Origin of the sequence: Compostibacter hankyongensis, assembly GCF_039541075.1 — a bacterium.
Lineage (GTDB): Bacteria > Bacteroidota > Bacteroidia > Chitinophagales > Chitinophagaceae > Compostibacter > Compostibacter hankyongensis.
Genome location: NZ_BAABFN010000005.1, coordinates 286,584 through 468,524, shown reverse-complemented (window position 1 = coordinate 468,524; position 181,941 = coordinate 286,584). Strand labels below are relative to the sequence as shown.

The 181,941-nt window shown below is 54.0% G+C and carries 157 protein-coding genes and 3 tRNA genes (1 of these 160 cut by a window edge); 80 read left to right on the top strand and 80 right to left on the bottom strand.

What is annotated here, in order from left to right; all coding sequences use genetic code 11:
• Window positions 1-318 (top strand): hypothetical protein (locus tag ABD851_RS12470; RefSeq protein ID WP_344979740.1); only part of this gene is annotated, 318 nt, incomplete at its 5' end.
• Between the two features lie 69 nt (window positions 319-387).
• On the opposite strand, the gene ABD851_RS12465 is transcribed toward ABD851_RS12470, so the two are convergent.
• The 3 genes from ABD851_RS12465 to ABD851_RS12455 all read right to left on the bottom strand — a co-directional run bounded on the left by ABD851_RS12465 (window position 388) and on the right by ABD851_RS12455 (window position 2,329).
• Window positions 388-615 carry a hypothetical protein gene (locus ABD851_RS12465; protein ID WP_344979738.1) on the bottom strand — a complete coding sequence of 76 codons (228 nt, stop codon included), beginning with the start codon at window positions 613-615 and terminating at the stop codon, window positions 388-390.
• A 49-nt stretch (window positions 616-664) separates the two neighbouring features.
• On the bottom strand, window positions 665-1,945 hold the full coding sequence (locus ABD851_RS12460) for a S41 family peptidase (protein ID WP_344979737.1): 1,281 nt from the start codon (window positions 1,943-1,945) through the stop codon (window positions 665-667).
• Between the two features lie 198 nt (window positions 1,946-2,143).
• Window positions 2,144-2,329 (bottom strand): CsbD family protein, encoded by a 186-nt coding sequence (locus tag ABD851_RS12455; RefSeq protein WP_344979735.1) that lies wholly within the window; start codon window positions 2,327-2,329, stop codon window positions 2,144-2,146.
• Window positions 2,330-2,588: 259 nt separating this feature from the next.
• On the opposite strand from ABD851_RS12455, the gene ABD851_RS12450 reads away from it, so the two are divergent.
• Entirely contained in the window at window positions 2,589-3,182 is a 594-nt protein-coding gene (locus ABD851_RS12450; RefSeq protein ID WP_344979733.1) for a dihydrofolate reductase family protein, read from the top strand.
• Between the two features lie 23 nt (window positions 3,183-3,205).
• On the opposite strand, the gene ABD851_RS12445 is transcribed toward ABD851_RS12450, so the two are convergent.
• The 7 genes from ABD851_RS12445 to ABD851_RS12415 all read right to left on the bottom strand — a co-directional run bounded on the left by ABD851_RS12445 (window position 3,206) and on the right by ABD851_RS12415 (window position 13,485).
• Window positions 3,206-4,378 (bottom strand): purple acid phosphatase family protein, encoded by a 1,173-nt coding sequence (locus tag ABD851_RS12445; protein ID WP_344979731.1) that lies wholly within the window; start codon window positions 4,376-4,378, stop codon window positions 3,206-3,208.
• Between the two features lie 122 nt (window positions 4,379-4,500).
• The gene (locus ABD851_RS12440; protein WP_344979729.1) at window positions 4,501-6,288 is read right to left on the bottom strand and encodes a RagB/SusD family nutrient uptake outer membrane protein; all 1,788 of its coding nucleotides are present in this window, start codon (window positions 6,286-6,288) and stop codon (window positions 4,501-4,503) included.
• 9 nt (window positions 6,289-6,297) lie between these two features.
• Complete coding sequence (locus ABD851_RS12435) at window positions 6,298-9,738, bottom strand: TonB-dependent receptor (protein ID WP_344979727.1); 3,441 nt, start codon at window positions 9,736-9,738, stop codon at window positions 6,298-6,300.
• A 206-nt stretch (window positions 9,739-9,944) separates the two neighbouring features.
• Window positions 9,945-11,024: a FecR family protein gene (locus ABD851_RS12430; RefSeq protein WP_344979725.1), complete on the bottom strand. Its 1,080-nt coding sequence runs from the start codon at window positions 11,022-11,024 to the stop codon at window positions 9,945-9,947.
• A gap of 109 nt (window positions 11,025-11,133) precedes the next feature.
• A complete protein-coding gene (locus tag ABD851_RS12425) occupies window positions 11,134-11,712 on the bottom strand; it encodes an RNA polymerase sigma-70 factor (protein WP_344979723.1) in 579 nt (192 codons plus the stop codon).
• A gap of 497 nt (window positions 11,713-12,209) precedes the next feature.
• Window positions 12,210-12,293 (bottom strand) — tRNA-Leu (locus ABD851_RS12420).
• Window positions 12,294-12,333: 40 nt separating this feature from the next.
• The gene (locus ABD851_RS12415; protein ID WP_344979721.1) at window positions 12,334-13,485 is read right to left on the bottom strand and encodes a sensor histidine kinase; all 1,152 of its coding nucleotides are present in this window, start codon (window positions 13,483-13,485) and stop codon (window positions 12,334-12,336) included.
• A gap of 93 nt (window positions 13,486-13,578) precedes the next feature.
• Here ABD851_RS12415 and ABD851_RS12410 point away from each other — a divergent pair, with 93 nt between their 5' ends.
• Window positions 13,579-14,616, top strand: coding sequence for a glycosyltransferase family 2 protein (locus ABD851_RS12410; protein WP_344979719.1), 1,038 nt, complete (start codon window positions 13,579-13,581; stop codon window positions 14,614-14,616).
• Window positions 14,617-14,647: 31 nt separating this feature from the next.
• On the opposite strand, the gene glmM is transcribed toward ABD851_RS12410, so the two are convergent.
• Entirely contained in the window at window positions 14,648-16,030 is a 1,383-nt protein-coding gene (gene glmM, locus ABD851_RS12405) for a phosphoglucosamine mutase (protein WP_344979717.1), read from the bottom strand.
• Window positions 16,031-16,170: 140 nt separating this feature from the next.
• On the opposite strand from glmM, the gene ABD851_RS12400 reads away from it, so the two are divergent.
• The 5 genes from ABD851_RS12400 to ABD851_RS12380 all read left to right on the top strand — a co-directional run bounded on the left by ABD851_RS12400 (window position 16,171) and on the right by ABD851_RS12380 (window position 21,956).
• Window positions 16,171-18,210 carry an LTA synthase family protein gene (locus ABD851_RS12400; protein WP_344979715.1) on the top strand — a complete coding sequence of 680 codons (2,040 nt, stop codon included), beginning with the start codon at window positions 16,171-16,173 and terminating at the stop codon, window positions 18,208-18,210.
• Between the two features lie 124 nt (window positions 18,211-18,334).
• The gene (locus ABD851_RS12395; RefSeq protein ID WP_344979714.1) at window positions 18,335-18,934 is read left to right on the top strand and encodes a phosphatase PAP2 family protein; all 600 of its coding nucleotides are present in this window, start codon (window positions 18,335-18,337) and stop codon (window positions 18,932-18,934) included.
• A gap of 34 nt (window positions 18,935-18,968) precedes the next feature.
• Entirely contained in the window at window positions 18,969-19,697 is a 729-nt protein-coding gene (locus ABD851_RS12390; protein WP_344979713.1) for a ZIP family metal transporter, read from the top strand.
• A 52-nt stretch (window positions 19,698-19,749) separates the two neighbouring features.
• Window positions 19,750-21,051, top strand: coding sequence for a hemolysin family protein (locus ABD851_RS12385; RefSeq protein WP_344979711.1), 1,302 nt, complete (start codon window positions 19,750-19,752; stop codon window positions 21,049-21,051).
• A 62-nt stretch (window positions 21,052-21,113) separates the two neighbouring features.
• A complete protein-coding gene (locus ABD851_RS12380) occupies window positions 21,114-21,956 on the top strand; it encodes an alpha/beta hydrolase (RefSeq protein ID WP_344979709.1) in 843 nt (280 codons plus the stop codon).
• On the opposite strand, the gene ABD851_RS12375 is transcribed toward ABD851_RS12380, so the two are convergent.
• The gene (locus ABD851_RS12375) at window positions 21,943-22,818 is read right to left on the bottom strand and encodes an AraC family transcriptional regulator (RefSeq protein ID WP_344979707.1); all 876 of its coding nucleotides are present in this window, start codon (window positions 22,816-22,818) and stop codon (window positions 21,943-21,945) included. The two genes, ABD851_RS12380 and ABD851_RS12375, sit on opposite strands and share 14 nt — an antisense overlap.
• Window positions 22,819-22,988: 170 nt before the next feature.
• Between ABD851_RS12375 and ABD851_RS12370 the strand changes: the two genes are divergently transcribed.
• The 5 genes from ABD851_RS12370 (at window position 22,989) to ABD851_RS12350 (ending at window position 26,956) form a co-directional block, all read left to right on the top strand.
• Entirely contained in the window at window positions 22,989-24,116 is a 1,128-nt protein-coding gene (locus tag ABD851_RS12370) for a LacI family DNA-binding transcriptional regulator (RefSeq protein WP_344979705.1), read from the top strand.
• A 48-nt stretch (window positions 24,117-24,164) separates the two neighbouring features.
• A complete protein-coding gene (locus tag ABD851_RS12365) occupies window positions 24,165-24,746 on the top strand; it encodes a hypothetical protein (protein WP_344979703.1) in 582 nt (193 codons plus the stop codon).
• Between the two features lie 23 nt (window positions 24,747-24,769).
• A complete protein-coding gene (locus tag ABD851_RS12360; RefSeq protein ID WP_344979701.1) occupies window positions 24,770-25,585 on the top strand; it encodes a thymidylate synthase in 816 nt (271 codons plus the stop codon).
• Between the two features lie 15 nt (window positions 25,586-25,600).
• Complete coding sequence (locus tag ABD851_RS12355; protein ID WP_344979699.1) at window positions 25,601-26,095, top strand: dihydrofolate reductase; 495 nt, start codon at window positions 25,601-25,603, stop codon at window positions 26,093-26,095.
• A gap of 69 nt (window positions 26,096-26,164) precedes the next feature.
• Window positions 26,165-26,956 (top strand): O-methyltransferase, encoded by a 792-nt coding sequence (locus ABD851_RS12350; RefSeq protein WP_344979696.1) that lies wholly within the window; start codon window positions 26,165-26,167, stop codon window positions 26,954-26,956.
• Here the strand turns inward: ABD851_RS12350 and hemL are convergent.
• From hemL to hemA, 7 genes are read right to left on the bottom strand one after another with little or no spacing between them, the layout of a single operon-like run.
• Window positions 26,953-28,251, bottom strand: a complete 1,299-nt coding sequence (gene hemL / locus ABD851_RS12345) for a glutamate-1-semialdehyde 2,1-aminomutase (RefSeq protein ID WP_344979694.1) — start codon at window positions 28,249-28,251, stop codon at window positions 26,953-26,955. The genes ABD851_RS12350 and hemL overlap by 4 nt on opposite strands.
• A 59-nt stretch (window positions 28,252-28,310) precedes the next feature.
• Window positions 28,311-29,288, bottom strand: coding sequence for a porphobilinogen synthase (hemB, locus tag ABD851_RS12340; RefSeq protein ID WP_344979692.1), 978 nt, complete (start codon window positions 29,286-29,288; stop codon window positions 28,311-28,313).
• Between the two features lie 16 nt (window positions 29,289-29,304).
• The gene (gene hemF / locus ABD851_RS12335; RefSeq protein ID WP_344979690.1) at window positions 29,305-30,243 is read right to left on the bottom strand and encodes an oxygen-dependent coproporphyrinogen oxidase; all 939 of its coding nucleotides are present in this window, start codon (window positions 30,241-30,243) and stop codon (window positions 29,305-29,307) included.
• Between the two features lie 13 nt (window positions 30,244-30,256).
• Window positions 30,257-31,297 (bottom strand): uroporphyrinogen decarboxylase, encoded by a 1,041-nt coding sequence (gene hemE, locus ABD851_RS12330; RefSeq protein ID WP_344979688.1) that lies wholly within the window; start codon window positions 31,295-31,297, stop codon window positions 30,257-30,259.
• Window positions 31,294-32,019, bottom strand: a complete 726-nt coding sequence (locus ABD851_RS12325; protein WP_344979686.1) for a uroporphyrinogen-III synthase — start codon at window positions 32,017-32,019, stop codon at window positions 31,294-31,296. The genes hemE and ABD851_RS12325 overlap by 4 nt, the downstream gene beginning before the upstream one ends.
• The gene (gene hemC, locus ABD851_RS12320) at window positions 32,009-32,956 is read right to left on the bottom strand and encodes a hydroxymethylbilane synthase (RefSeq protein ID WP_344979683.1); all 948 of its coding nucleotides are present in this window, start codon (window positions 32,954-32,956) and stop codon (window positions 32,009-32,011) included. The genes ABD851_RS12325 and hemC overlap by 11 nt, the downstream gene beginning before the upstream one ends.
• Before the next feature lie 2 nt (window positions 32,957-32,958).
• Window positions 32,959-34,215 (bottom strand): glutamyl-tRNA reductase, encoded by a 1,257-nt coding sequence (gene hemA / locus ABD851_RS12315; protein WP_344979681.1) that lies wholly within the window; start codon window positions 34,213-34,215, stop codon window positions 32,959-32,961.
• Window positions 34,216-34,390: 175 nt separating this feature from the next.
• On the opposite strand from hemA, the gene hemH reads away from it, so the two are divergent.
• The 6 genes from hemH to ABD851_RS12285 all read left to right on the top strand — a co-directional run bounded on the left by hemH (window position 34,391) and on the right by ABD851_RS12285 (window position 39,700).
• On the top strand, window positions 34,391-35,446 hold the full coding sequence (gene hemH / locus ABD851_RS12310) for a ferrochelatase (protein WP_344979679.1): 1,056 nt from the start codon (window positions 34,391-34,393) through the stop codon (window positions 35,444-35,446).
• A gap of 28 nt (window positions 35,447-35,474) precedes the next feature.
• Window positions 35,475-35,918, top strand: a complete 444-nt coding sequence (locus ABD851_RS12305; protein ID WP_344979677.1) for a response regulator — start codon at window positions 35,475-35,477, stop codon at window positions 35,916-35,918.
• Between the two features lie 29 nt (window positions 35,919-35,947).
• On the top strand, window positions 35,948-37,309 hold the full coding sequence (locus ABD851_RS12300) for a sugar porter family MFS transporter (RefSeq protein WP_344979675.1): 1,362 nt from the start codon (window positions 35,948-35,950) through the stop codon (window positions 37,307-37,309).
• 11 nt (window positions 37,310-37,320) lie between these two features.
• A complete protein-coding gene (locus tag ABD851_RS12295; protein WP_344979673.1) occupies window positions 37,321-38,097 on the top strand; it encodes a GDSL-type esterase/lipase family protein in 777 nt (258 codons plus the stop codon).
• An 81-nt stretch (window positions 38,098-38,178) separates the two neighbouring features.
• A complete protein-coding gene (locus ABD851_RS12290; protein WP_344979671.1) occupies window positions 38,179-38,967 on the top strand; it encodes a Rieske (2Fe-2S) protein in 789 nt (262 codons plus the stop codon).
• A gap of 28 nt (window positions 38,968-38,995) precedes the next feature.
• Window positions 38,996-39,700: a YgaP-like transmembrane domain gene (locus tag ABD851_RS12285; RefSeq protein ID WP_344979670.1), complete on the top strand. Its 705-nt coding sequence runs from the start codon at window positions 38,996-38,998 to the stop codon at window positions 39,698-39,700.
• Window positions 39,701-39,727: 27 nt separating this feature from the next.
• Here ABD851_RS12285 and ABD851_RS12280 read toward each other — a convergent pair whose 3' ends face one another.
• The 4 genes from ABD851_RS12280 to ABD851_RS12265 are packed head-to-tail and all read right to left on the bottom strand — an operon-like array spanning window position 39,728 to window position 42,050.
• Window positions 39,728-40,216 carry a DinB family protein gene (locus tag ABD851_RS12280; protein WP_344979668.1) on the bottom strand — a complete coding sequence of 163 codons (489 nt, stop codon included), beginning with the start codon at window positions 40,214-40,216 and terminating at the stop codon, window positions 39,728-39,730.
• A 35-nt stretch (window positions 40,217-40,251) separates the two neighbouring features.
• Window positions 40,252-41,007, bottom strand: a complete 756-nt coding sequence (locus tag ABD851_RS12275; RefSeq protein ID WP_344979666.1) for a metallophosphoesterase family protein — start codon at window positions 41,005-41,007, stop codon at window positions 40,252-40,254.
• 9 nt (window positions 41,008-41,016) lie between these two features.
• On the bottom strand, window positions 41,017-41,751 hold the full coding sequence (locus ABD851_RS12270) for a hypothetical protein (RefSeq protein ID WP_344979664.1): 735 nt from the start codon (window positions 41,749-41,751) through the stop codon (window positions 41,017-41,019).
• Window positions 41,752-41,786: 35 nt separating this feature from the next.
• The gene (locus tag ABD851_RS12265; protein WP_344979662.1) at window positions 41,787-42,050 is read right to left on the bottom strand and encodes a hypothetical protein; all 264 of its coding nucleotides are present in this window, start codon (window positions 42,048-42,050) and stop codon (window positions 41,787-41,789) included.
• Window positions 42,051-42,161: 111 nt separating this feature from the next.
• Between ABD851_RS12265 and ku the strand changes: the two genes are divergently transcribed.
• The 5 genes from ku to ABD851_RS12240 all read left to right on the top strand — a co-directional run bounded on the left by ku (window position 42,162) and on the right by ABD851_RS12240 (window position 49,817).
• Entirely contained in the window at window positions 42,162-42,938 is a 777-nt protein-coding gene (gene ku / locus ABD851_RS12260) for a non-homologous end joining protein Ku (protein ID WP_344979660.1), read from the top strand.
• Window positions 42,939-43,187: 249 nt separating this feature from the next.
• The gene (locus tag ABD851_RS12255) at window positions 43,188-43,736 is read left to right on the top strand and encodes a YciE/YciF ferroxidase family protein (protein WP_344979658.1); all 549 of its coding nucleotides are present in this window, start codon (window positions 43,188-43,190) and stop codon (window positions 43,734-43,736) included.
• A gap of 24 nt (window positions 43,737-43,760) precedes the next feature.
• A complete protein-coding gene (locus ABD851_RS12250) occupies window positions 43,761-45,545 on the top strand; it encodes a thiamine pyrophosphate-requiring protein (protein ID WP_344979656.1) in 1,785 nt (594 codons plus the stop codon).
• A gap of 19 nt (window positions 45,546-45,564) precedes the next feature.
• Window positions 45,565-46,686 (top strand): enolase C-terminal domain-like protein, encoded by a 1,122-nt coding sequence (locus ABD851_RS12245; RefSeq protein WP_344979654.1) that lies wholly within the window; start codon window positions 45,565-45,567, stop codon window positions 46,684-46,686.
• A 41-nt stretch (window positions 46,687-46,727) separates the two neighbouring features.
• Entirely contained in the window at window positions 46,728-49,817 is a 3,090-nt protein-coding gene (locus ABD851_RS12240) for an FAD-binding and (Fe-S)-binding domain-containing protein (protein WP_344979652.1), read from the top strand.
• A 31-nt stretch (window positions 49,818-49,848) separates the two neighbouring features.
• Here the strand turns inward: ABD851_RS12240 and ABD851_RS12235 are convergent, their stop codons facing one another.
• Both ABD851_RS12235 and ABD851_RS12230 read right to left on the bottom strand, forming a co-directional pair.
• Window positions 49,849-50,847 carry a Gfo/Idh/MocA family protein gene (locus tag ABD851_RS12235; protein WP_344979650.1) on the bottom strand — a complete coding sequence of 333 codons (999 nt, stop codon included), beginning with the start codon at window positions 50,845-50,847 and terminating at the stop codon, window positions 49,849-49,851.
• An 18-nt stretch (window positions 50,848-50,865) separates the two neighbouring features.
• A complete protein-coding gene (locus ABD851_RS12230; protein WP_344979649.1) occupies window positions 50,866-51,741 on the bottom strand; it encodes a glucose 1-dehydrogenase in 876 nt (291 codons plus the stop codon).
• 393 nt (window positions 51,742-52,134) lie between these two features.
• On the opposite strand from ABD851_RS12230, the gene ABD851_RS12225 reads away from it, so the two are divergent.
• From ABD851_RS12225 to ABD851_RS12215, 3 genes are read left to right on the top strand one after another with little or no spacing between them, the layout of a single operon-like run.
• A complete protein-coding gene (locus ABD851_RS12225; protein WP_344979647.1) occupies window positions 52,135-52,674 on the top strand; it encodes a YciE/YciF ferroxidase family protein in 540 nt (179 codons plus the stop codon).
• 27 nt (window positions 52,675-52,701) lie between these two features.
• Window positions 52,702-53,712 carry an SDR family oxidoreductase gene (locus ABD851_RS12220; RefSeq protein ID WP_344979645.1) on the top strand — a complete coding sequence of 337 codons (1,011 nt, stop codon included), beginning with the start codon at window positions 52,702-52,704 and terminating at the stop codon, window positions 53,710-53,712.
• 60 nt (window positions 53,713-53,772) lie between these two features.
• A complete protein-coding gene (locus tag ABD851_RS12215; protein WP_344979643.1) occupies window positions 53,773-53,958 on the top strand; it encodes a hypothetical protein in 186 nt (61 codons plus the stop codon).
• 67 nt (window positions 53,959-54,025) lie between these two features.
• On the opposite strand, the gene ABD851_RS12210 is transcribed toward ABD851_RS12215, so the two are convergent.
• On the bottom strand, window positions 54,026-56,428 hold the full coding sequence (locus ABD851_RS12210; protein WP_344979641.1) for a glycoside hydrolase family 15 protein: 2,403 nt from the start codon (window positions 56,426-56,428) through the stop codon (window positions 54,026-54,028).
• 126 nt (window positions 56,429-56,554) lie between these two features.
• Window positions 56,555-56,992 (bottom strand): PPC domain-containing DNA-binding protein, encoded by a 438-nt coding sequence (locus ABD851_RS12205; RefSeq protein WP_344979639.1) that lies wholly within the window; start codon window positions 56,990-56,992, stop codon window positions 56,555-56,557.
• A gap of 348 nt (window positions 56,993-57,340) precedes the next feature.
• Here ABD851_RS12205 and ABD851_RS12200 point away from each other — a divergent pair, with 348 nt between their 5' ends.
• A complete protein-coding gene (locus ABD851_RS12200; RefSeq protein WP_344979637.1) occupies window positions 57,341-58,825 on the top strand; it encodes an alpha-amylase in 1,485 nt (494 codons plus the stop codon).
• A gap of 49 nt (window positions 58,826-58,874) precedes the next feature.
• The gene (locus ABD851_RS12195; protein ID WP_344979635.1) at window positions 58,875-59,144 is read left to right on the top strand and encodes a hypothetical protein; all 270 of its coding nucleotides are present in this window, start codon (window positions 58,875-58,877) and stop codon (window positions 59,142-59,144) included.
• Between the two features lie 6 nt (window positions 59,145-59,150).
• Here the strand turns inward: ABD851_RS12195 and ABD851_RS12190 are convergent, their stop codons facing one another.
• The 4 genes from ABD851_RS12190 to ABD851_RS12175 form a co-directional block, all read right to left on the bottom strand.
• Window positions 59,151-60,326, bottom strand: a complete 1,176-nt coding sequence (locus tag ABD851_RS12190) for an aldose epimerase family protein (protein ID WP_344979633.1) — start codon at window positions 60,324-60,326, stop codon at window positions 59,151-59,153.
• A gap of 60 nt (window positions 60,327-60,386) precedes the next feature.
• Entirely contained in the window at window positions 60,387-60,779 is a 393-nt protein-coding gene (locus ABD851_RS12185; RefSeq protein ID WP_344979631.1) for a VOC family protein, read from the bottom strand.
• Window positions 60,780-61,040: 261 nt separating this feature from the next.
• Entirely contained in the window at window positions 61,041-62,375 is a 1,335-nt protein-coding gene (locus ABD851_RS12180; protein WP_344979629.1) for an aspartyl protease family protein, read from the bottom strand.
• 271 nt (window positions 62,376-62,646) lie between these two features.
• A tRNA-Glu gene (locus ABD851_RS12175) sits at window positions 62,647-62,718 on the bottom strand.
• A 248-nt stretch (window positions 62,719-62,966) separates the two neighbouring features.
• On the opposite strand from ABD851_RS12175, the gene gap reads away from it, so the two are divergent.
• Complete coding sequence (gap, locus tag ABD851_RS12170) at window positions 62,967-63,980, top strand: type I glyceraldehyde-3-phosphate dehydrogenase (protein ID WP_344979627.1); 1,014 nt, start codon at window positions 62,967-62,969, stop codon at window positions 63,978-63,980.
• Window positions 63,981-64,123: 143 nt separating this feature from the next.
• Complete coding sequence (locus ABD851_RS12165) at window positions 64,124-65,317, top strand: phosphoglycerate kinase (protein ID WP_344979625.1); 1,194 nt, start codon at window positions 64,124-64,126, stop codon at window positions 65,315-65,317.
• A gap of 7 nt (window positions 65,318-65,324) precedes the next feature.
• On the opposite strand, the gene ABD851_RS12160 is transcribed toward ABD851_RS12165, so the two are convergent.
• The 8 genes from ABD851_RS12160 to ABD851_RS12125 all read right to left on the bottom strand — a co-directional run bounded on the left by ABD851_RS12160 (window position 65,325) and on the right by ABD851_RS12125 (window position 71,965).
• Window positions 65,325-66,515 carry a lytic transglycosylase domain-containing protein gene (locus ABD851_RS12160; protein ID WP_344979623.1) on the bottom strand — a complete coding sequence of 397 codons (1,191 nt, stop codon included), beginning with the start codon at window positions 66,513-66,515 and terminating at the stop codon, window positions 65,325-65,327.
• Between the two features lie 253 nt (window positions 66,516-66,768).
• Window positions 66,769-67,029, bottom strand: coding sequence for a Sec-independent protein translocase subunit TatA/TatB (locus ABD851_RS12155; RefSeq protein ID WP_344979621.1), 261 nt, complete (start codon window positions 67,027-67,029; stop codon window positions 66,769-66,771).
• Window positions 67,030-67,200: 171 nt separating this feature from the next.
• Window positions 67,201-67,548, bottom strand: coding sequence for a 50S ribosomal protein L19 (rplS, locus tag ABD851_RS12150; RefSeq protein WP_344979618.1), 348 nt, complete (start codon window positions 67,546-67,548; stop codon window positions 67,201-67,203).
• 85 nt (window positions 67,549-67,633) lie between these two features.
• Window positions 67,634-68,311, bottom strand: a complete 678-nt coding sequence (gene trmD, locus ABD851_RS12145) for a tRNA (guanosine(37)-N1)-methyltransferase TrmD (protein ID WP_344979616.1) — start codon at window positions 68,309-68,311, stop codon at window positions 67,634-67,636.
• Window positions 68,312-68,400: 89 nt separating this feature from the next.
• On the bottom strand, window positions 68,401-68,916 hold the full coding sequence (gene rimM / locus ABD851_RS12140) for a ribosome maturation factor RimM (protein ID WP_344979614.1): 516 nt from the start codon (window positions 68,914-68,916) through the stop codon (window positions 68,401-68,403).
• A 68-nt stretch (window positions 68,917-68,984) separates the two neighbouring features.
• Window positions 68,985-69,512 carry a 30S ribosomal protein S16 gene (rpsP, locus tag ABD851_RS12135; protein WP_344979612.1) on the bottom strand — a complete coding sequence of 176 codons (528 nt, stop codon included), beginning with the start codon at window positions 69,510-69,512 and terminating at the stop codon, window positions 68,985-68,987.
• A gap of 95 nt (window positions 69,513-69,607) precedes the next feature.
• Window positions 69,608-70,942 (bottom strand): signal recognition particle protein, encoded by a 1,335-nt coding sequence (ffh, locus tag ABD851_RS12130; protein ID WP_344979610.1) that lies wholly within the window; start codon window positions 70,940-70,942, stop codon window positions 69,608-69,610.
• 147 nt (window positions 70,943-71,089) lie between these two features.
• Window positions 71,090-71,965: a sigma-70 family RNA polymerase sigma factor gene (locus tag ABD851_RS12125; RefSeq protein ID WP_344979608.1), complete on the bottom strand. Its 876-nt coding sequence runs from the start codon at window positions 71,963-71,965 to the stop codon at window positions 71,090-71,092.
• A gap of 279 nt (window positions 71,966-72,244) precedes the next feature.
• Between ABD851_RS12125 and ABD851_RS12120 the strand changes: the two genes are divergently transcribed.
• Complete coding sequence (locus ABD851_RS12120) at window positions 72,245-72,625, top strand: START-like domain-containing protein (RefSeq protein ID WP_344979606.1); 381 nt, start codon at window positions 72,245-72,247, stop codon at window positions 72,623-72,625.
• A 211-nt stretch (window positions 72,626-72,836) separates the two neighbouring features.
• Here ABD851_RS12120 and ABD851_RS12115 read toward each other — a convergent pair whose 3' ends face one another.
• Window positions 72,837-73,457, bottom strand: a complete 621-nt coding sequence (locus ABD851_RS12115; protein WP_344979604.1) for a hypothetical protein — start codon at window positions 73,455-73,457, stop codon at window positions 72,837-72,839.
• A 118-nt stretch (window positions 73,458-73,575) separates the two neighbouring features.
• Between ABD851_RS12115 and ABD851_RS12110 the strand changes: the two genes are divergently transcribed.
• On the top strand, window positions 73,576-75,033 hold the full coding sequence (locus ABD851_RS12110; RefSeq protein ID WP_344979602.1) for an LptF/LptG family permease: 1,458 nt from the start codon (window positions 73,576-73,578) through the stop codon (window positions 75,031-75,033).
• A 69-nt stretch (window positions 75,034-75,102) separates the two neighbouring features.
• On the opposite strand, the gene ABD851_RS12105 is transcribed toward ABD851_RS12110, so the two are convergent.
• From ABD851_RS12105 to ABD851_RS12095, 3 genes are all read right to left on the bottom strand, one after another.
• A complete protein-coding gene (locus tag ABD851_RS12105; RefSeq protein ID WP_344979600.1) occupies window positions 75,103-75,921 on the bottom strand; it encodes a hypothetical protein in 819 nt (272 codons plus the stop codon).
• A gap of 113 nt (window positions 75,922-76,034) precedes the next feature.
• Entirely contained in the window at window positions 76,035-76,640 is a 606-nt protein-coding gene (gene rsmG, locus ABD851_RS12100; protein ID WP_344979598.1) for a 16S rRNA (guanine(527)-N(7))-methyltransferase RsmG, read from the bottom strand.
• On the bottom strand, window positions 76,631-77,770 hold the full coding sequence (locus tag ABD851_RS12095; RefSeq protein WP_344979596.1) for a glycosyltransferase: 1,140 nt from the start codon (window positions 77,768-77,770) through the stop codon (window positions 76,631-76,633). Before ABD851_RS12095 ends, rsmG begins: the two co-directional genes overlap by 10 nt.
• Before the next feature lie 73 nt (window positions 77,771-77,843).
• Between ABD851_RS12095 and tgt the strand changes: the two genes are divergently transcribed.
• The 13 genes from tgt to ABD851_RS12030 all read left to right on the top strand — a co-directional run bounded on the left by tgt (window position 77,844) and on the right by ABD851_RS12030 (window position 97,547).
• On the top strand, window positions 77,844-78,974 hold the full coding sequence (gene tgt / locus ABD851_RS12090) for a tRNA guanosine(34) transglycosylase Tgt (RefSeq protein ID WP_344979594.1): 1,131 nt from the start codon (window positions 77,844-77,846) through the stop codon (window positions 78,972-78,974).
• Between the two features lie 27 nt (window positions 78,975-79,001).
• A complete protein-coding gene (locus ABD851_RS12085; protein ID WP_344979592.1) occupies window positions 79,002-80,084 on the top strand; it encodes an LptF/LptG family permease in 1,083 nt (360 codons plus the stop codon).
• A gap of 328 nt (window positions 80,085-80,412) precedes the next feature.
• A complete protein-coding gene (locus ABD851_RS12080; RefSeq protein ID WP_344979590.1) occupies window positions 80,413-81,735 on the top strand; it encodes a citrate (Si)-synthase, eukaryotic in 1,323 nt (440 codons plus the stop codon).
• Between the two features lie 425 nt (window positions 81,736-82,160).
• Window positions 82,161-84,578: a DUF7133 domain-containing protein gene (locus ABD851_RS12075; protein ID WP_344979588.1), complete on the top strand. Its 2,418-nt coding sequence runs from the start codon at window positions 82,161-82,163 to the stop codon at window positions 84,576-84,578.
• A gap of 119 nt (window positions 84,579-84,697) precedes the next feature.
• Window positions 84,698-86,809: an ATP-dependent DNA helicase RecG gene (gene recG, locus ABD851_RS12070; protein WP_344979744.1), complete on the top strand. Its 2,112-nt coding sequence runs from the start codon at window positions 84,698-84,700 to the stop codon at window positions 86,807-86,809.
• Between the two features lie 89 nt (window positions 86,810-86,898).
• A complete protein-coding gene (locus tag ABD851_RS12065) occupies window positions 86,899-90,717 on the top strand; it encodes a DUF7948 domain-containing protein (RefSeq protein ID WP_344979586.1) in 3,819 nt (1,272 codons plus the stop codon).
• A gap of 2 nt (window positions 90,718-90,719) precedes the next feature.
• Complete coding sequence (locus ABD851_RS12060; protein ID WP_344979584.1) at window positions 90,720-91,760, top strand: PorP/SprF family type IX secretion system membrane protein; 1,041 nt, start codon at window positions 90,720-90,722, stop codon at window positions 91,758-91,760.
• Window positions 91,761-91,778: 18 nt separating this feature from the next.
• Window positions 91,779-92,405 carry a hypothetical protein gene (locus tag ABD851_RS12055; protein ID WP_344979582.1) on the top strand — a complete coding sequence of 209 codons (627 nt, stop codon included), beginning with the start codon at window positions 91,779-91,781 and terminating at the stop codon, window positions 92,403-92,405.
• 100 nt (window positions 92,406-92,505) lie between these two features.
• Window positions 92,506-94,014, top strand: coding sequence for a sodium:solute symporter (locus ABD851_RS12050; protein ID WP_344979580.1), 1,509 nt, complete (start codon window positions 92,506-92,508; stop codon window positions 94,012-94,014).
• Window positions 94,011-94,709, top strand: coding sequence for an LOG family protein (locus ABD851_RS12045; protein ID WP_344979578.1), 699 nt, complete (start codon window positions 94,011-94,013; stop codon window positions 94,707-94,709). Before ABD851_RS12050 ends, ABD851_RS12045 begins: the two co-directional genes overlap by 4 nt.
• Window positions 94,710-94,720: 11 nt before the next feature.
• On the top strand, window positions 94,721-95,383 hold the full coding sequence (locus ABD851_RS12040) for an O-methyltransferase (protein ID WP_344979576.1): 663 nt from the start codon (window positions 94,721-94,723) through the stop codon (window positions 95,381-95,383).
• On the top strand, window positions 95,380-96,975 hold the full coding sequence (locus ABD851_RS12035) for a glucosaminidase domain-containing protein (RefSeq protein ID WP_344979574.1): 1,596 nt from the start codon (window positions 95,380-95,382) through the stop codon (window positions 96,973-96,975). The genes ABD851_RS12040 and ABD851_RS12035 overlap by 4 nt, the downstream gene beginning before the upstream one ends.
• A 20-nt stretch (window positions 96,976-96,995) precedes the next feature.
• Window positions 96,996-97,547 (top strand): phosphoribosyltransferase, encoded by a 552-nt coding sequence (locus tag ABD851_RS12030; protein ID WP_344979572.1) that lies wholly within the window; start codon window positions 96,996-96,998, stop codon window positions 97,545-97,547.
• On the opposite strand, the gene dnaJ is transcribed toward ABD851_RS12030, so the two are convergent.
• From dnaJ to ABD851_RS11995, 7 genes are all read right to left on the bottom strand, one after another.
• Window positions 97,540-98,691: a molecular chaperone DnaJ gene (gene dnaJ, locus ABD851_RS12025; protein WP_344979570.1), complete on the bottom strand. Its 1,152-nt coding sequence runs from the start codon at window positions 98,689-98,691 to the stop codon at window positions 97,540-97,542. The two genes, ABD851_RS12030 and dnaJ, sit on opposite strands and share 8 nt — an antisense overlap.
• A 6-nt stretch (window positions 98,692-98,697) precedes the next feature.
• Window positions 98,698-99,288: a nucleotide exchange factor GrpE gene (locus ABD851_RS12020; RefSeq protein ID WP_344979568.1), complete on the bottom strand. Its 591-nt coding sequence runs from the start codon at window positions 99,286-99,288 to the stop codon at window positions 98,698-98,700.
• Between the two features lie 266 nt (window positions 99,289-99,554).
• A complete protein-coding gene (locus tag ABD851_RS12015; RefSeq protein ID WP_344979566.1) occupies window positions 99,555-99,926 on the bottom strand; it encodes a T9SS type A sorting domain-containing protein in 372 nt (123 codons plus the stop codon).
• 175 nt (window positions 99,927-100,101) lie between these two features.
• A complete protein-coding gene (locus tag ABD851_RS12010; RefSeq protein WP_344979564.1) occupies window positions 100,102-101,151 on the bottom strand; it encodes a PorP/SprF family type IX secretion system membrane protein in 1,050 nt (349 codons plus the stop codon).
• Window positions 101,152-101,337: 186 nt separating this feature from the next.
• Window positions 101,338-102,870, bottom strand: a complete 1,533-nt coding sequence (locus ABD851_RS12005) for a tetratricopeptide repeat protein (RefSeq protein ID WP_344979562.1) — start codon at window positions 102,868-102,870, stop codon at window positions 101,338-101,340.
• 269 nt (window positions 102,871-103,139) lie between these two features.
• The gene (locus ABD851_RS12000) at window positions 103,140-103,895 is read right to left on the bottom strand and encodes a zinc ribbon domain-containing protein (RefSeq protein ID WP_344979560.1); all 756 of its coding nucleotides are present in this window, start codon (window positions 103,893-103,895) and stop codon (window positions 103,140-103,142) included.
• A gap of 6 nt (window positions 103,896-103,901) precedes the next feature.
• On the bottom strand, window positions 103,902-105,011 hold the full coding sequence (locus tag ABD851_RS11995; protein ID WP_344979558.1) for a Nif3-like dinuclear metal center hexameric protein: 1,110 nt from the start codon (window positions 105,009-105,011) through the stop codon (window positions 103,902-103,904).
• A gap of 141 nt (window positions 105,012-105,152) precedes the next feature.
• Here ABD851_RS11995 and ABD851_RS11990 point away from each other — a divergent pair, with 141 nt between their 5' ends.
• On the top strand, window positions 105,153-109,532 hold the full coding sequence (locus tag ABD851_RS11990; protein ID WP_344979556.1) for a PKD domain-containing protein: 4,380 nt from the start codon (window positions 105,153-105,155) through the stop codon (window positions 109,530-109,532).
• A 196-nt stretch (window positions 109,533-109,728) separates the two neighbouring features.
• Complete coding sequence (recN, locus tag ABD851_RS11985; protein WP_344979554.1) at window positions 109,729-111,384, top strand: DNA repair protein RecN; 1,656 nt, start codon at window positions 109,729-109,731, stop codon at window positions 111,382-111,384.
• Window positions 111,385-111,435: 51 nt separating this feature from the next.
• Here recN and ABD851_RS11980 read toward each other — a convergent pair whose 3' ends face one another.
• Window positions 111,436-111,627: a YqaE/Pmp3 family membrane protein gene (locus tag ABD851_RS11980; RefSeq protein ID WP_425549952.1), complete on the bottom strand. Its 192-nt coding sequence runs from the start codon at window positions 111,625-111,627 to the stop codon at window positions 111,436-111,438.
• A gap of 57 nt (window positions 111,628-111,684) precedes the next feature.
• On the opposite strand from ABD851_RS11980, the gene ABD851_RS11975 reads away from it, so the two are divergent.
• Complete coding sequence (locus tag ABD851_RS11975) at window positions 111,685-112,497, top strand: enoyl-ACP reductase FabI (protein ID WP_344979552.1); 813 nt, start codon at window positions 111,685-111,687, stop codon at window positions 112,495-112,497.
• A gap of 84 nt (window positions 112,498-112,581) precedes the next feature.
• Here the strand turns inward: ABD851_RS11975 and ABD851_RS11970 are convergent, their stop codons facing one another.
• A complete protein-coding gene (locus ABD851_RS11970) occupies window positions 112,582-112,803 on the bottom strand; it encodes a DUF2795 domain-containing protein (RefSeq protein ID WP_344979549.1) in 222 nt (73 codons plus the stop codon).
• A 97-nt stretch (window positions 112,804-112,900) separates the two neighbouring features.
• Here ABD851_RS11970 and ABD851_RS11965 point away from each other — a divergent pair, with 97 nt between their 5' ends.
• On the top strand, window positions 112,901-113,575 hold the full coding sequence (locus ABD851_RS11965) for an ABC transporter ATP-binding protein (protein ID WP_344979547.1): 675 nt from the start codon (window positions 112,901-112,903) through the stop codon (window positions 113,573-113,575).
• 28 nt (window positions 113,576-113,603) lie between these two features.
• Here ABD851_RS11965 and ABD851_RS11960 read toward each other — a convergent pair whose 3' ends face one another.
• A complete protein-coding gene (locus ABD851_RS11960; protein ID WP_344979545.1) occupies window positions 113,604-114,185 on the bottom strand; it encodes a cob(I)yrinic acid a,c-diamide adenosyltransferase in 582 nt (193 codons plus the stop codon).
• 12 nt (window positions 114,186-114,197) lie between these two features.
• Window positions 114,198-114,905: an ABC transporter ATP-binding protein gene (locus ABD851_RS11955; RefSeq protein WP_344979543.1), complete on the bottom strand. Its 708-nt coding sequence runs from the start codon at window positions 114,903-114,905 to the stop codon at window positions 114,198-114,200.
• 177 nt (window positions 114,906-115,082) lie between these two features.
• Here ABD851_RS11955 and trpS point away from each other — a divergent pair, with 177 nt between their 5' ends.
• Both trpS and ABD851_RS11945 read left to right on the top strand, forming a co-directional pair.
• Window positions 115,083-116,081, top strand: coding sequence for a tryptophan--tRNA ligase (gene trpS, locus ABD851_RS11950; protein WP_344979541.1), 999 nt, complete (start codon window positions 115,083-115,085; stop codon window positions 116,079-116,081).
• Between the two features lie 31 nt (window positions 116,082-116,112).
• On the top strand, window positions 116,113-116,748 hold the full coding sequence (locus ABD851_RS11945) for a deoxynucleoside kinase (protein ID WP_344979539.1): 636 nt from the start codon (window positions 116,113-116,115) through the stop codon (window positions 116,746-116,748).
• A gap of 45 nt (window positions 116,749-116,793) precedes the next feature.
• On the opposite strand, the gene ABD851_RS11940 is transcribed toward ABD851_RS11945, so the two are convergent.
• Window positions 116,794-117,405: an NADPH-dependent F420 reductase gene (locus ABD851_RS11940; RefSeq protein WP_344979537.1), complete on the bottom strand. Its 612-nt coding sequence runs from the start codon at window positions 117,403-117,405 to the stop codon at window positions 116,794-116,796.
• Window positions 117,406-117,600: 195 nt separating this feature from the next.
• Here ABD851_RS11940 and ABD851_RS11935 point away from each other — a divergent pair, with 195 nt between their 5' ends.
• The 4 genes from ABD851_RS11935 (at window position 117,601) to ABD851_RS11920 (ending at window position 125,633) form a co-directional block, all read left to right on the top strand.
• On the top strand, window positions 117,601-118,419 hold the full coding sequence (locus tag ABD851_RS11935; protein ID WP_344979535.1) for a hypothetical protein: 819 nt from the start codon (window positions 117,601-117,603) through the stop codon (window positions 118,417-118,419).
• Between the two features lie 54 nt (window positions 118,420-118,473).
• Window positions 118,474-120,558, top strand: a complete 2,085-nt coding sequence (locus ABD851_RS11930; RefSeq protein ID WP_344979533.1) for a ComEA family DNA-binding protein — start codon at window positions 118,474-118,476, stop codon at window positions 120,556-120,558.
• Between the two features lie 345 nt (window positions 120,559-120,903).
• A complete protein-coding gene (locus ABD851_RS11925) occupies window positions 120,904-124,152 on the top strand; it encodes a SusC/RagA family TonB-linked outer membrane protein (protein WP_344979531.1) in 3,249 nt (1,082 codons plus the stop codon).
• Between the two features lie 26 nt (window positions 124,153-124,178).
• Window positions 124,179-125,633: a SusD/RagB family nutrient-binding outer membrane lipoprotein gene (locus ABD851_RS11920; protein WP_344979529.1), complete on the top strand. Its 1,455-nt coding sequence runs from the start codon at window positions 124,179-124,181 to the stop codon at window positions 125,631-125,633.
• 13 nt (window positions 125,634-125,646) lie between these two features.
• Here ABD851_RS11920 and ABD851_RS11915 read toward each other — a convergent pair whose 3' ends face one another.
• From ABD851_RS11915 to sucC, 3 genes are all read right to left on the bottom strand, one after another.
• The gene (locus ABD851_RS11915; RefSeq protein WP_344979527.1) at window positions 125,647-126,105 is read right to left on the bottom strand and encodes an RES family NAD+ phosphorylase; all 459 of its coding nucleotides are present in this window, start codon (window positions 126,103-126,105) and stop codon (window positions 125,647-125,649) included.
• Window positions 126,106-126,107: 2 nt separating this feature from the next.
• Complete coding sequence (gene parS, locus ABD851_RS11910; protein ID WP_344979525.1) at window positions 126,108-126,560, bottom strand: type II RES/Xre toxin-antitoxin system antitoxin; 453 nt, start codon at window positions 126,558-126,560, stop codon at window positions 126,108-126,110.
• Between the two features lie 135 nt (window positions 126,561-126,695).
• Window positions 126,696-127,907, bottom strand: coding sequence for an ADP-forming succinate--CoA ligase subunit beta (gene sucC, locus ABD851_RS11905; protein ID WP_344979523.1), 1,212 nt, complete (start codon window positions 127,905-127,907; stop codon window positions 126,696-126,698).
• A 167-nt stretch (window positions 127,908-128,074) separates the two neighbouring features.
• Between sucC and ABD851_RS11900 the strand changes: the two genes are divergently transcribed.
• The 3 genes from ABD851_RS11900 to ABD851_RS11890 are packed head-to-tail and all read left to right on the top strand — an operon-like array spanning window position 128,075 to window position 132,692.
• Window positions 128,075-128,899, top strand: a complete 825-nt coding sequence (locus tag ABD851_RS11900) for a purine-nucleoside phosphorylase (protein WP_344979521.1) — start codon at window positions 128,075-128,077, stop codon at window positions 128,897-128,899.
• Window positions 128,900-128,903: 4 nt separating this feature from the next.
• The gene (locus ABD851_RS11895) at window positions 128,904-130,976 is read left to right on the top strand and encodes a putative porin (protein WP_344979519.1); all 2,073 of its coding nucleotides are present in this window, start codon (window positions 128,904-128,906) and stop codon (window positions 130,974-130,976) included.
• Between the two features lie 48 nt (window positions 130,977-131,024).
• Entirely contained in the window at window positions 131,025-132,692 is a 1,668-nt protein-coding gene (locus ABD851_RS11890) for a L,D-transpeptidase family protein (protein WP_344979517.1), read from the top strand.
• A gap of 27 nt (window positions 132,693-132,719) precedes the next feature.
• Here ABD851_RS11890 and ABD851_RS11885 read toward each other — a convergent pair whose 3' ends face one another.
• From ABD851_RS11885 to ABD851_RS11860, 6 genes are all read right to left on the bottom strand, one after another.
• Complete coding sequence (locus ABD851_RS11885; RefSeq protein WP_344979515.1) at window positions 132,720-133,676, bottom strand: aldo/keto reductase; 957 nt, start codon at window positions 133,674-133,676, stop codon at window positions 132,720-132,722.
• A gap of 60 nt (window positions 133,677-133,736) precedes the next feature.
• Window positions 133,737-135,011, bottom strand: coding sequence for a Gfo/Idh/MocA family oxidoreductase (locus ABD851_RS11880; protein WP_344979512.1), 1,275 nt, complete (start codon window positions 135,009-135,011; stop codon window positions 133,737-133,739).
• Window positions 135,012-135,169: 158 nt separating this feature from the next.
• Window positions 135,170-136,711, bottom strand: coding sequence for a RagB/SusD family nutrient uptake outer membrane protein (locus tag ABD851_RS11875; RefSeq protein WP_344979504.1), 1,542 nt, complete (start codon window positions 136,709-136,711; stop codon window positions 135,170-135,172).
• 98 nt (window positions 136,712-136,809) lie between these two features.
• A complete protein-coding gene (locus ABD851_RS11870) occupies window positions 136,810-139,995 on the bottom strand; it encodes a SusC/RagA family TonB-linked outer membrane protein (protein ID WP_344979501.1) in 3,186 nt (1,061 codons plus the stop codon).
• A gap of 313 nt (window positions 139,996-140,308) precedes the next feature.
• Window positions 140,309-140,887 carry a TMEM175 family protein gene (locus ABD851_RS11865; RefSeq protein WP_344979499.1) on the bottom strand — a complete coding sequence of 193 codons (579 nt, stop codon included), beginning with the start codon at window positions 140,885-140,887 and terminating at the stop codon, window positions 140,309-140,311.
• Window positions 140,888-140,928: 41 nt separating this feature from the next.
• Window positions 140,929-141,534 (bottom strand): Crp/Fnr family transcriptional regulator, encoded by a 606-nt coding sequence (locus ABD851_RS11860; protein WP_344979496.1) that lies wholly within the window; start codon window positions 141,532-141,534, stop codon window positions 140,929-140,931.
• Window positions 141,535-141,659: 125 nt separating this feature from the next.
• On the opposite strand from ABD851_RS11860, the gene ABD851_RS11855 reads away from it, so the two are divergent.
• Complete coding sequence (locus ABD851_RS11855) at window positions 141,660-142,721, top strand: ParM/StbA family protein (RefSeq protein ID WP_344979494.1); 1,062 nt, start codon at window positions 141,660-141,662, stop codon at window positions 142,719-142,721.
• Complete coding sequence (locus ABD851_RS11850; RefSeq protein WP_344979492.1) at window positions 142,714-143,154, top strand: bactofilin family protein; 441 nt, start codon at window positions 142,714-142,716, stop codon at window positions 143,152-143,154. The genes ABD851_RS11855 and ABD851_RS11850 overlap by 8 nt, the downstream gene beginning before the upstream one ends.
• A gap of 5 nt (window positions 143,155-143,159) precedes the next feature.
• Here ABD851_RS11850 and ABD851_RS11845 read toward each other — a convergent pair whose 3' ends face one another.
• Complete coding sequence (locus ABD851_RS11845; protein WP_344979490.1) at window positions 143,160-143,369, bottom strand: KTSC domain-containing protein; 210 nt, start codon at window positions 143,367-143,369, stop codon at window positions 143,160-143,162.
• Between the two features lie 250 nt (window positions 143,370-143,619).
• On the opposite strand from ABD851_RS11845, the gene ABD851_RS11840 reads away from it, so the two are divergent.
• Entirely contained in the window at window positions 143,620-144,456 is an 837-nt protein-coding gene (locus tag ABD851_RS11840; RefSeq protein ID WP_344979487.1) for an alpha/beta fold hydrolase, read from the top strand.
• Here ABD851_RS11840 and ABD851_RS11835 read toward each other — a convergent pair.
• Window positions 144,453-144,866: a VOC family protein gene (locus ABD851_RS11835; RefSeq protein ID WP_344979485.1), complete on the bottom strand. Its 414-nt coding sequence runs from the start codon at window positions 144,864-144,866 to the stop codon at window positions 144,453-144,455. The two genes, ABD851_RS11840 and ABD851_RS11835, sit on opposite strands and share 4 nt — an antisense overlap.
• 37 nt (window positions 144,867-144,903) lie before the next feature.
• Entirely contained in the window at window positions 144,904-145,740 is an 837-nt protein-coding gene (locus tag ABD851_RS11830) for a DUF6597 domain-containing transcriptional factor (RefSeq protein ID WP_344979483.1), read from the bottom strand.
• Between the two features lie 135 nt (window positions 145,741-145,875).
• Here ABD851_RS11830 and ABD851_RS11825 point away from each other — a divergent pair, with 135 nt between their 5' ends.
• On the top strand, window positions 145,876-146,508 hold the full coding sequence (locus tag ABD851_RS11825) for an endonuclease III domain-containing protein (protein ID WP_344979481.1): 633 nt from the start codon (window positions 145,876-145,878) through the stop codon (window positions 146,506-146,508).
• Here ABD851_RS11825 and ABD851_RS11820 read toward each other — a convergent pair.
• From ABD851_RS11820 to ABD851_RS11795, 6 genes are all read right to left on the bottom strand, one after another.
• Window positions 146,484-147,791, bottom strand: a complete 1,308-nt coding sequence (locus ABD851_RS11820; RefSeq protein WP_344979479.1) for an OmpA family protein — start codon at window positions 147,789-147,791, stop codon at window positions 146,484-146,486. The two genes, ABD851_RS11825 and ABD851_RS11820, sit on opposite strands and share 25 nt — an antisense overlap.
• A 145-nt stretch (window positions 147,792-147,936) precedes the next feature.
• A complete protein-coding gene (locus ABD851_RS11815; protein WP_344979477.1) occupies window positions 147,937-148,626 on the bottom strand; it encodes a hypothetical protein in 690 nt (229 codons plus the stop codon).
• A gap of 102 nt (window positions 148,627-148,728) precedes the next feature.
• A complete protein-coding gene (locus ABD851_RS11810) occupies window positions 148,729-149,484 on the bottom strand; it encodes a hypothetical protein (RefSeq protein WP_344979475.1) in 756 nt (251 codons plus the stop codon).
• A gap of 78 nt (window positions 149,485-149,562) precedes the next feature.
• Complete coding sequence (locus tag ABD851_RS11805; RefSeq protein ID WP_344979473.1) at window positions 149,563-150,387, bottom strand: AraC family transcriptional regulator; 825 nt, start codon at window positions 150,385-150,387, stop codon at window positions 149,563-149,565.
• A 70-nt stretch (window positions 150,388-150,457) separates the two neighbouring features.
• Window positions 150,458-150,754 carry a putative quinol monooxygenase gene (locus tag ABD851_RS11800; protein WP_344979471.1) on the bottom strand — a complete coding sequence of 99 codons (297 nt, stop codon included), beginning with the start codon at window positions 150,752-150,754 and terminating at the stop codon, window positions 150,458-150,460.
• Window positions 150,755-150,773: 19 nt separating this feature from the next.
• On the bottom strand, window positions 150,774-151,232 hold the full coding sequence (locus tag ABD851_RS11795) for a hypothetical protein (protein WP_344979469.1): 459 nt from the start codon (window positions 151,230-151,232) through the stop codon (window positions 150,774-150,776).
• A gap of 202 nt (window positions 151,233-151,434) precedes the next feature.
• On the opposite strand from ABD851_RS11795, the gene ABD851_RS11790 reads away from it, so the two are divergent.
• The 4 genes from ABD851_RS11790 (at window position 151,435) to dapA (ending at window position 154,070) form a co-directional block, all read left to right on the top strand.
• On the top strand, window positions 151,435-151,881 hold the full coding sequence (locus ABD851_RS11790) for a hypothetical protein (RefSeq protein ID WP_344979467.1): 447 nt from the start codon (window positions 151,435-151,437) through the stop codon (window positions 151,879-151,881).
• A 117-nt stretch (window positions 151,882-151,998) separates the two neighbouring features.
• Window positions 151,999-152,072, top strand: a tRNA-Asp gene (locus ABD851_RS11785).
• A gap of 136 nt (window positions 152,073-152,208) precedes the next feature.
• Entirely contained in the window at window positions 152,209-153,168 is a 960-nt protein-coding gene (locus tag ABD851_RS11780; protein WP_344979465.1) for an acetyl-CoA carboxylase carboxyltransferase subunit alpha, read from the top strand.
• A 17-nt stretch (window positions 153,169-153,185) separates the two neighbouring features.
• Window positions 153,186-154,070, top strand: coding sequence for a 4-hydroxy-tetrahydrodipicolinate synthase (gene dapA / locus ABD851_RS11775; RefSeq protein WP_344979463.1), 885 nt, complete (start codon window positions 153,186-153,188; stop codon window positions 154,068-154,070).
• A gap of 28 nt (window positions 154,071-154,098) precedes the next feature.
• Here the strand turns inward: dapA and ABD851_RS11770 are convergent, their stop codons facing one another.
• Entirely contained in the window at window positions 154,099-155,031 is a 933-nt protein-coding gene (locus ABD851_RS11770; RefSeq protein WP_344979461.1) for a ribonuclease Z, read from the bottom strand.
• A gap of 9 nt (window positions 155,032-155,040) precedes the next feature.
• On the bottom strand, window positions 155,041-155,430 hold the full coding sequence (locus ABD851_RS11765) for an STAS domain-containing protein (RefSeq protein WP_344979459.1): 390 nt from the start codon (window positions 155,428-155,430) through the stop codon (window positions 155,041-155,043).
• A gap of 241 nt (window positions 155,431-155,671) precedes the next feature.
• On the opposite strand from ABD851_RS11765, the gene ABD851_RS11760 reads away from it, so the two are divergent.
• The 3 genes from ABD851_RS11760 to cmk all read left to right on the top strand — a co-directional run bounded on the left by ABD851_RS11760 (window position 155,672) and on the right by cmk (window position 162,658).
• Entirely contained in the window at window positions 155,672-158,209 is a 2,538-nt protein-coding gene (locus ABD851_RS11760) for an ATP-dependent Clp protease ATP-binding subunit (protein ID WP_344979457.1), read from the top strand.
• Between the two features lie 85 nt (window positions 158,210-158,294).
• A complete protein-coding gene (locus tag ABD851_RS11755; RefSeq protein ID WP_344979455.1) occupies window positions 158,295-161,933 on the top strand; it encodes a hypothetical protein in 3,639 nt (1,212 codons plus the stop codon).
• 32 nt (window positions 161,934-161,965) lie between these two features.
• Window positions 161,966-162,658 carry a (d)CMP kinase gene (gene cmk, locus ABD851_RS11750; protein ID WP_344979453.1) on the top strand — a complete coding sequence of 231 codons (693 nt, stop codon included), beginning with the start codon at window positions 161,966-161,968 and terminating at the stop codon, window positions 162,656-162,658.
• A 24-nt stretch (window positions 162,659-162,682) separates the two neighbouring features.
• Here the strand turns inward: cmk and ABD851_RS11745 are convergent, their stop codons facing one another.
• Window positions 162,683-163,933, bottom strand: a complete 1,251-nt coding sequence (locus ABD851_RS11745) for a 4-hydroxy-3-methylbut-2-enyl diphosphate reductase (RefSeq protein ID WP_344979451.1) — start codon at window positions 163,931-163,933, stop codon at window positions 162,683-162,685.
• A 235-nt stretch (window positions 163,934-164,168) separates the two neighbouring features.
• Here ABD851_RS11745 and rpsA point away from each other — a divergent pair, with 235 nt between their 5' ends.
• Together rpsA and ABD851_RS11735 are read left to right on the top strand one after the other, a co-directional pair.
• Window positions 164,169-166,208, top strand: a complete 2,040-nt coding sequence (rpsA, locus tag ABD851_RS11740; RefSeq protein ID WP_344979449.1) for a 30S ribosomal protein S1 — start codon at window positions 164,169-164,171, stop codon at window positions 166,206-166,208.
• A 109-nt stretch (window positions 166,209-166,317) separates the two neighbouring features.
• Window positions 166,318-166,971, top strand: coding sequence for an alpha/beta fold hydrolase (locus ABD851_RS11735; protein WP_344979447.1), 654 nt, complete (start codon window positions 166,318-166,320; stop codon window positions 166,969-166,971).
• A gap of 30 nt (window positions 166,972-167,001) precedes the next feature.
• Here the strand turns inward: ABD851_RS11735 and hxpB are convergent, their stop codons facing one another.
• Window positions 167,002-167,661, bottom strand: coding sequence for a hexitol phosphatase HxpB (hxpB, locus tag ABD851_RS11730; RefSeq protein WP_344979445.1), 660 nt, complete (start codon window positions 167,659-167,661; stop codon window positions 167,002-167,004).
• A gap of 415 nt (window positions 167,662-168,076) precedes the next feature.
• On the opposite strand from hxpB, the gene ABD851_RS11725 reads away from it, so the two are divergent.
• The 3 genes from ABD851_RS11725 (at window position 168,077) to ABD851_RS11715 (ending at window position 171,688) form a co-directional block, all read left to right on the top strand.
• Window positions 168,077-170,197, top strand: a complete 2,121-nt coding sequence (locus ABD851_RS11725; RefSeq protein ID WP_344979443.1) for a nitrite reductase — start codon at window positions 168,077-168,079, stop codon at window positions 170,195-170,197.
• Between the two features lie 74 nt (window positions 170,198-170,271).
• Entirely contained in the window at window positions 170,272-171,060 is a 789-nt protein-coding gene (cobA, locus tag ABD851_RS11720; RefSeq protein WP_344979440.1) for a uroporphyrinogen-III C-methyltransferase, read from the top strand.
• Between the two features lies 1 nt (window position 171,061).
• Window positions 171,062-171,688, top strand: coding sequence for a precorrin-2 dehydrogenase/sirohydrochlorin ferrochelatase family protein (locus ABD851_RS11715; RefSeq protein WP_344979438.1), 627 nt, complete (start codon window positions 171,062-171,064; stop codon window positions 171,686-171,688).
• A 142-nt stretch (window positions 171,689-171,830) separates the two neighbouring features.
• Here the strand turns inward: ABD851_RS11715 and ABD851_RS11710 are convergent, their stop codons facing one another.
• On the bottom strand, window positions 171,831-172,349 hold the full coding sequence (locus ABD851_RS11710) for an acyl-CoA thioesterase (protein WP_344979436.1): 519 nt from the start codon (window positions 172,347-172,349) through the stop codon (window positions 171,831-171,833).
• Between the two features lie 175 nt (window positions 172,350-172,524).
• Between ABD851_RS11710 and pyrG the strand changes: the two genes are divergently transcribed.
• Window positions 172,525-174,192, top strand: coding sequence for a CTP synthase (pyrG, locus tag ABD851_RS11705; RefSeq protein ID WP_344979434.1), 1,668 nt, complete (start codon window positions 172,525-172,527; stop codon window positions 174,190-174,192).
• A 67-nt stretch (window positions 174,193-174,259) separates the two neighbouring features.
• Complete coding sequence (locus ABD851_RS11700; RefSeq protein ID WP_344979432.1) at window positions 174,260-177,184, top strand: FAD-binding and (Fe-S)-binding domain-containing protein; 2,925 nt, start codon at window positions 174,260-174,262, stop codon at window positions 177,182-177,184.
• 2 nt (window positions 177,185-177,186) lie between these two features.
• Here the strand turns inward: ABD851_RS11700 and ABD851_RS11695 are convergent, their stop codons facing one another.
• Window positions 177,187-178,206 (bottom strand): 3-hydroxyacyl-CoA dehydrogenase family protein, encoded by a 1,020-nt coding sequence (locus ABD851_RS11695; protein WP_344979430.1) that lies wholly within the window; start codon window positions 178,204-178,206, stop codon window positions 177,187-177,189.
• Window positions 178,207-178,395: 189 nt separating this feature from the next.
• Here ABD851_RS11695 and yidC point away from each other — a divergent pair, with 189 nt between their 5' ends.
• Together yidC and ABD851_RS11685 are read left to right on the top strand one after the other, a co-directional pair.
• Window positions 178,396-180,261 carry a membrane protein insertase YidC gene (gene yidC / locus ABD851_RS11690; protein ID WP_344979428.1) on the top strand — a complete coding sequence of 622 codons (1,866 nt, stop codon included), beginning with the start codon at window positions 178,396-178,398 and terminating at the stop codon, window positions 180,259-180,261.
• 85 nt (window positions 180,262-180,346) lie between these two features.
• A complete protein-coding gene (locus ABD851_RS11685) occupies window positions 180,347-181,024 on the top strand; it encodes a hypothetical protein (protein WP_344979426.1) in 678 nt (225 codons plus the stop codon).
• A 30-nt stretch (window positions 181,025-181,054) separates the two neighbouring features.
• Here ABD851_RS11685 and ABD851_RS11680 read toward each other — a convergent pair whose 3' ends face one another.
• On the bottom strand, window positions 181,055-181,261 hold the full coding sequence (locus ABD851_RS11680) for a hypothetical protein (protein ID WP_344979424.1): 207 nt from the start codon (window positions 181,259-181,261) through the stop codon (window positions 181,055-181,057).
• Between the two features lie 306 nt (window positions 181,262-181,567).
• Here ABD851_RS11680 and ABD851_RS11675 point away from each other — a divergent pair, with 306 nt between their 5' ends.
• Window positions 181,568-181,941 carry the start of a tetratricopeptide repeat protein gene (locus tag ABD851_RS11675; protein WP_344979422.1) on the top strand. Its footprint extends 1,042 nt past the window's final position, so only the first 374 of its 1,416 coding nucleotides appear in the window; it begins with the start codon at window positions 181,568-181,570; its stop codon lies beyond the right edge, outside the window.

Here is a 181,941-nt window from a genome sequence, read left to right as displayed (position 1 = left end):
GTGCTGCTGGTGGTGCTGAGCGGTTACCTGAACCGCAAAAAGGGCGTGCAGCCGGAGCACGGGCTGTCGGTGTCGTTCCGGGGGATGCGGGATGCGTTGGTGAAGGGTTTGATCATCCACACGCCGCTGATCGTGCTGGCGGTGACCGGTGTGATCACGACGCAGCAGGCGGCTTACCCGGCTGCGCTGCTGACCTTCGGTGTGGGGCTGTGGTACCTGAAAAGGGCCGATGAAAAGATACCGTTCTACCGATCGGATATCTTCTATGCCGCCCTGCTCACCGCTGCCATGACCTGGATCATGTATTATTTTGCATAAACAATATTGTCCGGGCGCTGTACCGCGACGGCTGTATTTGTCCCGCTTCAAGCCCAAGGAAGCCCGGAATTATCTGAGCTCGATCATCGACGGATAACCGGCATCGTCCACCTCAAATTCATCCGGTTTGTTTTCATATAATTCCCTGCAGGTCGTCGTTACCTTATCGGTATCGATGTTCCATAGCCTGGCCATATCTCCGACGGAAATGCGCTGTCCGCTTTTCTCCGGCTCATAGAGATATAGCATGATCTTTTCTGCCAGAACGGGATCGGTATAAGGGTTGTTAGCGGCCATGGTATTTACAATTGATAACGGAAGAAAAAAGGGTTATGCTTAAAGGTATTCAAAAATTTTCAATCTCCTCCACCACCTGATCTATCCAGTCCCTGTCCCTTTTCAGAAAAATCTCCGGTGGTATGCCCAAACTTTCATATCTGAAGTAATGATGCGGATCTTTCATATCGGTGATGTACACCAGGAATTTTCCGTCCGGTAATTTTTCTGTTTTTCCGTAATTGCTGCCGTAGGCAATGGTTCCCCTGGTGGTCTGCCCGAAAGTAGTAACATTCGAAAGCTTTTTCATGCTGAGCGCGAATCTTTCTCCCTCGCTCATAGTCCCGTTGTTTATTAAAACGTATATCTTCTTCTTTTTTGAAAGCGTTTTGAACAGCTTCCGGTATTTTTCAGAAGCTTTAATTCCACCGCCCGTATTATTTCTCAAGTCCACAATAATATGAGGGGCCGTTAGCGAATCTTTGATGCGGTTGTAAAATGTCTCAGATATTTTCAGCGCAGAAGGCGACGCAGAAAAGCTACCTATTCGTATGTACTGGATATCTGGAGTAAGAGCATGGAATTGGAAGGTGGGAGTGTTTTTTCCGATGTTGGCATAGCCGGATTCGCCGGGGTTTTTGGTATAAATGGCCTCAGTTATCGAAGCGTAGAAATAGGAATTGATGAGCGACTGATCTCTGTATTTTTCGTTACTATAAAGCGTTAATATTTTCCATACGGGATGAGCATATACCGCTCTGAAATAGCCCGGCATATATTCGTACAGCCAGGCCGCTATCTGGCCTTTTTGCCAGCCGGGCAGGGTAGTGGACAGAACAACGCCCTGGTACGCGCCTTTTAAGTGAGTTTGAAAAAGGCCTATTTTTAAATAATGGCCATAGTGATAAATTCCTTCGACGGAATCTTTGGGGACTTTCTTTAGGACAAGCTCGAGGGAATCCAGATTGATTTGTGTTTTAGGATACTCCAGGAATATTTTGCTTGTCCTGTATTTTCTGATGGCAGCGCTGTCTTGGAATTGCGTCCTGGTAAGAAAATAGCCAGGGATCCGATAGAATCCGAGATGATTATCCCGGAAAGGAAAAAATAACCGGACAAGATTAAGAAAAGCGTCGTACTCAGTGACCATGCCTGCCGTATCCTGTTTCAGTTGCTCATACAGTTTTTGATAGTCCCGGCGTTTCTTTCCTTTGATCTGGTCTTTATAAGAAGGTGTCTTTGTTAAGAGGGTATACAGCTTATCCAGGTCTGCCTGATAGCTTTTATAGGTTTGCGCATATGTTCTAAGCGGGGAGATGAGAAAGAATATAGCAATAACAAGTTTTGCCACTGAAATTAAATTAGAGGATGGTAGCGTTGCAAGTCGTTCTAAATGTACAAAACTTCCCCTTATTCCTTATTCTTTTAAGGTTTTCCTGAAAGCTTTTAATGTCCTTGCACAAATGTTTGCGAAAATCGGGTGGAATGAATACAAAAAGGGCCGGCTAAGCAATAGCCGGTCCTTTTCATTTAAAATGGGGAATTTTTTTCACAGGGATCTCAGCAGCTTGATTACTTCGTCCCGGCCTTTACCTGTTTTTTTCTGGATTTTCCCGATCAGCTCGTCCTCTTTTCCTTCTTCATACATCAGGTCGTCTTCTGTAAGATCGGCGTAGCTCTGCTTTAGCTTGCCTTTGAGCTCATTCCAGTGTCCTTTAATTTCCAACTTGTCCATAAAAAGTAGTTTAGGGTAAATTAATTTTTACCAAAGTGTCCCAATTACTATGCCGTGTATTTATTTTACAGGTCGGATGATAGCAGCAGCCATTTTACCCCCTCTGCGCAGGGCCATCAAAGACTTGTCGTATTTGACCGCTAAGATTGTCGCATTTATACTGCAATAGTGCGCTCTTTTTACTGAGATTTGTATCGTAACAAACCCAATTTTGAAGCAATTTTTTAAAGCACACAATACAAAAAGGAGGTGAAATAATATGAGAAAAATAATCGTCTTATCCATGATCACATTAGATGGAGTAATGCAAGCCCCCGGCGGACCTGAGGAAGATACATCAGGAGGTTTCAACTATGGCGGCTGGGTTGCGCCTTATGCTGACGAAATCTTTGGCAAGGTCCTGGCGAAGCAGCTGAAACCTGCGGATTATCTTTTGGGCAGAAAAACATTTGAGATTTTTGCCTCCTACTGGCCTGAGCATGCAGACTTTTGGCCGGGCATCAATGACGGTACAAAATACGTCATGTCCACGACCATGAAAACGTCAGACTGGAAGAACTCGGTTTTCCTCGAAAGCCTGGCCGATATCGAAAAGCTCAAAAGTTCAGAAGGCGCTGATCTTCAGGTTCACGGCAGCGGTGAGCTCATTCAGCTGTTGCTTAAGCATGATTTGGTGGATGAACTCTGGCTCAAAATTTACCCGTTGACGCTTGGGAAAGGAAAAAAATTGTTTGATAATGGTATGATTCCGGCGGCATTTACAGTCACTGAGAGTGTGGTTACCCCCAGCGGAGTGATTATCGCCAATTACAAGCGATCCGGAGAAGTCCGGACAGGTACTGTCGGAGCTTGAAGTGTCGAATCCAATCGTCCTTTTTATTTCGAGGGATCAATTCTTACCGAATCTATTAGCTTTCCCTGAAGGTCAAACATATCTATTTGTAAATGGTCCCTTTCGACCTTGGCTTTTATTATAGCGCTATTAGAATTGACGAGTACAGGAAAGTTACTTGGTCCTTGTTTCGGCATTTTTTTTACATGCCGGTGTAGATGGGCTGCAAGCATAATCTGAGCGCCGGCGTCATTAAGCAAGGGTATAAACTTTTCCGCTACTTCCGTTTCTCCATGCCAGCCGCCAAAAGGCGGAATATGACCAATTACCACTTTATAGGGTGCCTGCACATAATCGGGATCCTTAAGCGCTTTTTCTAACCAGGCAGCCTCCCGGGTCCTGTAGTTGTCAAAAGAGGTTATGTTGCTATATTCAATATCAGAATCAGGCTTATCTTCTCCTGTATCCAATATTATAAAACACACAGGCCCGCTGCGTAGCAGATAATAAAGATGCCCTGTTTGGGTAGGGAAATATTTGGGGAATTCACTTGCAAACTCTCCCCTTGTTTCATGATTTCCCCTGGCATAATACATGGGGATATGATCTGCAAAAATGCTGTCGGCAGTGTCCATGAACGAACTGAATAGCTGGTCCTCGCTCCTGGAATTATTTACCATGTCGCCATTGAAGAACACCATATCTGTATTGTTCCAGTCAACCTGATTTAACAGCGTTTTGATCACTTCGTTTCGCTGATGCATATCGTTGATAACAGCAAAACTTAAATGATCTGTAGTCTTAATATTAGTCTTAAATACGGGAAGCTTTGCCATAAAGGCCCTGGCAGCTGCTACGCTGCCGTATCTGACTTCGAATCCCTCATGGCTTAGCACTTCCTGAGAATAAATTCTATAGCGATAGCGGGTGTCCGGCCTTAGTCCATCAATTCTCACATTATGAAGCTCGCCGGTGTTTTTAAGTCCATTTTCAGCTGCAAAATATTTTTTGTGTTCCTTTGCGTAAAAATGGGTGCTGTCATCAGCCGCTAATTCTACCCAGCTTATTGCATTTCTATTGGTAGTCCAAATGATATTTACTCCTGTGGTTCCCATTGCCTGTAGGTAGGGGCCGTGTGTTATCTTAAATGTTTCCTGGCAAAATGCCGAGACCGGTACCACAAAACAAATCCAGATAAATACAGTAATTTTTTTCATTCAGTCTGTTTTCTTTAAATACTTACATACAAAAGCAAAGTGTTTACAAATTACACCGTTTTAAACTAATAAAGATTGGTAATATAGGGTGCTTTTGGGTTCGAAGGGAGCATGTCAAATTATTAGAATCCGGGGTTTTGGACTAATAGCGGATTCCGCTGCAGTTCGTCGAACGGTATGGGTATAAAGTACATCTTATCATCCCAATGCCGTTTTTGTACGTCGATGACCTTATAAGAATAATCATGGTAAGTGCTGCGGTCTGCACGGTCTGTTCCTTTCACTGTTATTTCAATGCCTTTTGCATCTTCATTCATTACTTTAGGCGCAATCATCCAACGGCGGATGTCAAAAAATCTGTGATCTTCAAAGGCCAATTCAATGCGGCGTTCATTTCTGCACTCATCTCTGAGTTCTATTCCGGAGAGGGATGAGGTGAACTCCGGCATGCCGGCTCTTTTTCTTATTTGATTTAAGGCGCTCCTCGCATCCTGATCTTGTCCCAGTGCGATACAGGCTTCCGCATAGTTCAGTAAGATTTCGGCATATCTGAAGAATGGCCATGGGATTTCCTGGTTGATCGCCAAATGATCATTGCTAATGTCGAGAAATTTACGCAAATAATAATTGGGGTAGCTTCCGTTCCAATTCTCGATGGGTCCGTTTCTTGTATCAATGCCGGGTAAAGTACTTCCGTCGGGTAAGGTAATGGTCTTAAATGCCTGAATGATACCTACCGGGTCGTAAACCTGTCCATCCGGATATCTTTTTTTCCAATGGGCGCCGTCGTAGAAGATAGTAGCATAAAATCTGGGGTCGCGGTTTTCATAAGGATGGGCTGCATGCTCCGGATTGCTCCAGCTGAATTTGGTCCCGTCCCTCATTTCGTAGGCATCTACCATTTGCTGGATCGGAGAGTTTTCGCCATAACCATGATATCCATTGGGATTAAACCAGGTGCCTACTGCCGGGGCTCCGTTGTTTATACTGGCAAATCTGTTCAATATGATCTCGGAATTGGTTTTGGTTAAGAAAATGTCACCATAATTTGCAGCGATGGAATCACCGGGGTTAGGATCGGCGGCATATAACTGATAAACACCCATGTCTATTACCGCCTTAGCGGCGTCTCTGGCGGCTTTCCATCTGTCCTGCCTGTCGCCCGATGACCCGTTCATATATCCTGTTTCCGGCATATGGCTCGGATTAATATTATAAAGGTCGCTCGCGGCGAAAAGTAATACGCGCGATTTCAAAGCAAGTGCAGCTCCTTTGGTGGCCCGCCCAAGATTATCGGCGGCATAAACTACCGGCAACAAGGCCGCTGCAGAATCTGCATCTTTAACAATAAAATCAACTGTTTCCTCGAACGTATTCCGGGCAATGGCTGTGCTGTCGTTAAGCCCATAGACCTTGGAAATCAAAGGTACCCCTCCACATCCCTTCATTAAATTCTGATAATAGTAGGCCCGCAGGAAATAGGCTTCCCCTCTCATTCTGTTTATAGTGGGTGTGTTAGCCAGGGGAGAAGTGGCGGATTCTTCTAAGAAGATATTGCATTGCCGGATATAAGAATAAAGGTTTCCCCATACCAGATAATTGAATCTCGATCCGCCTAAAATATCCAAGTTGGAAGAAGTTATTGTCGACTGAACGATGGCGGTGGCGCCATTGGTCCACATGGCCTCATCTCCCAATACGCTTAGGCCGCTGGTCGAATTAAACTCGCCAAATCCCATTCCCCGGTATATGTCGTTAATTGTCGCCTGCATAAGTGATGAATCCTGCCATATCGATGCGGTGGTGATTTGGTTGAGCGGTTCTACATCAAGAATTTTATTACAGCTTGACGCGGTAATTATGCTGGCTACGATCCAAATGCTGTATATATAATTAAGATACCTTTTCATGGCAGTGTTTTAAAAAGTTAGATTGAATCCCACATTATAAACCCTTGTCTGGGGATAGTACTGTCCGGCAGAATTGCTTGCTTCGGGATCCAACAGTTTAAATTTGTCCCAGGTAATCAAGTTATATCCGTTCAAATAGATACGTAATGCATGGATTTTCCCCAACTTATTGAGCAATGCCTGAGAGAAATTGTATCCGAGTTCCAGTGTTTTTAACCGGATATAATTAGTGCTTCGCAAGAAATAGGTATTGTTGTTATTATACCAATACGCATCGCCTCTGTCATAGGTTCTGGGGCCTGAATAGGGACTGCCGCTGGGATCGGGAGTCATGCCGGTTGGATCATCGGGGTCGGGGATCCACCGTTTGGAAGCGAAACTTGCAAAATAGTTGCCGATATCGCCCGACTCGGTGTGTACATATTGAACAGCTCCCGCGGCGCCCTGAAAGAATATAGATAGGCTGAGTTGTTTCCATGTTCCTGATAAATTGACTCCTCCCATCCAGTCCGGCGTGCCTATGCTTTTATTTATTCTGACCCTGTCATTCGCATCGATTTTGCCATCTTTGTTCACGTCTTCAAACATGACATCCCCCGGCCTTGCTCCTGTCCAGTGCGGATAGGCGTCCACTTCTTTCTGATTCTGGAAGATTCCGATGGATTTATAATATAAACCGGTGCCGATTTTATCGCCTACGGCTGTTTGATATTCGGGTAATCCTGTAACCTCATTGGTTTTAATAACTTTGGATACTGAATATCCTGCATTAAGCGCTATATAAAACGAAAAATCTTCATTTACCGGTTGGTTCCATCCGATATTGCCATCAAAGCCTGTGCTGTTGACCTGGCCGATGTTTTGCCTGGGAGGTGTATATCCGGTGGTTTGGGGTTGGGTTTCCAAGGGCAGGATAAGAATGCCCGTTCTGACCTGACGCCAAAAGTCCAAAGTAAATGTCAGTTTGTCTTTGATAGCTGTCGCATCTATGCCTACATCAAATTGATTTGCCCGTTCCCAGGTGATGCTGGGGTTGGGTATCCTGGACTGGTAAAGGCTGGATACGACGTTATCTATTCCCAATACATAACCTCCTCCAAATTCATAGCCTCCATAGTATTGCTGGGCTTCTACCAACTGGGTGGGGTCTGTCAGATCATTACCTGTTTTTCCCCAGGATGCCCGCAACTTAAGCTCATCAAACAGCTCGATCTTGTTCCTGAAAAAAGGTTCTTCGGAAAGTCGCCAGCCGGCTGAAAAGGCCGGAAAAAATCCCCAGCGGCTATTTGAGGGGAACAGATAAGATCCGTCGTACCGTCCGACAAACTGAAACAGGTATTTATTTTTATAGTTGTACTCTGCTCTTGAAAAATAGCTGAGCCGGGCTCCGTGAGCGGCGGACCCGTTATTGGTCCAGTCCTCCTGAGACCCTGCGAATAATTCGGGAATCTCGGTGGAAATGAAATGCCGGCGAAAGGCATTGAAATTGTTTTCTCCAAACCGCTGCATTTCCGTACCCACCATCAGGGACATATTGTGATCCCCAAAGGTTTTTTTATAATTGGCTACTGCATTGGCCAGGATTTTCTGGTCTGAATAGTATGTTTGGGAAAGTTGAGGATCCGACGGTCCTTTCATGGCAGCCGTAAGGAAATTTTCAGGATCTTTTTTGTCATTATTTATATACGCTTGTTTATCAAAATTGTATAATGTCCAGGGGATCGCCCAATCTTTAATTTCCTGGAATTTCTTGTTATAGGAAAGCAATCCCCGGATATTGAAGCCTTTGAGACCCGGGATGGTGATGTCTGCAGTCAGATTACCCGTCGCAAAATATTGGTTGTTATGATGAAATCCGGTAGCCTTAGTACCGGTTACCACCGGTTGAACTCCGCTCTCCAGATCAGGTCCCGGATCCCCGTTTGGATAGTAGGCAGGGTCTGTGGGGCGACCTCTCATCAAAAAGCGGAATATCTGAGCTGCAGAGACCGTTGGATAATTTCTGGCTTCCTTACGGCCGCTAAGGTCCAATCCGATTTTTATATTTTTAGTTACCTGCGCAGTGATGTTACTTCTTAGGTTAAATTGATTGTAACGCGTAGCGCTTTGCTTGTAAAATCCGTCTTCCGTCAATCCTCCGAGGGACAGATAATAAGTAAGCTCCTTCGACCCTCCGCGGATCGAAAGATTGGCGTTCGTTTGCAGGGATAAATTCTTTAAGCCGGCTCTGAACCAATCTGTTGATGGATACAACCACGGATCCCTGTCGGGATCGCCGTAAGCTTTAATTTCATCTTCGGTGAATTGCGGCGTATTTCCGGCGTATGTAGCAGCTTCGTTGATCATGTTCATATATTGAACAGCACTGGCCATCTTCGGTATCCGGGTAGGCTGCGTGACTCCCTGATTAAAAGTCAGGGTAAATTCCGGCGCCTGTTCGAGCATACCATGTTTGGTAGTAATGAGTATTACCCCGTTGGCAGATTCTGCTCCATAAATAGAGGCCGTAGCGTCTTTAAGGATGCTCATACTTTCTATGTCATTCGGATTGAGTCGTTCCAAGGTGGAATTAGGGCTGGGTACTCCATCTATTACCAGCAAGGCAGCATTATTATTCAGTGTGTGTTTTCCTCTTATCAGGATATTGCTTCCGTCTCCTCCCGGCTCTCCGCTATTATTTATGGCAATTACACCGGGAGCTCTTCCTGCCAGGGTATTTGAAAAGTTGGTGACGGGCGCTTGCTTTAATTCAGAAATGGATACTGTAGATACGGATCCGGTAAGATTTACTTTCTTTTCCGTCCCGTACCCTACTACTACCACTTCATTTAATCCGCTGGCCGAGGGTTGCAGGGTAATCGTTAACTTTGTTCGATCCCCTACAGTTATTTCCTGCGTCTGATAGCCTACATAGCTCACTTCCAAAACAGCATTTTCGGGCACAACGAAGGTGAATTTTCCTCCGATATCCGTAACGGTTCCCTGGCTGCTGCCTTTTACTTTCAGTGTAACCCCTACCAGCGGTGCCCCTTTTTCGTCCACGACCATGCCCTCTACCTTATGCTGGTCTTCTAAATGTTCTTTCAAAGAAATCACGACGAGGTCATTGTCAATGATTTTGTAAGTGAGGGTTTTATCCAGCAGCCTGTCCAACACTTCCGAAAGGCCGGCCCTGTGCACATTTAAACTGATCGGATTGAGATGTTTCAGATACCGCTCATTATAGAAAAAGCGATAGCGGCTTTCCTTCTGGATTTTATGAAGCACTTTATCCACATTTACATGTTCCATATGGATGGTAAACAAGTTTTGTCCATTTACATGAGCTGATGCCCGGAGGCAGCACACAAGAACAATAATAGAGGTAAGCTTCATTATAAGTACCAGTTTTCGGAAAAGGCTGCCGGAAGAAGTGGCAGGGCAAATAGGGGACGGTAGTACTTTTTTCATACTTTTGTATTGATAAGTTAATAAAGGGGCATGGCTTGCGTGGCCTGCTCTTGTTGACTTTTACGGGGAAGAGTAGCCGCTCTTCCCTTTTTTGCCGTTAGAAGCCTTCATCCATATCTTACATAATACATAACTATGCTATTTATCAATTTTGCAAAAATGAATGTAGTTTATTAACTCGCTGTTATTTGTCTTTTAAGCCATTATTATTGTTTCAAATACACGGTGTCTCCGGTTATCTTATAGTGAAACGACGTTGTCATTTGAAGCAATTGCATGGCTTTGCTAATGCTTTCATTCTCAAAAATACCATTGAGCCGTTCTTTCATTAATAGTGTGTCTTTAAAAACGATGTGCACGTTGTATCTCCGTTCCAGACCCCTTGCAAGATCGCCGAATCGTTCATTTTGAAAGGCCAGCTTGTCTTGCAGCCAGGCTATTTCCGGAATAGGCGTCTCGGTCTGCAGCGGAATCACTTCTTTTACCTGGAAGCTCAGTTCTTTCTGCTTTTTTAGGTTTCTTCCTTTGATGTCAAACTTTTGGTTGATTACCGTAAGCTTTTCATGGGGTGTCAGCACTATTTTCTTGTCCGGGTTATCCGCTATTTGTACCTGTACTTTTCCATCGATGAGTGTCGTTTCAATTTTATTCTCATTATCATATGCTTTGATATTGAATCTTGTACCCAGCACGTGGATGATAATGTTTCCGGCGTGGACGATCAGAGGATGGCGGGCATCATGTCTTACATCAAAACAGGCTTCGCCATCCAGATATATTTCCCGGTTTCCCTGAATAAAATTATCAGCGTAGCTGATATGGCTTCCTGCATTTAACCATACAACAGAACTATCCGGTAAGGTCTTTTTTTCAGGCGCTCCATAAGGCACCATTACCCACTTTTTTTTCAGTACCACCTCGTTTTTCCTCTTTGATTGCCAGATATAGAAAATAGCGGTACCTGATAAAAGCAGGCTGGTCCAGATTGCTGCACGAAGTAAATAGGTGCGACCCGGGATCCTTCTCTGTTTTCTTTTAAAAGGGAGCTGCTTATAATTATCCGGGATCTTTTTCTCCAACCTTAACCAGCCTTTCTGTATCAGTTCTTCTTCATGGGCCGCCGATTCATAATGTTGTTTCTCTCCTTCAACAGATCGCAGTATTTCGGTAAAAAAATGGAATTCCGGATGGCTTTTTAATAAATCATTTAACTCTTTGATTTCCTGTTCCGAAGCATGTTGACCCAATCGTTTTGCCAATAAATGCAATATTCTTTCAGAATCCATTTTTTTGATCTTACTTAGGGCTCTTTTAATAAGGAAACGATTTTTTGGGAAATTCCCTAAGCACATCAATACTTTTTTTGAAGACTTTGTCAGAACATCCTTTTTTTAATCAGAAGTTGCCCAGTGCTATGGGCACGGATTTATATTCTTTCCATAGCGGGAGGAGGATGAAGGAAAGTTTCTTTAATGCCAGGCAAAGCTGTGCGTCGACGGTTTTTACTGAAACATTCAGTATGGCGGCAACCTCACGGTAGCTTAAATGATCTTCTTTGATCAATTTAAAAATCAATTTACAGCGGGGAGGAAGCTGCTCAATCGCTTCCCGGATCCCTGAGCGGAGTTCTGCTGTAATCAGCAGCGATTCGGGATTGATCGAGAGATGTAAATGATTAACGGTCAGGTCATTTAACGATAACGGCGCCGGTAATTTGTTTTTCCTCAAAAGATTCAGCGATGCATTTTTAACCGCCACATAGAGATAGACATTGAAATTTGAAATGTTGTCCAATTCATGCCTTTTTTGCCAAAGCGACAGAAAAACATCATTGACTACCTCCTCGGCATTTTCTTTTGATTTTAAATACGAGAAGGCAAACTGATAGAGACGGAAAAACAATAATTGATACAGCTGTTTGAATGCATTTTGATCCTCCTGATGTTGTATTTGCCATAAAAGTGCTTCCATCATGATCTGAAAAGGAATAAATTGCAAAACAAGATAAGTATAATTTTGATAAAATGAAATAAATCAATATAAATCGTAAGTTAAAAGGTGCTGCTTGCTTTCAATGTCTACTTTTTATTATTTACTTACTAATTATATGATAAATTAATAATTTTTCTTTCAAGCTTTTTTGTTATACTCTCAGGAACCCGTTCAAAGCGGGTTATGGGGAAGTTCAAAACATTAAGAACGGCGTCTATGGATACCGGCGTGATGCTTCCATTAGCAATACTTTATTGATACTAAATGAAAAGCATCCATTTTACCAACTTTTTGATAATTGGCAGATTCTTGTTTAGTGAAAGAGGAAATTACCTTCTGCGTTCTTGGAAAAAGGGGCTTACAACTTCCTGCGCGACTGCTTGTAATCTTCATCTTTATTTTCTCCGCTTCCGGCAAACGGATTTACCTCAGCTGCAAAATAAAAATGCCCCGGGCAACGCCCGGGGCAGGAAGGATTGTGCGGCAGAGGAGATTCGAACTCCCAAGCCCTTTCGGGCACTACCACCTCAAAGTAGCGCGTCTACCAGTTTCGCCACCGCCGCGAGGGGGTGCAAAAATAAGATTTTTTTCCACGAAACAAATCTATTTCCGTAAGAGCACCCGGAAGGTGGTACCCTTGCCGGCTTCCGAGGATTTTATGCTCAGCTTGCCCTTGTGATAGGTCTCGATGATCCGCTTGCTGAGGGAAAGACCCAGTCCCCAGCCTCTTTTCTTGGTGCTGAACCCCGGCTTGAAGACCTTGGCCTGCAGGGTACGGGGAATCCCTTTGCCGGTATCGGCCACGTCGATCCAGGTTTCCGTAGCCCGGTTGCTGATCGTGATGGTAATCCTGCCGCTGCCCTCCATGGCATCGAGCGCGTTTTTCAGCAGGTTCTCGATCACCCAGTCGAACAGCAGGGGGGAGATCATCGCCGGGATATCGTCTTCCCCGTGGGTCTCTATTTCAAAGCCGACTTTCTGGGGCGCCCGCTTCCGGATATAGTTCACCATGTGCGTCACCTGGCTGACCAGATTGTGCTCCTCCAGCACCGGAGTGCTCCCGATCTTCGAAAACCGCTCTGAGATCAGCTTCAGCCGGTCGAGGTCCTTGCCCAGCTCCGCCACAATGGGCGCATTTCCCGGATGCTCCTTCAGGATTTCCATCCAGGCCTCGATAGACGATAGGGGCGTCCCCAGCTGATGCGCCGTTTCTTTGGCCAGCCCCACCCAGACCTGATTTTGAGTGGCGCGGCTGGTATTGGTGAGGGCGATCAGGGTGACCAGGATAAACAAGGCGACGATAAAAAGCTGCACGTAAGGATAGTACCGGAGCTGCTTCAGCATGGTGGAATCGCCGTAATATACATAGTTGCGGTCCTCCCGGTTTTTGGGATTGTACTCCTGCACGATGGGCGGATGCCGGACGCGAAACAGCTCTAGCTGCTTTTCGACGTATTGCGGGTCCCGGGCGATCTGCTGGGAGTCCAGGTTGGTATAGAGCACCTTTCCGCTTTTGTCCGTCAGGATAATGGGTATGGTCTTGTTGTTGGCGATGATCTCGCTGGCCAGGTTCAGGTTGGCATCGGCGGGCGCAGTGAGGATTTCCTTGTTGGCCTCCACCCACAGCTGCATCTTTTTCCGCTCCTCCCCGGCCATTTTACGGGCCAGGTTGTCCACGTAAAGGAGGGAAGCCGCGATGATCAGTATCGCGATAAGCGCCAGTATGGCTTTTCCGCCCGGATAATACTTGAACATACTCATAAAACGCTTTAAATATAGCATATTGTATGGAATCCCGGGGAGAGTCCCGCACAAATCCTATTTTTGCTGCATTGACCCGACGAGCCCATGTCTTTCCCTGCTGTAGCCGTAGTGATCCTGAACTGGAACGGCCGCTCCTTCCTGGAACGGTTCCTGCCCTCGGTATGCGCTTCCACTTATCCCAACCTGCGTATATACGTGGCCGATAATGCCTCTACGGATGACAGCATAGCGCTGGTAACCAGCCGCTTCCCGCAGGTAACCGTAATCCGGAATACCGAGAACGAGGGGTTTGCGGGAGGGTATAACCGGGCGTTGCGGCAGGTGGATGCGGCCTATTACGTTTTGCTGAATCAGGATGTGGAAGTAGAACCGGGCTGGATAGAGCCCGTGATCGCCCTGCTGGAGCAGACTCCCCGGGCGGGAGCCGCCCAGCCCAAGCTGCGTTCCTGGCATAACCGGGATCATTTTGAATATGCCGGCGCGGCGGGCGGGTGGATAGACCGCTGGGGCTTTACCTTCTGCCGGGGCCGTCTTTTTGATACCGTGGAACCCGACCACGGACAATACAACGATGTAGCAGAGGTATTTTGGGCCAGCGGCGCTGCGCTGTTTGTAAAAGCTTCCCTTTACCGGGAGCTGGGCGGGCTGGACGCTGATTTTTTTGCCCATATGGAGGAGGTGGATCTCTGCTGGCGGCTGCAGCGGGCAGGCTACCGGGTGCTGTACTGTCCCGACGGCATCGTGTATCATGTCGGTGGCGGCAGCCTTCCTCAGGGCAATCCCCGGAAGGTGTATCTCAACTTCCGGAATAATCTTATGCTGCTGCACAAAAACCTGCCCCGAGGAGAACGGCGTTGGGTGCTTCCCGTAAGGCTGATGCTGGACGGCTTTGCCGCTATCCGCAGCCTGCTCCAGGGCCGGCCTGCGGAGGTAACCGCCATCCTGAGGGCCCACCGGGATTACTATAAATGGCGAAAGACATACCGGTCGCCGTCTGACCGCCAGGCGGCGCCCTTAGGGAAATTACCCGGCGCCTATACCGGCAGCATTATTGTGCAGTATTTCCTCCTGGGCAGGAAGCGCTTCTCCCGGCTGTCCGGCATTCCCCGCAAAACCTCCTGATAGCCGTCCGCAGCGCAGCTTTCTGCCCGGCTCAGGCCATGGATTCGCGGATGTCCTCCATGATCCGTTTGGCGATGTTCTCAGAAGTGGTCTGGAACTGGCTTTCCGCGTAGATGCGGATAATGGGTTCGGTATTGGATGTACGGAGATGTACCCAGTCGTTGTCAAATTCGATCTTCAGCCCGTCTTCCGTGTTGATGGGATTGTTTTTGTACTTCGCCTTTATCCTGTCAAAAACCTGCCTTACATCCACGCCTGCATCGAGGGATATCTTGTTCTTTGAAATAAAATAGTCCGGATAAAGTCCCCGCAGGGCTTTCATGTTTTTCCCGCTTCGGGCCAGATGGCTCAGAAAAAGGCCAATGCCGATAAGGGCGTCCCTTCCGTAGTGCAGCTCCGGTACGATGATGCCGCCGTTGCCTTCCCCGCCGATCACCGCGTTGACGGCCTTCATCTTATTTACCACGTTGACCTCTCCGACAGCCGAGGGAAAGTATTCGCCTCCGTGTTTGAGGGTGACGTCTTTCAGGGCGCGGGTGGAGGAAAGGTTGGAAACAGTGTTTCCCTTTTTCCGGCTGAGCACATAATCGGCGACGGCCACAAGGGTGTATTCCTCGCCGAACATGCTCCCGTCCTCACATACAAAGCAAAGCCGGTCCACATCGGGATCCACGGCGATGCCCAGGTCGGCGTTCTTCTTTTTTACTTCGGCGGACAGCGCGCTCAGGTTTTCGGGAAGCGGCTCCGGATTATGGCTGAAATGGCCGTTTACCTCGTCAAACAGCACGGTGATGCCGTTTACCCCCAGCGCCTTCAGCAGGGGAGGCACAAACAGGGCGCCCGTGGAGTTGACCGCATCCACCACGACATTCAGCTTGCGGCCGCGAATGGCTTCCGCATCCACAAGGGGGTGCTCCAGGATGAGGTCGATATGCCGCCGCAGGTAGCTGTCGTTGACGGCAGTGCTGCCCAGACGGGTAACCTCGGCAAAGGAAAAATCTTCCCGGGCAGCAATATCCAGCACGGCGGCGCCCGCTTCCGCGGATATGAACTCCCCGTCCCTGTTGAGCAGCTTCAGGGCGTTCCATTCCCGGGGATTATGGCTGGCCGTGATGATAATGCCGCCGCCGGCCTTTTCTTCCCGCACCGCTATTTCCACGGTGGGGGTGGTGGACAGGCCCAGATCAATCACATCCAGCCCGAGGCCATTCAGCGTGGATACCACCAGGTCGCGCACCATGCTGCCGGAGATGCGGCCGTCGCGGCCGATCACTACTTTTTTTTCTTCGCCTTGCCGGCTGAGCCAGGTGCCGAAGGCAGCCGTAAAGCGGACCACATCCAGGGGTGACAACCCTTCGCCGGGTTTTCCGCCTATCGTGCCCCTGATCCCTGAAATAGATTTTATAAGCGCCACAGTATATCTTTTGAGAAGGCAAAGATAAAACATTGGAGGTTCCCGGGTGCGTGGTCGATCTAAAACCTATCTTTGCAGTTTGTCTCCCGGCCATATCCGGGGGGAGCAAGGATAAGTCTGTACTAACGTATATTTATTTCATGAGCAACCACCGGCGCAAACATCTTCCGGGTTATGTCAGCTATGTGTTAGCCGGCTTTTGCATGCTGTACGGTTTCCTGGTGCTGTTCCGTCTTATCTTTTATCTTTTCTTTTTTACCTCCACCATACATACTCCTCCTGTTATCACCCGGGCCTGGTACCTGGGACTGAAGTTCGATCTCCGTCTTGCCCTCATCATCCTGCTGCCCGTATTGCTGGCGGCGCTTGTCTTCCGGCAGCGTATCCTGGTGCAATGGGCTTTCCGGAGAATATTCTCTGTCTATTTTTTTATTGTATATGCCGGTCTCTACCTGCTGTATGTAACCGATCTGGGATACTACAGCTACCTGGGGGTGAGAATGGATCCTTCCGTGCTCCGTTTTCTTGCTTCCGGCGAGCGGACTACCAATGGCCGGATGGTCTGGGAGACCTATCCCGTTATCCGTATCGTGCTGGGAGGGATTATTGCCGTGTGGGCGGCCATGCTCCTGCACCGCTGGTACCGCAACCGGCTGTCGTCCCGCAGGGTGCCGTTGGGGAAGCTGTCCTTTGCGGGCCTGTGTACGGGAATGATCCTGCTGTTCGCTGCCGGCATCTACGGCAATTTCGGTTACTTCCCCCTGCGCTGGAGCCAGGCCATGTTTGCCGGCGATAACGGGATTGCCAGCCTGGGTCTCAACCCTGTCCTTTATTTTACCGGGAACCTTTCCGTCAGCTCCGAAACTTATGATCCTGCCGCTACCCGGAAGTATTATCCGGTCATGGCCCGCTATCTCGGGGTGGAGCGCCCGGATTCCCTGCACCTGGACTTTATCCGGCAATATCCCGGCCGGAACCGGCAGGGTAATCCTCCCAACGTGGTGTTTGTGATGCTCGAGTCCTGCGGCGCCGCGCTGACCAGCATGTCCGGCAACCCCATGCAGGCGACCCCCAACCTGCAGCAGCTGGCGGAACAGGGCTTGTGGTTTGAACATTTTTATGTGCCGGCGCAAAGCACGGCGAGAACCGTATTCGGGATCACCACCGGCCTGCCGGACGTCACCTCGGTCAAAACCGCTTCGCGCAATCCCAAGATCGTGGATCAGCGGGTGATCATGGATCAGTTCGACGGGTATGAAAAATACTATCTTCTGGGGGGAAATACCAACTGGGCCAACATGAGGGCCGTCTTTACCAATAATGTGCGGGGAATAAAAATATACGAAGAAGGCGATTTCAAGGATGCCAAGGCAGATGTCTGGGGCATTTCCGACTATGACCTGATGGGGGAGGCGGACAAGGTGTTCCGGGATGCCTGGCAGCGCGGTAAGCCTTTTGTAGCCTTTCTCCAGACAGCGGACAACCATAAGCCCTATACCACCACGGCGGGCGACGGCGACTTCCGGAAGCTCACCAGCGACGAGGTGGACCCCACCCGGCTGAAAGCCGCCGGTTTTGCTTCCCTCGGACAGTTCAACGCACTGCGTTACCTGGACTACAACATCGGTCATTTCATGAAGCTGGCGCGTAAATCCGGTTATCTCGACCATACCATTTTTGTCTTTTTCGGCGATCATAATGCGGTTATGGATCCTTACGGCTTTATGCCCTACCCGGAATACGAAATGGGTATCGGGTCTGTCCACGCGGCCTGCGTCATCTACGGACCGCCTTATGTGCAGCCCCGTAAGGATACGCTCCCGGCCAGCCTGCTGGATCTTTATCCCACAGTGGCCCATATGGCAGGCGTCCCTTACCGGAATTATACGCTGGGTATCGATCTGCTCGACAGTACCCGCACGTTGCCCCGTTACGCCTATGTGTCGTATATAAAAAATTCGATGCAGTATCACGGGCTGATCGGACCGCATTTTTTATATGAAATCAATAAGCAGACAAAAAAAACCGGCCTGTACGACTGGCAGAAGGATGCCTTGAAGGATGTGAAGAACGAGTACCCGGATTCGGCCCGCTATCTCGACGGACTGACCCGCGGTTTTTTTGAAACAACCTGGTACCTGATGTTTAACAATAAAAAGCATACCGGCGGAGATAAATGACACGGCTGCCCGGGCCGCGTAACGGCCGGTGCTTTACCGGGAAAATGCTATCTTGCTTCCTGTTCCGGTAGCGCACCCACCGGAGAGGACCTGCCGGTTGCGGCGCCGGCGGCAAAAAAACATCATGCAAGACCTGTTAAAATTTGATTACCGTCTTTTTTTCGTGCTCAACGGTCACTGGCATGCTCCCTGGCTGGATACGATATTCCCTTTTTTCCGGAATCCCTTTTTCTGGGCGCCGCTTTATCTTTTCCTGGTGCTGTTTATGCTGATCAATTTCCGCTGGCGGGGATGGTGGTGGGTACTTTTTTTCCTGCTTACCTTTGCCGTTACCGATTATACCTGCGGCAATATTATCAAAGACCTGACCCTCCGTATGCGTCCCTGCAACGACCCCGTAATGAGCCAGCATACCCGCTCCCTGGTGCCCTGTGCCGGTCATCATTCCTTTCCGTCCAACCATGCCGCCAACCACTTTGCGCTGGCCATGTTTCTTTTTCTCACGCTGAGAGAGCGTTTCGGGAGGTGGATGGGTTTGTTTTTTGTCTGGGCCTTCCTGGTTTCGTATGCGCAGATATACGTGGGTCAGCACTATCCTACGGATATCGTGGCGGGTACGGCGCTGGGTCTGGTCATCGGTACGCTCACCGCGCTCTTTTATAACCGCAGGATCGGGTTACCGGCAGCGGCGGATGAGCCTGAAGAATACTACGGCGCCGGCTAAACGTGGCATCACGCCGGTATAACGGATAAAAATCATGTTCTGGACTTACTTGTTGCTGATCATATTGGCCGGGCTGGGCGGCGGGATGCTGCCCCTGGTATTCAGCCGTTTTCGTTCGGGGCAGGTGGTATACCTGCTGACCTTTACGGGAGCTTTTCTTTTTGGGATTACCATCCTGCATCTGCTGCCCGAGATTTTCGCCGATCTCGGAGAAAGCGCCGGTATCTATATTGTTGCGGGGTTTTTTCTGCAGGTATTTTTACAGCAGTGGTCGCACGGCCTGGAGCACGGTCATACCCATGTGGCGGCTCCCGGCGCCCATGTGGCCCTGTCCGGCTTGCTGCTGGGCCTGTCCATCCATGCTTTTATGGAAGGCATTCCGCTGGGTTTCCGGTTTCACGACAAGGCCACGCTGCCGGCCTTGTTTCTGGGTATCCTTTTTCACAAGCTTCCCGAGGCTTTTACCCTGGCTACGGTGCTGCTGCACCAGCATTCCGGAAAGAAAAAGGCTACGGTGCTGGTGCTGGTATTTGCGGCCATGACACCCCTGGCTGCGGTGCTGGCACGTATGGCCGGTTCGGTGGTACAGGGAATATCGGAGCTGTTGCTGTATATCGTAGCTATCGTTGCGGGCGCTTTCCTGCACATCTCCACCACCATATTCTTCGAAAGCGGCACCCGCCAGCACGAGCTTAACCGGGGGAAGACGCTGAGTATGATCATCGGCCTGCTGCTTGCCCTGGCTACCCGTCTGTTTGAGTAGGCATCCCTGTATAATCGCCGAATTGTATTAACTTCACCTTTTTAGGCCGGTAATGGAATTGATCGTCATATTGGTACTGATATTGCTGAACGGGATTTTCGCCATGTCTGAGATTGCGCTGGTATCGGCGCGGAAAACAAGGCTGGAAGGCCTGGCGGAAAAAGGCGATAAAAAGGCCAGGACGGCCCTGCAGCTTTCCCAGAATCCGGACCGCTTCCTCTCCACGGTCCAGATCGGTATTACCCTTATCGGTATCCTCACCGGGGTATACTCGGGAGACAAGGTCACCCTCCACATAGAACAGTGGCTGCAACGCTGGCCGGCGCTGCAACCTTACAGTCATTCCATAGCGGTAGCGGCCGTGGTGCTGCTGATCACTTATTTCTCCATGGTGCTGGGAGAGCTGCTGCCCAAAAAGCTGGGGCTTTCACGGCCCGAATGGGTGGCGCGGCTGATGGCTGGCCCCATGAATGTGCTCTCCCGGATCACCTTCCCCTTTATCTGGCTGCTCAGCGCCTCCGCCAACCTGCTGGCCCGTCTTTTCCGGATCGGCCCGCAGGCAGACAATACGGTAACGGAAGAGGAAATAAAAGCCATGATCAGCGAAGGCACCACTTCCGGCGCCATCGAGGAAACGGAGCAGGAGATCATCGAACGGGTCTTTCATCTGGGCGACCGCAGCATCACCTCCCTGATGACGCACCGCTCGGATATCGTCTGGATCGATGTGAGCGACAGCCCCGAGCAGTACCGCGATAAGATCATGAAGGAGCTGCATTCCGTCTATCCCGTTTGCGACGGAAAGATCGACGAGCTGGTGGGCGCGCTGTACATTAAAGATCTGTATCTGGCTGCCGCAGATACGCCCGTGCGTCAGCTGATGCGCAAGCCTTTGTTTATCCCTGAGAACAATACGCCCTACCAGGTGCTGGAGAAGTTCCGTATCACCCGTTCGCACTATGGCTTTATCGTGGACGAGTACGGTTCTTTCCTGGGCATGCTTTCCCTCAACGACATCCTGGAAGCGCTGGTAGGGGATATGCCCGAGGTGGGTGAAGCGGAGGATTACGAGCTGGTCCGCAGGGCAGACGGTTCTTTCCTGGTGGACGCCCAGATACCCTTTTATGATTTCCTGGCGCATTTTGATAAGGAAGACTGGATCACCGACGAAGAGCAGCAGGAATTCGATACCCTGGCCGGGTTCATCCTCCACCGGCTGGAACGTATTCCGCAGGTCGGAGAGACGTTGAACTGGCGGGGCTTCTGTTTCGAGATCGTGGACATGGACGGACACCGTATTGACAAGATACTGGTCAAAGCCGCCCGGGAAGATGCCGACGAAGCGGAAGAGTGAAGCAAGCCGCAGCAATACGGTACGTTTACGAATCATTAATCCCTTAAAACCGAATATCGAAAATGAAGAAGCTAATTACCGCTGTCATCCTTCTCGTGTTTGTCTGCAGGCTGAGCTATGCCGCAAGGGTGGACACCATTCGCGTATACAGCGCCGCCATGCACAAGGAGGTGCCCTGTGTGATCGTGCGTCCCGATGTACTGCTGCACGGACGTACTGCCGGCACGCATCTGCCGGTGGTATATCTACTCCACGGTCACAGCGGTAACTATGCGGACTGGATCAGCAAGGTGCCTGCTTTAAAGGACTATGTGGATCTGTATCATATCATTGTGGTATGTCCCGACGGCGGGTTCGACAGCTGGTACCTGGACAGCCCGGTAACCCCGGAATACCGGTATGAAACGTTTGTGTCCAAAGAGCTCATCAGCTATGTGGATGCGCATTACCCGACCATCCCGGACCGGGCCCACCGCGCCATTACGGGACTGAGCATGGGCGGTCACGGCGCGCTCTTCCTGGCTTTCCGTCATACGGATCGCTATGGGGCGGCAGGAAGCATGAGCGGCGGTGTGGATCTCCGGCCTTTTCCCGATAACTGGAATATCAAAGGGCGGCTGGGCACCCTGCAGGAACATCCCGAACGCTGGGAGAAAAACAGCGTCGTCAGCCTCGCGGACTCGCTGAAAAACGGGGAGCTGAAGATTGCCTTTGAATGCGGAGTAAAGGATTTTTTTATTACGGTAAACCGGAACCTGCATAAAAAGCTGGTAAAGCTGGGTATCGATCACGACTATACGGAGCGGCCCGGTCAGCATACCTGGGAATACTGGAGCAATGCCCTGCCTTACCAGCTGCTTTTCTTCCACCGGTTCTTTGCCGCCGCCGGCGTTAAGACTCGCTGATCTTTATTTCCTGCCGGTAGGCCTTGGGCGTTTTGCCGGTCATCTCCTTAAAAAAGCGGTTAAAGTTGGAAAGGTTCTGGAACCCGCATGAATAAGCGGTTTCTGCGATGGACCATTCTTCCTCCGAAAGTTTCCGGCATACCTGCCCGATCCGGACCTCGTTTACAAACTGGACAAATGATTTTTTTGTCCGGTTTTTAAAGAAGCGGCAGAAAGACTGCGGCGTAAAGTTGGTGATACGCGCCACTTCGTTCAGCGAGATATCGCGATGGTAATTGCTGAGCACGAATTTGAACACCTCGTCGATCTTGTGATTGTCTCTCGGGTTATAAGCGTGCGTGTACCCGATGCTGGCCAGGTATTCGTACTCCTGGGTCTCGGAAAGCAGCTGCAGTATCTGCAGCAGGGAAATAATGCGGTCCATACCCTTCTGCGCGGGAAGGCGCAGCAGGCTGCGCGTAGCCGCTTTGTGGGCTTTTCCGTAGATCTTCATGCCGCGGCGGGCCCTTTGAAAAAAATCTGCCAGCTGCCGGGTCTCTTCCAGCGAAAAAAACTTTTCCCCGAAAAGTTCCTGCAGGAAATAAACCACTACGGAGCGGGCCTGCAGGTCGGTTCTGCCCTGGTAATATACCTCTTCGTTGTACCAGACATGGGGAAGGTTTGAGCCGACAAAAACCAGGTCGCCTTTTTCAAAATGCTCGATGCTGTCCCCCACGATGCGCCGTCCGTGGCTTTCCACTACATATACCAGCTCGCATTCGGGATGAAAATGAAAGAGGTTGTTGAAGTAGGGTTCCCGGCGTTCGATGACCATAAGCTGGCTTTCCGCAGGTGTGCTGATCTTACCAAGGATGGGCTTCATTTATTTTGGCCTATTTTAGGGCAAATTAAGCTTTTTTGGATAAAAAAATATCAGACCTTTCCTTTTGTTAATTTTACGTTAACTGCAGATATATTTTTTGTAACTTTCTCCCTATCTTATAACGGTGTAATATTTTACCCGGTAAACAAGGTGATCGAAATGCCGGCAGGATGGACAGGCAAAAGTCGCCGCCGCCCTGTGGGATGATCTTTTTACGCTATGCCAAAACCATCCACAAGAAAATGAAGCGGGTATCCTTAAAAGACATTGCCCGGGAAGCGGGTGTCTCCACCACTACTGTTTCCTTTGTCCTTAATGGGAAAGCCCGTGAGAAGCGGATCAGCGAGGCGGTCTGCCAGCGCGTCCAGGAGCTGGTATGCGCCTTGAAGTACAAGCCCAACCAGGTAGCCCGCGGGCTGCGTACGGGTCAGACAAAAACCATCGGACTGATGGTGGAAGACATTTCCAATAACTTCTTTGCCACCCTGGCCAGGATCATTGAGGATGAAGCCGACCGGCACGGCTATAAAGTACTTTACTGCAGCACCGAAAACAACACCGAAAAAGCCAAGGAGTTGCTGCAAATGCTGCATCACCGGCAGATAGACGGGTACATCATTACCCCCACCAACGGTATCGAAGAGGAGATCCGGGAATTGCTCCAGCATAAAAGACCGATGGTGCTGATCGACCGTTATTTCCCCGAGATCCCCACCAATTATGTGATGGTGGACAACTTCAGGGGGGCCTATATGGCTACGGAATACCTCATCAAATCCGGCTACCGCAAGATAGGCATCGTTACCCTGGCCTCCGAGCAGGTACAGATGCAGGACCGGCTGGAAGGCTTTATGGCGGCCATGCACCAGTATAAGCTGCCGGTTCGGAAATACGATCTCAAGAAGATACCCTTTGAGCAGCAGCGGGAGAAGACGGTGCAGGAGATCGTCCGTTTTCTCCGTCCCGCCACGCGGCCCGAAGCGGTTTTTTTTACCACCAATTACCTGGGCATATACGGGCTGGAGGCCATCAAGCAGCTGGGTATTCCTGTTCCCGAGGAGCTGGCCGTGATCAGCTATGACGACCACGATCTCTTCCGGCTTCATAATCCTTCCATCACCTGTATGGCACAACCCATTGCCGAGATCGGCAGGCAGGTGGTGCAGGTGCTGGTCCGTGAGATGGAAGAGCAGAACGGAAACGGGAACGGGAACGGGAACGTAAACGTAAACCAGCTGGTCCTTCCAGCTTCCCTGGTGGTAAGGAGTTCCTGCGCCCTGCAGGAATGGGTGATATAGATATCCAGGCACTATTTTTGAACCTGTTCACAAAAAACGGAGGCCATCATGAACATCTTCGAATATGTGAACAAAGCCATGCACGGGGAGATCAGCAAGCCTGAAAACCCCAATCAGGAAGCCGGTACCCAGCCGCATCATACGCTTAAGGGAGCCACCATTCCCGCGGCCCTGGCGGCATTGTATGCCCATGCAGAGGATGAGGAGGCCAGGGGGCGCATCGCCGCAGCAATAAAAAAACATCCCGATGCAAAGGACATCGCGGATAAGGAAATACTCCATCTTCTTTTTGGAAGCCGTCAGCAGGCGGTTTGTCGTACGGTAGCCGAATATTCCGGCGTTACCCCCGAAGCGGCAGCGACCTCGCTGGCCGCATCGGGCCGTGCAGGATTGGAAGGGCTGCGGCATCACCTGGGCGATAAGGCCGCGGACGGGGCTGCCGTAGCCCGGTACCTCATGATGCAGCGGAAAAACATCCTCGAGCACCTGCCCGCACAGCTACAGCTGGGCCGCATACTGGAAAAGGAAGATATGGAGGATGTGGTACATAAGATGTCCGGTCCTTTCAGCTCGGTGATCCAGAAGATCGGGGAGATCGGCGACGCTTCTTCCGGCAATACCCGCGAATAATTATTTTGAAGTAACTTGCGGACATGCAACAGTATCTCGACCTGCTTCGCCATATCCTGGAGAACGGCGCGGAAAAGAGCGACCGTACGGGAACCGGCACCCGCAGCTGCTTTGGCTATCAGATGCGCTTCGATCTGCAGCAGGGCTTTCCGTTGGTGACCACCAAAAAAGTACACCTCAAGTCTATTATCTATGAGCTGCTCTGGTTCCTGCAGGGAGATACCAACATTGCCTACCTGAAGGAGCATGGTGTAAGCATATGGGACGAGTGGGCGGATGATGGCGGTAACCTCGGTCCGGTATATGGCAAGCAATGGCGAACCTGGGAAACGGCCGCCGGCACCGCCGTGGATCAGATCAGCGAGGTGATCGGCCAGCTGCGGACGAATCCCGATTCGCGCAGGCTGATCGTGAGCGCATGGAATGTGGGCGACCTGCCGGAGATGGCGCTGAGCCCCTGTCATGTGCTGTTCCAGTTCTATACTACTCCTCCTGCTCCGGGCACACAGAAAAGAAAGCTGAGCTGTCTGCTCTACCAACGCAGCGCCGACGTGTTCCTGGGAGTTCCTTTTAACATTGCTTCCTATGCATTGCTGACGATGATGATAGCCCAGGTAGTAGGGATGGAGCCCGGGGAGTTTATTCATGCATTCGGGGATGTACACCTGTACAATAATCACCTGGAGCAGGCGCAGCTGCAGCTGAGCCGCCAGCCCTACCCCCTTCCCGTTATGCGGCTCAACCCGGCGGTAAAGGATATCTTTGCCTTCCGGTTTGAAGACTTTACCCTTGAAAATTACCGGTACCATCCGCCGATCAAAGCGCCGGTAGCCGTATAAAAATACTTTGCCTTTATGACGCTCTCCGCCATTACCGCCGTTGCCGAAAATCATGTGATCGGGAAGGATAATGCCCTGCCCTGGCGGCTTCCTGCGGATATGCGGTTCTTCAAGAACACGACCTGGGGACATCCCGTGATCATGGGAAGAAAAACCTACGAGTCTTTTGATAACCATGCCCTGCCCGGACGTACCAATATCATCATTACCCGGCAGCCGGATTTCCGCGCAGACGACGCCCGGATCGTGCACTCGGTGGAAGAGGCTGTAGGAGAAGCGAAATCGTTGGACGCAGACGAAGTGTTTATACTGGGAGGGGCCGAGATATACCGGCAAAGCCTGCCGCTGCTGGATCGCATCTACCTGACACGTATATACGCTGAGTTTGAAGGAGATGCTTTTTTCCCCGAGCTGGATACACATGCCTGGCATATGGTAAAAGAGGAAAAGCATACTCCCGACGAAAAAAATAAATATTCCTATGCCTTCCAGGTGTGGGAGCGGATGTAAACTACCGGCCGCACACTGCAGCCGATATATATCTCAGGGCGGCTGCAGCCCGGCAACAGATAACAGTTGATGGATAACAGGATACGGCTCGGTCTTCAATATATCAGGTATAGCCTGAGCTCCGGCACACGTCACGATGTGCATTCTCCTTTTGTATTTGAGCTGATCGAGCAGGTCCTGCGGGACAAAAGGAATTTCTATTTTTTCAACCGTATTGAGAAACGCCGCCGGCAGCTGGAGACCGATGACCGCAGCATCCGGGTCACCGATTTCGGAGCCGGTTCCCTTCATACCGGTTCCCGGGAGCGGAAGGTGAGCGAGATCGCACGGCACGCCGCCAAGCCTCCGAAGTATGCGCAGCTGCTTTTCCGGCTGGTCAATTATTTTCAGCCCGGTTTTGTGCTGGAGCTGGGCACTTCCCTGGGCGTCTCCACCGCTTACCTGGCGGCGGCCAACCGGCAGGCGCAGGTGGTGACCATGGAGGGCTGTCCGGAGACCGCAAAAGTGGCAACGGAAACTTTTGCTGCCCTGCAGCTGACGAATATCGAGCTGATTACGGGCAATTTTGATGAAACCCTTGCCCCTGTCCTGCAGGCGCTGCCCCGGCTGGACTTTGCCTTCATCGACGGCAATCACCGCAAGGAGCCTACCCTCCGCTATTTTTCACAATGTCTTACCAAGGCGCATAAGGATACCGTGCTGATCTTTGACGATATCCACTGGACAAAAGATATGGAAGCCGCCTGGCGGCAGATACAGGAGCATCCCCAGGTTACGCTGACGGCAGACCTCTTTTTTATCGGCCTCGTTTTCTTCAGGGATACCTTCCGCGAAAAGCAGCATTTTGTACTGCGCTATTAAAGCGTAATCGCAGCGATCTCCTCCATGGTCTCCCGCGCCGCCTCAAGTGTGCGGTCCAGGTCTTCCTGTGCGAGCGCGTCAGACAAGAACCAGCTTTCAAAAGCCGACGGCGGCAGATAGATGCCCCGGTTGAGCATGGCATGGAAGAACTTTTTGAACAGCTCGTTATTGGCCCCGGAAGCCGATACGAAATCCGTAATGGGGTATTCGGTGAAGTGAACGCTCATCATCGAGCCCACATGGTTGATCTGCGAGAAGATATTTCCGATGCCGAATACGCCTTTCAGTCCTTCGACCAGGTAGCTGGTTTTCTGCTGTAGCCGTGCATACAGCTCCGGATGATTATACAGCTCCTTCAGGGTAGTATAGCCGGCCACCATGGCCAAAGGGTTGCCGCTGAGCGTACCCGCCTGGTATACCTTTCCCGCGGGAGCGATCTCCTCCATAATGGCCCTGGAGCCGGCAAAGGCGCCGACCGGCAATCCCCCGCCGATGATCTTGCCAAAGGTGACGAGGTCGGCCTGTATGTTGAAATACTCCTGTGCTCCGCCCCTGGCCAGCCGGAAGCCGGTCATCACCTCGTCGAGGATAAAGACGATGCCTTCGCGGGTACAGAGCCTACGTAATCCTTCCAGGAAACCTTCCGCCGGCGGAATGCAGCCCATGTTACCGGCTACCGGTTCTACGATGATGGCTGCGATCTCTCCTTTGTGCTCATCGATAAGATCCTCCACTACCGAGAGGTTGTTATAAGGCGCTGTCAGGGTATCCTGTGCCACTGCGGGGGTGACGCCGGGCACCTGCTGGATGTTCAATGTAGCGACGCCGCTGCCGGCGCTGACGAGAAAGGAATCGGCATGGCCATGATAGTTACCTTCGAACTTGATGATCTTGTTGCGTCCGGTATATCCGCGGGCCAGCCGTATAGCGCTCATGCAGGCTTCCGTTCCCGAGTTGACCATTCGGACCATCTCGATATGGGGTACCATCTCCACGATAAGGGCTGCCATCTCCACCTCCAGCTCGGTGGGCGCGCCGAAGGAAGTGGAGCTTGCTGCCTGGCGTTGGATGGCCGTCACTACCGGCTCATAAGCATGACCCAGGATCATCGGTCCCCAGGAGTTGATATAGTCGATGTAGCGGTTACCGTCGGCATCGTAGAGGTAAGCTCCCTTTGCATCGCGCAGGAACAGGGGCGTGCCTCCCACGCTTTTGAAGGCACGTACCGGAGAATTAACACCACCCGGTATAAATTGCCGGGCGCGTTCGAAAAGTTGCTGACTGCGTGTATTCATGTGCAAAAAATTATTTTACAGGTGAAGGTGAAAAGGCAGTGACGGGAGTATCTGCCGTTTTATCCATTGATGAGGGCCACGGCCTGTCTGGCAAAATACGTGGCGATCAGGTCGGCTCCCGCGCGTTTTATGGCGGTAAGGCTTTCCAGGATGGCCTTGTTCTCATCCAGCCACCCCTTTGCGGCGGCCGCTTTGATCATGGCATATTCCCCGCTGACATGATAAGCGCTGACCGGCAGCGTGACCGCATTTTTTATTTCGCGTATGATATCCAGATAAGCCATGGCGGGTTTTACCATCAGGATGTCGGCGCCCTCTTCTACGTCCGAAAGCGCTTCCTTAACCGCTTCCCGCCGGTTGGAGAAATCCATCTGGTAAGTCTTCTTGTCTCCGAAGCCGGGGGCGGAATCCAGCGCATCGCGGAAGGGACCATAGAAGCAGGATGCATATTTGGCGCTGTAAGCCATGATACCGGTGCGGGTATAGCCATTCTTCTCCAACCCTTCGCGGATAATGCCGATGCGGCCGTCCATCATGTCGCTGGGCGCTACCCAGTCGGCGCCCGCCCGGGCATGGCTGAGGCTCATTTTAAGCAGCGCCTCGGCGGTCTCGTCATTGACGATCTCGCCGTTCTTTACAATACCGTCGTGACCGTATTCGGAGTAAGGATCCAGCGCCACATCGGTCATCACTACCATTTCCGGAACCGCATCTTTGATGGCTTTTATGCTGCGCTGCATCAGGCCGTCCGGGTTCCAGGACTCCTGTCCGGTATTGTCTTTCAGGCGGTCCTCACATTTTATAAAAAGCAGTACGCTTCTGATGCCGAGTCCCCAGAGGGCTTTTACCTCCTGCACGGTCTTGTCCAGCGAATAGCGGTAGTAGCCCGGCATCGACGGTATCTCGTAGGCGATGTCCCGGCCTTCGTCGATAAACAGGGGCGCGATAAAATCCTGCGGCGTCAGTACGGTTTCCGCCACCAGGGAGCGAATGGCCGCGTTTTTCCTTAAGATCCTGTTCCTGCGTTGTAAGTACATGTTATAGTTTTGAAATTTATGTCCAATCGACCGGCGTCCGGCAGATATTCAGCAGCTTTTCCTCTTCGCTGCCCGGATCGGGCCGGTAATCATAGTCGAACCGCACCGTGGGCGGAAGGCTCATCAGGATGCTTTCCACCCTGCCGTTGGTCTTTAATCCGAAGAGGGTGCCGCGGTCGTGGATCAGGTTAAATTCCACGTAACGGCCTCTCCGTATTTCCTGCCAGTATTTTTCCCCGGCTCCATAAGGTACGTCTTTTCTTTTTTCCAGCAGCGGCAGGTAAGCGGTTAAAAAGGCGTCGCCGTTGGACTGCTGGAAACGCAGCAGCCTTTCGGCATCCGCTTCGTCTGCCGGCCGCATATGATCATAGAATACCCCGCCGATGCCGCGCATTTCCCCTTCGCGGTGCTTGTTAACGAAATAGTCGTCGCATTCCTTTTTATAACGGGGATAAAGGTCGGCGCCGAAAGGGTCCATGGCGATTTTCAAGGTGCTGTGAAAATGCCGCGCATCTTCTTCAAACAGGTAGTAGGGGGTGAGGTCTGTGCCTCCCCCGAACCAGCGGTCGGCTACCTGGTCCGTGTCGTCATAAAGTTCGAAATAACGCCAGTTGGCATGGACCGTAGGCGCATAAGGATTCAGCGGATGAATGACCAGGCTCAGGCCGGCGGCAAACCATTTGGCACCGGTGATGCCGAGCTGTCGCCGCATATTGTCGGTTACCGCGCCATAAACCACCGACGTATTCACGCCTCCTTTTTCCAGTACGTTCCCATGCTGGATGATGCGGGTTCTTCCGCCGCCTCCGCGACCCTCAGCCCGTTCCCATTCGTCAGTATGGAATACGGCGGCCCCGTCCGCTGTCTCCAGCGCCTGGCAGATGTTTTCCTGCAGCTCATAGATATAGCCGATCCACCGGTCTCTGAAGTTGCGGGTAGCTGTTTTATGTAGCATGCGGATATGTTTTTTAAACCGCTTCGCGGTTAAATGTTTTTACTTCGTCTACGAATGCCCGGGCATGATCCACCGGTACGTTCGGAAGAATGCCATGGCCGAGATTGGCAATATAGTGATCCGGGCCGAAATCCCGGAGCATTTTCCGGACAGCTTTTTTCAGATCGCTTACCGGCAGCAGCAACTTTGCCGGATCGAAATTTCCCTGCAGCGCCACCCGCTCACCGGCGGCTTTGCGGGCCGTCTGCGGCTGGATGCACCAGTCCAGGCCCAGGGCATGGGCGCCGGTCGCCGCCATGCTGTCCAGTGCATACCAGGCACCTTTGGCAAAGAGGATAAGGGGCGCTTCATCCTTCAGCGCGCTGACGATCTGCCGGATATAGCAGAGGCTGATGGTTTCAAAGTCATCCGGTCCCAGCAGGCCGGCCCAGCTGTCGAAGAGCTGTATTACCTGTGCTCCGGCCCTGACCTGCGCTTTCAGATAGGCGATGACCGTATCGGTGATCATCTGAAGCAGGCGGTGCGCCGTTTCCGGCTGGGTGTAGCAGAATATTTTGGCTTCGTCAAAGGTTTTGCTGCCCCGGCCCTGTACCATATAGCACAGCAGGGTCCACGGAGCGCCGGAAAACCCGATCAGCGGCACCCGCCCGTCCAGGGCCTCCCGGGTCATCTTCAGGGCATCCATGACATAATGCAGGCGGTCTTCTACATCGGGAATGCATAAACGCTGCAGATCGGTAGCCGTTTTCACCGGCAGCGGCAGCACGGGACCGGTGTTCTCCACCAGCTGTACTTCCATACCCATGGCCTGGGGGATCACGAGGATATCGGAGAACAGGATGGCGGCATCCACCCCGATCTGCTCTATCGGCTGCAGGGTGATCTCGGTGGCCAGCGCAGGCGTTTGTACACGGTCAAAAAAGCTATATTTTTCTTTCAGCTTCAGGTAATCCGGCAGGTAGCGGCCGGCCTGCCGCATCATCCATACCGGCGGTCTTTCGGTTTTTTCACCGCGTAGGGTGCGCAGCAACAGGTCGTTTTTTAAGGCGGTCATGCGTGTCGGTTGTTGTTTTTAAAATAATCGGCTATGGTGTCGAGCAGCTGCGCGGCATTCGGCTTCGGGCTGACGACGACAGGGTTGCCCGTGAAAGCATCCAGCTCCCTTGCCGTAGTGCCGCCGATGGCAAAACATACGGTTGCCGCGGGCAGCCGGTTCAGTGTAAAAAAGCTTTTCACCGCGCTGGGGCTGAAAAAGCAGATGCCGTCAAATTCTTCCGGGACGGTTGCCGGGACGGGAACGGTTTCATATACTTTTAGCTCGTTTACCGTTATGCCCGCGGCAGACAGGCGCCGGGGCAGCTCATCCCTTCTGAGGTTGCCGCAGAAAAAATATACTTCCTGCAGCCCCGGTACCTCCAGCAGCGCTCCGGCGAGGGTTCCGGCGTCGGCACCCAGGGCAATAATATCTGCGCCGGGGAAAGCGGATGCCGCAGCTGTCTGCGTGGTGCCGGCCAGGCAGGCGATATGCCAGCCGGTGCTGCCGCCCGGACGGGGGGGGCAGGACGCTACGGTCTCTACCGCATGAACGCTGGTAAATACGGCTGTTATGGATTTTCCGAAAAGGCTTTTCAGCGTCTGTTCCAGGGAAGGAGTAAGGGCGGGGCCGGTCCGGATAAAAGGGCGGCATTCCAGTTGCAGGCCTTTGTCTGCGGCAGACCGGATCAGGGCGTCGTCAAGTACGCGGGTGCATAATATGTGGGGGCGTTCATCCGGCATTTTTTATTTTTGCTACGATGTGGTCGCCGCCCTGGCCGAGCAGTTGCTCTCCTGCCTTTCTGCCCGTGAACCGGGCTGCTGCCAGCGGCGATTCACAGGCGACGTCCAGGCAATCCCTGCCGTCCGGGCTGCAGATATTTCCTTTGAAAAACAGCTTTCCCTCCTGTACATACGCATGTGCGCTGATGGGGGTGGAGCAGCCTCCCAGGAGGGTAGCCAGAAAGTCCCGCTCCTCTGTCACGCACAGTTCTGTTTCGGGATCGTTCAGCTTGTCGCATAGCTCCCTCAGTGGAGCATCGTCTTCCCGGCAGGCTATCAGGATGGCGCCCTGCGCGGGGGCCGGCAGCATCCAGTCCAGCGTGAAGGCGTTTTCCGGACGGCTGTCGATGCGTTCAAGACCGGCGGCTGCAAAGATGGCGCCGTGCCAGCTGTTGTCCCGTAGTTTTTGCAGCCGGGTCTGCACATTCCCCCGTAGCGGCTCAAGAATATGATGAGGATAGCGTTGCAGCCACTGCGCTTTCCGGCGCACGCTGCCCGTAGCGATGGTCAGCGTTGCTTCCGGAAGAGGAATGCCGTTCTTCAGCCGTTCGAGGTGCTCAGGAAGAACGCTGTCTTTAAATACCAGCAGGTCGTGGTACGAGGCGCGCGGCAGTATGGCCCCCGCTGTAATACCTTCCGGGAGCTGCACCGGTACGTCTTTCATGGAATGAACGGCCACATCGATGCGGTCATTCAGCAGGGCGGCATCGAGCACACGGGTAAAAACGCCCTGCACGCCCATTGCATAGAGCGGTGTACGCTGATCCCGGTCTCCTTCGCTTTTCACGGGAACCAGTATTGCTTCCTGCCCCTGCTGGAACAGCAGCTGTTTTACCAGGGAGGCCTGCCATACGGCTAAACGGCTGTCCCGCGTTCCGATGCGGATTACTGACGCCATGCTTATTCTTTAACGGGGGTTTCAAACAGCTCGCTGAGCATCTGGAGATAGGCCTCGGAATGGCCGTTCATCTGCCGGACCCGGCCGGCGAGGAGGTTGATTACTTTTTGTATGATGCGGGAAGATATCTCGTTGACATCGTCCGGATGATACTGCAGGGGACTTTTCTGGTTTTTGATCTCCTGTACATGGATGGTCTCCAGCTTATTCTTTACCGCCTGCAGTACCACTGCATGTTTCCGCATCCGGTACCAGTACAGGAAATCATCCATGTGTTCGCGGATGATGTTCCGCGCCTTGGGAACTTCTTCCTGCCGTTTTTGCAAAGTTTCGTCCTGTACTTTGGACAGCTCGTCCACATTGATGAGGGAAATACCGGGCAGCGCGGTCACGCTTTCCTCCACGTTGCGGGGAATGGACAGGTCGATAATGGTTTTGGGCGCGGTGGTATTTCCGAAGTGCGCTTTAAGAACGGTAGGCTGCGGCGCATTGGTGGCCACAAGCAGGATGTCTGTTTCGCGGATATTTTTTTCCAGCGCTTCGTACGGGGCAAACCGGATTCCCTTTTCCAGGGCAAAGCCGGTGGCTACCTGATTGGTCCGGTTGATGAGCGTGATATTCCGGGTGCCGAGCAGGGAGATCATGTTTTTACAGGTGTTGCGCCCGATCTTACCCACGCCCAGCAGGAGGATTTTTTTGCTGGCGATGTCTTCGATTTTTTTCAGGTATTGCACAGCGGCAAAGGCCACCGATACGGTACCGGAACTCAGCTTTGTTTCGTTCTTGACCACCTTGGATACCTGGAGAATGCTGTTGATCATCCTTTCGGTAAAGGTGCCGAGGCTGCCGGCCTCCTTGGCAAAGCGGGCGGCGTTTTTCAGCTGGGCAGGCACCTCGTAATCGCCCAGTATCTGCGAATCCAGGCCTACGCCTACTTTATAGAGATGATGCACGGCCGCTTCGCCCTGCTGCACATAGGCAAGCCGCTGAAAAAGTCTTTTGTCGCCCGACGTTTCCCCGCAGAGCAGGGTGATGAGCTGTTCGGCGTTATGGGCAAAACCATATATTTCCGTCCGGTTGCAGGTAGAAAGAATGAACATTTCATTCACGCCTTCGGTGCGCGCGTCGGCGATTATCTTAGCATACTGCTCATTGTTGATGGCAAAGCGCCCCCTGATAGCCGCATCGGTTTTCCGGTAGTTGATGCCCGCAAGAAAAAAGTGAGATAATTCTTTTGTAATTACCTGTGTTTGATCCATTGTCTTCCCTGAAATTCCGTTCACAAAAGTACTGCTATACCTTTAAATCCCCCGGCATGGCTGTCATTGATGTGTCATTTCTCCCTGTATTTTCGAATATAGACGAATTAACTGATCTTTACAGCGGAGAATATCAGCGGGTTTCGTATATAGCGATGGTTTTAACAGGTAAGACATGATGCAGACACATGAGAACAGGTATGGCGTGTTACTGATGAACCTGGGATCGCCGGTATCCACGGCCGTCCCGGATGTGAGGCGCTACCTGAAAGAATTCCTGATGGATAAGCGGGTTATCGACTATCCCTATCTGCTGCGGGCCTTGCTGGTGAAGGGCATCATCGTTCCGTTCCGGGCGCCCAAATCGGCGGAGGCTTATAAAACCATCTGGTGGAAAGAAGGTTCCCCTCTGATCGTGCTGACGGAACAGCTGCAGCAGCAGCTACAGCAGCGGCTGCCGGTGCCGGTAGAGGTAGCCATGCGATATGGCGATCCGCATCCCGCGGCGGCTTTTGACCGGCTGCTGGAGCGTATACCCGATATCGAAGAGGTGATATTGCTGCCGCTTTACCCGCACTATGCCATGTCGTCTTACGAAACGGCGGTAGAATATGCCCGCGAGATATATCAGAAAAAAAAATACCCGTTCCGGCTGAGGGTCATTCCGCCCTACTACGATGAGGATTGGTATATCGCCGCCCTGGCGGAAAGCATCCGGCCTTTTTTGCAGGAGCCGTTCGATCAGCTGCTGTTCAGCTATCATGGCGTTCCCGAAAGACATATCCGCAAGGGGGATATTACGGGTTCGCATTGCCTGCAGCAACCGGACTGCTGTACGACCTCATCTCCCGCACACCGGTATTGTTACCGTCACCAGGTTTACCGGACCACCGCTTTGGTGGCCCGGCGGCTACAGCTTCCCGCCGACCGGTACAGCCTGTCTTTCCAGTCCCGCCTGGGCCGTGAGGAGTGGCTGAAGCCCTATACGGCGCAGCGCCTCGCCGAGCTGCCGGGGGAAGGCGTAAAGCGGCTGCTGGTGGTATGTCCCGCTTTTGTATCGGACTGCCTGGAAACGCTGGAGGAAATCGCCGAGCAGGGCAGGCACATCTTTATGGAAGCGGGCGGTAAATCATTTACCATGATCCCCTGCCTGAACACCCGGCCGGAATGGGTGGCCGCCCTGGCCGAACAGGTGAGCGCGAAAAGTGGTGAAATTATTCAGGGCGAATGATTAACTTTAATGGCGAAAGTATCCACGCATGAAACAACCGCCTATTTTGATTGCCGAAGACGATGCCGATGACAGATTTCTGTTGCAGAGCGCATTTGAGGAACAGGGATATAAAGGAGAGATACAGTTTGTAAATAACGGGGTTGAGCTGCTGGATCATCTTTCCGCTATACTGGACGGAAAGGAGGAAGACCGCCGCTTTCCCGGGCTCATATTGCTGGACCTGAACATGCCCAAGAAAGACGGGCGGGAGGCCCTGCAGGAGATCAAGCAGCACGAGGTGCTCAGAAAAATTCCCGTCATTGTTTTTACCACCGCCAGCAACGGACGCGAGGTGGACCGGTGCTATTCCATCGGCGCCAACTCCTATCTGGTAAAACCGGTCAGCTTCGAAGGACTCCTGAAGGTAGTCGGTGCGCTGAACGATTACTGGTTCAGGACCGTCTGCATCCCCGATGACCGCATAGACTGATCATACATGCTTACATTACATACAGTCGGATGAAATTTTACACCATTATTATCTCCGCCGTCGCTGCCCTTGGCGGGTTATTGTTTGGCTTTGATACGGCGGTAATTGCCGGTACTTTACAGACGTTAAGACATTATTTTGAGCTGAGCGATGCCGAGATCGGCGGCCTGGTGGCCGCGGCGTCGATAGGGTGCATACCCGGCGCCTTTTTTGCCGGGCGGCTGTCCGATTATTTTGGCCGGAAAAAAATGATGCTGGTCACCGCGCTGCTCTATGTGGTGGCCGCGCTGGGCTGCGGCATCGCGGGCAGCTTCAGCGAGCTGGTCATCTACCGCTTTATCGGGGGGCTGGCTATCGGGATGGCTTCTGCGCTGGCTCCCATTTATATTTCGGAGATAGCGCCTGCGGGTGTCCGCGGCCGTCTGGGCATGCTGCAGCAGCTGGCGATCGTGCTGGGTATCCTGGTTTCCTTTATCTCCAATTATCTTATTGCCAATACCGCTTCGGAGTTGATAACTGCGGATAACCAGTGGCGTTATATGCTGGCGGCGGCGCTCATTCCCTCCGTGGTATTTTTCTTTTTGCTTTTGTTTGTGCCGGAAAGTCCGCGCTGGCTTATTCTGAAGGACCGCGTGCAGCAGGCCAGGCGTATATTCGGCAGGATATACTTTGCCGCGGCGGCGGATGCGGAGGTCGAGATAGTGCAGGCCGATATCAGCAAGGCGGCCCGCAAGGTGAAATTCTCCGAGATATTTTCGCCGCGTTACCGGAAAGTGGTTTTTATCGGATTTGTCTTTGCGGCCATTGCCCAGCTTACCGGGATCAACATCATCTTTTATTATGCCCCGCTGATCTTCGAAAAAACGCATATGGGCGGAAGCGTGCTTTTCCAGACCCTGCTGACGGGTATTGTCAACCTCATCTTTACCCTGGTGGCCTTTGCCCTGATCGACCGGGTGGGCAGAAAAAAGCTGCTCCTGGGCGGCTCGGCGGTGATGGGCTGCTGCATGCTGGTGATCGGATGGCTGTTTTACCGGGAAAACCTCGATAATTATTTTGTGCTGATCACCATCTTCATATATATCGGCGCCTTTGCCTGTACCTGGGGCGCCGTGTTATGGGTATATGTGGCCGAGATCTTTCCGAACAGGATAAGGGGTAGCGCTACCTCTTTTGCCATCTTCGGAAACTGGGTGTCCAATGCTATCGTGTCCTATACCTTCCCGATCATGCTTTCCGGGCTTGGGGCGGCGGCGACCTTTTTTGCATACGGCCTGATCAACGCGGGCATGATCCTTTTTGTAAGCCGCTATATTTTTGAAACAAAAGGCGTGGCGCTTGAAAGCATAGAAGAACATTATATACGGACGACTCCAGTATCTAACCTTTAAAATCATAACTGATGACCGGCAGAAAAGTGACCGCAGCCCTGCTGCTTGTCTTTTCCCTGTGCTCTTTTTCCCTAAAAGAAAAGACAAAGCTGAATATCGTCTTTATCGGAGACAGCATTACCCATGGGGCAGGACTGAAAAGCCCCGATAAAGAGGCTCCTCCCGTATCTGCCTGCGCCTTTCTCCGGAAACAACGCGGAGTGGGGGAGGTGAATTTCTCCAACCAGGGCGTAAGCGGATTTACCACCCTGGATTTCCTTCCTGCTACTGCATCCTACAACCGGGTTATAACGGCCGCGGATATATTCAAAAAGCAGCCGGACGGCCAGCTGGTATTTTCCGTCATGCTGGGCACCAATGACAGCGCCGAAAAAGGTCCCCACGGATCTCCCGTATCGCCCGCCGCTTACCGGGCGAACCTCAGAACCATTACCGACCATCTTCTGGAGGCTTATCCGCGGTGTAAGATCGTACTTAATTATCCTATCTGGTACAGCCCGAATACCTATAACGGCGCCCGTTATCTTCAGGCCGGCCTGACGCGGCTGCAAACCTATTTCCCGGAAATTGACCGGCTGGTAGATGCGTATGCCGCTTCCCATCCCGGCCGGGTCTTCATCGGGGACAAACAGGCCTTTGAGTATTTTAAGCAGCATTTTCAGACCGACTTCCAGGCGGAACGGGGGCACCAGGGCACCTTTTACCTGCATCCCAATCATCAGGGGGCCATTGCCCTGGGCCGCTACTGGGGCCAGGCCATTTATAAGGCGCTTTTCGGTAAAGGATAACTCTTTTTGTACTTCTGCCCATAGTCTCTTCCGTAAGCGGTATAGTTTTTGTCTTTTTCAGGTTGTAAACGTACCTACATCATGAAAAGCAGGGCAAATATAAAAGGACATCCGCTGCATCCCATCCTGGTCGGGTTCCCGATTGCTTTTTTTACCGGTACCCTCGTTTTTGATGTGCTGGGCTGGATCGCGGATCCCAGCCTGTATGATACTGCACTCTATCTTGAGATCGCAGGTTTGTTTTGCGGGTTGCTGGCTGCAGTACCCGGAATGATCGACCTTACCCAAACGGTGCCGCCCCGCAGCTCCGCCAAGAAGCGCGGTATTAGTCACGGTCTGCTCAACGGAACGGCCCTGGTATTTTTCGCGGCTGCGCTGTTTTACCGTCTGCAGTCGGAAGGCATCGTGATCGCTGTCCTGCTGGGTCTGGAGATCATCGGGATGATATTTTTGTTTTGTGCCGCCTGGATGGGGGGTACCCTGGTCTATCGCAACCAGATCGGGATAGATCCCCGGTATGCGGAAGCCGGTAAATGGAAGGAGCTGTATCCCGTGGTGAGCAACGGACAGCTGGAAATTCCCGGTGCCGGAGCGCTGAAGGTGAACCAGATGAGGCTGGTGCATGCCGGCGGAAAGCGCATCGTAATAGCCAGGACGGAGCAGGGATTTGCAGCATTTGATGATCATTGCTCCCATAAAGGCGGCTCGTTGGCCGGCGGCGCCATGATATGTGGAACGGTGCAGTGTCCTTGGCACGGCTCGCAGTTTGATGTAAATACCGGCGAGGTTCGTGCAGGACCGGCACAGGAAAAGATCGGCACCTACGCCACAGCGCTGCGCAACGGGAAACTTTATCTCAGCGGCCTCTAAACTATTTTTTACTGTAAAAAAACGAACCATGACAGCGTTGCACGTTACCGATGAAGACAAAGACTTATCCGGTTGTCCTTCTGTTGGGGAGATGAACACGGTAAATATAGGCGACACCGAAAGGACCATTTCTGTTATTGCCGGGTCCTGGCTGCTGGCTTCGGCCTTTAAAAGCCGGCCGTTTTGCGGGCGGAACATCCGCAACGGTATCGCCGGCGCTTTCCTGCTTTACCGGGGCCTTAGCGGTCACAGCCTGCTGTATACCTGTCTCGGAAAACAGGGCCGGAAGCCCCGCTCTGTCAACATCCGGACTTCGCTTATCGTAAACAAACCCGTGGAAGAAGTATATGCTTTCTGGCGTGAGCTGGAGCACCTGCCTGCGTTTATGCGCCACCTTTCTTCGGTAAAGGAAACATCGCCGGGTCTTTCCCATTGGGAGCTGGAGCTGCCCGGCAACCTCGGCCGCATCGGCTGGGATGCCGAGATCGTAAAGGAGGAAACCAATAAGATGCTGAGCTGGAAATCGGTCAGGGATTCCGTAATAGAAAATGCCGGCAAGGTCACCTTTTCCGACGCGCTGGGCGCACAGGGAACGGCGCTCGATATCATGATCACCTACCGGGCTCCGGGTGGAGACATAGGTCGCAATATCTCCAGGCTGCTGAACCCTGTCTTCAAAAAGATGGTGCAGCAGGATCTGATCTATTTTAAGGAGTTCATCGAAAGCCGGTAACCGGTGTCTCCGGAAGCCGGTCGCGGGTTACCATATACCCAGCAATCTTCTGACCAGGATGATCTGCCCGGTATGATAGCTGGTATGATCGGCAATCAGCATGGCCTCACGGATCAGGTTCTGTCCGTTTCCGTGAGCAAAGGGGGTATAAAGATCGTTCTCCGGTTTTTTCAGCAGGGCGATAAATTTTTCCCGGTCCTGCCTTATCTGCGCTATGGTTTTTTCCCAGGCCGCTTCGTCTGCCGGTTTTTCCGTCCCAGGCCAGTAGTCGTCCGGCCAGGAGAGCTCCCGGTATTCCGGATTAGTCGAAAATTCCAGTATATCCCACTGGGTGATGCGGATATGTTCCACCAGCTCCCATATGCTATAAGGAAGCTCTTTAGCCCGGATACACCTTTGGGCCGCGGGTACATCTTTTACCGCATCTTCAAAGGTAACATGGGCATGCCCGCCGTTGAGCAGCTCGGTGAGGGCCTTCACCGTAGCCTTGCGGTCCTGTTGTGCTGAACTGTTCATGATTTTACCGGTTTCGGGGTATTTATTCCACATTGCTATACTTCAAAGATAAAAAAAGGTAACGGATGCCCTTCCTGATGGAGCACCCGCCGGGCTACATTAAAGACCTTTACCCCGGAAAGATCTCCCTGCAGCTTGCCCGCATGCGCATGCCCGTGGAAGGCGGCCACCACTTTTCTCCGGATAAGCGGTTCGGCGAGACGGGAAGATCCCAGGAAAGGATATATCTCCTCCGGCTCTCCGCGTACGGTTTCCTGAAGAGGAGAATAATGCATCAGCGCGATCTTGGGGATGCCGTTATGCTCCTGGTCCAGATGAGCAAGAGCGCGATCCAGCTGGAGGGCCTCATCTACAGCCTCCTGCACAAATGCTTTCATTGCCTTTTCGCCGAACATGGAAAGCATATGCCGGTCGAATCCGCCGCCGAAGCCTTTTACCCCTGCAAACCCCACGCCCTCGATAACGACGGCCTCCCCCTCGAGGATATGTACATGCTCCTGCTGCAGCGTCTGTCGTATCAGCTTATGGCGGCCTTTTTCGTGATCATGGTTGCCCAGTACGCCCACCACCGGGACGGTGCAGGATTTTAACGCCTCCGATAGCAACTGCGCCTCTCCTTCGTCCCCCGTATCGGTAAGGTCTCCGCAGATCAGCACCACATCGGCCTGTTGCGATATGTCATTGAAGAAGCCGGTCCATTTTCCCTGATCCGTTTCCTGAACATGCAGGTCGGCCACGGCAGCCAGCCTTATCTTTTTTTTCTTATCCTTCCTGTCGGGTATGTCGTTCATGAAGCGCTGTTAAATGGTATTGATCTTATAACTCCACTCGCGGATATCGATATCATATTGCTGCTGGTCCACCAAAGGGCCGAGGCATACTGCCCGGGTGGGCGGCGGTACCTCGTACTGCTGCTGCACCCGGCGCAGCAGTTCCTGAAGCAGCCACTCGGGGATGATTTCCCGGTAATCTGCCGGATAGATGAACTGGAAAAGGATGAGATTGGCCAGCAGCAGGTGCCAGTGCTGATCCAGCCGTGAAAGGAGTCTTTTCCAGTCCAGGCGTTTTCCGCATTTTAACAGGATATGCTGAATGTCGGCTCCGTCGTACCGGTAACGGCTCTGCACATACGTTTTACACCAGATCAGCTCTTCGGGCGGAAGAAGGAGCACTTCCTCATCCAGCACTTCAGCCCGCACGGCATGGCAGAACCAGCTATCGTCCACCCGGCAGATATTGTTGGGGGTATTGAAAATGATGTCTACAAAATATTCCCCGTCGAAGACCTTGGCCAGCCAGCGGCTGTCCGTAAGCTCGGTAGTATAGCCTTTCTCGGTAAACAGCTTTAGCAGCGAAGGGTAGTCGTGCACATTGCAGAAAATATCGAGGTCTTTTGTATCGCGGTAGATGCCGGCATAGTGAAAGAGGGCGAAAGCGCCGCCGAGCATGCAGCGCACATCTCCCTCCCTGATGATCTGCAACGTTTTCCGGTAAAAGGAGTGCGCTGCTTCTTTTCCCTCATCTTTTTCCTGCATAAAATAGCTTTGATGCATAACGGTATACGTCCGGGTCAGGACGCTTCCCCTCTCTGCTGTTTGAGTATAAAAGACCTTATGCCGTTTAATGTTTCCTCGCTGAAGGCATACGGTTCGGCCCGGGCCTTTTCCCAGTCGGAGAAGACGAGCGTTCCTTCGGGAGCAAGGGTGAACAGCACTGTGCCTCCGCAAAGGATATCATATACGATCATCTCTCCGTAGTCTTTTTCCCGAATGATAATTTCCTGGGTATCTTTTTCGTTTTTGCGGCTGTATCGGTAGGTTCTTAACGGTTCCATAGATATGCTCCTCCTTTTTATTTGTTTGCAAAAATGATTCCATTGCCGATTTCCGGTACGATAATTTCTTTACAGGCAACAGCGGCATATTTAATCCTAAATCAGCTTTTTATGAAATCGATATGGACAGGAGACATCGGCTTCGGACTGGTAAGCATACCCGTTAAGCTATACAGCGCAACGCAGGGAAGCGAGCTGGACTTCGACCTGCTGGACAAGTCGGATCATGCCCGTATCCGGTACATGCGTGTAAACGAAGATACCGGTAAGGAAGTGGAGTGGGAGGATATCGTACGGGCCTATGACCTGAACGGTAAGTATATTGTGCTTACCCCCAAGGATTTTGAAAATGCCAGTCCGGAAAAAACAAAGCGTATCGAGATTATGGAGTTTGTGGATGAAAGTGAAATAGACAGTATTTACTATGAGACGCCATATTATGTAGAACCCGAGAAAAAAGGTCAAAAACCCTATCTCCTGCTCCGGGAAGCATTGCGGAAAACAAAAAAAGCCGGGCTGGGAACCTACGTGCTGCGAAACAGGGAGCACCTGTGTGTCATAAAGGTCGTAAATGACCTGATCGTGCTCAACAGGATCCGTTTTGAGGAAGAGATAAGAAACCCGGAGGAGGTGAACGCCCCTGTCGCAAAAAAGATAAATCCCGGCGAGCTGAAGATGGCGGTAACCCTGATCGAACAGATGACAGGTGATTTTAAGATCGGCAACTATAAGGATACCTATTCCGCAGAGCTGTTAAAGGTGATCAAGGCCAAGGCCAGAGGGAAGAAAACGACGGCTCCCAAGTTAAAGGTGGTACACAAACGTACCGATAATCTTATGGAACAGCTTAAAGCCAGCCTTGGCAAGAAGCGGAGAAAGACTTCCTGATCTCCCGGGATGGCGCAGGAAACGGTTTGCGCAATTTTTTCCTCAGCCTGTGTAGAGAGGGAAAAAAACTGCATTAAAAACGCGCTGTCCGGAGCTGTATCCGGCATATGCAACGGTAGCTGTCCGGCTAAAGAAGCCTTGTTGGCGCGGGATAGCTGCAGCTGCTGCCTTTCTGTTTTTCCTTTGGCATAATCTTTTGAGGAAAATAGACAAACGTTATTGTTCATCTGTTTTAAAAATCATTTTTCCATGGAACGTAAATCATCCCGCGCTGGGGGCGTCCTTACGGACAAACAGCAGGAGTCCCTGTTGATGGATTTTTTTGTGGACGAGCTGAAAGATATTCTCTGGGCAGAGAAGCATCTTGTAAAGGCGCTTCCCAAGATGGAAGACAAGGCCACTACGGAAGAGCTGAAGCAGGCGCTTGGCAATCACCTGGCAGAAACGGAAGGCCATGTGGACCGGCTTGAAGAAGTTTTTGACATGATCGGCGTGGGCGCGCGTGCAAAAAAATGCGAAGCCATGGCCGGCATCATCAAAGAAGGGGAAGACGTGATTGCCGATACCGAAACCGGCACGCTTACACGCGATGCCGGTATCATTATGGCTGCCCAGAAAGCAGAACATTATGAGATCGCTACCTACGGCGGTCTTATTACGCTGGCCAAAACCCTTGGGATGCCTGATGTCGCCGAAGTGCTCGGTCAAACCATCCAGGAAGAAAAGGCCGCCGACGTATTGCTGTCGAGTATTGCTGAAAACCATATTAACATCAGTGCCAGCGAAGAAGCTTCGTAGTATAACCCTTTTAAAACATAAAGCATGAGTAAAACGGCCAGCGATTACCTGATCAGCCGTTTGTCCGCCTGGGGGGTTAAACGCATCTTCGGATACCCCGGCGACGGTATAAACGGCCTGATGGGCGCCTTAAACCGGATGGACGGAGCCATCGATTTTATACAGGTACGTCACGAGGAGATGGCGGCTTTCATGGCCTGCGGACACGCCAAGTTTACCGGAACGGCAGGCGTATGTATGGCAACTTCCGGTCCCGGCGCCATTCACCTGCTCAATGGTCTCTATGATGCAAAGATGGATCACCAGCCTGTAGTGGCTATTATCGGGCAGCAGGCACGATCGGCGCTGGGCGGAAGCTATCAGCAGGAGGTGGATCTGATCAGCCTGTATAAGGATGTTGCCGGCGCTTATGTGCATATGGCCTCCGAGCCGGGACAGGTCAGGCATCTGGTGGACCGCGCTTTCCGCATAGCGCTGGCGGAACGGACGGTTACCTGTATTGTCATCCCGAATGACGTTCAGGAGCTGGATGCGGAAGAGCCCGAGCGGAAACACGGTACCGTGCATTCCGGGGCAGGTTATTCCAGACCCCGCATGCTTCCGTCTGATGCCGATCTGCAAAGGGCGGCCGACCTGCTGAATGAAGGGAAAAAGATAGCCATGCTGATCGGGGCGGGCGCTTTCGGAGCTGCCGCAGAAGTGCTGGAGACGGCCGATGTGCTGGGGGCAGGTATCGCCAAAGCCCTGCTCGGGAAAGCCGTCATCCCGGATGATCTCCCCTATGTGACGGGGTCGATAGGCCTGCTGGGCACCAAGCCCAGCTGGGATCTGATCATGGAATGCGATACCCTGCTTATGGTCGGATCGGGTTTCCCCTACTCCGAATTTCTTCCGAAGGAAGGTCAGGCAAAAGGCGTACAGATCGACATCAAGGGCGGTATGCTTGGTATACGGTACCCGATGGACGTCAACCTGCAGGGAGACAGCCGGGAGACCTTACGCGCCCTCATGCCCTTGCTGAAAAGAAAAGAAGACCGCAGCTGGCGGGAACAGATCGAAAAAGAGGTGGCCAGGTGGTGGAAGGTGCTGGAGGCCCGCGCGATGAACAGCGCAAAGCCCATCAATCCGCAAAGAGTATACTGGGAGCTGTCGTCGCGACTGCCTGACGACTGTATCCTCACATCGGATTCCGGCTCCTCCGCCAACTGGTTTGCGCGGGATATCAAGATCCGGAAGGGAATGATGGCTTCGCTCTCGGGGAACCTGGCCACCATGTGTCCCGGCGTGCCCTATGCCATTGCAGCAAAGTTTGCTTACCCGGACCGCATGCCGGTGGCGCTGGTCGGCGACGGGGCAATGCAGATGCTGGGCAACAACGGGCTCATTACGATTGCCAAGTACTGGGAACGCTGGAAAGATCCCCGCTTCCTGATCCTGGTGCTGAACAACCGCGATCTCAACCAGGTAACCTGGGAACAGCGGGTGCTGGTCGGCGATCCCAAATTTGACGCTTCGCAGGATATACCCGAGTTTCCCTATGCCCGCTATGCGGAGCTGCTGGGGCTGGAAGGTATACGGGTGGAAGAACCGGACGACATCGTGCCTGCCCTGGAGCAGGCGCTGAGCGCTCACCGGCCTGTTGTCCTGGATGTGGTAACGGATCCGAACGTTCCGCCGTTGCCTCCGCATATCAACTTTGAGCAGGCCAAATCCTTTGTCCTTTCCATACTCAAGGGCGATTCCGGAAGAGGCGATATGATCCGGCAGGCCTATAAGGATGTGATCGAGAGCTATCTCCCGGGGAAATAATGCGTAGTTACGCCTCCTTATGCATTCTTTTCCAAACATACGGCCGCTTGGGGGGCAGGTGCCGGTCAGTGACCTGACGGTATCTGTTTACCGGATACCTACGGATACTCCTGAGTCGGATAGTACCTTTAAATGGACCCATACTACCCTTGTGCTGGCGGAAATAGAAGGCGGCGGGAAGCACGGTATCGGATATACGTATGGCAGCCCCGCCGTAGCCACGTTCATTGATAAAATGCTCAAGCCCTTGCTTGGCGGGGCAGATGTGATGAACATACCCGAAACCGCCGGCCTCCTGACCGCAGCGGTCCGCAATGAAGGGAATTGCGGTGTGGCGGCTATGGCGCTATCTGCCGTGGACAGCGCGCTCTGGGACCTTAAGGCCAAGGTGCTGGGTTTATCCCTTTCAGATCTGCTGGGAAAGGTCAGGCCTGAAATGCAGTTGTATGGCAGCGGCGGCTTTACCTCCTATACGATAGACCGTTTGCAGGAGCAGTTGGGGAAATGGGCGCAGGCAGGCTTTCGCGGTGTGAAAATGAAAGTGGGGCGCCGGCCTCAGGAAGATGAAAGACGCGTCAGGGCAGCCCGGGATGCCGTCGGCGGACATGCTGCGCTGTTTGTGGATGCCAACGGTGCTTACCACGCGCGTGAAGCGCTGGAGAAAGCAGAGCAGTTTGCGCAGTATGGGGTAAGCTGGTTTGAAGAACCTGTGCCTGCTGCCGATCTGAAGGGACTGCAATTTATCCGTACCCGCGTTCCGCCCTCTATGCGTATCGCAGCCGGGGAATACGGGTATAATCTTCCTTATTTTGATGCCATGCTGCAGGCCGGGGCAGTGGATGTATTGCAGGCCGATGCTACGCGCTGCGGCGGAATTACCGGATTTTTAAAAGCCGGCTATCTCTGCGAGGCGCGGCAGCTTCCCTTTTCCTCTCATTGCGCCCCAGCGCTTCATTTGCCTGCAGCGCTGGCCCTTCCTTCCTTTTGTGTGGCAGAATACTTTTACGATCATGTGCGGATAGAGAAGATGTTTTTTGACGGCGTCCCCGAGCCGGCGAACGGCATGCTGCGTCCCGACCCGGGACGGCCGGGACTGGGCCTTGAGCTGAAGCGGGCCGACGCCGGAAAATATGCCCTTTGAAACAATAGCTGCGGAAATTGATCATCAGCAAAAACCGTATAATGAAGCCTGAGAACAAATCATCTGCTGCGGGCGATACCCGTTTTATGACCAGGGCCGCCCGCGGCGTGGATGTCCGGCGGCTGGAGGCCTTGCTGAAGGCCAACCTTTCCGGCGAAGTCCGTTTCGATGCCGGCAGCCGTGCCTTGTATGCAACCGACTCTTCCAATTACCGGCAGGTGCCGATCGGGGTGGTGATCCCGAAAAGTGAGACGGACATTATCCATACGGTGGCCGCCTGCCGGAAGTACCACGCTCCCCTGCTGATGCGGGGCGGCGGCACCAGCCTGGCGGGGCAGGGTTGCAATGTTGCCGTGGTGCTGGATACCACCAAATATTACAACCGGGTACTTGAGCTGGACAAGACGCGGAAAACGGTACGGGTGCAGACCGGTATCGTGCTGGACCATATGCTTAAGGCTACCCGCCGGGAAGGCCTGGTATTTGGTCCGGATCCCGCCACGCACAACCATTGCAGCATCGGCGGCATGCTGGGCAATAATTCCTGCGGCATCCATTCCGTGATGGCGGCGCACGCCGGCTATGGCGCCCGCATGTCCGACAATACCGCATCTCTTTCCGTACTTACCTACGACGGCATAAAAATGGAGGTGGGGCCAACCGGCGAACAGGAGCTGGAGGCCATTATCCGTGCCGGCGGCAGGAGAGGGGACATCTATCGTCAGCTGAGGGATTTTCGAGACAAATATGCTGACCTTATCCGTGAAAGATTTCCGGATATTCCCCGCCGAGTCTCCGGGTATAACCTGCCGGCTCTGCTCCCGGAAAACGGATTTAATGTGGCTGCTGCGCTGGTGGGATCCGAATGTACCTGCGTAACCATCCTTGAAGCCACCCTGAAATTGATGGAAGAACCGCCTGCCCGTTCTCTGCTGGTGCTGGGCTATCCCGATATTTTTACCGCGGGGCGGCAGGTGCCCCGGGTAATGCAGCACAAGCCCATCGGTCTGGAAGGAATAGACGATCGGCTGCTGAAGGATATGCAGGAAAAGGGACTCAACCTCGAAGACCTGGAGCTGCTGCCGGAGGGGAAGGGCTGGTTGCTGGTGGAATTTGGCGCGGATACAAAAGCGCAGGCGGATGAAGCGGCAAAGCAGCTCATGGAAGCGCTGGGTAAGGAGGAAAAGCCTCCCGTCATGAGCCTGTTTGACGACCCGGCACAGGAGAAGATGCTCTGGGAAATAAGGGAATCGGGCCTGGGGGCCACAGCCTGGGTGCATGGAAAGCCGGACAGCTGGCCGGGCTGGGAAGACTCCGCTGTGCCTCCCGAAAAGGTGGGAGATTATCTGGAGGAGCTGCGGGCCCTTTTCTCCAGCTATGGCTACGAACCCTCCCTGTACGGTCATTTCGGACAGGGATGTATTCATTGTCGCGTCGGGTTCGATCTGTTCAGCCAGGAGGGACTGCAGCGGTATAAAAAATTCACGGAAGCGGCAGCCAGGCTGGTGCTGAAATACGGCGGCTCTATTTCCGGTGAGCACGGCGACGGGCAGGCCCGTGGCGATCTGCTGGAGATCATGTACGGGAAGGAAATGGTCCAGGCCTTCCGCGAGTTTAAAGCCATCTGGGATCCCCAAGGAAAGATGAACCCCGGCAAGATAGTGGATACTTACGGACAGCTAAGCAACCTGAGGGTCGGTACCCATTACCAGCCGGCCAACCCTGAAACTTTTTTTCATTTCCCGGCGGAAGGAAGCTTTTCAAGGGCTGCGCTGCGTTGCGTGGGGGTCGGCAACTGCCGGCGCTCCGAGGGGGGAACCATGTGTCCCAGCTATATGGCCACCTACGAGGAAGAACATTCCACACGCGGCCGTGCCCGCATGCTGTTTGAAATGCTGCAGGGGCAGGTAGTTACCCGGGGCTGGAAAGATAAATATGTGAAGAAATCGCTGGACCTCTGTCTTTCCTGTAAGGGGTGCAAGCACGATTGTCCGGTAAATGTGGATATGGCCACCTATAAGTCCGAATTTCTTTTTCATTATTATAAAGGCCGGCTGCGTCCCCGTTCCGCCTATGCCTTCGGGCTGATCCACTGGTGGTCGCGGCTGGCTTCGCAGATGCCGGAGCTGGTCAACGGCATCACCCAGTCGCGCGTGCTGGCCCCGCTTGTGAAGCTGATGACCGGCGTAGCGCCCGAGCGCAGCCTTCCCCGTTTTGCCGCACAGCCTTTCCGGAAATGGTTTACGCAGCAGGAAAGAAAAAAAAGCGATCGTCCCCGCGTGATCCTCTGGACGGATACGTTTAACAATTTCTTTTTACCGGAAACGCTGGTAGCGGGCGCCGAGGTTCTGGAGGCTGCCGGTTTTCGGGTGGTGATACCGCGACGCCAGCTTTGTTGCGGCCGTCCCCTGTATGATTTCGGAATGCTTCATATGGCCCGCGGCCTGCTGCAGCAGATACTGGGTTCGCTGCGGCGGGAGATTCGCGCAGGTACGCCGGTGGTGGGTCTGGAGCCCAGCTGCGTGGCGGTGTTCCGGGATGAGCTGTGCAATCTTCTCCCTTATAACGAAGATGCCCGGCGTCTTCGTAGCCAGACCTACACGCTGGCCGAGTTTCTCGAAAAAAAAGCCCCTCATTTTCAGCTACCCGCCTTTAAGCGGAAAGCGCTTTTGCACGGGCACTGTCACCATAAAGCGATCATGCAGCTCGATACCGACGAAAAGGTACTCCGGCATATGCAGCTGGACTATCAGTTGCTGGATTCTGGTTGCTGCGGGATGGCCGGCTACTTTGGTTATGAAAAAGGAGCGCCTTACCAGGTATCCGTCAGGGCGGGGGAGAATGTGTTGCTGCCTGCAGTACGGAAAGCGTCGAAGGATACGTTGATCATTGCCGACGGATTCAGCTGCCGCGAGCAGATCAGGCAGCTGACGGACCGCGGGGGCTTGCATACAGCACAGGTGATCCGGATGGCGCTGGACGGTAAAGATGCCGCAGCGCCCTATCCCGAGCGGCGCTATGCCGGTAAACTAAAATCGGTCTCTGCAAACCATCTGCCCCGACTGCTGGCCGGCGCTGCCATAGCCGGCATAGGCGTCTTCCTCCTGGCCGGCCGGTTACTCAGGAAATAGGTGATAACGGAAACGAACATACGTTTTCTGTCTACCGCTCATCGGCGGGATACCGGATATGGGCCTGGGCTCTTATGTCATCCAGCAGGGACATCAGGCTGAGGCTGATAGCATGATTGTGAAGATCGCTTTCTGTTTTGCCGGCGGAGAGGCATCGCCCCGCTTCGGCGATCTCATACTGAAATCCTCGTCCTTCCCATGTGCAGGGATAGGTCTGCGATTCGCCGTGATAAAGGGTCACAGTAATGCCGGCGGGCTTTTCGTTCCAGGGCGTCTGTATGGTGATAAACCCTTTTTCGCCATACAGACGGGCCTGCTTTTCGGTTTCTTTTACGATAGAGGATTGCAGCAGCGCATAGGCTCCGCCGGTATATTTTAAAATGATCATGCAGCCCTCGTCGATCTGTTCGGCGCTGAGGCTGGCGGTAGCTTTGAGGTAAACGGGCTCCCCCAGGATCAGCAGGGCCAGGTAAACGGGATATATGCCCAGGTCCAGCAGGGAGCCGCCACCCAGCGCAGGATTGTAAAATCGGTTTTTTTGATCTCTCGGTGCCTTGTAGCTCATATCGGCCACCACGCCGTTGACTTTCCCGATCACGCCCTGCTGCAGCAGCTCCAGCACTTTCCGGAGGCTGGGCAGAAAGCGGATCCACATGCCTTCAAGGAGAAACGTTCCGTGCATGCGCGCGGTCGTGATCATCTCTTCGGCCTGGCGCAGGTTGAGGGCCAGCGGTTTTTCACACAGTACGGGAATACCCCGTTCCAGACATTCCATTGTCTGGCTGTAATGCGCCGCATGGGGCGTAGCGATGTATACGATGTCCGGCGGGGCAGTGGACAGCATGGCTTTGAGGCTGTCAAAGAAATACGGAATACCATGCTTTGCGGCAAATTCCTCCGCGTCGTTCAGGTGGTGGGACATGACCGCCGTTACCCGGTGCGGGCGATCGTCCGCCCGCGCAAGATCCTGTACAAAAGCCCGGGCAATTTTACCGGGCCCGACGATGCCCCATTTTAGCTCCTGATCCATCTTGGTGACGATGTAATATTATCCGTTAACGACTTCCCCTCCATTGGGGTGCAATACCTGTCCGCTGATATAACTGGAAGCGTCTGTGGACAGAAAGAGGTAGCAGGGCGCTACTTCTGCAGGCTCTCCGGCCCGTTTCATGGGTACGTCATGCCCGAATTTGGCTACCTTTTCCGCCGGGAAGGTAGCCGGAATCAGCGGCGTCCATATCGGACCCGGCGCTACCGCATTCACCCGTATGCCTTTTTCCGCCAGCGCTATCGAAAGAGAACGGGTAAAGGAAACAATGGCCCCTTTGGTGGCCGAGTAATCCAGCAGCTGCGGGCTGCCCTTGTAAGCGGTGACGGAAGCGGTATTGATGATGCAGCTTCCCTTTTTCATGTGTGGAAGTGCAGCCTGTACGAGGTAAAACTGGGAGAAGATATTGGTACGGAAAGTTTTTAGAAGCTGTTCAGGAGAGATGTCGCCGATGTTTTCCTGCGGGTATTGCACCCCGGCATTGTTCACCAGCACATCTATGCTGCCGAAAGTCATTATTGCCTTGTCTACGATCTTGCTGCAATGCTCCGGCTCGCCTACATCGCCGGGGACGAGCAATACCTTGGCTCCTTTTTCTTCCACCATCCGCGCTGTTTTTTCCGCATCTTCCTGCTCATCGAGATAGGCCACTACAACATGCGCCCCCGCCTCGGCAAAGGCTACGGCCACAGCGCGTCCTATGCCGCTGTCGCCGCCGGTGACGATGGCGGTCTTACCGGACAGCTTTTGCTCTCCCGAATACAAGGAAGGACTTTTCTCGGATACGGGCTCGGGATCCATTTCGTGCTGAAGGCCCGGCTGCTGATCCTGCTCCTGCGGAGGGCGCTGCGTATCGTCCATGGGTGTGGGTTCCATTTGCTGTCGTTTTATGATTTAATAAGTTTTGTTTTATAACGTTGCTCCCTTGCTTATACTCGGAGGTCCAAAAGCTATACCAATATTTCTCGCAGGGCTGGCGAAAGCGGCTCCGGCGGGCTTTTATTTCCACGTTTGCAAAGCGGCACGTAGAAAAATATCCCCTTGCCGGAAAATATCCCCTCAGGAAGAAGACAGCGTTCCGATTTTGATCGCCGGGATTTTTCCTGAAGGCCGGTCGGGTGAAGCGCTTGTGTTTCGTTCCTGGCTTTGATTACGGAGCGCCGGCTGGGAACGGGCAGATTTTATTCCGTTCAGCGCGGTCCGGGAGGGTTCTTTTGGCATTAAATTTTAACCGGTAGGGATATTGGTCATTTTAAAAAACAACATATTATGGACACACAGCACACAGGTTCGACAGTTACCCCCGAAATGAAAGAGTTGCCGCTGCACCGGTTTTTTCTGCTGGCGCTTCAGGACATGTATTGGGCAGAAAATCATCTGGTAGAGTCTTTGCCCGAGATGGTGGAAGCAGCCACCTCTCCCGAAGTCAAACAGCTGATCAATGATCATCTTGAAGAGACGATGGGGCAGGTATCGCGGCTGAACAACATCTTTATCATGCTCGACGAAAATCCGAAAGAAAAGAAGTGTAAAGCAATGGCGGGCTTGATCCGGGAGGCCAGCGACATTATTGACGAAACGGATAAGGGCACCGCTGTCAGGGATGCCGCTATCATCATGGCTGCCCAAAAGGTGGAGCATTATGAGATCGCTTCCTATGGCAGCCTGCAGACCTTTGCGGAAATGATGGGACATGGCGAGGTGGCCATGCTGCTGGGCGCTACGCTTGAGGAAGAAAAGGAAGCGGATAAGAAACTAACGGCGCTTGCCGAAAGTGACATTAATGAGCAGGCCCTTCAGCAGGAGTAATCCCCTGCGGGAAACACGACGGCTTACATGAATGCAGGGAAGAATTTAACAGGGGAGGTAGTAGTAGTGACGGGTGCCTCCGCCGGGGTAGGACGGGCCGTTGCCCGTGCCTTTGCGTCGGCAGGAGCGGATATAGCTTTGCTGGCTCGCGGCACGGAAGGGCTGGAAGATGCGCGGGCGGAGGTCGTGCAGCTGGGGCGGCGGGCAATAGCGCTGGCGGTGGATGTCGGCGACGCCGTGCAGGTGGAGGAGGCTGCCGCCAGAATAGAGGCGGAGCTGGGGCCGGTTGCCGTGTGGGTAAACAATGCGATGGTCAGCGTTTTTTCTCCCCTGAAGGAGATTACGGCGGAAGAGTTCAACCGTGTTACGGCCGTTACCTACCTGGGTCAGGTCTACGGAACGATGGCCGCGCTGAAGCGGATGCTCCCGCGAAATTCGGGTGTGATCGTGCTGGTGGGGTCTGCCCTGGCATACCGGGGCATCCCGCTGCAATCCGCCTATTGCGGTGCCAAGCATGGTATTGAGGGTTTTTTCGATTCGCTGCGTTGTGAGCTGATCCACGATAAGTCGCGCGTGCGGGCCGTAATGGTGCAGCTGCCGGCGATGAACACGCCGCAGTTCGGATGGGTCAAAACCCGGCTGCCCCGCCTGCCGAAGCCGATGGGTAAAATATATCAGCCCGAAATAGCTGCGCGCGCCATCGTCTATGCCGCGCTGCATAAAAGGCGGTCGGTCTGGGTAGGCGCGCCGACCTTTGCCTCTATTATCGGTAACCGGATAGCCCCTGGCTTCCTCGACCGCGTTCTCGCGCGATCCGGCTACGATGGACAGCAGACCGCCGAGCCAGCCGGCCGGGACCGTAAGGAGAGGACCAATCTTTGGACCCCGTTACCCGGAGATGAAGGAGCGCACGGTACTTTCGGGAGGGAAGCCGCAGGCCGAAGCCCGCTTTTATGGGTCAGCATGCACCGCAATAAAATAGACTGGGCGATATGTCTCACGGTAATCATTGTACTGATCTTTATTTTCATATACTAAAGCCGCCTTCTTTCCGGGGAGCGTTCCCGGAAGAAAGATAATCCTTTAAAAACGGAAACCATGTTCTTTACCTTCGGTACTATTGTCGTCGTATTGCTTGTCATCATCTTTGTATGGCTGGGTACAAAAGTGTTAAAGGCCAGGAAGAGCAGGCGAACAAACCGGGGCGATCCTGTGGGCCCCGAGAACACAACCCCTGGCGGTCCGGAAAACACGGCAACCACCGGTCCGGAAAATACGATATGATTTTTTACGGCCTGCAAGCCGGGGGCTGACGCAAGACAGGCATGTAGAAAGCCTGCAGAAGGGTTTTTCAGGGGTCGGCTATGATTTCCACAGCGAAGTCTTTATGCTCCCAGCGATCTGCATCCATCCAGTAAAAAGTAAACACCAGGGCCGGACCGGTAATGGCATTTCCCGGAAAATCTGCAAAATATATTCCGAGTCCCGTATACTGTGTAAGGGCATCCTGCGTAGTTTGCCATCCGTCTGCAGACCAGTGTATGCGGGCGGGGGCATGCGTTTCGATACGCAGTATGCTGTTCTTATTTATTTTTTCCAGGGGGCGTTCAAAACGCCATATTTCCACCGCTGAAGGGCGCTGGTTATGCAGATAACGCTCCCGGGCATGCCTGGGCATGTCAAATACTTTCCGCTGCTTCAATGAGCGGCATAGCTTGATATATTCGGCATGCGCCCAAACCAGGGGCATGGCCGATCCGCTGTATTTTCCAAAGAAAAGCTCCCGGTCCGGTATGTCGGCAGCATCCCATATCTGTTCGGGGAAAAGCCCGTTATGTGAAAAAGATTCCATGGTTTTGGCCAGCTCCCGCGCGCCTTCTATATTTCCGGCAGCTATTTCATAATGTGCGCGTTCGCCGGTCAGCAGCGGCCATGCCCGTCCGATACCGGTACCGTCGTAGGGACTTCCGTCTTCATGCTCGCCGTAGCCGTCGTGTGTATAGCGGTGCCAGCAGGGGCCGGTAGGGGTATCTACCTTCAGGTATTTATCGATCATGCGCACGGTATTGCATATATGCGGATCGTCCGGCGCTCTCAGCCCGAAACGTACCAGCGCCAGGGCGTCAGGACTGATCAGTTCGCTCAGCAGTACCGTACTGCTTTCCTCCGGATGATTTTCCACCCGTACGCGCTGATCCCGCAACGCTTCCATATCGGCGCCGGTAGGGTTCAGGCGGATGTAATAACCTTCCACGCCGGATGATCTGGATATGTCCGTATCCGTTATATACGTCCACCGTTCGATATGGGCATTCCAGCAATCGGCCGTTTCCCGGCAATAAGCGGCCATGGCAGGCTCATTGTTTTCTTCGGCGAAATCTGCGCCGGCCAGCAGCGCGGCGATCTCTGCGGCAAGGGTGAAAAGCGAGAGCCCTCCCGCTCTTTCCCACCTGTCCTGCTCTGTATAGGGGCCGTTCTGAACCAGGTAAGAAAGGGCTTTTTTCACCGTATGCCAGTACCGGTGTATCCGCGCCGGCTTCAGCACATGATTTTGCCTGCAGAGATCGATCAGCAGGATGGGCAGCGCCACCTGGTCCATCTGTATCCCTTTCCAGTGCGGAGTGCCTTCCAGCCACATATTCTGCGCCCAGTGCCCGTCTGCTTCCTGAGTCACCATCAGATAAGTGAGGATGCGCAGGGTGTCCTGCTTTGCGTTGAGCGCCAGCAGGCCGCCGGATGATTCCACGAGATCGCGTGGCCATACCAGATGATAGCCGCCGATGTCCTCATCACCCTTGGCTTCTCCCCAGGGAACGGACATGCTGGCGATAATACCGCCTCTGGCCCGCTTTGCCTCGTGTATCCGCAGCACGGAAGCGCTGATACGGAAAAGCTTTCCCGCCGGACTGCCGGCCGGCTTCGGGGGTGAGAAGCTTTTCTGCCAGCTCCGCCATTCCCCGAGATAGGCTTCCCGGATTTCGTCAAACCCGGACAGGATGCTGCCGCGGGCATAATGCGCGGCCTCGTTTTCGGTATATCCGAAGCCGAGGGCGATCAGGAGCTCCCCGCCGGATGCTTCCAGGTCCGCTTGGGCCGTCAGGGCTATATTGCCCGGGCCTGCATTGCGGTATTCCCATTCCATCTGCTTATGCTGCATGAGATCTTGCCATCCGTCGGAAAAACCTACAAAACCTACGGACTGTTTTTTCCAGGGAGAAGAGCAGGCCAACGCCAGGGTGAGGTTGTCCCGGCGGGCGAACAACATGGATACGCCTTTGTAATCTCCGCACCAGCCCGAATTTTCCGACCCCTGATTGCCCAGGTGCGGGGCTAACAATACATATAGCCCGTAATCGCTGATCTTTCCTTTTAAAGCCCGGAAGCTAACGCGTTGCACGAGCGTGTTCCGGATGGTATCCGTCATTACCTCCTTTACGATGCGGTAACGTTTTTTGAGGCAGGTATTCGTTATGCGGTAAGCCGGTAGGCCGTCGCCTATCATTTTTATCCGGTGCTCGGCATGTCTTTTCTCTTCTGAAAAAAATGTTTTTCGATCGGTTACGATCAGACCCATATCGCGTGTGCAGGCCACGTCTTCCCAGGGGAAATAGATCTCGTTGATAATGCCGTGGCTGACGGTGAAGCTGACATCGGAGGCTGCATTTATGGCCTTGCCAAGGCCCGATTTGGCGCTGGAGGTCCAGCGGGCGGGAATGCCCGGCGACCCGGGTGCTTTTAACCATTTTCCTGTCATATCTTTTTCTGTTTCCGTTGTTGACAAATAGGTTTGACGGCAGCTGGATTTATTATGCCGCACGGCAGCTGCCGGCGATCCGGCGCAGTTTTCGTGTGGGGCAAGTTCGTGATCACACACGTTATCTTACGATGGCAGCGTGATCAGGCCCAGTCCGGTTCTTTTATCCGTTTTTCGCTGCAGATAGGCGGGAGATTGTATGAGGATCACCTCCAGGGTAGGATCCACATGCGCCTCGAGAAGATGCCCTCCGTAGGCAGCACCGTCCGGCTTCCCCAGTACCACGTGGGCATGTATTTTGGGCTTGCCATCCTGCTGGGCAATATCTCCGGTTAAGGCAAGCACCTCCGTCTGCCCGGGCATGGGGATCTTTTTATAATCTTTTGAAGAAAAATCAAAAAAACCGAGCAACGCATCGCTGAAGGCGCCGATGGCGGTGAAGCTGGCAGCGCTTATGTTGTGCTCCTCCGCAAAGCTTAAGATACCTGCCGCTACTTCATCCCCTTTATCGAAAATGAGGACGTAGGTTATCTGCCCGGTACTGTTGATAAGCTTGGACTTCATGATCGTTTTTTTTCTTAAACAAGAGAGAGTAGCGCTGTCCTTTATCATGAAATTATCATACCGGAAAACAAACCCCTCCCATACGGGGGATTCCTTCTGATGGCCGGTGTCCACTGAGCAAAAAAATCCACAGTTTCTGTCGGCAGACGCAGCGGGATCGCAGTCAGGAACCTGCGTCCCGGTATTGGTCGGTTATTTGTGTTAGGTCATTGGCATTCGTCAGCGGTTAGCCGGTCACGGTGTGGATACCCGAGGCAGCATGAGGATTGAAGCACCGCGGTCGGGAAGCAGGCTGCCGGAGCCGGGAACGGATTTATTGTCGGATGCTGAAATGTTAAGAGCGGCTTTATGAGAAACAAAACATTGTTCCAGTTTTTCCATTGGTATTACCCGCCGGAGCATCGTCTCTGGGAGCATGCGGCCCGGGAGGCTGCGCATCTGGCGCGACTGGGCATTACGGCGGTGTGGCTGCCGCCGGCCTGTAAGGGAAGCGAAGGCCATCGCTCTTTCGGATATGACTGCTATGATCTGTATGATCTCGGGGAATTTGATCAGAAAGGTTCCGTCGCTACGATGTTCGGCACCCGGGGCGAATACCTGGAGGCCATACGGGCGTTTCATGAACAGCATATGTCGGTGTATGCGGATATTATTCTAAATCATAAGGGCGGCGCTGATGAGATGGAGGAAGTATCCGTACATAAGGTAGATCCGGAAAACCGCAAAAAGGTGATCAGCGATCCCTATAAGATCAAAGCCCGTACGAAATTTACCTTTCCGGGGCGGCAGGGTAAATATTCCAGCTTCATCTGGGACTTTCATTGCTTTAGCGGTGTGGGAAGAGACGAAAACACAGGCGAGTACGGGGTCTATAAAATACTGAACGAATACGGATCGGAGTGGGAAGACCTCATCGAGGAGGAAAAGGGCAATTTTGACTACCTGATGCTTTCGGATATCGAATTCCGGAATCCCGCGGTGCGGGAGGAGCTCGGGAAATGGGGCGTATGGTACCTGCAAAATACGGAAGTGGACGGCTTTCGCCTGGATGCTGTGAAACATATGCCGGCTTCTTTCTACCGGGACTGGCTCGCTCATCTGAGAGCGACCAGCGGAAAGGAGCTGTTTGCGGTAGGGGAGTACTGGAAGTCGGAGAACATCGACCCCATGCTGAGCTACATCAAAGCTACGGAAGGAGGCATGTCCCTGTTTGATACTCCCCTGCATCATAACTTCAGCAAGGCTTCCCATGAAGGCGCCCGGTATGATCTCCGGAAGATCTTTGATCATGCGCTGGTAAAGACGGACCCCGGTCACAGTGTAACCTTTGTGGACAACCACGATACGCAGCCGCTGCGGCAGTTCGATTCTCACACAGAAAGCTGGTTTCGGCCTCATGCTTATGCATTGATCCTGCTCCGGGAGGGCGGGTATCCCTGCGTTTTCTTCCCTGATCTCTACGGGGCGGCTTACCACGATAAAATGCCGGACGGCAAGGTGCATGCCGCTGAGCTGGATCCCTGTCCCGGGCTGGAGAAGTTATTGCAGGCCCGCAGGGAATATGCCTATGGTCTGCAAAAGGATTATTTTGACGATCCCCATACCATAGGGTGGGTCAGGGAAGGGGAGCCCGGCAAGAACAGCGGTTGTGCCGTTCTGCTCTCCAATGCCGGGGAAGGCGTAAAGGAAATGGAAACCGGGAAGCACCATGCCGGAAAAACATTCAACGATATTACCGGCAATCGCCAGGACAAGGTGACTGCAGATGCAGAAGGGCGGGCGTCTTTTCCGGTAAATGCCGGCTCCATAGCCGTCTGGATACCGGAAGGCTGAACACAAAGGCACTATTTTTTGTTTTGAATAAAACGTATCTTTTCAGACGATGATAGAATTTACCATTTCGTTCCGGTACGATAATTCGGAACACAGCGCAAAAGTCGTAAAGTCGGTTTCGGCTTCCCGTACCGATTATGTGGTGCGGCCGGTCGATCCTTCCATCGTACAAAAGTTCGGAAAGCAGATGACCATCTTCAGGGAAAACAATGATTATAATTCCGAGCACCAGATCGATGCGCTGCTCGTTGATTATTTTAATGCGCTGGTGGCTGCGCTCCGGGAGCAGGATACCGCCCCTGGTGAGGAAGCCTCCTGAGCGGCTTTACGGCTCCGCCGGAAAGCGGAAGACGGTTTCCGTGCGGTAAGTGTCTCCCGGCCGCAGGACGGTGGTCGGAAAAGAGGGCTGGTGGGGAGAATCCGGGAAGTGCTGGGTCTCCAGGCAGAAGGCGGTCTGGTGGCCGTCTTTTTTTCCGCCCTTGATGGTATGAGCGCCGCCCATGAAATTGCCTGTGTAAAATTGCACCCCCGGCTCGCGGGTATATACTTCCATTACAATGCCCGACAGGTCTCCGGTAACGGTGGCCGCATGCTTCAGGGCGCCCGGCTCCCCGTTCAGCACGAAATTGTGGTCATAGCCCTTCCCGTATTTCAGCTGCTGGTCCGGAGCGTTCATCCTGGCGCCGATGACGGTGGGCTTCCTGAAATCAAAAGGAGTGCCGGTTACGTTTTGAAGCTGTCCTGTCGGGATCAGGGTAGAGTCTACCGGCGTGTACCGGTCTGCATTGATCTGCAGGATATGGTTGGTAATGGTACCGTTGCCCTGTCCGTTCAGATTAAAATAGGAATGGTTGGTGAGATTGACGATGGTAGGCTGGTCTGTGGAGGCTTCATAACCGATCTTTAAAGCATTGTCATCACCGAGGGTATACACCACCTTCACATCGAGGTTGCCAGGGTAGCCTTCTTCCCCGTTTTTAGAGCGATAATGCAGGGTTAGCGAGGAATCAGTCCGCTCCAGGACATCCCATACCTGTTTCGAAAATCCCTTTTTGCCGCCGTGCAGGTGATTCGGTCCGTTATTGGTGGCGAGGCGATATGTTTTCCCGTCCAGGGAAAACTGTCCGTGTGCGATACGGTTCCCGTAACGGCCGACGAGCGCTCCGAAATAGGAATCGCCCCCTCCGAGGTAGGACTGCAGGCTGTCGTATCCCACTACCACATCCACCATATTGCCTGCTTTATCGGGTACCAGCAGGCTCACCAGTCTTCCGCCGTAATTGGTGACGGCAGCCTCCATGCCGGCAGCGTTTTTTAAAACAAAAAGGCCGGTTTCTTTCCCGGCTACGGTATCCCGGAAGGCGGCGGCTTCCGGTAGGCTTGCCATTGTGGTGTCATCGGCCGGCGGGTTGCTGTTTTGCCCGGCAGGAGAGGAGCAGGCGGTGATCATGGCCAGACATATGGCTATCGGCAGGCAGGAGAGGGTGCTGAGTGCAGTCATTCGGAATATTTGGATATAGCGTGAGGGAATAGCGGATTGCGGTTTTTAAACAGAGGAAGATCAGCCTTGTTTGACCTGCACCACCGATAAAATATTGCCGGCAGGATCTTTAAACCAGGCGATGTCGGGTCCCTGATTCGAACGGGAGCCATGGAAAATACCTTTTTCGTCCGTCTGCAGTTCGCCGCTGTACTGCTCGAAGCGGATGCCGGCCGCTATAAGGCCATCGACCGTTTTTTCAAGATCATTTACCTGAAAGTTGAGTACGGTAAAGGTAGCCGGCGTATGGTTGGGTTTCGGGTAGATAAATACTTTTCCGCCTCCCGGTACGGACAGGGCCAGTCCTTCGGGCGTTTCCGAAAGCGCAACCCCCAGCGTCTGGCCGTAAAATGTTTTGGCTTGCCGCAGGTCGTTTACCGAAAAGCTGCTGAAAGCGTCAGTGGAGTTTAGCATAGGTTCGTGTTTTTCGGGTTCATAACCAGGTTCCTTTTCTTCCTTTTGCCTGATAAATATACACTATTATAAAATATCGGGCAGGAAGATAGCGGCGCTGCCCGTTCCCGGGACAGATCCGCTGACGGAAAAGAGGGGCTGTCACAGCTGTGGAATGCTGGCTGAATAGATAAATACCGGGAGTCACCCCTATGAGGGCGGAAGAGGATTCTTTAAATGGAATATTATCGGTGTAAAAATTGGATTGGCGATCGGTGGCGTTTAATGCACATCAATAAACATACTTTCAAAATTGATGGTTAAAGTGTTAAATTGTCCGATGGCGTCCAACCCCAGGTTGCCATAAAAAACATCCTTCTCAGCTCCGACCGGACCGGTTCTGACGTTAATTTTGGATAGCGTGGTTGAATGGTTGGCTATGCCGATCGAAAAATTCCTGATTGTATAAGCGTCGGATTCGGTTATTGTTCCGCCGACACCATTGGTCTTTAGCTTGTAAGGGGCGCCGTTTTGCACAACCTCTTTTCTATACCTGTCAAAGTAAGGATGATACAAAACAGAGGAACCAGCGCCCGTATCAAAACGGAAGGGTAAGCTGTCTTTTTGCACGGTAAAATCAGCGATGGGCATCAGGCCGTCCAACGCCAGATTTTGGAAATGACTTTTGGATGGATGTAAAGGAATTTCAAGCCGACCATCCTGATGAATATTTATCTCTTTAAGCTGTGCCATGACCGGCTCGCCAATAATCCCTTCCTGGCTATAGTCTCCGTGCTTGAAATAGAGCATCTCATCGGGCAACAAAAGGAAGACGGCGTTTTTGATTAACATACCCCCCAGATATAAGCTATCTGCCACCGCCAGGGACGACTGGACCAATTGACCGGTTGTACCGCTTGCCAGATCCAATTTTACCGGATATATTCTCATTCCCAGCTTCCTGGCTGCGGTTTTCGTGATGACGGAAAGATTTGCTCCGGTATCGAACACAAGAAAACAGGAGTCCTCATGATGAACTACAGGGATTTGCAATAAGCCTATTTTGTCTTTTTTCCAGGTAACGGTTGTCGTTTTCAGAACGGTAATTTCCTGCGGTGGAACGTCTGAAATGGCTCCCCATAAAGCTTTTGAATTTTCTATATCGGCAAGCGCAGCGCTATCTGCCGGCGTTTTGTACTTTGCCGCCAATTTGGTGTAGCACATAGCTGCCGCCTTGTACTGGTATAGCTTTATAAAGTTGTCCGCTTCTATGTTAAACAGTTCCTTTGCTGTGCTGTCAGGCAGCAGATCCTCATAGGTTTTTCTTAGCGCTGCAATATCTTGATTTGATTGAATACAACGATTAAAGGCGTTGTCCAGGATTGATCGATAAAATAACCGGTCTTTTTCCGAAAGGTCATTTTGGTATTTTGCAAATTGTAGATTCAGTTTGAAAAGCGATTTGCTTTTATAAAGCAACCTCAATTCCTCTCCCTTTGTTGCTTTTTCTCTGGAGGGCTGACTAAAGCTTTTAAACGACAGGCAGCCCAAACACAGGCAGCATACCAGCCAGGTGAGCCTTCCGGAGATCCCCGTGCAGGTGCCAATTGTTTTCATAAGCTAAAGTTAATGAATAAAGTCCTACAGGAGGTGTATGCTTACCATCGGCAGCTGCTGTGAAACATCCGGGGGCGATTAACTTTCTTTGAGCATCTGATCGGCAGGTATGCAAGTATTAGACATTATTCAGCGAATTGTAGAAAGTTAAAATAAGCCTATGTTGAGTGGGTCTGAAACAGTCAATGGCCTATCCGACTTTATGTTCCTGGTCTGTCATAGGTTTTTGGCATAAAAAAAGGAAACATTCATAATAGAATGTTTCCTTATGTACCGCGTACGGGAATCGAACCCGTGATTCATCCGTGAAAGGGATGCGTCTTAACCCCTTGACCAACGCGGCAGGTCCCGGTAAGGGATGGCAAAGGTAAGCTTCCTGCTTTTATTTTCAAAAAAAATATGCCCCTGCAGTTAAAATTCTCTTGCCTGTGAGGCCGTCCCGGGGCCGCCTTTCCCGCGCCGGGCATTTTCCGGGAGAATCCGTATCCTGCGGCTTTCCACCTTAAATTTTAAATTGCCAAATCGTGTATTTCCGCGTAAATTTGCAGGACGAAATGTTATTTCTCACTCACCAAAAGGCTCTTTTTAACAATGGCAACGAATGTAAAAATAGGAATCAATGGTTTCGGCCGTATCGGCCGCCTTGTGTATCGCCAGATCTATAATATGGAAGGCATAGAGGTAGTGGCGGTCAATGACCTCACCAGTCCTGCCGTACTTGCCCACCTGCTTAAATATGACACCGCCCAGGGACGTTTTGGAAAAGAGGTGAAGGCTACGGATAACTCTATCGTCGTAGCGGGAGAGGACATCAAGATCTATGCGCATAAAAACCCGGCTGAGATTCCCTGGAAACAGCATGACGTGGACGTAGTGCTGGAATGTACCGGTTTCTTCGCCGACAAGGATAAGGCCTCCGCCCATCTTACCGCAGGCGCCAAAAAGGTAGTGATCTCCGCACCGGCTACCGGCGATCTGAAGACCATCGTGTTCAACGTAAACCACGATATCCTGGACGGCAGCGAGTCCATCATCTCCTGCGCCTCCTGTACCACAAACTGTCTGGCCCCCATGGCCAAGGTGATGAACGATAGCTTTGGCATCGTTTCCGGGCTTATGACTACCATACACGCCTATACCAACGACCAGAACACGCAGGATTCCCCGCATCCCAAAGGCGATCTGCGCCGGGCCCGTGCGGCAGCGGTAAACATTGTTCCCAACAGCACCGGCGCTGCCAAGGCCATCGGCCTGGTACTGCCCGAGCTGAAAGGAAAGCTTGACGGCGCCGCCCAGCGCGTGCCTGTTATCACCGGATCCCTGACCGAGCTGACCTGCGTGCTTAACAAAAAGGTGACTGCAGATGAAGTGAATGCCGCTATGAAGGCTGCCGCCAATGAAAGCTTCGGCTATAACGAGGACCTCATCGTCAGCAGCGATATCGTGGGCATGACCTTCGGCTCCCTTTTTGACGCTACCCAGACCAAGGTGATCGGCAACGGGGATCAGCAGCTGGTGAAAACGGTTTCCTGGTATGATAACGAGATGAGCTACGTATCCCAGCTGGTCCGTACCCTGAAATACTTCGCCCACCTGATCGGGTAGGGGTTACGGCGCCGGGTCCGGGTCGTGCGGATACATTCCGGAGAGGGGTGATCCGTGCTTGTCCGGACCGCTCAGTAAGATAAAATAATAATAACCGGCCCCGGTGCCTCACCGGGGCTTTTCTTCAAGCTATTCCTGATCGTATGTCTACATTCCAGACCCATAATTTTTCCGGACAGAAAGCGCTGATCCGGGTGGACTTTAACGTTCCGCTGAACGACCAATACCAGATCACCGATGATACCCGTATGCGGGCCGCCGTGCCTACCATCCGGAAGGTCCTCGGCGACGGGGGCAGCGTTATCCTGATGTCGCACCTGGGACGACCCAAGGAAGGACCATCGGAAAAATTTTCGCTGCGCCACTTGGTACCGCATCTGTCGGAGCTGCTGGGGCAGCCGGTGAAGTTTGCCGACGACTGTATCGGGGACAGCGCCGTGGAAGCGGCAAAGACGCTGAAGGCCGGGGAAGTGCTGCTGCTGGAAAACCTGCGTTTTTACAAACAGGAAGAAAAGGGCGATCCGGGCTTTGCCGAAAAGCTGGCCGGGCTGGGAGATGTGTATGTCAACGATGCCTTTGGCACCGCGCACCGTGCGCATGCGTCCACCGCCGTTATTGCCCGGTATTTTCCCGGCGACCGCAAAATGTTCGGCTTGCTTATGGAAGCAGAGGTCACCAATGCGGAAAAGGTGCTGCACGATGCCGCCCGTCCCTTTACGGCCATTCTGGGAGGCGCTAAGGTGTCGGATAAGATAGAGATCATCAAAAACCTGATGGAAAGGGCCGATCATATCATCATCGGCGGTGGCATGACCTATACCTTCCTGAAAGCCATGGGCCGGGAGATCGGCAACTCGCTTTGCGAAGATGACAAGCTGGACCTGGCGCAAAGCCTGATGGACCAGGCCCGGGAAAAAGGAGTGGAGATTCTCATTCCCGAAGATTCGGTGATCGCGGACAAGTTTGCCGAAGATGCGCAGACGCAGGTGGTATCCAACGACCATATCCCCGGGGGCTGGATGGGGCTGGACATTGCGGACAAAACCATCGCCCGTTTTGAAGGGGTGATCCGTGCCTCGAAGACCATCCTGTGGAACGGTCCCATGGGTGTCTTTGAAATGAAACCTTTCCAGAAGGGAACCCGCTCGGTAGCCAATGCTGTTGCGGCTGCAACGGCAGCCGGCGCTTTTTCGCTGGTCGGCGGCGGGGATTCCGTCGCTGCGGTGAACCAGTTTGGCCTCGCCGAAAAGGTAAGCTACGTCTCCACAGGCGGAGGCGCCATGCTCGAATATTTTGAAGGAAAGGAGCTGCCGGGTATTGCAGCCATAAAAGGGTAGGAGGCGGCTAACCGGCCTGCGGGGCGTAATCGCCTTCGTCCTCAGCATCGTTGCTGCTGAGCTGCCGCTGGTTGTTCTCCATCAGCAGCTGAACGGATTCGTTCAGGATAGTTCCCCTGTTTTGCTTAAAAAGCATCATCTTATCTGCCGGCAGCTTGAGGTCAAAGCCCTGTTGTCCCCCGGGCTTGGCCGAGGCGGTCTCCCCGAAATCCGGGTTGAGATGATTGAGCTCCCCAATGTCCATATTCAGGTATTTGGCGATAACCGCCATGCTGTATTTCCCGGAGATATTCAGGGATTGCAGGTTGGTGTAGGTCCTGTAGTGAAGGCCGCCGGATACCGGTGAGAGCATCCCGGCCAGCTCCTGCTGGTCCATCCCGAAGAAGTTCGCAAAGCGGTCCATGATATAGGCTGTGGCCAGGAACTTCATCACATGATTGCTGGATTCGTGGGGCAGGAAGTTTTTCAGCTGCCAGAAGTCGTCGCTGCCGCTGGCGTTGATGGCTTTCTGGACGCCGCCCGGCCCGCAGTTATAAGCGGCCACCACCAGCACCCAGTCGTGCAGCATATCATACAGTTGGTTCAGGTATTTGGCTGCGGCCAGGGTGGACTTGTACAGGTCCCGCCGCTCGTCGTGCCGGCGGTTGACGGTAAGTCCCAGCACCCGCGCGGTGCCGGCCATCAGCTGCCAGGGACCTACGGCCCCGGCGCGGGATACCACCCGGGTATTGAGCCCGGATTCGATCACGGCCAGGTATTTGAGGTCTTCGGGAATGCCATAATCCCTGAAAACCCGCTCGATAAGCGTGAAATAGGATTCTCCTTTTTCCCGGACCAGCCGGAAATGACCGGTATTGTGTTTGTAATAGGAATTGATATAGCTCACCATGTCCCCATTGAGGTTGCCGACGACCACATCCGGGCCCATCAGGCTGTCGGATGGCGCAGCGGTGGCCAAGGGGGTAGTGGTCAGGGAGGGTACCGGCTCGTCGCCGGTTTCTGAAAGGCTTCCGGATTCCGGTTCCTGGACCGGGGTCATGGCAATCGTATCTTCGTCTGCGGGGCTACCCGTAGCCGCCACAGCAACACTGTCTGTTACAGCATTTTTCAGGGAAACCTGCTTGGGGGAGGAGGTTTGGGCCCAGGCGGCATGGCTTATCAGGAGGGCAACCAGTACTCCGGTACATGTTTTTTGCATGTTGCTCTTTTTCAGATGCGGTTGTGGCATTTAAAAGGACCAATCACGCCCACTCCGTCTGAACCGGGACGCAAATACAACGCTTCAGTTATGATTTAGGAATAATGTAGCGTATAACGAGCGATATAAGCTTTTTATTTTAAGTGAGTGTAAAAACCGCTTCTGAACAGGGTATGAAAAAGAAGAACAAGCCTCCCTCCGGAGGGCAATATGTGGGATATTAACAGCTTCCCGCTTGCGGGAAGCTGCCTGTTTATGCCTTGCTTTGCTGTTGTGCCGTGGCCTGGGTCTGATGGTTGGAACTGGGCGTTTCGTTCATCCCGTCTTCAATCTCTTTTTTTACGTTGGTTTTGGCATCGTTGAACTCACGGATGCCTTTGCCAAGGCCGCGCATGAATTCAGGGATTTTTCTCCCTCCGAACAATACCAGGATGGCAACCACAATAATGATCCATTCCATTCCACTGGGCATTTCAAACAATAACGGCTGGGCGTTTAAGGCTGCGCTTATCATGATTCTCGAATTAAAAATAAAAGTACAAATTCAAAGTTACGGATAATACCATATAAAGCAAGATATTTTTGATATTATCCGTTCCGGATTAGCATTCCGTTAACAAAAAAACGGAAACCAGCCGTCAACTGGTCTCCGCTTTCCCTGGAAAATTTCACCTATACTAAATATTCAAACCCTTTTTTCCTTGATCCTGGCTGATTTTCCGAAACGGCTGCGAAGGTAATACAGCTTGGCGCGGTTCACCCGGCCTACCTTGTTCAGCGCAATGGATTCAATATTGGGGGAGTACAGCGGAAAGGTTCTTTCCACGCCCACTCCGTCGGAGATCTTCCGTACGGTAAAAGTGGTGGTAAAGCCTTCTCCCTGCCGTTTCAGCACATCTCCCTTGAAGGATTGGATCCTTTCCTTGTTTCCTTCCACGATACGGTAATTGACCGTTACGTTATCTCCTGCTTTAAAAGCCGGAAATTTCTTATCGCCGGTCATCTGCTCGTGGACAAATGCAATTGCATCCATTGTGAATGATGTTTTAAGGAGTGCAAAGGTAGGGGAAAAAGCGGAATAAGCCAAGGATGGCTCAAAAATTATTTCCAGCGCTGGATCAGGCCTCCGGCAGGTCGGGGCGCCGTTCCTGTGTACGCAGCACGGATTGTTCGTGCCGCCATTCGTCGATTTTTTTCGGATCCCCGCAGAGCAGCACCTCCGGCACCTTCCAGCCCCGGTATTCGGCCGGGCGGGTATATACGGGCGGGGCCAGCAGGTTATCCTGGAAGGAGTCGGTCAGGGCCGATGTTTCGTTGTTGAGCACGCCGGGAATGAGCCGGCCTATGGCGTCGGTCAGCACGGCTGCTGCGAGCTCTCCCCCGGACAGCACATAGTCGCCGATGGAGATCTCCCGGGTAATGAAGTGCTGACGGATACGTTCATCTACCCCTTTATAATGACCGCAGAGCAGCAGCAGGTTGTTTTTAAGGGAAAGCTGGTTGGCTATCTGCTGGTTGAGCCGCTCCCCGTCGGGGGTCAGATAAATGATCTCGTCATAGCTGACCTGCTGCTGCAGGCTTTCGATGGCCAGGGCAATGGGTTCCACCATCATGACCATACCCGCGCCGCCTCCGAACTGCGTGTCGTCAACCTGTCCGTGCTTATAGGGGGTATAGGCCCGGAGCTGATGGACATGGACCTCCAGCAGGTTCCGCTCCCGGGCTCTTTTCAGGATGGAATGGGAGAAAGGCCCTTCCAGGAGCTCGGGCAGGACGGTGAGTATGTCGATGCGCATGACAGGTTCGGGTTTAAGTTAATTTGATGATTTGGAAATTTGATGATTTGATAATAAGATCATCAGCACATCATCCAATTATCAAATCATCAATAGATGTCCAGCAGTCCTTCCGGGAGCGTTACGCGGATCCGCTGCCCGGCATGGTCGATCTGCTGCAGGGTGCTTTCGTTGAGCGGGATAAGCAGCTCCCGTTCCTGCCGGTATACCTTGGCCAGCCACTGCCCGGGCAGCTCCACGATCTCGGCCACCGTACCCAGCTCCCCGGCGACGCTGTCTTCCAGCATAAAACCCAGCAGCGAAAGCCAGGAGCCGGAGCCAGCCAGCTGACGGAACCGGGCTTCTTCCAGATAGGCCTGCTTTTGCAGCAATGTCCGGGCGCTTTCCCGGGTGGTGATCCCTTCCAGCTGGAGATAGACCGTCTCCCGCTGACCGGGGCGCAGGGCTGTGATAAAATAAGGCAGGAAGCTGTCTTTCTTCGTTTCCAGAAAAAGCACGTCGTCCTGACTGAGCCCGGTGGCCTCCGGCAGGCGGTGCTGCAGGACGAGCTCCCCCTTCAGGCCATGGGTGGCCACGATCTTTCCTATGTTAAAATAACCGGGCAAAGCATTTATTAAAAAAGGCTGTCCCGCCTAAGCCGGGACAGCCCTTCATTACAATTTTGAATAGCAATTTATTCTGCAGATGCTTCAGACGTCTTTTCTTCCGGCTTTTCTTCAGGGGCAGCTTCGGCTTCAGGAGCGGCCGCTTCGGGCGCCGCCTGGGCGGCAGGAGCAGCTTCTTCCTCTTCCACCTTTTTCACTACCGGCTGGGCCTTCGAGGCAGCCTTGGTCTTCTTGTGATGTTCCCTTCTCTGCAATACCATCCTTTCGTGCTCGGCATTCCACTTATCGAATTTTTCGAAAGCGGTCTTTTCATCGAACAGGCCCAGCTGCACGCCGCGCAACAGGTGCTTCAGGTATAAAACACCCTTAAAGGAAAGGATACGGCGAACGGTATCGGTGGGCTGTGCCCCCTTCTGCAGCCAGTGCAGCGCCCGGTTCCGGTCGAGATGGATGCTGGCGGGAACGGTCAGGGGATTGTAGGTGCCGATCTTCTGAATGAACTTACCGTCTCTGGGGGAGCGGCCATCCGCTACCACGATGTAATAGAAGGGTCTCTTGGACCTTCCTTTGCGTTGTAATCTGATTTTTACAGGCATAAATAATTGAGATTATTTTTGCGAGTGAACAAATAATTTTAAAGAATGCAAATGTAAAAGATAAATCAAAAAGCGCAAAAAAATTCTACGCTCTTTTACCGGGGCAGGCCTTTCATGGCCCGCATACCCCGGCCAGCGGCAGAAAATTTGTTCATGCCCTTCATCATCTGCCGCATTTGCTCGAATTGTTTCATAAACTGGTTGATCTCCTGGATGTCTTTGCCCGCTCCCCCGGCAATACGTCTGCGCCGGCTGCTGTCGATCACATCCGGATGGGTACGCTCATAAGGGGTCATCGAGCCGATGATGGCTTCGATGCCCTTGAAAGCGTCGTCGCTGATATCCAGGTCCTTTACCGCTTTTCCCATACCGGGGATCATACCGAGCAGGTCTTTGATATTCCCCATTTTCTTGATCTGCTGGAGCTGGGTGATAAAGTCTTCGAAATCAAACTGGTTTTTCCGGATCTTCTTCTCTATCCGGGCCGCCACCGCTTCATCGTACTGCGCCTGCGCCCTTTCCACGAGGGTGGTGATATCGCCCATGCCGAGGATACGCTGCGCCATACGCTCGGGGTAGAAAACATCCAGCGTATCCAGCTTTTCGCCCATGCTGATAAACTTGATGGGCTTCTCCACGGTGTATTTGATGGAGAGGGCGGCCCCACCGCGGGTATCGCCGTCCAGCTTGGTCAGCACGACCCCGGTGAAATCCAGCCTTTCGTTAAAGGCCTTTGCCGTATTCACGGCATCCTGGCCCGTCATGGCATCCACGACAAAAAGCACTTCCTGGGGGGCTACTGCCGCCTTGATATCGGCCACTTCCGTCATCATGGCCTCGTCTACGGCCAGCCGTCCGGCGGTATCGATGATGATAACGTTATGTCCTTTTGTCTTTGCTTCTTTGAGGGCATTCCGGGCGATCAGCACCGGGTCTTTCTGATCCGGCTCGTGGTAGACGGGTATGCCGATCTGCTCGCCCAGCACCTTCAGCTGGTCGATGGCCGCGGGACGGTATACGTCGGCCGCCACCAGCAAGGGTGATTTATGCCGGTTTTGTTTCAGGAAACGGGCCAGCTTGCCGGAAAAAGTGGTTTTACCGGACCCCTGGAGGCCCGCGATCAGGATAACGGTAGGACTGGTTTTCAGGTCGAGGCCTTCTTCCGTGCCGCCCATCAGCTCGGCCAGCTCATCCTGGACCACCTTGACCATCAGCTGACCGGGCGAGATTGCATTCAGCACCTTTTCGCCGAGCGCTTTTTCCTTTACCTTGTCAGTGAACTCCTTGGCGATCTTATAGTTAACGTCAGCGTCTACCAGGGCACGCCGGATTTCCTTCACTGTGGAGGCTACGTTGAGCTCCGTGATCTGGCCCTGGCCCTTGATTTGTTTAAAGGCTGTCTCCAGCCTCTCCGAGAGTGATTCAAACATGATGCAGCTTCCTTCGTTAAAAAACGCATCCGGCGATGCGGAACATCACCGGATGCGGGAGGCAAAGTTATCGGAATAAGCTCAGACTTCCAACCTTTCCGGCTGGCCGAAGGGGTGGAAAAAGGCAGGCAGGGAAGGCCGGCGGGCTCAGGAGCCCAGGTAATGACGCAGTAGCTTGCTGCGGGAGGCCGACCTTAGCTTGGTAATGGCTTTGTCTTTGATCTGGCGGACCCTTTCCCGGGTGAGGGCGAATTTTTCGCCGATATCTTCGAGGGACATCTGGTGTTCTACGCCAATGCCGAAGTAGAGGCGTATCACATCCTTCTGCCGGTCGGTGAGGGTGCTCAGGGAGCGTTCTATCTCCTTGCGGAGGGATTCGCGGTAGGTCAGCTCGTTGTCGGTGCCGGAGGAGTTGGGGTTGGTCAGCACGTCCAGCAGGGTATTGTCTTCCCCGTCTACGAAGGGAGCGTCCATGGAAACGTGGCGGGCGGCCACACCGAGGGTAGCTTCCACCTCTTCCGTATTGATCTCCAGGATGCTGGCCAGCTCGTCGGGAGAAGGCTCGCGTTCAAATTCCTGCTCCAGCTGGGAATAAGCCTTGTTGATTTTGTTGGACAGCCCTACCTTGTTGAGCGGCAGCCGCACGATGCGCGACTGCTCGGCGAGCGCCTGCAGGATCGACTGACGGATCCACCACACGGCATAGGAGATGAACTTGAAGCCGCGGGTTTCGTCAAAGCGCTGTGCCGCCTTGATCAGCCCCAGGTTGCCCTCGTTGATCAGATCGCTCAGGGAAAGTCCCTGGTTCTGGTACTGCTTGGCTACGGAAACCACGAAGCGGAGATTGGCCTTGGTCAGCTTTTCCAGCGCACACTGGTCTCCCTGTTTGATCCGGATGGCCAGCTGTACTTCTTCTTCGGGAGAGATCAGGTCTACCTTACCTATTTCCTGAAGATATTTCTCCAACGACTGGGATTCCCGGTTGGTGATAGATTTGGTAATCTTAAGTTGACGCATCGACATAGTTGCAGGACGGGCTTTAAATTTAAAGAATTGTTAATTTTCGTGTATAGTGAACAAAAATAATTTTTTTTGAAATAGAGGCCAAAAAAATTATTTATTCTCTAAGTAACTGACGGGTTGAGCATTTTAGTATAAAAAGGGAGGGGCATATCTTTCAAGAAAATAAAAGACAGCCTTAAAATTCCCGAAAAATATTTTGATACAATGAATATTTTTCTATAATTGCAACTGGTTCGTTTGAAAAAAAATAATCCCCTGTAGATGGCTAAGAAGGCAAACATGGCGAAAAAAATAAATTATACGCTGGAATACCAGGTACGTTGCTCTCCGGGCATCCTTTACGAGTTCCTGGCTACCCCGGCGGGTCTGCAGGAATGGTTTGCCGATAAAGTGGATGCGCGGGATCATATTTTTTCATTCACCTGGAACGGTGCCGAAGAAAAGGCGGAGCTGGTGGATCAGAACCAGGATGAGTATGTCCGGTTCCGGTGGCTGGCGGCTCCCCAGGACGAATACTTTGAGTTCCGTATCCAACGGGGAGAAGTCACCAACGAAACCGTACTGCTGGTCAACGATTTTGCGGAAAAAAAGGAGGTGGCCGACCAGTCTCAGCTCTGGAATGCCCAGGTGAAGGACCTGATGCACCGGATCGGCAGCTAACCCCCCGGGAGAGGTAAAGAGGTGAAGGGTAAAAGGCGAAAGGCAAAGGTAAAAGGCATTTGAGTTTAAAGTTCAGGGCCGAAGGTTCAAGGTTTCATGCCGGGCCGATCAACTTTAGGCTTTGGATTTAGGCCTTAGGCTATTGCACCGGAAACCGGAAAGGCGTAGCCTTCATCGAGACCATTTAAGATCATTGAGCGCGAGATAAACTTCAAACCCCCAATCCGGAATTTTCACCCAATGCTTCCAGCAGCACTCCGAAGCTGTGCTGCCCCTCCGCGACTACCGCATCCCACTCTTGCAGCGGTGTCCGCCGTGCCAGCTTGAGAAAGCTCCGCTGTTCCAGCTCCCGGCCCCAGCCGTCGGCGCTGATCTCCTCCATCGGTACGAAGGCCTCTTCGTCGGGGTGATGCACCCAGGGGTCATCCCCGGTTGCCGCCAGGAAATGGTGACTCCGCAGGAGAGGGTATTGCCGGACCAGGCTTTCCCGGTAATCGTGATAAGCCGCGCCGGCCAGGTGCAGGGTACAGATAAAATCGTGTCCCCACCAGAAAAGGGTGCGAAAGGCAAAGATGCTTTCCCGGCTGAACAGCCGGGGGTAATCCAGGATGACATAGGGCAGTCCCCGGTAGTTTTCCCCTTTTGATATCTTGGCTCCCCGGGCCAGGCATCCCTCGGGAAAGGGGAACGACCGGATCTGGGGCAGGGCCTCCAGGGAACGGTGCAGCTCGCCCATCAGTCCGTACACCTTTTCGATAATGCCGTTTTTGCGTAACAGCAGCTCCGCATCGCTTACCAGGCGGGTTTCCTCGGGTGTAAGTGAAAATGACATAGCCTTGAGCCTTATAATCCTTGCGCTAAGTTAACCCATCCTTGCCGTACCGGCCCGGCGTTTCCCCGGTAAAAAAATATGGTGTACGTTTGCGCTTATTTCCATTCAGCGCGGAGCCGTGGTAAAAAAGCTTGATAAACTCCTCATAAAGGCATTCGTCGGCCCTTTTGTGGTGACCTTCTTCGTCACCCTTTTTGTGCTGGTCATGCAGTTCCTGTGGAAGTATATCGACGATCTCGTGGGAAAAGGTCTCGATACCTTCACCATCTGCAAGCTGCTTTTCTATATGAGCGCCACCACGGTGCCGCTGGCCTTGCCGCTGGCTATCCTGCTTTCTTCCATCATGACCTTCGGCAACCTGGGAGAAAGCTTTGAGCTGGTAGCCCTGAAGTCGTCGGGCATCTCGCTGCTGCGCTTTATGCGACCCCTGATCTGGCTCTGCGCCCTGATCTGTGCAGGCGCCTTCCTGTTTTCCAATTATGTCATCCCTATAGCTAACCTGCAGGCCAAATCCCTGCTGTATGATATTGTAAACCTGAAGCACGGCTTTAACATCCGGCCCGGTGTATTTTTCGAGGAGATGGATAATCTGGCCATCAAGGTCTCCCGCAAGGACCCGGACGGTAAGACCATCCATGACGTGATCATATACGACCGCCGTACGCCGGGCAGCGAAAAGGTCATCCTGGCCAAGCAGGGCAGGATAGAGGAGTCGGCCAATAAGAAGTTCGTCTACATTACTCTCCAGGATGGATGGCAGTACGAGGAGCGGGGCAACCGCGCTTCGGCCGACAATGAGTTTATCCGGACCGGCTTCGGGGAATTCCGGGAGGTGCTGGATCTGAGTTCGTTTATGCTTTCCCGTACCCCGATAAACCTGTTCAGCACCGCTACCCAGATGCTGAACATAAAACAGCTGGATAAGGCCGAGGACTCTATCCGCCGGCAGATGCAGTACAATGTCAGAAACGTGGAGCGGGATATCACCTTCCGCTATGCTTTCGGGCGCTGGCGCGATACCGGCTGGCTGAATACCGCCGTACCCCCGCTGAAGGTGCCGGTTTTTGACAGCCTCATCCCGTCCGGACAGCGCCGCTATGTGTACGACCGCGTGCAGACCAATATCAGGGAAGGGCTGAACAGCCTGAACATGACGGCTGCCGACTACCGCGATAAGGTGGATACGGTATTGCGGAACCGGGTGGAGTGGCACCGCAAGTTTACCCTCTCCTTCGCCTGTATGGTACTTTTCCTGATCGGCGCCCCCCTCGGGTCCATCATCCGGAAAGGGGGGCTGGGGACGCCGCTTGTCTTTGCGGTGGCCTTTTTTGTGATCTTTCATGTGGTGTCCACCATCGGCGAGCGACTGGCCCGTAACGATGTGATGCAGCCCTGGAGCGGCATGTGGCTGTCGGCCGCTGTGCTCATCCCCATTGCGGGATTTCTCATCTATAAGGCCCTGAACGATTCCCAGCTTTTCAACCGGGAGTTTTACTTCCGGACTTTCAAGCAGCTTCGTCAGTTCTTCCGGCGGAATAACGGGGACGGGGGCGAAGCCGCAGCGGTTCCTGAATGAAATACGATACATAAAAACGCCCTCCGGCCGGAGGGCGTTTTTGCAAAATATACTTTATCGGAAACAGCCTTACATCGGTTCATCCGCAGCGAGGTGCGCGGTCCGGTCCACTTCCGTATTGGGTCCGCTGAGCGCATTGCCGCTGCCGTCAACCAGCTGCAGCTTCACGTTCAGGTCGCCCATAGCGGCGTTCTGGATAAAATAAGGCTGCCACTGGCTGAGGGTAAAGGTGGTGTCGCCTACATTGGCCTTCACCTGCAGGCTGTCCCCCAGCTTGCCGCCGTATACATAAAAGTCGAGCAGTACGTTTTTGGTATCCTTGCCGATGTAATCGCCTTTGGGCCGGCTGTAGAAAACCATGGGGGAGGAAGGAACATCCAGCTTCTGGATCTTGCCGTTGCCGTCGATCTTAAAGTGAGTGAGCTTGGCGGCTTCCGGGTTTTTTAATGATTCATGATAGGACCGGGAAAGGAAGGTCATCAGGTAATGGTCAGAGTTGAGCGGCAGGGTCAGGGTGTATTCCGGTTTGTAAAGCGCCACATAGGGTTTGTTATCCATGATGAAATGGATATGCTGTCCCTGTGCGGAATTGTTGCACTGCTTGCCGGCGGCATCTCCTGTCTGCTGGGTCAGCTCGTAGTTTTTAACTCCGAAGCTGAACGACACGGTGGCCGAATCGCCTTTTTTCTCCGCGGTCATCTTGTCCACGGTCAGCGTGGCATTGGGGAATTCCGGAGAACCGGTTACCGGGGAGAGGGCTACCGGGGCCGCGGGCGCCTCGGTAATGCTGTCTTCCGACTGACCGTTCTGGTTGCTTCCGGACTGCTGGCAGGCGCTGAAGGAAAGTACTGCGCCCAGGGCTGCGATTCCTATAAGTGGCTTTTTCATCATATAAAGGGTTTGAGGATTCGGAATATTGCTAATTTACTGATTAATAATGTAAGATCCCGGATAAAACCTCGAAAATCATGCCATTCCAGCCCTCCGGAAGGCCGAAAACGCTACAGGGTCACCGACAAGAGGTACTTTTCCCTGAAAAAAGGTTCGGGAAAATAATGCTCCAGTTCGTATATCCGTGGACGGTAACCGCTGCCGGAGATTTCGTCGTGCAGGTCTCCTCCCTTCAGGCAGAACAGCGTTCCTTTTTTCCGCAGCACCGCTTTGCTCCACCGGCAGAGGGTTGCCAGCGGGGCTACGGCCCGGGAAACGGCTGCGTCAAACTTCCGGTCCCTGATGTCTTCCACGCGGGCGTGTTGGGTGCTGACATTGTCCAGCTTCAGGGCTTCCGCAACGGCTTCCACCACTTTTATCTTCTTTCCGGTAGCGTCTACAAGGTGAAACTGGGTATCCGGGAAAAAGATGGCCAGGGGAATACCGGGAAATCCTCCGCCCGTGCCGATGTCGATCACGGATTGTCCTGCCCCGAAGCTGTTTATCACAGCAATGCCGAGGGCATGCAAAACGTGCTTCTCATAGAGGCTGTCGATGTCTTTGCGGGAGATGACATTGATCTTTTCATTCCAGGAGCGGTACAAAGGTTCCAGTGCGGCCAGCTGCTGCAATTGTTTTTCCGAGAAATCCCCGAAGTATTTTAAGATTATTTCCACCGCATCTTGGGTTTGAAATATACGGCCGGGGCAAAAACGATATAATACAGGAACAACAGCACGTCAAACAGCCAGCAGTACAGAAAAAGATCCTTTTCGCCCAGCTTCCGCAGGCTGCCGGCATATACCAGCCCCTGTACGAGCAGCCGTCCGGCCAGGATATAAAGCGTGATCAGGAAAAAAGGACGGTAAAAAAGGGCCAGCACGAGCAAGGGATAAAACCAGAACTGGGTAAAGGTAAAAAGCCCCAGCAGCAGCTTGTGTTTGAACTTATAATGCCGCCCGGTGGACATATGCCGCGTTTTCTGCCGGAACCAGGCGCCCCAGCTGGTCTGCGGCTCAGAATAGGTAAAGGCTTCCCGGTGGATGACCACGGCGGTGTTGCGCCCCCTGGCGGCCGCATTGATGAACAGGTCATCGTCGCCCGAGGGAAGATGCTGATGGCTCAGAAATCCCTTATGACGGAAAAAAAGCTCTTTTTTATAGGCCAGGTTGCGTCCCACCCCCATGTAAGGAATGCCGGCCAGGGCATAAGAGAGGTATTGGAGCGCGCTGAAGTAGGTTTCAAAACGGATCACCTTGTTCAGCAGGCCCGGTTTCCGGTTATAGGGGCTGTAGCCCAGCACGATTTCTTTTCCGGGCCGGAATCCTTCGCTCATGTGCTGCAGCCAGTGAACCCCCGCGGGGCGGCAGTCGGCATCGGTCAGCAGCACGGTTTCGTGCTGTGCTCCCTTAAGACCCACGGTGAGCGGGTACTTTTTCCCGGGAATGCCCTTGGCCTCCTGTTTCAGCTCTATCTGGCGGAAATGGGCATAGCCGGGCTGGATGGACTTGAGATAGTGGGGGGTGTCATCCAGGGAGTTGTCGTTGACGACGATCACCTCGTAGGCCGGCTGATGCTGCGCATCATGGTAACGCTGCTGGAGGATCACCGGCAGGTAACGGGAGAGATTGTGCTCTTCATCCTTGGCGCAGATGACGATGGATACCGGCAGCAGGGGCGTTTCCGCAGGGGCGGCCTTTCTTTTGTAAAGGGCCACGCGGGAGAAAAAAAACAGGTAATAAAAGAACTGTATGCCCGCTACGGCAGCAAATGCATACCAGATCCATTCCCAGACAGATAAGTTCATATAACGGACGTAAAAATAACGGGAATTTTTGATATTCCCGGAGCACTTTACCTTTGCCCCGGAGTAAGAGCACATGGAATTTCAGTTAAAGGCCACAGACAACAGCACCAGCGCCCGTTCGGGCGCCGTTACCACAGCGCACGGCAGCTTTTCCACACCGGTGTTCATGCCCGTGGGCACCGTGGGCAGTGTAAAGGCGGTAACGCGGGAACAGCTGGAGCAGGACATTGCCGCCCGTATCATCCTGGGCAATACCTATCATCTTTATCTCCGCCCCGGCACCGGCATCCTCGAAGAAGCGGGCGGATTGCACCGGTTTTGCGGGTGGGATCATTCCATCCTTACGGACAGCGGCGGCTATCAGGTATTTTCCCTGGCGGCCAACCGGAAGATACGGGAAGAAGGCGTTGTGTTCCAGTCCCATATCGACGGCTCCCGTCACCTGTTCAGCCCCGAGAGCGTAATGGATATCCAGCGGAGCATCGGTGCGGACATCATCATGGCATTTGACGAATGTGTGCCCTTTCCCGCGGAGTACCGGTATGTCCGGGAGTCCATGCTGCTTACCCACCGCTGGCTGGACCGGTGCATCGCCCGCCTGCGGGAAACGCCGCCGAAGTATGGCTATGAGCAGACGCTTTTTCCGATCGTGCAGGGGGGGATGGACCGCGGGCTCCGGCGGCAGTCGGCCGAGGTGATCGCCTCCCGGGGCTGCAGCGGCAACGCCATCGGCGGTCTGAGCGTGGGGGAGCCGGAAGATACGCTTTACGAGATGACGGACCTCGTCTGCGGCATACTCCCGCCGGATAAGCCCCGTTACCTGATGGGGGTGGGCACGCCCTGGAACATCCTGGAGGCCATAGCGCTGGGGGTGGATATGTTTGACTGTGTAATGCCCACGCGCAACGGGCGGAACGGCATGCTGTTCACCGCCGGGGGGGTGATCAATATCCGGAACCGGAAATGGGCGGATGATTTTTCGCCGGTGGACCCCGATACGCCGTGCTTTGCCAGCCAGCAGTACAGCAGGGCTTATCTGCGCCACCTGTTTGTGGCCGGGGAGATACTGGGTATGCAGCTGGCCAGCATCCACAACCTGGCATTTTATTTACATTTGGTAAAACAGGCCGGTGAGCATATTTTGCAGGGCGATTACGGCCCCTGGAAAGATAAAATGACAAAACAGCTCCGGCAGCGGCTGTAGAACCGCTGTTAAAGACCATTGCAGATCATGAAGAAAATAGACTGGTACATATTAAAAAAGTTCCTGGGTACCTTTTTCTATGCCATTCTGATCTTCGTTGTCATCTCGGTGGTGATCGATATCACGGAAAAGATCGATGATTTTATCAGCAGTCACCAGTCCGTCTACCAGATCATCTTTAACTATTACCTGGGCTTTATTCCCCATATTGCCGCCCTGCTTTTCCCCCTGTTCATTTTTATCGCGGTGATCTTCTTTACCTCCAAGATGGCCTACCGCTCGGAGATCATTGCCATCCTCGGCAGCGGCGCCAGCTTTAACCGGTTGCTCCGCGCATACTGGGTGGGCAGCATCCTGCTGGCCCTGTTGCTGGGGGTGGCCAATCAGTCCTGGATACCCAGGGCCAACCAGATCAGAACCGCTTTTGAGGATAAGTATATCGATAATCCTACCCAGAAAAAAGATGTGCTGGTCAACATCCACATGCGGATCGATCCGGAGACCTATATCTCCATCAACTCCTATTACCCGGGTGATCATTATGCTTCGGGGGTAACGATCGAAACGATAAAGGGGCGGCAGCTGATCGACCGGCTGGAGTCGCAGTACCTGCGCTGGGATACCGCCGCGAAGGCCTGGCGCAGCAGCTCCGCCATATACCGGCGTCTGGGTACGCTCCGCCAGCAGGTAAATGTAGCCAGGGACACGCTGCTGAAGCTTCCGCTTACCCCGGACGATCTTGTGCAGCAGAACAGCGATATGACGGCCATGACCACGCCGCAGCTCAACCGTATCATTGCCCGCCAGGAGATGCGCGGGTCCGAGGGTATCAACTTCCTGTATGTTGAAAAATACCGCCGCACCGCATCGGCCGTCTCGGTCATCATCCTGGCTTTTATAGGGGCGGTGATCGCTTCGCGGAAGGTGCGGGGCGGCAGCGGTCTTCATCTTGCCCTGGGTATTGTGATCAGCGCTTCCTACATCCTGTTTATGCAGTTCTCCACGACCTTCTCGGTCAAAGGCACCCTCAATCCGCTGCTGGCGGTCTGGATACCCAATATCTTTTTCGCGGGGGTAGCGTATGCGCTGTACCGCAAGGCGCCCAAGTAACCCCCCCTAAAGGGGTAAAAGGTGAAGGGTGAAAGGTAAAAGGCATTAATGATTTGGTAATTTACTTCGTGCATAATGTTTTTTTATTTGTCTCAGTGAAGGCTTCGCCTTTGATGATGTGCTGATTTATTTCGTGCATAATGATCTTTAGTGGTCTCAATGAACGCTCCGCGTTTGATGATTACCAGAAACCTCAAACCTCGAACCGGAAACCCCGGGAGGCAGACCATACATCAAAAATCAATCCCCCGTCAGGTCAAATTGCGTACATTTGTCCTCGTCCTTTTACAGGCGATGCATTTAATTCCCTTACAGATTAATGATAGACATGGATTACATTAAAGAGCGGTTTAAGGCCAAGGCCGATGAACTGGGAGCAGACGTAAAAGACCTACTGAAACAGCACGGCAGCAAGAAATTAGACGAAGTTACCGTAGCGCAGACCTACCAGGGCATGCGGGGCGTTACCGGCCTGGTTTCCGAAACCTCCCTGCTGGATCCCAATGATGGTATCCGTTTCCGGGGATATTCCATCCCCGAGCTGAGGGAAAAGCTGCCCCGCGTACCGGATGGATCGGAGCCCCTGCCGGAAGGATTGTTTTATCTGATGCTGATCGGGGAGCTGCCTGAAGAAAAGGATGCCCAGCATCTCTCCAATGTATGGGGCCGGCGCTCGCAGGTGCCCCGCCATGTGTTCAATACCATTGATAAGCTGCCTCCGGATACCCATCCGATGACCCAGTTCGGCATCGGCATAATGGCCATGCAGACGGAATCGGTCTTTGCCAAAGCATATTCCGACGGTATCAATAAGAAGGAGTACTGGAGCTATATGTATGAGGATGCCATGAACCTCATTGCCCGGCTGCCCCGGCTGGCCGCCTATATCTATCGCCGCAAGTACAAGGGGAATGTACATATAGAGCCGGACGCCTCGCTGGACTGGGCTGGTAATTTTGCCCATATGCTGGGGTACGACGATGACAGCTTCCGGGCGCTCATGCGGCTGTATATGACCATCCATGCCGATCATGAAGGAGGTAACGTAAGCGCACATACGGTGCACCTGGTAGGTTCGGCGCTGAGCGATCCGTATCTGGCTTTTGCCTCGGGAATGAACGGCCTGGCAGGCCCCCTGCACGGGCTGGCCAACCAGGAAGTGATCCGGTGGATACAGCAGCTGCGGGAAGAGCTCGGCGGGGGATTGCCCAACAAGGCTGAGATCGAAAAATATGTCCGGAAAACCCTGGACGAAGGAAAGGTAGTACCGGGCTACGGCCATGCCGTATTGCGGAAAACCGATCCCCGCTTTACCGCCCAGATGGAATTTGCCAAAAAACACCTGCCGGATGATGAGCTGGTAAATATCGTGTGGCGGGTATACGAAGTGGTGCCTCCCATCCTCCAGGAGCTGGGGAAGGTAAAAAATCCCTGGCCCAACGTGGATGCCCACTCCGGCGCCCTGCTGGTGCATTACGGCCTGGTGGAATATGAATTTTATACGGTGCTGTTCGGTGTTTCCCGCGCGCTGGGCGTGCTGGCTTCCCTCTGCTGGGACCGCGCGCTGGCGCTGCCCATCGAACGACCGAAATCGGTGACCACCCGCTGGATGAAGGATTTTGTCAGCGGTAAGATAGAAACCGGCTTCTGAAATCCGCATAGCTACTTGCCCGGAGCAGACCTGCCCGTCTGCCTTCCGGCTGAACACCCGGGCTATGGATCCCTGCTGCCCGGGTTTTTTATGCCCTTTCCCGGGGAGGCCACCCCGGACGCTGCCTTTTCGCCTGCCGTTTTCTTCTGTCCCATAACCGCTGTGGACAAGGGTCTGCCTTTCTTTTTTACAGCCGGTTAGGAAAAAAAAGAATCATTTTATACTTTAGCTGCAAACGTTTGTATAAATCCTTTAGAAAAATAAAATGTACTCCGGCTGAAAGGCCGGTTTATATTTGGGGGATGCGTATGCCCGAGCGGAGCGGAACCTGTAACGCGCAAGTTTATTTCGTTCATAATAAATCACAATAGGCCTTGATGTATTTCTATGTCATCCGGCCATTTAAAAAGACAAAAAATTAACGGATGAAAAAAAGCAGGATGTCTTCTTCCGGCAAGAAGATGAATGAGCAGTATGTATCGGTCGGGCGGTTTTCCAGGCCCTCTGCAGCGCCTTATTCTCCGGAGCCCGGAAGCTCCGGGCCGGCATTATCCCGGGGGGCGGGCCGGCTCCTGACGGCCCTCGTTGTGGCCGGTGCCCTGGCCGTATCCTGCAACCAGGCCGCTCATCAATCTTCGAGGGAGGAGGATTCCCTGGCCATGCGTGAGAAATATGCTACCTCTCCCGTGCTGAGCCCGGAAGAAGCCATGAAGCATTTTAAGCTGGAACAGGGCTTTGATATCCGGCAGGTAGCTTCGGAGCCGCTGGTGCATACGCCTACGGCCATGATCTTCGACGACCGCGGAAGAATGTGGGTGGTGGAAATGGAAGGATATATGCATGATACCAGCGGCACAGGCGAAGACAAGCCTGTCAGCAAGATCGTTATCGTGGAAGATACCAACCACGATGGTAAGGCAGACAAGCGGAAGGTCTTTATGGATTCCCTGGTGCTGCCGCGGGCCATCTGTCTGATCGACGGGGGGGTACTGGTAGCGGAGCCGCCGAAACTCTGGTTTGTGGAAGACAACAACGACGTGGCCGGGAAGAAGACGCTGGTAGACCCCACCTATGCCGAAGGAGGCAATGTGGAGCATCAGCCCAACGGACTGCTGCGCGGACTGGATAACTGGATATATAATGCCAAATCCGACAAGCGGTACCGCAAGATAAACGGCCGCTGGGTAGTGGAGCATACCCATTTCCGCGGACAATGGGGTGTCTCGCAGGACAATTACGGCCGCCTTTTTTATAACAACAATTCCGAAAACCTGCTGGGCGATTATTTCAGTCCCGGACTGGGATCGGGCAACCTGCAGCAGCGTTCGGTAAGCGGTTTTAACGAGAACATCGTACCGGATAACCGTACTTACCCGATCCGCGCTACCCCGGGCGTAAACCGCGGCTATATGAAGGGGGTGCTGGACGACAGTCTGCGTCTGGTCAATTTTACTGCAGCCTGTAGTCCCCTGATCTTTCGCAGCAAAGCGCTTGGTGAGGATTATGAAAACAATGCCTTTGTAGCCGAGCCTTCCGCCAATCTGGTAAAAAGGAACATCCTTACCGATAACGGTTATAAGGTAACCGGTAAGCAGGCCTGGCAGGGCAAGGAGTTCCTCGCCAGCGACGACGAGCGGTTCCGGCCGGTGACCCTCACCGTAGGACCGGACGGGGCACTTTATGTAGTGGATATGTACCGCGGCATCATCCAGCACAAAACCTATCTTACGCCTTATCTGAACAACGAGATCAAGATGCGCGAGCTGACGGATCCGCTTAGCTGCGGCCGCATATACCGGATTGTACGCCACGGCAGCGATCCCAAGCCCGTGGATATGAGCGGGAAATCGCCCGAAGCGCTGGTGGCGGCGCTGGATGATGACAACAGCTGGGTGCGCGAAACTGCCCAGCATATGCTGATCGATCAGAAAGCGGTGCAGACCGTTCCCCTGCTGCGTAAAAAGCTGCAGGAAGATGCCAACAAGCTGGGTCGGATACATGCCCTGTGGACCCTCGAAGGCCTGGGACAGCTGCAGGCTTCCGATATCCAGGTTTTCCTCCAAAGCAATGATCCGCTGCAGCAGCAGCAGGGGCTGACCGCAGCCACCGCCATGCTGAGCGCCGCCAATGCTGCGCAATGGCTGCATACCGGCGGAGCACTATTGCAAAAGGGAGATACGTTGCTGGCGCCCTATATCGCCTTTATGGGAGCGGCCGCCACGCAGTTTGCCAAGGCGCCCGCAGAAGCTTTGTTGCTGGATGCGGCAAAGAAATATAAGGATAACCGTTATGTGGCCGATGCGGTGATCAGCGGCCTGAGCGGGGAAGAGGAAAAGTTCCTTGCCCGGTTCCGGAAAGAAACGTCCGACAGCTCCTGCGTGTTTGCCCGCCGGCTGAAAAAAGTGATCAGCGATATTGCCAAAAAGAAGGCCCAGTCTACCAAAACAGACAAGCGCCTGGTGCGGGGCAAGCAGCTCTTTGAGACCATCTGCCAGGCCTGCCACGGCGAAGACGGGGAAGGTATCAAATCCCTCGGTGCGCCGCTGAACGGCTCCAACTGGGTACAGGGCGACAAGCATACCCTGCTCTCGATCGTGCTGTATGGTCTTGTCGGCCCCATCAAGGTGGGGAACAAGCTGTATAAGGTGCCGGAAGTGGGCGGGGAAATGCCCGGTATCGGATCCAATGACCAGCTGTCTGATAAAGATATTGCACAGATCGTCAGCTATATCCGTAATTCCTGGAACAACAAGGCCGGGATGGTCACCGAAGCGGATGTAAAAGCGGTGCGCGAAAAGGAAAAAGGCCGCCAGGAGCCCTTTACGATGAAGGATCTGCAGTAGGAAGAAATGCCTTATTTTTGAGGTACCGACACCGGGAGCGGGAACAGGGATATACTGTTCCCGCTCCGGTTTCAGGCCGGTATGCCACGGCAGGCCGGCATCCATCAAATACATGAGGCATCGGACGACAGGAATCCATATTAGACAATCCCATTGAATACCTGAAAGGTGTGGGTCCCCAGCGGGGCGACCTGCTGAAAAAGGAGCTGAACCTGTATACCTTCCGGGATCTGCTGGAGCTGTTTCCTTACCGGTATATCGATAAGTCGGTGATCTGCCCCATACGGGACATTACCCCCCATACCGATTTTATACAGGTGGCCGGCGTGCTCTCGGATGTGGAGCTCCTGGGAGAGCGCCGGGGACGCCGCCTCACGGCTACCCTGAAAGACGATACGGGCGCACTGGAGCTGGTGTGGTTCCAGGGGATTAGCTGGGTACAGAAATCGCTGCAGGAGGGCCGCCGCTATATCGTCTACGGCCGTACCGGTATTTTTAACGGCGTTTTCCAGATGGCGCATCCGGAGATGGAGTTGCTGACCCCGGAGAATGCCGCCGGCCAGGATTATCTGGAGCCGGTATACCCCAGCACCGAGAAGCTGAAATCCCGTGGGCTGGGTGGACGGGCGCTGGGCAAGTTCACCCAGGCCCTGCTCGGTCAGCTGCAGCCTGCAGATCTGCCGGAATGTCTTCCCGATCCGCTGATGACCCGCTTCCGGCTGATGCCGCGGTACCTGGCCTGCCGGGCCATCCATTTTCCCCGCAGCGAAGAAGAGGGAAAGCAGGCCCTGCGCCGGCTGAAATTTGAAGAGCTGTTTCTTTCGCAGGTGCGGATATGCCGGCTGAAAAGCCGCCGTCATCTGCAGTCACGGGGATGGATATTTGAAAAAGTAGGCCCTTGCTTTAATGCGTTTTATGAACATCACCTGCCCTTTACCCTCACCGGCGCACAGAAACGGGTATTGAAAGAGATCCGACAGGATACGCTGGGAGGGCGGCAGATGAACCGTCTGCTGCAGGGCGATGTGGGAAGCGGGAAAACGCTGGTGGCGCTGCTTTGTATGCTGCTGGCGGTAGACAACGGCTTTCAGGCCTGCCTGATGGCGCCGACCGAGATACTGGCCCAGCAGCATCTGGAAAGCATCGGCGCGCTGCTCCGGGAGCTGCCTATCCGTATTGCCTTGCTTACCGGCGCTGTGAAGGGTAAAGAACGCAAGACCATCCTGGCGCAGGTCAAATCGGGGGAGCTGCATATGCTGATCGGTACCCATGCCCTGCTTGAGGAAGGCGTGGTGTTTCACAACCTCGGCCTGGCCATCGTAGATGAGCAGCACCGCTTCGGTGTGGCTCAGCGCGCCAGGCTGTGGAAGAAAAATACCGTTCCCCCGCATATCCTCGTCATGACCGCCACGCCGATACCCCGCACCCTGGCCATGACGCTGTACGGCGATCTGGACGTGTCAATTATGGACGAACTGCCTCCCGGCAGGCAACCCATCGCGACCGTTCACCGTTCCGAACATCAGCGCCCCTCGGTAATGGATTTTATCAAGGATGAGATACGGGAAGGGCGGCAGGCTTATATCGTATATCCCCTGATCCATGAATCCGAAAAGCTGGATTATGAGAACCTGATGACAGGGTATGAAAACGTAAAAGCCTATTTTCCCGAACCCCGCTATCTGATCAGCATGGTCCACGGCCGGCAGACTTCTGAAGTCCGGGAAACCAACATGCAGCGTTTTGTACGCGGCGAGTGTCAGATCATGGTGGCCACTACTGTTATCGAGGTGGGGGTGAACGTTCCCAATGCCACGGTAATGGTCATCGAAAGTGCGGAGCGGTTTGGCCTTTCGCAGCTGCACCAGCTGCGCGGAAGGGTAGGAAGGGGGGGAGACAAATCCTATTGCGTGCTGATGACCGGCAATAAGCTGTCGCGGGAAAGCCGCCAACGTATACAGGTAATGGTACAAAGCGGTAACGGATTTGTAATTGCTGAAAAAGATATGGAGCTGCGCGGACCCGGCGATATAGAAGGGACGCGCCAGAGCGGTCTGCTGGATTTCAAGCTGGCGGATATTGTGCGGGACAGGGTCATGCTGGAAGCGGCCCGCGAGGCTGCCGAAGCGCTGTTGCAGACAGATCCGGAGTTGCAGCTGCCTGAAAATGAGGGGCTGCTCAGGTTCCTGCTCAGCCGGGGACACCAGACCGCATGGAGCCGGATATCCTGACGGCCGTTCATCATAAATTCACAGCGGCTTACGTAACAAACCTCCCGCACAGAGCGTTAAAAGAAGTAATTTAGCCTAAACAAGCGGTCTTGAAAAAGATACCTTTCCGATATGTCCTTTATTGTTTTTTGTGTATAGCTCCTCTCGCCAGCGCTGCCGCTCAGGATGCCGGCGGGCTGCTGCAGTTCCAGGAAAACAAGGGCCAGTGGAATGATTCGGTATTGTACCGCGCGGAAGTGCCGGGAGGGTATGTCTTTTTACGCGAGGGCGGCTTTACCTTTTCCCTTTACAGCCCCGAAGATATCAGCAGGGTGGAAGAAGCCTTCCACGGAGAAGGTACTGCGGCAACAGGACCCGGCAGCTCCTATATCGTAGGACCCGGTCATCAGCCGGGTAAGCCTGGTCCGGCTCCGGGGGGAACCGCTCCCGCTCCCGGTAACCCCTGGCTGATCAGGGGACATGCCTACCAGCTGAACTTTCTGCACGCCAACCCGCACCCGGCCGTAGCGGCGGACCATCCTGCGGGCGGCGCCTTCAATTACCTGCTGGGAAAAGATTCCTCCCGCTGGAGAACCGGTATCCGCGCCTACGGCGGGATGACCTATCAGCAATTGTATACCGGCGTGGATATGCGGGTGTACTCCCAATCCGATCGTCTGAAATACGATCTTATCGTGCACCCCGGCGGGGATATCCGGAATATTGCGCTGCAGTATCTTGGGGCCGAAGAGCTGAGTCTCCGGAAGGGCCATCTTCATATCCGGACATCGGTCGGCGAGGTCATCGAGGTGGCGCCTTATGCCTACCAGATCATCGGGGGGCAGAAAACGGAAGTCCCCTGTTCCTATCGTCTCAAAGGAAATATCCTGCGCTTCAGTGTCTCGGGCCGGTATGACCGCAACCATCCCCTGGTGATCGATCCCACTACCGTTTTTGCGACCTTTAGCGGCGCCAAAGGCGACAACTGGGGGTACACGGCTACCTATGATGCTGGAGGCAACTTCTATCTCGGCGGCATTATCTTTGGCAATACCGGCAGTTACCCCGTCACTCCCGGCGCTTTTCAGACCTCTTTTGGCGGCGGATCCGGCACCAGCAACGGCGGTGCAGAAGGAGGATATGATATCGCCCTGAGCAAGTTCTCCGCGGATGGCCATACGCTGATCTATGCCACTTACCTCGGCGGCAGCGGCGATGAGCAGCCGCACAGTATGATCGTAGACAGCAAAGGCGATCTGATCATCTCGGCCCGTACCAACTCTTCGGATTTTCCGGGCAATAAGGTGGGAACGAATGGCAGCTGGGACATGACCGTTACCGAGCTGAATCCTTCCGGCAGCGGCATGATAGGCTCCCTGGTCATCGGCGGGTCGGGGGAAGACGGCGTGAACATCGCAGAAAAATACAGTCCCGTAGGCGGGAAAACCACCACTTCCCTCCGGCGCTTTTACGGTGACGACGCCCGCAGCGAGGTCAATATCGGTCCGGACGGTAATATCTATGTCGTGGGTTGCAGCCGTTCCTCCGATTTTCCGACCACTCCCGGCGTGTTCCAGGAGAAGAGCGGCGGCGGGCAGCAGGACGGCGTGGTGATAAAGCTGAAGCCGGACCTGAGCGGTGTGATCTGGAGCTCCTTTATCGGCGGCAGCGCAGATGACGCCGCCTATGTGATCAACTTCGGCAAGAGCGGCGACCTCTATGTGGCCGGAGGGACCTCCAGCACCAGCTTTCCCATCCGCGGCACCCATATTCAGGGTACTTTTGGCGGCGGGCCGGCAGACGGCTTTATCGCGGAGATCAGGGCAGACGGCAGCGCCATTACCCGATCCACCTTCCTGGGTACCAAATCCGCCGACCAGGTCTACGGTATCCAGTCGGACGACGATGGTAATATCTATGTTACCGGTACCACCGAAGGCAAGTGGACGGTCACCGACAATGCCCGGTACAGCGGGATCAACGAAAACGGCAAACAGTTTATCTGCAAGCTCAAGCCGGACCTTTCCGGATATATTTATTCCACGGTATTCGGTTCCTCCGGCGCCACGGAAATAGGTCTTCCCAATATCTCCCCCACCGCCTTCCTGGTGGACCGCTGTCAGAACGTATATGTGGCGGGCTGGGGCGGCATGGTGGCTTCCAATGCTTATCCCAATGCGGGTACCAACGGTCTCCCCCTGAAAAACCCCATCAACCCGCAGTCCGGCGACGGGCGGGACTTTTACTTTTTTGTGTTAAAAAAAGACGCCAAGGATATCCTCTTTGCCAGTACCTATGGGCAGAACGGGGGCGGCACGGATCATGTGGACGGCGGCACCAGCCGCTTTGATCCGAACGGGGTGATCTATGAGGCCATCTGCGGCAACTGCGGCGGACAGGTGTTCTGGCCTACCGGTCCTCCCGGCGTATACAGCATTGACAATGGCAGCCGCGGCGGCAGCGGCTGTAATGCCGTCGCCCTCAAGATCGCCTTCAACCTGGACGGCATCCGCGGCGGCGTAGAAACAAAGGATCGCCGGCGCAACTACTGCGTGGGCGACCCCGTAACCTTTATCGATACCCTTTACGGGCGCAAGGCCCAGGAATGGATCTGGAATATCTACGACACCTGGGACCTGGACCAGATCAAGAGCGGCAGTCTCACGCCGGTGGTGAGCAAGACGCAGCCGGATACGCAGGATTCCGCCTTCCAGTACAAATGGACACCCTCGCAGCAGGGTAACTATACCATGCAGATGATCAAGCACCAGCCGGATCAGTGTATAGAATACGATACTTCCTATGTGCAGGTAAAGATCGGCAACAACCCGGCGACCGTGCGCTTCAGCGCTACAAAGGTGCCGCCCTGCGATCAGTATGCCTTTCAATTTGAAAACCTCTCTTCCAATAAACAGGGTATTGACTTTGACGAGCATGCTTTCCTCTGGGATTTCGGGGACGGCACTGCGCCGGACTCCACTTTGCCGATAACGACGCCCTTTCAGCACAAGTTCCCCCAAGAAGGCAACTATACCGTCCGTCTCCTGCTCAGCGATACGGCCAACTTCTGTAATACCCCGCTGGACACCGTGAAGATCGTCAGCGCTTCCGATCAGCTTAAACCCGGCATCCAGGTGCCCGATACGCTCTGCGGAGATCAGCAGGTAATATTTACCAACACCACGCTGGGCGGGACGAAATTTACCTGGAAGATCAAAAGGCCTTTCGGGTTGGGGATCGATTCGGTGACCATGACCGATCTCAGCCCCCTGACCTATAACCCTACGGATTCGGGTATGTACCTGGTGACCCTGGTGGTAGTGGACGAGGTCTGCGCCCGGGAAGATTCTGTTACCGATTCCATGTTCGTATATCCGACCCCGGAGGCCGGGTTCAGTGTAGACCCGCAGAACGGTACCAACCAGATCATTCATTTTACCAACGAATCGGATTCAAAGTTCGACGCGGTGGACGGCAATCTCAGCTACCGCTGGGATTTCGGGGACGGGGGGACCTCCACCGATAAGGATGCCCAGCATCTCTATACCCAGACCGGTTCCTACAAGGCGGTACTGTATGCCTATAACCGCGCGGGCTGTATGGATACGGCGATGCAGGTGGTAAACGAAACGATCATCCCCGCCATGGACATGCCCAAAGCATTTACCCCCAACAACGACGGTGTAAATGACCGCATTGCCCCGAGGGCATTCGGGGTGATAAAGGTGGATTTCCGTATCTATAACCGTTGGGGACAGCTGGTGTTCCGGAGCGAGGATCCGGGGGTAACCTATGATTTTAACAAGGGCTGGGACGGGCGCTTCAATGGCAAGCCTCAGGAAATGGATGTGTATACCTACATCCTCAATGTGGAGTTTAATGACGGCAACAAGGCAACGAAACAGGGGAGTATCACGTTAATACGCTGACGATGTCGGGACTACAAAAAATAGGAAGCGGCTTTTTCTGCCTGATCATGCTGACCTGGTGTGCCGGCCTGCAAGGGCAGGATCTGCATTTTTCCCAGTTTTTCAACTCGCCCCTGACCACCAATCCTGCCAACACGGGTTTTATCCCGGATGCCAACTACCGCCTGGGGATCAATTACCGGAACCAGTGGGCCAACGTGCCGGTGCCCTACAAGACCTTCTCGGCTTTTGGGGACGCTCAGCTGTTGCGGGACCGCTGGTATTACGGCTGGCTGGGTGTGGGCGGCGTTATCCTCCAGGATGAAGCCGGGGATGGTATCCTGAAATCCACCAAGGTGTATGGCTCCGTGGCCTATCACCAGCTGCTTGGCGAGAACAGTCTCTTTACCATAGGATTCAATGCGGGCATAGCGGACAAACGGCTGAACATTACCAAGCTGACTTTCCCCAGCCAGTTCAACGATACCTACGGCAAATGGTTTTTCGACGGGCAGCTGCCCAGCGGAGAGAATTTTTCCAATTCCAGCATCGAATATTTCGATCTCCAGGCAGGGGCCAACTACGCCTGGTTCCCGACAGACAACATCTATCTGAACCTGGGTGTTTCGGTCCAGCATGTCAATACCCCCAAGGAGACTTTTCTTGAAGACGGCAATAACGAGATCGGCCGCCGCTATATCGGTTTTCTGAATGCCAGCATAAAGGTGGCCGACCGGGTTATCCTGAATCCCAGCGCATACTATACCACCCAGCGTGGCGCAGAAGAAACCGTGCTGGGTACCTGGGCGGCGTATAACCTTTCGGGTGAGGGCGGCGATTACCAGCTGCTGGCCGGCCTGTATTATCGGGTGAAAGATGCTGTTATTCCCCTGATAGGATACCAGATGAAGCAGTTCAGGCTGATGTTTACCTATGATGTTACCGCATCCACTCTGGCGGCAGCCAACAGTCACCGGGGAGCATATGAAATATCTTTGCTCTATCTTGGCCTCTATAAAAAGCAGGGCAACTATAAAAAAACTTATCTGTGCCCGCATTTCTGATATAAACCGATATCCATTATGCAGGGAACTTATCCGAACCGATACGGAAGCATACGCCGGCAATGGCTTTTTCACAGGCTGTGCATAAGTCTGATCGTCCTGGCGGCAGCGACCCTGTCCGCTTCCGCGCAGGACTGGCAGGACACTACCGTCCGCAAAGGCTTTGATCCCGACCGCCTGTTTGTCGGCGGTAACCTGGGTCTGTCATTCGGCGACTATACCTACGTGAACATCTCTCCTATGGTCGGCTACCGCTTCAACCCTGTGCTGGCTGCGGGGGTGAACGTGAATGCGCAGTATAATACCGTAAAGTATTATGCCGGGAACAATATGCTGGTGGAAAAAGACCGTTACAGCCTGGTGGGGCTGGGCATATTCGGAAGGGTATATCCTATACAGCAGCTCTTTTTGCACGTCCAGCCGGAAATGAATTTTGTATTCGGCAAAATCCGGTACTACGATCCGGATTCTGAGGAGAAGTACCATGATCAGGTGCCCAGCCTGCTGCTGGGAGCAGGGTATGCCCAGCCCCTCGGAGGCAATACCGCCTTTACCCTGATGGTGCTGTATGACGTGCTCCAGCGGGAGCACTCTCCATACGGAAACAATCCTATTTTCCGCGGCGGCGTCAACGTGGGATTCTGAGCCGGGGAAGACATGCCGGCAGGACATTCAGGACTATCCGGGATGGCATGGGCGGGATAAGGATAAATTGGTACTTTTACCGGGATAAAAAATAGAGTACATGTCGCCCGGCGTTTTATGCTGCTTTGTAGTTGGTTATTTTTTAATGCTGCTGTTTATTGCGTGGCTTACCTCGCGTAAGGCCTCGGACAATGAAGCCTTCTTTATCGCGAACCGCAATTCCCGCTGGTACCTCGTGGCCTTCGGCATGATCGGCACCTCTATCTCCGGCGTCACTTTTATTTCAGTGCCGGGTACCGTACGGCAGGATTTCTTCAGCTATTTTCAGTTTGTACTGGGCAATGCGGTCGGGTATATCGTCATTGTGCTGGTGCTGATGCCCCTCTATTACCGCCTGCAGCTGACGTCCATCTATGCCTATCTGGAAAAGCGTTTTGGTACAACCAGCTATAAAACGGGTGCATTTATCTTCCTGGTGTCCCGTACCATCGGCTCGGCCTTTCGTCTTTTCCTGGTGGCCATCGTATTGCAGCATTTTATCTTTGACGCCTGGCAGATCCCTTTTTGGGTAACCGTGGCCGTATCCCTGCTGCTGATCTGGACCTATACCTTCCGCGGCGGGTTAAAGACGATCATATGGACCGATACCATACAGACGGTATTTTTGCTGCTGTCTGTGCTGCTGTCCATTATCTTTATCGCCCGGAGCATGCACCTGGATCTCTCCGGACTTGTCCATACCGTAAAGGACAGCGCCTACTCCAAAATTTTTATCTGGGATAACTTTGCGGACGACAAACGGCATTTTATCAAGCACTTCCTGGGCGGCATAGCGGTGTCTGTAGCCATGACCGGGATGGACCAGGACCTGATGCAAAAAAACCTCAGCTGCCGCAATATCCGGGAGGCGCAGCGCAACATGTTTTCTTTTACCGGGGTGTTCGTGTTTGTAAATATCTTTTTTCTCTGTGTAGGCGCGTTGCTGTACCTGTATGCCGCCGCCAGAGGCATCGCGGTGCCGGCGCGTTCCGATTATCTTTATCCCGAGATCGCCCTGCATCACCTGGGCGGCCTGGCGGCTATCGTCTTTATCCTGGGGCTTACGGCGGCTACCTTTGCCACGACCGACTCCGCGCTTACGGCGCTGACCACTTCCTTTTGCGTGGACTTTCTGCGGATGGACAAGCGCCATGCCGCCGGGGAGGATCATGTCCGTATGATACGTACCCGGCATATTGTGCATGTGATTTTTTCCCTGGTTTTCCTGGGCGTGATCGTGGCCTTTCGCTATCTCGTCAGCGAAGCGGTGGTGACCGCCATTTTTACCGTGGCTTCCTATACCTATGGTCCCCTGCTGGGGCTTTTTATGTTTGGCATCCTGAGCCGGCGGCCGGTGAAGGATAAATGGACTCCCGTTATCTGTATCCTGTCTCCGCTCGTCTGCTGGGTGCTGAACCGGAATGCGGAACAGTGGCTGGGCGGCTATCATTTCGGGTTTGAGCTGCTGATCGTCAACGGGCTGCTTACCTATTTGGGACTGCTGCTGATTTCAAAAAAAAGCTATACGGACGCAAAAGCTGAAACTTTATCTACACAACCATTGCAATGAACGATGCATTCAAGAACCTGAAAGAAAGGGACTGGTCGGAGACCAAAGCGCATTCCAGCTGGCAGATCTTCAAGATCATGTCGGAGTTCGTGGAAGGATATGAAGCGCTGAACATGATCGGCCCCTGCATTTCTATTTTCGGATCGGCGCGTACGCGTCCCGGTCACAAGTATTATGAGCTGGCGGTAGAGATCGCCCGCCGGGTGGCAGAGGAAGGATTCGGTATTATAACAGGAGGAGGGCCCGGGGCCATGGAGGCGGCGAATAAAGGCGCGCAGCTGGCCGGCGGCCGCTCCGTGGGCATCAACATCGTGCTGCCGCACGAGCAATATGCCAATCCCTACATAGACAGGGATAAGTCGCTCAACTTTGATTACTTCTTTGTCCGCAAGGTGATGTTTGTAAAATATGCCCAGGGTTTTATCATGATGCCCGGCGGATTTGGCACCATGGATGAGTTTTTTGAAGTAGCCACCCTTATACAGACCCGGAAGGTCATGGAGACGCCGATGATACTGGTGGGCAGCAAGTACTGGAAAGGATTGCTGAACTGGATACAGGAAACGATGTGCGATGAAGAGCAAAACATCAACCCGGAAGATATCGGTCTCCTCCAGATCTTTGATACGGCAGAGGAGGTGGTGGATTATCTGCGGGAGTTTTATAAAACCCATCGTCTGCGTCCGAATTTTTAACCGATCGAAGTATGAAAAAAACGTACGATATCGTGGATGCTGCGGCACAGGAATATGCCGAAAAGTACACCACGCCGCCGAACGAGCTGCTCCGGAACCTGCTCCGGGATACCCACCTGCACCAGGTGCAATCCCATATGCTGAGCGGTCCTCTGCAGGGTATGCTGCTGAGCCTGATCAGCCGGATGATCCGGCCGGAACGCATCCTGGAGGTGGGCACGTTCACGGGCTACTCCGCGCTTTGCCTGGCGGAGGGGTTGCAGCCCGGGGGACAGCTGCATACGATAGACAACAATGAAGAGCTGGAAGAAGAATGCCGCCGCTATTTCAGATCAGCCGGGATGGACGATCGCATTCAGCTGCACATCGGCGCGGCCGCGGAAGTAATCCCGCAGCTGGAAGGTCCGTTTGATCTGGTATTTCTGGATGCCGACAAGACAAGCTACAGCCTGTATTTCGATCTGGTGATCGGTAAGATGCGGCCCGGAGCTTTTCTGATAGCAGACAATATGTTTTTCCACGGCGAAGTACTGCAGCCGGAGGAGAAGCAAAGCAACAATGCAAAAGCCATTATTGCGTTTAATAAAAAGGTAGCGGCAGACCCCCGCGTGGAGCAGGTCATGCTCACCCTGCGGGATGGCATCCTGCTCGTGCAAAAAGTAGAAGGAATATGATAAACCGCTTAATCATGCGGCGCTATAACCTGCGCCTGGATCAGCCCGGCCGTGGCGTGCGCATTCTTTTTTGTCTGACGGGTCTGGGTTTTTGTTTTGGGGCAAAAGCGCAGAGCCGCGTCGATGCAGAAAGCTACATTGCCGCTTACAAAACGCTGGCGGAAACAGAAATGCTGCGTACCGGCGTACCCGCGGCCATCTCCCTGGCCCAGGGCATCCTCGAGAGCGATGCGGGAAACAGCTGGCTGGTCCAGCATTCCAATAACCATTTCGGCATCAAGTGCAAAAACAACTGGCAGGGCGCTACTGTTCTTTATGACGACGACAGCCGGAACGAGTGCTTCAGGAAATATGCCTCGGCAACGGACTCCTGGCATGATCATTCGGATTTTATCCGCAGCAGCCCCCGCTATGCTTCTCTGTTTGACCTGGACCCGCTGGATTACAAAGCCTGGGCGACGGGGCTGAAAAAGGCAGGATATGCCACCAGCAAGACGTATGTGGAAAGACTGCTGACCGTCATCGACCGTTATGGCCTGCAGCGCTACAGCATCGAGGCGCTGGCGAATAAAAAGCAAACCGGCCGCACCGCTTTTGCGACCATGCTGGACAAAAAGGTGAACGCCGACGAACGCGAGCGGGGAACTCCGGCGCCGGCCGTGCAACAGCCGCCTGCACCCGTCGCCGTTGTCCGCTACCCGGCGGGGATTTTCCGGATAAACGGAAAAAAGGTGATGTATATGAAACGGGGAAGCGCGCTGCTGCCTGTGGCTGACCAGTTTAAGGTAAAGCTGAGGCGGCTGGTGAAATACAATGAGCTGCAGGGCGACGCCCCGCTCAAAAAAGATATGCTGGTGTACCTGCAGCAGAAGGGAAAAACAGGCAGCCATGCCGTCCACAAGGTGCTGCCGGGAGAAGACGTGCGTACCATTGCGCAGCGGGAAGGCATCCGCCTGAAGAATCTGTATAAGCTGAACAGGATGCGTCAGGGGGATGAGCCGGCGGTAGGTGCCGTGCTTTATCTGCAGCACCGTGCCGAACATGCGCCTGCCCTGCTGGGAGAAACGGTAGCTCCTGCCCTCGCCGGCCGGCCGGGCGGGCAAGCAGCGGATCCGGGAACGCCCGTCTCCGTCTCCCGCAGCAAAGCTCCTGAAGAAAGGGAAGATATTCCTGCCGCAGCGGCCGTACCGGATGTGGCCGGGGAGGAAGAAGCCGCTTCTCCCGCCCGGAAAGAAAAGAAACGCGACCGACCGGCAGATATCGTCCTGCCGATGGACGAAGCCCCGGCGGCATCGCCGGCGGAGACTGATCCGGCCGCACAGGCTGCTCCGCAGACTGCGCAACCGTCCTCCCCCGCGGCAGCATCCCGCCCCGATAACAGGAAGGCTGCCGTGAAGAAAGCCGCTCCTCCGGCAAAGCATGCGGTGGCGAAGCGCGGCGCTTCCGGAAAGGTATATCATACGGTGCGCTCCGGCGACACGCTGTATGACCTGGGGAAGCGGTACGGGGTGAGCGTAGCCAAGCTGAAGCAGTGGAACAAGCTAAAGGACAGCAAGATCAGGATCGGGCAGAAGCTGATTGTAAAAGAATAAAGGAAACGGGGTTACCGGACATGGATAACGGGCAAGGCATACAGGTACATGACAAGCGGTTTGAGCCTTATATATCCGCGGAGCGGCTGCATGCCCGTATCCGGGAGATGGCGGCCGAACTGGATAAAAGGCTGGGTGCAGCCGACCGGCCGCTGTTTCTGGCTATCCTGAACGGCGCCTTTGTCTTTGCCGCAGATCTTTTCCGCGCGCTGACCATACCGGCGGAGATCTCTTTTATCAAGCTGGTGTCCTACAAAGGCACCCGTTCTACAGGACAGGTGATTACGGCCATCGGGCTGGATATGGATCTGTTTGACCGTACGGTGGTGATCGTGGAAGATATTGTGGATACCGGCAACACGCTGCATGCTTTTCTGCCTCAGCTGGAGCACCGGCATCCGCGGGCATTGCTGACCGTATCCCTGCTGATGAAGCCTGATGCTGCGGTTCACCCGGTGCCGGTGGATATCTATGGCTTTTCGATACCCAATGTTTTTGTGGTCGGCTACGGACTGGATTACGACGGGCTGGGCCGCAATCTTCCTGCTATCTACCGGGAGACGGTCAGTTGAACATATCTTTGACCCGTTCGAAAAAGCTTTTATCCGTCTTTTCGGGGCGGGGCTGGAAATTATCTGCCGTCTTCAGCTTTTCCAGCAGGTCCTTTTCTTCGGGCGTCAGCTCCTGAGGTGTCCATACATTCACGTGGATGAGCTGATCCCCTTTTTCGTAACGGTTCACAACGGGGAATCCTTTTCCTTTCAGCCGGAATATTTTTCCGCTCTGGGTGCCGGCGGGGATCTTCACCTTTGCTTTGCCGTCGATGGTCGGAACTTCCACCTGGGTGCCAAAGGCTGCATCCGGGAAGGAAATGTGCAGATCATAAATTACGTTCAGCCCTTCGCGCTGTAGCTCCGGGTGGGACTCTTCTTCGATGAAGATGATGAGATCGCCCGGGCTGCCCCCTCTTTCCCCGGCATTTCCCTTGCCGTGCATGCTGAGCTGCATGCCTTCCTGTACGCCCGCGGGTATGTCCACCGATACGGTTTCTTCGCCGTATACTCTTCCTTCCCCTTTGCAATGACTGCAGCGGGAGGTGATGATGCTGCCTTCGCCGTTGCAGGTGGGGCAGGTGGTTACGGTTTGCATCTGACCCAGGAAGGTCTGGGTTACTTTTCTTACCTGGCCGGAGCCACCGCAGGTGCTGCAGGTCTGGAAGGCATTTTTATCCTTGGCGCCCAGCCCGTCGCAATGGCTGCAGCGTACATGTTTTTTTACCTTGATTTTCTTGTTGACGCCATGCGCGATTTCGGCGTAGGTGAGCCGCATCTTTACCCGCAGGTTGGAGCCTTTTACGCCCTGGCCGCGGCGTCCGCCGCGCCCGCCTCCGCCTCCGAAAAAGCTGCCGAAGATATCTTCGCCGAAGATATCGCCGAAGTTGGAGAAGATGTCTTCCATCCGCATGCCGCCTCCGCCGAAGCCGCCGTTGCCGCCCAGCCCGGCATGACCGAAACGGTCGTATTGCGCCCGCTTGTCCGGATCGCTCAGGACTTCATAGGCTTCGGCTGCTTCCTTGAACTTTTCCTCGGCATCCTTATCGCCCGAATTACGGTCCGGATGATATTGCATCGCTACCTTACGGTAAGCCTTTTTGATCTCATCCTGCGAAGCGCTCCGGGTTATGCCCAGTACTTCATAATAATCTCTTTTTGCCATACCCCATTATTTACCTACCACTACTTTGGCATGGCGGATGATTTGGTCGTTCAGGTAATATCCTTTCTGAAGGTTATCCACCACCTTGCCTTTCAGCTCCTCCGAGGGCGCCGGGATCTCTGTGACTGCCTCATGAAGATCCGTATCGAAATCGGCATGCAGGCTCTCCATTTCCCGCAATCCCTTTGCCTGCAGCGTACTTTTCAGTTTATTAAAAATAAGACCTATCCCTTCGTGGATCAGCGCTATATTGTCCGACTGCTCCATCTGTTGCAGTGCCCTTTCAAAATCGTCTATGATGTCCAGCAGGGAAATGATGACCTCCTTGTTGGCCGTCTGTATCAGGGTCACGCGTTCCCGGGAGGTCCTTTTCCGGTAATTGTCAAATTCGGCCACCAGCCGGAGGTATTTGTCTTTCAGCTCTGCCAGCTCGGCGGCTTTACCCCCGGAGGCGTCTGCCGTTGCGGCATAGTCTGCCGCCGTTTCCGTCTCCCCGCCGCTAACATCCGGATCTCCGGTCCCGGGCGTATCGCCGTTTTCCCATTCACGGGAGTCATTTTCTTCCGTCTCCCGGTATTCCTTTTTATCTTTTTCCACGATATCCGTTTCGTTTTAAAATGATGTGCAAACCTACCTATAATTTATGAGAAGGGCCGGTGCTTTCGACATACAATGTTCCGCCGGCACCTCTCCTGTAAGGATCTTATGCCCCGGTACGGACAATTTTTTTGCCAAAGGAAATGCAGGCGCCAAAATGACAGATGATAAAGGCCGCTGTTCCGGCGCGGGGGAGGTTATTACCTGATCATCACACGGCGCTCCTTAGCGGGCGCCTGTCAGGCCGGTGTCTCAGAAAGATTAGATTATTGCTTGATCACATTGAACTTACCGGATTCCACCAAGTTGCCCTGGAGGTCCCGCAGCTGATAGATATAGATGCCGCTGTAGTATTTGTCCAGGCTGAGCCGGGTACGGTTGCCCGAAAGATGAAAGGCGTCGATCTTCTTCCCGAGAAAGTTATAAACAATAATCTGGTAACGGGTATCGTTATTAGGGTGCTGGAGTTCAAAGCTGATATTGGAAGAGGCCGGGTTGGGGAAAGCTTTGATGACTTTTGGCTTGGGGGCGCTTTCCTCGAAAGTGGCTGTAACCTTACCTCCGGTGGCAGTTTGCCCGAGCCCAACGGAGATAGCACAAAAAAGAAGTAGGATTAAAGATGTAAACTTTTTATACATAGTCAAGCCAAATATAATCTGTTTTTAAAATTTTTCCAAATCTTTCCCGGATATTTTTAAAGGTTCGTCTTTAAAGGGTTTTCGAGAGGATTCTCTGCAAAAATATAAACAAAAGGCGAGCCATACCCGCTCTGTTTCCCCAATTTATTAAATATTTAACATTTTTTAACCCAATTCAGAACCGGGGGCAGCGCAGGGCATGCAGCACGCTGTTGCTGTTGGCAAAGAATCCCCGGTAGGAGAGGGAGAGCTCAAATCCGCCCATATCTCCGGCTGCCGCGGCTTTTCCCTGGGCCGTATTGATGTCGTAGCTGAACCCTATCTCGTAATTATTAAGCTCTATCTTTACCACAGGGATCAATGCATCATGGAGCCGCACAAACAGTCCTCCGTAGATGATTTTCCCCATTCCGCCCTCTTCCTGCTCTACAGCGGAAATGTCGTAGCCGATCAAGGCGCCCCCGATGATCTCGCTGTAATCGCCCTGCCGGAGCTGGTTGTACTGCGCGATAATCCGTACCCGCTCGCTGAGGGGACCCGAGAGCCCTGCATTATACTCCCATTTGGGTTGCAGCTCAATAGCCTTGTTCCCGTAAAAAGAGACCTCCGGGCGGTTGAAATGATACCAGGCCGCGCCGATGAAGTAATTGATCTGCTGTCTGAAGGTACTGTTGAAGCTGAGACCGGCTCCCATGTCCGGGTAAGTGTAGCCGTATTTTGAGAAAGTTTCCCCCGAAGGCGAAGAAGGATCGTATGCGCCGTTATTATATTGATTATCAAAGCTCATCTTTTCCGGATTGAACTGGCGCTGGGTAAATCCGCCCATAAAGGCAAGGGAAAGGTACATGCTACGGCTTGCGCTCAGGGATTTGTGATAATTGATGGCGGGAAGCACCTGGGTGGTCTGAAAATGAGAGGTGCCCGCCACATCGTAGGTCAGCTGCAATGCTCCGGTGATATAGTCTTCCTGCTGTCCGACGGGAAATTTCAGCTCTCCGCTCAGGGCCCCGGTCTGGTAGGGAACATTCGCCCCGTTCCACTGATTGCGGTACACCGCCTGTATCCGGATATTACCCGTAAAGATGCCGGCCAGCGCGGGGTTTCGCAACAGCGGGGTTTCGTAAAACTGGGAAAGATGGATGTCCTGCGCCGGCAGGAGCAGGGGCAGACACAGCAAACCCGCCAGCAGGGCTCGTTTTATCCAGGAAGACGGGGTGGCAGGCATAGACCGGGGATTAGGCAGGCTAACGGATGCAAAAATAATACTAAGATTTTATGGGCGTCCGGTTTCGGATTTCCAGTTTCCAGGTTTGAGGTTTAAAGTCTAAGATTCGCTTTCAGGCAGACCAACTTTAGACTTTAAACCTTAGGCTTTAAAATGCCTTTCACCCTTCACCTTTTACCTTTCACCTTACCTTGCCGTTAGCCGGTTGATACCGGCCTTGGCCCGCTGGTCCAGGCTGCTCTTGTACTCTTCTTCCTTCATGTCCAGGCATTTTTTGAAATACTGCAGCGCCCGGGTTTTATCTTTCCGCTGCTCATAGATAAAGCCCAGCTGCAGCGCAGCCCGGGCGGCATAGTATTCCGGCCGGGAAGCCCCCACCTTGATCGTGGCCTCATAGAGGGGGATAGCACGGTTGTCCTCTTCCAGCTCGTCATAGATGCGCGCCAGGAAGTATGCATATTCTATCTTGTCGATCAGCTGGGTGAAATCGCCCACCTTGTGCCGGCTCAGCAAGTCCAGCGCCTGGTGGAAATATCCTCCGTCGCCCAGCAGCCGGGCTCGCAGGATAACGGCGTTGGGCCAGCGCCCTTTGCGCGCTTCCCGCAGTGCCGCCTTGTCGGCATCGGTGGAGGTATTGCCGCGGGATTCGATCAGCTTCCGGTACTGTCCGGCTTCTGCAGTATTGCCGTTCAGATAGCAGGCGAGGCTAAGCTTGTACAGGGCATCCTTGACATAGAACTTGCCCTTGAAGGTGCTGGTAAACCGGCGCAGGCTGGCGATGGCCTCGTCCAGCTCAAGGTGGTTCAGCTTGAGCACGCCTATTTCGTAATCGAGTATGGGCATATCCAGATAGCCCGGCCCTGTTTTGCGGGCGGCCAGGATGCGGAGCCCGTCATCTCCCATATGGTTGTTAAGCGCCAGGTTGGCCGCCATGAAGGCAAAAAGCTGGTTATTGACCACATCCAGCTGCTCCTCGCGGATAAACCGGAATACCGCATCCGGTTCGTGGGCCACATAAAACCGGAGATAGGCGTAGTAGAAACAGGCTTCGTCGTGAAAAAGGGTGCCCTCCGGGGAGGCATCGTCTACATAAGACCGCAGCTGTTCCATGCCCCGACTGACATTGCCGCCGCTAAAGCCGAGGATGCCGGTGATCCAGCGGTAGCTTTCAGGGACCGTGCCGATAACGGTCTGCATGGAGCCCAGCAGTATTTTGTTGGGACTGAAATCCGGGAATTTTTTCTGGTTATCGCGGATCTGGGAATAAGCTTTCCTGAATTCCCAGACAGCCGACCAGTTTTCTCCGAACTTGATCTTGCATACGGCCCATTGAAAATGAAGCATGGCCAGGGTATACAGATAAAAAGGGGAACGGGTGTCTCCTTTGCTCATCAGCTCCAGCCGCTGATCCCGGTGTGCCTTGAGGGCGGCGTATTCTTTGGGGTCTTCATGAAAAAACAGCCGCAGGAAGTCGATATAATTATCCAGGAAATAGGGTGCCAGGTTGTCCGGATGGTCGCGCTTTTCTGCCGCCAGCAGCTGTGCGCCGGCATCGAGGCGGGTCATCATGATCAGCCGGTAAGCCTCGCGGCAGCGGGTGTTGAAGTCGAAAGGCCTTCCGGCTGCGGTGGGGATATCAGACAGGGGAGCGGCCGTGACGGGTTCGGTCTCCGGCGTAAGCAGGCAGGCGGACAGGATAAGCAGAAGAAGATATTTCATCCGTTAATATTCGTTTTTATTTCGGCTCATAATGACCTTTAAAAAGGTCCCGATGAACGCTCCGCATTTAATGGTCGGACCCGCCTGCCATAGCTTTGCGGCGGGCAGGTAGAACCTCGTACATTTATGTCCTCCTGTATGATAAATAGTATCATGCTCGGCTTCCTCATTATAGACCGGGAATGGCTTTGTCCTTAACGGCTGTTCGGCAGCTAATGAAAAAGGACACTGAGAATCAGTGTCCTTTTCTGCAAAAATTTGACCAAAAGCTATTTTGCCACTATCGTCTCATTCAGCTCGTCGTCTACCAGGATGCGGCCGCAGTGTTCGCATACGATTACTTTTTTGCGCTGGCGGATCTCTGCCTGCCGTTGGGGGGGGATGGCGTTAAAGCATCCGCCGCAGGAATCCCTTTCGATGGGTACCACGGCCAGCCCGTTGCGGTAGGTTTTCCGGATCTTCTCATAAGCGGTCAGCAGACGCGGCTCTACCTTGGAGCGGGCTTCTTCCGACTGCTTATGGTATTGCTGCTCTTCCTTTTCGGTTTCCGCAATGATCTTTTCCAGCTCAGCCTTTTTGTGCTGCAGGTTGGCTTCCTTATCCGCGATGGTCTGTTTCGCCCCTTCGAGGATTCGCTCTTTTTCGGAGATCTCGTTGCCGGCGTCGCGGATATGCTTTTCCGACAGCTTTACCTCGAGGGTCTGCATCTCGATTTCTTTACTGATCGCTTCGAATTCGCGGCTGTTCTTCACATTGTTCTGCTGCTTCTCATATTTCTGGATCAGCGCTTCGGAGTCCTTGATGGCGTTTTTCTTATTGTTGATAAACTCCTGGATGCCCCTGATCTCGTCCTCTATGTTGGTCAGCCGCGTATTCAACCCTTCGATCTCGTCTTCGAGATCTTTTACTTCCATGGGAAGCTCCCCCTTCAGCACCTGAATCTCATCCAGCTTGGAATCGATTTTCTGAAGTCTGAGCACGGAGGTCAGTTTTTCCTCTACGGAGTACTCTTTTACTGTGGCCATAAACTATTAATGCAGATAATGAATCGGATTTGTAAGCACAGCGGTTTTAAGAGGCGCAAAGTTAGGGAATTTTTTGGTTAGCAGCTCATAAAATAATAGGGGGGTGAACTGCTCGCTCTCGTAATGCCCTACGTCTATTATAAGTATCTGGCTATCAGCATCAAAGAATTCATGGTATTTAAAATCCGCGCTGAGGTACACGTCGGCTCCCGCCCTTCGCGCAGCGGGCAGCAGGAAGCTGCCGGCTCCCCCGCAGACCGCTACCTTCCGTACCGGTTTTCCCAGCAGGGCGGTGTGCCGGATGCCGCCGGCGGATAGCTGTGTTTTTACCTGCTGCAGAAAAGCGCCTTCATCCACGGGTGCCGGCAACATACCGACCATGCCCGATCCCACCCCCGCCCAGCTGTTTTCCAGCAGCAGGATGTCATAGGCGGGTTCCTCATAGGGATGGGCGGCACACAGCGCCGCGGTCACCGTGCTCTCGAGGGGAGCCGGAAAAACCACCTCGATGCGGGTTTCGGGCTCCCGGTGTTTTTTTCCGGCCTCTCCTGCATAGGGATGGGTATCCGCTGCTCCCCGGAAGGTGCCGTAGCCTTCCGTATTGTAGCTGCAGGCATCGTACTGCCCGATATGACCCGCGCCGGAGGCAAACAGCGCCTCCCGCACCTTTTCGGCCTGCGCATGGGGAACAAAGGTATACAGCTTTTTCAGGGCGCGGCTGCGGGGCGCCAGCGGCCGCAGATCGCCCAGCCCCAGCTGCCGGCACAGCATGTCGTTGACGCCGCCGCGGATATTGTCGAGGTTGGTATGTGCGGCATAGATGGCAATATCGTGCTTGATGGCCTTGATAACGGCGCGCTCCACATAGTTTTTGCCGTTTATCTTTTTCAGGCCGCCCCAGATGATCGGGTGATGGGCGATGACCAGGTTGCAGCCGCGCGCAATGGCTTCGTCGATAACCGGTTCGGTGGCATCCAGCGTCAGCAGGGCATTGCTGAGCTCCCAGCGGGGATCGCCGGTGAGCAGTCCGGCATTGTCATAGCTTTCCTGGTAAGACAGGGGAGCTATCTCTTCCAGGTAATCAATAATGGTTTTGATCTGCATGGCAAGGACCATTGAGAGGCGGGTTAACCCCGGGCAAACATAGGAAAATCCTGGCCATCCCCGGCCTTAAATTCCTTTTCTGTACAAACGGTATTATCTTTGATACAGCTTTAGCCGATGCAAACCGCTACTTTTCAAGCCAGCTGACACACGATGAGCCCTTTCTGCCATATTTCCGGAACGATCCGCAGGCTGATTGTGTGGGTATTGACCGTGGCAGGTTGCGGGATGTTTTCCGGTGCATCGGCGCAGGGGCTCTCCGCGGATTTTACCGCCGACCAGGTGAGCGGCTGCGCACCCGTGGTCGTTCAGTTCAGCGACCAGTCGGCCGGTAATCCCACCCAATGGAAATGGGACTTTGGCAACGGCAATACAGCCGTCGGAAAAAATCCGGCTGCCACCTATTCCCAACCCGGTACCTATACCGTCAGCCTTACCATATCAGACGGGAATACGGAAAACACCGTTACCAAGGCGGCTTTTATCACGGTGTACGCCCCACCGACCGTCAGCTTCCGCAATACGCCGGCAGGTGGTTGTTATCCGCTGGAAGTGAATTTTACGGACGAGTCCGTTCCCGGCTCCGGGACGATCCGGCAATGGACCTGGGATTTCGATGACGGCAGCACTTCTTCCGAACAGCATCCCGTGCATACCTATATGGCCGCCGGAAATTACAATGTAAAGCTGCTGGTCAGGAACAGCTATGGCTGTACCGCCGTGCTCAACAAAAAAGGGGCTGTGCGGGTAAGCGACGGCGTACGTGCGGGTTTCCGGGTAAGCGACTCGGTAAGCTGTGCCGCTCCTTTTGCCGTAAAATTTACCGATACCTCTACCGGCACGGGCACCCTGCAGTATCATTGGGATTTCGGCGACGGCAGCACTTCGGCCTCGGCCAGTCCCACGCACACTTATACGCAGGAAGGAAGGTATACCGTCAGCCTGCGGGTCAGCAATGAAACGGGTTGTACCGATATGCTTGTCCGGAAAGAGCTCATCAGCATCGGCCAGTTTACGGGCAGCTTTTCGGTATCCGGCAGCTGCGCCGGCCGTTCCCTTGTTTTTAAAAATACGAGCAGCCCCCTGCCGGATGTTTCGGACTGGGACTTCGGCGACGGAGCGACCGCCCGCGGAAATTCCGTCCGCCATACCTTTGCCCGCCCGGGCACTTATACGGTACGGCTGGTCGACACTTACGGCAACTGTAAAAAAACGATCACAAAAAGCATCACGGTCTCTGCTCCCGCTACAGCGGCCTTTGATGCCGATCATACCACCGGCTGCTCGCTGCCCTTTACCGTCCGCTTCAGCAGCCAGACGGCCAACGCGGCTTCCTACCGCTGGGATTTCGGCGACGGCGGAACTTCCGAAGCTTCCGCCCCCGCTCACAGCTACCAGAAGGAAGGCGCCTACACCGTAACGCTGGTTACGGCCAACCGGGAGGGCTGCACGGATACCCTGGTAAAAAAAGCCTATATCCGGATCAGCAAGCCGAAAGCCGGCTTCTCGGCAGACCTAACCAAAGGCTGTGTGCCGCTTACCGTGCATTTTACGGATACGTCGGCAGGAGGGGAACCGATAACCGATTACAGCTGGGATTTTGGCGATGGCAGTACGGGCAAAGGTCCGCATCCGGCGCATACCTATACCACGGAAGGAGATTTTACCGTCAGGCTGATCGCCACGACGGCCGGCGGCTGCCGGGATACGGTGACAACGCCGCGCATGATCCGTACCGGTAAAAAGCCCGTGGCCGGCTTCAATGCCGACATCCTCGAAGCCTGTCAACCCACACCCATCCATTTCACCAATACCTCACAGCCGGCGGGAGATGCCTGGCAATGGTTTTTCCCGGACGATAAGGCGAGCGAAAGCGGTCAGAACCCGACGCACGTCTTTCATACCGCGGGCAAACAGGATGTCATGCTGGTGGTCAGCAGCCGTGGCTGCGCCGACACGCTGACCCGCAGGGACATGATCAACATCCGGCTGCCCATTGCCCGGATGAAAGTGACCCGTTCCTGCGACGACCGTTATGCGGTGACCTTTGCCGATGGCTCCACCGGAGGGACGGCCTGGCGCTGGGATTTTGGCGACGGCACGGTCAGCGATGCAAAAAATCCTCCGTCACACCGTTTTCCGCATACCGGTACCTATCAGGTAAAGCTGGTGGTTACCGAGGGTAGCTGCAACTCTACCGCAACGCAGACGGTTTATGTTTCGGAAGAGCATCCGGTACTGCAGGTACCGGATGGACGGCTCTGCCGGGGGGAACAGATAACCCTGCAGGCCGCCGGCATTGCCCATCCGGAGCTCATCCGGGCCTATGCCTGGCTGACAGGCGACGGCAGGATGTTCTCCGGCACCCAGCCATCCGTTTCCTACGCCTATACGCAGAACGGAACTTTCCCCGCGCAGGTAATTACCACGGATGTCAACGGCTGCAGGGATACTTCGGCTGTGGGACCGGTTATCGTCAGCGGCCCGCAGGCCGGTTTTACCGTTGCTGATCCCTCGGCCTGTCCGGGTACGGTCATCACCTTCCGGGATGACTCCCGCCCGGCTCCGGAGGTACCGGTGCAGGAGTGGACCTGGGATTTCGGGGATGGGCAGACTACCACCCTGCAGTCGGGCGACCCGGTGCAGCATACCTATCCCGGTGCAGGGAAATACGAGGTAACGCTCCGGGTGAAAGATGCAGAAGGGTGTACGGACAGTCTGGTAAAGCCCGAGGCGGTAAACATATTCCCGGCAAAGGCCGACTTTGTCGTGGAGGACACCTTGGTCTGCCCCGGGCAGCCGTTGCGTTGGATCAACCGCTCCCAGGGCGCCGGCGCTACCTATCATTGGGATTTCGGAGATGGAACCGGTTCCGATGAGAAGGTGCCCTCCAAGTCCTATTCCCGGGACGGCATATATACGGTACAGTTATCCGTGACCACCGCAGACGGATGTACCGATACGCTGGTCCGCAAGAATTATATAAAGGCAGGCACGCCGAAGGCGTCTTTTTCCTATAGCGATAACCATGCGGAATGCCCCCCGCTGGTGGTGCAGCTGAAAAATACCTCGCAGAACTACCGGAGTATTACCTGGGATTTTGACGACGGCAGTACCTCGACGCTGGAAAATCCGGAACATATTTATAATATCCCCGGTACTTACCGGCTGAAGCTGCGGATAGAAGGATATGGCGGCTGTGCGGATTCCGTCATCAGGATGGTGAAGGTGGCGGGTCCTTTCGGAGTGCCGCGAAGCGATTATGATGTGCAGCACGAATGCAGCCCGCTGACGGTAAAATTTTCCGCTAAATCCGTGGATGCCGTTTCGTTCCGCTGGGATTTCGGGGATGGCAATATCTCTCCCGAGTCGGGCAGCGATGCCGCCTCGCATACCTACAGCACCCCGGGCATCTATCACCCGCAGCTGATCCTCAAAGACCGGAAAAACTGCCAGGTGGCTTTCCCCCTGAAAGATACGGTGGTCGTCGACGGAGCGATCGGACTGGGAATTGATCCGGTCATCCCGGACCCTTGTGATTCGGGGCATATGCGGTTTTCCCGCCGGGGCCTCATTATCTCGGCCGACAGCCTGGGATTTCCGGTCGGCTATACCTGGGATTTCGGGGACGGCAGCCCCGCAGACACCAGTGCGATAGCGGATCATCATTACCGGGAGCCCGGGACCTACCGGGTGACGCTCCGGGCCGTCTCGGCCTTCGGATGCGCCGCTTCGGCCGTGCTGGCCGTACGGGTGCCGGAGCCGCAGCGCATTACTGCATGGCCGGCGGATACCTCCGTCTGTGAGGGTACCCCGGTGACGCTGCATGCCAGCGGTACCCCGGGCTACCGCTGGTCGCCTTCTGCAGGCTTAAGCGACCCGTCAGCCGCCAATCCCGTGGCGGTGCCGGAGCAAAGCACTACCTATCAGGTAACGGGCTATAATGCCGCCGGCTGTCCGGTAGACAGCGCTGAGCTGCGACTGACCATATGGCCGGCTCCCGAGGTGCATACCGACAGCATGGTATGGACGGTGCCCACCGGCTCCTCGGTAAGGCTGAGCGCCGGCGCCAGCCCGGATGTGGTGAGCTGGCGCTGGACTCCGCCGGACGAGCTGAACTGCACTACCTGCCCCGACCCGCTGAGCACGCCTACCGCCAGCCGGGAATATCAGGTGAAGGTGGCTAACGGATACGGTTGCACGGATACTGCGCTGCTGCGGGTAAACCTGGTATGTGAGTCCGGCAATGTATTTATCCCCAATACCTTTTCCCCGAATAAGGACGGGAACAACGACCTGTTTTATCCCCGCGGCAGGGGAGTAAGGAATATCGTCTATTTCCGGATATTCAACCGCTGGGGTCAGAAAGTCTTTGAGCGGGATAATTTCGGGCTGGACAACCGCTCTGCTGCCTGGGACGGCACCTTTAACGGTCATCCGCTTAACCCTGATGTGTTTATCTACCAGGCCGCCATGGTTTGCGACGACGGACAGCTGTTTTACCTGCAGGGGGATATCACGCTGCTCCGGTAATTGAAACCGGTCTTTTCCTGCCCGGTTTTTGTTTTCAACACCCGTCTGCCTGAGGCTTAATTCATATATTCACATCCGTATCTGTCTTCAGGGGTACTCCTGAAATCTGCCGGGCGGATTTCCCTGTACGGCGGATAATTACTATATCCGGTTTCAACAATTTTTTGGAATTTAGCACCGTGTAATAACCTGTCTCATGCTACAGCGACTGCTGATACAAAACTATGCGATTATAACGGCGCTGGAAATCGACTTTTCGGAGGGGCTGAATGTGATCACCGGCGAAACCGGGGCGGGGAAGTCTATTCTGCTGGGCGCCCTGTCGCTTATCCTCGGGGAGCGGGCCGACCGGAACGTCCTGCACGATAAAGCCCGGAAATGTATTATCGAAGGCCACTTTGTCCTGCCGGAGCTGGAAGCCGTCACCGCGTTTTTCGGGGAGCATGATCTGGATTTCGGCCGGCATACCGTTGTACGCCGGGAGATCAGCACGGCGGGCAAGTCCCGTGCATTTATCAACGATACCCCGGTGACGGTGCAGCAGCTTTCCGGCTTTGCCGGTCTGCTGGTAGACCTTCATCAGCAGTTCGATACGCTGGAGCTGGGGAAGCAGGATTTTCAGCGGGCCGTGCTGGATGCCCTGGCCGGGCATGATACGCTGCTGGCGCGGTACCATGAGAGCTGGAAAGCCCTGCAGCAGGCCGGGCGCGAGCTGGAGGAGCGGGTGCGGGAGCGCGAGCAGGCGGAGAAGGAGCGGGACTACCGCCAGTTTCTCTGGGAAGAGCTGGATGCGGCGGCGCTGAAAGAAAACGAGCTCGAAGAGCTGGATGCGGAGCTGAATACCCTGAGCCATGCCGAAGAGGTAAAAGAGCGGCTGGGCATCCTGCAGGGTGCGCTGGAAGAAGGGGAGCAGCCGCTGGTACAGCAGCTGCGGCAGCTGCAGAGCGGATTGCGCTCCATAGAAGCCTTTCATCCGCAGCTGCCCGGCCTGGCGGAGCGGCTCCAGGTGACGGCGGTAGAGGTACAGGATATTGCCGGGGAACTGCAACGGGTATACGAAACCGTACAGTCGGACCCTGAGCGTATGGCCCTGATCAATGAGCGGACCGCGCTCGGCTACCGCCTGCTGAAAAAACATGGCGTGCAGACCACCGCAGCGCTGCTGCAGATCCAGGCCGGCCTGGGCGAGCAGCTGGATCAGACCCGCCGGCTTGAGACGGATATCGAAGCCCTGGAACGTGAGAAAGCGCGGCTTCAGCAGCAGGCGGAACGGCAGGCGGAGCAGCTTACTGCGGGAAGAAAAAAGCAGGCGGCTCCTTTTGAGCAACGGGTAAATGCCCTGCTGGCGCAGGTGGGCATGCCCAATGCCAGTCTGAAAGTATCGCTGATGCCGGCGCCCCTGCAGACGGACGGGCAGGATCATATCGATTTCCTGTTCGATGCCAACCGCAGCGGTCATTACCAGCCCTTGAAAAAGGTGGCTTCGGGCGGCGAGCTGAGCCGGCTTATGCTTTGTGTCAAATCCCTGGTGGCGCAGTCCATGGAGCTGCCGACCCTCATCTTTGATGAGATAGACAGCGGCATTTCCGGAGAAGCCGCCAAGCAAACGGGTGTGATCCTGAAAAAGCTGGCAGACCGCCATCAGGTGATCTGTATTACCCATCAGCCGCAGATCGCCGGGAAGGGAGACGCGCATTACTTTGTCTACAAAGCCCACCGGTCGGGCCAGGTAACCACCCATATCCGTCTGCTGGACAAAGAAGAGAGAATATTGCAGATCGCCAGGATGCTGAGCGGGGAAAAGCCTTCGGCGGCAGCGCTGGAAAATGCCAGGGAGCTGGTGGAAGGATAATCTGCCGCTGCGTGCATGTGCCGGCGACGGCAGATCGTGAAGCGGTACAGATCAGCGGCTCATCGCCCGGATAAGCTTCCGGGTGCGTTTGTTTTCGTAATGTTCATGTACGATAAGGCAGGCATGGATGCACCCCGGTATCCAGCCCAGGATCGTCAGCAGGATATTCAGCAAAAAAGAACCTACCTTGCCTGTGGTCAGCACGGCAAGCGGCGGCAGCAGTATGGCCAGGAAGTAACGCATCTTCCAAAGTTACAGGTAATTCCGAATTAACAATTATTTTTACCCAAAATTAAGACTATGGCTTATCACCTGTTAAAAGGAAAAAGAGGAATTATCTTCGGCGCACTTGATGAAAAATCAATAGCCTGGAAGGTGGCGGAAAAAGCAGTGGAAGAAGGCGCTTCCATCGTACTCAGCAATGCGCCCATTGCCCTGCGGATGGGTAAGATCAATGAGCTGGCCAAAGCCTGCAATGCGGAAGTGATACCCGCGGATGCTACCTCGGTGGAAGACCTGGAAAAGCTGTTATCAAAATCGATGGAGCTGCTCGGCGGCCCGCTGGACTTTGTGCTGCATTCCATTGGCATGTCGCCCAATGTGCGTAAAAAGATCCCGTATACAGATACCAATTACGATAACTTTCAAAAAACCATCGATGTGTCCGCCCTGTCTTTTCACAAGGTGTTGCAGACGGCCTGGAAGCTGGATGCGCTGAGCGAGTGGGCTTCCGTGGTGGGGCTGAGCTATATTGCCGCGCAGCGGACTTTTCCGGGGTATAACGATATGGCTGAAGCCAAGGCGCTGCTGGAAAGCATTGCCCGCAGCTTTGGATTTCATTACGGCAACCGGAAAAAGGTAAGGGTCAACACCGTTTCGCAGTCGCCCACCTTGACCACGGCCGGCAGCGGCGTGGAAGGATTCAACGGGTTTTATCATTATGCGGAAAAGATGAGTCCTTTGGGGAATGCCGGAGCGGAAGACTGTGCCGCATTTTGCGTGGCCCTGTTCTCCGACCTTACCCGCAAGGTTACCATGCAGAATCTCTTCCATGACGGCGGCTTTTCCAATACCGGCGTAAGTCAGGCCGTTATTGAAGGCGTGGAGGCATAACGCCTTGTTCCGGCTTTATACGAAAAAGCCGTCCCACCTCAGGCGGAACGGCTTTTTCATATCCGTATTTTGAAGCCGGGCGGCTCAGTATTCGTCCTCGTTAAAAAAGAAATCGTCTTGTGAGGGATAGTCCGGCCAGATATCTTCTATGCTCTCGTAAATCTCTCCTTCATCTTCCAGTTCCTGCAGGTTTTCCACCACTTCAATCGGAGCACCGGAACGTATGGCATAGTCGATCAGCTCATCTTTCGAAGCTGGCCAGGGCGCGTCTTCCAGATAGGAAGCTAATTCTAAGGTCCAGTACATCGTTTGTGGTTTGATTTGAAATTTCCGCAAAAGTATAATTTAATTTGAAAAAAACAACAGCCCATATTTTATCGTATTATTGTGCCGTTATAGGGTTATGCTCACAGCCAGACATCTTACCAAAAGCTATTCCGGCCTGCAGGTGCTGAAAGGGGTGGACCTGGCCGTCCAACGGGGGGAGATCGTGACCATACTGGGTTCCTCTGGCGCCGGCAAGAGCACTCTCCTGCATATCCTGGGCACGCTGGACAGCCAGGATGAGGGAGAAGTATGGCTGAACGGCGCCGACACCGGCGCCCTGAAAGGCAACCGTCTCTCCGATTTCCGCAACCGGCATATCGGGTTTATCTTCCAGTTCCACCACCTGCTTCCCGAATTTACCGCGCTGGAAAACGTATGTATCCCCGGGCTTATCGCCGACGATAAGGGAAGGAAGGCCGTCCGCGAAAGGGCGGTTTTCCTGCTGGAAACGCTGGGTCTGAAAGACCGTATACAGCACAAGCCGGGCGCTTTGTCCGGCGGGGAGCAGCAGCGGGTAGCCGTGGCCCGGGCCCTGATCAACCAGCCGGACATCGTGCTGGCGGACGAGCCTACGGGTAACCTGGATTCGGTAAATGCCATGGAGCTGCACCAGCTGTTCCTCCAGCTGCGCGATCAGTTTCAGCAGACCTTCGTGGTGGTGACGCACAACGAGGCCCTGGCGGGACTGAGCGACCGGCAGCTGATGATGAAAGACGGCAGAATGGTGGACGAAAGGAATATCCCGGCATAACCATGGCAGCGGCCGCCACCGGCCCGGTTTAACGCGTAGTCCATATCCGCTCCGCCACACCCAACCGGTGGGCCGTATAACGGGCCAGCACAAACAGATAATCGCTCAGCCGGTTGAGATAAGCCAGGATAAGCGGCGCTACAGCAAGGCCCTGGTCCTCCATACGCACCGACAGCCGCTCCGCCCGGCGGCAGACACAACGCGCAATATGACAGCCGGATACGGCGGGATGTCCTCCGGGCAGGAGGAAGGCCTTTAAAGGCGGGAGCTGCGCTTCCATCTTATCGATCTCCGTTTCCAGCAAACGTACATCCGCTTCCCGGAGGGCCGGGAGGGCCATTGGGGCTTTCTGTCTGCCGGACCCGGCGCGCCTGGCGGCGGAATCATCAGCCAGGCATGATCCGATAACAAACAGGTGTTCCTGGATTTGCCGGAGAAAGCCGGTGGTATCCGCTTCCGGCTGCTGATCGGCGCAGAGCCCGACATGGGCGTTCAGCTCATCCACCGTACCGTAAGCTTCTACGCGAAGATGGCTTTTGGGAACGCGGGCGCCGCCCAGAAGACCGGTCTGGCCTTTGTCACCGGTACGGGTATATATTTTCAGGGCCATGGATGATAGCGGTCAGGAGTCGACCAGCTGCTTTTCGTTGATATGATCGCTTTCGATGACGCCGTCGCGCAGACGGACAATACGGCGGGCATGGTCGGCAATATCCTCTTCATGGGTCACCAGTACCACGGTATTCCCCGAAGCATGGATCTGCCCGAATATTTCCATGATCTCGACCGAGGTCTTGGTGTCGAGGTTACCGGTGGGTTCATCCGCCAGGATCAGCGCCGGATCATTGATCAGGGCTCGGGCAATGGCCACACGCTGGCATTGCCCCCCGGAGAGCTCATTGGGCTTGTGGTGGTAGCGGTCGCCCAGACCTACCTTTTCCAGCATGGACATGGCTCTTTCCTCGCGGGTCTTTTTTGAGATACCGGCATAGATCAGGGGCACGGCCACGTTTTCCAGCGCGGAGAGGCGGGGCATCAGGTTGAACTGCTGGAACACGAATCCGATCTCCTTGTTACGCACCTCGGCCAGGTCGTTGTCCTCCATTTTGCTCACATCGTGCCCGTTCAGCACATAAGTGCCGCTGGTGGGAGAATCCAGGCAGCCGAGTATATTCATGAGCGTGGATTTGCCGGAGCCGGACGGCCCCATCAGGGCTACATATTCATTGAGCATGATATCGATCCTGATGCCCTTGAGCACGGGCAGCGCATTTTTACCGATAAAATAACTTTTACGGATATCCTCCAGGTGGATAATCGTCTTTTGCATAATTTCCGGGGGCTTTGTGATTCCGGTCATTAAAGATAGTATTTTTCGTAAGTTTCCGGAGTCCGTTTTTCGTAAAGGACCTTATTTTTACGGAAGCGGGTTTTTCCGGGCGGATGATCAGCCTGCGGCCTCCCGCAGCGCATGTCCGCTCGCAGTTATTTATTAACTTGCGCCATCATGGAAAAAGAGATAGTAGTGAGCGGTATCCGCTCTACGGGATTTTTACACCTGGGTAATTACTTTGGCGCGGTGCGCAACTATGTCCGTATGCAGGACGGCTATCGCTGTTATTTTTTTGTTGCCGACTACCATTCCCTGACCACGCATCCGGATCCGAAAGACCTCCGGCAGAACGTCTACCGGGTGGTAGCCGAAAACATTGCCTGCGGGCTGGATCCGGAGAAGGTGGCCCTTTATGTGCAAAGCGATATCCCCGAGATCCCCGAGCTGTACCTGCTGCTCAACATGCTGGCCTATAAAGGAGAGCTGGAGAAGGTTCCCACCTTCAAGGATAAAGTGCGGCAGCATCCGGACAATGTCAATGCAGGCCTGCTTACCTATCCCGTGCTGATGGCGGCGGATATTCTGGTGCACCGGGCCGTGAAGGTGCCGGTAGGGAAGGACCAGGAACAGCACCTCGAAATAGCGCGCAACTTTGCACAGCGCTTCAACCACCGCTATGGCGAGCTGTTTCCCGAACCTTATCCTTTTGATTACGGGGGAGGGCTTACCCGGGTGATGAGCCTGGACGGGAACGGCAAGATGAGCAAGAGCGCCAACGAAAATGCTACCCTGTACCTGGCGGATGACGATGATACGATCCGGAAAAAGATCATGAAGGCAAAAACGGATGCCGGACCTTCGGCGCCGGACAGCGAAATGCCGGATTTTATACAGAACCTGTTCCAGCTGATGGAGCTGGTATCGGCGGAAGCGGTAGTTACACAGTTCAGGGAGCAATACCGGCAATGCAATATCCGGTACGGGGATATGAAGAAGCAGCTGGCCGAGGATATGGTGTCCTTTATGCGTCCGATCAGGCAAAAGGCCGCCGAATTACAGCAGAACGATGCCCATATTCAGCGGATACTCCGCGAAGGGGCCCGGCAGGCCCGGGAAAGCGCCGCCGCCACCCTCAGGGAAGCCAGGAAGCTGATCGGCGTGCATTATTATTAAGCAAGTCCCCCCGAACCGTCAAATCATCATTATGGCCAAATCAAAAAAGATCAAGCACATTGCCGTAGCCGGTAACATCGGCGCCGGGAAGACGACCCTGACCGGATTGCTGGCCCGTCATTACCGGTGGACGGCCCAGTTTGAGGATGTGGAGCATAACCCTTATCTGAATGACTTTTATGAGGATATGCCCCGCTGGTCCTTTAACCTCCAGATCTATTTTCTGAATAACCGGCTGCAGCAGCTGCTGGAGATTCAGAACGGCTCGGCCACGGTAATACAGGACAGGACGATCTATGAGGATGCCCAGATATTTGCCCCCAACCTGCATGAGATGGGGCTGATGAGCAAACGGGACTTCGACAATTATTTCCGCTTTTTTGAAACGCTCAAGACCATGATCCGTCCCCCGGACCTGCTCATTTACCTGCGCGCCTCCGTGCCGGCCCTGGTCGCCAATATACAGAAACGGGGACGGGAGTACGAAGAAAACATACGGCTTGACTATCTCAAAAGGCTAAACGAATTTTATAACCACTGGATCGCCGGATACCGCGACGGAGCGCTGCTGGTGGTGGATATCGATAAAAACAATTTTGCGGAGAAGGAAGAAGATCTCGGCGATATCATCACTCGGGTGGATTCCGAGCTTTACGGACTTTTCTGATGGTTTAAGGTCCAAGGTTCGCTTCCTGACATCTTAACTTTAGACTTACTGCGTTTGTCTTTTCACCACATTCAGGGCGATGTTTCTTCCCAGGCCCTGAATGATGGCCAGGTTGATCCAGGACATACCCAGCTGTTCCAGCAAAAACGCTTTGTCATTCCCGCCGAAATCATAGCAATTTTCAAAACCCAGATCGCGGGCCAGCTGCGCCACTACTTTTTTTGCTTTTTCGCTGTCGCCTGCCATAAAAGTGTCCAGACCCGCCGGCTGCGCCATGTTTTCAAATCCCGTATTGTTAAAGGCTTTTACGATATGCCTGCATTTTGTCAGCTGCATCAGCGCATCAAAAGCGCTTGCATATCCTTCCGGTTTGGAACGGAAGGCATTGGTAGGATCGAGGATGATTTTTTCTTCCGCTCCTTCCAGGTAGGGGGCCAGGGCGGGAACCGCATCCGGGGGAACCGACAAAAGCACTACTTCTGATCGAGCAATGGCGTCGGGAATGGAAAAGGCCCGGATATTCCTGTCTTCCAGGAGCTCTTTTCCCTTAAACGTATCCAGGTCCCTCACACCCAGGTAAATTTCATGACCGGCTTTTGACCATCCCCTGGCAAGCGTGGAACCGATGTTTCCGGTACCGATAACAGCTATTTTCATCTGATCGTATTTGGGGTTTGTTCTTCTGTTCTCTTGTTTCCGTGGTTGAAATTAACGCTTTTACGGGGGAAGCGCGGGGAAAATGCGGGGTTGAAAATATAATTCAAATAATATCGTATACGAAATAAACGAGAAATCATAAATTTTTCGTATCTTCCTTTTTTGAAAACTCCCATTCTCTTGAAATCCTCATTGTTGACATACTGCGTCAGCTGCTGCATGTTGCCCTTCGGTCTGCTGCAGGACACCGGTCCGGGAGACGACCGGATAAGGCCGCCCAGTCCCCGGACGTACAGCAATCAATACGCCGATGTGTTTGCTGTTTTTCACAACCAGGCTTCCCTGGCGCGCATCCGCACCTTCAGCGCAGGGGCTTATGCTTCCCGCCGCTTTATGCTCAGGGCTACTACCGGGATGGCTTTTGCCGCTGCCCTGCCGGTGTCGTCCGGAACCTTTGCCGTGTCGGCCTCCCGCTTCGGGTACGAGGTCTTTAATCATCATGAAGCTTCCGTGGCTTACGGCCGGCATCTGGGCCGGTATGTGGACATCGGCATGCAGTTTGACTACCTCAGCACCCGCATACAGGAATACGGAAGCGCACATGCCGTCACGGCTGAAGCCGGTATAGCCGTACATCCGGCTTCCTGGCTGCAGGTGGGGCTGCATGCCTTTAGCCCTGCGCCGGTACATTATTCAAAGCCGGTAAACGAAGATATCGGTTCCCGTTATACGCTCGGGTTGGGCTTTGAACCTTCGGACAAGATATTGCTGGCCCTGGAAGGCAGCTGGGATACCCAAAGCGGTACCTTCCTCTCCCTGAGCTTTGCTTATCAGCCTGCGCCCGTGCTGGCTATCTGCTCGGGTTTTACGACCGGCACGCGACAGAACTTCCTGGGTGTCCGGCTTTTCCTGAAACGTCTGCGCATCGATATGTCGACCGGTTATCATCCCCGGCTCGGGATTACGCCGGCTCTGGGCGTTGTTTATCATATTCCGGCACGGCAGCCGAAATGAACTATCCTGCCGGTCTGCCTGTCGGCAGGGAACCGGCCCGTTAATAAGAGGCTTATGAAGATTACGGTTACGCTATGGCGGCCTTTGCTCTTTGGTCTTTTCTGGCCCGTCTGCCTGCCGGCACAGACGAGGGATGAACCTTCGGAAGAACGGCAGGCTGCCATAGAGGACCTCGCCGAAGCGCAGGAGGAAGAAACGGAGGACGATGAATCCTGGCAGCAGCTGACCGCGCTCCGGCATCAGCGCATCGATCTGAATACCGCTACCGAAGAAACGCTGAACCTTATCCCGTTTCTGTCCCCGCTGCAGGTATCCTCGTTTTTGCAGTATCGTGATGTGTTGGGAAAGCTGGCCAGTATCTATGAGCTTCAGGCGGTACCCGGCTTTGATCCCGTCACCATCCGGCGTTTGCTGCCCTATGTGACCACCGGCGGAGATGACCTGTCCACCCGTTATACGTTTTCCGAACTGTTTAAAAAGGGAACCTCCACCCTGTTGTTTCGCTATGGCCGCACGCTGGAGAGATCGCGCGGATACCGGATAGCCGATACCGCCGAAGCGGCCGGCCGCTCTTATTACCCGGGGAGTCCGGATAAAATATTGCTGCGGTACCGCTATCTGTTTTCCCGCCACCTCAGCTATGGTATCACCGCGGAGAAGGATCCCGGGGAAGAGTGGTTCGGCGGTACACAGCGCCGCGGATTCGATTTCTACAGCGTCCATTTATTTTTGCAGGACCGCGGTCATCTCAAGGCGCTTGTGTTAGGGGATTTTACGGTCAACCTCGGGCAGGGGCTGGTGAACTGGCAAAGCCTTGCCTTCGGAAAAGGCGCTATGGTAATGAATATCCGGCGGACGGCCCCGCTGTTGCGTCCCCATACCGCTGCGGGGGAGTCCGCTTTTTACCGGGGCGGCGGCGCCACCCTGCGGTATGGCGCCTGGGAGTTTACCGCCTTCGGTTCGTACCGCAACCTTGATGCTACCCTGATAACCGCTGATACGGCCGCGGGGACCAAGCTTTTCTCCGGCTTCCGGAGCAGCGGCTACCACCGTACGCCGGGAGAGCTGGCGGGCCGAGCTTCCATCGGTCAGGCCAGTGCGGGAGGAAATATCTCCTTTCACCGGCAGGGTTGGCATATCGGTATAAACGGATTATACCACCGCCTTTCGGGAAGCCTGCAAAAACGGCCTGCGCTTTATAACCGTTTTGCGTTGCAGGGCAACCGGTTTTCGCAGCTCAGCCTGGATTATTCCGCCGCTTTGCACAACCTTTATTTTTTTGGAGAAGCGGCCCTGAGCGGCGGACAGGGATGGGCTGCCGTGAGCGGTCTGCTGATCAGCGCCGACCCGAAGATAGACCTGGCCCTCCTGTATCGTTATGCTGATAAGCAATACCAGACCCTGTACGGAAATTCCTTCGGGAATTCCGGCGCCGGCGAGCGCGGTTTTTACACCGGCTTTACCCTGAGACCGGCAAAGGACCTGTCGGTAAGCGGGTATGCGGATTTTTTTCAGTATGCCTGGTTGAAATACCGGGTGAATGCACCTTCTAACGGGAATGAATATATGTTTCAGGCTGTCTGGGAGCCTTCTTCCGGATGGGGAGCGTTGTTGCGCTACCAGCGGCAGGAAAAGCCGCTGAACAGCGGAGAGGAGGACTGGCCTGTAGATGTGGTGTCGCCCGCAAGACGCAACCGGCTGCGGCTGCAGGTGCACAGCAGTGCGGAGAAACGCTTCGAGGTAAGGGGACGGGCAGACCTGGTCTTTTTCAAACAGGAAAAGCAACCGGCCAGCAACGGCATGCTGATATACGGAGAGCTGCTGGCCGGCTGGACAGACCGGTTCCGCAGCAGCTTCCGGATGGGATATTTTCATACCGACGACTTTGATGCCCGGATATATACTTATGAAAGAAACGTCCGGTATGTTTATTCCATACCTTTTTTCTATGGAGAAGGCCTGCGCGCTTACCTGCTCCTGCATTACAGGCTGGGCCGTTCCGCCGATATCGGTATGCGGATGTCCCGCACTGTTTATTTCGACCGGGAGCTGATCGGATCAGGGCTGGATGAGATTTCCGGCCGTCATAAGACTACATTTACCTTGCAGCTGCTCTGGGAATTTGAAAAAAAACAATGAAGCTGCGATTTCGTCTTTAAAAATTTAAGAATACAAAATGTCATAAGAAGTTATTTAAAAAACGCAGACATTTTTTTGTAGCGGTTCACTGCCGGCATTATGCAACAGATTCATTTCGTTTAGAAAACAAGTAAATGATCCCGCCGATGATGTGTACTGTAAACAACTTATTCTCAATACGCTACAAGCAAATATCAGCATTGTCTTTTAGCGTACATCAAAACTTCCCTTATGATTTATATACAGCAATATCCGGTTAAAACATGAAGACACCTTATATAAAGATTTGTTCGTTTGTGTTAAAAATACCTAAATTGCGGATGTCAATCAAAAGCTAAATCTCTTATGAAAAAAGGTGTACTCCTTTTTGCCATACTTGTGGCAATAGGATCCCTGTCTCTTTCAAGACAATCTTTCGCGCAAACGCGCGCCATTTCCGGAAAGGTTACTTCCTCGGACGATGGTCAGCCTGTTGTGGGAGCCACGGTGGTGATAAAAGGAACAAACAAGGGGACGGCTACGGACGGAGAAGGAAATTACTCCATCGATATTCCCGAAGGAAACCAGACACTTGTATTCAGGTTTGTAGGTATGATCCCCCAGGAAGTGCAGCCGACGGGTAATACCCTCAACGTGGCCTTAAAGCCCGATGTCACCCAGCTCCAGGAAATGGTGGTTACCTTTAACGGTATCCGCCGGGAAAAAAGAGCATTGGGCTATTCTGCGCCCACCATCAATGCGGAAGAGCTTATGCAGGGCCAGAGCACCAGCCCCCTGAATGCCCTTGCCGGTAAAATTGCCGGGGTAAATATTACTACTACGGCTGCAGCGCCAAACAGCTCTTCGCGTATCGTATTAAGAGGAGGTTCCTCCATCACCGGTAATAATCAGGCGCTGATGGTGGTGGACGGCATACCCATCGACAATACCAGCAAGGTCGGCGGACAAGGTATCGGAGGGATCAGCGACCTGACCACGATCGACTTCGGGAACCGCGGCAATGACATCAATCCCACGGATATCGCCTCGGTCACCGTGCTGAAAGGACCTGCCGCTGCGGCATTATACGGTTCCCGTGCTTCCAATGGCGCCATTATCATCACCACCAAAAGGGGCACCAAAGGCCAGAAGAAAAATGAGGTGATCGTAAATTCCTCGGTCACCTTTTCCAATATCCTGAAGCTGCCGGATTACCAGAACGAATACGGACAGGGATGGGGTGGTGTGGACCCCAAGGAAAATGGGAGCTGGGGGGATAAATTCGACGGACAGGTCAGGGAATGGGGACAGGAGATCGACGGCGTGCGTCAGAAAAAGCCCTACGTGGCCCTCAAGGATAATGTGAAGGACTTCTTTGAGACGGGTGCCATGTACAACAATAATGTGGCTTTTTCCGGAGGCGGTGAAAAGACCAGCTATTACCTGTCGCTCAACTCGCTCAACTCGGATGGCCCTTTGCCGGGTAACTCAGACAACTACGATAAATACGGCGCCCGCTTCAACGGTACGGCGGATCTGAGCAACAAGTTCTCCAGCAGCATCTCCATCGGTTATAACAAGATCAGCGCCAATGTAACCCAGGGCGGTCAGGGCGGTGGCTCCGTCTGGCAGGAGGTGATACAGACCCCGCGCGATATTCCCCTTTCCTCCCTGGGGGACCTCAGCAATAAATACAACAGCTTCGGCAGTTATGTGGATGACGATGGCGTGCTGCGGGAAAATATATATGGTTATTACGGAGCTTATACCCAGAATCCGTATTATGTATTGAAGAATTATAAAAATCTGGACGATCTGGACCGCGTGGTCGGCAGCATCAGCATCAGCTATAAGCCGCTGGACTGGCTGAGCGTGGTGGAAAGGGTAGGGGTGGATGCCTATTCAGACCGCAGAAGACTCAAATATCCCAAGTACAGGGTGGCCCCAGCGGATGTGACCAGCGGTAATTATTCAGCAGCCGACAACACACAGGTCAGCAATGGGAAATATGAAGAGGATAATTACAACTTGAACGAGATCACCAACGATCTCATGGTCACTGCCGAGAAGCAATTTTCCAGTGACTTCCACGCTTCCCTGATGGTCGGGCATAACGTACGGCAAAGGACCTATACGGAATCAGAAGTGTCTACGAACGTTTCCGGCGGACTGGTGGTGCCGGATTGGTATAATCTGGACAACAGCAACGGACCGGTGAGCACCTATAACCGGTATGAACAACGCAGGCTGGTGGGCGTGTACAGTGAGCTGAACCTGGATTATAAAGAGATGCTCTTCCTGGGGGCCACGGCCCGTAACGACTGGTCTTCCACGCTCCCGCAGCAGCACAATTCCTTCTTTTATCCCAGTGTGAACGGCTCTTTTGTCTTTACCGAGCTGCTGAAAGGTACCGGCTTCGGCGAGAATATACTGAACTATGGTAAGGTCCGGGCCAGCTGGGCCCAGGTAGGTAATGACGCCGATCCTTACCTGCTCTCGACCGTATTTACCAAAACCATCCTTGAGACGGGGTTCGTCTCAGGCGTGGGAACCTTCCCCTTTAACAATATTCCCGGTATTACGCAGGATAAATACATCGGCAATCCTGACCTGAAGCCGGAGATCACTTCGGCTTATGAGGTGGGTACCGAGCTTAACTTTCTGAACAGCCGGCTCTCTGTCGACTTTTCCTACTATCGGAACCGGTCAAAGAACCAAATCCTGAATATTCCGATTTCGACAACAACGGGTTTTGAGTTCAAATCCGTCAACGGCGGCGTAGTGGAGAACAGGGGTATTGAGCTGAGTCTGCGCGGCATTCCGGTGCAGACCACCTCCGGCCTGACGGTGGAATTATACGGCACCTATACCCGAAACCATAACGAGGTGGTCAGCCTGATGGAAGGCGTAAAGCAGGTGGTGATCGGCGGCTTCAACGGCATGTCTATCGTGGCCGCGGTAGGCCAGCCCTACGGCACCTTCTATGCACAGGACCTGGCCCGGGACGACCAGGGAAGGGTCATTGTGGCCGACAACGGGCTGCCGAAGCTGACGGACTCTTCCGTATACCTCGGTTCCTACAATCCCAAATACCAGGCTTCCTGGGGCGCTTCTGTCCGCTACAAAGGCTGGGGCCTGAATCTGCTGTTCGAGACCAAACAGGGCGGGAAATTTCATTCCCAGACCAAGAGCCTGCTAGAGTTTGTGGGCGCATCTGCGGAAACCGGCGGGAACCGCGATCCCGAGATATGGCCCAATTCGGTATATGAGAATGGCGAGGGTAAATATGTGGAGAATACGCAGTATAAATATCAGAAGATCGATTATTATTCCAACCAGATCCCTGCGGGACAGGACGTAGTGGATGCCTCCTATATCCGGCTTCAGGAGGCCAGCCTTACCTATCACCTGCCCACAAGAATATTGGACAGGACACCCTTCGGAGACCTTGCGATAGGCATTTTTGGTAATAACCTTCTCCTGTGGACGGCCAAGCAGAACCAGTTTGTGGATCCCGAAGTCAACTCTGCCGGCGCCGGCAATGTGCAGGGCTTTGACTTCAGGGCGCAGCCTTCCCTGAGGAATTACGGAGTGAACCTGAAGGTGACTTTTTAAGGTTTTCAAAAACAAAAAATTAACGGATGAAACCATATAATAACATAAGAACCGTTCTTACCCTTGTTACCTTGCTCCTGGTCTTTCCGGGATGTAAAAAGTTCCTGGACATCAACGAGAACCCGAACAAGCCGGAAACGGCGGACCCCACCCTGCTGTTGCCTTCTGCGGAAGCTTCCACCGGCTTTGCGCTGGGCAATAATTTTCAGATATATGGTAATATGTGGGGACAGTACTGGACCCAGAATCCCTTTACTTCTCAATATAAATCCATTGATGATTATCAGCCGTCGCCATCCAGCTACACCCGGCCCTGGCGGGAGCTCTATTCCGGTGCCCTGCAAGACCTTAAGGTGATCATCGGCCAGGGTGGGGATGCAAAATATGCGCAGCATGCCGCCATTGCCCTGATCCTGAGGGCTTATACTTTTCAGCTGCTGACGGATGCCTTTGGCGATATCCCCCTGAAGCAGGCGCTGTCGCCCGATAGTATCCTGAACCCGGCCTATGATACCCAGGAGGAAGTATATGACAGCATCTTCAGCATGATCGATCAGGCAAAGGCCATCATTGATCCGGATGCCGAATTTGTACCCGGTGGAGAAGATCTGCTGTTCGGAGGCGATATGGATAAATGGACCGCTTTTGCCAATACGCTGAAGCTGCGCGCGTATCTGAGGTTATCGGAGGTTGATCCGGAAAAGGCCAAAGCCGGGATTGCCGCCTTGTACACATCGGGGGCAGAGTTCCTGGATGAGGATGCAAAGATCAGCTATTCCGCCACAGGAGGTAACCAGAACCCTTTCTTTACGGAAATGGTGGGATTGGGATATACGCAAAACCCTGTGGCGAGCGCTACCTGTGTGGATGCGATGAAGGAGAATGATGATCCGAGGGTGACGGTCTTTTATACTGTGCCGGATGATACCGGTGAAGTAGTCTCTATACCGCAGGGAAGCTATAACGATGAGCCGGATTACACGATTTCTTCGCCTTCGGCTGCTGTGGGCGCCGACGGGGACGATCCTACTTCTGCACAAGCCCCCGTAAAATTTATTTCAGCCGCAGAGAGCTATTTCCTGCAGGCGGAAGCAGTAGCCCGGGGCTGGGCCGACGGCGATGCAAAGACCCTGTTCACCCAGGGTATCAAGGCAAGCTTTGAAGCTTATGGCATCGGCGATCAGGCGCAGGCTTATATCGGCAGCGCGTCCGCGGCACAGTGGCCCGGCGGCGGAGTAGACGGTCAGGTACAGGCCATTATCACACAGAAATACTTTGCCATGTGCGGAAACCAGGGCTTCGAGGCCTGGACAGAGTGGCGCCGGACAGGGTACCCCGACTTTTTCATTACTTCCCAGTCTTCCATTCTGAGCGGGGATCAGAAGCCCCTGCGTTTTTTATATCCGGAATCCGAAATGAACCAGAACCTGAACTTCCCGGGATTGAAAGACCTGACAGCGCCGGTCTGGTGGGACAAATAGTATAGCTTATTCTTTATTTCAGCAGCCGTTTATCAAACATAAACGGCTGCACTGCTTTCAGGGTAATCTTGCCTGCATCGGGATGTAGGGGATTGATCAGATAATTCCATTCCTCCGGGACCAGGGCGGAGGGCACCTGTAGCACGGCATATTGACCTTCCCGGCACCAGCTGTCGCCAATCTGGCGCAGCGCGGCGGGAAAAAGGCTGCTCTGCCAGTCCTTGGGCAACGTTTTGCCGGCCACCATTCCCACAGAACAGTTTTCGGGAATTTCAATAACCGCCATACAAAAATCAGCGGTCATATTCTTTTGGGGGATATGGACAAGGGCCTCCAGGGCGCAAAGCGAACGGTTGCCTCCCGTATATACCACAGGCAGGCCTTTACTGTTCCACCGTCCGCCATAGAGCTGTGCACCGGCGCCGCTCATGTCCCGGATATACCGGCATTGCGCTATACGGTATACCTCCATGGCTAAGCGAATATGCCGTATTCGATACGGCCCAGCTCTTCCATGATCAGCTGGAAGCCAAATGAGGTGTCCAATAGGGTAATGGGCGCCTGCTGCCGGAAGGCGGGGAGCGGTGTGCGTAGCCAGTCATTGAAATTGGCGGCATCTCCGAAGACGGCTTTCCCTTTATGGTAGAGCTGGGAAAGCAGCAGCGCCCGCTCCGAAAGATCCGGGGCAAGCACCTTGTCATTCTGGTAGCGGTGAAGGGTTTTTTCAGAAACATGCAGAATGCCGGCCAGCTCCTGGAGCGTCATGGACAGCTGGGCCGCCAGCTGCAGGAGCGCCTCCTTGAGGATGCCTTTCCGGGAGAGCTGTATGGATTCATAGCTGCTCAGCGCATAGGCAACGGCCGGCTCCTCAACCAGGGAAGGAGAGGAACTGCGGCTGTGTTTCCGGGGTGAAGAATAATTTCCCATTTTCTGTCATTTGTCCCAAAATTACAGACTTTTGTCCGTTTTTCCAAATTTTTTCGTCGCCGGAATAAGATCCCAAAAACAAAACGACCCGGCGCAGGAAGCGCCGGGCCGTGGAAAAAGATCGTCCTCCCGTCCTCAGGCTACGGCCTTGTTGACCAGCGCTGCTGCTTCGCTCAGCAGGATAGCTGACTGCACTTTCAGCCCGGACTGTTCGATCAGCTCCTTGGCCGCCTCGGCATTGGTACCCTGCAGCCGCACGATAATGGGGATATCGATGGTGCCGATAGACTGGTAAGCATCGATAACGCCCTGTGCTACGCGGTCGCAGCGCACAATCCCGCCGAAGATATTGATGAGGATAGCCTTTACCTTGGGATCTTTCAGGATAATGCGGAATCCGGCTTCCACGGTCTGCGCGTTGGCCGTGCCGCCCACATCCAGGAAATTAGCCGGCTCGCCGCCGCTGAGCTTTATCATGTCCATCGTGGCCATGGCCAGCCCGGCGCCGTTGACCATACAGCCAACGTTTCCGTCCAGCTTTACATAGTTGAGGTTGTATTTGCCGGCTTCTACTTCGGTGGGGTCTTCCTCGTTGATGTCGCGCAGGGCCTCCAGATCGGAATGCCGCATCAGCGCATTGTCGTCGAGGTTCATCTTACAGTCTACCGCAATGATCTTTTCATCGCTGGTCTTAAAAAGCGGGTTGATCTCCAGCATGCTGCAATCCAGGCCCACATAGGCGTTATACAGGCTGGAAACAAACCGTACCATATTTTTAAAGGACTCTCCCTTTAATCCCAGATTAAAAGCGATCTTACGGGCCTGGAAGCCCTGCAGCATCCCCGAAGGATGCACCCATTCCTTAAAGATCTTTTCCGGCGTCTGCGCTGCCACCTCTTCAATATCCATACCGCCCTCTGTGGAATACATGATGACGTTCTTACCGGTGGCGCGGTCCAGCAGCACGGCCAGGTAAAATTCCTTTGTGGGGTTAGGGCCGGGATAATACACATCCTGGGCCACCAGTACCTTATTGACTTTTTTTCCGGCAGGGCCGGTCTGCTTGGTCACGAGCACTCCTCCCAGGATATTCCGGGCGATGGTCTTGATCTCTTCCGCATTTTTCCCGACGGCCACCCCCCGCTGCTCGCTCCCCTGGATCTTGCCCTTGCCGCGCCCGCCGGCATGGATCTGGGCCTTTACCACGGCATATTCACCGCCATGCTGTACCCGCAGTTGCTTATATGCTTCGGCAGCCGCTTCCGGCGTTTCTACCGGAATGCCCTCCTGTGTGGGAACATGATATTTTTTCAGCAATTCCTTGGCCTGATATTCGTGTAGGTTCATCGACAAAAATTTTTGCTAAAGTACTGGATTATTGAATAAATGTAAAATCGGACCGGAATGGATTTTAACCTTAAATTTGCTGGTTTGGCAACCGAACGTTTCGTGAAAATGCAAGCCCCGGCGCCTTCCCGCATAGCGCGCAGCCGCCGGGCAACAATAAACGGCAAGTGGATAACCTTTATGAACAAATTTCCGAAACCGCGTCGTACATACGCGAACGTTCGGCTGGGATGATACCGTCGGCGGCTATCATCCTCGGCAGCGGGCTGGGTGAGCTGATAAAGGAAATGGATATTTCCCACCGTATCCCCTATGCCGATATTCCTCATTTTCCCAGGGCTACCGTAAAAGGTCACCGGGGTGAGCTGCTGCTCGGAGCGCTGGGCGGGAAGACGGTAGTGGTAATGGCCGGCCGTTTTCATTTTTACGAAGGATACAGCATGCGGGAAGTTACTTTCCCGGTGCGGGTAATGAAAGCGCTGGGAGCGGCCACCCTGCTGATATCGAATGCAGCGGGCGGTATGAATCCTGCTTTTACGGTGGGAAGCCTCATGATCGTTACCGATCATATCAATCTCCAGCCCGAACACCCCCTGCGCGGGGAGAACGATGAAAGGCTGGGGCCGCGTTTTCCGGACCTCAGCGAGCCCTATGCCAAAGCGCTGGTGCTGAAAGCGCAGAACATTGCCCGTAAGCGGGAGATATCCGTGCATACGGGAATATACGTCGGGGTGCCGGGGCCGAGTTTTGAAACGAGGGCCGAATACCGGTACCTGCATGCCATTGGTGCAGATGCGGTGGGCATGAGCACGGTCCCCGAAGTGATCGTGGCAGTGCATGCAGGCATGCAGGTTTTCGCCATGAGCGTCATCACCGACCTGGGCATCCGGGAAGCGGACAATAAGATCAGCCACGAAGAGGTGCTGGCGGCAGCCGGGGAAGCCGCCCCCCGTCTTACCCTTATTTTCCGGGAGCTGGTGGAACAATTGTAAGATGATGAGCAGAAATATACAACGGGCCGGAAAGCGGGATGACCGGCCCCGGAGATCCTGCAGGCGCCCGCAGCTGAAGTACTGGATGGCGCTGCTGTGCCTGGGCCTCTGCGGAACGGCGGCGGCGCAGGGCATCGGCGGCCGGCTGGGCAATATGACCAACGGCGGCGGGCTGGCCAATAATCCGTTCAGCCACAGAGGAGGAGAGGGCAAGGATTCCCTGAGCCGGCCTCACAAACATGTGGAGGAAAACATCACCATCCATTATCAGTACCTGGACGATGTAAAAACCTATTCGCTCGATACTTCCATCAACGATTTTTACCGCTACATTCCGCTGAAAGACCATGACGCCTATCTGGGCAATCTGGGTACGCCGACCCGCTCGCTAATTTATGAGCCTTCGCTGCAGCCCGGATGGGACCCCGGCTTTCATGCGTTTGACGACTACCGGCTTACGCTGGACCGTACCCCCTTTTATGAGACCACCCGGCCCTATACCGTGCTCGAATACCTGATCGGCGCCAAGCAGGAGCAGATGATTGACGTTTTTCATACCCAGAATCCCCGCGACAATTTCAATTTCGGATTTCACTACCGTAAAATCAATGCCCCCGGTTATTTCCGGAACCAGAATACCAATGACGACAGCTATAATGTATTCCTGCATTACAATACCCGTAACAAACGTTATAACCTGTATGCCAGCTTTATCAGCAATAAGCTGAATACCGGGGAGAACGGAGGCATCCGTAACGATTCGCTGCTGACGGATCCCGATTTTACCGACCGCCGCACCATCCCGACCAACCTGGGCGGAGATGATCCTTCTCCCGTCGGCTTTTTCTCCACGCCTATCGCTACGAAGTCAGCCTTCAAAGAAACCGGCTTCCTGTTCCGCCAGCAATACGACTGGGGTAAAGGCGATACCCTGCAGATCAACGATACCACCCGGAAATACATATTCAACCCCGTTTTCCGCGTGGAGCATACCCTGAGGACCGGTAAGATAGCCGCCACCTATTCCGATTCCATCTCGGGGGAAACGCCCGACTATTATCTGTTCAAGTATGATCTGGATAATCTCGATGGCGGAAAGGTGCTGGCCGAGCATAACTGGACCTATTTCTCCAACGATCTTTCGGTGATGCAGTTTCCCGTCCGGGGAAACCTGGCCCACTTTTTAAAAGCCGGTGCCAGCTACGAAACTGTACGCGGGCAGTTTCTTTATAACTCCCTGTCGTTCTCCAACATTCTGGGCCATTTCGAATACCATAATACCACCAAAAACCGGAAATGGGAGCTGGATGCGCTCGGACAGCTTTATCTTGCCGGTAATAATTTCGGGGATTATCATATATCCGGTTCGCTGAGCAGGTACCTGAACGACAAGCTTGGAGATGTGAAGGTGGCCTTTGGCAATGTCAACCAGACTCCCTCTTTTGTATACCGGTTTTTCCAGTCCAACCGCTTTCTGTCGCTAAACACCGATCTTAAAAAGAGCAACACTACTCTGCTGCAGTTTATAGCCGATAACCAGGAGCTGAAATATCACCTGGCGGTTAACTACTACCTGCTGACCAATTATACCTATTTCAAGAGCTTTCTTGAATCCGGCCAGTATTCCACCGCCTTTAACCTCCTGCAGGTATTGTTCAGCAAGCAGTTCACCCTGGGTCATTTTAACTGGTATGTGGACCTGGCCTATCAGCAGACCGACGGCGCAGCTCCGCTGCATGTGCCGAATTTCTGGACCCGAAACCGTTTTACTTTTGAAGGTACCTTTTTCAAGAACCTTATTTTGTGTACGGGAGTTGAGCTCCGTTATAACACGGCTTACTATGCAGACGACTATTCGCCGGTCTTGCAGCAGTTTGTTTCCCAGCGGGTGGAAAAGATCGGGAATGATTATCCAGATGTAGGGGCATTTATCCATTTCCGTATCAAGACCTTCACCGCCTTTGTCCGTGCGGAAAACCTGAATGCCTTCGTGGGCCGCAATATCATCCAGATACCGCATTATCCTTATCCGGACTTTGCCTTTCGCGTGGGTTTGAAGTGGGGGTATATCAATTAATAACGGTCGGTTAACGTCCGGGTGATCATTTTTTATTATTTTCCCGTTATGATTATGCCTGCGCCGGATATTCGTGGAAGAAAGGTAAAATGGCTCGTGCTGTTGCTGGCCGTTCTGGCTGCCGGCTGCCGGCATAAACCTGTTCAGCAGCGGGCGCTCGACATTCGTCAGCTCGATTCTCTGGTAGGACTTGCCCTCCGGGAAACGGCAGAGGGGAACGAACGGGATAGCGTATCCAGGCCCGCTTATCCCGCTGCCGTTCTTCTTTTTTATCAGAAAAAGCAGTACGCGCCGCGATGGTCTTCCCGCGGGAAGCCTGCCGCCCAGGCAGATTCCCTGCTTACCTTTATCGCAGACGCCGCGGATTACGGGCTGTACGCCGCTGCCTATCATTATCCCGGGTTGAAAAAGATGCTCGACCGTGCGCACACCGATACTCTGGCCTGGCGGGATGTAGATCTCTGGCGTAATATCGATCTGCAGCTTACGGATGCTTTTATGAAAATGGCCAATGACCTGCGTTATGGCATACTTCCGCGCGACAGCATTACCCTGCGCAAAGACAGCGTGCTGGGAGATACTGCCATGGCCGCCTTGCTGGGCGGCGCGCTGGGGCGGCAACGTATAAAGGCGGTATTCGATTCCCTGCAGCCATATGATCCGCGGTACCGCCGCCTGCAAAGCGCATTTGCCGAATACCGGCGGGAAACGGCGGATATGAAGTGGGATACTGATCTGCCCGAACAGTATACAGATACGGCGGCCTTCCGGGAAAAGCTGGTCAGGCGTCTTTTGCAGGAACGTATGCTGGATTCGGCCGATGCCGGTAATTCCGCCCGTATCACTGCCGCTTTAAAAGCGTTTCAACGTCTTCATGATCTTTATCCGGACGGGGTCGTAGGTGCGCGTACCCTTGCAGCCCTCAACATCTCCAAGCAGCAGCGCTATGCCCGCGCAGCCCTGAACCTGAACCGCTGGCGGCAGCTGCCCGACTCCCTCCCGGACGAGTACATCTGGATAAACATACCCGCCTATGCCCTGCAGATCTGGCGCGATGATACGGTGCGCCTCTCGTCGCGCATCGTAGTGGGAAAGTCGGATCACAACACGCCGCTGCTGTCGTCCTCCCTCATCAACTTTCAGCTATATCCTTACTGGCGTGTTCCCTTCAGCATCATTGTCCGGGAAATGCTTCCGGCCATCAAACGGGATATTACCTATCTCGAGAAGCATAACCTGGAGATCGTGGACAGGCATAACAACATTGTGGATCCTTACAAGCTGAACTGGAAAAAATACAATGATCATTATTTCCCCTACCTGATCCGGCAGATGACGGGGCTTGACAATTCGCTGGGGATCATCAAATTCAATTTTCGTAACCGGTACGCGGTTTATCTGCATGATACGAACGCCAGGGGCCTTTTCGGCAAATCCTACCGGGCGCTCAGCCATGGCTGTGTACGGGTTCAGCAGTGGGACAGCCTGGCCATGTATCTCGTGCGCGGGGATACCGTGCATCATATGCGGGACAGCGTGCTGACCTGGATGGCCAGACAAACGCAGAAGCTGGTTGTGCTGCGTACAAGGGTGCCGATCTATATCCGCTATATTACCTGCGAGGCCGACAACCGTGATCACCTGATCTTCCACGAAGATGTCTACGGTTATGACTCAACGGAGATCCGCAAGATGAAGATGTACAGGCGGAACTGACCTCCGGCCGCTTAATTTAGCAACGCATCAGTAAGCGCTGGCCTTATCCAAGAGCGCGATGGCCGCTTCATCCAGCTCCAGCCCGGCGGCGGCAGCCAGCTCGGCAATCTGCCGCTCGCTGGTGGCGCTGGCGATAGGCGCAGTGATGCCCGGCCGCGCCATCAGCCAGGCCAGTGAGATGCCGGCCGGGGTGGATTTGTATCGCTGTGCTGTCTCGTCAAGCGCTTTTAAAATCCTTTGTCCGCGTTCGTCGAGGTATTTTTTGATACCCGGTCCCCGGGCGCTCTTGGAAAGATCGGCTTCGGTACGGTACTTGCCGCTGAGGAAGCCGCTCGCCAGGGCGTAATAGTTGATTACGCCGATGCCCGTTTCGAGCACCAGCGGCTCAAGCTCTTTTTCATAACCGGCACGGTCGTATAGGTTGTATTCGGGTTGTATGCTCTGGTAAACGGGATAGCCGTGCTTTTTGCTGGCTTCCAGGGATGCCGCCAGGCGCTTGCTGCTGAAATTTGAAGCGCCGATAAAACGTACTTTCCCGGCTTTTACCAGTTCTGCATAAGCCTCAAGTGTTTCTTCCACCGGTGTATCGGGATCGTCATAATGAGACTGGTACAGATCGATATAGTCGGTCTGCAGCCGTCGCAGTGAGTCCTCCGCTGCCTGGAGGATATAGGATTTTTTCAGCACCTTTTTCCCGTTATGCTGTCCCATATCCGAACCCACTTTGGTAGCGATGATCACCTTGTCGCGGTTCCCCCGGGCCCTGATCCACTTGCCGATAATGGTTTCGGATTCTCCGCCTTTGTTGCCCGCTACCCACCGGGAATACGAGTCAGCGGTGTCGATGAAATTAAGACCGGCATCCAGGAAGGCATCCAGCAGCGGCAGCGCATCCTGCTCCCTCACTGTCCATCCGAATACATTGCCGCCTACGGTCAGCGGGGGCACTTCCAGTGCCGACTGACCCAGTTTTCTTTTTTGCATAAGATAAAAATCACGCTGATACTTCCCTATAACAGTATTCCATCGCTTTTGTTGACCGGCTTATATGCTCCAGGGGATGCGCATCGGCTGGTGTATCAGCCGGTTGGCCGCAGGATCGTCGCGGAATTCCTGTGCAACGGGATCGAACTTCAGGGAGCGTCCCAGCCGCAGGGCTACCTTGGCCAGGTTGACGAGGGTACAGGAATGATAGCCGTTTTCCTCATTCAGCGCAAATTTCTGCCGTTTTTTTACCGCCTCTACAAAATCCGTGACCTGCGGGGCAGGATCGGGGAAGGCGGCCAGCTTTTTGTCCAGGTCGGGGATGTCGGAGCGGAAGCCCTTGTACAGCTTTCCTTTTGGGCCTTCTATATAAGGAGCATTCGCGTCTTTTCCTTCTCCGTCCAGGATGATCTTACAGCCGTCCGAGTAAGTGTACTCGATCCTGCGCCAGGTGCCCACTGCGTCGGGATGCTGGGGCGGAGCGTCGATGTCGATGCTGACCGGGCTGGTATTGTCTTTTTCCAGGAAATACTGCACGGGATCCATATAGTGCTGGCCCATGTCGCCCAGTCCTCCTCCGTCGTAATCCCAGTATCCGCGGAAGGTCTGGTGCACGCGATGAGGGTGATAGGGTTTGTAAGGGCGCGGACCCAGCCAGAAATCATAATCAAGCTCGGGCGGTACCGGCATTTCCGGCTGGCGTATCTTTCCTACCCACTGGAATTTCCAGTTGAAACCCGTATGCTCGCCGATCGTCACCTTCAGCGGCCAGCCCAGCAGCCTGCTTTCCACCAGCTTTTTTATCGGCTTTGCCGTAGTGCCCATGCCATAAAAAGTATCTTCAAAACGGAACCAGGTATTGAGCCTGAAAATCCGCTGATGCTGCTGCACCACTTCCAGCAGCCGCTTCCCTTCGCCGATGGTGCGGGTCATGGGCTTTTCGCACCAGATGTCCTTGCCTGCACGGGCCGCGTCGGCGGCGATGATGCCGTGCCAGTGCGGAGGGGTGGCGATATGGACGATATCCACCTCGGGCAAGCGCAGGACCTCACGGTAATCCGTAAACGTTTTTACATTTTTATCTTTCAGGATGTCCATTCCTTCCTGAAGATGCTTGGTATCTACGTCGCAGATGGCCACTACGCGGGTGCCGGCATATTTGAAATGGTTACGGCCCATGCCTCCGATGCCGATCACTGCCTTGGTAAGCTGCTCGCTGGGCGCCAGAAAGCCCGGCCCGCCCAGCACATGACGGGGAACGATGGTGAAGGCAGCTGCGGTGCCCAGTGAATTTTTCAGAAATGAACGTCTGGATAATTGGTGTTTTTGTTCCATAGGTATAGAAAAAAGAGGTGGTATAAAAATGCTTTCGTCAACAAGATAACAAACCCGCTGAACATGTACAAACTGCCCTCTGCGGATACGCAGGATCGGGGTAGATTGGGAATACCGGCTGTCCCCGGATGAGAGAGCAGCCGGTATAATTTCCCCGGTCAGTAACCGGGATTTTGTTCGAGATTGGGATTCTGGGAAATTTCGTCATCGGGTATGGGAAGATGATCATTCTTCTCCGGGTTATACCCGTTGGCAAATTTTGTCTCGATCAGCTCCCCGTTGCCGCCGCGAACCTGGATAGGGTATACCTTTGTGCCGATACCCCATCTTCTCACATCAGACCAGTAAAGACCTTCCATGGCAAATTCTATCCGCCGCTCATGCCGCAGGGCTTCCCGGGCTGCCGCTGCGCTGAGTCCTGCGGATAAGGGTTTTAGCTTTACATCATCCCGCCCGTTCCGGATCTGGTTAATGAAATCAATGGCCTGCGGCACGCCTGATCCCCCCTTTTCAATCAGCGCCTCTGCCTTGGAAAGCAGCACATCGGCATACCTGAGCACGATAAAGTTGAGGGGGGACTGTTCGGCCTTTACCTGTTGGGTTTCGATGGTGTATTTCCGGATAGCGAAACCTACCTTCTGTCCGGTATGGTTTTTTATTTCTTCTGGATATTTCTGCCCCTGAAAGAGCGCGCCGGGTCTGAGAATCGTGAAATCCAGGCGGGGATCGCGGTTGTCATAGGGATGATCCGGATCTACCGGTGCGCCGTCGAGGGTTTCATAAGCGTCCACCAGGTTCTGGATAGGGGCTACCGAGTTGGACCCGTCGATTCCGTATTTGAGGTTCTGGGGCTGCCAGTAGCGGTCAAATACGCTGCCCTGCTGGAAAGGTCCATCCATAAACTGTACATCGAAGATCACCTCTTCGTTGTCTTCGTTGGCCAGCTGAAAAAGGCCCTGGTAACTGTGAAAAAGACCATACCGGTTCAGGGCGGTGATCTTGTCCGCATATTCGATAACCTTATCCCAGTTGCCCTCATACAGATAGGCCCGCATGTCCATGCCATACGCCGCGCCCAGGGTAGCTCTTCCCATGAGCTCGGCTTCCTCCGGCAGCCGTTTGATGGCTTCCGCATAATCGGCATGGACCTGCTTCCAGGTATCGGCCTCGGAGGCTCTTTTAAGCAGACGGGAGGTGTCCACCGAAATAGGCGTAGTGATCAGCGGTACGCCTCCGTAGCTGTCGGCCAGCAGGGCATAGAAAACGCCCCGGAGAAAATAGGCCTCACCTTTCATGGTTTCTTTTTCCTTTTCGTCCATCTCCACTTTGTCGACATTGGCCAGGAAGTAATTGGCCCGGTTAATGCCTTTGTAGCAGTCGCGCCACCGCTCCGATACGATGCCGCCGTCGCCGGGCTGGATAGTGCCGTCGCCCACCTGCATTTCCATGCCTTCCCAGTAAGCCCACTGGTAAGCATTGGGCGAGCAGGCGTCTATACCGCCCCCGTAGCCATATACGTGCCGCTCCTTCAGGGTGTTGTAGATACCGTACAGCGCCAGGTGGGTATCCTGCTCGCTTTTCCAGAAATTGTCTTCCGTAATCCGGTCTTCGGGTTTTATATCGAGAAAGCTTTCCTTACACGACGACATCAGTGCCGCCGGCAGGAGCGTCAGGATGATATATTTGAAACAAGTTTTCATCTGTTAACATTTTTATTTTTAATGGTCAGATGGAACCTCGCATATTAACATATCACTGAGTAATAGATATTATTATGCTCGGTTTCATAACAAAGTATTTAAAATTGAACATTGACGCCAAAGGTGGCGATCGTCGGGGTGGGATACTGACCGCCCCCGTCTGTGAATGTGTCTCTTTCCGGATCAAAACCCTCGTATTTATTGGATACGAAGGTGTAGGCGTTCTGCCAGTTGAGATAGCAGGCCGCCGATTTCAGCCCGATGCCGCTGAGCCATTTTTCAGGCAGGTTATAGGTGAGCTGGATATTTTTTATTTTCAAAAATGAAATATCCGTGATCCAGAAAGACGACTCATAACGGTTCCAGGTATCGTTGATCACGATACGGGGCAGCGTAGTGCTTTTGTTTTCCGGCGTCCAGGCATCCTTCCAGCGTTTGGTGATGGAGCCGCCGGAGATGCCGAGCGGAGCCGTCCATGCATTCTGCGTATAGGCGCTGGCGTCAGCAATGCCCTGTCCGGTGATGTTGAGGTTCCAGTTTTTATAGGTAACGCCTATATTCAGCCCGTAGGTAAGTTTCGGAATGGTATTGCCCAGCACCTGCTTGTCCTGGTAATCGAGCTTTCCGTCCCCGTTCAGATCCTCGTATTTGAGATCGCCCGCTACGGGAGTAAAGCCATTGTTGGCCATATGTTCCTTGGCTTCCTCATCGCTCTGATAAATGCCGACCGCTTTGTAGCCATACAGTGATTTATAGGAATATCCTTCCCGGATCAGGTAGAGCTGGTCGGGGGACTTTCCGTCCTGGAAGGTTACTACCTGGTTGGTGACATAGGTGACATTGGCCCCGATGTCGTAGCTCCAGTCCTTCTGGTAACTGTCTGACTGATAGGTGGCGCTTATCTCAAACCCCTTGTTCCGCATCCGGCCCACATTTTCCACGGGAGGGGTTACCCCGCCGAGCACCAGCGGTACGGGAAGCTGTACCAGAATGTTTTTGGTAAGCTTATTGAAATAATCGAACTCCAGGTACAGGTGGTTGTCCAGCACGCCGAGATCGAGTCCCAGGTCGGAGCTTTCGGTGGTTTCCCAGGTAATGTCCTGATCCACCAGGGTGGTGATGGCTGCGCCCGGCACCAGCTGTCCGCCGAGGTTGTAGCTGGTGCCATAGTTCTGCGCGATGGTTACCAGATAGGGATAGTTGCCTGCGATGGCTTCAATATCCTGATTGCCCAGCCGGCCCCAGGAAGCGCGCAGCTTCAGCTGGTTGATAAACCGCACATCCTTCATGAAATTTTCCTCGCTGATGCGCCAGCCGGCCGAAAATGAGGGAAACAATCCCCAGCGGTTTCCTGCCCGGAAACGGGAAGAAGCATCTGCCCGGAGGTTGGCTTCGAGGAGGTATCTTTCGTTAAAGTTATAATTGATCCGTCCGAAGTAGGAAAGCATGCGCCATTCCGTAGTGTTCCCGCTGGCAAGGGGATTGGTGGTGCCGGCATCCACTTCATGGAGTCCGTCTTTCGGCGGATCCGATTTTTGAACGGAAGTGGTTTTTACCTGCCGGTCTTCGGACTGTGTCCCCGCTATTACATTGATATGGTGCTTTTGTCCGAAGCTGCGCTCGTAGTTCAGCGTATTGTAAAAAACCCAATAGAATTCTTCGGTGCTGGCCCGGATGTTATTGATGGTAGTGGGGAAATCGAGCGTTTTGGTCTGTATGCCGCCGTCCGTGTATACATAGATCAGCTGGTTGTATTTATCATTCCGGTTGTTGTTGAATTGCCCGGCATATACGGATTTGAAGGTCAGTCCCGGCGCCAGGTGCACGGTGGCGTTGAGGCTCCCCTTGAGATAACTGTTCACATAGCGGGATAAGCCGTTCTTGACGTCGGCGAGCGGATTTCTGGAATCAACAATGGGCTGTCCTTTGTTAGGGCCGCTCAGATAAACGGCCTGGGTGGCGCCCAGACGGCCGTCCCGCGTGTAGGGCGGCGTAAAGGGATATCCGCCGTTGGACATGATATAGGTGATGCGGCTGATCCCCTGCGAGGTATTATCGGCGGTATAGGGTTCATCGGTTACCTTGCGTGTGGCCTGCACCTGTCCGCCGATCTCCAGCCAATGAACCAGCTGGGTGTTCAGGCTGAAATTAAGGCCGTACCGTTTGGCGCCGGTACGCCTGATGATGCCTTGCTGGCCGAGATAGTTGGCGGACAGGTAGTAATTCTGTTTTTCCGATCCGCCGCGAACGGACAGGTTATGTTCGGTGATAGGAGCGGTTCGGAATACCTCATCAAAGAAGTTGGTATTGGGATAGAGGTAAGGGTCCTTGCCGTTTTTAAAGGCGTCAATGACTTCTCCGGGAAAGAGCGGGTCTCCGCCGTTGTTCTGCACGGCGGTATTCCACAGGTTCATGAATTCCACGCTATTGTCTATCAGGTCGTAATGACGGCCCAGTTTCTGAATGCCGACATATCCGTTGTAGGACAGCTGCGGGGCCGAGTTGTAGCTACCCTGCTTGGTGGTCACCAGGATCACGCCGTTGGCAGCCCTCGATCCGTAGATGGCGGCGGACGCCGCATCTTTCAGCACGGTCATGGAGGCAATATCATTGGGGTTCAGCTCAGCCAGCCTTCCTTCCACACCATCGACCAGCACCAGGGGATTCGTATTGTTCAGCGTGCCGAAGCCCCTGACGCGGAGCGTGGCGCCGTCGCCGCCAGGCGACCCCGAGTTCTGACTGACCCATACCCCGCTCACCTTGCCCCCCAGCGCCTGCGAGGCATTGGTGATCGGACGGTTTTCGAGCTCTTTTGTATAGTCGATGGTGGATACGGCGCCGGTCAGGTCGGCTTTTTTCTGCGCGCCGTAACCGACCACCACTGCTTCATCCAGCGTAGCCACATCCTCCTCGAGGGCGATGGCGAGGTGGGCGGCATTCCCCGTTACGGTATACTCCTTGTTTTTGTATCCGATCTGGGAAAAGACCAGGATCTCACCCTGCCTGGCCTGTATCGTAAAGTTGCCGTTAGCGTCGGTGATGGTGCCGGAGGTGGCGCCTTTGATCCGCACCGTTACGCCGGCCAGCGCCTGGGGCGGCTGTTTATTGTCCTGTACTTTTCCCCCGAGGGTATAGGTGCTGTCTGCGGGCAGCTTCAGGGGCGTGGGTGTATGCGGTGTCGCGGTAGCGTACCCGCAAATAAAAAGCATGAGCGGTAACAGTATCTTCAGCGCCTTGCGGCCGCGCTCAGGCAGCCGGCAACGGCACAAATAGTAGTTTTTCATAGCGGTATCTGTATTGGATAAAAAAGGGATTATCATAGAACGGGAGAGGGCCGGCGCTCAGGGAGGATGTCTGCAGCAGCGGAAGTAAAGAGCGCCTGATATGGAATAACCAGAGACCGGGAAGCAGCGTGCCGGAAAGGAGGCCGTGAAGCATCCGGGAAGTCTCGGGCGTCTGAAATGGCTTAAGGAAGTGAAAGGTTGTATTTCACAGTCGGGTAACCTCATAAGATATATATTCGGGCGGGCAAATAGGGTGGTTGCCGCTCCAATATATAAAAGGTTGGTTAAAAATAAAAGGCGGCCTGCGCTGAACTCAGTGGTTTAATTCCCGTTCGATCCTCCGGTCCGGTATGATCCAGAGAGCGGCAACCAGGGTGTAGAGCGCCTGGCTTACCCAGGTATTCCAGAAGGCGAGTATAATACCGCTTGTATAAATGAGAAGAGGAAGCTTCCCCTTCCAGTCCCTGCCGTAGGCTTCTGCGATGGGCGAATCTTTTCCATGGAGGCGGATGAGGGTGCGGGCAAGGATGAACCAGGCGATGGCCGCCATGAACAGCACAAAGCCATACAGGGCCGTAGGCCACATGGCAAAATGGTTTTCACCCAGCCAACCCGTCGCAAAAGGGAAGAGCGACAGCCAGAAAAGCAGGTGCAGGTTAGCCCAGAGCACGCTGCCGTTTACCCGGTCCACGATCTGCCAGAGATGATGGTGATTGTTCCAGTACAGGCCAACATAAATAAAGCTGAGCACGTAGCTCAGAAAGACGGGGATAAGGGGCTTCAGCGCCGCCCAGTCGTCTCCGTGGGGGATTTTCATCTCCAGTACCATAATGGTGATGATGATGGCGATAACGCCATCGCTGAAGGCCTCCAGGCGGTTTTTCTTCATCATAATGCAGGCGGTTAGATTCTTGTATGGTCTGTGCCGTGAATTTACAATTTATTATCATGCGGGTCAGTCCGGACGGAAGGAGCATTGAGCATCTTGCTCAGGAACTCGGGCGTCACACCGATATAGGCGGCCACCTGTTTTTGCGGGAGGCAGTTGATCAGCGAGGGGTATTGCCGGCAGAAGTTTTCATACCGCTCCCGCGCGGGCAGGCTCAGGTTATCGATCAGCCGGTGCTGATAGGTCGCCAGGGAATTTTCGGCCAGTATCCTGAAATACCGTTCAAACGCCGGCGTCTTCCGGCAGATTTCGTTTCGCTGGTCCTGCTCCAGCAGGACGACGGTGCTGTCGTCCACAGCGTCGATATTCAGCCGGCCGGGCTGTCCGGTGAGCAGGCTGCGGATATCGGCGATCCACCATCCCGGGGGAGCAAACTGCAGCACATGCTCAAAGCCGTTTTTGTCGATCGAAAAGCTGCGCAGGCAGCCGGAGATTACAAAAGCCATGTAACGATTGGCCATTCCTTCATGGAAGAGCATTTGCTTTTTTCTGACTTTACGGTTTTGCAGCAGGGAAAGAAAAAAAGATTCTTCTTCCCTGCTCAGGGAAATATGGCCAGTTATGCTTTTCAGTAACAGCGTATAGTCCATGACGGGATAAAGATTAACCTAAAATTAATCAAATATAGCCAGCCTTCCATAAGGAAGGTTTAAATTTGGAAAGTCTTTTGGTAAGCCGTATTTTGCAAAGGGTTCATTTCATAAAAAATAATAGCATGAATATCTATTCGCTTACCTTACCGAGTGTCTTTGAAACATCGTTCGGCAATACCGAAAGTTCTGCCAAGGATCTGCTGAACGGTCTGAAAATAAAAAAGGACAATGCCTGGTATATGGTGGGTAACCTGGCCAAGACCGGCGGCACCAACCCGCATCATATTACCAATGCCGCTCCCGGCGAAGAGGATTATGATATTTTCTTCAGCGCTGCGCTGGTCAGTGTCCTGGAAAAAATACAGCAGCCCCTGACCATTACGGTCGGGTTCCCGTTTTCTACCTATAACGTTTATAAGGCCGAGGCGGAAAAGCTGCTGGGCCGGCGTCATCTCATGATCGAATACGATACCCAGACTTTTAATACCGGTGGCGGTGTAAAGAAGGGTCTCTTTGAAATTGACAACTTTGAGGTTATCCCTGAGCTGGTGGCCAGCATCATCGGGCTGAAGAAGCTGCTGAATGAGCAGGCCCCTTCCAATTTTATGGTGATCAGCCTGGGGTTTGGAACCGTAGAAGGGGGAATGGCCACGGAAAGCGGGCTGATCCACCGTACCTGCTTCAGCTCGCATGGTCTGCAGTATGTGGTGGACAACCTGAACCGGGAGCTGGGTAAGAAGTATTACCTGGAAATGAAAAACGCGCATCAGCTGGACGATGCCCTGATGAAAGGTTCGATCTTTATCAACCGTAAAAAGATCGATCTCAAGACGCTCCGTAAGGAGCTCCTTGAACAATATTACCGGGAGGTGATTACTCCGCTGCTGCGAAAATATTTTACCGACCAGGACTTTGAGCAATGCGAAAAGATTTACCTCGTTGGCGGCGGAACTTTTTATCCGGAGCTGACGGAGGCTTTTATGAAGGCTTTTGCGGAAGCTATACCCGTAGAGATCGCACCGCAGGCAGAGAAGCTTGCCAGTATCGGTTATTTGTACAATTCGTATAAGTTGTCAAACAGGAGCGCACCGAGAAGTCTGGGCATCGACATCGGCAATTCCACCACCATCGTTTCCCTGTTCCAGGAAAATTCTTCCCAGCCCAACGCAGAGGAAAGTGTTTAAGATCAAAGCCAGGACAGCTACGGATGAGGTTTCGGGGTTTTATATTCCGAAGGACTTGGTCGTACACGGCGGTGTGGAATCGCCTGTATCGGGTCGCATAGAAGGCACGGTAAGCGGCGACGTATCGGTAGCCGCTAAGCTGGTGATAGCCGAAACCGGGATCGTGGATGGTAATATTAGCTGCCAGGATATTATCGTGCAGGGCAAGGTGCAGGGCAATATTACCTGTACCCGCAAGGCGCTGATCCAGAGCGGAGCGTGGATAGCGGGAAGTGTCACCTCGGACCAGCTCGAGGTGGAGGAGAACGCCACCATCCTGAAAAGTCTTCCCGCCGGAGGAAAGGCGCCGTCCCGGCCTTTCCCCGAGAAGCTGGTGATCCATGCTATCGTAGGGCCTTCCAGGACCACCGGCGACGAACTTACCTGGTTTTAGACCTTTTACAGCTGGATATATTCGTAGCCGTTGCGGATATTCTCCGCAAAATAATGACCCAGCGAATCTGCACTCATCAAGCCTTCGTAAATGCTGAGCGGAACGCCGGAATACTGATAAATGCCCCCGTGATGAAAGGCTATTTCCAGTATTTTATTTTGCTCATCGTACCCGACCGACGCAATAACCGAGGAATTGACCGCTTCTCTTCGCATGACAGTGGTTTTAGCTTTTGACCGGTCGTCATTACTACAGTCTCTCACCTTCCTGCTCTTTATTCATTTCCGGGGCGACCGGCGGTTATCTGAATGAGGTAAGCCTAACCTGTCTTTTGATTATAATAACATCATCAAATTCCCGGCCGGAATAAACTGTTATATGATTGGGAGAAGGAAAAGAAATTGATACTTTCGGCAGGTATATTATCTTTAAGGAGTATGTGATTTTTTAACCTCTTTATTCTTTATGCAAAAACTACTACTCTTTCCCGGAGGCCCCGGCTTTAATGCCAACCCCGAGCTCCAGCTGCTAAAAGAAGAATATGCCGAAGCCGGCCTGGATCTGCTGTGCTGGCATGAGCCCTCGCGTCAGCGGCCGCAGGGTTATCCCTACAGCGGGGAGAATGCCTTTCGGCATTACCTGAACAGCGCGGAGCAGTTTCTGACAGCTCATTATGAGGATGTCCCGCTTGTGCTGTTCGGCCATTGTTTCGGAACCCATGCGGTCCGTTACCTCATGTCGGCGCATCCTGAAAAAATCGCATGCTCGGTGCTGGTAACCCCCGATTTCTGTCTGGGGAAAACGGACCGTAATCTTCTCCGCCTTGTCATGGAGGATTACCGGAAACACGGCGATGAACGGGCCGGTGCATTGCAGGTCATACTGGACAGCTATACGGGAACATTCGATACCAATACGGAAGCGGGGTTTCAACTGGTGGCGCAGAATCCGAGGCTGTTTATATATTACTGGCCCGATGAGACGCAGATGCTCCGTTTTGTGCAGCACTACAGCGGACCGGAATATGCGGTGGATGCAACCGGTTTTTTTGATGTCAGGAGAAGCTGGTTCGAAGCGGCCTCCGGGCCGTCATCTATACCGGTGCTGACGCTCTACGGGAAACACGACGCTATCATCTCCGTTGAGGACGAGATCAAAAACCTTCCCCGTTATTTTACCCGTCTGCGGATCGAAGATGTGCCGGATACCGGGCATTATCCGCATATCGAATCTTCCGGAAGCGTACTTTCGAGAATAAAGACCTTTATGGAGACGGCGATGCGTGCGGCTGAACCGGTTTAACAGTTGACCATCCAGTGTATGCCGTATTTATCGGTGAGATTCCCGTGCCAGTCGCCCCAGAACTGTTTGGCGAAGGCCACCCCGATCTTTCCGCCTTCGGCCAGCCGGTCGAAAATCTTTTGGGCTTCTTCCGGACCGGAAAAGGAGAGGGAGAGGGCTACGTCGCCGCTGGAACCGCTGGCCTTTCCCCCGGGGAAGACGTCGCTGGCATAAATGCTCACGCCGCCGAAATGCAGCCTTCCGTGCAGGACCTTGTCCTGGTATTCTTTCGGAGCCTTCATGGCCGGGTTGTCGTACCGGCTTTGGATCTCTACCGTTCCGCCCAGGATTCCGCTGTAATAGGTCAAAGCTTCTTCGCAGTTGCCGGCAAAGGTGATGTAGGGGATAAGGTCAATGTCTTTTGTAGCCATGGTATGTTTTTCCTGCAAAGCTGCGGAAAAGAAAGAACTATAAATTGTACGATTTCGACACCCGGTCTGCAAGGGCGGGTTGTATGACCCGCACGATGGTGAATCCGGCCTTCAGAAAAGCTTTTGGCGTATATCCCGAAAGCTGCTTGAATTCCCGTATGAAATGGGATTGGTCGTAGAAGCCGCAGGAATAGGCTATGTCGGTCAGGGAGGCTTCCGGTTTGCTGTACATGGCCAGTATGGCACTGTTGAACCTGCGGATCTTGAGCAGCTCCGTGGGTGTCAGTCCGATGACCTGGCTGAATTTCCGTTCCAGGTTTTTGTAATGCGTGCCAAAAGTGCGGCAGGTATCCGCAATGGAAGCGCCGCTGTGTTCCAGGATCCATCTCGAACAGGAGGAGACAAACCTGTAGTCGTCTCCGGTCTCCATCCTGCTCAGCAGGAAGCTGTCGATGATGTGGATGCGTTCCGCGTCGTCGCGGGCTCCGAACAGCTGCTCTTCCAGCTCATAGTAGGCTTTTCCCAGCAGCTCCGTAATATTCCAGAAGGCGTTGGCAAAAAGATGTACCGGTATCCGGAAGAAGGGGTAGGTGCCTCCCGGACGGAAGCGCACCGAAAACACTTCCTGTCTGCGGGTCTGGGATATCTGCAGCGTTTTTTTCCGGATGCCGATGATATGGGATCCTTTGACGGGCGCTCTCATGCCCTCCCTGACCTGATCATAGTCGTCACCGAAATTGAACATCAGCTCGATCGTGCCGTCGGGTATCAGCGATTCCTCTTTCCGGAAGGGAGGACTATCTGCGCTGGCTTTCCAGTAACATTCTATGAAAGGCCTCAGACAAGGATGCGGTGTGAATTCCCTGTAGATCATTTTTGCACTTTTTCTTCAGTTCGGATCCTGAAAACAGGAGTGTGTATGCCGACCGGATAACGGTTGCTAAAGTTAAGAAAAGGGCAGATGCGGATAAGCGATAATTATATTATTTTTAGGAGACAAAACGGTGTTATGGCAACCTCGACCGACTGGACAAAGGCGATACAGCCTCTTATCAGAAAATACAAGGACAAGAAACATCCGCTGGAGTACGGGAATGTGTACCAGCTGCTGGTAATGGTGGTGCTGTCGGCCCAGGATTCCGACCGCCATATCAATGCTTTGGCGCCGGAGCTGTTTGGCGTATTCCCGGACATGCGGGCGCTTTCCGGCGCAACGCCGGAGGCGCTGTATCCCTATATCGGAAAGGTGCGCAATTTCGCCAACAAGGCGAAGTGGCTGACGGCCATCGCGCAGACGGTGAAGAAGGATGCCGCCATACCGATGAACCTGGAGGCGCTTACCGCCCTTCCGGGAATAGGCCGGAAATCGGCCAACGTTATCCTCCGGGAAGCCGGCCGGCCGCCGGAAGGCGTGATCGTGGACCTGCACGTGGTGCGGGTGGCGCCCCGGCTCGGCATGGCATCAGGCACCAATCCTCAAAAGATTGAAAAGCAGCTTATGGAGCTGCTTCCCCAAAAGGAATGGGATGCCGGCATGGCGCTTTCCTTTCTGGGAAGGGAGATATGCCGGCCCCAGCCGAAATGCGAGATATGCCTCATGAATAAGGTCTGCGCCTATTACCGGGAAGCCTCCGGCAGATGATCCGGTTCCTTCCTGAATTCTACCCGCCTGTTCTTTGCTTTTCCTTCAGCGGTGCTGTTGTCGGCTACCGGATCGGATTCACCCCTGCCGTCCGTGCTCAGCCTGGAAGCACGAATGCCGAATGTATTTACCAGAATGTTTTTGACGGCCAGGGCCCTGTTCCGGGAAAGCGTCAGATTGTGCGCTTCCTCTCCGTCGCTGTCGGTATGTCCCGTTATTTTTATATGCAGGTCTTTGTGCTCACGGAGTACCGACGCGATTTGTTTTAGCACGGCATAAGACTCGGGACGTACCCCGGCGGCATTCACGGCAAATAAGATACCGGTGGTTGTCCAGCGTCCTTCTTTGATCAGTTTGCTTCTCAGGTCGGACTCGCCGGCGGCGATACGCAGATTACCGACAAAGAAAGGTGTTTCAGGTGCCGGGATCAGCTCTCCTGCCCTAAAATGAAAATTGTTTCGCAAGGCGACGTCGTCAAAGGCGCGGGGAAGATCAAAGAGCTTTTTGTCATCTAAATATAACCTTATCCGTTTCCCGTTGACGGCAATACTGACCCTGATGATTTTTCCGGCCATAGCATTTGCCGTGTATTCTTTTGAAATGCCCTGCCCACCATAAACATTTGTTCCGTAGATGACTTTGTTTTCCGCATGATGAATCAGGAAATAAAAAAGCTTTTTATAGGCTACGCCGCCTTTTGAAGGATCCGGATTGGCGGAAAAGCCGAAAGTGACCGGTGGCCGGCGCAGTCCGGCGGGATAAAAAAGATCGAATTCTACCGTAAAGTTTTCCGGCAATTTCCCGTTTATCTCCGGGAAGCTGATCGTATGATCCGGGATGGCAAGCCACCGGCCTTCCGTTCCGCTTAACACGACCACCTCTCCGGAACCATTGGTGTTCCATTGTGCGGGGAAGTCACCCTTGTGGTCTACGGAGAAATCGTCGTAAAATAGCAGGCGTTCTCCGGGTATGAAATCAAATTTTGAATAAACGCTGAAATTTCCGTCAGGAGCTGATGCTGTGTCGGGAAAGTAGCTGCCGGCCGGTACGGGTTGATCGGTCTTATCGGATCCTGCTGTTGAAGTTCCGGTATTTTTTGAAGCAGTATGCTTACCGGCCTGCTCTGCCTTGTCAAAACCTTTGTCTACTATTTCATCCGTTTTTTGCAGGATACGGTCATTGACCCGTTCCTTTGCCCGCCGGCTTATCTTCTTCAGCAGCTGGGCTTCCGATGCCAGCGGGATCAAAAGGAGCATCATGATCAATGCGGTAAGCTGTCTCATAATGTCATGACTTTTTCAGATTATGAAATAGCCCTTATCTTTTCCTGTTGTCGGCGCCTGTGCGGCCGTTGCTCCGGCCATTGGACCTTTCCGTAATCAGACATTTTTTACGGTTTAAAAACGTGCTTTTTCCAAGGATTCTTAATTATTCGGGGATGCCGTAATACAGGCAGACCGCATGATAATCTTTGGCATCCGGCAGCGGACCTGTCATGCGAGCCTGGGGTACGCCGCCCGGAATGATCACATAACGAAACTGATCCATTGAATGGTCGCTATCTGAATAAATGAGGATATTGCCGGGATAACCCGGCGGATCATAATGCAGCTTGTAATACAAATAGTATCCATTGGGCTCATAAATGTTAAGCTGCACAGGTTGATTGGTAGAGGTTTTTAAATATACGATGACCACACCCTTGTCGATGATCTCCGGGGTTATGTCCCGGGCAATAAGATTGGCCGTGTAGTAATAAGGCGCTCTGGAGGTCCGGGTAAAATTTACAGTCCTCCAGCCGGAGTAAATGACATTGGCTGTGCCGGCAGGACCTTCAGGTCCTGTAGCACCGGTAGCGCCACGTGGTCCTGTGGCACCCCTGGGTCCGGCAGGGCCCATTGGGCCTTCCGGTCCTGTAGCGCCGCGCGGTCCTGTCGTACCCGTAGTCCCCCGTGGTCCGATAGGCCCCGTGGCGCCGGGAGTTCCAGCATCTCCCTTGTCTCCCTTATTCCCTTTGTCTCCCTGCGGCCCCTGGGTGCCGGCTGTGCCGGCAGGGCCTTGTTCTCCTTGCGGACCGGCGGGCCCCTGGGGACCTTCTTTATTGCAAGATAATGTCAAGGTTATTATTGCGCAGAGCAATAAGTATCCCCATTTTTTTGTTTTCATGTTCATATTTTAACGGAAGAAAGAATAAGGTCGTTATTGCGGCGTGTAAACTGTTTATTCCGGTATTCCGTAATATTGACACACTGCATGATAATCTCTGTAATCCGGGGGAGCTGAGTGACGTCCGGCTATCTTCACGCCTGCGGGTATCAGCACATAGCGGAACTCATTTCCCCGCACACCTGAATAATCATATTCCGTGAGCGCGGATCCGTCGGTGCTTTTTATCGTGATTATGATGGAATTGATGGTATTTACTGCAAAAGAACCTCCGGACCAGGTGTACTCTACATTGCCATAGTGATAGGGAAACATGTTGTGCTGGCCGTTTCCAAAATTTTTTCCATAAAGCACCAGAAGACCGCCGTTTGAAAGAAAGTGTGCAATATCTTCTGCGCCGATCCGGCTTAATACACTCGCTGGAAAGGTATATTTCATGGTTTTGATGGTGGCGGCATTAGGCGTTGCGTTGATCTCATAATCGATCCAATCTGAAGCTACTACATTCGCGGTTCCCGGGTCTCCTTTATCGCCTTTAGGGCCTTGTGATCCCGTAGCGCCGCGGGGACCTGTAGCGCCCCGTGGTCCTGCCGTACCGGTAGCACCGGTGTCGCCCTTGTCGCCTTTATCACCCTGCGGTCCTGCTGCGCCCTGTTCACCCTGTGACCCGGCCGGGCCCTGCGGCCCGTCTTTGCTGCAACTGCCGGATATCATTGCCACCACAAGTAATACTACCGTAAAAAGTCGAAATTTTTTCATTGTTAAAACATTTGGTAATAGGATGAAGACATGATTGCTTAACGGCAGCAAAGTTGAGCGTATAGAAGAGAAGGGGATAGTAAAAAATCGGCAATCTTTGAAGAGCAATGAAAAAGCCGGGAGGCAAAGTTATCCGGCATGCACTATTTTCATCAGCCAGCCTTCCTTGTCGTAAGCTTCCGGCGTTTTTCCGTAAAAGAGCTTGAATTCCCGGATGAAATGCATCTGATCGTAATAGCCGAACTGTGCGGCTACCTGTGCCCATTTGCACTCATCGCGGTGCAGCCGGATATAGCTCAGCGTGTTGTTAAAACGTATGATCCGCTGGAACTTTTTCGGACCCATCCCGACTATCTCTTTCATGTGGCGCTCGAGCCGGCTGATGGAGTAGCCTTCTTTCCGGCATATTCTTGAAATGAGCTGGTTGCTGTGGCTGTGCAGCCTTATCTGCTCGCTTACATACGACAGCCGATCGCATATTTCTTTTTTCGCGGGTAAGGATAAGCGCTGAAGCAAGAACTGCTCCAGTACGGCATGCACCTTATGCGCGTCGGGCTGATTGATCAGCTCTTCTGAAAGCGATTTGCCCGAGCTGCCCAGCAGGTCGGTCAGGTGGAAGCTGCGTCCGGTACATTCGTGCTGGGAGATGCCCAGCAGCCGGTAGGCGCCGCAGGGCTTGAAGGACACAAAAAATATTTTTATCCTGTCATACAGGTGGACATCGCTGAAGCAGGTGATCTGTCCGGTGAAGGTAGGCGATGCATAATGCTGTGTTTCTTCGCCATTGACACTGATACAGTATTTTTCCGTTTCCAGGAGAATGATCAGCGCGCTGTAACCGGGCGGCGCCATTTCGGCCTGCGTCCATTCGCCCGGGGTACCCATTTCCGTATATACATAGCATTGGATATAAGGCTGCAGAGCAGGATGAGGCGTAAAGATCAGAGGAGCCATAGGTCAAAGGATGTTCACACAAATATAACTTTTTTTATATTCTACTGTGCATCCCCTCAGCCTGGCCCGGTTATACCCCTAACCCGCCGAGTATTTCCAGTTCCTGTCCTTTTTGCGGCTGTTCGCCAATGATGGGCATGGCTTCCGCAATAGCTGCTCTTACGCTTTCCAGCTTTAACGAATTATCATGGTCTTCCTTGCTGTCCCAGATTTCGGTTACATACACCGCTTCCGGCTCGTTTTCGGCTTTTCCAATAGCATAAAGTCTGCATCCTGATGCGCCTTGTTTGGACCAGGCGATCAGGATGTTGGCCAGCTCGTCCCTGTGTCCGGCTTTTGCTGTTAACTTTCCGTGAAGCAAATACATAAGGTCTATCATTAAGTGGTTAGCGGACACCCTTCTTCCTGAACCGGATGGCTATGGCAGGATCCGCTGATGTGTTGCAGATCACCAGGGAAGAATCATCGTCGATCAGGTACTGAACCTGTGCCGAATCTTTCTGTCCGTCGCTGGCAAAGTTAATGTATAACAATGAACTATCCTTTGTCTGCATATATCCCATCGTATCGATGTTGATCCCCAGGTTTTCCGGATAGTAATGATAGGCACCATTGATATTGGTTTGGGAACTGTCGGCATAGTCCCACCAGAGCGTTAGTTCGTTGCTGTTTGTTACCGTTTCCCAGCCGGCCGTTCCGGTTTTTATTTCGGTTTCCACCCAGGCTGTCGAGTGGGTCCAGGTGAGTGGGTCGATGATAATGGGGTCCGGGGCGGTTTCCTTCAGGCAGGATGAAAGGAGGGCGGCTGTCAGGGCGGCAGAGAGAACAGATAATGTTTGTTTCATGGTATGATCGCTTTATATCTTAGAAAGGAAGACAGGGCGGTCAGGTATTTCGCTGCATAAAGTGAATAATATTTATGTAGCCATGAGATCAAAGATTTAAATGCTCTTTTAGAAAAAAATAATTTTACGGTAATTTATGCGATAATAAATTCCCAAAGTACGTCTCGCTCTTACATTTAAAATAGTATTAAAAAATGGCTTCATGAAATATTTGATTTTACTCGTATTATCTGGGATGGTTTTTTCTTGTACTACAGATGGAAGAAAAGATGCTGATGATATCTCAGGATATGGTGTTAGCGACACAATGTATGTGGATGCCAAGGGTAATCGCTATAAACATCTGGCTCAAATCCCCGATAGTCTATATACCCCGGAACAAAAAGAGCTGGTAAGGAGGTTGGATGAGATAATTGTAAAATATACAAAAGCTAAGGATAAGCATATGGTTTTGGAACTTACAAAAGAGCAGTATCTGAAAATGGGACTACCTGAAAGGTATTATATAATATTGAAGAAGAATATTCAAGACAATAATGCTTTTTTGGATTCGGCCGGTATTACAAATGTTGAAGAATTAATAAGAAAAAGAAACGAAAATATTTATAAAAAATTGGAAGATCATAAAAATCAGAATGGGGATAAATGACAACAAAAAATACACCGTGCCGGATATATTATCCGGACAAGCGGTTTCTTTTTCCTGAAAAAATATTTGCTTTTTCTGAACAAAACGCTCATCTTTGCACTCCCCAAAATACCGGGAGGATCGGTAGTTCAGTTGGTTAGAATGCCGCCCTGTCACGGCGGAGGTCGCGGGTTCGAGTCCCGTCCGGTCCGCAAGAGGCCCTGCTTGATGAGCAGGGCTTTTTATTTGCCGGTCAGCCGGCCGCTTTCCTCAGGGGCCGCCCTCCAAATGTTGTATAATTTACCACAGGTGGCGTATCTTTACGGCTTCGATCCAATATTCCAGGTTATGACGATGCAATTTCTTGATTTTGAACAACCCATTGCTGATCTTTATGAGCAGCTGGACAAGGTGAGGCAGATCGGTGAAAAGACCAAGGTGGATGTGCAGGCGGCTGTTCATGAGCTGGAAGAGAAAATACATGATACCCGCGAAAAGATATATGCCAACCTCAGTCCCTGGCAGAAGGTACAGCTGAGCCGGCATCCTAACCGTCCTTATACCCTGGCCTATATAGAGCGGCTCTGCGATAAGTTCATCCAGCTTCACGGCGACCGCAATGTGCGGGACGACCCTGCCATGGTAGGCGGTTTCGGGGAAATGGACGGGCAGACCATCATGTTTATCGGTCAGCAAAAAGGCATCAACACCAAGATGCGACAGCTGCGCAATTTCGGTATGGCCAACCCGGAAGGTTACCGCAAAGCGCTCCGGCTGATGAAGCTGGCGGAGAAATTTGACAAGCCTATCGTCACCTTTATCGACACACCGGGAGCGTATCCCGGTCTGGAGGCCGAAGAACGCGGACAGGCGGAGGCTATCGCGCGGAATCTTTTTGAGATGGTCCGCCTCAGGGTGCCCGTGATCTGTATCATCATCGGAGAGGGGGCTTCCGGCGGAGCGCTGGGCATCGGCATGGGAGACCGGGTCTTCATGCTGGAAAACAGCTGGTATAGCGTAATATCTCCGGAAAACTGCTCGGCCATCCTGTGGCGCAATTGGGATCATAAGGAGGAAGCGGCAGAACAGCTGAAGCTGACCTCGGGGCAGATGCACAAGTTCGGCATCGTGGATGGGGTAATCCCTGAACCGCTTGGTGGCGCGCATACCCACTACAACGAGATGGTGGCGACCCTGAAAGCGCAGATACTGGAAACCCTGGGCGAGCTGAAAGCGATCTCCCCGGAAAAACGGATCAAGCAGCGGATCGAAAAGTTTTCCCGGATGGGATTTTTTGAGGAAGCCTGATTTTTTGCATTTATAACATGATACAGCAACAGTTACGGGGAACCGGTGTGGCGATCGTAACGCCTTTTACGGAAAAAGGCGACGTCGATTATGATGCCCTGGAAAAGATTATCCGCCATGTCATCGACGGAGGGATCGATTATATTGTAAGCCTGGGCACCACCGGCGAAACACCCACCCTTTCCGCCACCGAAAAGGTGGACCTGATCCGGTTTACTTTTGAAAAGGCGGCCGGACAGGTACCGGTCGTCGTGGGCATAGGCGATTATAACACCCGCGATGTCATGAAACGGCTGGAAACCTGCCCGCTGGATGATGCCATCGCTGTGCTCAGCGTGGCCCCTTATTACAACAAGCCTTCCCAGGAGGGGCTTTTCCAGCATTATAAAGCCATAGCTTCCGCTTCACCGAAACCCATCATCCTTTATAATGTGCCGGCGCGTACGGGCCGCAACATGAGCGCAGAGACCACCCTGCGCCTGGCCCGCGAGGTGGAGAACATCGTAGCCGTTAAGGAAGCTTCCGGGGACATGGCCCAGTGCATGCAGATCATCAAAAACAAACCGGATGATTTTGTGGTGGTCTCCGGCGACGATAACCTGGCCCTGGCCCAGGTAGCCTGCGGAATGGAAGGCCTTATCTCGGTAGGAGCCAACTTCCTGACCCGCGATATCTCTGCCATGATAAAAGCCGCCCTTGATAACCGCTTTGAGGAAGCAAGGGCGCTGCAGTATAAGCTGCTCGATGCCTTCGAGCTGATGTTTGCCGAGAACAACCCGGCCGGTATCAAGGCCTTTCTGGCAGAAGCCGGGCTGTGTAAAAACGAGTTCCGCCTGCCCGTAGTGCCGGTAAGCCCTGCCCTGCAGCAGCGGATCCGCGAGTGGCTGAAAGGTTATGAATAAGAAGGCGGATCCGCGAGTGGCTGAAAGGTTATGAATAAGAAGGCGGCGGAATAATATAGCTTACCCCCTCCAGGGCTGTTTCCGTCCGGGGAAAAACCGGCCTGCACTCTTCCGCAAAGGGGTCCAGCGACTCGTATTGCGAGGAGAAATGTCCCACCAGTAATTTTTTTACGCCTGCGCGGACCGCCAGGGTGGCCGCCTGCACCGTCGTGCTGTGGTAACGGCGGAACGCTTTTTCCGCTTCATGTTCCAGGTAGGTGGTCTCATGATACAGGAGGTCGCAGCCGCTCACCTGCGGGATCAGGGATTCCGTATAGCGGGTGTCCGCGCAATAGGCATAGCTGCGGCCGGGCGGCGGCGGCAGGGTAAGCTGTTCGTTGGGTATCACCGTTCCGTCCGGGGCGGTATAATCCTCTCCCTGTTGCAGCCGTTTATAGTATTCCACCGGAATGGCGTACCGGAGGATCCGCTCCGGATCGATCTTCCTTTTCCGGTGTATTTCCCGGAAAAGGAAGCCAAAGCAGGGGATACGGTGCTGGGTGCTGAAGTAATGCACCTGCAGGTCGCCCTCGTCGAGCAGCAGCCCGGTGCCCTCGGCCGTAAGGGGGGTGAACAGCAGCTCATAGCCCAGCTGGGTGTCTGCACATTGCAGCTGCAGCTGCAGGATGGGTTCCAGCTCGGGCGGGGCATATACATGGAGGGGGGCTTTTCGTCCCGTGAGGCTGAGGCTGTTGATCAGACCGGGAAGGCCATAATAATGGTCCCCATGGAGATGGCTGATAAAGATATGGCCGATCTTGCTCCGCCTTATTTTGTACCGGCTCATCTGCATCTGGGTGCCCTCTCCGCAGTCCACAAGGTAGCGCCGGTTGTGGTAGGTGACCACCTGTGCGGTAGGCGCCCGCCCGTGGGCGGGCAACGCGGAATTATTTCCTAATATGGTGAGGGCAAAAACGGTCAAGGTTATCGGTTATAATGACTTTTCCTCCTGTTCGTTGTTCAATTCCCGTTCCAGTTCCTCCATCAGGATGAGGTCCACCGCTTCGGGCAGGGAAGGGGCGACGTTCAGATCGTCCTTCGGGTAATGCTGCCGGATCAGGGAAAGCAGGGCCGGGCGGGGCCGGGCCAGTACGCAGGAACCCTGTTCTGCGTAGCATCCCCGGTAAACTGCTAAAATGGCCTGAAATGCGCCTTCGTCTGCCTGCTCTACTTCGTTCAGATCAATGATCAGACTGGCGGGCTTTCCGGCGGTTTTACGGGCCAGAGCCTGCTGTATTTCTTCTGCCAATTTAGCATCCAGGCGGGCCGTTTCCGGCGTTAAAAGCAGGTATTTCTCTTTGGTATCAATTTTGAACTTCATGGACTCGTTCATCGTTTAGCATTTCGTTTGAACCGGTTTTAAAAAAGATACCCTTCATCCCCGTCAGAAAACTCCTTCTTTAACGCCGTTATACGAAAGCGCGGTTGTACAGCATTCCGATTTACAGATAGGCCGTATTTATTTCCAGACAAAGGAGGGTACGGCGAACCGTAAGTCAAAATTATTCGTTAATATTGTAAAAACAAGCGATCCGTAAGGGTTGCAGCCAAATTTATAACAAATGGATCAGAGCTTTTCACCACAGGTTCGGGAAATTATTTCCTTCAGCAGGGAGGAAGCATTACGGTTGGGAAACGACTTCATCGGCACGGAACATCTGCTGCTGGGCCTGATCCGCGAAGGAGAGGGCAAGGCCATCCGGATCCTGCAATCTCTGAACGTGGACCTGTACGAATTACGCAAAGAAGTAGAGCTGGCCATCAAGGATAAAGCCGGGAAAAATATCGCGAATATCAACAGCCTCCCGCTTACCAAACAGGCCGAGAAAGTAATACGGGTTACCGTGCTCGAGGCAAAGGCCATGAAGAGCCCCACGGTGGAGACCGAACACCTGATGCTTTCTATCCTGAAGAATCGGGAAAATGTATGTACGCAGATCCTGCAGCAGTTCGATGTGGATTACGATACCTTCAAGGAGGAGCTGAACATCGTGGCCTCCGATCCCCGCGCGGAATTTACCGACGACCCCAGCGAAGAAGATTTTGACGAAGAAAGAAAAAGCTACAGCACCCGCAGCACCCGCCAGTCCAATGCCAAGTCCAAGACGCCGGTGCTGGATAATTTCGGCCGCGACATCACCCGCCTGGCCGAAAGCGGAAGCCTTGACCCCATCGTGGGCCGGGAGCAGGAGATAGAAAGGGTGTCGCAGATATTATCCCGCCGCAAAAAGAACAACCCCATACTGATCGGCGAGCCGGGTGTGGGTAAGACGGCCATCGTGGAAGGGCTGGCCCTCCGCATCGTACAGCGCAAGGTATCCCGCGTGCTGTTCGACAAGCGCGTGGTGAGCCTTGACCTGGCCGCGCTCGTGGCCGGCACCAAGTACCGGGGACAGTTCGAGGAAAGGATGAAAGCCATCATGAACGAGCTGGAAAAAAACCGGGACGTCATCCTGTTTATCGATGAGATCCATACCATCGTAGGCGCCGGCGGCGCTTCCGGTTCGCTGGATGCATCCAATATCTTCAAGCCCGCCCTGTCCCGCGGGGAGCTTCAGTGTATCGGCGCCTCCACGCTCGACGAATACCGGATGTATATCGAAAAGGACGGCGCGCTGGACCGACGTTTCCAGAAGGTAATGGTAGAACCGCCCACCGTAGAGGAAACCATACAGATACTTAACAACATCAAGCCCCGTTACGAAGATTATCATAACGTCAACTATTCCGACGAAGCCATCGAAGCCTGTGTGAAGCTGAGCGACCGGTATATGACCGACCGCCTGCTGCCGGACAAGGCCATCGATGTGCTGGACGAGGTCGGCGCCCGTGTGCACCTGAAAAACATCAATGTTCCCCAGAATATCCTCGACCTGGAAAAACAGATCGAAGACATCAAGCTGGAAAAGAACAAGGTGGTCAAAAGCCAGCGCTTTGAAGAAGCCGCCGCGCTCCGCGATACGGAAAAGAAGCTGGGTGAGGAGCTGGAAAAAGCCAAAGCCGGCTGGGAAGAAGAGGTAAAGCACAAACGCTATCCCATAGAAGAGGAAAACATCGCCGAAGTGGTCAGCATGATGACCGGCATCCCCGTAAGACGGATGGTGCAGGCCGAATCCGAAAAGCTGCGGAAGATGTTTGAAGACCTGCAGGGCGTGGTGATCGGGCAGGATGAGGCCATCGGCAAGGTCACCAAATCCATACAGCGCAACCGGGTTGGGCTGAAAGATCCGAGAAAGCCCATCGGCACCTTTATCTTCCTCGGACCTACCGGGGTGGGTAAAACGGAGCTGGCCCGCTCCCTGGCGCGTTATCTCTTTGACTCGGAAGATGCGCTCATCCGGATCGACATGAGCGAATACATGGAAAAGTTTACCGTAAGCCGCCTGATCGGTGCGCCTCCGGGTTATGTGGGATATGAGGAAGGGGGGCAGCTGACGGAGAAAGTTCGTCGTAAGCCATACTCCGTGGTGCTGCTGGACGAGATCGAGAAGGCGCATCCCGATATCTTCAACATCCTGCTGCAGGTGCTGGACGATGGTGTGCTTACCGACGGCCTGGGTCGCAAGGTGGACTTCAAGAATACGCTCATCATCATGACCTCCAATATCGGCGTCCGTCAGCTCAAGGATTTCGGCGCAGGCGTGGGCTTTGCCACCGCAGCGCGCAACCAGAGCGATGAGGAAAACGTCAGGGCGGTCATTGAAAAAGCGCTGAAGCGGACCTTCTCCCCGGAGTTCCTGAACAGGATCGACGACGTTATCATCTTCAACTCCCTGACCCGGGAAAATATCTTCCGCATCATCGATCTGATCATGAAGGATGTCCTGAAGCGGCTGGATAACCTGGGCTTCAACCTGGAGCTGACCGAGGAGGCCAAAGCCTTTATCGCGGAGAAGGGATACGACGTGCAGTTTGGCGCCCGTCCCCTCCACCGGGCCATTCAGAAATACCTGGAAGATCCGCTGGCGGAAGAGATACTGAACATGCACATCAAGAACGGGGATACCCTGCTTGCCGATTTCGACAAGGAAAACGGGAAGATCGTATTCTCGGCCAAACACCCCTCCAAGAACAAATCCGAGAAGTCGGAAGCTTCGTAATCCATAAAAGACCCTGCCGGGCGGCTGTTGACGAAACATCCGCCGGCGGGGTTCTTTTTTTTACAGCAAAGCCACGGTCCAGTAAGTGAAAAAATGGCTCACCAGATCATTGTATGTGTTAGCCGGGCTCCTCTTGTTACTGACCGCGTGGACCTGGTGGGTGTACCATGATGTGGTACAGCAGCTGAATGCGCTGCGTACGCATACCGTCGCCCGTTATTACCGTGTGGATTTTAAAAAGATCAGCCCCGACTTCCTGAAGGGCAGGATCCGCATCGAGGATTTCCGGATATTTCCTACAGACAGCGCGCTGCAATTGCTGGACGCCGGCCGCCTGCCTTACCTGGTCAGGGGCAGCTTTGCCACCCTGCAGCTGAGCGATATCGCCTGGGGACGGATAGTGTACCGCGAGCAACTGGGTATGGGTGCAGCCATCGTGGATCATCCCGCCCTCACCTATCTTTTCAACGGCAGCAAACCGGATACCGCCATCCTGGCCGGGGCGCTTCCCCTGTCCCTGGACCGGGAAAACCGTCTCCCCCTGTATATCAGCCGTGCCCGCCTCCGCAACGTGGCGCTCCGGATAGAAGACATCACCCACCGGCAGCCCCTGCTGCAGCTGGACTCTACCACCATTGCGCTCACCGGTCTGTCGGTCAGCGACTGGGATGCCGATCAACCCCTGCGTTACCACACCTGTGATATCCGGCTGCAAAACTTGGAAACCACCCTGCTGCCCGGCCACCGGCTCAAGGCGGGCCGGATAGACATCAGCCTGCAGGACAGCTCCCTGAAGATCATGCACCCCGTGCTGACCACCCTGCCCGGTCCGGCTACCGTGCCGGTACAGCTGCATATCACCATGGATGCGCTGCTGGTAAACGGGCTGGATATCCCTGTGCTGCTGGCTTCTCAAACGGTAAAAGCGGCCAGCGTCAGGCTCTTCCGGCCCGAGGTGCATTTTCGTCTTCTGGATACCGTCACGGCCGCGCCCACGACTGCGGGCAGAAAATTGATGCCCGAGCTGAGTCTGGACCTGCGCCGGGTGCAGCTTTCCCATGCCCGCCTGCTGATGGTTCCTCCGGGAATGCCCGTAACCGGAGCCGATCCGGAAAAAGCCCTGCTGGAAGGAAACCGGGTGAATATCCTGCTGCGCGGTTTTCATAAAACGCCGGGGAAGGGGATATCCTGCAGGGATGTGACGCTGGACGCGGAAAAGCTTACCCTGCATTGGCTCCGGCACCGCATCGAGCTGCGACGGCTTCGCTATGGCATGCAAAAACAGGAGCTGAGCGCCGGCTCGCTGACGGCCGCTCCCCTGGCCGCTGCGTCAGCCGGAGACCTAAGGCTCCGGCTGAACACCGGCCGGTGGACGGCTACGGGATGCTCGATCGAGCAGCTTTTGCTGGAGCACCGCCTTTCCCTGACGCAGATCACGGCAGACAGCGGACAGCTGGAAGTGGATCTGCCCGCCGCCCGGGAGGGGCGTGCAGGCACAAAAAACCGGCATCCCACTTTCCCCGCCCTGGCCGGCAGCCTTTGCCTGCATCACTGGAGCCTGCTGATCCGCGACAGGGGAGGGCGGCCTGCCGGTGTGTATACGGACCTGAACCTCTGTACGGATACCCTGGACTTTCCTGTTCTCGCCCGTGAGCCCCTGGCCGTATTACCCCGCCTCAGGCACCTGGATGCAGCGGCGGCGCGGATACCGCTGCCCGGCGAGGGGAATGCGCTGGCGCTGGAGGGCCTGCAGTGGCAGCAGCCCGGCCGGATCACGGCGCAGCACTTTTCAGTCCGGCTCACCCGGGATGACGCCCGGATTTCCCTGCTCGGAGACGATGTGGATGGCCGCCATGTGGAGCTCCCGCTTTTGTTCCGCTCTCCCGGGAAAACCATCCGGATGGACAGTCTGCTGATCGGTAAGATCACCCTTGCCGCCCTCCAGGGCAATGCTGCAGAGCGGCAGGATCCTTTAAAACGCCTGCAGCAGCTGCTGCAGGGTTTCCCCCTTGCCGTTGCGGTCAGGCATATACAGGTGGCCTCCTGGGGGCTGAACCTGGAGCAGCCGGGTCAGCAAAGCCGTCCTATCCGGGCAGACAGCGCCCAGGTGCATATCCGCGGGCTGACCTATACTCCGGCAGAGGGCCAATGGCATTATGCCGGTTTTCTGGTGCTGCTGCCGGGCATCACCCTGGACCCCTTGCCCGGCTATACCCTGCGCACGGATACCGTGCTGCTGGATCTTAAAAAAGGAAATATCGTGGTGCGGGCTCCCGGCCTCTTTGCTTCGGAACGGCAGCAACCCTGGAGGGTATCGGTAAACGTACAGGCCGACCGGGTAAGACTGGACGAAGTGGATATGCAGCTCCTGCTCGAACGGCAGCTGCTGCGCGCGGGACGGCTGCAGGTGGACCATCCCGTGCTGGATCTGCGGCTCCGGCCCGGTTTGCGGAATCCCGGCAAATGGCTGCCGGATTCGATGCAATATCCTTTTTTCTTTCAGCATATCAATATCGAAAATGCCGATATACGGGTCGCGCGCGCGAATGACAGCCAACCTCTTTTTACCATCCGGGACGCCCGCTTGCTGATGGACGAATTCCGCACGCTTCCTCCGGCGGATACTTCGCTGATGGACTTCCAAAGGCTGCAGCTTTTTTCAAATGCCTTTAATGCCCAGACGGAAGACGGGCACCGGCTCACCATCGGGGATTTTCAGCTGGACAGCCGGGGGCAAACCGTGCATACGGGTGCAGTGCAGTTTACCCCACCCACCGATCCCGTTACTTTTTCCCGGTCGCTGAAGACCGGGGAGGACTGGGTGAAGGCCGGTGCGGAGGGCGTGGACATCCGCCAGTTCAACATAAGGGCCTTCCTGAGCTCCGGCGTGCTGCATGCCGGCTACGTCGCGGTGCGCCAACCGGTGATCCAGGCCTACCGGGATAAGCGCGTGCCACCCCCTACCGCTTACCGGCCGCTGCCGGTAAGCCGCCTGCTGTCTGCCCGGCTGCCGGTGTATATCGACACCCTCGGCTTCAGCGGGGGGCGGATTACCTACGAGGAAAAAGCCTTGCCGTTGGCCGGACGGGAGGTGTCCAAAACGCCGCCCCGGCCCTATACCACCAGCATCTATTTCAACGGCGTGGAGGGATGGGCGGCCCCGCTGACCACCCTGCCCGCCAGGCCGGGAGTGCCCCGCTACCTGGACATCGACGCACATGCCCGGCTGATGAACAGCGGCTCGCTGGAAGCATTTATCCGGTTCAACCTCGAGCGTGATGCCAACGATTTCATGGTGCAGGGCCGTCTGCAGCACTTCCCGGTCGGCGACCTGAACAGCCTGCTGGAACAGGCCGCCCGCGTGCGTTTTGCCGGGGGACAGGTGGACAGCATCGCCTTCTTCTTCCAGGGAAACGACCGCCTGGCCAGCGGACGCCTCCGGGGATATTACCAGGGACTCCGCCTCGATCTGGTGGATGCCGACCAGGAACGCCGCTCCTGGGTGCTGAACAAGCTGGTTAATATCTTCATCCGTCGCAATAACTCGGCAGGTGAAAAAAAGCCCTATATCGCGACCATCCACGTGAAACGCGACCCCACCAAGGGCATCTTTAACTATTGGTGGAAGGCCCTGCGGTCAGGGCTGGTGGATGCGGTGCTGCCCTTCCGGGAGGGTCGGAAAAAGGAGATCCTGCGGGAGCGGCTGCAGGGCCGGAGAAAGTAGCCGGCAAAAAGTATCTTTGCATCCCACACACCATGAAAAAGATCATCATTGCCATAGACGGGTATTCCTCCTGCGGGAAAAGCACCCTGGCCCGGCAGCTGGCCCGGGAACTGCATTATACCTATCTTGACAGCGGAGCCATGTACCGTGCCATTACCCTGTACCTGATCCGGGAAAAGATATCGCCGGAGGATGAAAAAGCGGTGGAGCAGGCCCTGCGGCAGATCACGCTGAGCTTTGTTCCCGATCCGGCGGGCGGTACAGCCCATATGTGCCTGAACGGAGAGGATGTGGAGCATCCCATCCGGGATATGGAAGTAGCCGGGAAGGTTAGCGCGGTGGCGGCGATCGGGGCGGTGCGCCGGTTTGCCGTGGCGCAGCAGCAGCGCATGGGCCGGGATAAGGGAATTGTGATGGATGGGCGCGATATCGGCACAGTGGTATTCCCCGATGCCGAGCTGAAGCTGTTTATGACCGCCGATCCGGAGGTCCGCGCCCTGCGCCGCTATAAAGAGCTGAAAGCCAAAAACCTGTCCGTGACCCTTGAAGCGGTGAGAGAAAACCTCCGGCAGCGCGACCACCTGGATGAAACCCGCGCCATCAGTCCGCTGCGCAAAGCCCCCGATGCCGTAGTGCTGGATAACAGCCATATGACGGCCGCCGAACAGCTTGTTTTCGCCCTGAACCAGGTAGCGGAAAAATGTCCCGCCGTGGGCGGGCTATAGTTCTATATGCCGGCGGAGCCCCGGTCATTTTGCCGTCCCTTCGTTCTGCCGCGTATAGTGCTTTACCATTTCGTCGATCTTATCCTCCAGCCCGTAAAAGGCCAGCAGCTTCCGCAGCACGCCTTCCACCAATGCGTCCGGACAGGAAGCCCCGCTGGTGAGCATGATCCGCAGCGGTTCTTTTTCCGGCAGGAAACCGCTGCTGTGCAGCTCCTGCTGGGTATGATAGTTCCAGTGCAGGATTTCGTGACGTGAAAGCATTTTTTCTTCGGAAGAGATAAAATAGGTCGGCAGCTGCTGTTCGCACAGCTCTACGAGGTGTGAGGTGTTGGAGCTGTTGTAGCCGCCTACGACGATGGCCAGATCGGCATTTTCACGAAGCATGCCCAGGATGGCGCTCTGGTTGTCGTTGGTGGCGTAGCAAAGCGTATCCCGGGTGTCGGCAAAGCGGTCGAAGGCATTGGCCGGACTGAGCCCGTATACTTCGGTCATGACCTCCTTGATATGGTCGGCTATGGACTGGGTTTCGGTGGCCAGCATGGTCGTCTGGTTCACAACCCCCACCCGCTGCAGGTCCTTTTCTACATCAAAGCCGTTGGAATACTGCCCTTTAAAAATCTCATAGAAGCGCCCCGGCGGTTCCGTGCCGCGGATGAAGGCCGTAAGCTGCTGCGCTTCTTTCAGGTTGCGCACCACCACGGTGGGGGCGTGGGCGCGACTGTGCGAAAAGGTTGCCCGCGTTTCTTCATGGCCCGGCTTGCCGTGCACGATTACGGTATAGTCTTTTTTACCGATGGCTTCGGCCTTGTTCCATACCCGTTCCACAAAGGGGCAGGTGGTATTGTAACGGAGGGGCGTTACCCCGCGGGCCTGCAGCTGTTCTTCGATCTCGAGGGTGGTGCCGAAGGCAGGGATAATGATGATATCGTCGGGACGGAAGGTATCCCAGGGAATGAGCTGTTTGCCGGCCGTGTCCATGATAAAGCGGATACCGCGCTGTCTCAGGTCCTGGTTGACATGCGGGTTATGGATCATCTCGCTGAGCAGGAAGATGCGCTTGCCGGGGTTTTCGTCGAGCGCCCGGAATGAGATCTCAATGGCGTTCTCCACGCCATAGCAAAATCCGAAATGGCGGGCCAGCAGCACCTGCACAGGCCCGAAATCGAGCATGGTGGGGAGAAAGTCTTTTTTCATCCGGTCCTGCTGCTTCCGCCTTTCCTTGATGGCGCTGATCAGCGGGCTGCGGTATATGATGGGGATGTTAAACGTTTTCATGCATCAGGTTTCGGTCCTCCCCGGCAACCCGGCACCGCCCGGGAAAGGCTTTCTGACAAAGATAGCAAATGCTGTGCAAAGCCGCCCCTGCGCCCCCTGCCGCCCCCGTTTTTTTACCGGGAAGGCCTGCGGAAACGCTTTATTTTATTAAAAAATAACCTTACCTTTGCCCTCCCAAAAAGATTCGGACAAAACCGGTCTTCAGAAATTTTTTATCAAAAGGAGGAACAAAACTTTGGAAGAAAACAAAAACGTTAACGAACAAAACGCTGAAGAGCAGGCACAACAGCCCACAGCGACAACAAACGAACCTGCTGAAACCCAGTCTGCCGAAGGGGAAAACACCCCGGCAGCAGAACCCGCGGCAGCCGAACAGGCGCCCGCCGCAGAAGAACCCGCCCCCGCAGCAGAACCTGCAGCGGCAGCGCAGCCCGCAGTAGCGGAAGAACCCCCGAGCGCTCATGACGATTTTGACTGGAGTATCGACAAACGCAACGTTTCGTCGTACAAGCCGGAAGAAAAGGAACGCTACGAAAAGATCTATGACGACACCTTTAAGGTGATCGAGGAAGGAGAAGTGATTACCGGGAAGGTGGAAGGGCTCACCAAGACGGACGCCGTGATCAATATCGGCTTTAAGTCGGACGGCCTGGTTTCCCTGAACGAATTCCGCGACATGTCCGGCCTGAATATAGGCGATGAAGTGGAAGTGCTGGTGGTGGAAAAGGAAGACCGCAACGGGCACCTGCACCTCAGCCGCCGCCAGGCGCGCATGCTGCGTGCATGGCAGCGCATCGTGGACGTATATAAATCCGGCGAGGTCATTACCGGTGTGGTGACCAGCAAAACAAAAGGCGGTCTCATCGTGGACATCAACGGGCTGGAAACCTTCCTGCCCGGTTCTCAGATCGACGTGAAGCCGGTAACCGACTATGATCAGTTTGTAGGGAAAACGATGGAGTTTAAGGTGGTGAAGATCAACGAAGCCATCAAGAACGCCGTGGTATCCCATAAAGCGCTTATCGAAAGCGATATTGAGCAGCAGCGTGCCGAGATCATCAGCAAGCTGGAAAAAGGCCAGGTGCTGGAAGGTACGATCAAGAACATCACCGACTTCGGCGCCTTTATCGACCTGGGCGGCGTAGACGGGCTGCTGTATATCACCGATATCAGCTGGGGCCGCATCAGCCATCCCAGCGAGGTGCTGCACCTCGATCAGAAGGTGCATGTGGTAGTGCTGGATTTTGACGATGACAAAAAGCGGATCAGCCTGGGTCTGAAACAGCTGACCCCGCATCCCTGGGATACCCTCGCCGAAGCGGTACAGGAAGGCTCCACTGTGAAAGGAAAAGTAGTCAACATCGAAGACTATGGCGCATTCCTCGAGATCATGCCGGGTGTGGAAGGCCTGGTGCACGTATCCGAAATCAGCTGGGCGTCTACACCCGTAAACGCCAAGGAATTCTTTACCCTGGGTGAAGAATATGAAGCCAAGATCGTGACCCTGAGCAAGGACGACCGGAAGATGAGCCTGTCTATCAAACAGCTGACCCCCGATCCCTGGGATACCATCGAGGAGAAATACCCGCTGGACAGCCGTCATAGCGGCATCGTGAAAAACATTACCCCCTACGGCGTATTCGTGGAGCTGGAAACCGGTATCGGCGGTATGATCCACATCTCCGACCTGAGCTGGACCAAGCGCTTCAACCACCCGAACGAATATACCAAGCCGGGCAATGAAATTGCCGTGGTGATCCTGAGCATCGACAAGGACAACCGGAAGCTTTCGCTGGGTCACAAGCAGATCGAGGAAGATCCCTGGAATACTTTTGAAACCGTATTCCCGATCGGCTCCATACACGAAGGCACCATTATCCGGAGAGATGATAAGGGAGCTACCGTACAGCTGCAGTACGGACTGGAAGCCTTTGCTCCGGCCCGTTACCTGAAAACGGAAAATGAAAAGCCCCTCGGCGTGGACGATGTCATCGATGTAATGATCACGGAGTTTGACCGTAACGATAAACGCATCGTGGTTTCCCACAACAAGGTATGGGAACAGGCGCGGCAGGATGAGAAGGACAGTGTGAACCGGGAAAAACGTGCCGACGCCGATAAAACCAAGAAAGCCGTGAAGAACATCCAGTCCAAGGTGGAAAAAGCCACGCTGGGCGACCTGGGTGTGCTGGCGGAGATCAAGCAGAAGATGCAGAGCAGCGGTTCCGGTGAAGCCGGTGGCAAATCCGACGCCGACGCCGGCAATCCTGAATAAGGAATGCAAGGCTGAACGATAACCAACGCTCTCCCGCTGTGGGAGAGCGTTTTTTTGTGCCCGCACCGGAAAATGTTAACTTTAAGGATTCTCCCAAAGGGAAGCGGATATGGATGTATACTTTATCAGCGGCCTGGGCGCCGATGAGCGGATATTTCAGTATCTTCAGCCGGAAGGTATCCGGCTTCGCCCGGTGAAATGGATCACCCCCCACGCCACGGATACGCTGCACACCTATGCAAAACGCCTGCTCAGCCAGATTCCCGATCCGCATCCCGTTATCCTGGGCATGTCCATGGGCGGCATGGCGGCGGCAGAGATCGCCAAGCTGATCCCGGTCCGCAAGATCATCCTGGTGTCCAGCATCAAAACCTGCAGGGAACGTCCCTGGTATTTCGGCCTGCTGCGCATCATCAAGGTCCATCGCTGGCTGTCCTACCGGCTGCTGACCCGCATGGGATTATGGCTGGGAGACTGGCTGTTCGGAACGGGAAATGCGGCGGAAAGCCGCCTGCTGCACGAGGTCATCCGCGATACGGACGAAACTTTCTTCCGCTGGGCCTGGGAGCAGGTGATTCGCTGGGACAACAAAACCCTTTTCCCGGGTACGGTTCATATCCACGGAGACCGGGACTGCGTGCTGCCCCTGCGCTATGTGCATCCGGACCATGTGATCCGCGGGGGGACCCATTTTATGATCGTGGACCGGGCGGAGGAATTGTCGGCCCTGATTGCGGAACTGATACTCCCTGAAATCCCCTGACCCCTAAAGGGGGAATGAGGGGAAGGATAACTACCCTTCCAGCTTTTTTAAGTCTTCTTCCCCGAAATCGGCCAGCGAACCGAGCTGTATATCGGCGAGCGCATAGCGGGGATCCTGCTGCCGGTGCGGTTCGGGTACCGCCGCGACCTTCATGCGGGCGGCCTTGGCGGCGATCATTCCGGTAACCGAGTCTTCGAAAACCAGGCATTCCTGCGGATGGCTCCCCAGCTGCCGGGCACAGGCCAGGTATACCGCCGGGTGCGGCTTGCCGTAAGACTCCGCGTCGGCGGAGCAGATCACCCCGAAACGTTCGCGGATGCCGAGCTGGTCCAGGATAACATGGATCAGCGGCAGGGAGGAAGAGGACGCCAGCCCCATCTTAAAATGCCGCTGCTCAAAAAAATCGAGTAACCCGTATACGCCCGGCATGGCTTTGCCCTGCCGCTGTATCTTGCCGGTGACCCGGCTGATGATATCTTCGCTTACCGCTTCCGGACTGGGCGCCTCCCAGCCGAAATGACGGTGCCAGTGATCCACCACTTCCGCCGTGCGCAAACCGGTGGTCTGCGCGTAATGCTCGGGTGTGAGCCGGATATTCAGTTCTGCAAATACCTCCTGCATGGCCTCTCCCCACAAGGGCTCCGAATCAATGAGAAGGCCATCCATGTCAAACAACACCGTATTTAACATTTTTTAAAATTGAGGGGCAAAATTAACAGATTTAAAAATTTCGCCCGGAAATTTGTTTTGTTCCTGGAGGAGTGTATCTTTGTTACTCTATTAATTCTATAGACAATAATGTTTTTGTTGAATCATATGAAAAATGCAGCCTGCCGTCCGGTGTATTGTTGTGCCGGGGACGGAGAGAAGGCGGGAAGCGCTTAAATGACAGTCAATACCTGTGATATGCGTTCATAAGCCTTCCTGTCAGCGGGAAGGCTTATACTTTTATACCCATAAGAACTTCTTATGAGCGATAGTCAGAAGTTAGGAGAGGAGGAGATGTTTCGGATGTTTATGTTTTAATATTGCGATGCGGAAAAACCGGATGACGCCGGAGCGAACCTGCTCCGCCGGTATCGATAAATGATCAAATCATATACCCATGCTAAGTTTCAGGACAGAACTTGAAAATCCCGTTGTAGAAAAGGATATCGTTGAACTGGAAAAAAAGATCCATGCCTTCCAGAGCGGGCAGCTGCCGGAGGAAAAATTCCGTAGCCTCCGTCTTGCGCGGGGTATCTACGGGCAGCGCCAGAAAGGGGTGCAGATGGTCCGTATAAAGCTCCCTTACGGGAAGATGACCTACCGTCAGTGGATACGCATCGCCGATCTTTCCGACGAGTATGCCACGGGAAACCTGCACCTGACCACCCGGCAGGACATCCAGCTGCATTTTGTAAGCCTGGACAAGACCCCGGAATTATGGGCCAAGCTGTCTGAAGACAATATCACCATCCGCGAAGCCTGCGGCAATACAGTGCGCAACATCACGGGCTCTTTTATCGCCGGCGTCGACCCGGAGGAACCCTTCGATATAACGCCTTATGCCCATGCCGCCTTTGAATATTTCCTGCGCAACCCCGTTTGCCAGGATATGGGCCGGAAGTTCAAGATCGCCTTTTCCTCCAGCGAAAAAGATACTGCCTGGAGCTTCATTCACGATGTCGGTCTTATCCCCCGGATCCGGGAGGTGGACGGGAAGGAAGTCCGCGGCTTCAAGGTCGTGATCGGCGGCGGCCTGGGCGCTCAGCCTTATCTGTCGCAACCGGTCTATGAATTCCTGGAAACCGACCTGCTGATCCCCTATATCGAAGCCGTGCTGCGCGTGTTTGACCGCTACGGAGAACGTACCAAACGTCATAAGGCGCGGATGAAATACCTGCTGGCCGATCTGGGTCTGGAGGCCTTCGGCGAGCGGGTGAAGGAAGAATGGAAAGCCATCCGTCACAAACGTTACCCCATCGACGGAACGGATCCTGTACCGGTATTGCCCGCTGAGGCGCCCGTTATACCCGCCTTCCAGCTGCGGGATCCGAAGAAATACGAGATCTGGAAACAGACCAATACCTTCCGCCAGAAGCAGGGAGATTATTATGCCGCCAGCATTCGCGTGCCGTTGGGCGATATTCCCTCGGAAACGGCCCGTCGCCTGGCTGCGAAGCTGCAGACCATCACGGCGGACGACGTGCGGGTAGCGCCCAACCAGGGACTGCTGTTCCGTTATGTCCAGCCGGCGCACCTGCCTTACTTCTATCATATCCTGGAAGAAGAAGGGCTGGCCGAGCCGGGATTCGACAGTGTGGCCGATGTTACCGCCTGTCCCGGTACGGATACCTGTAACCTGGCCATCTCCAGCAGCACGGGTATCGCCGAAGCGCTGGAAGCTGTGATCCGCGAAGAGTTTCCCCTGCTGGTGCACAACAAGGAAATCAAGATCAAGATCAGCGGCTGTATGAACTCCTGCGGCCAGCACGGTATAGCCACGATCGGCTTTCACGGCAGCTCCGTAAAGAGCGGCACCCGCGTGCTTCCGGCCCTGCAGGTGCTCCTGGGCGGTGGTATCCTCGGCTCCGGTGCGGGCCGCGCGGCGGACAAGGTCATCAAGGTCCCCAGCAAACGCGGCCCGGATGTGCTGCGCTACCTGCTGAAAGACTATGAGACGGAGGCAAAGCCTGACGAATCCTTTATCGATTATTACGACCGCCAGGGCAACAAATATTTCTATACCTTGCTAAAACCCCTGACCGATCTGAGCACGCTGAAGGACGAGGACTTCGTGGACTGGGGAAAGGCGGAGGATTTTGTACCCGCCATCGGCGTGGGCGAATGCGCCAGCGTGGTGATCGATCTGGTCGCTACCCTGCTGCTGGATGCGGAGGAAAAGGCCGCCTCGGCTGCCGAAGGGCTACAGGAAGGCCGCTATGCCGATGCCATCTATCATGCTTATTCCACCTTTATCAATGCCGCCAAGGCCCTGTTGCTCGGCGAGCAGGTAAGCTGTAATACCCAGATAGGTATCCTGAACGACTTCGACAAGCATTTCGTGTCCACGGGGCGTTTCCCGTTTGAGGGCAGCTTCAAGGAGCATGTCATGCAGATCAACCGGCAGGAACCCGGCGCGGAATTTGCCCGTACTTTCCTGGATTCGGCTACGGCTTTCCTGCAGGAGGCACAGACCTACCACCGCGCAAAAGCCGGCGTTGCACAGGAGATGGCCGTATAAAAGGTTCCGGGGTTGACCCGGCGCCCGCTGTATGGTTTAACCCTTACCCTTTCATCTTTTTAATAAGCAAAGTCATGTCTGCTTTAACATATCGTGCCGTGACGCCCCGTCTGACCCTGGTCGGCGCGGGACCCGGCGATCCCGATCTCATCACCCTCAAAGGACTGAAGGCGCTCCGGGAGGCGCGGGTAGTGCTGTACGACGCGCTCATTCATCCCGCCCTGCTGAAAGAGGTGTCTGCCAGCGCCCTCAAGCGTTTCGTGGGAAAGCGCGCGGGTTTGCACACCTACAGCCAGGATGAGATCAATGAAATGATCGTTCGCTATGCCCTGGCTTATGGCCATGTGGTCCGTCTGAAAGGAGGCGATCCTTTTGTGTTCGGCCGCGGTTATGAGGAAATCGCTTACGCGGAAAGCTTTAATATTGAAACCGACGTGGTACCGGGCATCTCCAGCGCGATCGCCCTGCCTGAGCTGAACAAGATACCGCTGACCACCCGGGGGGTAAACGAAAGCTTTTGGGTGCTTACCGGCACCAACAGCGAGGGAAAGGTTTCCGCCGATGTATACCAGGCCGCCAAAACCAATGCTACTGTCGTCATCCTGATGGGACTGCGCAAGCTTGGGGAGATCGTGGAGATATTCAGGGAAGCCGGCAAAGCGGAGCTTCCTGTCGGCATCATCGCCAACGGCAGCCTGCCTGAAGAGCAGTTCGTGCTCGGTAAGATCTCCGATATCACCGAGAAGGCCAAACAGATCCCGGCCAAGTCGCCCGCCACGCTTGTCATCGGGGAGGCGGTCAGCCTTCACCTGAATGCAAGAGCCCTGCATAAGCAGGTGAAGGAATGGATGGAGGTCCTGTAATATGAAAAATGACTGTCTGTATGCCGCAGCAGACGGGAACACCCTGTTCCCCGTTTTCCTGAAGCTGGAACAGCTGCAAACGCTGATCGTCGGCGGCGGTACAGTCGGTCTTGAGAAGCTGACCGCGGTATTGCAGAATGCCCCCCGCGCCGCTGTGACCCTGGTGGGCACTACCATCTGCCCGGATATCCGGAACCTGGCGGCGGAAGCCTATGCGGTGGAACTCTTCGAACGTCCCTTTCTGTCCTGCGACCTGTATGGCAAAGACCTGGTCATCATTGCCACGGAAAATGCGGAACAGAATGCAGCCATCCGGGAAGCGGCCAAAGCCCGCAAGATACTGGTAAATGTAGCTGATACGCCCGCTTTATGCGATTTCTACCTCGGCTCGGTAGTCCGCAAAGGCAATCTCAAAATCGCCATTTCCACCAACGGCAAGTCGCCCACCCTGGCCAAGCGCCTGAGAGAGCTGTTTACCGAGGCCATTCCCTGCGAGCTGGAAGAGGTGATGCAAAACCTCGGCCGTATCCGGGATGGCCTGAAAGGTGATTTTGCGCATAAAGTAAAGGAGCTCAACCGCATCACCGCCGGACTGGTAAAAAAATCCTCACCACCCGGCGAGCGCTGAACGTGCCGCCGATGTTAAACCGCTTCGCTCAGTGACATGCCGGCCCGGTCCTGCGCTGGGATGCGCGCCATCCCCGGTTTGTTTTTCGAAGCCCGCTCATGTCCCCGTTTTTTGAGTTCCGTCCCCGTCCCGTTTCCCGGATTTATATGGCAAAGATGGCCTTCAGCTCGCTGGCGTCTTCGGGCCTGAGCTTGCCGCTGAGCATCAGGCGGAGCTGACGCCGGTACAGGGCTTTCTTATAGCGCTCCTGCTCTTCCGGCGTTTCGGGAATGAGGCCCGGCGCCGGCTGTGGTTTCCCGTTGGGATCCAGCGCCACAAAAGTAAAGAAGGCTTCGTTGGACTGGTACCGGTGCTGCTTTACCGCATCTTCCCCCCATACGCGCACATGCACCTCCATAGAGGTGGTGAAGACGCGGGTTACCTTGGCCTCCAGGTGTACCGCATTACCCAGCCGGATAGGATTCTCGAAGGAGATGTGGTCCACAGAAGCCGTTACGACGGGGCTATTGCAGTGTTTCATCGCGGAAAGCGCGGCGGCGATATCCATCCAGTACATCAGCCGTCCGCCCATCAGGTTCCCGAAATGATTGGTATCGTTCGGTAATACCAGCTCCGTCATCACGACGATCGTGTCGCCCGCCTTTTTGTCCTTTACATCCATAATGATTGGGTATGCTTGTGGTGACAAAGCTACGGCTTTGCGCCATTTTCGAAAAAGGATTTGATGCCTGCCGAAAAAATGTAACTTTGCATGACCACCCGGAAGTTTTTTCGGGCTGCGGCTGCTAAGACCGGCACTTTCCGCAAGGTCATCTTCATTGTTGAAATTATTGGGTATGGCAAAATATATCTTCGTCACAGGAGGAGTGACATCCTCACTGGGTAAAGGCATTATTGCGGCTTCGCTGGCCAAGCTTTTACAGGCCCGCGGTCTGCGGGTGACCATTCAGAAATTCGATCCCTATATCAATGTGGATCCCGGCACCCTCAACCCCTATGAGCACGGGGAATGTTATGTGACGGAAGACGGCGCCGAAACGGATCTGGATCTCGGTCATTACGAACGTTTTCTGAATATGCCTACCTCCCAGGCCAACAACGTCACCACCGGTCGCATTTATCAGACGGTCATCAATAAGGAGCGCGAAGGAGCCTACCTCGGTAAAACAGTACAGGTGATCCCGCACATTACCGATGAGATCAAACGCCGCATCCTCCTGCTGGGCAACGAAGGAAAGTTTGACCTGGTCATCACCGAGCTGGGGGGCACGGTGGGCGATATCGAATCCCTGCCCTATATAGAAGCGGTGCGCCAGCTGCAGTGGGAGCTGGGATCGGAAAACTGCCTGGTGATACACCTCACCCTCATTCCCTACCTGAAAGCAGCCAAAGAGCTGAAAACAAAGCCTACCCAGCATTCCGTACGCCTGCTGAGCGAAAACGGGGTGCATCCGGACGTGATCGTCTGCCGTACGGAGGAGCCGATGTACAACGACCTGAAGAAGAAGATCGCCCTGTTCTGTAACGTGACGGTGGATTCCGTGATCGAGGCCAATGACGTGGCCACTATTTATGAGGTGCCGCTGGAGATGCTGCGGGAGCGGCTGGACCAGATCTGCCTGCAGAAGCTGCGCATCCCGATCACCCTGGAGCCGGAGCTGACCAAATGGCGGGCCTTCCTCGACAAGCTGAAATACCCGAAATCAAAGGTGGTCATCGGCCTCATCGGCAAATATGTGGAGCTGCAGGATGCCTATAAGTCCATCCTTGAATCCTTTATCCATGCCGGGGCGGTCAACGAATGTCAGGTGATCATACAGAATGTCCATTCCGAATATATCAATGCGGAAAACGTGGCGGAGAAGCTGGAGGGCCTGGACGGGCTGCTGGTGGCGCCGGGGTTCGGCCACCGTGGTATCGAGGGAAAGATAGAAGCCATCCGCCATGCCCGGGAAAGCGGGCTGCCCTTTTTCGGCATCTGTCTGGGTATGCAATGTGCCGTGGTGGAATATGCCCGGAATGTGCTGGGCTGGACAGACGCGCATTCCACCGAAATGACGGCCAACACCTCGCACCCCGTGATCGACCTGATGGAAGAGCAGAAAAAGATCACTACCAAGGGTGGCACCATGCGGCTGGGCGCCTGGCCCTGCGAGCTGAAGCCGGGAACGCTGGCCCAGAAAATATACGGCTGCCCGCGCATCAGCGAACGCCACCGTCACCGCTACGAGTTCAACGATGCCTATCTGGAAAAATTTGAAGCGGGGGGAATGGTGGCTTCGGGTCGCAATCCCGACTCGGGGCTGGTGGAGATCATGGAACTGCCCGGCCATCCTTTTTTTATCGGTTCCCAGTTTCATCCCGAGCTGAAAAGCACCGTCGAAAATCCGCATCCCCTCTTTGTACATTTTATAAAAGCCGCAGGCAACTTCGCCGCCGGCAGGAAGGAGAAAGCGGCTACCAAGACCGCCGGCGCCATTTCGCAAACGGAGAAACAGGACTGACCGCATTATCCCGCATATTAACCGCCGAAGCACTAACTTCGCCTGCTGATTATAGCGATAAACGATTATGACACCGGCCAAACTGCAACAGCTTGCCGACCAGCTGGAAGGCGATTTTCATTTTGACACCGTTATGCGCACCCTGTATGCCACCGATGCCTCGGCATACCGGGAGCTGCCCCTTGCCGTGGCCTTCCCGCGGAGTACGGCCGATATCCGGAAGCTGATCGATTTTGCGCACAAAGAGCATACCGCCCTCATCCCGCGGACGGCCGGCACCTCGCTGGCCGGGCAGGTAGTGGGCAAAGGCATCGTTGTGGATGTTTCCCGCACCTTCACCCGCATCCTGGAGCTCAATACCGAAGAAGGCTGGGTAAAGGTAGAGCCCGGCGTGATCCGCGACGAGCTGAATATGTTCCTGCAGCCGCACGGTTTTCTGTTCGGCCCGGAAACCTCCACCGCCAACCGCGCCATGATCGGCGGTATGGTGGGCAACAATTCCTGCGGTTCCAACTCCGTGGTATACGGCAGTACCCGCGAGCACCTGCTGGAGGTAAAAGCGCTCCTGAGCGATGGTTCGGAAACGACATTCAGCGCGCTGTCGCCCGCGGAGCTCGAACAGAAATGCGCCTCCGGCAACGCCCTGGAAGCCGGCATATACCGGCAGATCAGGGACATGCTGCGGGATCCCGCCAACCAGCAGGAAATCCGTAACGAATTTCCCAAGCCCGAAATCCACCGCCGCAATACCGGCTATGCCATAGACCTGCTGCTGGAAACGGAGCCTTTTACCCCCGGCGCCGTGCCCTTCAACTTCTGCCGCCTGATCGCCGGCTCGGAGGGGACCCTGGCCTTTATCACCGAGATCAAACTGCATATCGATCCCCTGCCGCCAAAGGAAAGCGGCATACTGGGCATCCATTTTAACTCGGTAGACGAATCCCTGCGGGCCAATGTGATCGCCATGCGTTATCAGCCCAGCGCCAGCGAGCTGATGGACCATTATATCCTCGAATGCACCAAGGGAAATATCGAGCAAAGCAAAAACCGTTTTTTTGTACAGGGCGATCCTGCCGCGATCCTGATCGTGGAATTCCGGCGGGATACGCGGGAAGCTATCGAGGAAGTGGCCGGCCGTCTGGAAGCTGAGCTACGCGCTGCGGGACTGGGTTACCATTTTCCGCTGCTGTTCGGCGCCGATACCAAAAAGATATGGAGCCTGCGTAAAGCGGGGCTGGGGCTGCTGGGCAACATGCCGGGAGATGCCAAGGGACAGCCCGTGATTGAGGATACTGCGGTAACAGTGGAAGACCTGCCCGCCTATATCCGGGAGTTCAATGAGATATTGGCCAGGTACGGACTTTACTCCGTGCATTATGCCCATGCCGGTTCAGGCGAGATACATCTGCGGCCCATCCTTAACATGAAGACGGCCGAAGGCCACCGCATGTTCCGCATCATTGCCGAAGAAATTGCCCGGCTGGTAAAAAAATACCGGGGCTCGCTGAGCGGGGAGCATGGCGACGGCCGACTGCGGGGCGAATTTATCCGGCAGATGGTGGGCGCGCATAACTATGACTTACTGCAGCAGATCAAGCAAACCTGGGATCCGGAAAATATCTTTAACCCCGGGAAGATCGTAGAGGCGCCTCCGATGGATACCATGCTGCGTTATGAAGCAGGGCAGCAGACACCGGATTTTCAGACATACTTCGATTATGGTTCGCAGGATATCCTGCAGCATACCGAGCAATGCAATGGTACGGGTGAATGCCGGAAGACGCACCTCACCGGCGGTACCATGTGCCCCAGCTATATGGCTACCCGCCATGAAAAAGACACTACCCGCGCCCGGGCGAATATCCTCAGGGAATTTCTCACCCATTCCGGAAAGGTGAACCGTTTCGATCACCGGGAGATCTATGAGGTGATGGATCTTTGCCTCGCCTGCAAGGGCTGTAAATCCGAATGTCCCTCCAATGTGGATATGGCCAAGCTGAAGATGGAGTTTTTGCAGCATTACTATGACGCCAACGGGGTGCCGCTGCGGGCGCGTATGATCGGCAACTTCAGCCGGCTTACCGCCTGGGCGTCGGCAGCGCCGGCCCTCTATAATTTCCTGGTGCAGAACAAGCTTACCTCCGGCGTCTTCAAGCGGATAGCCGGGTTTGCCCCCGACCGCTCCCTGCCGCTGCTGGAGCGGCAGACACTCCGCAGCTGGGCAAGAAAGAAACGTAATAACGCAGATGCCCCTACGCAGAAAAAGGTGCATTTTTTCTGTGATGAGTTTACGAATTATAACGATACCGGCATCGGCATCAAGGCCGTGTCCCTGCTGGAACGACTGGGTTACGAAGTGGTGATGCCAGACCATGCGGAAAGCGGACGTGCCTTCCTTTCCAAAGGGCTGCTGCGGCGCGCCAGGACGATCGCCGAAAAAAATGTCCGCACGCTGAGCGCCTGCGTTACCGCCGACATGCCGCTGGTAGGGGTGGAGCCTTCGGCTATCCTCACCTTCCGGGATGAGTATCCTGATCTGGTGCGCTCCCCTTTGCGTCCTGCCGCCCGTGAGCTGGCTGCCTGTACGTTTACCATAGAGGAATTCCTGGCCCGCGAAGCCGCGGCAGGCAGGATCACGGCAGCGCTGTTCTCCGAAGAAAAGCGGCATATCTACCTGCACGGGCATTGCCAGCAAAAGGCGCTGTCCGGCAACGCTGCCGCGCAGCAGCTCCTGTCTCTTCCCAAAAACTATTCCGTGAAAGTGATCCCCTCCGGCTGCTGCGGCATGGCGGGGTCCTTCGGTTATGAAAAGGAGCATTACGACCTGTCCATGAAGATCGGCGGGCTGGTGCTGTTCCCGGTGGTGAACCAGGCCGGTCCCGACGAGCTCATTGCCGCACCCGGCACCAGCTGCCGGCACCAGATCAAAGACGGTACGGGTCGGAAAGCGCTTCATCCTGTGGAAATACTCTATGATGCGCTGAAGCGGTAAGGTTATCCGCCGGCGGGCTCCTGTGTCTTTTCGCCGGTGGACGATTCCAGTTTCTTTTTTACCACATCTTCCGGATATTTTAACGCCAGCTGCCGGATCTCATAGCTGAAAGCGGTAAAGGTTTCTTCCCAGAGCTTTGCCTCTTCGGACGTATAGGTATAGAAACCTTTCCCGTTGGAGACGCCCCTGCCGCCGGCCCGCACGATATCATCGATCAGTTTGGGTACATCCCGTGCATTGCTCAGGGTGGGAAACAGCTCCTGCATGACGGTATGATAAGCCGGTACGCCGGTAAGGTCCATCCAGCGGAAAATGCCGGCCAGCGTCATCCAGTAGCCGGCGTTGTTGCGGCAGGCCCGGTCCACATCCTCTACGGTGGCATAGCCGTTCTCCACCAGGTAGAAGGCTTCGCGGTACAGCGCATACATGAGCCGGTTGGTGATAAAGCCCCGGATATCCTTGCGCACCAGCGTCGGTTCCTTTCCCCAGCAGTGGGCGAGGTCATACAGATATTCTCCCAGCGGCAACGCGCTTGCATCTCCGCAGATGACTTCCAGAAAGCGGGTGGTATGAGAGGGCTCCGCCCAATGCAATCCGAAAAAACGTTCCGGCACCTGTGTCAGTTTTTGCAGCATGCTGATCGGTATGGCGGAAGTGTTGCTGACCAGCAGCGCATCCCGCCCGATGACGGCCTCGGTTTTTTCGTATACCGATCTTTTGATGGCGGTATCCTCCAGGGTGCATTCGATGACCAGCCGGCAGGGAGCCAGCGCCGTGTAATCCTCCGTGATCAGCAAATGTTTCAGATAATGACCGGGCGCTTCAGCAGCCAGCCCTTCCTGCCGGGATCTTTCCAGGTGATGGCGGATACGGGTGGCGGCATGTTCGAGATCGGCAGGAATGGGAGCTACCGCTACGACCGGATGACCGGCCATGAGCAGACAGGTGGTGATGCTGCATCCCATCATGCCCAGTCCGACCACGCCGACCGCGATGGTTGCGGTATCGATGTCTTTTTGCATGGATAGTGGGTTGAACAGATACAAAATACAATGATTCCCATCACCTTGCAACCAAATGGAAGGAAAATCACGGCGGGGCGGGGTTGTTCTTATAATTCGTCTTCATTTGCGTACCTTTGCAACCTCAAAATGGATGAACCATCTACCGGTTATTGCGGTAACCTGTTGATCTAAAATATTTTCGGCTTCATGGACAGAAATACGACCATCGGATTTTTACTGCTGGGCTTGCTGCTGATAGGCTATATGGTATACAACCAGCGCGGGCAAAAGGAGTACCAGGCGGCGCAGAAGGCCCGGCGCGACTCTATTGCCAGGGTCAGCCAGCAGAAGGCCGATGCTGTCCGGGCCAAGACGGCTGCGCTGGATACCGCTGTTCAGCAACGTTACGATTCCCTGCAGCGCAGCAGCCAGCTGGGCGTGTTTGCCGCGGCCGGAACAGGCGCCACCCAAACACTCACCGTGGAGAATGCCCTGGTCCAGATCACGTTTTCTTCCCTGGGCGGCCGCCCGGAAAAGGTGATCCTGAAGCAATATAAAGCGTACGACGGCAGCCCGCTGGATCTTATGAACAGCCATTACGATCAGCTCGGCCTGCTCTTTTATACCGCCGCCAACCAGCCTGTACGCACCAATAATCTGCAGTTCCGTCTCATGGAAAATACCCTTGGGGCAGACAGTACGCGTACGATAGCCTACCGGCTCGAGGCCGGGGATGCGGCTCATTATCTGGAATACCGCTACGTATTGCACCCGGGCCAGTACATGCTGGACTTTAACGTGAAAATGGTGGGGCTGGAGAACGTCCTCCGGCCTACCGATAAAACGCTTTCCCTGATCTGGAACGGGCAGGCCAACCAGCAGGAGCCGGATGCCAAAGTGGAAAAAAACAATACCCAGATCTATTACCGTCTTCAGAACGGAGAGCACGATTATTTCAGCCTGATCCGCACCACCGACAAGGAGCTGACCGAGCCGGTGCAGTGGGTGAGCTTTAAACAGCATTTTTTCAATACCTCGCTGGTCGCCGACAAGTCGTTTGATAACCTCGATATAAAAGGCAAGCTGGCCGGAGATTCTTCCGCGTATATCGCCCAGGCGGATTTCCGTATGCAGATCCCCTATACCCCGGCTGCGGAGTTTGAATTCCCCATGCACATCTATTACGGGCCGAATGATTATTATATTTTAAAGTCCTACCACCGTGATCTGGAAGAAGTAATTCCCCTTGGTTACGGCCTTTATACCTTTGCCAAATACATCAACAAATGGCTGCTGCTGCCGGTCTTTCTGTTCCTGGGAAAAATATTCGGCAGCTGGGGGATAACGATCATCTTCCTGACCATCGTGATCCGGCTGCTGATCTCGCCGCTGACCTATAAGAGCTACCTCTCCCAGGCCAAGATGAAGGTGCTGAAGCCCGAGCTGGATGCCCTCAAGGAAAAGTACAAGGACGATCAGCAGAAGTTCGGCATGGAGCAGATGAAGCTTTTCCGCTCTACGGGCGTCAGCCCCCTGGGCGGATGTCTGCCGATGGTGCTGCAGATCCCCATCTTCTTTTCCCTGTACATGCTGTTCCAGTCCACCATAGAAGTGCGGCAGCAATCCTTTTTATGGGTAAAGGATCTCAGCATTTACGATGCGGTGCTGCATCTTCCGTTCCGCATCCCCCTGTACGGCGATCACGTGAGCCTGCTGACCCTGCTGATGACGCTCACCAGCCTGTTCATGGCCTTTTACAATAAAAATATGACCGGTATGGGCGGCGCAGGACAGGATAATCCCGCGCTGAAATACATGCCTTACATCATGCCCGTCTTTTTCCTGGGCTTCTTCAACAGCATGGCGGCGGCGCTGACCCTGTACTACCTGATCTCCAACCTGATCACCATCGCCATTCAGTGGGTGATCCAGACTTATATTATCGACGAGGACAAGATCCACCGGCAGATCCAGGAAAACAAAAAGAAAGGCCCCCAGAAATCAAAATGGATGCAGCGGCTGGAGCAGGCCCAGCAGCAGAAGCAGACGCTTACGCAACAACGGAAGAAATAATTTTGTAATGTTGCAGAAGGGGAGCGCCGTCACTGACGGTCCGGTTCCGGATATGGCCGGAGCGCTGACCCTGTAAAGCAGTTCTATGCAAAAGATCGGCGTTCTTCTGGTATTTTCCGTGCTGCTTTTTCCGGCCCTGCCCGTCAGGGCGCAGCATATGCTTTCCGAAGGAAAGATCGTATACAAAGTAGAGGTGGAGCTGCCTGCGGATGCTCCCGCCAATGCCGCTGGTATGTTCCGCGGCAGTCATTTCGATATCGCTTTCAAACCCTACCGTACCCGTACGGATATGTATCTCGGGCAGCGGTATCATTATACAACCATTCACGACACGCGGGACAGCTCCGCGGTTTCCCTGATCGAAATATTGCAGAACAAGTACCTGCTCCGCCTGAGCAGCGGCGATGTGGACACACTGCAGGCCCGGTACAACGGCGTAACCTTCCGGGACGTATCCGGCAGCCGCAAGATTGCAGGCTATATCTGCCGGAAGGCCATCGGGCAGCTGAAAGACGGCAGCATCTTTACCGTATATTATACCCCGGCGCTTTCGGCGGCGCAGGACGGATTCAACGGACAGTTCAACGGTCTGCAGGGTTTTCCGCTGGAGTATGAAAAGACTACCCACAGGGGGCTGAAGATGGTGTTTACGGCTACTGCTGTGGAAACAGAGCCCCTGCCGGCTTCCTGGTTTGATATTCCGGACAGCGGTTACCGTGAACTCTCCCCGCAGGAATGGAGATCTATGCGGCAAAAAGATTGAAATACGGCATTACGGTGTGGAAGAAAGGGTTTATCCCTTGGGATTCAGCAATGTGGAGCTACCGTTTTCTTTTCCGACGGGGTGCAGTGACAATACAAAGCGCTGCGGTACCAGCAAAAAGGTATTACCCCGCCGGTAAACGGTTTTACCGGTAATGATCAGCGCATCCGTACCCGCAGGCTGGGTGGAAAACCAGCTTCGCGTAGCGGTGTAATGTGAATGAGATACGGGGCTCATGGAAAGCACCGTTTCATTGCGCGGGAAAAAGAAGCTGGGAAGAGCGGGCGCGGGTCGTAGGGATAAAGGCGGATTCGTCACTGCCGGCGGGACAGGTCCCTCAGGATTCGTACCTTTGCCGTGCAGGATATTACAGAAGATAATACCAGGCACAGCACAGGCTGCAAAGACACCAAAAAGCAATATAACAAGCCGTTTCTTCATATAGGTAGAGCAAATATACGAAAAACCGGGGAAAAGGGAAAGAAGGGTTAATGTTTTGTTAAATCCACGTATTCCGCAAATTTCCCTATATTTACAGCAATGATGAATGAGAACCAATTCAGTGATGAATTTCATTCACTGAACGAGCTTATCCAGCAATACGAAAATCTTAGGGACGGACGGGCTCATGCCTTCCTGGATGAGGACTCTTTTGAACAGATCATCGATTATTACGACGACCAGGATCAGCTGCAATATGCCATACAGGCGGCCGAATACGGTATCGAGCAATTCCCCTACTGCTCGCTTCTGCTTCTCAAAAAAGCCAACCTGCTGATCGAAACCCGCCATTATCAGGATGCGCTCGGTATCCTGGAGCGGGTGGAGGCCCTGGACCCCATGGATATCAACCTGCATGTGCTGAAGGCCGACGTTTACCTGGGCATGAACCAGCATGAAAAGGCCATAAAGCTGCT

Excerpts from the sequence above, each read along its gene's own strand:
- ABD851_RS12465 (WP_344979738.1), bottom strand. The coding sequence starts at position 615 with ATGGCCGCTAACAACCCTTATACCGATCCCGTTCTGGCAGAAAAGATC.
- ABD851_RS12455 (WP_344979735.1), bottom strand. The coding sequence starts at position 2,329 with ATGGACAAGTTGGAAATTAAAGGACACTGGAATGAGCTCAAAGGCAAG.
- ABD851_RS12450 (WP_344979733.1), top strand. The coding sequence starts at position 2,589 with ATGAGAAAAATAATCGTCTTATCCATGATCACATTAGATGGAGTAATG.
- ABD851_RS12445 (WP_344979731.1), bottom strand. The coding sequence starts at position 4,378 with ATGAAAAAAATTACTGTATTTATCTGGATTTGTTTTGTGGTACCGGTC.
- ABD851_RS12440 (WP_344979729.1), bottom strand. The coding sequence starts at position 6,288 with ATGAAAAGGTATCTTAATTATATATACAGCATTTGGATCGTAGCCAGC.
- ABD851_RS12435 (WP_344979727.1), bottom strand. The coding sequence starts at position 9,738 with ATGAAAAAAGTACTACCGTCCCCTATTTGCCCTGCCACTTCTTCCGGC.
- ABD851_RS12430 (WP_344979725.1), bottom strand. The coding sequence starts at position 11,024 with ATGGATTCTGAAAGAATATTGCATTTATTGGCAAAACGATTGGGTCAA.
- ABD851_RS12425 (WP_344979723.1), bottom strand. The coding sequence starts at position 11,712 with ATGATGGAAGCACTTTTATGGCAAATACAACATCAGGAGGATCAAAAT.
- ABD851_RS12415 (WP_344979721.1), bottom strand. The coding sequence starts at position 13,485 with ATGTTCAAGTATTATCCGGGCGGAAAAGCCATACTGGCGCTTATCGCG.
- ABD851_RS12410 (WP_344979719.1), top strand. The coding sequence starts at position 13,579 with ATGTCTTTCCCTGCTGTAGCCGTAGTGATCCTGAACTGGAACGGCCGC.
- ABD851_RS12400 (WP_344979715.1), top strand. The coding sequence starts at position 16,171 with ATGAGCAACCACCGGCGCAAACATCTTCCGGGTTATGTCAGCTATGTG.
- ABD851_RS12395 (WP_344979714.1), top strand. The coding sequence starts at position 18,335 with ATGCAAGACCTGTTAAAATTTGATTACCGTCTTTTTTTCGTGCTCAAC.
- ABD851_RS12390 (WP_344979713.1), top strand. The coding sequence starts at position 18,969 with ATGTTCTGGACTTACTTGTTGCTGATCATATTGGCCGGGCTGGGCGGC.
- ABD851_RS12385 (WP_344979711.1), top strand. The coding sequence starts at position 19,750 with ATGGAATTGATCGTCATATTGGTACTGATATTGCTGAACGGGATTTTC.
- ABD851_RS12380 (WP_344979709.1), top strand. The coding sequence starts at position 21,114 with ATGAAGAAGCTAATTACCGCTGTCATCCTTCTCGTGTTTGTCTGCAGG.
- ABD851_RS12375 (WP_344979707.1), bottom strand. The coding sequence starts at position 22,818 with ATGAAGCCCATCCTTGGTAAGATCAGCACACCTGCGGAAAGCCAGCTT.
- ABD851_RS12370 (WP_344979705.1), top strand. The coding sequence starts at position 22,989 with ATGGACAGGCAAAAGTCGCCGCCGCCCTGTGGGATGATCTTTTTACGC.
- ABD851_RS12365 (WP_344979703.1), top strand. The coding sequence starts at position 24,165 with ATGAACATCTTCGAATATGTGAACAAAGCCATGCACGGGGAGATCAGC.
- ABD851_RS12360 (WP_344979701.1), top strand. The coding sequence starts at position 24,770 with ATGCAACAGTATCTCGACCTGCTTCGCCATATCCTGGAGAACGGCGCG.
- ABD851_RS12355 (WP_344979699.1), top strand. The coding sequence starts at position 25,601 with ATGACGCTCTCCGCCATTACCGCCGTTGCCGAAAATCATGTGATCGGG.
- ABD851_RS12350 (WP_344979696.1), top strand. The coding sequence starts at position 26,165 with ATGGATAACAGGATACGGCTCGGTCTTCAATATATCAGGTATAGCCTG.
- hemL (WP_344979694.1), bottom strand. The coding sequence starts at position 28,251 with ATGAATACACGCAGTCAGCAACTTTTCGAACGCGCCCGGCAATTTATA.
- hemB (WP_344979692.1), bottom strand. The coding sequence starts at position 29,288 with ATGTACTTACAACGCAGGAACAGGATCTTAAGGAAAAACGCGGCCATT.
- hemF (WP_344979690.1), bottom strand. The coding sequence starts at position 30,243 with ATGCTACATAAAACAGCTACCCGCAACTTCAGAGACCGGTGGATCGGC.
- hemE (WP_344979688.1), bottom strand. The coding sequence starts at position 31,297 with ATGACCGCCTTAAAAAACGACCTGTTGCTGCGCACCCTACGCGGTGAA.
- ABD851_RS12325 (WP_344979686.1), bottom strand. The coding sequence starts at position 32,019 with ATGCCGGATGAACGCCCCCACATATTATGCACCCGCGTACTTGACGAC.
- hemC (WP_344979683.1), bottom strand. The coding sequence starts at position 32,956 with ATGGCGTCAGTAATCCGCATCGGAACGCGGGACAGCCGTTTAGCCGTA.
- hemA (WP_344979681.1), bottom strand. The coding sequence starts at position 34,215 with ATGGATCAAACACAGGTAATTACAAAAGAATTATCTCACTTTTTTCTT.
- hemH (WP_344979679.1), top strand. The coding sequence starts at position 34,391 with ATGATGCAGACACATGAGAACAGGTATGGCGTGTTACTGATGAACCTG.
- ABD851_RS12305 (WP_344979677.1), top strand. The coding sequence starts at position 35,475 with ATGAAACAACCGCCTATTTTGATTGCCGAAGACGATGCCGATGACAGA.
- ABD851_RS12300 (WP_344979675.1), top strand. The coding sequence starts at position 35,948 with ATGAAATTTTACACCATTATTATCTCCGCCGTCGCTGCCCTTGGCGGG.
- ABD851_RS12295 (WP_344979673.1), top strand. The coding sequence starts at position 37,321 with ATGACCGGCAGAAAAGTGACCGCAGCCCTGCTGCTTGTCTTTTCCCTG.
- ABD851_RS12290 (WP_344979671.1), top strand. The coding sequence starts at position 38,179 with ATGAAAAGCAGGGCAAATATAAAAGGACATCCGCTGCATCCCATCCTG.
- ABD851_RS12285 (WP_344979670.1), top strand. The coding sequence starts at position 38,996 with ATGACAGCGTTGCACGTTACCGATGAAGACAAAGACTTATCCGGTTGT.
- ABD851_RS12280 (WP_344979668.1), bottom strand. The coding sequence starts at position 40,216 with ATGAACAGTTCAGCACAACAGGACCGCAAGGCTACGGTGAAGGCCCTC.
- ABD851_RS12275 (WP_344979666.1), bottom strand. The coding sequence starts at position 41,007 with ATGAACGACATACCCGACAGGAAGGATAAGAAAAAAAAGATAAGGCTG.
- ABD851_RS12270 (WP_344979664.1), bottom strand. The coding sequence starts at position 41,751 with ATGCAGGAAAAAGATGAGGGAAAAGAAGCAGCGCACTCCTTTTACCGG.
- ABD851_RS12265 (WP_344979662.1), bottom strand. The coding sequence starts at position 42,050 with ATGGAACCGTTAAGAACCTACCGATACAGCCGCAAAAACGAAAAAGAT.
- ku (WP_344979660.1), top strand. The coding sequence starts at position 42,162 with ATGAAATCGATATGGACAGGAGACATCGGCTTCGGACTGGTAAGCATA.
- ABD851_RS12255 (WP_344979658.1), top strand. The coding sequence starts at position 43,188 with ATGGAACGTAAATCATCCCGCGCTGGGGGCGTCCTTACGGACAAACAG.
- ABD851_RS12250 (WP_344979656.1), top strand. The coding sequence starts at position 43,761 with ATGAGTAAAACGGCCAGCGATTACCTGATCAGCCGTTTGTCCGCCTGG.
- ABD851_RS12245 (WP_344979654.1), top strand. The coding sequence starts at position 45,565 with ATGCATTCTTTTCCAAACATACGGCCGCTTGGGGGGCAGGTGCCGGTC.
- ABD851_RS12240 (WP_344979652.1), top strand. The coding sequence starts at position 46,728 with ATGAAGCCTGAGAACAAATCATCTGCTGCGGGCGATACCCGTTTTATG.
- ABD851_RS12235 (WP_344979650.1), bottom strand. The coding sequence starts at position 50,847 with ATGGATCAGGAGCTAAAATGGGGCATCGTCGGGCCCGGTAAAATTGCC.
- ABD851_RS12230 (WP_344979649.1), bottom strand. The coding sequence starts at position 51,741 with ATGGAACCCACACCCATGGACGATACGCAGCGCCCTCCGCAGGAGCAG.
- ABD851_RS12225 (WP_344979647.1), top strand. The coding sequence starts at position 52,135 with ATGGACACACAGCACACAGGTTCGACAGTTACCCCCGAAATGAAAGAG.
- ABD851_RS12220 (WP_344979645.1), top strand. The coding sequence starts at position 52,702 with ATGAATGCAGGGAAGAATTTAACAGGGGAGGTAGTAGTAGTGACGGGT.
- ABD851_RS12215 (WP_344979643.1), top strand. The coding sequence starts at position 53,773 with ATGTTCTTTACCTTCGGTACTATTGTCGTCGTATTGCTTGTCATCATC.
- ABD851_RS12210 (WP_344979641.1), bottom strand. The coding sequence starts at position 56,428 with ATGACAGGAAAATGGTTAAAAGCACCCGGGTCGCCGGGCATTCCCGCC.
- ABD851_RS12205 (WP_344979639.1), bottom strand. The coding sequence starts at position 56,992 with ATGAAGTCCAAGCTTATCAACAGTACCGGGCAGATAACCTACGTCCTC.
- ABD851_RS12200 (WP_344979637.1), top strand. The coding sequence starts at position 57,341 with ATGAGAAACAAAACATTGTTCCAGTTTTTCCATTGGTATTACCCGCCG.
- ABD851_RS12195 (WP_344979635.1), top strand. The coding sequence starts at position 58,875 with ATGATAGAATTTACCATTTCGTTCCGGTACGATAATTCGGAACACAGC.
- ABD851_RS12190 (WP_344979633.1), bottom strand. The coding sequence starts at position 60,326 with ATGACTGCACTCAGCACCCTCTCCTGCCTGCCGATAGCCATATGTCTG.
- ABD851_RS12185 (WP_344979631.1), bottom strand. The coding sequence starts at position 60,779 with ATGCTAAACTCCACTGACGCTTTCAGCAGCTTTTCGGTAAACGACCTG.
- ABD851_RS12180 (WP_344979629.1), bottom strand. The coding sequence starts at position 62,375 with ATGAAAACAATTGGCACCTGCACGGGGATCTCCGGAAGGCTCACCTGG.
- gap (WP_344979627.1), top strand. The coding sequence starts at position 62,967 with ATGGCAACGAATGTAAAAATAGGAATCAATGGTTTCGGCCGTATCGGC.
- ABD851_RS12165 (WP_344979625.1), top strand. The coding sequence starts at position 64,124 with ATGTCTACATTCCAGACCCATAATTTTTCCGGACAGAAAGCGCTGATC.
- ABD851_RS12160 (WP_344979623.1), bottom strand. The coding sequence starts at position 66,515 with ATGCAAAAAACATGTACCGGAGTACTGGTTGCCCTCCTGATAAGCCAT.
- ABD851_RS12155 (WP_344979621.1), bottom strand. The coding sequence starts at position 67,029 with ATGATAAGCGCAGCCTTAAACGCCCAGCCGTTATTGTTTGAAATGCCC.
- rplS (WP_344979618.1), bottom strand. The coding sequence starts at position 67,548 with ATGGATGCAATTGCATTTGTCCACGAGCAGATGACCGGCGATAAGAAA.
- trmD (WP_344979616.1), bottom strand. The coding sequence starts at position 68,311 with ATGCGCATCGACATACTCACCGTCCTGCCCGAGCTCCTGGAAGGGCCT.
- rpsP (WP_344979612.1), bottom strand. The coding sequence starts at position 69,512 with ATGCCTGTAAAAATCAGATTACAACGCAAAGGAAGGTCCAAGAGACCC.
- ffh (WP_344979610.1), bottom strand. The coding sequence starts at position 70,942 with ATGTTTGAATCACTCTCGGAGAGGCTGGAGACAGCCTTTAAACAAATC.
- ABD851_RS12125 (WP_344979608.1), bottom strand. The coding sequence starts at position 71,965 with ATGTCGATGCGTCAACTTAAGATTACCAAATCTATCACCAACCGGGAA.
- ABD851_RS12120 (WP_344979606.1), top strand. The coding sequence starts at position 72,245 with ATGGCGAAAAAAATAAATTATACGCTGGAATACCAGGTACGTTGCTCT.
- ABD851_RS12115 (WP_344979604.1), bottom strand. The coding sequence starts at position 73,457 with ATGTCATTTTCACTTACACCCGAGGAAACCCGCCTGGTAAGCGATGCG.
- ABD851_RS12105 (WP_344979600.1), bottom strand. The coding sequence starts at position 75,921 with ATGAAAAAGCCACTTATAGGAATCGCAGCCCTGGGCGCAGTACTTTCC.
- ABD851_RS12095 (WP_344979596.1), bottom strand. The coding sequence starts at position 77,770 with ATGAACTTATCTGTCTGGGAATGGATCTGGTATGCATTTGCTGCCGTA.
- tgt (WP_344979594.1), top strand. The coding sequence starts at position 77,844 with ATGGAATTTCAGTTAAAGGCCACAGACAACAGCACCAGCGCCCGTTCG.
- ABD851_RS12085 (WP_344979592.1), top strand. The coding sequence starts at position 79,002 with ATGAAGAAAATAGACTGGTACATATTAAAAAAGTTCCTGGGTACCTTT.
- ABD851_RS12080 (WP_344979590.1), top strand. The coding sequence starts at position 80,413 with ATGGATTACATTAAAGAGCGGTTTAAGGCCAAGGCCGATGAACTGGGA.
- ABD851_RS12075 (WP_344979588.1), top strand. The coding sequence starts at position 82,161 with ATGAAAAAAAGCAGGATGTCTTCTTCCGGCAAGAAGATGAATGAGCAG.
- ABD851_RS12060 (WP_344979584.1), top strand. The coding sequence starts at position 90,720 with ATGTCGGGACTACAAAAAATAGGAAGCGGCTTTTTCTGCCTGATCATG.
- ABD851_RS12055 (WP_344979582.1), top strand. The coding sequence starts at position 91,779 with ATGCAGGGAACTTATCCGAACCGATACGGAAGCATACGCCGGCAATGG.
- ABD851_RS12050 (WP_344979580.1), top strand. The coding sequence starts at position 92,506 with ATGTCGCCCGGCGTTTTATGCTGCTTTGTAGTTGGTTATTTTTTAATG.
- ABD851_RS12045 (WP_344979578.1), top strand. The coding sequence starts at position 94,011 with ATGAACGATGCATTCAAGAACCTGAAAGAAAGGGACTGGTCGGAGACC.
- ABD851_RS12040 (WP_344979576.1), top strand. The coding sequence starts at position 94,721 with ATGAAAAAAACGTACGATATCGTGGATGCTGCGGCACAGGAATATGCC.
- ABD851_RS12035 (WP_344979574.1), top strand. The coding sequence starts at position 95,380 with ATGATAAACCGCTTAATCATGCGGCGCTATAACCTGCGCCTGGATCAG.
- ABD851_RS12030 (WP_344979572.1), top strand. The coding sequence starts at position 96,996 with ATGGATAACGGGCAAGGCATACAGGTACATGACAAGCGGTTTGAGCCT.
- dnaJ (WP_344979570.1), bottom strand. The coding sequence starts at position 98,691 with ATGGCAAAAAGAGATTATTATGAAGTACTGGGCATAACCCGGAGCGCT.
- ABD851_RS12015 (WP_344979566.1), bottom strand. The coding sequence starts at position 99,926 with ATGTATAAAAAGTTTACATCTTTAATCCTACTTCTTTTTTGTGCTATC.
- ABD851_RS12010 (WP_344979564.1), bottom strand. The coding sequence starts at position 101,151 with ATGCCTGCCACCCCGTCTTCCTGGATAAAACGAGCCCTGCTGGCGGGT.
- ABD851_RS12005 (WP_344979562.1), bottom strand. The coding sequence starts at position 102,870 with ATGAAATATCTTCTTCTGCTTATCCTGTCCGCCTGCCTGCTTACGCCG.
- ABD851_RS12000 (WP_344979560.1), bottom strand. The coding sequence starts at position 103,895 with ATGGCCACAGTAAAAGAGTACTCCGTAGAGGAAAAACTGACCTCCGTG.
- ABD851_RS11995 (WP_344979558.1), bottom strand. The coding sequence starts at position 105,011 with ATGGTCCTTGCCATGCAGATCAAAACCATTATTGATTACCTGGAAGAG.
- ABD851_RS11990 (WP_344979556.1), top strand. The coding sequence starts at position 105,153 with ATGAGCCCTTTCTGCCATATTTCCGGAACGATCCGCAGGCTGATTGTG.
- recN (WP_344979554.1), top strand. The coding sequence starts at position 109,729 with ATGCTACAGCGACTGCTGATACAAAACTATGCGATTATAACGGCGCTG.
- ABD851_RS11980 (WP_425549952.1), bottom strand. The coding sequence starts at position 111,627 with ATGCGTTACTTCCTGGCCATACTGCTGCCGCCGCTTGCCGTGCTGACC.
- ABD851_RS11975 (WP_344979552.1), top strand. The coding sequence starts at position 111,685 with ATGGCTTATCACCTGTTAAAAGGAAAAAGAGGAATTATCTTCGGCGCA.
- ABD851_RS11970 (WP_344979549.1), bottom strand. The coding sequence starts at position 112,803 with ATGTACTGGACCTTAGAATTAGCTTCCTATCTGGAAGACGCGCCCTGG.
- ABD851_RS11965 (WP_344979547.1), top strand. The coding sequence starts at position 112,901 with ATGCTCACAGCCAGACATCTTACCAAAAGCTATTCCGGCCTGCAGGTG.
- ABD851_RS11960 (WP_344979545.1), bottom strand. The coding sequence starts at position 114,185 with ATGGCCCTGAAAATATATACCCGTACCGGTGACAAAGGCCAGACCGGT.
- ABD851_RS11955 (WP_344979543.1), bottom strand. The coding sequence starts at position 114,905 with ATGCAAAAGACGATTATCCACCTGGAGGATATCCGTAAAAGTTATTTT.
- trpS (WP_344979541.1), top strand. The coding sequence starts at position 115,083 with ATGGAAAAAGAGATAGTAGTGAGCGGTATCCGCTCTACGGGATTTTTA.
- ABD851_RS11945 (WP_344979539.1), top strand. The coding sequence starts at position 116,113 with ATGGCCAAATCAAAAAAGATCAAGCACATTGCCGTAGCCGGTAACATC.
- ABD851_RS11940 (WP_344979537.1), bottom strand. The coding sequence starts at position 117,405 with ATGAAAATAGCTGTTATCGGTACCGGAAACATCGGTTCCACGCTTGCC.
- ABD851_RS11930 (WP_344979533.1), top strand. The coding sequence starts at position 118,474 with ATGAAGATTACGGTTACGCTATGGCGGCCTTTGCTCTTTGGTCTTTTC.
- ABD851_RS11925 (WP_344979531.1), top strand. The coding sequence starts at position 120,904 with ATGAAAAAAGGTGTACTCCTTTTTGCCATACTTGTGGCAATAGGATCC.
- ABD851_RS11920 (WP_344979529.1), top strand. The coding sequence starts at position 124,179 with ATGAAACCATATAATAACATAAGAACCGTTCTTACCCTTGTTACCTTG.
- ABD851_RS11915 (WP_344979527.1), bottom strand. The coding sequence starts at position 126,105 with ATGGAGGTATACCGTATAGCGCAATGCCGGTATATCCGGGACATGAGC.
- parS (WP_344979525.1), bottom strand. The coding sequence starts at position 126,560 with ATGGGAAATTATTCTTCACCCCGGAAACACAGCCGCAGTTCCTCTCCT.
- sucC (WP_344979523.1), bottom strand. The coding sequence starts at position 127,907 with ATGAACCTACACGAATATCAGGCCAAGGAATTGCTGAAAAAATATCAT.
- ABD851_RS11895 (WP_344979519.1), top strand. The coding sequence starts at position 128,904 with ATGAGCAGAAATATACAACGGGCCGGAAAGCGGGATGACCGGCCCCGG.
- ABD851_RS11890 (WP_344979517.1), top strand. The coding sequence starts at position 131,025 with ATGATTATGCCTGCGCCGGATATTCGTGGAAGAAAGGTAAAATGGCTC.
- ABD851_RS11885 (WP_344979515.1), bottom strand. The coding sequence starts at position 133,676 with ATGCAAAAAAGAAAACTGGGTCAGTCGGCACTGGAAGTGCCCCCGCTG.
- ABD851_RS11880 (WP_344979512.1), bottom strand. The coding sequence starts at position 135,011 with ATGGAACAAAAACACCAATTATCCAGACGTTCATTTCTGAAAAATTCA.
- ABD851_RS11875 (WP_344979504.1), bottom strand. The coding sequence starts at position 136,711 with ATGAAAACTTGTTTCAAATATATCATCCTGACGCTCCTGCCGGCGGCA.
- ABD851_RS11870 (WP_344979501.1), bottom strand. The coding sequence starts at position 139,995 with ATGAAAAACTACTATTTGTGCCGTTGCCGGCTGCCTGAGCGCGGCCGC.
- ABD851_RS11865 (WP_344979499.1), bottom strand. The coding sequence starts at position 140,887 with ATGATGAAGAAAAACCGCCTGGAGGCCTTCAGCGATGGCGTTATCGCC.
- ABD851_RS11860 (WP_344979496.1), bottom strand. The coding sequence starts at position 141,534 with ATGGACTATACGCTGTTACTGAAAAGCATAACTGGCCATATTTCCCTG.
- ABD851_RS11855 (WP_344979494.1), top strand. The coding sequence starts at position 141,660 with ATGAATATCTATTCGCTTACCTTACCGAGTGTCTTTGAAACATCGTTC.
- ABD851_RS11845 (WP_344979490.1), bottom strand. The coding sequence starts at position 143,369 with ATGCGAAGAGAAGCGGTCAATTCCTCGGTTATTGCGTCGGTCGGGTAC.
- ABD851_RS11840 (WP_344979487.1), top strand. The coding sequence starts at position 143,620 with ATGCAAAAACTACTACTCTTTCCCGGAGGCCCCGGCTTTAATGCCAAC.
- ABD851_RS11835 (WP_344979485.1), bottom strand. The coding sequence starts at position 144,866 with ATGGCTACAAAAGACATTGACCTTATCCCCTACATCACCTTTGCCGGC.
- ABD851_RS11830 (WP_344979483.1), bottom strand. The coding sequence starts at position 145,740 with ATGATCTACAGGGAATTCACACCGCATCCTTGTCTGAGGCCTTTCATA.
- ABD851_RS11825 (WP_344979481.1), top strand. The coding sequence starts at position 145,876 with ATGGCAACCTCGACCGACTGGACAAAGGCGATACAGCCTCTTATCAGA.
- ABD851_RS11820 (WP_344979479.1), bottom strand. The coding sequence starts at position 147,791 with ATGAGACAGCTTACCGCATTGATCATGATGCTCCTTTTGATCCCGCTG.
- ABD851_RS11805 (WP_344979473.1), bottom strand. The coding sequence starts at position 150,387 with ATGGCTCCTCTGATCTTTACGCCTCATCCTGCTCTGCAGCCTTATATC.
- ABD851_RS11800 (WP_344979471.1), bottom strand. The coding sequence starts at position 150,754 with ATGTATTTGCTTCACGGAAAGTTAACAGCAAAAGCCGGACACAGGGAC.
- ABD851_RS11795 (WP_344979469.1), bottom strand. The coding sequence starts at position 151,232 with ATGAAACAAACATTATCTGTTCTCTCTGCCGCCCTGACAGCCGCCCTC.
- ABD851_RS11790 (WP_344979467.1), top strand. The coding sequence starts at position 151,435 with ATGAAATATTTGATTTTACTCGTATTATCTGGGATGGTTTTTTCTTGT.
- ABD851_RS11780 (WP_344979465.1), top strand. The coding sequence starts at position 152,209 with ATGACGATGCAATTTCTTGATTTTGAACAACCCATTGCTGATCTTTAT.
- dapA (WP_344979463.1), top strand. The coding sequence starts at position 153,186 with ATGATACAGCAACAGTTACGGGGAACCGGTGTGGCGATCGTAACGCCT.
- ABD851_RS11765 (WP_344979459.1), bottom strand. The coding sequence starts at position 155,430 with ATGAAGTTCAAAATTGATACCAAAGAGAAATACCTGCTTTTAACGCCG.
- ABD851_RS11760 (WP_344979457.1), top strand. The coding sequence starts at position 155,672 with ATGGATCAGAGCTTTTCACCACAGGTTCGGGAAATTATTTCCTTCAGC.
- cmk (WP_344979453.1), top strand. The coding sequence starts at position 161,966 with ATGAAAAAGATCATCATTGCCATAGACGGGTATTCCTCCTGCGGGAAA.
- ABD851_RS11745 (WP_344979451.1), bottom strand. The coding sequence starts at position 163,933 with ATGAAAACGTTTAACATCCCCATCATATACCGCAGCCCGCTGATCAGC.
- ABD851_RS11735 (WP_344979447.1), top strand. The coding sequence starts at position 166,318 with ATGGATGTATACTTTATCAGCGGCCTGGGCGCCGATGAGCGGATATTT.
- hxpB (WP_344979445.1), bottom strand. The coding sequence starts at position 167,661 with ATGTTAAATACGGTGTTGTTTGACATGGATGGCCTTCTCATTGATTCG.
- ABD851_RS11725 (WP_344979443.1), top strand. The coding sequence starts at position 168,077 with ATGCTAAGTTTCAGGACAGAACTTGAAAATCCCGTTGTAGAAAAGGAT.
- cobA (WP_344979440.1), top strand. The coding sequence starts at position 170,272 with ATGTCTGCTTTAACATATCGTGCCGTGACGCCCCGTCTGACCCTGGTC.
- ABD851_RS11715 (WP_344979438.1), top strand. The coding sequence starts at position 171,062 with ATGAAAAATGACTGTCTGTATGCCGCAGCAGACGGGAACACCCTGTTC.
- ABD851_RS11710 (WP_344979436.1), bottom strand. The coding sequence starts at position 172,349 with ATGGATGTAAAGGACAAAAAGGCGGGCGACACGATCGTCGTGATGACG.
- pyrG (WP_344979434.1), top strand. The coding sequence starts at position 172,525 with ATGGCAAAATATATCTTCGTCACAGGAGGAGTGACATCCTCACTGGGT.
- ABD851_RS11700 (WP_344979432.1), top strand. The coding sequence starts at position 174,260 with ATGACACCGGCCAAACTGCAACAGCTTGCCGACCAGCTGGAAGGCGAT.
- ABD851_RS11695 (WP_344979430.1), bottom strand. The coding sequence starts at position 178,206 with ATGCAAAAAGACATCGATACCGCAACCATCGCGGTCGGCGTGGTCGGA.
- yidC (WP_344979428.1), top strand. The coding sequence starts at position 178,396 with ATGGACAGAAATACGACCATCGGATTTTTACTGCTGGGCTTGCTGCTG.
- ABD851_RS11685 (WP_344979426.1), top strand. The coding sequence starts at position 180,347 with ATGCAAAAGATCGGCGTTCTTCTGGTATTTTCCGTGCTGCTTTTTCCG.
- ABD851_RS11680 (WP_344979424.1), bottom strand. The coding sequence starts at position 181,261 with ATGAGCCCCGTATCTCATTCACATTACACCGCTACGCGAAGCTGGTTT.